Here is a 230,686-nt window from a genome sequence, read left to right as displayed (position 1 = left end):
ATGCTTGCAGCCGCCTCCGCAAGCCCGCGAACCTGCCCCGCCACACCGTTCCGCCCCAGCGACCGGAGGGCCGCCCAGACAGGCACGCCCCGGCCCCTGCGGGACAGTTCGGGTACCTTCTGGAACGGGTCGCCGGGGCCTTCGGCATCGTGGACCAGGTAGCTGGTGTGCAGGCCCATGGCGCTGCGCAGCGCGGTGCTGTCCCTGACCACGGCGATCCCGCAGTCGTACGGAACGTTGAGGGTTTTGTGGGCATCGGTCCCCCACGAATCGGCCAGCGCCATGCCTTGCGTAAGGTGCGCGAGCTCGGGGACCGCCGAGGCCCACAGCCCAAACGCGCCGTCCACGTGGACCCAGGCACCGTGCCGACGGGCAACCCCGATGGCAGCCTCGAAAGGGTCGAAGGCGCCGGAGTGGAGATTTCCGGCCTGGAGGCAGACGAGCGCGGGCCCGGACCCCTCGGACAGCAGCCGGTCCAGCTCCGCGGGGATCAACCGTCCCTGGTCATCTGCCGGTACTGCAGCGGGCCGGCCCAGGCCGAGGTAGCGCAGGCCAAGGTCAATGGTCTCGTGACGTTCCTGGCCCACTAAGCACCGGATCCGCGGGGCACCTGCAAGCCCCTCGCCGTCGAGATCCCAGCCAGCATCGGCCATCAGCCGCCACCGGGCAGCGGCCAGGCCGGTGAAGTTGGCCATGGTCGCTCCGGTGGTGAAACCCACGTCTGACTCCGCGGGAAGGCCAAGGAGGTCCAGCAGCCAGTGACCGGCTGCCTCTTCGATGGCGGCCATTGCAGGGGTGGCGTAGCGCAGGCCGGAGTTCTGGTCCCAGGCGCTCACCAGCCAGTCGGCAGCCAGTGCGGCGGGCAGCGTGCCGCCGATCACCCAGCCGAAGAAGCGGCCGGAGGGCATGGCCATCAGCCCGGGCTCGGCCTTGTCCGCGAGATACTCCACAACCGCTGCGGCGGGCATGCCTTGGGCAGGGAGGGGTCCGTTGAAATCCGCCGCGAGGTCGTGGGCGCTTCGAGTGGGCCCGACGTGACGGTCCTGCAGGCTCGCAAGCCAGGCGGCGGCCCGCCGGGCAGCGGCTGACAATGCTTCCGAATAGGGTTCCCCGCCTGCGGACATACCTGCATGGTACGCCGGGGCAGGGACGGCCTGCGAGGATTCCCCCTACCCCGCTTGGGCGAAGTTTTCCTGCCAGACGTCGATGCCGAGTTTGATGATCAGGGCGCCCACCACCAGGAGGAACACCACCCGGATGAACCTGCTCCCCTGCTTCACGGCAGTCCTGGCCCCCAAATAGCCGCCTGCCATGTTGGACAGGCCCAGCACCAGGCCAACACCCCAGAGGAGCGAGCCGTGGGGCAGGAAGAAGATCAGGGCGCCGGCGTTGGTGGCCATGTTCACGATCTTGGCTTTCGCGCTGGCTTCCAGGAAGGCATACCCCATGGCCGATACCAGCGCGATGATGAGGAACGAGCCGGTGCCCGGACCGATCAGGCCATCGTAGAAACCGATCACGGCACCGATCAGGCAGGCCACGAGGTAATGCTTGTGGCCGTCATGGCGCAGCACAGTGATGTCGCCGACGCTGGGCTTCAGCGCGGTAAAAAGCGCGACGGCGACCAGCGCGGCCACGATGATCGGCTTGAAGACACTGGCCGGCAAGGTGGCCGCCAGCACGGCACCGCCGAAGCTGCCGGCCAGGGCGATCAGCGCCATGGGGATGGCGGTCCGAAGGTCCGGTTTAACCCGGCGGTAGTACGTGACCGCGCTGGTGGTGGTCCCGAAAATCGACCCCATCTTGTTGGTGGCCAGGGCCTGGACCGGGGTGATTCCGGGAACCAGCAGCAGGGCAGGCAGCTGCAGCAGGCCGCCGCCGCCCACCACCGCGTCCACCCAGCCGGCAGCAAATCCAGCCACCACAATCAGGATGATCGTGGTGAGCTGGATCGACTCGAAACCGGATATCACCGTGCGAAATCAGCTGCGGATCAGCTGCGGACGGCAGTGACCACGTAGTCCACAGCCTTGTCCACGGCAATGTTCTCCGCCTGGCCGCTCCGACGGTCCTTGATTTCGACGACGCCGTCCACCAGGCCCCGGCCGACGGCCAGGATGGTGGGGACACCCACCAGTTCGGCATCGCCGAACTTGACGCCTGGGGAAACCTTGGGGCGGTCGTCATAGATGACCTCCAGGCCGGCGGCTTCCAGGTCCAGCGCCAGCTTCTCGGCGGCGGCGAAGATTTCCTCGCCGCGGCCCACCGCCACCACATGGACATCGGCGGGGGCGACGGCACGCGGCCAGGTCAGGCCCTTGTCGTCGTGGTTGGACTCAGCAAGGGCCGCAACGGCGCGGGTCACGCCAACGCCGTAGGAGCCCATGGTGACCACCACCTGCTTGCCGTTCTGGTCCAGGACCTTGAGCTCGAGGGCTTCGGCGTACTTGCGGCCGAGCTGGAAGATGTGGCCCATTTCGATGCCGCGGGCCAGTTCCAGCGGGCCGGAGCCGTCCGGAGCCGGGTCGCCTTCGCGGACGTCGGTGCACTCAATCACGCCGTCCCAGCCGAAGTCGCGGCCGGCCACGAGGCCGAATACGTGCTTGCCGGCCTCGTTGGCGCCGGTGATCCAGGCGCTGCCGCTGACCACACGGGGATCCACGAGGTACAGGAGCTTGGTGGAGCTTTCGGTGCCCAGCAGGGGTTCGTCGAGCGTCAGGCCGGGGCCGAGGTAGCCCTTGACGATGAGCGGCTGCTTCTTGAGGTCCTCGTCGTTGGCCGCTTCCAGTCCGATCTCGCCGGCGATGGGCAGGAAGGAACCGATGTTGGCTTCCACGCGCTTGAGGTCCACGCCCCGGTCGCCCGGCAGGCCGATGACGACCAGCTGGCGTTCCCCGGTGGGCAGGGTGACGGCGAGGACCACGTTCTTGAGCGTGTCGGCGCCGGTCCAGGCGCCGCCGTCGGCCTCGGAGCGGGGAGCGATCTGGTTGGCGGACGCCACCAGGGTGTCGATGGTGGGCGTGTCCGGGGTGTCCAGGACCTCGGCGGCGGGGGCGCCGCTGTAGTCGATGTCCGAGGGCACCACGGTGGTGACGGCCTCAACGTTGGCAGCGTAGCCGCCGGCGGAGCGAACGAAGGTGTCCTCGCCCACCTCGGTGGGGTGCAGGAATTCCTCGCTCTTGGAACCGCCCATGGCGCCGGCGGTGGCCGCCACGGGGATGACTTCAAGGCCCAGCCGCTCGAAGATGCGGATGTAGGCGGCGCGGTGGGCCGCGTAGCTGGCGTCCAGGCCGGCGTCGTCAATGTCGAAGGAGTAGGAGTCCTTCATGATGAATTCGCGGCCGCGCAGCAGGCCTGCGCGCGGCCGTGCCTCATCGCGGTACTTGTTCTGGATCTGGTACAGGCTCAGCGGCAGGTCCTTGTAGGAGGAGTACAGGTCCTTGACCAGGAGGGTGAACATTTCCTCGTGGGTGGGCGCCAGCAGGTAGTCGGCACCCTTGCGGTCCTGGAGCCGGAACAGGCCTTCGCCGTATTCCGTCCAGCGGTTGGTGGCCTCGTAGGGTTCCCGGGGCAAAAGGGCCGGAAAGTGCACTTCCTGGGCGCCGATCGCGGCCATCTCCTCACGGATGACCGCTTCAACCTTGCGCAGCACGCTGAGCCCGAGCGGAAGCCAGGTGTAGATGCCCGGCGCCGCGCGCCGGATGTAGCCGGCCCGGACCAGGAGCCGGTGGCTGGCCACTTCGGCGTCGACGGGATCTTCTCGGAGTGTGCGCAGGAAAAGCTGGGACAGTCGTGTGACCACGGGCGGGTATCCGTTTCTGGGGGAATGGCTGCCGGGAAGGACAGCCGGGCAATTAGTCTGGGTACTAATCTACCGGCAAACCACCACCCGCTTGGCGGAGGAGGCGCAGGCCGCTGGCGGGCGGACGCAATAGAGCCACGCCTGGTAACGCAAAGCCCCTGGCCGTAAACGGCTGGTCATTGCATCCGGGCGTGGCTCTACGGCCGTTGACGCTTAGATACTGGTGAGGACTGGTGAGACCGCCCACCCACTCCAGCGCAGCTAGATCGAACCTATGGGATGGCGGCCCCGTTGACAAGGGGTTTCTCCATTTGAAGGTGATGAGCGCCACTTCGGCGGGGCTGCCGGCCCCTAGAACAGAACCGTGGCGAACGTTCCGACCTGGCTGAAGCCCACCCGCTCGTACGTGGACCGGGCCCGGAGATTAAAACCGTTGACGTACAGGCTGGTCACCGGGGCCAGTGCCCGCGCCTTTTCCACCACGGCCGCCATGTAGCCGGCACTCAGACCCTGGCCGCGGTACTCAGGGTTCATCCACACACCCTGGATCTGGGTGACTTCGGCGGTGACGGCTCCGAGTTCCGCTTTGAAGACCACCTCGCCGGAGTCGTTGACGTGCGCCAACGAATGGCCCTGCCGGATGAGGCCCTCCACGCGGCGGCTGTAGAATTCCTTGCCGCCCAGGAACGGTGAGTAGCCCACCTCTTCCTCGAACATGGCCGCACAGGCCGGCAGGATACGCTCGAAGTCGGCCAGGCGCCCCAGCTCCAAATGGGAGTTGGGCGTGACTTCGGGAGGCCCGCAAATCGTCATCAGCGGCTGTTCATCCCGCACTTCGTGGGCTGCATGCCCCAGCGCAGCCAGCTCGGTGTGGAGGGCCAGGACCGCGTCGGCGGGGCCAAAGGCCGACGCGAAGCGGCGGCCCGACGCGCTGGCCGCTTCGGCCACCACCCCGGCGAACTCCGGGTCCAGCTCCACCGGGACAAGGTTGGCCCCGGCCCAGCACGCGCCCAGCAGGACGCCGTCGTCGAACACGCCGAACACTGTGGCGCCGCCGGTGGTCGGTGCCGCGGAACCGACCGCCTTCAGGTGGGCCAGCATAAACACGTTCGCTACGGGATCCTGCTCGGCAAGGCGCCGCAGGGCGGGGGTATCCGCACCGGAGAGGGAACGGACAACCAGCCCCTCCGGCGCGGCGCCCTCCTTATGAGACGCTAACCACGGGGCTACCCTTGACAGCATCTTCGCCATCGGCCTCCCCCATCTCCTCGGCTATGCGCATGGCTTCTTCGATCAGTGTCTCAACAATCTGGCTCTCAGGCACAGTCTTAATGACTTCGCCCTTCACAAAGATCTGTCCTTTGCCATTACCGGACGCCACGCCCAGGTCTGCTTCACGGGCTTCCCCGGGCCCGTTCACCACACAGCCCATCACGGCCACGCGCAGCGGAATCTCCATGCCCTCCAGGCCGGCGGTGACCTGCTCGGCCAGGGTGTAGACGTCCACCTGGGCGCGGCCGCAGGACGGGCAGGAGACAATCTCGAGCTTCCGCGGACGCAGGTTCAGGGACTGGAGGATCTGGTTGCCCACCTTGATCTCCTCCACCGGCGGGGCGGAGAGCGAAACCCGGATGGTGTCGCCGATGCCACGGGACAGCAGGGCACCGAAGGCGGTGGCGGATTTGATGGTGCCCTGGAAGGCCGGGCCGGCCTCCGTGACGCCCAGGTGCAGCGGCCAGTCGCCCTTCTCCGCGAGCATTTCGTACGCAGCAACCATCACCACGGGGTCGTTGTGCTTGACGGAGATCTTGAAGTCGTGGAAGCCGTGCTCTTCGAACAGCGACGCTTCCCAGACTGCCGACTCAACGAGCGCCTCGGGCGTAGCCTTGCCGTATTTCTTGAGGATGCCCGGCTCCAGCGAACCGGCGTTGATCCCGATGCGGATGGACGTGCCGTGGTCCTTGGCCGCGCGGGCGATTTCCTTGACCTGGTCATCGAATTTGCGGATGTTGCCCGGGTTCACGCGCACCGCCGCGCAGCCGGCCTCGATCGCGGCGAACACGTACTTGGGCTGGAAATGGATGTCCGCGATGACGGGGATCTGGGACTTGCGCGCAATGATGGGCAAGGCCTCCGCATCATCGGCCGACGGGCAGGCGACGCGCACAATGTCGCAGCCCGAGGCGGTGAGTTCCGCTATCTGCTGCAGCGTGGCGTTGATGTCGGTGGTGGGGGTGGTGGTCATGGACTGCACGCTGATGGGCGAGTCCGAGCCGACGCCGACCGAGCCCACTTTGATCTGGCGCGTCTTACGGCGGGGGGCGAGGACGGGCGGCGGTGCTGACGGCATTCCCAGGCTGACCGAGGTCACATGGACTCCTTGGGTAGGTGTTTCGGAAGGAAGAGTGGTCCGCGAATCAGGACGCGTGCTGGGCGAGGATGCCGATGACCGGCGTCCATTCGGTAGTGCGGATACCGGCGATGGTCCCGGCTTCGGCGAAAGGGTCCCGCTTCAGCAGGTCGTTGAGCCTGGTTTCGTCCTCGACCTTGAAGATCAGCAGGGCGCCCGCCCCGTCACCGTAGGGTCCGCTGGTCAGCAACTGGCCGTCGTCCGCCAGGCCTGCCAGCCAGGCGCGGTGCGCAGGACGGTGTTCATCACGGGCCGCGGTGGAATCGGCGGCGTACACATACTCAACGGCAAAAACAGTCATAAGGACAGCCTATCCCCCGCGGCGCACCGCCACCGATCCGGGCATTAGTTCAGGAAGTAGACCTTGACGATGGCCGCCGTGCCGGCTGCCCACAGCATGGAGGTGAGCGTTCCAATGATGAACCGTTCTGCGGCCACGGGTGTTTCCTTCAGCTCGGCAAACCTGCCCAGGCCTTTGATGGCCACGATGTAGGCGATGGCCACCGGCTGCCCTGTGAGGATGGCCACAGCAACGCCCAGGCGTTCCAGGACGCCGATGATCGCCCCGCCGCGCAGGATGCGCTGGCCGGAAGCGGGCCGGCCGGGGGTCACCTGCCCCGCGCCTTCGGGACGGGGAACGTCCGACGGCGGCCTGCCGCCAGCAGCTGTCAGCTCGCCGTCCACACTTTGCCCGCGTTCCTCCTGGCCCTGTACGGGGCCTGCTGAGGTCAGCGTTGGCGGGTCAGCCGGCAGCGGGGCGTCCACCGTGACGTCCGCCGACGGATCCTGGCCGGAAGCATCGTCGGCTGCCTGTTCCCTGCCGGCTGCGTCGGCCTTGTCATCGATGGTCCTGGCCAGCCGGAACACCAGCCAGGTCACCGGCCAGCCGACAAATCCGGCCACCACTAGTGCCACTGCGATCCAGAGTGCGTTCACCGTTCTCCTTTGGCGGGGCGGGAAAGCGCCAGTACGTAGTTGTGGGCGTATTCGAGGAGCATGGCTGCCGCCGGCCGCGCAGCCCATTCTTCCTGCCAGCCGGACCTGAGCAGGGCACGGCTCACGGATTGCTCGGAAATCCCCAGCTCCCGGGCCACCTGCTTCTGGCTGCCATGACGGATATCGCCGCCGCCGAGGGCCCGCAGCCGATCCACCACCCGCCACTGCGCCGGCGTTCGCTGCTGCACGACGCGTCCTATCAGGCGGAGCACCGCTTCGGCGTTTGCGCTGCTCATAATTCCTTCCCCGGCATCGGCCGGGAGGGGCCGGCCACGTCCAATACTGCCGGGCACCACTGACAACGGGACCTGGGCCGCTGCGCCCTTGGCGTTGTCCACCGCGTGTCGGGCTGCGACAAAGGCGCTTCCGCTTCCCTCCCTCGGACTTGCCCCGGGAGCGAGCCGGACCTCGCCGATCCCGATTCCGACGTACCAGTGCCCGTCGCGGAGAGCATGGAGGGCGATGTCCACAACATCGGCAGCCGCTTCGACGACACCTTGGAGTTCGTCGCCCACCGACCTTTCAAACGGAACCGGCGTGAGGCTGCGCAGGGCGGCGATCAGGTCAGGGACCCGGTCCACGTCCGTGCTGCTGCTGCGCTGGTCGATGGTCAGTACGTACATGCTTCAACCGTACGGAGGTGACGACAAATAATCAATCATCAATGGCTGATTATTCCCTATCAGTCAGAATGAGCTGATATTTCCGAATCACCTCCGCCGTGACCAAGCGGCCGCAGGCGCGGGCAAACTCAACCGAAGAGATTGACCGGCTTCACAATGTCTGCGTAGATCAGCAGCACGCTCATGCCCATCAGCAGGGCGGCCACCACATACGTGACGGGGAGCAGCTTGGCGATGTCGAAAGCTCCCGGGTCCGGTTTGCCGAACAGTTTGGCCACCCGGCGGCGGGCCCCTTCATACAGCGCGCCCGCAACGTGGCCGCCGTCAAGCGGCAGCAGCGGGACCAGGTTGAAGACCGCGAGCGCGAAATTCAGACCGGCCAGCAGCCCTACCAGGGTGGCAATCCGGGACTGGAGGGGAACCTCTTCCATGGCTGCCACTTCACCGGCCACGCGGCCCACGCCCACAACGCTGATGGGACCGTTGGGATCGCGCGGTTCCTCACTGAAAGCGGCCTTGGCTACGCCCACCACCCGGGCGGGCAGGTTGAGGATGACCCCGGCAACCTGCCGGATGTTCTCCCCCGCCATGGGCAGGACGGACGACGCCGGCTGGGGAACCAACGCGGTTTGCGCACCGATGCCGAGGAAGCCGACGTCCTGGTACAGCAGCTTGCCGGTGTCGTCCTTGGCCTGCCGGCCGTCAACGCCGACGACGGGACGGGCGGACAGCACCGGGGTGACAGTGGTGGTGACCGGGGCGCCGTTGCGCTCCACGGTGATGCTGACTTCCCGGCCGGCGGATGCCCGGATCCATTCGGTCAGCTGGTCCCAGCTGGTGACCGCTTTCCCGTCGAAGGAGGTGACCACGTCATTGGGCAGGAGCCCGGCTGCGGCGGCGGGAGTCAGCTGGCAGTCCGCGGAATTGGGATCCACGGTCTGGCCGGCCGCAACCTGGCACTTGGATACGTCAGAGATGGTGGTGGTGGCCGTGGCCATGCCGAAGCCCATGAGCAGCACCGCCGTCAGCACCACGCCGATCAGCAGGTTCATGGCCGGACCGCCGAGCATCACGATGATTTTTTTCCAGACGGGCAGGCGGTAAAACACGCGGTTCCCGTCCTCCGGGCCGACTTCTTCATGGGCCATGGAGCGGGCTTCGGTGGCGAGGGTCTGGAACATGCCGGTGCTGGAGGGCCGCACCGTCCCGTCCTCTTTGTTGGGCGGGTACATGCCGATCATGGAGACGTAGCCGCCCAGCGGGATGGCCTTGACCCCGTATTCGGTTTCGCCTTTCCGTTTGGACCACAGCGTGGGGCCGAAGCCGATCATGTATTTGGTGACGCGTACTTTGAACAGCTTGGCGGGCACCAGGTGCCCCACTTCGTGCAGCGCGATGGACACGGCAATGCCAATCGCCACAAAGACGACGCCGAGAATAAAGAGGAGGATGGGGCTCATGCGTGGATCTGCTGCTTCCTAGAGACTGCTTACTGCCAAACGTTCGTGGGCGCGTGTTCGTGCCCAGTTCTCAGCATCCAGCACTGAGTCAAGGGTCAGCTCCGAGGATCCTGGGTGTTCGCTGAGGACAGCGTCGATGGTGTCCACGATATCGGTGAAGCGGATCCGCCCGGCGTGAAAGGCCAGGACGGCTTCTTCGTTGGCCGCGTTGAAGACGGCCGGGTAGGTGCTCCCCTGTTTGGCTGCGTCCTTGGCCAGGTCCACAGCGGGAAAGGCGGCCGTGTCCAGGGGCTCAAAGGTCCAGCTGGTGGCCCGGGTCCAGTCACACGCGGCGGCCGCTTTCGCTACCCGGTCCGGCCAGCCGAGTCCCAGGGCGATGGGCAGGCGCATGTCCGGCGGTGAGGCCTGGGCGATGACGGACCCGTCAATGAACTGGACCATGGAGTGGACCACGGACTGCGGATGGACTACCACCTCGATCCGGTCCAGCGGCACGTCGAACAGCAGGTGGGCTTCAATGAGTTCCAGGCCCTTATTGACCAGGGTGGCCGAATTTGTGGTGACCATCAGGCCCATGTCCCAGGTGGGGTGGGCCAGCGCCTCCTGCGGGGTCACCTCATGCAGCTGCTCCCGTGTGCGTCCGCGGAACGGGCCGCCGGACGCCGTGAGGATGAGCTTCTCCACCTCGGCCGCTGTGCCCGAGCGCAGGCACTGGGCGATGGCTGAATGTTCGGAGTCCACCGGGACGATCTGGCCTTCGCGGGCCGCGGCCTTGACCAGTGCGCCGCCCACGATCAACGACTCCTTGTTGGCCAGCGCCAGCGTTGCACCGGATTTCAGCGCAGCGAGGGTGGGGGCGAGTCCGATGGAGCCGGTGATGCCGTTCAGCACCACGTCAGCCTCCACCGCCGCGATGCGCGCCGAGGCATCCGGGCCTGCGATGATTTCGGGCCGGTAGTCCTGGCGGCCCGCCATGCGGGCAGCGGCCGCGATCAGGTCCTGCAGCTGCCGGGCGTCTCCGGAGGCGATGCCGACGGCGGCGGCCCCCGTGTGCACCGCCTGGCGGGCCAGGAGCTCCAGGTTCCCGCCGCCCGCGCTGAGCGCCACGACCTCGAAAAGGTGCGGGGCGCCGTCGACGACGTCAATCGCCTGGGTGCCGATGGAACCGGTGGATCCGAGGAGGACGATTCTGCGAGGCTGCATGGCTTAAGTATCCCGCACGCCCGGCCCCGTCCGGAGCTGCCGTCCGGATCTAGGAGCGGACGCGGGCCAGGCGTAACGTTGATCGCGTGGACTGGGTTTCCTGGTTCGATGCGCCGGACTATGAATTCGCTCGGCTGGTGCTGCAGCGGGGCATTGCAGCGCTGTATTTTGTGGCGTTCCTGTCCACCCTGAACCAGTTCCCGGCGCTGCTGGGCGAACACGGGCTGCTTCCGGTTCCGCGGTTCCTGGAAGGCTTCAGCCGGTTGCGCCGGCCCACCCTCTTCCGCTGGCGCTACTCGGACCGGCTGCTGCGCTGGGTTTGCGCGGCAGGACTTGCCGTCTCGGCGCTGCTGGTGGCCGGTGTCCCCCAGCTGGGCCCGCCGTGGGTCCCGCTGATCGCGTTCCTAAGCCTGTGGCTCCTCTACATGTCGGTGGTCAACGTAGGCCAGACATTTTATGGTTTCGGCTGGGAAATGCTGCTCCTGGAAGCCGGCTTCACGGTCGCGTTCCTTGGCTCGGACCAGACAGAGCCGCCCCGGACCATCCTGCTTCTGCTGGTGTGGCTGGTGTTCCGCCTGGAGTTCGGTGCCGGAATGATCAAGATCCGCGGCGGCCGGGAATGGCGCGACCTGACGGCGCTGTACTATCACCACGAGACCCAGCCGATGCCCGGTCCGCTGAGCCGGCAGGCGCACCTGCTGCCCAGGCCCTTCCATCGGTTGGAGGTGCTGGGGAACCACTTTGCACAACTGGTGGTGCCGTTTTTCCTCTTCGCCCCGCAGCCCCTGGCGTCCGCCGCCGCCGGCATCGTCATCTTTACGCAGCTGTGGCTGGTGGCCAGCGGCAATTTTGCGTGGCTAAACTGGATGGCCATTGTGCTGGCCTTCGCGGCCGTCAGCGATCCGGTGGCCCATGCCGTGCTCCCGTTCCTGCCGCTGGACTGGGACCGGGAGGCCGGATCGCGCGGAAATCCAACGTACTGGCTGGCGATGTGCCTGGCCGTGACGTTGCTGTTGGTGGTCCTCAGTTACTGGCCCCTGCGGAACCTGGTGTCCCAACGTCAGCTGATGAATGCCGCCTTCAACCGCTGGCAGCTGGTGAACACGTACGGTGCGTTCGGCACCGTGACGAAGCACCGCATCGAGATCGTGGTGGAAGGCACCCTGGATGCGGAGCCGGACGACGCCGCGGACTGGCGCGAGTACGGGTTCAAAGGCAAGCCCGGCGACGTCCGCCGGCTCCCGCGGCAGTGGGCGCCGTATCACCTCCGCCTGGACTGGCTGATGTGGTTCCTGCCACTGCGCACCGTTCATGAAGAGTGGTTCTATGCCTTCCTCGGCAAACTCCTCGAAGCGGACCGCTGCACCCTGCTGCTGCTTCGTGAGGACCCGTTCGACGGCGAACCGCCACGGTGGGTGCGCGTCAACAGTTTCCTGTACCGCTTCGCAACCCGCGCCGAGTTCCGGGAGACCGGTGAACGCTGGGTGCGGACGCTGTTGTACGAGGCCATTCCACCGTTATCGCTGCGTGGTTCCCACGGGCGGCGGTGATCAGGGTGTGCGGTGATCAGGGTACTGTGCCTAGACGTTCGCGCCGGCCCTGCGGAGCGTGGATTCGGCGTGTTTGAGGATGGGGCCGTCGATCATGCGTCCGTTGAACTGGAAGACCCCGGACCCTGCCGCGGCGGCGGCCCGGAGCAGTTCCCGGGCAGCCGCAACGTCCGCGTCATCGGGCGCGTAGGCCCCGCGGACCACGTTGGCCTGGGTGGGGTGGATGCAGGCCTTGGAGCTGAAACCTGAGGCCACGGCGTCGCTGGCCTCCGCTTTGAGTCCGTCAAGGTCGGGGATGTTGACGTAGACGGCGTCCACCGCTTCCTTTCCGAAAGCCCGGGCGGCGAGGAGGACGGCGGACCGGGCGTGCAGCGCCACGGCCCGGTAGGCGCCGTCGTCCTTTCTGCTCGACGTCCCGCCCAGGGATGCGAGGAGGTCCTCGGCACCCCACATCAGGGCCACGACGTTGGGTGCCGCCGCAATGGCGGGCGCGTTCAGGACTCCCGCGGCGGTCTCGCACAGGGCGATGACGTGGTAGTCCTGCAGGGCTTCCAGTTGCTCCGCGCTCTCGGTCTTGGCCAGCATGACCGTTCGGTACGGTGTGTGCGCCAGGCAGTGCAGGTCCTTGCCGAATTCCTCGGTCCCTGCGGGGTTGATTCGCACGATGGTCCGGCTCGGATCCAGTTCGGGTCCTTCGCCAACCGTACCGAGCTGGGCAAGGATGGCTCCGCGGGCACGCTGCTTGTCAGCGGGGGCCACGGCATCTTCCAGGTCCAGGATGACGGCGTCCGCGCGACTGGCAGCCTTTTGGTACCGCTCCGGACGGTCGGCCGGGCAAAAGAGGAGGGCGGGTCCCATCACAAATGTCATAGGGATATTGTCCCCTTTTCGCCGCGGCTTGGCTCCGTGGTGGGGCTGCCGTGAGCGTCCTTGGTCCACATCAGGCAACTCCGGGTGGCCAGGGCCACCACGGTGCCTTCCTGGTTCCGGCCGGTGTGCTGCATGGTCACAATGCCCTGGCCGGGCCGTGAGTTCGAGAGCCGCTTCTCCGTAATGACGGTCTCGGTGTAGAGCGTGTCGCCGTGATACAGCGGATGCGGAAAGGACACGTCGGTCAGGCCCAGCTGGGCGATGATGGTGCCCTGGGTCAGCTGTGACACGGACTGCCCCACCACGGTGGAGAGCGTGAACATGGAATTGACCAGGCGCTGGCCAAAAGGCTGGGCTGCGCTCCAGGCCGCGTCCAGGTGCAGGGCCTGGGTGTTCATGGTGAGGGTGGTGAACAGGACATTGTCCGCCTCGGTCACGGTGCGTCCGGGCCGGTGCGCGTACACCACGTCCTGTTCGAGTTCGTCGAAGTACAGGCCCCGCTGTTCAATCACCCGGGGGTTTGTCATACGGTGAGCTCCTGGTCCTCTTCGAAGAGCTCGGCGCCCGTGGCCGCGGCAACCTCTTCCAGCGACACATTGGGCGCAAGTTCGCGCAGCACCAGCCGGGAGCGGCCGCCGTCGGTGACAACGTCGATCACGGCGAGGTCGGTGATGATCCGGTCCACGCAGGCTTTGCCGGTCAGCGGAAGGGTGCACTTTTCCACGATCTTGGGGCGGCCATTGCGGTCAACGTGCTCCATCATCACGATCACCTTCTTGGCGCCGAACACCAGGTCCATGGCCCCGCCCATGCCCTTGACCATCTTGCCCGGGATCATCCAGTTGGCCAGGTCCCCGTTCTGCGCCACCTCCATGGCGCCCAGCACGGCAACGTCCACGTGCCCGCCGCGGATCATGCCGAAGGACGCAGCGGAATCGAAGAAGGCCGCGCCCTTATTGACGGTGACCGTTTCCTTGCCGGCGTTGATCAGGTCCGGGTCCACGGCGTCCTCCGCCGGATACGGCCCGACGCCGAGGATCCCGTTCTCCGAGTGCAGCACCACTTCCACCCCGGCCGGGATGTAGTTGGGGATCAGCGTGGGCATGCCGATACCCAGGTTGACGTACTGGCCGTTGCGGAGCTCCCGGGCAACCCTGGCGGCGAGCTCGTTGCGGGTCCATCCTTTGGTGTCGGGGCCAGTGCCGGCGGGCTGGCCGGCGGCGGCACGCCGGTATTCGGGGCGGACGGCTTCGGGGCGGGGAGGTGCTCCCTGCGGGCTGGTGGACTCCATGGCTATGCTCCTGCCTGTGATGTGTCTGTGGCCGGCTCAGTTCCTGATGCCGGCTCTGTTCCTGTGACCGGCGCGGCCAGGGACACGGTCCGCTTTTCGATGCGTTTCTCCCCGTGCGGTGCAAACACCACCCGCTGGACAAAGATGCCAGGAACGTGGACGTGCTCCGGATCCAGCTCGCCCGGCTCCACCAGCTCCTCCACTTCGGCGATGGTGATCCGCCCCGCCATGGCGCACAGCGGGTTGAAGTTCATCGCGGTGGCGTGGAAAACCAGGTTTCCGTGCCGGTCGCCCTTCCATGCGTGCACCAGCCCGAAATCGGGTGTCAGCGACTCTTCCAGCACATAGTCAACCCCGTTGAAGGTGCGGACTTCTTTCGGGGCGGATGCAATCGCCACCCCGCCCTCGGCGTCGTACTTCTGTGGCAGGCCGCCCTCGGACACCTGGGTGCCCACGCCCGACTTTGTATAGAAGGCCGGGATCCCGGCACCCCCGGCGCGAAGCTTCTCGGCCAGGGTGCCCTGCGGGGTCAGCACCACTTCCAACTCGCCGGAAAGGTACTGGCGGGCGAATTCCTTGTTTTCGCCGACATAGGAACTTACCGTCCGCCGGATCCGGCCGTCCCGCAGCAGGACTCCTAGCCCCCAATCGTCCACACCGCAGTTGTTGCTGACCGTTTCCAGGTCCTTGGTTCCGCTTTGGTGCAGGGCATCAATGAGGGCCACCGGGATCCCGCACAGGCCGAACCCTCCCACTGCAAGCGAGGCACCGTCCGGGATGTCGGCTACGGCTTCCGCTGCGCTGGCAACAACCTTGTTGATCATCGTTGGTCCTTTCAAGGGTCTGGACAGGCCCGGCCGGTGGTAGCGGTCCGGAGCCAGCTGGCTTGCTAGAGTCCGAGTTCGCGGGCTATCAGCATCAGCTGGACCTCCGTGGTGCCCTCCCCCACCTCCAGGATCTTGGAGTCGCGGTAGTGGCGCGCCACGGTGAATTCGTTGATGAAGCCATAGCCGCCGAACACCTGGGTGGCGTCCCGCGCGTTGTCCATGGCTGCCTCACCTGCGACCATCTTAGCGATGGCCGCCTGGGTCTTGAACGGCTTGCCGGCGAGCATTCTGGCCGCGGCATCGTAGTACGCCAGGCGGGCAGTGTGGGCCCTGGCCTGCATGCGGGCGATCTTGAACGCGACGGCCTGGTGCTTGCCGATGTTTTGTCCGAACGCGCTGCGTTCCTTCGCGTATTTCACGGACAGGTCCACGCAGCCCTGCGCTGCCCCGGTGCCCAGCGCGGCGATGGCAATCCGGCCCTCGTCCAGGATGGAGAGGAAGTTGGCGTAGCCGCGGCCTTCCGCACCGAGCAGGTTCGCCTCCGGCACGCGGACATCCTTCAACGTCAGCGGATGGGTGTCGGAGGCGTTCCAGCCCACCTTGTTGTAGGCCTTTTCCGCCTTGAACCCCACCGTGTCGGTGGGCACCAGGATGGTGGAAATTTCCTTCTTGACGCTGCCGTCCGCCCGCTCTGTCCGGCCCGTAACGGCGGTGACGGTCACCAGGCGGGTGATGTCCGTGCCCGAGTTGGTGATGAACTCCTTGTTGCCGTTGATCACCCACTGCCCGCCTTCACGCCTGGCATGGGTCTTGGTGCCGCCTGCGTCCGAGCCGGCTTCGGGTTCCGTGAGGCCGAAACCGGCGAGCGCCTGGCCCGAGGCGAGCATCGGCAGCCACTGCTCTTTCTGGGCGTCGGTGCCGAAGCGGTAGACAGGCATGGCGCCCAGGGAGACGCCTGCTTCGAGGGTGATGGCCACGGACTGGTCCACCCGGCCCAACTGTTCGAGGGCCAGCGCGAGGGCGAAGTAGTCACCGCCCATGCCGCCGTGTTCCTCCGGGAACGGCAGCCCGAAGAGGCCCATCTCCGCCATCTGCTTCACGATTTCGTAGGGGAAGCTGTGTTCCTCGTCGTGTTTGGCGGACCCGGGTGCCACCACGTTGTCCGCAAAGTCGCGGACGGTATCGCTGAGGTCCTGGTATTCCTCACTAAGTCCAAAATCCGGCATGGCTAGGCTCCCTCGCCTGTGTTGTTTGGGTCATTGAGTGTGTTGGTCATGGGGTCCGCGGGTGGCTCAGAGGCCACGGCGTGGATGGTGGCCAGCACCTGGTCCGCCTTCACCAGGTCGCCGGCCTTGACGGTGGTGTGGACTGTGCCGGCCACCTCGGCCACCAGTTGGTGCTCCATCTTCATGGCCTCCACCGAGAGGAGCACTTGGCCGGCTTCGACCGCGTCGCCGTTGCCGACGGCGACGGAGACCACCGTGCCGGGCATCGGCGAACGGACCTCCGGATCAGCAGTTCCTTCCTTGCGGTCCAGGGCGGCGAGCACACGGGCAAGGCGTGTTTCCCGGGTCAGCACGTCCAGCCGGCAGGACCACCCGCCGTTGCCCACATACACGGTCCGCGGCATGCCGCGGGGCGGGTAGTCCTCCCACGAACTCCCCAGCGCGTAGCGGAGTTCGGCGCCGTCGATTTCCAGGTAGACGTTGTCGCTGGAGAGGCCGATCACCACGACCTTGTGGGCGGGACCGTCATCGACGCTGACAAGCGCGTGGCCCACCTCCAGGTTGCTCTGCCAGGTGATGGCCACGGCGGCAATCCCGCCGCCGGGAATGCCGAAGCTCATCCGCCAGGGCGCGGGCGAGCCAAGGCGCCACCCCAGAGTGGTGTCCCAGGGTGATCCCACGGTGGACGGCCCTTCAGCCAACACCCAGAACTGCACGGCTGCCGCAATGAGCTCGGCGTCTCCGATCCGACGGAAGGTAAAGTCCGGCATCCTGCGTTCGATCAGGCCCGTATCCAGCCGGCCCGCACGGACGTCGGCGTCACTGATCAGCAGGCGCAGGTACTCAACGTTGGTATCGATGCCCAGTACCGTGTAGCGCGAGAGGGCGGTGTCCAGCTTGTCCAGTGCCGCAGTCCGGTCCCGGCCCCAGGCAATCACTTTCGCGACCATGGGGTCGTAGTCGCTGGAGATGTCGAGCCCCTCACGGAGCGAGGAGTCAATCCGGATGTCCGGGTCAGCAGACGCCGGGGTGAAGGAAACGGGACCGTCCACGGCAGTGAAGATGGTGCCCCGCTCGTCCAGCAGCACAACTTCGCCCGCCGACGGCATAAAGTTCCGTTCCGGGATTTCTGCGTAGACGCGGGCTTCAACGGCGTGCCCGTTAAGTTCGACGTCGGCCTGCCGGAGGGTGAGTTCCTCACCCGCGGCGATCCGCACCTGCCATTCCACGAGGTCAACGCCGGTGACCATTTCGGTGACCGGGTGTTCCACCTGCAGCCGGGTATTCATCTCCATGAAGAAGAACTCATCGGGGGCCTCGTCCGAGACCAGGAATTCCACGGTGCCTGCCCCGCTGTAGTGGACGCTGCGGGCCGCCTGGCAGGCCGCCTCGCCGATCCGCGCCCGGGTGGCACCGCCGTCGTTCAGCCCGTCCAGCAGCGGAGACGGGGCTTCCTCGATGACCTTCTGGTGCCGGCGCTGCAGGGAGCACTCGCGCTCGCCGAGGTGGATAACGTTGCCGTGGTTATCGGCGAGGACCTGGACCTCGATGTGCCGGGGCGTGGTCACCAGGCGTTCCAGGAACAGGGTGTCGTCGCCGAACGCGCTGGCGGCAACCCGGCGGGCCGTGGCCAGTGTGGACTCAAGCTCCTCGGGCCGCTGCACGATGTGCATGCCCTTCCCGCCGCCGCCGGCGGACGGTTTGATCAGCAACGGAAAGCCGACGGCGGGCGCGGCCGCGATGAGCCGGGCGTCCGTCATCCCGGGTTCGGCGATGCCCGGAACCACGGGCACGCCGTAGCCCGCCACGTGGTTCTTGGACCGGATCTTGTCTCCCATCACATTCAGGGATTCCACGTTGGGGCCGATGAACGTGATGCCGGCTTTTTCCAGGGCGCGGGCAAAGTCGACGTTCTCGCTCAGGAAGCCGTAGCCCGGATGAACGGCGTCTGCGCCGGTGTCGCGGCAGGCCTGGATGATCGCCTCAATCTTGAGATAACTCTCCGCGGCGGCGGCGGGTCCGATGCGCACGGCAAGGTCGGCCTCGCGCACGTGCCGGGCGCCGGCGTCGGCATCGCTGTAGACCGCCACGGAGCGGATGCCGAGGGCGCGCAGGGTGCGGATCACGCGGCAGGCGATCTCGCCGCGGTTGGCCACGAGGACCGTGCCGAAAAGCGGTTTCGGTGCCGGGGCGGGCTGCTGGGAAGTTGGCGAAGTGGTCATGGCTGTCACATCCGGAAGAGGCCGAAGGAGGTCTCCGGCAAGGGGGTGCGGGAGACGACGTCGAGCGCCAGTCCCAGGACGGTGCGGGTGTCCGCCGGGTCAATGATGCCGTCGTCCCAGAGGCGGGCAGTGGAGTAGTAGGGGCTGCCCTGGTCCTCGTACTGCTGCTTGATGGGGGCCTTGAACGCCTCTTCGTCTTCGGCCGGCCATTCCTCGCCGCGGGCTTCGTACTGGTCCCGTTTGACGGTGGCGAGCACGCTGGAGGCCTGGTTTCCGCCCATGACCGAGATCCGGGACGCGGGCCACATCCAGAGGAAACGCGGCGAGTAGGCGCGCCCGCACATGGAGTAGTTGCCCGCCCCGAAGGACCCGCCAATCACCACGGTCAGCTTGGGCACCCGCGCCGTGGCCACGGCGGTGACCATCTTCGCGCCGTTCTTGGCGATGCCGCCCTGCTCGGAGTCCTTGCCCACCATGAACCCGGAGATGTTCTGCAGGAAGATCAGGGGGATGCCACGCTGGTCGCAGAGTTCGATGAAGTGCGCGCCCTTGAGCGAGGATTCACTGAACAGGACGCCGTTGTTGGCCACGATCCCCACGGGGTGTCCGTGGAGCCGGGCGAAGCCGGTGACCAGGGTGGTGCCGTACTCCTTCTTGAACTCGTGGAACCTGCTGCCGTCCACCAGCCGGGCAATGACCTCACGGACGTCATAGGGCGCGTTGACGTCCGTGGGCACCGCTCCATAGAGCTCGCCGGCGTCCGCAGCAGGCTCGACGACGGCTTCCACATCCCATGCCGGGGCTGCCGGTTTGGGGAGTGTGGCTACGATGTCGCGGATGATTTGCAGCGCGTGTTCGTCATTCTCCGCCAGGTGGTCCGTGACCCCGGAAATCCTCGAATGCACCTCGCCGCCGCCAAGCTCCTCGGCGGTCACGATCTCGCCGATCGCGGCCTTCACGAGCGGCGGGCCGCCCAGGAAAATCGTGCCTTGGTTCCGGACGATGACCGTCTCGTCGCTCATCGCCGGAACGTACGCGCCGCCGGCCGTGCAGGAGCCCAGGACCGAGGCGATCTGGGGGATCTTCGCGGCGGACATCTTCGCCTGGTTATAGAAGATCCGGCCAAAATGCTCCCTGTCCGGAAACACTTCGTCCTGTTTGGGCAGGAAGGCTCCGCCGGAGTCCACCAGGTAGATGCACGGCAGCCGGTTTTCCAGCGCCACCTCCTGGGCACGCAGGTGCTTCTTGACCGTCATCGGATAGTAGGTGCCGCCTTTGACGGTGGCGTCGTTGGAGATGACCAGGACCTGCCGGCCGTGCACGAGTCCGATTCCGGTAATGACGCCCGCGCCGGGCGAGTCATCGTTGTACATCCCGTTGGCAGCGAGCGGCGCGATTTCGAGGAAGGGGCTGCCGTTGTCCAGCAGCCGGTCGATGCGTTCGCGGGGCAGGAGCTTTCCGCGGGCCACATGGCGTTCCCGGGATGCTGCGGGGCCGCCAAGGGCAACCTGGGCGAGCCTGGCCCGAAGTTCCCCGGCGAGGGCGACCTGGGCCGCCCGGTTGGCCGCAAACGCGTCACTTGCGGCGTCAAGCCGGCTGGCAAGGGTCTCCATTGACGCGGTCCGATCCTGTTCCATGAGAGCCGCTGCCTGAAGTCCCCTGCGGGCCAGCGAGCACCGACTCGGTTAGTATTGTGTAACTGAAATTTAGGTTAGTCTTTATTAACTGTGATGTCCAACACATGGATGCGCTGCTAAGATCTGCAGGTCCGAGGAGGAACCGTGACCATCAGCCGTCCTGCGCAGCCGGCCAAGCCAACGCCGCCGGGCGCGCCTCCTGCCGCTGACCGGCCGGAGGCAGCGGGTCCTGCTGCTGACGCAGCTACCGGGGCCCAGGCCGCTCCGGGAACCCAAGCAACTCCCGGGACCCAGACCGTTCCCGGAACCCAGCGAAGCCAGGCCAAGGAGATCCGACGCCAGGCCCTGCTGAACGCCGCCGCGTCACTCTTTGCCGTTGACGGCTACAACAAGGTGTCGCTTGAGGACCTCGGGGCCGCCGCAGGCGTCAGCGGGCCGGCCGTCTACCGCCATTTCCCTGGCAAGCAGGCGGTGCTGGCTGATCTGCTGCTGACCGTGAGCCGGGAACTCCTGGAAGGCGGCCGCCGTGTGACAGCCGAAACGGCTGATCCCTTCGAGGCTCTCCGCAAGCTGGTGAGGTTTCAGGTGGATTTTGCCCTGGGCAAGCCGGATGTCATCCGCGTCCAGGACAGGGACTTCAGCAATCTCACGCCTCAGCATCAGTCGGAGGTCAGGACGCTGCAGCGGAGCTACGTGGAAATCTGGGTGGAAGCCCTGTCCCGGCTGCATCCCGGCGTGGACGCTGCCGACCTGCGGATGCGGGCACACGCCACCTTCGGCCTGATCAACTCCACCCCGCACTCGGTACGCAACCACGGACGCAGGATCGCCCCCAGGACGGCCCGCCCCCAGCTGGAGAGCATGGCGCTGGCGGCGCTGACCGTGGACGTTCCTCCCGCTTCCTGACCGGCCGGGGGTTCCATCCGGCAACGCGGGGCTTCCTGCCCAATAACGTTGGATTATCGAGCGGAACGTGACCCCGCGTTGCTGTGGACCTGCTGCCTAGACCATCGTCAGCACCATGCCGGGGTCCGCGAGGATGGCGCCGACGTCGGCAAGGAACCGTGAGCCCTGCTCCCCGTCCACCAGGCGGTGATCAAAGGACAGGCTCAGGGTCATAACCTGGCGCAGGGCCACCTGGTCCTGGAACTCCCACGGCATCTTCCGTACTGCGCCCACGGCCAGGATGGCAGCCTCCCCCGGGTTCAGGATGGGGGTGCCTGCGTCGATCCCGAAGACCCCGATGTTGGTGATGGAGATGGTCCCGTCGGCCAGGTCGGCAGGTGAGGTCTTGCCGGCCCGGGCTGATTCCGTCAGGTTCGTGAGCGCCCCGGAAAGGTCCAGGAGGGACATGGCGTCGGCGTCCTTGATGTTGGGAACGGTGAGCCCCCGGGGCGTCGCCGCGGCAATGCCAAGGTTGACGTAATTGAACTGCACAATCTCCTGGTTGGCCTCGTCCCACCGCGAGTTCAGCGACGGATTCCGCCGGAGCGCCACCAGCACCGCCTTGGCCACCACGGTCAGCGGAGTCAGCTTGTGGTCCGCAAAGGCCCGGCTCGTTTTCAGCTTGGCCAGCAGGTCCATGGTGGGGGTGACGTCCACTGTCAGGAACTCCGTGGCGTGCGGTGCAGTGAACGCACTGGCAACCATCGCGGCTGCCGTGAACTTCCGGACCCCCTTGATGGGAGTGCGGACTTCCCGCCCGTCCTGCCCGGCGGCCCGGCCTGCCGGAACACCGGCGTCGGCGTCGGCCACCGCAGACAGGTGACGCGCCGCCACCGGAATGTCGCCGCCGCCCACGAAATTGCGCACGTCCTCCCTGGTGATGAGCCCGTGGGCCCCGGTGCCGGGGATCGCCGTCAGCTCGACGCCGAGGTCCTTGGCCAACTTCCGTACCGGCGGCGTGGACCGCGGCCGGTCGAACGGCTGCGTCCCGGCCTGCCCGGCCACCGGGGAGCCGGCAGCTTTGCTCAGGGCAGGCTCCATCGCGGGTGCCGCAAAGGTGCGCTGCCGGCGGACCGGACGCCCTGAACTTTCGACGACGGCGCCGTACCCCACGAGGTTGGCCTGCCGTTTGGGGGCTTCCGCCTCGGGCGGGGAGGCCGCCGCAGGTGACCCGCCGGCGTCGTCCGGTACTTCAAAGGAGACGATCGGCTTCCCGACTTCCACCACCGTGCCCGGCTGCTCGTGGAGGGCGGTAACGACGCCGGCGAAGGGGGACGGTAACTCCACCACCGCCTTTGCCGTTTCAACCTCGGCAATCACCTGGTTCAGGCTGACGGTGTCCCCCACGCCCACCTTCCAGCTGACGATTTCGGATTCCGTCAGGCCTTCACCCAGGTCCGGGAGCCTGAATTCCTTGATCATGGTGGCACTCATCCTTCCAGCCCGCTGAGCGAGTTGGGCTGGCCCAGTGCCCGGTCCACGCCGTCGAGGATCCGGTCCAGCCCGGGCAGGTGATGCATTTCCACCTTGGAGTACGGGTAGGGGACGTCGAACCCGGTGACGCGGACAGGTGCTGCTTCGAGATGGTAGAAGCAGCGTTCGGTGATGCTGGCGGCCACTTCCGCCCCGAGCCCCCCGGACTGGCCGGCCTCGTGGGTGATGACCAGCCGCCCTGTCTTCCGGACGGATTTTTCCACGGTGGCGTAATCCACCGGAGCCAGCGAGCGCAGGTCGATGACCTCGATGGAGATCCCCTCGTCGGCTGCCGCCGTGGCGGCGTCCCGGGCAGTCTTCACCAGGGGGCCGTAAGCCACCAGGGTGACGTCGGTGCCTTCGGTGAGGACGCTGGCCGTGTCCATGGGCAGCGCGTTTGGCAGGTGCAGGCCCTCGTCCACGTCGCCCTTGTCGTGATAGCGGCGTTTGGGTTCGAAGAACAGAACGGGATCATCACACCGGATGGCCTGCTGGATCATGGTGTAGGCGTCCTGCGGATTGGAGACGGCGACCACCCGCAGGCCGGAGGTGTGGGTGAAGTACGCCTCGGGCGACTCGGAGTGGTGTTCGGGCGAACCGATGCCGCCGCCGAAGGGGACGCGGATGGTGATGGGCATCTTCACCGTGCCCAGGGTGCGGTAGTGCATCTTGGCCACCTGGCTGACGATCTGGTCGAAGGCAGGATAGATGAAACCGTCGAACTGAATTTCCACCACCGGCCGGTAGCCCCGGTAGGCGAGACCGACCGCCGTCCCGACAATGGCGGATTCAGCCAGCGGCGTGTCCACCACGCGATGTTTGCCGAAGTCCTTCTGCAGCCCGTCGGTCACGCGGAAGACGCCGCCGAGGGTGCCGATATCCTCGCCCATGAGGATGACTTTGGGATCGTCTTCGAGTGATTTGCGCAGGCCGGAATTGATGGCACGGGCAAAGGTCATCTGGGTCATCAGCGTGCACCTTCCTGGGAAGCGGCTTCTGCGGGGTCACCGAAGGAAGCAAGATAGCGGGCGTAGTGGTCCTGCTGCCGGTCCAGCCATGAGTTGGGTGAGCTGTACACGTGCTTGAAGACGTCCAGGGGTTCCGGCTCGGGCATGCCGATGCAGCCTGCCCGGAGTTCGCGGGCCACCTGATCCGCTTTTTCCCTGATGTGCTGCTGGAACTGGTCCGTATACAGGCCCTTCCGGTCCAGGAGGGCTTTGACCCGCTCAATGGGGTCCTTCGCGGCCCAGTCCTCAAGTTCGTTGGCGTCACGGTAGCGGGTGGGATCATCAGCGGTGGTGTGCGGGCCCATCCGGTAGGTGACCGCCTCGATGAACGTGGGTCCTCCGCCATGCCGGGCCCGGTCCAACGCCACGCGCGTGGCGGCCATGACCGCCAGCACGTCATTGCCGTCCACGCGAAGGTTGGGAATGCCGAATCCCGCGGCCCTGTCCGCGAGCTGCACGTGGGACTGCAGCCGCACGGGCTCCGAGATGGCCCAGTGGTTGTTGGAACAGAAGAAAACCACCGGCACCTGGAAGCTCGCCGCGAAGACCATGGCCTCGTTGACGTCACCTTCACTCGTGGCGCCGTCGCCGAAGTAGGTCACCGCCACCGAGTCGGCGCCGTCGTTCTGGATGCCCATGGCGTATCCGGTGGCATGCAGTGTCTGCGCACCGATGATGATTTGGGGGGTGGCCATGTTGACCGTGTACGGGTCCCAGCCGCTGGAGGCGTTGCCGCGCCATACCCGCAGAATGTCCGTCGGCCCAACGCCGCGGCAGTAGGCCACGCCGTTTTCCCGATAGCTGGAGAAAATGAAATCGTCGCTGCGGAGCGCCCTGGCAGATCCTACCTGGGCAGCCTCCTGGCCCAGCAATGGCGGCCACAGGCCCAGCTCCCCCTGACGCTGGAGCGCCGTGGCTTCCACGTCGATCCGCCGGATAACCGTCAGGTCCTCAAACAGGGAACACAGCTGTTCATCCCCGATGTCTTTGACCCAGGGATCGAATTCCGGATGGCTGATCCGCTCCCCCTCCGGGGTGATCAGCTGGATCAGGTTCCTGCCTGATCCGTGATGGTCTTCCGTCCCGCCGGCGGCAACTCCCACCGTTGTCCCGCCCTGGCCCGTTTCGTCTGTAGACACGTTGGCACGCAACCTTCTCACGTCGTTTGACCGGAGCGTGGAGACTTGTGGTCCCGCCTGCTGCCGACCGCCCGGGCGCCGTTGCCCCGGATAATTGTGACCCTACTCACAATGTTCAATGGGTACAACTGCTGGCGCTAATACTGAGCAGAATGCCCTGTTGGGGTCAGCTTCATCGTGCTAATGTTGCGCATTATGCACCCCTTGGATGGCACCGACACCCGGCTGCTCTCAGCCTTGGCCGGCGACCCGCGGCGCACGGTGGTGGCGCTGGCCCAGAAGCTGGGGCTCTCCCGGAACACCGTGCAGGCCCGCATGGCCCAATTGGAGAAAAAACACGCCTTCCTGTCCTTCGAGCGACGGATCAACCCGGTATCGCTGGGGTATCCGCTGATGGCCTTCATCTCGGTCCATGTCCAGCAGCAGAAGCTGGGTCAGTTGGCCCACGACCTGGCCGGCATCCCGGAGATACTCGAAGGGTATGGCCTGACCGGCTCCGCCGACCTCCTCCTACGGGTGGTTGCCCTGGACGCCGAAGACCTCTTCCGGATCAACGGGAAGATCCTGGCGTGCGACGGCGTGGACCGCACCGACACCGCCCTGGCCATGGGCGAACTCATTCCCTTCCGCATCCAGCCGCTGCTGGACCGGGGATCCGCGGACGGGCAGGACAGCCAGGCCCCGGAAACCTGATCCCGGTGGTGTCCCTGAAACGGTCGCCGACGCCCGCGCCGAGGGCAGGGCTATAGGCTGTTCCAAGGTAGATCCGTGGGTACCGCCCAGCGGCCCCAGCAAAAAGGCAGTGCCACCGCGTTGCCGGAAAGGCTCGATGTGAGCAACCCCCAGGAACCGCACCAGCCGCCGTCCTGGCCCCAACGTCCGCAGCAGCAACCACTGGCTGGTCAGGCCGCCTCCCCCGGTCAGGGCGAATCCCCTGTTCAGCCCGGCACCCCGGGACCATATCCGGCGCCGGGGCAGTACGTTGCGGCAGGGCAGCACGCCGCGGCAGGACAGCAAGGCACCCCCGGCCCGTACGGCTCACCGGGCCCGTACGGCACTCCCCCGCCACCGCCGGCCGACGGACCGTTCGGGCTGCCCGGTAAGCAGCCCCCTGCACGCGGCCGCCGCCGGCTCTGGACCATCCTGGGTGTGGTGGGCGGCGTCCTGCTGCTGGTCATTCTCGGTGTAGTGATCCTGGCCAACGTGGTGGCCGGCCCCACCAACCATGCCCGGAGCCTTGCGGACGACTTCACCAAACTGGTCATCGCCGGCGACACCTCCAAGGCCTATGACGAGTACTTGGATCCTGCGCTGCAGAAGCAGGTGACGAAGGAGGCGTTCATCGCCGGCATCAAAACTCTCGAAATGGACAACTCCTGCAAGCCCACCTACAACGAGGTTAAGGCCAGCACGGAGAACGGAACCAAGGCAGCTGATGTGGCGGGCCTGATTTCGTGCAACGACGGAAAGAACATCGACCTTGTCTACCGCTTCGAAGGTGCTGACGAACTCAAGATGATCAACATCAAGATCAAGCCCAAGGCGTAGGGCCCAAGGCATAGTAAAAGGCCCGCGGCCCCCGAAGGGGCTGCGGGCCTTTCCACAACGTACGACGGCGGCTTCCGGGCCGCCGTCGTTCGCTTGCCTGCTGTTAGTGGTCCACGGCCTTTTCCGCACCGACTCCGGTGAGGGACCGTACTTCCATTTCGGCCTGCTTGGCCGTGTCTTCGCGCTTCTTGTCCAGCACGGTGCCGAGCCAGCCGAGGAAGAACGCCAGCGGAATCGAGACAATGCCCGGGTTGCTGAGCGGGAAGATGGCGAAGTGGGCGTCCTTGATCATGGACGTCGCCGAGCCGGAGACAACGGGCGAGAAGATGATCAGGATGATGGCCGAGCCCAGGCCGCCGTACATGCTCCACACCGCACCCTGGGTGGTGAACCGCCGCCAGAACAGGGAGTAAACGATCGTGGGCAGGTTTGCCGAAGCCGCAACGGCGAACGCAAGAGCTACCAGGAAGGCCACATTCTGTCCGTTGGCGAGGATGCCGCCCAGGATGGCGAGGATGCCGATGACCACAACGGTGCGCCGCGCCACCTTCACTTCGGTGTCGGCGTCGGCCTTCCCCTTGGAGATGACGTTGGCGTAGATGTCGTGGGCGAAGGATGCGGCCGCCGTAATGGTCAGGCCGGCAACGACGGCGAGGATGGTCGCGAAGGCTACGGCCGAGATGAAGCCGAGCAGGAGCGGGCCGCCGAGGTGGAAGGCCAGCAGCGGCGCCGCGGAGTTGACCCCGCCCGGAGCGGACTTGATGGTGTCAGCACCCACGAGTGCCGCCGCACCGTAACCCAGGACCAGGGTGAACAGGTAGAACAGGCCGATCAGCCAGATGGACCAGACCACTGACTTGCGGGCTTCCTTGGCCGTGGGCACCGTGTAGAAGCGCATCAGGACGTGAGGCAGGGCCGCTGTGCCGAGGACCAGTGCAAGGCCCAGGGACATAAAGTCCAGCTTCGAGGTTTCGGTCTTGCCGTACTGCAGGCCCGGGTTCAGGACGGCCGGGTTGCCGGAGGTTTCAACCGCTGCACCGAGGAGGTTTGAGAGGTTGAAGCCGTAAATGGCCAGCACCCAGAACGTCATGACCGCGGCACCGGCGATAAGCAGGATGGCCTTGATGATCTGGACCCAGGTGGTGCCCTTCATGCCGCCGATCAGAACGTACGTGATCATGAGCGCACCGACCACGATGATGATCAGGGACTGGCCGCCCCAGTCACTGATGCCCAGCAGCAGCGCGATCAGGCTGCCGGCGCCGGCCATCTGGGCGAGCAGGTAGAAGAAGCAGACGGCCAGGGTGGAAATGGCGGCCGCGATGCGGACGGGCCGCTGCTTGAGCCGGAAGGAGAGGACATCGGCCATGGTGAATTTGCCGGTGTTGCGGAGCAGTTCGGCCACCAGCAGCAAGGCAACCAGCCACGCCACCAGGAAGCCGATGGAGTACATGAAGCCGTCGTAGCCGTTCACGGCGATGGCCCCGGTGATGCCCAGGAAGGAGGCTGCGGAAAGGTAGTCGCCGGCGATGGCGGTCCCGTTCTGGGAACCCGTGAAGGAGCGGCCGGCCGCGTAGTAGTCCGCGGCTGTTTTGTTGTTCCGGCTGGCCCGGAGCACGATCACCATGGTGACGGCCACGAAAAGGCCGAAGATGCCCATGTTGAGGAGCGTGGTTTCCTTGAGCTGAGCGACGTCAACTGAGGTGGCGATCCCGATCATTTGTTAACTCCAGTCACGCGGTTGCCGTCTTTATCAAATTCGTGGCCTTCGATTTCGTGGCGGATCTCCGCTGCAATGGGGTCAAGCTTCCGGTTGGAGTAGCTGACATACCAGCCGGTGATGGCGAACGTCGAGATGAACTGCAGGAGGCCCAGAATCAGGCCGATGTTGATATTTCCCCACACCTTGGTGGACATAAAACCGACTGCGTAGTCTGCCAACAGAACGTACGCGAAATACCACAGCAGGAAGACTACGGCCATGGGAAATACAAAGCTACGGTGACGTTTGCGCAGTTCCTGGAACCGCGCCGTCGACTGGACTTCTTCGAAGTCCACGGACGCCGCTGCGTCCGGAGTCCGGGCATCATTACCCATCATTCCTCCTCATTGAGAGTTTGACTGGTCCACCAGCCAGCCGGTCCTGCGTGCAGGGTGCCGCCAATGTGACTGCAATCACTGTGCCCGCGCCCAGGGCCCCATTCCATAAAGTTGCCCTGAACGGTCGCCCAACGGTCACGATGCTGCGCCTAACGGCAGCCGACGCTACGCTGGCAGCATGCCGGACTCCCCCCTCCTGACTGCCGCCGCGGTTGCGGTCATCGCCTTGGCAATCGCCGTCGTCGTTGGGGTGGGAATCAAACTTCTGCGCTCCTTCCGCGAACTGGGCACCGACGCCGAGCAGGCCACCTACAAAACCCTGCACGCGGCCTCCCGGGCCGGGCAGCACCTGCGCACCGGGCTCAATCCGGCAGGGGCAGCCAAAGCGAGCAAGCAGTTACGCTCCCTGCTGGGCTGCGATGCGCTGGCCATCACGGACACAGCGGGCGTCCTGGCCTGGGACGGGGCGGCGGAGGAACTGAAACCGCTGCTGATGGGACTGGCCGCCGATGTCCTGACCGGTGGGCGCACCACCGTGCTGCAGGCACGGGAACTGGGTGCCGAGCCCGCGTCCGGAGCCCTGGCCGCCGTCATCGCACCGGTGCGCGCCGGCTCGCGGGTGGTGGGCGCGGTGGCGGCGTTTGCCCCGTCGGCAGGCGCCGGGCTGGTGCGTGCCACCAGCGAAGTGGCCGACTGGGTGGCTGTCCAGGTGGAACTCGCAGAACTGGATGCATCCCGGACCCTGCTGATGGAAGCCGAAGTCCGCGCCCTGCGGGCCCAGATCAGCCCGCATTTCATCTACAACTCCCTGAACGCCATCGCTTCCTTCATCAACACGGACCCGGAGCGGGCCCGTGAGCTGGTGGTGGAATTTGCGGACTTCACCAGGTACTCCTTCCGGCGGCACGGTGACTTCACCACCCTTGCCGAGGAACTGCGCTGCATTGACAGGTACCTGCTGCTGGAACGGGCCCGGTTCGGGGAGCGGGTGCAGGTCAGCCTGCGCATCGCACCCGAGGTGCTGGGCACGGTCATTCCGTTCCTCAGCCTGCAGCCCCTGGTGGAAAACGCTGTGCGGCACGGCCTTGAGGCCAAGGAAGGCGCCGGCCACATCAGCATTACCGCCAACGATTCGGGCGCCTTTGCGGAGGTGACCATTGAGGACGACGGCGTGGGGATGGATCCTGCCGAGCTCCAGTCCATGCTTGCCGGGCACCGGGACGGGGACCATGTGGGGTTGCGCAACGTGGACGCCCGGCTCCGCCAGGTCTACGGGGACCAGCACGGCCTGGTCATAGAGACCGCACCCGGCGAGGGGACCCTGATCACCCTGCGGGTACCAAAGTCCCAGCCGGGCCACGACGCCTGAACCCGGGTCCATGATTTTGGCGCCGTCCGGCGGCTAGTCTTGGTGCATGATTAATGTCCTCGTCGCCGACGACGAGCTACCCGCCGTGGAGGAACTGGCCTACTTGCTGGGCAGGGACGACCGCATCGGCACCATTCACCGCGCTTCCTCCGGTTCCGAGGCGCTCCGGGCCCTCACCAGCGAATCCGTCGACGCCGTGTTCCTGGACATCCACATGCCCGCAGTGTCCGGCCTCGATGTTGCCCGTGCCATCGCCCGCAGCACCAGGAAGCCGGCCGTCGTGTTCGTCACCGCGGACGAAGACTGCGCCCTGGAAGCCTTCGAACTGGCCGCCGTGGACTATTTGCTCAAACCCATCCGGGCCGAGCGGCTGGCCCGCTCCGTGAGCAGGATCAGCGAACTGCTGCGTGAGGGCGGGGGCGCCGTGCCTGAAATGATCACGGTTGACCAGGGCGGCACCACCAGGATGATCCGGCGCGACGACGTCACTTACGTCCAGGCGCAGGGAGACTATGCCCGGCTGCACACCGCGGACGCGAGCTACCTGATCCGGGTGCCGCTGGCCGACCTGGAACAGCAATGGGCGGACGCCGGCTTCATCAGGACTCATCGGTCCTACCTGGTGGCCCTGAAGCACGTCTCGTCCATGAAGCTTGCGGCCGACAGGCCCAGCGTCTCCGTGGCGGGCGCCAGCCTGCCCATCAGCCGCCGCCACCTTCCCACGGTCCGGGAAAAGCTGGAAGCCACGCGAATCCGGCCGCAGGCATGACACGGGTCCGCGTTACCGCCCCGCGCGCGGTACCCCGCCCGGCCGGAGAAACACGGGAGGCGGCGGAGGAGTCCGAGGTGGGACAGGTCTTCGTCCGGTCCCTGATCCGTTCCCAGCTGCGCCTTGCCCTTGTGGTGGCCATCGGCTTCATGCTGATCCTGGGCGCCTTCCCCGTGTTGCTGGCAGCCGTGCCCGGCCTTGCCGATACCCGGCTGTGGGGAATCCCCTTCGAATGGCTGTTGCTGGGCGCCGGGATCTACCCTGTCATCGGACTCAGCGCCTGGCTCTTCATCCGCTCGGCTGCACGGAACGAGGCCAGGTACCGCGACCTGGCCGGGGACAAGTGATCTCCCGATGAATCCCGCAGTCGGCGTGGTGGCCCTTGTTGTGGTGTCCGTGGCCACCGCCGTGATCGGCTTTTACGGACTGCGGGTTTCCCGCACCACCGGCGATTTCTATGTAGCTTCCCGGACAGTCCGGCCGTGGTGGAATGCCTCGGCCATCGGGGGCGAGTACCTGTCAGCGGCCAGCTTTTTGGGAGTGGCAGGGCTGATCCTGCTCTCGGGAACAGACGCGCTGTGGTTCCCCGTGGGCTACACCGCCGGGTACCTGATGTTGCTGCTGTTTGTGGCGGCCCCGCTGCGCCGGTCCGGGGCATACACCATTCCTGACTTCACGGAAGCCAGGCTGGATTCGCGTGCCGTGCGGCGGGTGACCAGTCTGGTGGTGGTTGTGGTGGGCTGGCTGTACATTGTGCCGCAGCTCCACGGCGCAGCCCTCACCATCCGGATCACCACCGGACTGCCACCCTGGGTGGGCTCAGTGGCTGTGGTCGTTGTGGTGTGCCTGACCGTGGTTGCAGGCGGCATGCGCTCAATCACCTTTGTCCAGGCGTTCCAGTACTGGCTGAAGCTCACCGCTCTGGCCGTTCCGGTTCTGTTCATCGTTTTCACGCTGGCCGGCGACGGCACCGCCGCGGTGGCACCCGCGGCCGTGAACCCCACCGGAATGGCTCCCGCCGGCGCCTACCAGAACGTCTCACTGCTGGTGGCCCTGCTGTTCGGGACCCTGGGACTCCCCCATGTCCTGGTGCGGTTCTATACAAATCCCGACGGCAGTTCGGCGCGGCGGACCACCCTGATCGTGCTTGGCCTGCTCTCGGTGTTCTACCTCTTCCCGACCGCCTACGGACTGGCGGGGAGGATGTTCGCGCCGGAGCTCGCCAGGTCGGGACGGGCCGACGCCGTGGTTCTGCTGCTGCCGGGACAGCTGATCGGCGGCACCGCCGGGGACCTGCTTTCGGCGTTGGTGGTTGCCGGGGCTTTTGCTGCTTTCCTTTCCACCACCTCGGGCCTGGTGGTTTCCCTGGCCGGGGTCATCAGCCAGGACGTACTCGGCGGCGGCGTCCGCGGTTTCCGTCTTGCGGCAGTCATTTCCGCCATCGTCCCGCTGGGCTTCGCCGTGACCACTGATTCCTTGGCCCTTGCCGGCAGCGTGGGCCTGGTGTTCGCCTTCACGGCATCCACCGTGTGCCCTGTGCTGCTCTTGGGCATCTGGTGGCGCGGGCTGACCGATACCGGCGCTATCGCCGGGATGGTGACGGGCGCCGTTCTTTGCGGCGGGGCGATGGTGTGCGGGGCCGTCCTGGGTGCGGGCACACCGTTCTGGCTGGCCCAGCCGGCGGCATGGACGGTACCGGCCGCCTTTGCGGTCATGGTGTTGGTCTCCCGCGGCACCAAAGACCGGATTCCCAAAACCATGACCCGGGTCATGACACGGCTGCACACGCCTGAACGGCCGCTGGCCACCGAACGCTGAGCCCCACGCCAGCGGTAGCTCGGAAGAGGTTGGAAGCCAGGCGCCGGCCCCAAGCAATCCTCGCGATGGCACTCGCGCATGCAGCCGCGAGGGTGGACAATGGCGGCATGTCCCCGCAGGACGGATTCAGCCCGGGCGACGGCGCCCCGGACAACGTGCCACCTTCGGTCCGGGCGCAACTGCTCGCCACCGAACACTGGAGCCTGCTGGCATCCCGCAGCACGACGCAGGGCGAAGTCCTCACACGCATCAGCATGTTCCTGACCTTGACCTCCGCCAGTCTGGTGAGCCTCGCCCTGGTGGGTCAGGCCACCAGGTTCTCGGATATTTTCCTCCTGCTGGCCGGAGTGGTGCTGTTCACGGACTTGATGGTGGGCCTGCTCACCCAGGTCCGGGTGCTCAACGTCGCCGCCGAAGACATCATGTATGTGCTTGCCATGAACAGGCTCCGGGCGGCCTACGTCGAACTGGACCCCGGTATTACGAAGTTCATCATGGCTTCTCCCCATGACGACCAGTCCGGCTCCGTGCAGACATACTATTTCCTGGGCCGGCGGAGTTCGTGGAGCCACGTCGCAGGCAGCAGCATGGTCTTCATCCATACAGTGAACTCCGCGCTCATCGCCATACTGGCCGGGCTGCTGGCGTCCGTCCTCGGTGCCGGTACGGGCATGGCCGCCGCTGCGGCGGCCACGGCCGGACTGGCCTTCCTGGCCGGGTCTTCGATCCACGGCTACAGGTCCTATGCCTCGTTCTGGCGCGACTACACGCCCGTCTCGCCCACGCCGTCGGACCCGGCGACACCTCGCGACGCTCGCTAGGAGCCTCCGCGGCCTGGCTGGCGCATACCGCCAGCGGAGACGGCGCCCTGCGGCCTCGCTAGTCGATGGCTGCCATGAGTTCCACCACGCGGTCCAGGAACGCATCAACCTGGGTTTCCTCGTAGCCATCCTGGCCCGCCGCGGGGCGGAAGACTGCCCGGCGGATACTGTCCACGCTGAGCGGCTGGTCCTCCTCAAGGTAGCCGATCAGGCTATGGCAGAGCTTGTCTACGTCCGAGACGTTGTAGCTGCGGGTCTTTTTCCTGGTGGGGCGCCGGAAGCGTTCCCCGTCCGGCCGGTGCAGGCGTCCCCGGAGGACGCCGGACAGGTTTCCGATCTCACGGAGCCAGGCATCCTCGCCCCGGGCGGCAATGAGTTCGTCCCGTTCGCGGCGCGCGAAAGCATCTTCGAGGCGGTCCAAGGCAGCGTCCACCACCGCTGCGGAGTAGCCGCCCTTGACCGGGTCAAAGGAGACGCTGCGGACATCCGAGCTGCTGACAGCATGGCTGGCAGCCTTGGGTGTCTCAAGGGCCACCTTGGCACGCTGCAGGAACTGATCCACCTGCTTGGCGTTGTAACCAAACTCATTGCCCCGCACGCGCTCAAACGACGCGGGAATTTTCCGTTGAAAATCCAATGCCACTGTTGTTCCTTTGTTGCTTTTCAGCTGGGTCAGGTGGGCACCATTCTATGGTGCCGCGATGTCCGGCGAGGTCGGCGGTCGTAATCAGGTGGCCAGGGCTCAGACACCCGAGACCGTGGCGAAAAGGACGAATGCCACGGGCGAGGCAAAGACGATTGAGTCCAGCCGGTCCATGACGCCGCCGTGTCCGGGCAGGATGCTGCTCATGTCCTTGATGCCGAGTTCCCGCTTGACCATGGACTCGGCGAGGTCTCCCGCGGTGGAGGCGGCGACCAGGCTGACGGCCAGGATCACCCCCACCCACCAGGGCCGGTCGAGGATGAAGATACAGGCAAGAACTCCCACCAGCGTTGCCCCGGCGATGGAGCCCGCAAACCCTTCCCAGGATTTCTTGGGGCTGATTTTCGGCGCCATGGGGTGCTTGCCGAGGGACGCGCCCACGAGGTAACCGAACGTGTCGTTGGAGACCACCAGCAGCAGCATGACCGCCACTTGCCACGCTCCAGGCGGAATGGTCCCGCCGGGCCAGAGTCCTACCGGGGCGGCGACACCGGCCGCGTGCAGCGGCAGCGACGCGAAGCCGATGAAGAACGGCACCCAGCCGAGTGTGAAAACTCCGGCAAAGATGCTGTTCGCCGATCCGGCCGGGCTTTCCACCGACCGCCACAGCAGCACGGCCACGCAGCTCAGAAGCATGGCGAAGAGCAGGCTTTCCAGGCCACCGAAGTAGGCCGCGAACGGCATCGCGATGGTGCCCACCATGACCGGGACAATCGGCATCCGGGTTCCGTTCGCCTCCAGGGCGCGGAAAATCTCCCAGACACCGAAGATGGCAAACCCCGTCGTGACGGCGACGAAACCGAGTGGAAGGAAGAGCAGCCCACCGAGCACACCGATCAGCATGGCCAGACCCACCACAATTGCCGCCGGAAGATTCCGGCCGGCCTTGGGCGTCGGGTTGGTCCGCGGCTGTTTCCCCTTCGTGCGCGCCCTTTGTGCGGGGGCTTGCTCTGCCTGGCTCATCAGACTTCGAGCAGCTCTGCTTCCTTGCGCTTGAGCAGCTCGTCGATGCCGTCAACGTGAGCCTTGGTCAGGGCATCAAGTTCCTTCTCGGCCCGGCTGCCTTCGTCTTCGCCCGCTTCGCCATCCTTGACCAGCTTGTCCAGCGTTTCCTTGGCCTTGCGGCGGATGTTGCGGATGGAGATCTTCGCGTCCTCGCCCTTGGTCTTGACGATCTTGACGTACTCCTTGCGGCGCTCCTGCGTCAGGTCAGGGATGGTGATCCTGATGACGTTGCCGTCGTTGGACGGATTCGCGCCCACCTCGGAGTCGCTCAGGGCGCGTTCGATATCCCGCAGGGCCGTCTTGTCGAACGGGGTGATGAGGATGGTGCGGGCGTCCGGGATGGCGAAGGACGCGAGCTGCTGCAGCGGCGTTGGCGAGCCGTAGTAGTCCACCAGTACCTTGTTGTAGAGGCCGGGATTCGCCCGCCCGGTGCGGATCGAGGCGAAGTCTTCCTTGGCTACCTCGACAGCCTTGTCCATCTTCTCTTCGGCTTCGAGCAAGGTTTCTTCGATCACGGTCTCTCCTCAGAAATCAGTGCAATACCCGTACCGGCTGCACAATCGTGGTTCAGTGTTCCTGGTTCCATCGCTGGCCATGCCAGCGGCGTGGAACGGTGCTGAAATCATCCTAGCCGTAGCTAGGGGGTCACCAGGGTTCCCAGCTTTTCCCCCCGGATGGCGCGGGTAACGTTCCCTTCGCCTTCCATCCCGAAGACCACCATGGACAGGTTGTTGTCCTTGCACATGGTCATCGCAGTCTGGTCCATCACGCGGATGTCCCGGCGCAGGGCGTCGTCGTAGCTCAGGGTGTCCAGACGCTCGGCCTCCGGATCCTTCTTCGGGTCGGCGGTGTAAACGGCGTCCACGCCGCTCTTGGCCATCAGCACAACATCGGCGTGAACTTCGAGGGCCCGCTGGGCAGCGACCGTATCGGTGGAGAAATAGGGCAGTCCGGCGCCGGCCCCGAAGATGACTACGCGGCCCTTTTCCATGTGGCGGATGGCGCGGCGGGGAATGTATGCCTCGGCGACCTGGCCCATGGTGATGGCGCTCTGGACCCTGGTCTCCACGCCGGCCTGCTCCAGGAAGTCCTGGAGGGCCAGGCAGTTCATGACGGTGCCGAGCATGCCCATGTAGTCAGCACGCGAGCGGTCCATACCGCTTTGGGACAGTTCGGCTCCGCGGAAGAAGTTGCCGCCACCCACCACGATGGCAACTTCGACGTCGGGAACGGCTGCGGCGATCTGCTTGGCCACACCGCGGACTGTGTCGGGATCAACGCCCAGCTTTCCGCCGCCGAAGACCTCACCTGAGAGCTTCAGGAGGACGCGGCGCCGGTTCTTGTCCGGCTGGCTTGAAGTATTGACGGCTTCCATGGGTGCCTTCCCGTTGTTGACTCTGAAAAAGGTTATCGTGCCGGACGGCCAAAGGTCTCATCCGGCCGTGACCCGGTGCATGCAAAAGGGGCGGCCACCGAAGTGGCCGCCCCTTTTGCGGATTCGACTAGGAGCCGACGCGGAAGCGTGCGAAGGACGTGCCCTTGACACCGGCCTCTTCGAGGACCTGCGCCACAGACTTCTTGGCATCCTTGGCAAATGCCTGGTCAACCAGGACCTCGCCCTTGTAGAAGCCCGTCACGCGGCCTTCCACAATCTTGGTCATGGCTGCCTCGGGCTTGCCTTCAGCCTTGGCAGTCTCCTCGGCGATGCGACGCTCAGACTCAACCAGCTCAGCCGGAACGTCTTCGCGGGTCAGGTAGTTCGGGGACATTGCAGCGATGTGGACTGCAACGTCGTGCGCTGCGCTAGCGGCGGCTTCGCCTTCACCGTCAACAGCGAACAGGACACCAACCTGGGCCGGGAGGTCCTTGGAGGTCTTGTGCAGGTATGCGTCAACCGTGCCGCCCTCGATGCGGGAGATGCGGCGGACAACAACCTTTTCGCCCAGGATGGCGCCTTCTTCGACGACAACCTCGGAGAGCGGCTTGCCGTCAACTTCGGTGGCGAGGAGGGTGTCGAGATCGGCAGCGCCGGACTCCACAGCCACGGCCAGGACCTTGTCGGCCAGCTGGATGAACTTGTCAGCCTTGGCAACGAAGTCGGTCTCGCAGTTGACCTCGATCATGACGCCGACGCCGTTGCTGACCTTCGCGGCCACCAGGCCTTCAGCGGTGGAGCGGCCTTCGCGCTTCGTAGCGCCCTTGAGGCCCTTGATGCGGATGATTTCGATGGCCTTCTCGGCGTCACCGTTGGCTTCGTCGAGAGCCTTCTTGACATCCATCATGCCGGCGCCGGTGCGCTCGCGCAGTGCCTTGATATCAGCGGCAGTGTAGTTCGCCATGTGAACCCCTCTGTCTAGAAAATTTATGTGGTGTACGGACCGACAGGACAGCGGCTCACCGGGTGAGCCGCCATCCTGTCAGTGATCCGGAGCTGCGGACAGCGCCGGAGAATCCGGATTTACTTTGTTTTACTTGTCCGCGTCGGCGGCGGGCGTTTCCGCAGCAGCCGGAGCTTCCTCTGCAACCGGAGCAGCTTCCTCGGCAGCGGGAGCAGCGGGTGCTTCCTCTGCCGGAGCAGCAGCTGCGGGAGCTTCTTCGGTCTTGCTGCCTTCGAGGAGCTCGCGCTCCCACTCAGCCAGCGGCTCTTCCGGAGCTTCGGTGGTGCCGGTTGCACGCTGGTTGCGGGCGATGAGGCCCTCAGCAACGGCGTCCGCGACAACGCGGGTCAACAGGTTCACGGAGCGGATGGCGTCGTCGTTGCCCGGGATCGGGAAGTCGACTTCGTCAGGATCGCAGTTGGTGTCCAGGATGGCCACAACCGGGATGTTCAGCTTCTTGGCTTCGTCAACAGCCAGGTGTTCCTTCTTGGTGTCCACGATCCAGAGCACGGAGGGTGCCTTGGTCAGGTTGCGGATACCGCCGAGGTTGGTCTCCAGCTTGGTGAGTTCACGGCGAAGGAGCAGCAGTTCCTTCTTGGTGTACGCGGAACCGGCGACGTCGTCGAAGTCGATTTCTTCCAGTTCCTTCATGCGCTGGATGCGCTTGGAAACGGTCTGGAAGTTGGTCAGCATACCGCCGAGCCAGCGCTGGTTCACGTAGGGCTGGCCAACGCGGGTTGCCTGCTCAGCAATTGCTTCCTGGGCCTGCTTCTTGGTGCCGACGAAGAGTACGGTGCCGCCGTGTGCAACGGTGGCCTTGACGAACTCGTAGGCGCGGTCGATGTAGGACAGCGACTGCTGCAGGTCGATGATGTAGATGCCGTTGCGCTCCGTGAAGATGAATCGCTTCATCTTCGGGTTCCAACGGCGGGTCTGGTGTCCAAAGTGGACGCCGCTGTCAAGCAGCTGGCGCATAGTTACGACGGGCATGCCGACGCTCCTTCCGGCAGGTCATTCATGAGAGAACCTTTTCAGATTCTCTTACCCTGCCAATAGTTGACGGTTGATTAGCGTGACCCAAGGCGGGCCGTGCTCCTGGCATCCATTGCGACCCTCATCAGGACCGGGGTCCTGACCGCAAGGGGCACAATCCTCCACAAGAAAGCCGGGGCTTCAGGTGGAGGTCTGGATGCGCGTAGTCAGCTGCTGTTCCCCCGCATTCCTGAATGAGGCGTGCCGACGCATACACGTTGAGGGCACAGCAAACTGCTCCACCAAGTGTACTACAGGCGCCGATATACGCCGGACAGCATCGGCTCCGCGGGAGGGCGTTTTCCACATGGCAGCACGGGGCCCTCGCGGCGGCAGAATCCGTACGGAACGCTGGGCAGATGAAAGCAACGTTCCTCTTTGCTGCCGTCCTCCTGCTGCCGGCCGCCGTTCCCCAGGCACCGGCCCCGCGCCCGGACTGGGACTGGCCGCTCACGCCCAGGCCGGCCGTGGTCCGGGCCTTTGACCCGCCGGACAAACCGTGGCTGAGCGGGCATCGCGGCGTGGACCTGGAGGCAGCGGACGACGGCGGCCCGGTCGCGTCGCCGGCATCCGGCACTGTGAGCTTCGTGGGCGTCGTCGTCGACCGTCCCGTGATCACCATCGATCACGGTGGCGGCCTGCGCAGCAGCTTTGAACCCGTTGACAGCGCGCTGGCCACCGGAGACGTCGTGACCAAGGGCCAGATCATCGGCACGGTGCAAGCAGGTCACTGCCCCGCTCCCGGCTGCGTCCATTGGGGAGTCAGGCGGGGAGATGACTACGTCAATCCACTGCAATTCGTTACGGACCTAAGGCCGTCCATCCTGCTGCCCCTCAGTCCCGGCGCAGGGTGATGGCCACCTTACGCACAGCCAGGGATGGCCCGCATCCCGTTTTCCTGGATCGCGATAGCCCGGGTTTGATCAGCGCTGACACGTCAGACGATGGCTGAGATGCCGGTGATGGCCCGGCCTGTGACCAGGGTGTTGACCTCGTGCGTCCCCTCGTAGGAGTAGATGGCTTCCGCATCGGCGAAGATCTTGGCCATTTCGAAGTCCGTCACAATCCCGTTGCCGCCCAGAAGGCCGCGGCCGATCGCCACGCTTTCGCGCATCCGGGCCGTGGTGAACGCTTTGGCCAGCGCGGACTGCTCGTCCTTTGCCTGGCCGGCATCCTCCAGCTGGGAAAGCCTGACCATCATCCCCATCGAGCTGACCGCGTTGCCCAGCATCTGCACCAGCTGGCTCTGGACCAGCTGGAAGGATGCCAGCGGACGGCCAAACTGATGGCGTTCCACCGCGTAGCGGCGCGCCACATCGAAGGCGGCAAGCTGCTGGCCTACCGCCTGCCAGGCGACAGCCAGCCGGGTGACCTTGAGGACCTTGTTGGTGTCACGGAAGCTGTTGGCCCCGGCGAGCTTGAAGAAGTCCGGAACCACCACATTGTCCAGGGCAATGTCGGCGTTCTGGACGGTCCGGAGTGAGATCTTGTTTTCGATCTTTGTGGCGCTGTAGCCGGGAAGCGAGGTGTCCACCAGGAATCCCTTGACCTGGTTGTCTGCAATGTCCCGCGCGTAAATGACCACCCAGTCGGAGAAGGTCGCATTGCCGATCCACCGCTTGGCGCCGTTCAGGATCCACGTGTCCCCGTCGCGCTGTGCCGTGGTGCGCGTGCCGCCGGCCACGTCAGAACCACCAAGGGGTTCGGTGAGGCCGAAAGCGCCGATCTTCTTGAGCGAGTAGATGTCCGGCAACCAGGCATCCTGCTGTTCCTGCGAGGCCAATGCCTCGATTGAGCCGGTGAAGAGTCCGTCATGGACGCCCATGAAGGTGGCGATGGAGGCGTCGGCCCGGGTGGCCTCGGCGTGAACCAGGCCGGCGAACAGGTTCGAATACCCTTGCCGGCGCACCGGGCTCACCAGGTCGATTTCAGCCAGCTTCGGAATGAGGTCCATGGGAAATTCGCCGCGGTTCCAGCAGTCCACGGCAATTGGCCGGACTTCGCGGGTGAGAAAGCCGCGGATCTCTGCCAGCCGGTCCTGCTCCTTGCCCGTCAGCAGCTGTTCAAAGGCGAAGAAGTCGCCATCAGCGTACGGAAGGTTGTTGATGTCAATGGATTTCGTGGACATGGTTTCCTCGCTGGGATCGGCGTTGGCAGGCGGGCTTCAAGGGAGGGATTCCCGAAGGGCAATAAGTTACTGGTGAGTAACTTACCGCATGGGCCCGGCCGTCTGCAACGGCTGCGACGGAAAGGCTGCATCCGCCAGGGGAAGGACGCGTGACCGTCGCCGCCGCAGACCATCGGCCGGGTAAAGAACTTTGGGTAGGGTCGGAGTGCAAGGATGTTGAACTCATTTGCCTGGGGGAATTGTCATGACTGATCCGCGCCGCGAAGCCATTCTCATCCGACGGCAGGATCAGTCCGGTTTTGACGACAAGACCCCGGACGTCATCGAGTACGCTCCGGAGGGAGACTTCACCTCCCTCACCTTCCGGGTCGCGGGCGGCAGGAAGAAGTACAGCTACTCGGCCCGCAAAGTCTTGATCCTCCGCAATCCACAGCAGGAACCGATAGGCGAAATGGACGGCGTCAGCGTCCGCGGCCGTTCCGTGCAGGGCGTTACAGAAGTGTGGCGCTTCCAGGGGTCCGGGCAGACGTGGTGGCGGGTTTTTTCGTCAGCGGACGGACGCGAGCGGTACCAGACATGCCGCCTGGACGAGATCAGCATCATGCGGGCCGCAGATCCCGACGCCGGCGCCCAGGACGTTCTCCACTACTGGCGGGACGTTGTGTCCCATCTTGGCCGGAACGATCCGTTGCGCCCGTTGTATCAGAACCTCGAGAGAATCCCCCACGGGAGCGTCCTGAGCCTGTATCTCAGCGGGGAGAACCCGGCGCCCCCGGCCGGGGCGGAAGAACTCATTCTTCCGTTCTCCTCCAACCTCAGTCAGCGCGAAGCCCTCAGGAAAGGCCTCTCCCACCGTATTTCTGTCATCGACGGTCCGCCGGGAACGGGGAAGACGCAAACAATCCTCAACCTGGTTGCCAACATCATCAGTTCGCCGGGACAGACTGTGGGCATTGTTTCTTTCAACAACGCTGCCGTGGAAAACGTCCGCGACAAGCTCGCCAATGAAGGATTCGGCCACGTTGTTGCGGATTTGCGGCGGAGCGACGTCCGATGCGGGTTCTTCGAAAGACAACACCCCGCAAACGTGAAGGCGCAGCGCCTGGCCGGAGGTTCCGTTACTCCGATGCCGGCAGCCGGCCGGATTTCAGACCTTGATGGCCAGGTTCAGCGCCTGCAGGCGTTGGCCGGGGAAGCGGCCTTGCTTCGGCAGGAACTGGATGCCTTCCGGCTGGAGCGGCGTCACTTCAGCCTCCACGTCGAGGGGCACCAGCTGCCCCGGCTCCCAGCCCTGAAGCTCCTTAGGTTGCCGGCAATCCGTATCCTCGAATTTCTCGCTGAGACGGCGGCCATTCCCGAGGAGGAAAGCCTCCTCAGCAGACTCTTCCGCCAGTTCAAAACCCGCTTCCGCTACGGATCAACGAGGGACCTGGATCCCCAAGACACCGATGTCGTCCTGCGGCTTCAGGCCGCCTACTACGACAACAAAATCGCGGAACTGGAACGAACGTTGGAGGCAGCGGAGGAACGGCTCGCGCAGGGCAACCAGTCCGGTCTCGAAGACGAACTGAAGCACGTGTCCCGGCAGGCGCTGGAGGCGAGCCTGCATCAGCGCTATGCCGGCGCCCGGCGGCAGGACTATTCGAACGACACCTATCTGCAGCATTTCACATCCTTCGCACACGACTACCCGGTGATTCTGAGTACGTGTCACTCTCTGCGGCGAAGCATCCCCAGCGGGTTCATGCTGGACTACCTGATCATCGATGAGGCTTCCCAGGTAGACCTGCTGGCTGCGGGCCTGGCCCTCTCCTGCGCACGGAACGTCATTATCGTGGGCGATCTGAGGCAGCTCCCGCACATCCCGGACAGGAGCGCGTCCGGGCACGCCCGGCCGGCACCGGCCCCTGGTTACGACTACGGGAAGCACAGCATCCTGTCCTCTGTCGTCGAACGCTTCGGCGGCGGACTCCCCCGCACCATGCTGCGGGAACACTACCGCTGCGATCCCGCCATCATCGACTTCTGCAACAGAAAGTTTTACGGCGGTCAGCTCGTCCCGTATACCGTCAGCGACCCCGGCAGCCGGGCGCTCGTGGTGGTACGCACCGCCCGGGGAAACCATATGCGGCAGCACCCCGGGGGCCGCACCAACCAACGTGAAGCGGAGGTCATCGCCAGAGAAGTGCTGACGACATTCTGCTCCGGCACTGAACCTGGAAACATTGGCGTGGTCACCCCGTACCGGCGGCAGGTCGATAAAGTCGCCGAAGCCCTTCAGAACACGATTGAGAGTGCCCTGCCCAACAGCAACACCATTGAGGCCGACACGGTCCACAAGTTCCAGGGCCGTGAAAAGGACATCATCATCATGACCACAGTCCTGGACGAGACCAAAAGCGGCCGTTCCGGGATTGAGTTTGTGGATAACCCCCAACTGGTGAACGTGGCCGTCTCCCGCGCGGTAAAACGCTTCGTTTTGGTGACCAATCACCAGATGCTGCCGGCAAGCCGCCACCTCCGGGACCTCGTCCGGTTCATCCAGTACCAGGACCCGGGGAACGAGGTATTTGACAGCGCGGTCCTCTCCGTATTCGATCTCCTCTACAAGGACTATGCGGCGGCCCTCAAACCCCTGGCGGCCCGACTGCAGAACTCGTCAAGGTTCGCTTCCGAAAACATCGTGTGGACGCTGCTCCTCGAACTCCTGGCCGAGGAGGCCTACGAAGATTTTGCCGTTGCCCAGCAGGTTGTCCTGAGGAATCTGCTCCCGGACCTTTCCAGGCTCACATCCGGGCAGGTCTCCTATGTGAGGAACCGGGCCACTGTGGACTTCGTCGTTTACAACCGCATCACCAACATGCCTGTCCTTGCAGTGGAAGTTGACGGTTTTGCCTTCCACGAGGCTGATGCCCGGCAGACAGTCCGGGACGGCCTCAAGGACGCAATCTGCCGTGCACACAGCATTCCGCTCCTCCGGCTCCCGACGACCGGCAGCGGTGAGGAACAGCTGATCCGCCAGCGCCTCGCCACCGCGATTCTGGAGAAGGCATCGAGGTGACGACGATGCCCTCGGGGCTGCGTTCCCGCAGTCCGGAGGGCATCGTCGTCGGTAGGGCTACTCGGACTTGAACCGAGGACCTTAGGATTATGAGTCCCGCGCTCTAACCAGCTGAGCTATAGCCCCGTGGCCCTGCCTGTTGCGTGGTCCAGGGTAGGGACATTGCTTTCAGCAGGGCAAAAACACTCTAGCAAACCGGGGAGGCTTCCCCGGACCACGGCGGCCGCCCGGGTCGTGCCGGGTGCCGCCCTTCCGCTCCCGCGCCGTCAGACCACTTTGTCTTCGAAGCTGGCGCCGCGGTACAGGTCCTCAAAGGTTTGCAGGGTGCCCTCGAGGCTGTGCGGTTCCACCATCCGCCGGCTGGCCTGGCCCATGGCGGCGCGCTCCTCGGCAGGAAGCTCCAGGATACGGGTGATCTTCTTCGCCAGATCGTCACTGTCGTTGGGAGTGAACAGGTAACCGTTCTCGCCGTCGCGTACCAAATGTGGAAGTGCCATGGCATCCGCCAGCACCACGGGCGTAGAGGCGGACATGGCTTCAAGTGTCACCAGGGACTGCAGCTCGGCGGTACCCGGCATGCAGAAGAGGTCGGCCTTGACATACGTTTCGCGGAGTTCCTCGTCACTGGCCAGGCCGAGGAACCTGACCCGGTTCTCGAGGCCCAGCCGTTTGGCTTGCGCTTCGAGGGCCGGGCGGACTTCACCGCCGCCAACGATCTCCAGATGGATGTTAAGCTCCGGCGGAGTCTTGGACACGGCGTTGATCAGGACGTCAATGTGCTTCTCCTCCGCCAACCGGCCCACAAAGACCACTGTCGGGTTGGCATGCGGTTCGATGACCTCACCGGGCTGCAGCTCATAGGCGGCGGAGTCAATGCCGTTGGACAGGGGCAACACCTTGCGGAGGAAGGCGTGCTGGTGCATGGCCTTGGCAGCCAGCGGTGTCGGCGTCGTGACGACGTCAGCCTGCCCCATGACCTTGCCCATGTCCTTCCAGGAGATCTTGCCGATGATGTCCTTGAGCCACTGCGGGAACGGCAGGAAAGGGTTCAGGTTCTCCGGCATGAAGTGGTTGGTGGCCACGATCCTGATGCCCCGCTTCACAGCTTCGTACAGGACGTGCTCGCCAATCATGTAGTGGCTCTGGATATGCACCACATCAGGGTTGATCCGGTCGAAGAGAAGGCTGATCTCCTTCTTGATCTCCCACGGAAGACAGATGCGGAAGTACTCATGCGTGAAAACGCCGTGGGAGTGGAGCCGGTGCACAGTGGCCTCGGAACGGAACTCTGTGAAGCTCGGGCCATTATCGGCGCGGCAGGCAAGCACGTTGACGTTGTGGCCGCGGGCGGTCATGCCCTTCGCCAGGCGGTAGCTGAACTGGGCGGCCCCATTCACATGAGGCGGATACGTGTCCGCGGCTATCAGGATGGTCAGGGGACGCTGGTCTGCGGGCGTTGTCACGTGAGGAGCTCCTGAAGGTCACGGTGCGCAGCTGACGCTGAATGCACCGGGTGGCCGCCGGCGCCGGAGCGCGGGGCCGCTTTGAATCGGCGGGGTAGGAAACGGCAGGGTGGGAAACGGCTGGGTAGGAATCGGCGGGGTAAGAACGGGTGGGAAGAAGATCGGCGGATGGAAATGTCTGGCGTTTAAAATGGGCTCTGAGGGCATCCAGGCTAGTGGGACGCCCTGCCCGCCGCCTTCCGGGCATCCTTCCTGCGTTTGGTGACCTCGGGGTGGTGCCTGGAGAGGGCGATCACCCCCACGATAGCAAGCGAAGCTGCGGTAGCCATGGCAATCGCCATCACGGCGTGGACGTCAGGGCGCAATTCGCCGAGGATCACGATGCCGATAGCAATGCCCACCATGGGATCCACAACTGTCAGGCCGGCAATGACCAGATCCGGCGGGCCGCCCGAATATGCGCTTTGGACAAACCAGGAACCCAGGCCGCCCGCTGCGACAATGGCCACCACCGAGTACCACTGGACATTGAGCAGGAACAGTCCGTTCGGGTCCAGCAGATGTTTGCCGATGATGCGTGTCAGGACAGCAACAAAGCCGAAAAGCACGCCGGCGCCGAGGATGTACACAAAGGCGCTCATCCGGTGCCGGAACATGGCTGCCAGGGTTCCGAACACACCCACGGCCAAGGCGAGCAGCAGCACTATGGTCAGCTCGTCCTCCGGATTTACGTGGTGGTTCTCCTGCGTCACATTCACGGCCAGAAGGACAAACATCGCCGACCCGGTCACGCAGGCGGCAATGGACACCATAGTGGCCCGGTTAATGGTGATGTCCTGGTCCCGCGCATTCACCACGGTGGTGATGACCAGGGCGATGGCGCCGATGGGCTGCACCACCGTCAGCGGGGCCGACACCAGAGCCACTGCGTTCATTGCCATGCCGAGGCAGAGAAGGAGCAGCCCGAGTACCCACCGCGGATTACGCAGCAGGCGGAGGAAGCCGGTTGAACTCAGTGCCAGGCCTCCGGTATCGGCTTTCACCGCACTGCCCTGCTTCTGCGCCCCCAAGGCAAGGCAGAACGCCCCGAGCACCGCCAGCAGAACCGCCACCCAGACCATCAGGCGCTACCGCCGTCGTGCTCTTCGCCCGGGTGATGCGACTGCATGCGGCCTTTGCGCAGAATGGCCCAGAAGTAGTTGTAGGCGGCAATCCAGTGCCCGGCCAGGCCGAGGCCCAGGACAATCCACGCTGCTACCAGCAGTGGGCCGCCGAATGGGGAATCCAGCCGCGACAGGACCAGCAGGGGTGTGCCGAGAAGCAGGAGCCCGGTGCGGACTTTGCCGATCCGGCTCACGGGCAGGTCCGGGTGGCCATGAAAAAAGAAGAGGGTCAGTGCCAGGAGCACGGCGTCGGGCACCAGGAGCGCAGCCAGGTAGAGCCAATGAACGACGCCGGCGATGACCAGGGTGATTGCCACCGCAATCAGGGCCAGCCGGTCAGCGAGGGGATCGATCACACGGCCCAATTTGGAGGCCTGGTCAAAACGGCGTGCGACGTAGCCGTCAATCCAGTCAGAACCAGCCATCACGGCCAGGACAACAACGGCGACCCCGTACTCCTGCTCCGCAAGGACCAGCCAGATGAAAAGCGGAACACCCATGAAGCGAAGCACCGTCAGGGCGTTGGGGACGGTGAAAACGCGGTCGTGGTCGACCTGGGGGCGGTCGGAACGCGCACCAGCGCCGATGAACCTCACTCCGCTCCCCTCCTTATGAAACAGCCTGAACGTGGAACCAAGGCACAGCGTGGATGTTGCAGGCCGTTACGGATTCCGGAGCAACCGGCGCAGCAGGACCACAAAAACGGTGGCTGAGGCCGCCAGCACCGCCAGTGGCGTCCAACGGACGTTCGCGCCTTCCGTGGACTCTGCCAGTGCTGAGAATTTTTGGCCGGCGGCGTTTGTACCTTTTGCCAGCGCTGCCTTGCCCTCGCCGAGTTTTGTTTTCGCGGTATCCACCAGGAAGTTGACCTGGGGTTTGACGTCCAGCTCGCTGTCGAGTTCGTCCCGGACCTCGGCGATGTGGCGCCGCCGCTGTTCCAGCCGGCGGTGAAGCTCCGGCTCGGAAGCGTGCGGGAACTCAACCTTCTGGGCTTCGGCCTTGGCTTCCTTCTCCGCCTTGGCTTTGGCAGCGGCCTCATCCTTGGCAGCCTTTGCGGCCTTGGCCTCGGGACTCGCCGGATCAAGCAGGGCAGCGTTGAAGTCCGAGCCTTCTTTGGCGATCCCCAGATCGTATTTGATTCCCCGGATGGTTTCCTCGGGCATCAGGGGCATGGCCTTCTTAAGTTTCCGCACGCCGATCAGTGCCCCGATGAGGGCGATGATCAGGAACAGCGCGCAGACCAGCAGTGCCGCGAGCCAGGCCGGCATGATGGTGGCAAGGCCCATGATGGCCGCCACGATGAGGCCCACCACCAGGAAGGCCACAAAAACGAGGGCGACGGCGAGGAATGCTGCCGCTACCCCTACCTGGATGCCCTTGCGTTTGAGTTCGACCTTGAGGAAGGCGATTTCGTCGTTGAGTTGGCGGGGCGCGAGGCGAAAAAGTAGTTTCAGCGTTTTGGGCAGCGCGGTGATGCGCAGTCCCTGGCTGGTGCGCCCGGTGTGTCGTCCGCTCATCGGTTCCCGCCTTACATGTTGGATGGTCGATTCGGCTTCCGTGTTCTGCGGGAGCGTGCACAGGCATGGTCCCGCCCCCAAAACTACCATTCAGCTTCCGGCCAGACTTCCCCCTCCGGCCTCACGGCGCGCCTGCCACACCCGGAACGGCGCGCCGGTCCCACGGTAAACAGGAACCCCGCACGCCTAGGATTGGTCTCCGTGACCACTCACCCCAATCCGGGCGACGCCCTGAGCCGCCGGCAGAGGCTGCTGTACATCCTGCTCCTCGGTGCCCTCACCGCCTTGGGACCGTTCACCATCGATCTCTACCTGCCGGCGTTCCCCGACCTTGAGGCCAGCCTTGGAGTCACCGAGGCGCAGGTCCAGCTGACCCTGGCAGGGACCACCATCGGCTTTGCCCTGGGCCAGCTCATCGTGGGACCTTTCAGCGATAAGTTCGGCAGGCGGCTGCCGCTGATCCTTGCCACGGCCCTTCACATTGCCTCCTCCATTGGGGCGGCACTGTCCACGGACATCGCCACCCTGGGGCTCTTCCGCGTGCTGATGGGGGTGGGTGCCGCCGGCGGTGGCGTCGTGGCGCTGGCCATGGTGCGGGACCTGTTCTCCGGCTACGCCATGGTGAAGATGTTCTCCCGCATGGCCCTGGTGAATGGACTGGCTCCGATCCTTGCTCCGGTCATCGGCTCCCAGCTCCTCCTGGTGATGCCCTGGCCCGGGATCTTTGTGTTCCTGGCCTGCTACGGGGCCCTGGTGATTGTGGCGTCCCTTGTGCTGGTCCGCGAAACGCTGCCGCCGGAGAAGCGGGGCCAGTCAGGCATGACCGCCCGGCAGCGCTACAAGTCCCTCTTCACGGACCGGATCTTCGTGGGGTTGCTGGTGGTGGGCGGGATGAACTTCGCCGGGCTCTTTACGTACCTGTCTGCCTCGCCCTTCCTGTTCCAGGATATTTTTGGGTTTTCGCCGCAGCAGTACGGCCTGCTCTTCGGCATCAACTCCCTGGGCATCGTGGCCGGCGTCCAGATCAGTTCACGGCTCATCCGGCGCGTCCCGCCGCAATGGATCGTTGCCGGCTCCACAGCCTGGATGTTCCTCATGGCCTTGCTGATCGTGATTTTCGATCAGGCGGGCCTGGGACTGTGGGGCGTGCTTGTACCGCTCTGGTTCTACATCCTGGGCACCGGCTTCACCTTCCCCTGCGTGCAGGTCCTGGCCCTGGCCAGCCACGGCGGGCAGGCCGGGACGGCGGCTTCGCTTCTGGGCGCGGCCACTTTCATGACGGCGGGCCTGATCTCGCCGGTGGTGGGCTGGCTGGGCATCACCAGCGCCGCGCCCATGGGCGCCGTCCAGGCTGCATGCATCCTGGCGGCCATCGCCGGCCTCTGGCTGATCGTCAGGCCCCGGACCGTGCCGGCGATCCAGTGAACAGGGCGATCCAGGTGAAGCGGGCGATCCAGTGAACAGGGCGATCCGGTGAAACGGGCGATCCGGTGAAGCGCAGACCGCACCGCAACCCCCGCGGCCTGTTCCTCGGGGCGGTACTGGGCGCCGTCGCCGGCTACTTCGTGGGGCGGGTCATGGGCAACGGTGCCATGGGCATCATCCTGGGGGCGCTGGCAGGCTCCGCGCTGCTGTACCGCGTCAACCCGGGCCCCTGGAACCGCCGCTGACAGCAGGAACCAGCTGCAACGGCGCCGGGGTCAGCACCTGCCGTGGCGCGCACTCCCGCGATAAAATAATTCCGTGCCCAGCTGGCAGTCCCCCTCGCCGCTCCCGGCCACATGGCAACGTTGCGACTCCGGCATCCTGCCACTGTGGTGGGACCGGCTGTGCGCCCAGACCGGCCAGCAGTCCGCAGCCCTCTATGCCGCTGGTCTTTTCACGGAAGACCGGCGCCGGCCCATCGCCCAATGGTTCAACCCCGCCTTCAGCGCAGCCCTCCTGGTGGCCCCGGAGACCTCCCCTGAATGGCCGGTGCAGCGCTTTGGCATCTTTTACGCGCCCCCGGGCACGGGCTTTGTCCGTGTCCACTCAGCGCCGCACGAATGGCACCCCCGCGAACCCCGCAAGTCACCCACCGAGCAGGAGGCCTTCCAGGCCGCGATTGCGGAAGCCGAACGCTTCCTGCAGGTGGAAATGGACTTCGTCTGAAAGCAGCAAATCCCCGTCCTCACGAGGAGAACGGGGATTTACCGTGTGCTGGCTCCTCCTGCTGGACTTGAACCAGCAACCCTTCGATTAACAGTCGAATGCTCTGCCAATTGAGCTAAGGAGGAATGAAGCAGGTACGACCTTAGCAAAGGTTTTGCGCCAATGTGAAATCGGCTCCCGGACAGGACGGAATACCCTCCCCTGGTATAAAAAAAATCCCCGTCCCGGAGATCCGGAACGGGGATTGTGCGCTCCTCCTGCTGGACTTGAACCAGCAACCCTTCGATTAACAGTCGAATGCTCTGCCAATTGAGCTAAGGAGGAATGAAGCGGGTATCAGCCTAGCAAACACCCCTGCTGGAAGCGAAATCGGGAACCGAACCGGCAGCAGCCGGGAACACAAGGGCCGGAGCTAAGCGTCCGAGCGCAAGGCGCGACGCTCCATTTCGAGCATCATCAGCTCCCGGTTGAGCCGCTGGAACTCGTCCGGACTGGCCGCCGGGTCCAGCCGCTGCAGCTGGCCCATCTTGTCCGCCTTGACCCTGGTGATCTGCAGCTCGAACAGCCGCGCCAGGATATCCCTGCAGTACTTCTGGACAGCTTCGGCGGTGCTGGCCGGCAGCGGCACCACGGCAAGTTCAGACACCAGCGGACGCAGCGGTTCGGGCACCTCGTGCATCACCTGCTCCACCCAGCGGAGCGGTTCGCCGATCAGTCCGGGGCCCGAGGCACGCATGGCATCGTGCACAGCCTGGAAGGCGGGCGTCACGAACCGCGCGGCCGAGAAACGCTCCCAGATGCCCCCGCCCAGCAGCGCCGGCTCCTGGAGTGCCACTTCCAGCGCCTGCCGCTCCATGGACGCCACCGGATCACGCGGATCGGGGCGGTGGAAGGAAGGGACAGCGCCCGACGCCGCCCCGGCAGCCACGCCGGGACCTCCCGGTTGGGTGCCGCGCGCCGCAGCGGAGGCTCCGGATGGTGCGCCCGGCGACGCAGCCGCGCCGCCTTCACGTTTCATGGCAACGGCGACGGCCCGGCTGACTTCTTCCACGGGCATCCCCAGCCAGCCTGCCAGTTGGCGGGCGTAACCGGGCCGGATGGCGGCATCACGGATCTGCCCCACCACCGGTGCAGCTTCGCGCAGCGCCGCCACGCGGCCCTCCACCGTGTCCAGGTTGTGGCGCTTCAGGGTGGCTTTGATGGCGAATTCAAAAAGTGGGCGCCGGCTGTTGATCAGGTCCCTGACAGCCTCGTCGCCCTTGGTCTGGCGGAGATCACAGGGGTCGGCGCCGGTGGGGTCCACGGCCACATAGTTCTGCGCCACGAAGCGCTGATCCTCCTCGAAGGCGCGCAGCGCAGCCTTCTGCCCCGCGGCGTCCCCGTCGAAGGTGAAGATGACCTCGCCGCCGGTGCCGTCGTCGGACAGGAGGCGCCGGGCGATCTTGATGTGCTCGGTGCCGAATGCGGTTCCGCAGGTGGCCACCGCCGTCGGGATTCCCGCCAGGTGACAGGCCATCACGTCCGTGTAGCCCTCCACCACCACCAGCTGCCGGTCCTTGGCGACGTGCTTCTTGGCAAGATCGATCCCGTAGAGGACCTGTGACTTTTTGTAAAGCGTGGTTTCGGGGGTGTTGAGGTACTTGGGCCCCTGGTCATCCTCGTAGAGTTTCCTGGCGCCGAAGCCGATGGTGTCCCCGGAGATGTCGCGGATGGGCCAGATCAGCCGGCCCCGGAAGCGATCGTAGATTCCGCGGTTGCCTTCGGAGAACATTCCCGTCAGTTTCAACTCAGCGTCCGTGAAGCCGCGCCCGCGCAGGTGCTTCAGCAGGGCATCCCAGCCCTGCGGTGCGTAGCCGACGCCGAACTGCTCCGAGGCCGCGCGGTCAAAACCGCGGCTATAGAGGAAATTCCGCCCCTCAGCGGCGCCCGGGGTCAGCAGCTGGGCGCGGAAGAACTCATCGGCGATTTTGTGGGCATCCAGGAGGCGCTGCCGCTTGCCCACCTCTTCGCGGCTCGGCCCCGTTCCGCCGTCCTCGTAGCGGAGCTCGTAACCGATACGGGATGCCAGCTTTTCCACGGCCTCGTGGAAGGACGTGTGGTCCTGTTTCTGGACGAAGGCGATGACATCGCCGTCTTCGCCGCAGCCGAAGCAGTGGTACCTGCCCACCTGCGGCCGGACCGTAAATGACGGCGAGCGCTCGTCGTGGAAAGGGCACAAGCCCTTGTAGGTTCCCAGCCCGGCACCCTTGAGCGTGACGTATCCGTCCACGACTTCCTTGATGTCCGTGCGCTGGCGTACTTCGTCAATATCTTCACGTTTGATCAGGCCAGCCACAGAGCCATCCTAGTCCCCGGACCAAATCGGGGACCATGGCGCGACTATCGGCGCCCGCGCTGCCGGGATCCGGACGCACCCTCGCGCCCGGTGTCCTGCTGCAGGGTCAGGGCCAGGACGGGACAGAGGGCGACGGCGTCGCGCGCCGCCTCGAGGTCAGCGTCAGCCAGGGGAACGTCCGTGCGGTCCGGGCCCACCCTGCCGCGTGCCACGGGGTACCCCCAGTCGTCCCTGTCCAGCACGCCGGCGAGCAGTTCGGTGCAGAGCCCGCGCCCGTCGCATCTGGTCCAGTCAATGTGCAGGGAAGCGCTCATGCCGGCCTCCCGCCGACGGCGAGGCAACGGCCGCCCAGGTGCGCCCGGACGTCCTCGTCAAAAACCTCCAGCGCGCTGGCCACAAGTCCCGCGGTGCCGTCCGGGTGCCGGCACGCGCCTCGGCCGGCAACCAGCTTGGCCAGCCGGTCCAGTTCGCCGGGAAGCCTGGGATTCCGCTCGCCGGCGGCGATCCGGTTCAGGACCGAGGCCATGGCCGGCAGCCCGAACATGCAGGGCCCGCACTGCCGGGCGGACTCATCGGCAAGGTAGGCGAGGATCCGAGCCGTCACCTGCACCCCGCAGGTGCCCAGGCCCAGGGCGTGGACCACCCCGGCGCCGGGCCTGACCGTCTGTCCTGCCGGGCCTCCGGGCGACAGCTGATAGGGGCCCGGCCTGATCCACCGGCCGTGGTACCCGCCCACCAGCACCGCGGACACGGACGCCGGTTCCATGCCCGCCGCGGCGAGGACATCGACGAGGCTGGCACCGCCCGGCACTTCCAGGACAACGTCCTGCACGGGGGGCGGACCGGACACTGACACGAGCCGGGTGCCCGGATCTGAGGAGGTGCCCGCCTCCCGGAACCACCGGGCGCCGTATCTGCCGATCAGGGCCACCTGCGCCAGGGTTTCAACATTGATGACCAGGGTGGGACGCCCGTTAAGCCCGGCCTCACTGAGCCGGCGCCGCTGGTCCACCGGCAACGCAGAGCCGGTGGCGATCCTGTTGACGACGGCGCTGGCCTCGCCGGCAATAAAAGTGGCCGGCGCTGCCACGATCTCAATCCGGGCGGCACCCGGATGCTCCGCGATGGCGTGGCGCACGCCGGGGATGCTGCCGGCCGGCACGTAGAGGTACATCTGCGTGCCGCCCAGGGCCCGGGTCAGGGCAAGCAGGCCGTCAATCACCAAGTGGGGCGCGTAGGCGAGCAGCGTCCGGTCCTTGAAGCTGAGCGGTTCTCCCTCAGCCCCGTTGGCAATGACCACCGGCCGGGCAGGGAACAGTCCCTTCCTCCCGGACCGGGCTGCGGCCATGGCTTTCCGCCAGGTTTCGAAGGCGGCCCCGCCGCGGCCGGTGAGTTTCGAGGCCTCCAGCTCCTGCAGAAATCCCTCGGTATCAGCGCCGGGGTCCAGGGGTCCGAACGTCTCCAGGTGCCGGTTCAGCGACGGGTCCGGGGCGGCGGCCAGGAGACGTGACAGCTGCACGGGTGCCGGCGGGACCGGCTGGGCCACAACGTCCGGGTGCGCGTTCACCGGAGGTTCCCTTCACGGGCCCTGGAGGTTTCAAGGAACGTTGCGGAAAGGCGCCACACCAGGGCTCCCCCGACGGCGAGTGCTGAGGCTGCCGCGATGAAGAAGAACCACGGGCTGCCCACATCGGTTCCGTTTCCGATGGCGTGGGCCAGCGCCACCGGCCAGACGCCGTAGCTCAGCCAATGGACCGCCTTGAAGGCGCGTTGACCAATCCGGCGGCGCAGCAGGGCGGTAACGATCACGGCGGCCGCCAGGTCCAGCGCCACCGTCCCGAGGCCCTGCCAGAACGGCCTGAACGAGCCCAGGAACGGAACCAGGACATCCACCGGGCGCAGCTTTGCATAGGAGTCCAGCAGCAGCGAACCGACGTGCAGTCCGAGGAACACCGCGGACAGCAGTGCGATGTTCCGGTGGAGGAGGCTGATGGAGAACCGCGGCAGCACGAGAAGGGGCCGGCCTGACCGGTTGAGGATGCCCAGGAGGACGGACACGGTGAACAGTGCCAGCGCAATAAATCCGCTGGCACGGCCGAAGGCCCACATGGCTTCATCCACGGGACGCACCCGCCTCTACACTGACAGGCCCGGCCGGCCAGCCGCCGGTGATCAGGGTCCGTCCCTGCTGGTCCACGAAGCGGCCGGGAATGCCGGCAGACCTGAACCAGTCAAGGGCCGCCGTCCCGCGGACGATGGCTGCCGTGCTGTACGCGTTGGCTTCCAGGCAGGTGGGGGCCGCCACCGTGACTGAGCGCCACACGGGTTTGGCGGGAAGTCCGAAGCGGGGGTCCAGGATGTGATGAACGTCGGTTCCGGCGTGCTTCCAGCGTCTCTTCTGCGTGCTGGAGGTGGCGAGTGCGAACCCTGGTTCGAGGGCGATGTGTTCGGCCGGGTCCGTCGGCAGGTCCTGGACGAGGATCTGCCACGGCCCCGGGTGTCCAGCGACGTGCGGGCCGGGGCCGGCAGTCGCCAGGTCTCCGCCCAGGCTGACCAGGACCCCGCAGCCCAGGGCGGCGTGCACCTGTGCGGCGGCCAGGTCCGCCGCTGCGGCCTTGGCGGTGGCGCCGAGGTCCAGGCGCAGATCCGCCGGGACGCTCAGGATGCTGCCGTCCAGGCGGATGCGTGTCCAGCCGGGAACCCGCGGCAGGGCCGGGGGGCTTTCGGTGCTACGTTCCGATGGCCTCGCAGCGGGAAGGGGGTTCCCCCTGGGCACGGGCACGCTCGCGATCCCCTGCCGATACCCGAGGGCGTCCAGGTCGGCACCGAGGGTCGGGTCGACGTCGCCCGCTGTCAGGTGGGCTGCCGCGAGCGCCTGTTCCATCAGGTACCGGAACGTTGCGGTGATTTTCACGCCGCCGGCCGCATCGGGACCAAGCGTCATCAGCTCGGAATCACGTCGGAACCGGCTGCAGGCCTTGTCCACGTCCGCCACTACGGCACGGACAATGGCTTCCGCCTCCGCCAGCATGCCTTCGCCGGTTACGGTAAGCCAAGCATCCAGACCCCATACCGACCAGCTGGACCGGGCCGTCACGTCAGGACCCGGACGATTGCCCGTGAGTGACACCGCCGTTGCCAGGTTGGACCGGGCTGGTTCCACTGAAACCCCGGGGGCGTCGGAGACTGTTGCTTTGGCTGCCGTCATCGTCCTGGCTGCCGGAGTAGCCGCCGGACGAGGAACGCGGGCCCGACGGGGAGGAGTTGCCCGGCGCGGTCGGAGCCCCGGGCGTTGTGGCGGGGGCGGACCCGGACCTGGCCACGACTGACGGTGTGGAGGAATAGATGGCTGCTGCGGCGACACCGGCCGTTGCGAGACTGCCCACGGCCACGGCCGCGGTGATCCCGCCGGCCAGTCGCTTGCCCCTGTTACGGGTGCTCATGACTTTCTCCCGTCTCCTACAAACGGCTTAGTGAATCCGCCGTTGCTTCCATCCTCCTCGCGGTTCCTGTGTATTTGCTTAGGACTGGCTGTAGATCCTGCTTACCAGAGGGACGGCAGGCTTCCCACAAGGCGCTCGTACATGGCCAGCGCCGAACCGTCCGTGAGCGACGCCACCTGGTCAATGACAACCCTGAGACGGGCGGCGTCGTCCGCCGCGTCCCGCCAGTCGGCAGCGAACATCGGCTCCAGGTGGCGGTCCCCGGTGGAATTGAGGGCGGTCACCAGGGCGTGCAGGACTTCGCGCTGGCGTTCGTAGATGGGCTGGCGGTGTTCGGTGGTCATCACAAAGGTGGTGGCCAGCCCCTTCATCACCGCGATCTCCATCACGGTCTCGTCCGGGACCACCAGCTCGGCGTTGTACCGTGTGAGGTTTTCCGGGCCGTAGAGGGCGCGCGTGGTTTCCAGGGCGCGCTGGCAGAACCGGCCGATCAGCTGGCTGGTCATGTTCTTCAGGGCGGCCATGGATTTGCGGCTGCCGTCGGCTTCCCGGACCCACACGTCGGTGGCTTCGAGCCGGCCGAGGGCAGCGTCGATGGCGGCTGGATCGTTGTGCGGGAGGTACCACTGCCTGGCGTAGCCCACCACCCGGGCGCGGTGGTCCGGGTTGTCCATCCAGCGCAGCTGGAAGTGGCCGGCCACAATGGCGTCCTCAACGTCGTGCACGGAGTAGGAGATGTCGTCGGCCAGGTCCATGACCTGGGCTTCCAGGCAGGTCCGCCGTTCGGGGGCACCCTCGCGGATCCAGTTGAAGATAGGGAGGTCATCCTCGTATGCGCCGAACTTGCTGGTGCGCTGCCCGTGTATCACCGGGGCTTCAAGCGCCGACCAGGGGTATTTCGACGCCGCGTCCAGGCTGGCGCGCGTCAGGTTCAGTCCGGCGGGCCGCCCGTCGGTGGCCAGCACCTTGGGCTCGAGGCGTGTGAGCAGGCGCAGGGTCTGGGCGTTCCCTTCGAAACCGCCGATCGCGTGTGCCACCTCGTTGAGGGCTGACTCGCCATTGTGGCCGAACGGCGGATGCCCCAGGTCGTGGCTCAGGCAGGCCGTGTCCACCACGTCCGGATCGCAGCCCAGGGCGCGGCCGAGTTCGCGGCCCACCTGGGCCACTTCCAGGCTGTGGGTCAGGCGGGTGCGGACGAAGTCGTCGGTGTCCGGGGCCACCACCTGGGTTTTGGCGCCCAGTCTGCGGAGCGCCGAGGAGTGCAGCACGCGGGCACGGTCACGCTCAAAGTCGGACCGGTAGGTGCTTTTGGGTGGCTCCTCCACCCAGCGGGCGGAGTCCTGGGCCTCATAGCCAGGCAGGACAGGTGCCGTGGTGCGGGTTTCAGCCACCGGAGACATCCAGCTCGGCGGCGGAAATGTCCTGGGACTGCGCGTCGTTCAGGGCGCGGGATTCCAGCCAATCCTTGGGGAGCGCCGGCTTCTTGGGCGAGCCGGCCCGGCCGCGGGGGCCTTCGGCGTCCACGCCCGGGTACGGCGAATCCAGGTCCAGCTGATTAAGGGTCTCCCGGAGGACCTCCAGGCTGGTCACGAGCGCCAGCTTGGTGCGGAGTTCGCTGCCCACCACGTAGCCCTTGAAGTACCAGGCGATGTGCTTGCGGATTTCACGCAGCGCTTTGCCCTCATCGCCGAAGGTTTCCACCATCAGCTCGGCGTGCCGGTAGACGCTCTCGGCCACTTTGCGGAGGTCAGGCTTGTGGCGGACATCGCTGCCTTCGAAGGCGGCCATCAGGTCGCCGAACAGCCAGGGCCGTCCCTGGCAGCCGCGGCCCACCACCACGCCGTCCACTCCGGTTTCCCGGACCATGCGGACCGCGTCCTCGGCGGACCAGATGTCACCGTTGCCCAGGACCGGAATATCGGGCAGGGCCTCGCGGAGCCGCGCGATCGCAGACCAGTCGGCCTGGCCGGAGTAGAACTGCGCAGCTGTCCTGCCGTGAAGTGCGACGGCGGCCACTCCGGCATCGCGGGCAATCCGGCCTGCGTCGAGGTACGTTAGGTGGTCATCGTCGATGCCCTTGCGCATTTTGATGGTGAGCGGGATGCCGCCCTTGGCCGCCTCTTTGACCGCGGTCTGGACGATTGCGGTGAACAGATCGATCTTCCAGGGCAGCGCCGAACCGCCGCCGCGCCGGGTCACTTTGGGAACGGGGCAGCCGAAGTTCAGGTCGATGTGGTCGGCCCGGTCCTCGTCCACCAGCATCCGGACAGCGGCGCCCACCGTCACGGGGTCCACTCCGTAGAGCTGGACGGAGCGGACTTTTTCGTCGTCGTCGTGCGAGATGATCCGCAGCGATTCGGGCGTGCGTTCCACGAGGGCGCGGGAGGTGACCATCTCCGCCACGTACAGGCCGCCGCCGTATTCACGGCACAGACGGCGGAAGGCGGAGTTGGTGATGCCCGCCATGGGAGCCAGGATCACGGGGGTGTCCACCGTGATCCTGCCCAGCTTCAGGGGCGGGAGTTCCAGCTTGGGGGCGGGAGGGGTTGCGGTAACAGTCACCTGTCCATTGTCGCAAAGGCGGGCAAATCGGCGGGAATCGGCCCGGGGCCGGCTCAGCCGCGGTCCCCGGGACCGCCCCGCGTACCGTTCCGGCCGCTCAACCGCGGTCCGCCCGGCGGCCCCGGCGGGTTTCCGGCACCGCGGCCGGGTCCGGATCTTCCCGCGTGCCCGCTTCCGCACCTGCCAGCGTTGCCCGCCGGGACCGGCGAGCCTCAGCTGCCGCTGCCAGCGCACCCGTATCTTCGACGTCGTCCGGGTTGATTCCCGGCGCCCGCCGTTCCAGCGTTTCGCCGGATCCGGCCGCAGCCGGGGCGACGGGCCGGATGCCCGTTGCCTTGACCACCAGCACCGCAATCAGGGTGGTCACCGGGATGGCGAGCACCAGCCCGATGGACCCGACGAGCGTGCGGATGACTTCCTCGGAAAGCTCCGCGCTGGTCAGCGTATCCCCCAGCGGCCGGTTGTAAAGCATCACAATGATGAGGATGGGAAGGGCTGCGCCGGCATAGGCGAACGCGATGGTGTACACCGTGGACGCGATATGATCGCGGCCGATCCGCATGGCCGAGGTGAACAGTTTCCGCGCGCCGGTGCCCGGCGCCAATTCATAGAGTTCCCAGACGGCGGACGATTGCGTGATGGTCACGTCATTCAAAACGCCCAGGCCCGAAATGATCAGTCCGCACAGGATCACACCGGAGATGGAGATATTGGCCGAGGTGTTGATCAGGGTAGTGGCATCGTGGCTGCCCACTCCAGCGAGGTTGGCGGCGTCAGTGGCCCAGGCAGCCAGCATCGCGGTGATGCCCAGCCCGAACATCGTGCCCAGCAGCGCGGTGGAGGTCCGGGCGGAGAAGCCGTGGGCAAAATAGAGGACTCCGATCATGATCACCGTGGACCCCACAAGGGCCAGCAGGATCGGGGATTTCCCCTCCACCAGGCCCGGCAGCATGAACCCTGCCAGGACAAAGTAGGCGCCCACCAGTCCCAGGAGTGCCCGCAGCCCGCGCCAGCGCGCCACAACGATCACCACCAGGGCGTAAAGAAGGGCCAGCACCACGATGGGCAGTGTCCGGACGAAGTCGACAAAAATGTAGGCCGGAGAGCCCTGCGAGGCCGCGGCACCCTGGGCGTTGGATAGGTTCAGGTACCTGATCTGGTCCCCGGGCTTCACCCCGTGGGACTTTGCCACTTCCGGGTTGATCACCACCTTGACCGGGCTGCCGCCCTGGTCGGGCTGGGTGGACGCGAACATGCACTCGGAACCCTGCGGAGCGGTCTGGCCGGTGGTATCCGAAGCCGGGCCGGAGGCTGCGGAACCCTGCATGCAGCTCTCTTCCACCACACTTTGGATCTTGCCGGTATCGAAGGTCACTCCCGGTGCCGCAGAGTACGGGCTGGCGAGCGAGATGCCTTCCTTGGACCCTGACGGCCACAGCATGGCCATGCCCGCCAGGGTCAGTAACGTCAGTGGCACCAGGACCGCGGCCAGGATGCGGTTCGCCTTCCGGCGGGCAGCAATCGCATCTGCAGTTGGCTCCGAATGACCTGTTGAAGCGTGGGAGTGACCGGATCCCATCAGCAGCTAATCCTCATACCTTGAACTCTACGTCCGGCACCTTAAGGTTGATAATTGGCACAAAGCGGGAGGGATCAACGCATGACGGACCGCAGCATCAAAGGCAACGCAGGCCACCCGCCGGCGGCAACCCGGGGCGCGCAGCAGGCGTCCCTTACGGTGCTGGAAGCTGCCGGACCCACCAGGGGCGTGGCGTTGGTGCTCCACGGCGGCAAAGCACACAGCTTTGAGCCCGTGGAAGCGCGGCAGCTGAGCCCCCTGCGGATGCTGCCCTTTGCGAAGCACCTGCACCGTGCGGGAAAGAACCACGGGCTGGCTGTCTGGTCGCTGCGGAACAGCGTGCGGGGCTGGAACGGCCAGGCCATGTCGGCGCTTCACGATGCCCGCTGGGCCCTCCGGCTGATCAGCGAACGGCACCCCGGTGTTCCCGTGTACCTGGTGGGCCACTCGATGGGCGGCCTCACCGCCGTCTGCGCCGCTGATCACCCGCAGGTCGAAGCCGTGGTGGCCTTGGCTCCGTGGCTCGGTCCGGAAACGCCCGCCGATCGGGTGGCCGGCCGCAAAGTCCTGATTGTCCACGGGACGGGAGACCGGATGACCAGCCCGGCGCAGTCCCTGAAATTTGCCCGCCGTGCCGGGGATAAAGCGGCTTCCATGCAGTACGTTTCGCTCAACGGCGCCGGCCACTTCATGATCCGGCGCGTCCGCCTGTGGCACACCCTGGCCACAGGATTTGTGATGAAGTCATTCGCCGAGCGCATCGGCTTCACCTATCCGGGGTCCGGTTCGCTGGACCGTATCCTGCCGGCCTCCGCCACCCAGGTCAGCCTGTGAGCCCTTTTCCCTGGCCGGACTTCGCCGCCTCGCTGCCCTGGACGGCGCTGGCGGTGGCTGCCGTGCTGGCAGTGACCTTCGCCGTCGCGGTCCGGCAGCACAGGCACTCGGTGATGGACGTGGCATGGGGGCCCGGGTTTGTGGCCGTGGCGGTGGTCTCCTGGTTCCTGTCAGCCGGGCATGGTGAGGATACCCGGCGTCTGCTGCTTGTGCTGCTGACGGCGGTGTGGGGGTTGCGGCTGGGAATCCATATCGGGTGGCGGGCCCGGGACGGGCATGAGGACCCCCGGTACCGGGAACTGCTGAAGACAGCGCCGGGGTCACGCGATGCCTACGCGCTGCGCCGGGTCTACCTGCCGCAGGGCATAGTGATGTACTTTGTGTCCCTGACGCTCCAGGTGGGGATGTTTGCCACCGGCCCGCTCGGGTGGGTGGCGGTCCTTGGTGTCCTGCTGTGGCTCACGGGTTTCGCGTTTGAGGCCGTGGGAGACTGGCAGCTGGCCCGGTTCAAGAAGGATCCGGCTCGGCGCGGAACCGTGCTCAACACCGGTTTGTGGCGCTACACCCGGCACCCGAACTACTTCGGCGACGCCGCCGTCTGGACGGGCCTTTTCCTCATGGCCGCAGATTCCTGGCCCGGCATCCTCACCATCCTGTCCCCCGCCCTGATGATCTGGACCCTCACGGCCAAGACCGGCAAGCCCCTCGCAGAAAAGGCCATGTCCTCCCGGCCCGGCTACCAGGAGTATGTGGAGACGACGTCCGGATTCCTGCCGTTGCCGCCCAGGCGGCGCAGGACCGGCGGTTCCTGAGCAGATCCCGCCCGCGGCTCCAGGCCCTTAACTGAGTAGCGCCAAGTGTCGTTTTGACGGTTCAAAACGACACTTGGCGCTACTTACTTTCGGGGAACGCTTAGTCTGAGACGACCAGCGTGTCGGCACCGCGCTGGTGCGCTTTTCCGGTTTCCAGCAAAGGTTCGACGGCGGCGCGCAACGCCGTCATCGAATCGTCCAGTTCCAGCATCACCGGGTGCTGATACGCGAGGAGCGCCAGGAGGTCGCGCACCGCGGCGGCCGCGTCGTCGGCGTCGAGCCGGGGGTCGTGGCCCACAAAAACGTCCGTCGGCTGGGTTTCCCCGGCCGGAGCGGCGGGGTCCCGGACCGGCTCGGCGTAGCTCACGGCGAAGGCGCGGATGCGGCCCTTTTTGCCGGGAGCAACACCGGCGCCGAAAGCGGACTCCGGCTCCGCCCGCAGCACAATGGCACCGTGGGCGCCGGTGAGGTCGTCCAGGAAGAGCTTCTGCACCTGCCCCACCGACAGCGTGCCCGGCGAATCCCAGCCGTGGATGGAGGTGTAGTAGCGGCCCACCACGTCCGTGAGCTCCACCGAACCGGTGGCGAGGTCCATTACGACGTCGGAGCCGGCGTTTTCGTCGTTCGCCAGGCTTCCGCCGCCGTTCTTTGCGGGGAAGACCGGCAGCTTGAGCGCGCCGGGCTCCACCACCACCAGCCGTGAGCGCTGGATGGGCCTCAGACCGAATTCCTCGGCGAATGCGGCCCCGGGGCTTCCGGGCTGTACCTTGCCGCGCAGCTTGAAGACGCCCGACGGCGCCTGCTCAACTTCCCGGCGCAGCATGGTCAGCAAGGTGGCACCGATGCCGGTGCGGCGGTGGTCCCGCGCCACTTCGATATAGGCCCACAGCCGTTCGGGGTGCAGGGATGCCTCGTAGACCACGCCTGCCCCCACGGGGATCCCGACGCCGTCGATAACGTCCTCAGCCACAATGCAGCGGCGCCACGGAGTACCGTCCGTCCCGGTGGAGGACACGGTGAGGGAGCCGCGGAACTGGCGCGCCTGTTCGGTCTCCGGACCTCCCCAGATCTCCAGCAGCGCCAGGTCGTCGCCCTCGCGCCATTCCCGGTATTCGATCGCCATAATCAGGCCCCGATCAGGCGGGCGGCCAGGTAGCCTTCCACCTTGTCCAGGGACACGCGTTCCTGGCTCATGGTGTCCCGCTCACGGATGGTCACGGCCTGGTCCTCGAGGGTGTCGAAGTCCACAGTGATGCAGAACGGCGTGCCGATCTCGTCCTGGCGGCGGTAGCGGCGGCCGATCGCGCCGGCGTCGTCGAAGTCGATGTTCCAGTTCTTGCGCAGCTGCGCGCCCAGGTCCTTGGCCTTCGGGGACAGGTCCTCGTTGCGGCTCAGCGGCAGCACTGCGGCCTTGACCGGGGCGAGCCGCGGGTCAAGCTTCAGGACGGTGCGGACATCGACGCCGCCCTTGGCGTTGGGTGCCTCGTCTTCGGTGTAGGCGTCCACGAGGAAGGCCATGAAGGACCGGGTCAGGCCCGCGGCCGGCTCGATGACGTAGGGGGTGTAGCGCTCGTTGGTGGCCTGGTTGAAGTAGCTCAGGTCCTGGCCGGATGCCTTGGAGTGCGTGGAGAGGTCAAAGTCCGTCCGGTTGGCGATGCCTTCCAGCTCGCCCCACTCGGAGCCCTGGAACCCGAAGCGGTATTCGATGTCCGTGGTGCCCTTGGAGTAGTGGCTGAGCTTCTCCAGGGGGTGTTCGAAGAAGCGCAGGTTCTCCGCACGGATGCCCAGCCCGGTGTACCAGGACATGCGCTCCTTCATCCAGTACTGGTGCCACTCTTCGTCCGTGCCGGGCTCAACGAAGAATTCCATTTCCATCTGTTCGAACTCGCGGGTGCGGAAGATGAAGTTGCCCGGGGTGATCTCGTTCCGGAAGGACTTGCCGATCTGGCCGATGCCGAAAGGGGGCTTCTTCCGGGAGGTGGTGAGCACGTTGCTGAAGTTCACAAAAATGCCCTGCGCCGTTTCAGGACGCAGATAGTGCAGCCCCTCTTCGCTCGCCACGGGGCCGAGGTAGGTCTTCAGAAGGCCGGAGAATTCCTGCGGTTCCGTCCATTGGCCCCGGGTGCCGCAGTTGGCGCAGGCAATGTCCTTCAGGCCGTTCTCGGCAGGGCGGCCCTTCTTTTCCTCGTATTCTTCCTCGAGGTGGTCGGCGCGGTAGCGCTTGTGGCAGGAAAGGCACTCCACCAGCGGATCGGAGAAGACGTCCACGTGGCCGGATGCTTCCCAGACCTGGCGGGGCAGGATGACCGAGGAGTCCAGGCCCACCACGTCTTCGCGGCCGCGGACCATGGACTGCCACCACTGGCGCTTGATGTTTTCCTTCAGCTCGGCACCCAGGGGCCCGTAATCCCAGGCCGAACGCGAACCGCCGTAGATCTCACCGGCCTGGAACACGAAGCCCCTCCGTTTGGAGAGGGAAATGACCTGGTCGAGGACGGACTTTGGTGCCATGGTGGAACTCCAATTCTACAGGGCCGCTGGGTGCGGTCCGCGTTATCTGGCCCCGATGCACGGAAGTGCAAGTCCCGCGGGGTGCGGGCCGGGGCGGGCGAAGGAAGCGGGTGCTGGAAGCAAGGTGCAGAGGACTGCGTGTCCTAGCCTACCGGCCGCTGCGGCGCGGTGGCGCGGTGGCGCGTCAGCGGCGGAATGCACCGCGGGGCCAGGGCAGGGTGGCCACCAGGATTGCGGCCAGCGTCAGGATGGTCCCCAGGATGGTGGGCAGCGCCACCACGGAGCCCGGGGCGGGGACCACAACGTCAAGGATCAGCGAACCCGCCAGCTGCCCCGCGATCATGCCCAGCCCGGTCACCAAAACGCCCAGCCCGCGGACCAGCACGGCAGCCAGCCCGATGAAGATACAGCCCATGGGCCCGCCAAGGTAGTACCACCACTCTCCGGGCAGCGGATTCCCGGCGCCCGCCACGGCGACTTTGATGCCCCACACAATCCAGAGGAGCAGGCCCCCGGCGATGAAGTTGACCAGGGTTGCCGCGATCGGCGTGCCGTAGTGCAGGGTTGCGGTCCCGTTCATGGCCTGCTGGAAACTCATCAGGAATCCCGCCGCCAGTGGCAGCATGAGCGGCAGCAGGAGCAGCCCGACGTCGGCGGCGTTGCCAAAGCGCGGGGACACGGCCCAGGCCACGGCAATGATGGTGAGCACACTTCCGATGATGCGCACGCCGGTGATGCCGCGCTTGCCGCCGGGGCCGATCCCGAGCCGGTCCACGAGCAGGCCGCTGAGGGTCTGTCCGGTGACGGTGGCCACGGTGAACAGGGCCACCCCGAGCAGGCCAACGGTTGTGGACTGGGCAAAGACGAAGAACGCGCCCACGCCGCCGGCGAGGACGTAGTACCGCGGAAAGCTGCGCTCCCTGAGGGCCGGGATAATCCGTGCCAGGCCGGCCCGGCCCCTGGGCAGCAGCAGCGCGATGATGGCGATCAGGATCAGGCCGGTGCTGAAGCTCACCACGGCCGCGGCGATGCCGTCACCCAAGCGGACGCCGAGGGCGCCGTTGATGCGGCCCTGGACGGGAATGGCCAGCCCGGCAGCGACTGCCAGGGGAAGGCCAACGAGCAGCGGCAGCCGTGGGGGGTGGGTCATTGAATTCACCTTACGTCAGGCATCATTGCTGTATGAGCAACCAGGACATCGAAGAGATCCCCATCCGTGACAGCATGATCCGGCTCGGCCAGCTCCTGAAGCTTGCCAGCCTGGTGGAAGACGGCGTGGAAGCGGCCGAGCTCATCAAAAGCGGACTTGTTAAGGTGAACGGCGAAATCGATGAACGCCGCGGCCGCCAACTGCACAACGGCGACACCGTCAACGTCAACGGCCGCACGGTCAGGATCGTCGCCCCGGAGGCCTGAAAAAGCTGTACCCCTACGGGGCGTTTACTTGTTCAGCACCTCGTGCGTCAGGAACTCGGAGACGTGGCCGATTTCCTGCTGGTTGATGCCGTGCCACATTCCCGTATACAGCACCTTGGTGAGCTTGACGTGGCCGCGGACCCAGCCCATGGTGTATTCGATCTTGTCCGGGGTGATCACCGGGTCCTGCTGGTCGCGGCCCCAGAACAGGGGGACGGTACCGTCAAGTTCGCTGTCCCGGAACGCAGGATCGCCGTCCGCATTGACCACAAACCCGGAAAGCCCGACGACGGCGGCGTAGTCCGCGGGCCGGTACCGGAGCAGCGTGGTGGCCATGGCCATTCCCATGGAGAAGCCGAGCAGCGTCACCGACGGGTGGTCGGCCTTGACGGAGTCGATCCAGTCCTGCACGTAGTCGGCGGCTTTCTTCACGGCGTCCAGGGAGTATTCGATGGTGTCCGTCAGCGGGAACCACATAAAACCGGGCCCGGTGGGCAGCGGCGCCCTAAGCGAGGCCACCACAAATTCCTCCGGCAGCATGTCCGCCAGGCTCAGGAGGTCCTGTTCGTTGGCGCCGTAGCCGTGAAGCAGGACCAGCAGCGGCCGTCCGGCGCGCTGGTCCTCGGGCCTGGACCATAGAACAACAGGGGCAGGAAATACTTGGGCTTCAGTCATGGTTTCCATTCTTACAGTTACCGAGGGGTAACTACCTACGTTGGCGTAGCTTGAGAACGAGAGGGCAGGATAGGACCGTGACTGACGCAAGAGCCATGCAGAACCTTCCCCCGGCGACACAAACCCACCCCTGGACCCGCTACGTGGCGATGGGTGACTCCTTTACCGAAGGCATCGGCGATCCCGAGCCAACAAGTCCCGGCGGGTACCGCGGCTGGGCGGACCGGGTGGCCGAGGAACTGGGCCGTGGCCAGGACGACTTCGCCTACGCCAACCTCGCCGTCCGGGGCAGGCTCCTGCAGCAAATCGTGGACCAGCAGCTGGCCGCGTGCCTTGCGCTCAAGCCGGACCTGGTCACACTTTCCGCCGGCGGCAACGACCTCATCCGGCCCGGCGGGGACCCTGACGCCATGGCCGAAAAGCTCGATTCCGTGGTCCAGATCCTCTCGATGGGCGGCGCCACGGTAGTGCTGTTCAACGGACCGGACACCGGGTCCTCGGTCCTCAGCCGGATCCGCAGCAAGGTGGCCATCTACAACGAGAACCTGAGGACCGTAGCCGCCCGTCATGATGCCGTCATCGCGGACATGTGGTCCCTGAAACAGCTCAACGACCCGCAAATGTGGGACGTGGACCGGCTGCACTTTTCGCCCCTGGGCCACCACACCATCGCCGCCATGGTGCTTGAGTCGCTTAATGTCAGCCACACCCTCGAACCGAGCATTCCGAAGCCGTTGCCGCCGCGGACCTGGCGCGAGGCCCGCAGCGGAGACCTCGTCTGGGCCCGCGAATACTTTGTCCCGTGGGTGGTCCGGCGGCTGCGTAACCGCTCCTCCGGGGATGGCATCACGGCAAAACGCCCGACGCCGGGACCCGTCTTCGGCCCGGGGGTTCCGCTGGGTTCCGGTGAAGGCCCGCTGGGCACCGCCACCGGGGCGCGCCGCTGAACCGGGGGCTTAAGCTGGAGGGACACATATGAGAGGCGCTACCCCGTGAACAGCTTGTTTTTCTGGATCATCATCCTGTCGTTCGTGGTGCCGATGGCGATGCGGATGTACCGGAAGTCCGTCAACAAACGAAACCAAGGGCAGGGCTTCTCCGGCGGCTACCCGGGGCAATATCCGGGCCAGTTTCCCGGTCCGCAAAGCCGGGAGCCCCGCGACGGCTACACACAGCAGGACTACATGAGTGGCGGCTACCGCGAGATCATGAGTTCGCAGCCCCTCCCGCCCGGCGAGCCGCTGCCGCCGATGCAGCCGGTCCCGCCCGCCAACCAGCAGTTCCCGCCGTATGGTCAGCAGTTCCCGCCGTATGGTCAGCCACAGGATTATGGCCAGCCCCAGCAGTTCGGCCGGCCCCAGGATTATGGTCAGCCGCAGCAGTACGGAGAGGCACCGAAGGCGCCGGCTGCCCCGGCGACTCCCCCGCCGCCGTCGGCCCCGCAGGGTTACCGCGCGCGTAAGCTCGCGGAACTGGACCAGCAGTACAGTAACGGCGAGCTGGCCATGGAGGACTACATGAAGCGCCGCTCCGACATCATGAACGGCTAATCCTGAAGGCCCGGACCGCTTAGGTCCCGGCCAGACCAGGAACGTGCCAGACCAGGAACGTGGCTAGACCAGGAACGTGCTCCGCAGCTGGCTGCCGAGCTGGCCTATCTCGGTCAGGAAGCCGTCGTGGCCGATGGGGGCTTCGATGACGTGCACGGCAACGTCCCCGGGCAGCGCTGCCGCCAGCTCGTGGGACTGGGACGGGAAGTAGAGACGGTCGCTGTCCACGGCAGCCACAAAGAACCTGGCGGTCGCCCGTCCCAGGGCCTCGTCCAGGGAACCCCGCCCGCGGGTGATATCGTGGCTCATCAGGGCATCGGTGATCGCGATGTAACTGTTCGCATCGAACCTGCTCACCAGCTTCCGGCCCTGGTGGTCCAGGTAGCTTTCCACCTGGTAGCGGCCGCGCTCCCCCAGCGCCGCGGCCTTGAACGGTGATTCGGGGACCTGCGCGGAGCGCCCGAACCGGCCGTCAAATTCCGCTGCGGAACGGTACGTGATGTGCGCAATGCGCCTTGCCAGGGCGAGGCCGTCCTCAGGGAGCGGGCCGCCGTAATAGTCGCCGTCGTTGAAGTTGACGTCCTGGCGGATGGCGAGGGTTTGGGCCTGGGCGAAGGCAATCTGTTCGGCCGTGCTCGCGGCCCCCACCGAGATGACGGCGCAGCGCTGCACCCGTTCCGGAAAAGTGACCGCCCATTCCAGGGCGCGGGCCCCGCCCATGGAGCCGCCCAGCACCGCAAACCAGCTATGGATGCCCAGCTGATCGGCCAGCCGGGCCTCGGCGGCCGTGGAATCCCGCAGGGTCACCAGCGGAAACCGGGACCCCCAGGGTTTTCCGTCCGGAGCGGCGGACGACGGGCCGGTGGAGCCGTAGCACCCGCCCACCATGTTGATGGACACCACAAAGAACCGGTCCGTGTCCACCGGCGCGCCCGGTCCGGCCAGCTGCTCCCACCAGCCGGGCTCGTCACTGTCGCCGCGGGTCACGTGGGTGCTTCCGGTCAGGGCGTGCTCGATCAGGACCGCGTTGGAGCGGTCCGCGTTCAGCGTGCCCCACGTTTCATAGGCCAGGGTGACGTCCGGCAGGTAACCGCCGGCTTCGAGCTCCAGGCCACCGATGTTTGCATAGCGGACCACGCCGTTTCCGGGAGCGGCCGTTCGGGAGATGGTGATCGTCATGGAATGGACCTCTTCTACGCGCTTGCCCGCCGTCAATTGACCGGCTGGCCAGGTCTTCACCCGGGGCACCCCACCACGGAAGAGGGTTGCCGGCCAGCAAGCCGGGGCTGTCGCTGGCACTCATGACCTGGTTCGAGTGTACGAAACAGCCCCGGCTAAGGCTAAGCGTGTGACCGGTTATGACTTCACGGATTGACTCGCGCGCCGGTTACTGCTGGCCGGCTGCCGCATCCGAAACGGGTCCGGTGGATTTGTCCGCCGCCTTGGCTGCCCGGAACCCGGCTTCGAGGTCGGCGATGATGTCATCGATGTGCTCGATGCCCACAGACAGACGGACCAGCCCCGGCGTGACACCGGCGATAGCCTGCTGCTCGGCCGAGAGCTGGCTGTGCGTGGTGGAAGCCGGGTGGATCACCAGCGAGCGGACGTCTCCGATGTTCGCCACGTGGGAGTGGAGTTCCAGCGCATCCACGAAGCGTTTGCCTGCCTCAGCCCCGCCTGCCAGGCTGAACCCGACCACGGCGCCGGTGCCCTTGGGACCGTATTTGAGTCCCCGCTGGTACCAGGGGCTGGACGGGAGGCCCGCGTAAGCCACCGATTCGACGTCGTCCCGCGCCTCGAGCCAGCGGGCCACCTCCACGGCGTTCGCCACATGCCGTTCCACCCTCAGGCTCAGGGTTTCCAGCCCCTGCGCAATAAGGAAGGCGTTGAACGGGGACACCGCGGAGCCCAGGTCGCGAAGCAGCTGGACCCGGGCCTTCAGGATGTAGGACAGGTTGGCGCCGAGCGCTCCGTCCGCACCAAGATCGCGGGCGTAAACCAGACCGTTGTAGGTGGGATCCGGGGTGTTGAATCCGGGGAACCGCTCCGGGTCCTTGCCGAAGTCAAAATTGCCTGAGTCCACAATCACCCCGGCGATGGCTGAGCCGTGGCCGCCCAGGTACTTGGTGGCGGAGTGAACCACAATATCAGCGCCCCACTCCAGCGGGCGGATCAGGTATGGCGTGGAGAGGGTGTTGTCCACGATCAGCGGCACACCCGCCTCATGTGCAGCCTTCGAGACCCCTTCAAGGTCCAGGACGTCCTGGCGCGGGTTGGAGACCACCTCCGCGAAGAACAGCTTGGTGTTCGGCTGCACGGCATCGCGCCACTGCTCCAGGTTGTCCGGGTCCGCCACAAACGTGACGGAGATGCCGAACTTCTTCAGGGTGTGCGCCAGCAGGTTATAGGTGCCGCCGTAAAGGCTCGGGCTGGCCACCACGTGGTCCCCGGCTTCGGCGATGTTCAGGATGGCAAAGGTTTCCGCCGCCTGTCCGGAGCTCAGCAGCAGGGCCCCGAGCCCTCCTTCCAAGCTGGCGATCCGCTGCTCCACGGCGTCCTGCGTGGGGTTGCCGATGCGGGTGTAGATCGGTGCCAGTTCTGCCAGGGCGAACCGGTTGGCGGCACTTTCGGCGCTGGGAAACACGAACGACGTCGTCTGGTAGATCGGCAGTGCGCGGGCGCCGGTGGCGCTGTCCGGCTCCTGTCCGGCGTGGATCTGGCGGGTTTCGAAAGACCATCCGTTCGACATTCGGGGCTCCTTTGACGAGGTGGGGCAGTGCTCGGTTGCGTTCAGCATAGGAAGACTTCCCAGCCGATAACAGGATTATGACGAAGGTGGTCGGATGGCCCACTCTTCAGCGTTCCGTTGAGGTTTGTGCCGAACGAAAGAAACCTGGAAAACCCAGTAAGGCAACCCTTAGCTGAGAGGCTCATCACAAAGTGCCAAGATGATGGCATGCGCATGGATCACGTCTCTTACGCCTGTGAACAAGATGGCCTGGCTGCCACCACCGAACGTATTTCGTCTGCCCTCGGCGTTGAAGCCGTGAAGGGTGGAGTTCATCCCCGGTTCGGAACCCGGAACATGATCATTCCCCTCGCAGGACACAAATACCTGGAAGTGGTGGAGGTCCTGAACCACCCTGCTTCGGACAAGGCTCCCTTTGGGCAGGCTGTCCGCGCCAGGTCCGAAGCCGGCGGCGGTTGGATGGGCTGGTGCGTCGAAGTGGACGACCTCGCCCCCTTCGAACAGCGCCTGGGCCGCGCCGCGGTCAACGGAAACCGCAAGTTCCCCGACGGCCGCGAGCTGATCTGGAAGCAGATCGGCATCCTGGGCCTCATCGCGGACCCGCAGGTTCCCTACATGCTCAAATGGGAAGGCGACCCGGCCCTCCACCCGTCCAACGCCTATGAAAGCAACGTCAAGATGAGCTGCCTGACCATTGCAGGCTCGGCCGAACGTGTGACTGAATGGCTGGGGGAACCCGTTGAGAAGCCGCTGGAGGACGTGGCGGTGGAGTGGGTTGCTCCGAAGGGAACGCCCGGAATCCTGTCCGTAACCTTTGAAACCGCCAAAGGCGCAGTCACTATCTGATCATCTCCACCCGGCTCATCTCCACCCGGCCGGTTTCCGGTCACCCGGGCAGTGCCGCCCGGAACAAATCTTCGGCCGCCATCAGCGGGTGCCAATGTCGCCACCCGCCGATGGCGGCCGAATCACTTTCAGCCCAGCCCCACGGCCCGGCCGAAGAGGCTGAAGCCCACGAAGGCGACGATGTCCAACAGTGCGTGTGCCACCACCAGCGGCATCACCCGTTTCGTCCTGGTGTAGAGCCAGCCGAAGACCAACCCCATGACCAGATTGCCAAAGAACGGTCCGAAGCCCTGGTAGAGGTGGTAGCTGCCCCGCAGCGTGGCACTGGTCATGATCGCCAGCGGAACGCTCCAGCCGAACTTGCCGAAGCGGTCCAGGAGGTACCCCACCACAATGACCTCCTCCACCACCGCATGCCGGAGCGCGGAGAGTATCAGGACGGGGATGGTCCACCAGTGGGCATCAAGCGCGCTGGGGATGATGGCCGTGGTGATGCCCAATGCCCGTCCGGCGGCGTAAAGCCCCAGCGACGGTATGCCAATGAGCGCCGCCAGCCCCAGGCCCTGGAGCAGGTCACGGCCGGGCCGGGCAAAGTTGAACCCCAATTTTTGGAAGGCCGAGCTCCCCTGCGCGCCCGTCCCCGTCCCCGCGCCCGCGCGCGCCTGCCGCTGGTCGGTAAGGAAGTAGAGGACAAGCAGCACGGGCACCAGGGCGAAGATGATGTCCAGCAGCTGGTAGGTGAGGTCAAAGTATTCGCGGGAACTCCGCGACTGGTTCAGGGTGGAAGTCCCTTCCGCCAGCGGTGCCCGCGACATTTTGTCCAGCAGTTGCACCACTGAATAAACGGCTGACTGGCCCAGGGAAAGCCCCAGCACAATCCAGACTTCATACCGCAACCGGCGGCGGGAGGGAACCAACATGGTTCCATCTTGCCTGCCGTAACTGGTTCTTTGCTGATTCCTGACAACCCGGCTCGCCGGACGCATCACGGTGCGAGAGCGTTCGTCAAAAACCCGCATTAAGTGAGAGAGCGTCCGGGGTGGGGACTTATGCTTGGGCCTTATGAGCGAGCCAGGGAAAATCATCATGATCCGGCACGGCCAGTCCGCGGCGAACGTGGATACCACCATTTACAACCGGATCCCGGACTATCGGATCCCGCTGACGCCCCTGGGCCTGGTCCAGGCCGCTGCGGCCGGTGAACGGATCCGCCGGGAACTGGATGGCCGGCAGGTCTGTGTCTACGTATCGCCCTATCTGCGGGCGTATCAGACCTTGGAGGCGCTGAACCTGGGCAACCTGACGGAGCGCGTGATCGAGGAGCCGAGACTGCGGGAACAGGACTGGGCCAATTTCCAGATCAGTGACGAGATTGAGGACCAGAAGGAACTGCGGAACGCCTACGGTCATTTCTTCTACCGCTTCCGCGAAGGTGAATCCGGCTCAGACGTCTACGACCGGATTTCATCCTTCATGGAGACCCTGCACCGGCACTGGTCCAAGCCCGACTATGCGCCGAATGCCCTGCTGGTGACCCATGGCCTGACCATGCGGTTGTTCTGCATGCGCTGGTTCCACTGGTCCGTGGAGTATTTCGAAAGCCTGAATAATCCCAACAACGCCGAGGTCCGGACTTTGGTGCGCACCGACCTTGGCAAGTATGAACTCGATTTCCCGTTCACCCAGTGGGTTGACCGCAGGGTGGACGAGACCGTCCTGGATGCGCCGACGGTGATGTACTAGCGTTGCCCGCCCGGGGCGACTATCACCTCGGTGCCTTTGGCTTCAAACGCCGCCTTATCCTCGGCGGAGATCCCCGCATCGGTGATCAACCGGCTGAACTCGTAACCGTCCATGGTGGCGAACGCCCGGACACCCACCTTGGAGGAGTCTGCCAGCACATAGGACACCCGGGCCCGGCTGGCGAGGAGTGCATTGACCGAGGCTTCGCCTTCGCCGGTGTTGGTTGGCCCCACCACGGGATCGATGCCGTTCACGCCAATGAAGGCAATGTCCAGGACCACCTTCTGCATGATGATGTCCGTATAGGGACCCACGAGCTCATACGACCGGGGGTTCAGGATGCCGCCGGTGACCATGACCTTGATGTTGGGACGGACCGCAAGCTGCGAGGCGATATTGATGGCGTTCGTGACCACCGTGAGCGTGGGCTGGTTGGCGGGAGCATTGAGGTCCTCGCGGGTTGCCAGGATCTGGGCCAGGGCGGTGCTGGTGGTGCCGCCGCAGAGCCCGATCACTGCGCCGGGCCAAATCAGGGCCGAGGCTGCCTGGGCGATCTGTTCCTTGGCCTCGGCATGATCGTCACGGTTGTAGCGCCCGGGCAGGTCATAGGCCAGTGCCCCGATGGTGGCTCCGCCCCTGGTCCGGGTCAGCAGCCGGCGGTTGGCCAGGCTGTCGAGGTCCCGCCGCGCCGTGGCCGGCGAGACGCCGAGCTGGGTGACGATTTCATCCACCTCCACCTGGCCGGTTTTTGCGAGGATGTCCAGGATGGCCGTCAAGCGGTCGGTGCGGGTCATGGGGCCTTTCAGCGTCAAACAATCACCCAAATGTGACGTTTGATGATCATATCAGAGAGGAACAATCACATAACGTCATTTCCGCCGGGCCTTTCACCCGGCCTTTGGGCGCCCGCGCGGGCCATCCGAACGTCGGGCTAGCGTGCCCGGACGCCGGCCCGCCACACGGCGTAGGTGAGCGGCATCCCCGGACGGTAGGCAAGATGCGTGGCGGACGGCGCGTTCAGCATATGCAGGTCCGCCCGATGCCCCACCGCGAGTGATCCCACCGCGCGTTCGCCGTCGGCGTCGTTCCCTGCCTCCCGGTGCAGCGCGAGAGCTCCACCGTAGGTAGCGGCGCGCACCGCCTCATGGACGCTGAGGCGCATCTGCAACACGGCAGTGGCCACACAGAACGCCATGGAACTCGTGTAGGAGGTACCGGGGTTGGCGTTCGAAGCCAGTGCCACCTGCACGCCGGCGTCCAGCAGCTCACGCCCGGGAGCCAGCGCCTGCCGGGTGGACAGGTCACACGCGGGCAGGCACGTGGCGACGGTCCCCCGCCGGCCTGAGCCGGTTTCCGGATCCCAGCCCGACCAGCTGTCCGCGAGCGCTGTAACGTCAGCGGGAGCCAGATAGTTCACATGGTCCACGCTCGCCGCCCCCAGCTCCGCTGCCAGCTGGACGCCCGGACCCACTCCCAGCTGGTTGCCGTGCACCCTGAGTCCGAGTCCGGCAGACCGGCAGGCCTCCAACACCCGGCGGGACTGTTCCGCGGTGAAGGCCCCCTCCTCGCAGAACACATCCGCCCAGCGGACGTAAGGACGGACGGCGTCCAGCATCGGCCCGCAGACCAGCTCGGTGTAAGCGTCGGCATCGGATCCGGCGGGGACCAGGTGCGCGCCGAGGAACGTCACCTCATCGGCCACGGTGGAGGCGATCCTCGCGCTGCGCGCCTCCTGCTCAACGTCCAGTCCGTAGCCGGTTTTGGTTTCCAGGTACGTGGTGCCCTGGGCGACGGCCTCCGCGACGCGGGCCAGCGCCAGCCTGGTGAGGTCGAAGTCAGTGGTCCGTCGCGTGGCCTCCACCGTCACCGCGATGCCACCCGCGGAATAGGATTCACCGGCCATCCGCGCTTCAAACTCCGCGGTCCGGTCCCCCGCGAAGACCAGGTGGGTGTGGGAATCCACCCAGCCCGGAAGGACGGCGCGGCCGCCCGCGTCCACGGAGTCGTCGGCCGCCGGCGCAGCAGCAGCCGCACCAAGCCAGGCGATCCGCTCCCCCTCGATCACCATCGCGGCGTTTTTCAGGACCTTGTGCTCCAGGTCCTGGGTCATCAGCTCGGCAATGTTGGTGATCAGGGTGCTCATGCAACCATTCTTCAGCGCCGGATGGACCAGCGCGTGGCGGCCAGCGCCTCCGCTGTCCGGGATTCCGGACCGGCTCCGGCACCCGACCCTGGTGCGGCGTCCGGCCCGGCGCCTTGCCCGGCCAGAATCTGGGCGGCCGCCAGTTCCGCCATTGCCGAGGACGTCTGGAAGCCGTACCCGCTCTGGCCCGCGAGCCAATAGAACCCGGGGGCCTCGGCGTCGAACCCTGCCACGGGAATGCCGTCCGCCGCCTCGGTCCGGAGCCCCGTCCACGCACTCCGCACGCCGCTGATCCCAAGCGTGGTCACCTGGTTGAGCTTCGCAACCAGCTGTTCCACATCACCCGGCCGCGGCTGTGCGTCCTCGGGGCCGCTGGGGACCGCTTCCGACGGCGAGATCAGCACGCCTTGACCCTCGCGCCGGAAGTAGAACGACTGATCCGCTGCCGCCACCATGGGGCTGTGCTCGGGAAGGGGGCGTTCGACGTCGACAATCGCCGCGGTGCGCCGGTACGGCTGCAGCCCCAGCTTCTCCACCCCGCTGATCACCGCGACCTCGTCAGCCCAGGCGCCGGCAGCGTTCACCATGACAGCAGCTTCGAAAGCTTCCTGACCGGCGCCGATTTGCCATCCCGAGCCCAGCCGCTGGGCGGAATGCACGCGGGCACCGGTCATTATGTGCGCCCCGGCTGCTTCGGCCCGCGCCCGGTGGTCTGCAAGCAGGGCAGGGGCATCGCAGCCGAACGATCCGGAGTCCAGGCCGGCAGCAGTGAAGGAATCCGGCACCAGGACGGGGCACAGCTCCATCGCCTCGGCGTGGGTGATGGGTTTCATCTGGCCGCTGCCCTCTGCCAGCACGGATTCCTCGGTGCCGATGAGCATAAAGCTGCGCGGCGACAGAACCGGACGGGGCAGTTCCGCGTCCCGGGCCGCCATCAGCTGGAGCGTCCGGCGGGTCAATTCCTGCACCACCGCGGGGCCGTAGCTGGGGATCAGCTGGCGGGCCGAACGGGAGGAGGTGTGGTACCCCAGCTCCTGTTCCGCTTCCACCAGGGCAACAGTGCATTTGCCGGCGAGGGCGGACACCAGGGAGAGACCGGCGATACCGCCGCCAACTATGAGGACATCGTAATGGGCTGACATGGCTCCATCTAACCATTACTGCTCCGTTAGCGGCAGGGACGGTTTATCCCACGACAGCCGCACGGCTGGCGACGAAGGCACCCACGCACGCTTCGACGTCGTCCGCTGAATGCGAAGCCGAGAGCTGGACGCGGATGCGGGCGGCACCACGGGGAACCACCGGGAAGCTGAACGCCGTAACGAAAACGCCGTGTTGGAGCATCTGGTCCGCCACCTTGGCTGCCATCACGGCATCGCCGAACATGACCGGGACAATGGCGTGTTCGCCGGCCAGGAGATCGAAGCCCTCTTCGGTCATCCGGCGCCGGAACAGGGCCGCATTCCCGAACAGCCGGGTCCGCAGTTCACCCGAGCTTTCCACCAGGTCCAGCGCTTTGATGGTGGCGGCAACGATGGCGGGGGCGAGCGAGTTGGAGAACAGGTACGGCCGGGCCTTCTGGCGCAGCATGGCCACCACTTCGCTTCGTCCGGACACGTAGCCGCCGGACGCGCCACCGAGCGCCTTGCCGAACGTTCCGGTGTAGATGTCCACCCGGTGCGACACGCCCGCGTGCTCCGGGGTTCCGGCGCCGGTGGCACCCATGAAACCGACGGCGTGGGAATCGTCCACCATCACCAGGGCGTCGTACTTGTCGGCGAGGTCGCAGATGGCTTCGAGGGGCGCGAGGTAGCCGTCCATGGAGAACACGCCGTCGGTGACGATGATCTTGCGGCGGGCGGGCGTCTCCTGCGTGGTGGCCTCAATGAGCCTGGCCTCGAGGTCCGCCATGTCCTGATTGGCGTAGCGGAACCGCTGGGCCTTGCAGAGCCGGATGCCGTCGATGATCGAGGCGTGGTTCAGGGCGTCGGAGATGACGGCGTCTTCCGGTCCGAAGAGGGATTCGAAGACGCCGCCGTTGGCATCAAAGCAGCTGGAGAACAGGATGGTGTCCTCGGTGCCCAGGAATGCGGAGACCCTGGCCTCCAGTTCCAGGTGCAGGTCCTGGGTGCCGCAGATGAAGCGCACGCTGGCCATGCCGAAGCCGCGGGTGTCCATGGCCTCCTTTGCCGCGGCAATGATGTCCGGGTGATCGGCCAGGCCCAGGTAGTTGTTGGCACAGAAGTTCAGGACGGCGGTGCCGGGCTGGCCAATCTGCCCGGCGGTCACGTGGCTGGACTGCGGAGAATTGATGCTGCGTTCGGTCTTGAAGAGCCCGGCGGTCCGGATCTCGTCCAGTTCGGCCTGGAGCTGGTCTTTGATGGCGGTGTACATGATGCTCCTTAGAGTTCTGTCCAGTCGAGGACAACTTTTCCGCCGACGCCGGCGCGGGCAATCTCAAAGCCTTTTTCCCAGTCACGGGCCGGAAGCCGGTCCGTGACGACTGCCGAGATGGCAGCGTGCAGAACCGGATTGGAGGACAGCATCGCGCTCATGGCGTACCAGGTCTCGTACATTTCCCGGCCATAGATGCCCTTGAGGGTCAGCATGTGCGTGACCACCTTGCCCCAGTCGATGGTGATGTCCTGGCTGGGCAGCCCCAGCATGGCAATACGGCCGCCGTGGTTCATGTTGTCGATCATCTCAGGCAGCGCCGTGGGGTGGCCGGACATTTCCATGCCGATGTCGAACCCTTCACGCATGCCCAGCTCACGCTGGGCGTCGCGCACGCGGGTGGTGGAGACGTCGATGGCGAGGTCCACGCCGAGCTGCCGGGCCAGGTCCAGCCGGGGCTGCGAGACGTCGGTGATGGCGATCTTGCGCGCTCCGGCGTGGCGGGCAACGGCGATGGCCATGAGCCCGATGGGGCCCGCCCCCGTGATGAGCACGTCTTCTCCCACCAACGGGAAGCTGAGGGCGGTGTGCACGGCGTTGCCGAACGGATCAAAGATCGCACCCAGTTCCGGGGTGACGGAGGGATCATGGTGGACCCAGACGTTGGTCTCGGGGATGACCACGTATTCGGCGAAGGCGCCGTCCCGCTGCACGCCCACGCTGACCGTGTGGATGCACATCTGCCGGCGGCCCGCCCGGCAGTTGCGGCAGATGCCGCACACCACATGGCCCTCGCCGGACACCCGGTCACCCACCTTGACGTCCCGGACGTCCCCGCCCGTCTCCACCACTTCGCCGTAGAACTCGTGGCCGGCGATCAGCGGCGCGTTGATCATCCCCTGCGCCCAGGAATCCCAGGACTGGATGTGCAGGTCCGTGCCGCAGATGCCGGTGGTCATGACCCGGATCTTGACGTCATCGGGACCGGCCGCGGGCTCCGGGCGGTCGACCAGCTCGAACCCTGCGTGGGCGCCGGACTTGAAGAGGGCCTTCATGGGCTTCCTGACTGTTGGCGGGCGCCCCGCTTCTGCGCGGCGGAAATCCTCCCTTCATTAGAGCCACTCCAAAGCATTAGCACAAGCAGTATTTTCTCAATCGACGATGAAGGATTCACTAACGCTTAGACTGGCGGAATGGAAATACACCAGCTGGAGATCCTTCGTGAACTCGGCGCCCTGGGCAGCGTGAAGGCCGTGGCGGAAACCCTTATGGTGACACCTTCCGCCGTCTCCCAGCAGCTGTCCCTGCTCCAGCGCGGTGTGGAGGTGCCGCTCACGCGGAAAGAGGGCCGGAACCTGGTGCTCACCGAGGCCGGTCAGGTGCTCGCGGACGCGGGCGCCGCCGTCGTCAGCGCCATGGCTGATGCCCGCACCGCGATCGGCGCCTATCACGGCTCGCCGGTGGCGCCGGTGACACTCAGCGGCTTCCACAGCGCGGGCCAGGCCTTGTTTGCCCCGCTGGCGCGGCTGCTGGACGCCCCCGGCAAGCCCCTGGTCCAGCTTTCCGACGAGGACGTGGCGCAGCAGGACTTCCCCGGGCTGACCGCACGTTATGACCTGGTGCTGGCGCACCGGATGGACCACAGTCCGCGCTGGCCCCGGGAGCGGGTGGCCGTCATTCCGCTGGCGCACGAACCGCTGGATGTCGCCCTCCCGGCGGACCACCGCCTCGCCGGGCAGCAGACGGTCACAGCGGCCGACGTCGTGGGCGAACCATGGGTGACCAGCCACACCGGGTACTCCCCCGCGGATGTCCTGTCCGCCGTCGCGGCCGTCTCCAGCAGGGAACTGAACATCGTCCACCGGATCAACGACTACTCCACGGTGGCGGCGCTGGTGGCCGCGGGCGGCGTGGTGGGCCTGCTGCCGCGGCACACGGCCCGGCCGGTGCTCAATCCGGGTATTGTGCTGCGGCCGCTGGAGGGGATCAGCACGCGGCGGCGGATCGACATCCTGGCGCGGCCGGAGAACCTGAAGCGCCGGTCGGTGGTGATGGTGTGCGAGGCCCTGCAGGCGATCATGACCGGGCTGGTGGAGCAGGACTGACGGCGCGCGTTCCTGCCCCCAAGTAGGTAGCGCTATGTGTCGTTTTGAGGGCGCAAAACGACACATAGCGCTACCTACTTGGGCCGGGGATCAGCTTTTACTGGTGGTTGCTTTGCGGCCGTTGGCGTGGCCCTTGCCATGGCCTTTGCCCAAACCAAGCCCTTTGTCCGCACCGGCCGGCGCACCCTTGACGATCCCCGCTGCCGTGGCCCGGTCCCCGTTCTTCACGCCCGAGATCCGCACGGCGTCACCGGCGGCGATATCCGCGATAGTCCCGGCTGTGGGCTGGAGCTTTTTGCCGTCCGCGCCCTTGGCCGGCGATCCGTCGGCGGCAGGCGAAGGGAACGTGGTGATTTGTGTTTCTGCGTTGACCGCGTAGTTCTGAGTGAAACCGTCTTCGCTCTTGACCGTCACCGATGTGGAGCTGACGGAGTCCACGGTGCCCCGTTGGGTCAGCTGCGTTTCAAAGGTCCCGTCAGCTTTCTTCACCACGCTTTCGCCGTGCAGCTGCTGGGGGCGCTGGGACTTGTGGGCTTTACCGGGCTGTCCCGGTGCCGCTCCCGGCGCGGATCCGGGCGCCTTTCCCGGCGCGGATCCGGAGGCCGACGGTGTCGGTGTTGGTGACGGGCTTGGCGAGTCACCGGCGGACCAGGCAATCGCCGTGCCCGCACCGGTCAACGCCAAAGCGACCATGCCGGCCAACATTGCCTTACGCAGCCGCATGGGCTCCCGGACTGACATGACGCACCTCCGCAGCACCGCAGGGCAGCGGCGCCCTGGGCCTTCAGTGTAAGACGGGCAGGCACCGCTGCGCACGAGTAGTGGGCAACCTCCGGGAAGTGAGTACTTAACGCCCAACTGGGTAGCGCTAAGTGCCGTTATGAGGGTTCAAAACGACACTTGGCGCTACCCAGTTGGGTTAATCGCGGGTGCTTAGCCCTCCACGCCCAGTTTTTCCAGGATCAGCTCCCGGACACGGGCGGCATCGGCCTGGCCGCGGGTGGCCTTCATGACGCCGCCGACGATCGCACCGATGGCCTGGAGCTTGCCGCCGCGGATCTTGTCCGCGACGTCCGGCTGCGCCGCCAGGGCGGCGTCGATGGCTTCCAGCAGGGGGCCGTCGTCGGAAACCACGGCCAGGCCGCGCTTTTCGACGATTTCCGCCGGGGTGCCTTCGCCGGCGAGGACGCCGTCCAGGACCTCGGTGGCCATCTTGTTGTTGATCTTGCCGTCTTCCACCAGCTTGTTCAGCTCCACGATGGTGGCCGGCTGGACACCCAGCTGGCCGGGATCGACGTCTGCGTTCTTGGCCCGGCCCACGATCTCGCCCATCCACCACTTGCGGGCAACAGTTGCCGAGGCACCTGCGGCAATGGTTTCCTCGATCTCGTCCATGACGCCGGCGTTGACAACGTCGCGGAATTCGAGGTCCGAGTAGCCCCAGTCAGCCTGCAGGCGCTTGCGGCGCGCGGCGGGCGGCTCGGGCAGGGTGGCCCGGAGTTCCTCCACCCACTCACGGGATGCGACGATCGGAACCAGGTCCGGCTCCGGGAAGTAGCGGTAGTCGTCAGCGTCGGACTTGGCCCGGCCCGACGTCGTCGTACGCGTGTCCTCATGCCAGTGGCGCGTCTCCTGGATGACCGGCTCGCCGGAGTCCAGGACGGCGGCGTGCCGCTGGATCTCGTAGCGGACGGCGTGTTCGACGGCGCGCAGCGAGTTGACGTTCTTCGTCTCGGAGCGGATGCCGAAGCGTTCGCGGCCGTGCGGGCGGAGCGAGACGTTGGCGTCGCAGCGCACGTTGCCGCGTTCCATCTTCGCGTCGGACACGCCAAGGTTCTTGACGATCTCGCGGACCGCGGCGACGTACGCCTTGGCCAGTTCCGGGGCCCGGCTGCCGGCGCCTTCGATCGGCTTGGTGACGATCTCCACCAGCGGCACACCCGAGCGGTTGTAGTCCACCAGCGAGAAGTCGGCACCCTGGATGCGGCCGGCCGAACCACCCATGTGCGTGAGCTTGCCGGCATCCTCTTCCATGTGGGCCCGCTCGATGTCCACGCGGAAGATGGTGCCGTCCGAAAGCTCAATGTCCAGGTAGCCGTCGTACGCGATGGGGTCTTCGTACTGGGACGTCTGGAAGTTTTTCGGGGTGTCCGGGTAGAAGTACTGCTTCCGGGCGAAGGTGCAGGACTCAGCGATCTTGCAGTTGAGGGCCAGGCCGATCTTGATGGAGGACTCGATCGCGGTCTTGTTCACCACCGGCAGGACGCCGGGCATGCCCAGGTCCACTTCGTTGACGTTGGTGTTCGGCTCGTCTCCGAAGTCGTTCGGAGCGGATGAGAACATCTTGGTCTTGGTGTTCAGCTCCACGTGAACCTCGAACCCCAGCACGGGATCGTACTTCTCCATGGCCTCTTCGAAGCTCAGGGTTGCGTCAGTGCTCATTATTTTGCCTCCTGGGTTTCGATGGAAGGGGCCAGCTCGGGAGCCTGCGCCAGCAGCGGGCCGCCCCACTTCGCTTCCAGCAGCGATTCGAGCACGGCACCCACCCGGTAGAGGCGGGCGTCCTGGCGGGCCGGGGCCAGGAGCTGGATGCCGACGGGCAGTCCGTCCTCATCAGCCAGGCCGCCGGGCAGGGTCAGCCCCGGTACGCCGGCGAGGTTGGCGGGGATGGTGGCGACGTCGTTGAGGTACATCGCCAGCGGATCGTTGAGCTTCTCGCCGAGCTTGAACGCCGTGGTGGGGGCGGTGGGCGAAATCAGGACATCCGCCTGGGCGAACGCGGCGTCAAAGTCCCGCTGCACCAGCGTGCGGACCTTCTGGGCCGAGCCGTAGTACGCGTCGTAGTAACCGGCGCTCAGGGCGTAGGTGCCCAGGATGATGCGGCGCTTGACCTCGTCGCCAAAGCCGGCGGCGCGGGTGGCTCCCATCACTCGTTCGATGGTCATGGGGCCGTCCTCGGGGAGAACGCGCAGGCCGTAACGGACGCCGTCGAACTTTGCGAGGTTGGAGGAAGCCTCCGACGGCATGATCAGGTAGTAGGCGCCGAGGGCGTACTGGAAGTTGGGGCAGGAGACCTCAACGATTTCCGCTCCCGCTTCCTTGAGCAGTTCCAGGGAATCGTTGAAACGGTTCTCCACGCCGGGCTGGAAGCCCTCTCCGTGGAGCTCCTTGATGATGCCGATCCGCAGGCCGTCCACGTTGCCCACGCGGGCAGCTGCCACGAGGTCATCCAAGGGATCGGGCAGGGAGGTGGAATCGAACGGGTCGTGCCCGCCGATGACCTGGTGCAGGAGCGCGGAGTCCAGCACGGTGCGGGAGACCGGACCGATCTGGTCCAGGGAGGAGGCCATCGCAATGGCGCCGTAGCGGGAGACGCTGCCGTAAGTGGGCTTGACGCCTACGGTGCCCGTCACGGCGCCGGGCTGGCGGATGGAACCGCCGGTGTCCGTGCCGAGGGCCAGCGGTGCTTCGAAAGCGGCGACGGCGGCTGCCGAACCGCCGCCGGAACCGCCCGGGATCCGGTCCAGGTCCCAAGGGTTGCGGGTGGGGCCGTAGGCGGAGTGCTCCGTGGAGGACCCCATGGCGAACTCGTCAAGGTTGGTCTTGCCCAGGATGGGCATTTTGGCGGCGCGGAGCCGCTTGACCACGGTGGCGTCGTACGGGCTGTACCAGCCCTCAAGGATCTTGGAGCCGGCCGTGGTGGGCTGGCCGATGGTGACGATGAGGTCCTTGACGGCGATCGGCACGCCTGCGAGTTCGTGGAGTTCCCCGGCTGCGGCGCCGCCGGCAGCGCGGATGGCATCCACTTCGGCGGCGACGGCGAGCGCCTCTTCGGTGTTGACGTGGAGGAACGCGTTCACGCCCCGTTCGCCGCCGTCGACAGCTGCAATCCGGTCAAGGAATGCCTGCGTGACCTCCACAGAAGTGACCTCGCCGGCGCGGAGCTTCTCCGCCAACTGGGCGGCGGAGAGGCGGATAAGTTGGTTGTTGTCAGTCATGTTCTATGCCTCATCCAGGATTGCCGGGACCTTGAAACGGTTCTCGTCCGAGTCCGGGGCTCCCGAGAGTGCCTGCTCCGCCGTGAGTGTATGGCCCACAACGTCCTCGCGGAAGACGTTGGTCAGCGGGATCGGGTGGGAGGTTGCCGGGACGTCATCACCGGCGGCTTCGCTCACGGACTTCACTGAATCAACGATGACGGCGAGTTCGCCGGCCATCCTGTCCAGCTCTTCAGCACTCATCTCGATGTGAGCGAGTTGCGCGAGGTGCGCAACGTCGTCACGGTTGATCGCAGCCATGGATCTCCCCTGCAAGTTCGAATTGTTTTCCGATCCAGTCTAGTGGGGAAACGTCAGTGCCCGTCTGACGACCCCCAGCGGGCGTCAGACGGGCACCTCGGTGCCGTGGTCCCGGTCACGGGGACCGGCCACAGGCAGCATAAGACTAACCGATACCGATAGCCCCGGTCAGCATTGCCATTGCCAACATGACCAGGCAAACCACGGCGGCGCGCCAAAGCACCTTTTTGTGGTGGTCGCCCAGGTCAACTTTGGCAAGCGAGACCAGGAGCAGGATGGCCGGAACCAGCGGGCTCTGCATGTGGAACGGCTGCCCGGTGATGGAGGCGCGGGCCATCTCGGCGCCGCTGATGCCGTAGTGCGCAGCCGTCTCGCTGAGGACCGGAAGCACGCCGAAGTAGAACGCGTCATTGCTCATGAAGAACGTCATGGGGATGCTGAGGAGGCCGGTGATGACGGCCATGAGCGGGCCCATGCTGGACGGGATGATCTGCACCAGCCAGGCGGACATGGCCTCAACCATGCCCGTGCCCTTCAGGACGCCGGTCAGGACTGCGGCAGCCATGACCATGCTGACTACGGCAACGATGGAGGGAGCGTGCGCCACGACCTGTGCAGCCTGGTCCTTGACGTGCGGGAAGTTCACCAGCAAGGCGATGGCCGAGCCCACCATAAAGACGTAGGGCAGCGGGATGATGTTGGCCACGAGGACCACCATCACAGCCACCGTCAGGGCCAGGTTGAACCAGAACAGCTTGGGGCGAAGGGTGGTGCGGTTGGGGTCCAGGGCCGTGCCGGCCATGCCGGTGTCGCTGTCCGCCGTGAGTTCGGTGCGTTCCAGCAGGGCCACACCACCGGTGTGCGCTGCACCGCCGACGGCGGGGCCTCCCGTTGCGGGAACAGGCGCGGGACCGCGGCCGGAGCCACCGTTGCCGGAGCCACCGTTGCCGGAACCATTCCGGACAGAACCATTCCGGAAGCTGCCGCTGCCGCCTGCAGATGTGCCGCCGTCGAACTCTTCAGCGGTAAAGGGTTCCGCCGAGGACGGCACTCCCCAGATTTCCGGCGCGGTGGCGCGGAGGCGGTTGCGCTCCTGCAGTCCAAGAACCCAGGCGAACACCAGTACCACGGCGAGGCCGGCGATGAGCGACGGGATCATGGGGACGAAGACGTCATTGACGTCGATCTTCAGGGCGCTGGCGGCGCGGGCGGTGGGGCCGCCCCACGGCACGATGTTCATGGTGCCGTTGGCCAGGCCGGCCACGACGGTGAGGACCACGGGGCTCATCTTCAGCCGGAGGTAGATCGGCAACATGGCGGCGGTGGTGAGGATGAACGTGGTGGACCCGTCGCCGTCCAGGGAGACTGCCGCGGCCAGCAATGCGGTGCCCAGGACGACCTTGGCGGGGTCGTTGCCAAGCTTGCGCAGGATGAAGCGGACCAGCGGGTCAAAGAGCCCCACATCGATCATCAGGCCGAAGTAGATAATGGCGAACATCAGCAGGGCGGCAGTTGAGGTCATGGACTTCATTGAGTCCATGACCATGTCGCCAAGGCCGAGCCCGGCGCCTGCGAACAGGCCAAAAACGGTGGGGACGATGATGAGCGCCAGCACTGGCGTCAGCTTCTTCGTCATGATCAGCACCATGAATACCGCGATCATTGCGAATCCAAGTAATACCAGCACGGCCGGCTCCTTCATTGTGAACAGCGGCACAGCGGTGTGACGCGTGCTACAGACTGTAGGGTGGCGGCCGTCACGGCTGTGGCTTTGGCTCAATTGATTGGCATACTGCTTATTCCAAGCATTTTGCGCATTCTGCTCACGCACGAAAGGAGGACCATGCCGCGTCCCTGGCGCACGCCGCCGATCCGGTTTTCCACCCAGACGCTGTTCCTGCAGCTCGGCGTGGTCCTGCTGGTGGTACTCCTGAGCACGGCCGTCCACGCCTGGCTGACCTACGACAGGGTGGGTCGCGAAGCCGAAAACCAGGCCCTGACCCTGGCCCGGGCGGTGGCCGCCGACCCCTCCGTGCAGGCCAATGTGCTGGCCATCAGCGAGCGCGAGGGCACTCCCCCGCCGGCCGATCTCCGCGCCGGGCCGCTGATGGCTGCCGCCGAGGCGACGCGGATCCGGACCGGCGCGCTGTTTGTGGTCATCACTGACGAAACCGGCCTGCGCCTGGCCCATCCCGATCCGGCGCGGCTGGGTGAAAAGGTCAGCACGGACCCCACCGAGGCACTGGGCGGCCAGGAAATCACCACCCGCAACACCGGTACCCTGGGCCCGTCGGCAGGTGCGAAGGTACCCGTCTATGCACCCGGCACCGGCACCGTGGTGGGCGAGGTCAGCGTGGGCTACTCCATGGAAACCGTCGGGCAGAGCCTGGAACGGGACATCGGACCTGTCGCCTTGACCGCTGCCGGCGCGCTGCTGGCGGGCGTGCTCGCCTCGTTCCTGCTGCGGCACCGGCTGCGGCGCCTCACCATGGGCCTGGAACCAGAGGAAATCAGCACCCTGGTCCACGACCAGGTGGCTGTCCTGCAGGGGGTGGACGACGGCGTCATCGGCGTGGCCGCCGACGGCAGGATCAGCGTGTTCAACGCAGCCGCACAGCGCCTCCTGGACCTGCCGGACCTGGCGGGGACTCCGTGGGCCGATGCACCCGTGCCGGCCCAGCTCAAAGCCCTCACCAGGGCAGATGCCGGCGAGGCCGAGGCCATCGAGCTCGTGGCCGGTGGACGTGTCCTGGTGGCGAGTGCCCGCAAGGCGCTGCACCGCAAGGAGGACCTGGGCTGGGTGGTGATGCTCCGGGACCGTACGGAACTGCAGCAGCTCACCCGGCAGCTCGACGCCGTGGGCACCATGTCCACGGCCCTGCGCGCCCAGCGCCACGAGTTCGCCAACCAGCTGCATACCATCGCCGGCCTGATGAGCATCGGGCAGCACCAGCAGGCCCGCGAGTACCTGGCCGGACTCGCCGCCACCGGGCCGTTGAAGTTCCCGGTGGACCAGGCCGAACTGCTCCAGGACCCCTACCTTCAGGCGTTTGTGGGGGCCAAGGGCGTGGAAGCGGACGAACGCGGAGTGACACTGCGGATCGGACCCGAAACCCTCGTCCGGGGTCAGGTCACCGAGCCGCAGGACGTGACCACCGTGCTGGGCAACCTGATCGACAATGCGGTTGAGGCCGCCGTCGCCGGTTCCGCCACTGACCGGTGGGTGGAGGTGGAGGTGCTGGACGAACCGCACGACGACGGCGGCACCCTCCTCATCGTTGTCGCCGACTCCGGCGACGGGCTGGCATCCGGGACGGACGGCGAGATCGTCTTCGCGGAAGGCTATACGACGGCGATGCGGGCGATCCGGCCGGGCGGTGGGGGTTTGGACAAAGTTGGTCTGGACAAAGTTGGTCTGGACGGAGGCGGCCGCCGTGGTGGAGGTCAAGGCCTTGGCTTGGCCTTGGCGCGGAAGCTCGCCAGGCGCCGTGGCGGGGACATCCGAATCCTGGAAACCGGCATGCCGGGTGGCCCCGGAGCTGTGTTCATGGCCTCCCTGCCAGGCACAACCGCCGGAGCTAAACCGGACATCGCTGACAGACCAACTAACGGGGCCAATGACGGAACTCTTTCCGGGACTGCGGGCTCCGGGACTGCCGGTTCCGGGACTGCGGACCATATCTACGCTTCAGAAAAGGATGACCATGCCTGAGGATTTCAGGGTGCTGATCGTGGACGACGACTTCCACGTGGCCAAGCTCCACGCCGCCTACGTCGACTCTGTGGCGGGGTTTATGGCCCTGGCGCCGGTAGGAACTGCGTCGCTGGCGCTCCAGGCGATCCATAGCCTCCGGCCCGACCTGGTGCTGTTGGACGTCTACCTGCCGGACGCATCGGGCCTGGACCTGCTGCAGCAGCTGGATGTGGACACGATCATTCTCAGTGCCGCCTCGGACGCTGCATCAATTCGCCGGGCTTTTCGCCGCGGCGCCCTAGGGTACTTGCTGAAGCCCTTTACGTCCGAATCGCTCTCGCAGCAGCTGCGTTCCTACGCCCGGTACCGCAGACTGCTCGGAGCGCCCGGGTCTGTGGACCAGGGCGCTGTGGAGCGGGCCAAGAGGGCGCTGATTCCGGGCGACGTGACACCGTCTGCCAAGCCGCGGTCCGCCACCGAGGCGGCGGTCCTGGAATCTTTAGCTGCCGGGGAGCAGTACTCGGCGGCCGAGGTGGCCACTCGGGTTGGCGTCTCCCGGGCCACCGCCCAGCGATACCTGTCCTCGCTGGCAGACGACGGCGCCGTAGATATCCAGCTCCGCTACGGGACCACCGGCCGGCCCGAGCACCGTTACGGGCTGCCTGCGCAGTAGCCAGTCAGGGCAGGAGGGCAGCGGCCAGTTAGCTGGGCACCAACGTGTCATCCTGCCGACTGTCGCTGGCGTTAATGAGGTCCGCCAGCGGGGTGGTTCCCAATCGGGGTGTTCGGAGACACGCCTCAGCCTGCCAACGAGCCAAATCACGCGCAGGAATTAGCGCCGGAGCAGCCCGTCAACAGCGCGAAGGCTGTACTTCTATGTGGATAACCGCTTTACTCGGCGCTCTTCTGGGCGACAAGTTCGATCTCGACCAGCATCTTCGGATCCAGGAACGGCAGGACATGCACCAGGGACAGGGTTGGGCGGATCCCGCCGAACACTTCGCCGTGGGCACGGCCGGCCTCTTCCCATTTGCTGATATCCGTCAGGTAGAGCTTGGACTGCACCACGTCATCGAAGCTGAAGCCCGCATCCTTCAGGACCGTGCCGAGCTTCTGGAGAATGAACCGGGTCTGGGTATAAAAGTCCTCGCCGACAACCCCGTCGTCACCGCTGGCTGCTGTGGCCGAGATGTAAAGGGTATTGTCCACCTGGACGGCCCGGGAGTAGCCGAGGGTCTGTTCCCAGACGGAGCCAGTGCCGAATGTTTTGCGCATGGTGGGCCTTTCGGTGCCGAAAAATGAGTCGGCACCACTGTAGGTCGGCTAAAGGTCGAGCCGATAAACCAACAGCTTTATGTCGGTGCCCGGAATCAACCAGTCCCGCTCCGGCACCCGCCGGAAGCCCGTCTTCCTGTACAGCCCGTGTGCGCTCTCCCACGTCCTGCCGGTGGTCAGGGCGACCCCGCTGATACCGTCCAGGCCTCGGGCGTGCTCCACGATGGCCTCCACCATCGCCTGCCCCGCGCCGCTGCGCTGCACGGCAGGGTCCACCACGAGCATCCGGAACTCCAGCTCGTCCCCGAGTGCAATGTCGGCGTACGGTTCCCCGGCCAGCGCCAGTGTCACGGATCCCACTACCTGCCGGTCCCGCTCGGCCACCCAAATGGTGGCCTTCGCTGCCCGCGCTGCCACGTCCTGGATCTGCTGCATGTACGGGTGGTCCGCGTTGTCGAAATGACCCGCTGCCAGGTACGAATCCACGGTTATCCGGGCGATGGCGGAAAAGTCTGCCTCAACGGCTGGACGAATGGTTATTTGCGAATGCACTTGACAATGTTAGTGCCGGTGAGGGGTCAGAGTGGAAACTTCCCGGCCAGCTCCAACGTTCCGGCGCAGGTCCAGGCCGCAAGCCTGTCCGCGTCGCTGGGCCCGCCGTCAAGCGGGCTGTCCAGGCGCGGACGCCGCACCCAGCAGCCGGCTTCCTCTGCGATCAGGGCCCCGGCTGAGTAGTCGTGTTCGTTCAGCCCGCGTTCTCCATAGGCGTCGTGGGTGCCGTCCGCCACGAGGCAAAGGTCCAGGGCCGCTGAACCCAGCCGCCTGACGTCCGCGAATCCCTCCATCAGCTCACCCAGCAGGGCGGCCTGTTCGGTGCGGACTGCCGGATCGTAGCTGAATCCGGTGGCCAGGATCTGGCCGGCCCGGCCGGCCACCGGCCCTTGGAGGGAGGTGACCCGGCCGCCCTCTTCCAGCCACGCGCCGTGGCCGCGGGCGGCATAGTAGATACGGCCAAGCGCCGGAGCGTTCACCACGCCGGCCAGCCATACGCCGTCGGAATCTGCGACTGCCACGGAAGTGGCGTAGTAGACGATGTTGCGGATGAAGTTAGTGGTGCCGTCCAGCGGGTCAATGGACCAGCGGTACCCGCTGGGCGCGGACGGCCGGGTGGTCCCGTGCTCCTCCCCCGTGACGATGTCCCGGGGCCGGGCAGCGGCGATCTCCTGCCGGACAGCATTTTCCGCGGCAACATCGAAAGCGGTGACCCAATCCCCGGCGTCCCCCTTATTGCTGACGTCCAGCGCCTCACCATTGCGCGTGGCGAGGACCTCGGCTCCGGCGGCGGCAGCCTTCCTGGCCACGGCCAGCAGTTCCAAGGCGAAGTCGGGGTGGTTCATTCTGTTGCCTCCAGGGATTCGGATGTGGCGTCGTCTGCCGTTGCGGTGTCAGCGGCGTTCTCAGGCGCGGCGGCAGGACCGTTCTCCAGAAGTTCCCGGAAACCGTCCTCATCCAACACGGGAATGCCGAGTTGCTCGGCCTTGTCCAGCTTGGTGCCGGCGTTCTCGCCCGCAACGACGTAGCTGGTGTTTTTAGAGACTGAGCCCGCTGCTTTGCCGCCGCGGGTGAGGATCGCTTCCTTCGCCTCATCCCGGCTGAAGTCAGGCAGCGAGCCCGTGACGACAATGGTCAGCCCTTCAAGGGTCCGGGGTGTTGATTCGTCGCGTTCGTCCTCCATCCGGACGCCGGCCGCGGCCCAGCGGTCGAGGATCTCCAGGTGCCAGTCCTCGGCAAACCATTCCTTGAGCGCGGCAGCAATGGTGGGGCCCACACCGTCCACATGGGCCAGGTCTTCCTCGGAAGCGGTGCGGATGGCATCCATGCTGCCAAAGGCGGTGGCCAGTGCACGCGAAGCCCGGGGCCCGACGTGGCGGATGGACAATGCCACCAGTACCCGCCACAACGGCTGGCTCTTGGCCTTTTCAAGCTCCTTGAACAGCTTCTCCGTCGTGGCGGTGGGCTTCGATGGGGATTTCGCAGTGCCCTTACTGAAGAAGTACGGGACCAGTTCAAACTCGCCGGTAGGCACCCCCTTGGACCGTTTTTCCCGCCGGATCCGGACATTCGCGAGGTCCTCGGGCTTGAGGTCGAACAGGGCGGCCTCGGAAACGAGCGGCGGGATTTCCGGCTCGGCAGGCTGGGTGAGTGCGATGGCGGCTTCCCACCCGAGGGCCTCGATATCGAACCCGCCGCGGCCGGCCAGGTGGAAGACGCGTTCGCGGAGCTGGGCGGGGCAGGACCTGGCGTTGGGGCAGCGGATGTCCACGTCCCCCTCCTTGCCCGGGGCGAGGGGGGTTCCGCAGGACGGGCATTCGGTGGGCATCACGAAGTCACGGACCGGCGGGTCCTGCTGGTCGCGCAGGGCCAGCACGGGGCCAACGATCTCCGGGATGACGTCGCCGGCCTTGCGCAGCACCACAATGTCGCCGATTTTCACACCCTTGGCCTTGACCACGTCCTGGTTGTGCAGGGTGGCCATCCCCACCGTGGATCCCGCGACTTTGACGGGCTCCATCACGCCGTACGGTGTCACGCGCCCGGTGCGTCCCACGTTCACCGCGATGTCCAGCAGCTTGGTATGGACTTCCTCCGGCGGGTACTTGTACGCAACGGCCCACCGCGGCACACGGGTGGTGTAGCCGAGGGCGCGCTGGGTGGCGAGGTCGTCCACCTTGACCACAATGCCGTCGATTTCGTGCATCAGGCTGTGCCGTTTGTCGCCGTAGCGTTTGATGAACTCCAGCACTTCCTGCAGGCTGCCCAGAACCTCAAAGTACGGGCTGACGGGCAGGCCCCACTTCGCCAGCAGGGCGTAGGTCTCCGACTGGGTGGCGGTCTCCAGACCGTCGCGCGCCCCAAGTCCGTGGACAAACATCCGCAGCGGCCTTTTCGCTGTTTCCGCCGGGTCCTTCTGCCGGAGGGATCCGGCAGCGGCGTTCCGGGGGTTGGCCAGCGGGGCCTTACCAGCCTCAATCAGCGCCTCATTGAACTCTGCAAAGGCCTTGGACGGGATGAATACCTCGCCGCGCACTTCCATCTCGGGCGGGAAACCGGCACCGGTCAGTTCCTGCGGGATTTCCTTGATGGTCAGCACGTTGTGGGTGATGTCTTCCCCTGTGGTCCCGTCACCGCGGGTCGCGGCGCGGACCAGTTTGCCGTCGCGGTACAGCAGGTTCACGGCGAGGCCATCGATCTTGAGTTCCGTCAGCCAGGCAGGCCTGGCGGTGTCACCGAGTTTGACGATGCTGGCCTCGGCCTTGGTGATCCAGGCCTCCAGTTCCTCCAGGGAAAAGACATCTTCGAGGCTGTACATGCGTTGCAGGTGTTCGACGGCGGCGAACGCGGCGGAGACTTCGCCGCCCACTTCCTGCGTCGGGGAGTCATTGGCGACGAGTTCGGGATGCAGGGCCTCGATCTCCTCCAGCCGAAGGAACAGTGCGTCGAACTCGGCGTCCGAGACCAGGGGTTCGTCCTCCTGGTAATAGGCGAAGCGGTACTTCCTGACCAGGTCAACCAGCTTCTCGTACTCTTCGCGGACTGATCCGGAAGGGACGGCTTCCGGTTCGGTCACATTCTCGTTGTTGGCGGCTGTAGCCTCTGCGGGGCCGGTTGCTGTGCTCACAGACCTATCTTGCCCTACAGCGCTGACACTTGCCTTGTGGCCGGACACGCGACGGGGCCCGGACGGTTCGTCCGGGCCCCGTGCAGGCAAAGCGGGTTTAGCGGGAAGCCTGATCCTGCTCATTGGCGTTCCTGGTGGCCTTCTGGCCGGCATCCTTGAGCGCCTGGATGACCTGGTTCAGCGCACTCGTGTGCGTCCCGGACCACTCGCCGCGGAAGTGGTCCGCGTCCGGGCCCTTCCACACGGTGCTGTCCAGCAGCCGGGTCAGGTTGCTCCGCTCCTGCTCGATCGTGGAAGCACCGGCCTGCAGCTTCGTGCCAAGAGTCCTGAGCTGCTCTACATCTGCGCCCCAAATAGCCATCAGTTTCTCCTCATAAAGTCATTGGATCCGATCCGGATCGGCATCCCCAGCGGCCCCCGGCTCATCCGGAAGATCCATTGCCCCCAACCTATCCCGGCCCCCAAACCCCGTCGATGGGCACCGCTGCCCATGCAGCCCTCACCACGGGAGTTCCTCCCGGGACAGCACACGAAGGCAAAGCGTCAGTGCGAGGAGAGCCGGTTCCGTCCCCACCAGGCGAACGCCAGCCCGGCGATTCCCACCAGCAGCACGCCCGCCATGATGGGCAGCAGCCCGGCGTTCCCGAACAGTCCGGGGCCATCATTCCGGGACACTGCGGCCGCCTGCGTAGGTTTGGCCGACTTGGTGACCGGTGTGTTCCAGTTGGATTCAACGGACGGACTTGCGGAAGTGGCGGAGGGTGGGATTGCGCTGATGGTGGCCTCCGGCGTCGGGGTTTCCTGCTCCGGAGAAGCCATGGGCTCCGGGGCGACCGGGGTAACCGGAGCGGGAGCGGGCGCAACCGGGACGGCGGGGACCGGCGGGGCCGGTGGAGGCGGCGGGATGGTGGGAGCGGGGGTGGGGGTGGGAGTTGCCGACGGAGGAACGGTGGGCTTCCCGGTGCCGGGAGAAGTTGGCTGGGGCTTCTGGTCGGCGGGAAGAAGCCCGCAGACCACCGCGCAGCCGGTGTCGCCGTTGTCGGCCTGAGCGGGAGCAGCCGCCGCCCAGCTGAGCGTAAGTACCAGCACCGCCATCACCGCGACGACGCCGCGCGGCACGGAAGAACATCGGATCATGGTTACCTTTGCGGTTGGCGCGCGGCACCCCTCCGCGGCGAACTAGTGTTGCCGGTAGTCTTCTACACCGCACCGGGGCCCGCAAATCCAAGGATCGGTTGGCGTCCGGTGCGGGCCGAGCTCAGTCCCTGTTTTCCGGTGGCAGGGCGATCTGGAGTTTGCGTGCCTTGCCCCGCCCCACAATGTAACCGCGGCCGGGGATGAACTGCGGGCTCACCCGGCCCAGCGACGTGCTGAGCAGGCTGTCGCCTTCGATGTCACCGGGGTTCATCAGCAGCCCGCGCCGACCGGACTTGAACGGCTGCGCCAGGGACCAGGCGGAGGACCACGTTGACGTCTCGGATTCGCCGATGACCCACTGGTCGGCCTTGATGGACGCTGTCACGAGCTGTGAAACGCCCGATTCCGCCACCGTGTCCGTGAACTCGGTCAGACCCTCGATGAAGATGGCCACCTTGCCCGGGTTTCCACTGGCATGTTCCATCAGGTCTTCCACAATTTCGGACAGGTCATCGGCGCCCACCACGGAACGGTTCCACAGCGGCAGTGACGCCACGGCGGACCGGCGCGAGCCGATGTACACCAGTTCCGTATCGGGGTTGGACCGGCGCAGCGCATAAGCCAGGCTGACCAGGGCCACGGTGCGTCCTGAGCCCGGAGGTCCGGCCAGGAGCAGCGAACCCTTCGCCATGATTTCGGCGGGCTGCAGCGTTTCGTCGTCGACACCGATGACCGGGAGGTCCGGGCTGCCGGCGGGCAGGAGGTCCAGGTCCACCTGTTCGGGCAGCCGCTGGATCTTTGGTGCCTGGTCCAGTCCCTGGCGCAGCATTGCCTGGCTGAGCTTGTGGACTTCGCGTGCCTGGAGTGCCAGGTTGGAGTTCCCGCCGAGGACGGCCAGCTGCACCTCGAGGCCGCCCAGCAGCCCGCGGCCCGGCGGCGAGGAGGAACTGAGTACATCCCTGGGTACATCCATCGAAAGGTAGTCGTCTTCGGAGGACAGCCGGAGCACCAGGCGGCGCTGGATTGAGGCCAGCAGCGATGCGGGCACGGAGTTGGGCCGGTCAGCGGTAACAACAAGGTGGATTCCGAGGGGGCGGCCGTCGGTGGCCAGCTGGAGGAAAATGTCCCACAGCGCGGACAGTTTGCTGTACTCATAGGTCTCGCGGAACGCGGACATGCCGTCAACCAGGACGAAAATGCGCTTCTCGTCCGGGCGCTCCGCCAGTGTCCGGTATTCAACGATGGTGGACGCCCGGACATCGGCGTAGCGCGCGGACCGTTCGTCGGCGATGTCCCGGAGCAGCCGCAGCAGGCGGCCTACGCGCTCCACGTCGTCGCCGTCGAGGATTTCACCCACGTGCGGCAGTTCGTCGAGCATCTTCAGCCCGGAGGAGCCACAGTCAATCCCGTAAATGTGGACGGGACCGCCCCGGGGCGTGACGGCGGCGGCGATGGCGATCCCCCGCAAAGCCGCGGATTTGCCGGAGCCGCCCGTGCCGTAAATGGCCATGTTGCCGTCTTTGTCCGGTTCGTAAAACACCGTGGGCTGTTCCTGGCGGGCGGGATCGTCCGCCACACCCAGCAGCAGCCGCTCGTCGGTCCGCGGATTCGGCAGCTTGGAGAAGTCGTAGGTGGTGGCCAGCTCGTCCAGCCACGGCTTGCGCGGCGGCCGGATGGCCAGTGACTCGGCCGCGCGGACAATGTTGGCGGTCATCCTGGCGATGTCGTTGGGTCCGGCCGGAGCTTCCACCACGGGTTTCGCGGGAGCGGGTGCCTCCCAGGTGGGCCCGGACCCGAAGGCCATCTCCACGATGTCGATCTGGGGGCGCTGGGGTTTATCCGTGGTCCAGCCCCCGGCGTAGCCGGTCTGGAAGCCCTGGATGCGGCCGGGTCCGGTTTTGGCCGCACCGCGTCCCGGGATGGAGGGGTCGAAGTAGGCTGCTTCCGGCACGCCGAGGATGTCCGTGGCATCGTCTTCATCGGCCATGCGCAGGGCCACCCGGAGGTTGGTGTTGGCGCGCAGGCTTTCCTTGATGACCCCGGCAGGACGCTGCGTGGCCAGGATGAGGTGCAGGCCCAGGGACCGGCCGCGGGCGGCCACGTCCACCACGCCGTCAACGAATTCGGGCACTTCGGTGGCCAGCGCCGCGAACTCGTCAACGATGATGACCAGGTACGGCGGGGCATCGGGATCGGCTTCGCGCTGGAGGGCCAGGAGGTCCTTGGCTTTCTTCCGGTTCAGCAGGTGTTCCCGGTAGTGCAGCTCGGCCCGCAGCGAGGTCAGGGCGCGGCGGACCAGGTGCTGGGAGAGGTCGGTGACCAGGCCAACTGTGTGGGGCAGGTTCAGGCAGTCGGCGAACGCAGCCCCGCCCTTGTAGTCCACGAAGAGGAAGCTGACCCGGTCCGGGCTGTAGGCCGCTGCCATGCCCATGACCCAGGATTGCAGGAATTCGGACTTGCCGGCACCGGTGGTGCCTCCCACGAGGGCGTGCGGGCCCTCGTTCTTCAGGTCCAGGTACAGGGGTTCGATGCCCTTGGAACCCACCAGGGCGCGGAGGGTTCCGTTGTCCTTGCGGTTGGGCACGGCAGAGGCATGGACCGAGTTGTTTTCTTCCCAGCGCTCAGCCACGGCCTGCGGGTTGTCCAGGAAATCCTTGCCGATCAGGGTGGCATAGGACACCGCGCGCGGCAGGTCCGAGTCGTCCGTGACGGGTTTGCCGACGTCCACCACCGGCGCCAGCATCCGGGCGAGCTGGGCGGCAAGTTCGGCGTCGAGGCTTTCGCAGCTGACCGGATAGGTGTGCCGGCCCAGCCGGACCTGGCCGGTGGTGGTGCCGTTCCCGCCGTCGACCACCATGAAGTCACGGCAGGCGGCCGGGAGCGCCTGGATGTCCGTGGCCACCCACATCACGTGGACGCCGGAGTCCGGCCCGCGTTCGGCGAGCCGGGTCAGCCTGCCGCGGTCCACCGGGGCGTCGTCCTCAACGATGACCAGGACCGCAGGAAGCACCGGCGCCGGGAGTTCGTGTTTGGCCGGGTCAATCAGTCCCCTGGCGTCCGGAGCCGGGAGCTGGGCCAGCGCCTCCCGGGCATCGAGCAGGTCCTCCAGCCGGGCCAGCAGCGAGGACCCGCTGGCGGAACCCGCGGCCAGGTGGTCACCGGAGAGGGGGCTGTGGCCGGAGCCCACGTGCGGCAGCCACTGCAGCCAGTCCCAGCGCTGGCGTGACTGGGCGGAGGTGATGGCTGTAACCACGGCTTCAGCAGGTGAGTGCAGTCCGACGAACTGGAGGACCATGCCGCGGGCAACGTCGTCCACCAGGCCGCGTGCGCCGGCCATGCCGAAGGCCCCTGACGTGCGCAGCTGGGAGACTACCGGTACGCCTTCGATGTCCCGGAACTGCTTGAGGCAGCCCTGGATTTCGCGCATGTATTCAGCTTCGGTGTCGTTGCTGCTGGGTTCCTCGAACACAATGCGCGAGGGACTGGTGCCCAGCCCGAACCGCAGCCCCAGGAACCCGAGGTGCTCCGGGCGGTGGGTCCACAGCAGCGGGCCCAGTTTGTAGATGGCGTCCACGGTGTCGCTCACCGAGGGCGCTTCCTGCAGCCGGACTGCCCGTTCCACGTGCTGCAGCTCGGTGATGTCCTGCCGGAAGGCGGCCATGGACCCGCGGAACTGCTTGAGCTGCTCCTTCTGCTGGCGCCTGGACTGCATCTTGTGGTCCACGTAGTGGCCCACAATGAACAGCGGCATCATCATCATGAAGATCACCGAGAGCATGTTCCGGGTGACCGCAAACATCACGCCACCCAGCAGGAGCGGCGCCATCAGCATGATGTACGGGAACGCCTGATGGTCCGGCCTTTTGGGCCCGGCCGGGGGCACGCGCTTGGGCGCGTCGAAGCGAGGAACAACCCGCGGCGAGCGGTTGAAATCGACAAGGGGCGACGTCGGCGCTGCCGCATGGTTATGTCCCAGCGGCACCACTGTCACGGTGGTCTCCCCCAGCGTGACAGTGTCCGAGGAATTAAGCGTTGCCCGGGTCACGGGGAGGCCGTCCATGAGCAGGCCGTTGGCGGAGTTGGTGTCCACGATTTCCACGCCCTCGCCCACGGTGATGCGGGCGTGTCGCTTGGAGGTCAGCGGGTCCGAAAGCCGGATGTCAACGTCCCGGTCCCGGCCGATGTAGCTGGTGCCGGAGGGCAGCGAAAACTCCTGCCCGACGTCGGGCCCTGAGAGGATCCGCAACGTTGCCGCAGCGGGCCCGCGATTGGCCCCGGGAGCGTTGAAGTTCTCGCTGACCTCAGCCAGCGAGATCACGGAGCCCGGCCGCAGCCCCGACTCGAGGAGGTTGTCGGTCCGGGTGAGGATGTTGCCCCGGATTCCGCCGCCCACAAAGGCCTCGTCGATGCGCAGGGAAAGGTTGTCCGGCGCCGGGGATCCTTTCCGCTCGGGGTCCGCCACCCACAGTTGCGTGGCGATGTCCGCCACGGTGGCGAGTCCGTCCACCGTGACGGCCAGGTCCTTGGTTTCAGCCGGGTCCCGGCGGAGTGTCAGCCGGATCCTCATCCTTCGTCCACGCCTCTCATCTTTTCCAAAAGGTACAGATCCTCGACGGTCACCAGGTGGGTGGTGACGGCGTGTTCGACGAGCCGGGCACGCCGGTTGGTGGCCAGTTTCCCGCCGCCGCCGCGGAGGCCCGCAACGCCTACCCGGTCGAGCTTGTCGCAGACGTTGTCCAGTTTGCGGTTGAACCGGGTCAGCGCCCAGCCCAGGGTCCTGGCAGCCGCCGCCGACGACGGGATGGCGCTGAAACCTGTTCCTTCGCGCCGCAGCATGGGCTCGGCCAGTGCCACGATGAGCGCCTTCTGTGAGTCGGTGAAAACGACGGGGCCGATGGTGGTGTCGCCGTTGCTGTCGTCTTCCCGGGCCTGCTGTCGGAAGGCCGGCGTTTTCAGGTGCACCGCAAACTCGTAGGTGGTGGGGCCGGCCGTGAAAATGATGTTCGTGTGGCTGAAGACGAGCGGGATGCGGGCGCCCGGGGACAGCCACGCCTGCATGCCGCCGGAACCGTCCGCAACGGTGGCTGACAGCATCCGGCCCACGTTGCTGAGCCACCAGATGCCGTCGTAGCGGGCCACCTGCAGGAACTGGCGGTGCAGGTACGGGTTGTCGTCCACCTCAAGATCGCCCTCCCGGCCGATATTGAAGATTTCCTCATCGGACGGTTCGTACCATTCACCACAGAAATCTATTGCTAGATCCCCCATTTTCCGTGCCTCCTCGTTGGGCAAAACGCGTGCTTTTGGTCAGGTTCGCTGGCTATTTCGTGTAGCAGGTTCCTGAGGGTCCCTCCATGGGGGACGCGGTTCCGTCCGACCTGACAATCATGACGTCAATGCAGGTGATGTTGCGTCCCGGCGCCGGCTGGACCTCGGCGCGGGTGCCCTTCGCCACCTGGTACGGCCCCGGTTCCCGGGTCACGAAGTCCGTGAGGCGCCACTTGTAGGTGTCGCCGTCCTTCGGCTGCGGGTTTGTCCAGGTAAAGACAATCCTGCCGTTGGGGCCCATCACACCGTCGAGGCCGGTGACATCAGGGACCGTCCCGCTGTCCAGGGCATCCGCGGGCGGCTTGCTGATTTGGCCGGTTTCCGCCACTTTCGGTTCCGGTGCGGAGGATGCCAGCACTATGCCCACCACGATGGCCAGAATCAGGACCGTCCCGCCGGCGAACGCAAGCCACAGGTTCCGTTTGCCGTGGTCCGGGGCAAGCTCCGGGGCGGTTTGCGGCGCGGCCACGGGCCGGCTGATGGTGGCGTCGAGCTCCGGTTCTGCGCGGGCGCCCCTGGTGCCCGCCGGCTGCCCCGTCTGCTGTGCCGTTTGCGGTGCTGTTTGCTGTCCCGTTTGCGCTGGGAGCAGCCCCGGCCGTTGGACCGTGGCGTCCGGCACTGAGCCGTAGTCGGCGGCCGGCGCGCTGCCGCGGAGCATCGTGGCGTGGGCCCACTCCCCTTCGGGAAAGCCCGACGGCGGGCAACCGGCCTCGGTCCCCTGGGGCCGGGTGCGTGCCGGGAAAGTCGGGGCGCTGCCGGTCCGCTCGGGATCGATGGCAGCAACGCTCCTCACCCGGGTCTCCTCGAAACCGTCGTCCGGGTGGCTGTCCTCAGCTGACTCTTCGAGCACTTCAAAGGGCGTGACCGAGAGGTTCAGTTCGGCCTGGATCCGTTGCAGGGCCAGGGCGAAGGCGTGGGCCGAGGAGTACCTGGAGGCGGCAGGTTTGGCCATGGCCGTGGCGAGCGCGCGTTCCAGCGATTCGGGCACGTCCGCCCGGCCCAGGCGGGGCAGCTGCGAGTTGGTGATGCGGGAGATCAGTTCACGCTGGGAGTTGTCGGTTCCGGGCATCACGAACGGCGACCTGCCGGCCAGCAGGGTGTACAGGGTGGCGCCCAACGCCCACACGTCCACCATCACGCCGTCGACGGGGCCGTCGGTGAACTGTTCCGGCGGCGACCACGGGATGGACATCCCGGCGTCGTCATCGGTGTCGCCACCCAGGGTGCCCGAGATGCCGAAGTCCGTCAGGGCGGGCCGGTTGTAATCGGTCACCAGGATGTTGGCGGGTTTGATGTCCCGGTGGGCGATGCCGGCGCGGTGGGCGGTCTCCACGGCGGAGGCCACCTGGATGCCGACGGCGAGCACCTCGTCAACGCTGAAGCGCTGGCGGCGGTAGCGGACATCCAGGCTGGGCCTGGAGCAGTACTCCATGGCCAGGTAGGAGTGCCCGGCCGCGGTCACCTCCGCCTCGTAAATCGTCACGATGTACGGGTGGGAGGAGAGCTGGGCCATCAGGTTGGCCTCCGACTCGAAGCGGCGCCGGGCGCCCTCGGTCTTCAGGTCCGAGAGGAGAACCTTGACGGCCACCTTCCGCCGTGGGCGGTCCTGTTCATAGAGGTAGACGTCGGAGAACCCGCCGGAGCCGAGCAGGCTGATATACGTAAACCCCGGGATGTGGGGCGGCGGCGCAACGGGCCGTTTGGAACTCAAAGAATCTCCTCAAAACGCAGTGAGATGTCGTCGCCCAGTTCCGCAATGTCGCCGTCGAGCAGGATGGCCATCTCGTTCTGGGCCAGGCGGCGCGGCTGTTGACCCTCGCGGACCAGGACCGTGCCGTTGGTGGCTTTCAGGTCGCACAGCATCACGTGCCAGCCCTCGAGCCGGACTTCAACGTGGGAACGCGAAATGTCGCCGCCGGGGCTGGCAACCTGGACCAGCCGGGGCATCACGCCGCCCTGCACGCGGGAAACGGACGGCTGCCGGCCGATCACCAGTGACTGGTCCAGGTCCACGAGTTCACCCGTGGACACGCGCATCCGTCCCAGCCGTGGCCGGGCAACCTGGATGGCGTCCGGCGGCAGCGGTGAACCGCACACGGCACACTGGGCGTGGGTGGGCGGGTTGGCATGGCCGCTGCCGCAGACCAGGGCCAGGACCAGGGGGCCTGCCCCGGGGACAGGTTCCTCCGGGGCAGCGGGTGCATTCGTGGCCGCCAGGTCGCTCTTCATGATGGTCTGGCCGTCATGGTCCCCGTCGAACCCGCCGGGATCTGCGGCCGGGTCGGTGGCGGGAGCTGTGGTGGGAACAGGGGCGGGGGCCGGTGCCGCTGCGGGGGCGGGCGCCGGGGCCGGGGTGAACGATGGCGGGGCCTGGGCGGCAGGCACGCTGCCCGCTCCGGTGCGCCACGGGACCGAATCAATGAGTCCGCCGCCGACGCCGGGGGCAGCGATCTCAGCCGGACGGGGTGCGGCGGGTACAGGGAGGTCCGGAATTTCCGGCCGGGCGCCAGGTTCAGGTGTTGTTGCCAGGGCCGGGCCGGCGTCGGGTTCCTCAGGCTCGTCGCGTACCGCGGCGTCCTCGATGCGGCGGATCACGGTCTTTTCCCACAGATGGTCGTACGTGCCGGTCAGGTCGTGGGCCGGCATCTGGTCGCCTGTGGCAGCAGGTTCGACGTCCGGTGAAGGTTCTGCCTGAGCCCCCTGCCCGGGCTCGGCTGCCTCCGCGGCGTCGTGGGAGTCGTCGTCCATGAGCCCCAGTACTGTCTCCGCCGAGACCTCCGGTGCAGCTGCGTCTGCGCCCTGCGCAATGTCGGGCTCCAGTGCTGCAATGGGCTGAAGCGCAGCGGCAGGCTCGTGTGCCATGGTTCCCTGCACCACGACGTCCTGCGCTTCGATGTCCTGCGCTTCAGCCGGGGCATCCGTCACTGCCACGGTCAGCGACTGCAGCAGGACCACGCCTTCAATGAGCGGCAGGTGTGGCCCGGGCCCATTGCCGCCGCCCACGGTCAGCCGGCACCACTCGGGCAGGTCGAAGCGCCGCTCGCTCCAGGTGGTGACATCCCGTCCATTCAGCTCCACAGGGCCGCCGGGCAGCTGCACCGTCAGGTCCAGGTCACCGCGGAGGAACACCCGCAGCGCGTCACGGAAATCCACGATGCCAAAGGACGGCATCCTGGCCAGGGAAACCCCGAAGCTGCTGGTGACCGCATGAAGGACTTCATGCACTTCCGGAGCCTCCCCCAGCAGGTCCCAGATGGACTGGACGAGCGCCGGCGGGGTCTCCGGCCCCAGGAGGACAACGGTGCGCGAACGAAGGACGCCCAGCCAGGTGCCTGCTGTGTACTTGGCAGTGGCCATCCTAGAGCTCCCCGGTTCCGTCTTCGTCAGCAGCCCGGCCGGCGTCAACAATCCCTGCCCGCGGCAGCGTCACTTCCTCTTCCGCCGCAGCGGCGGGCCGCGGCGCAGTGGTGGCGATGCCGGCGTCGTTCATCACGTTCTTGGCGTCAACCACGATCACGGTGACGTTATCCCGGCCGCCATTGCGAAGCGCGGCCTGGATCAGGGCGTCAACGGCATCCTGGGGGTGGGCTACGGTGCTGAGGATCCGGAAGATGTGATCGTCCGTCAGCTCACCGGTGAGGCCGTCCGAGCAGATCAGGATCCGGTCGCCTTCTTCGACCGGCAGCAGCCAGTAGTCCGCTTCCGTCTCGTCGCCGGTCCCCAGGGCCCGGGTCACCACGTGGCGGCGGGGATGGACGGTGGCCTGCTCGGGTGTGATTTCACCGGCGTCCACAAGTTCCTGGACCTCGGAGTGGTCCACGCTGATCCGGTCGAAATTCCCTTGGCTCAGCCGGTACGTCCGGGAATCGCCAATGTTCAGGACCAGCCAGTACGGCATCCCCATCTGCTCCACCACAACGGCACCCGTCAGGGTGGTTCCCGCGCGGGCGCCGGTGGCTTCCCGGATGGAGTTGTCGGCCCGGATCAGGTACTGCTGGAGCACCGCGGCCGTGACGGTGCGCTCTCCGGTGGCCAGCTGCGGCATGGCCGCCAGCGCCCGGACGCACATGCCGCTGGCGATCTCCCCGGCTTCGTGTCCACCCATGCCGTCCGCCACGGCAAAGACCGGGTCCGAGGCGATGAAGGAGTCTTCGTTGAGCTCCCGGCGCAGTCCGCGATCGGTGCCGTAGCCGTAGCTCAGGCTAAGCCCGGATCCTTCTTCTGCGTGGGGGGAAACACTGGCGGGCTGAGGGTTCATGCCTGTCCTAGGTGGAAGGAGCGGTCACCAAAGTGGACAGTGGATCCCGGGCTGACGAATGCGGGCACGCCCGGCTGCAGGGGCGTGCGCCGGCCATCCGGAGTGGTGACCGCGCTGCCGTTGGTGGAGTTGCGGTCCGTCACCCAAATGCCCGCGCCGTCGGTGAGCAGGTGGAGGTGTGTTTTGGAAATCGAACGGCCGGGGTCGGTGACGGCCAGGAGCTGGGCCTGCTGCTCCCCGGCGTGGCCCACGGGGTTGCGCCCCACCAGGACGTTGCGGTCCAGCTGGAAGTCCCGGCCGTCGTCGAGCTTGATCCGCAGCACGGCGACCGGGACGGCCAGGGCCGCTCCTCCGCGCATCTGCGTGCGGTCCACGTCGTCGTCGGGATGCGCTGCGTCGGGATGTGCTGCGTCGGGGGCGGGAACCGGCAGGGTAGGCGCCGCCGGCACCGGGGGGTGGAACGACGCTGCAGCAGCCGGCGGGGAGAACGACGGCGGCGCAGCGGGCGGGGAGAACGACGGCGGCGCATACGTCTGCGCCGCAGGCCGGGGCTGTGCCGGAGCTGGCTGTGCGGCGGCTGGCTGCGCGGCGGCTGGCTGTGCGGGGGCGGAGGGTGCAGCGTACTGTGCGGCGGGGGCCGGCCGGGCCACCGGAGAGGCCACCGGCTGCACGGGCGGCAGGTCCAGGGGCGCGAAGCTGTACGGGCCCTGCATTCCCCCCGACGTGATGGGGTTGCGGCCCGTGTTGACGTCGAAGACCAGGGTTTTGGCCGCTAAATCATGCCAGCCGCGGAGCCTGCCATTGGCGTCCCACGTGTTGGAAACCACCACCAGGACAGCCCATGCCGCAGCAATCAGAACCAGCGGTCCCAGGATGAACAGCGCGGGGTCGAACCATTTGAAAATGACGATCAGCACGGCGGCGAGGAGCGTCAGGATGATCCCGGCGCCCGTCACCAGGCCGCGCAGGAAAACTGCGCCCGTGCCGGGGGCGTAGCCGTCCTGGTCGGCACTGCGGATACCCATGGCCTTGTTGCCGATGGTGGCTCCGGACCGGGCCTCCATGCCCGCGAGGACCACCAGGTACACCACGGTCAGCCCCAGGCCAATGCTGCCGAACAGGACCAGCGAACTGGTGTCATAGATGATGAATCCGCCGCTTTGGGTCCGGGTGATGCCCGCGAAGCCGATGGCGAAAGTCACCACCAGGACCGCGACAGGTGCCAGCCAGTCCAGTACTGCGGCGCCAAGCCTTTTGCCGGCCGTGGCTGGAACCAGTTCAAGAGTGGCTGCCATTCCCGTTCCTCCCCCTGGAGCCGTTTGTACTACCGGGATAGTACCGGGAATCTGCGCTGCATGCGGGGCGGCGCTTTCCATCGAGGCCCGCTGGGCAGGGTCCACGTTGCGTCCGCTGCGGGCCGACCTGTTGGGCAGCGGGGCACCGCAGGAGGTGCAGAACGTGGCACCGCCGCGGATCAGTTGCCGGCACCGCTGGCACCGCTCGGGCTCGGTTGTCATGAGTCAGTAGGGTTCTTCCTGCCAGGGTTCCGCAGAACGGCGGTCTCATCAGTCGGACGCGCCAATCGACCCAAGCCTAACCGCGCACTACGCAGCTTCAGGGCAGCGCGGCCGTCGGCCAGCAGGGACCGGGGCGAGAACCGGGCCCGCTGGCGGCGCCAGAAGCCGACGGTGCCGCTGATCTCCTTCAGGGACCCGTCCACGATGACCCAATACTCCCGGACCTCTTCCTCGGTGGGCTGGCCGGCCCCGAAGATGGAGGCATCCGCCCGGTTCGCCAGCAGGGTGGTTCTCTGTCCGGAGGCGGGGAACGCGTCCGCCACCACCGCCGCGCTTTCGCGCCGGGTGGAACGGGGATCGATTCCGGCGCCCATGTCCGTAGCCAGGCTCAGGACCTCGTTCCAGCCCCCGCCGACCCGCTGCGCAGGGTGCCCTTCGGTGAAACGCGCCTTCCGGCGTCGTGATTTGAGGAACGCGATCAGCAGCAGCGGCAGCGCGAGGACAGCGAGCGGGATCAGCGCCATGCCCAGGGCACCCAGCAGGGCGCCCCAGAACAGCCACGGGTTGTTTTTCTTCTCGTCCGCGTCAAGCGCATCCGGCGAGGAGTCCGTGGGCAGGTCCACCGGCTCCTGCGGCGGGGGCGGCGGCTGCAGCACCTGCGGCTTCGGCTTGGACTTGTTTTCCGGGTCAGGCGGGATGGGGATGTTGTCCTTGGGCGGGGTGGGGTCGAAGCTGACCCAGCCCACGCGGTCGAAGGCAACTTCCACCCAGGCGTGCACGTCCTTGCCCGTGATCCTGACTTCACCGGCGCCGTTCTCGGGGCTGGTGGGCTCGGGGTAGAAACCCATGACCACGCGGGAGGGGATGCCCAGGTGCCGGAGCATCAGGGACATGGACACGGCGTACTGTTCGTCGTCGCCGAGCATCTGCTTGGCGGTCAGCAGGTTCCTGATGCGCGACGAACTGTGGCCGGAGACGCTCGGCAGCTGGCCCTCGGTGACCAGCCCGTTGCTGAACGCCCCGGTCTTCTGGAAATGCGCTTCGATCTGCCGGACGCGGTCAATCGGGGTGGGGGCATCGGCGGAGAGGTCATTGGCCTGGGAGCCAACCACCGGCGGGACCTCGAGGGCATCCGGGAGGGTGACCTTCGCGAAGTCGTACTGCGTCAGCTGGCCGTGCTCGAGCTTCACGGGATCCGAAACCTGCACGCTGTAGGAATCCCCCTGGGACAGGCCCTGGGTGGTGACGGCGGTGTCCGTGCCCGCGTTGAAGTACAGGCCGGAGGCAGCGGCTGACGCGCTCTGGTTGAAACTGAGGCCGGTGGTCTTCCGGCCGCCCGGGACAAAGTAGCCCTGGTAGCCCTCGATGGCGATGTCCATGGCGTAGTCGCGGGTGGGCACCACGCTGGACGTGTCCGCCAGGGTGTTGATGGACTTGGTGTCGCCGACCTTACTGAAGCTGCCGGAGCCGTTCGGGTCCATGGTGTAGTTGGTGCCGTTGAAGGCATCCAGGGCGCCCAGCCGGACCCTGCCGTCCTTGGGAAGCCCCTTGACTACAAAGAGTGTGTCATCCTTCCGGTCTTTGACGAAGGTCCGGAAACTTGCCAGCGGCGTGACGTAGTCCTTGGGATCGAACGGCGGAACCACAACGTTGCGCAGGACCTTGCGGTCGCTGCTACCGGTGACCAGTGGCGCCGCCACCGCCGTGATGGCCACGCTGGCTGCGATGACGGCGGCGGCAGTCCCGAGCCTGCGCAGCTTTGCCCGCTGAGCCGCGGCAGCGTCTGCCTGCGGGCTGTTCACTGAGACCTTCCGGGTATCACTGCGGCGCAGCGCGTCGCGGCGGAACGTGGCCCAGGCAATAGCGACGACGGTCAGTCCAATGCCGCGCTCAACTGTCAGGAAGGCGGCGTTGGTGCTGAAGGCAATGCCGGTCACAAAGAGCGCAAGCACCGGGAGCAACGGCCAGTACGGGCTTTTCAGGCGCCAGGTCAGCAGGCCGGCAACAAGCGCCGTGAGCAGCGAACTCAGGAACGGGACAATCAGTACCCCGCCGGCGGATCCCACCGGAACGCCCACCGTGAGCATGTCCTTCCAGGCGAACACCACACCCAGCAGCAGCGTACGCAGCGAGTCGAGGCTGGGAAGGAACCCCGCGATGGCGGCGTCCGGCACAGCGAGGACCGTCCCGAAAAGCAGGTAGGCGCCCAGCGCGAGGGCTGTGGTGATCAGCAGGCCCAGGCGAAGGTGCGCGTTGAGGGCTGCAATGCCCAGGCCCAGGACGATGCCGCCGAACCCGGAGATCAGGTAGTAGGGATCGCCGCCGAAGCTGAGGCTGAACCCCAGGACGCCGAGCCCGAGCAGCACGGCGAGGGCGCCGGCGTCGAGCATGAAGTGCCAGACGGGCTGGCCGTCGGCGAAGGCGGACTCATGCCGCCGCGGGGAGGTCCGGGGCCGGAGATCAGACGCGGTGCTCATGCGGCTGCCTTTCTGAGGACGATGGCGAGGTCGGCGAGGTCACCGAGCGTCAGCACCGTCAGGTCGGCAATGTTGGCGCGGCCCGGGGCTGCCCCGACCTGGAGGCGCACCGCCAGGCTCCGCACTCCCGGCGGCACGGACGCAGCCGCCGAGCGGAGCTGTGACGGTGTCACATTGCTGCCCACCACAAAAAACACCACCGAAGCGTTGGGTACCGTGTCGGCCAGCGTCCGGGCGAGGTCGACGGCGGTGCGGCGCATGGGTGCCCCGACGATCCGTGTCATGTCATCCAGCAGGTTCCGGCCAGTTTCGCAGCGAAGCGGGCCCTTCTGGGTCAGGACGTCAAGTTCGCGCTGCTCGCGGATGGCCTGCCGCCCGATTGATGCGGCCGCCGAGATGGCCATTTCGAATTCCTGCTCGGAGGCGTATTCGTCCGTGTTGATGGACAGCGAGATGGCCAGGTGGGCGCGCCGGGTTTCCTCGAACTGGCGCACCATGAGCTTGTTGGTCCGGGCGGTGGTCTTCCAGTGGATGTGCCGGCGGTCATCCCCCGGGACGTAGTCGCGCAGCGCGTGGAAGGACACATCGGCGCTGGACAGGTCAGTGGTGGGCATGCCTTCGAGGTCGCGGATGAAGCCGGCGGCGGAACCGGCCAGGGCCACGGTCCTGGGGTGGACGAAGAGGTCTTCCGGCTCGGTCCACATGACCTGGCGTCGGAGCAGGTGCAGCGGGTCTGCCCGGACGGACCGAACGGGTCCCACCACGATGACGGCGCGCCGGGCCGTGGGGATGGTGAACAGGTCCTCATGTACTTGCTGCGGTTTCATCCGGGGCAGGTGGAAGACGGCGGTGGCGTTGCCCACCGGCAGTTCCAGGGCGGCTGGCAGCAGCGGACGCGTGGACGTGTTGGAGACGGCGATGCTTCCCACCGCACTGTCCCCCACAGCCACCCGCGTGCGGGCCAGGTCCAGGATCACGCCGTACGAGGACCGGCCCAGGACGAATCCGATGGCGATGAGGAAGAGGACAAACGCCGCGATGGCAGCGGCCTTCGCTTCCTGCCACCCGAACGCCTGGCCAGCAGTCCACAGCAGGATGGCGCCGGCCAGCACGGACCAGCCCAGGACGCTGACCACAGAGAGCACAGGCCACGCGTAGCGCAGCCACAGGCCCCGGATCTTTTCCCATGCCGGAGCGAGGGCAAGGGCCGCGGTGCCGCTGGCCTCGGCCCAGACGGACGCCGGGTGCAGCCTGGTGGCTTTGCCGTTCCGGTGGAAGGGTTCCCGGAGGCGTTCAGCAAGCCGGATCAACGGAGTGCCGCTGGACATAGAGGTACCTTTGTTCGCGCTGGAGGATGGTCGTCAGGAGCTCCCGCGGGCGTCAGACGGTGGCGCGCTGCTGCGGCGCCGCGACGTCGGCCAGCACCCGGGCCAGGACAGCCTCCGCCGTAGCCCCGGCGAACTCCGCTTCCGGGTCCATCACGAAGCGGTGGGTCCAGACCACTGTTGCCAGGTCCTTGACGTCGTCCGGGAGGACAAAGTTGCGTCCCTGGCCCGCAGCCCAGACCTTGGCCGCCCGCACCATGGCGATGGCCCCGCGCACGGAGACCCCCAAGCGACTCTCGGGCGCGTTGCGGGTCTCCTCGCAGAGCCGGGAAATGTATTCCAGGACAGCCGTGTCCACGTGGACGGTGGCCGCGAGGTCAGCCATGTCGGCGACGGCCTGCGTGGTGATGACCGCGGTGATTTCCTTGGAACGGTCTTTGAGGTTGGAGCCGCCCAGCAGCCTGACCGTGGACGCGTGGTCCGGGTACCCGATGGACGTCTTCATCAGGAAGCGGTCCAGTTGGGCCTCCGGCAGGCGGTAGGTGCCGGCCTGCTCGATCGGGTTCTGCGTGGCCATCACCATAAACGGCCGGCCGGCCTCATAGGTTACGCCGTCCACGGTGACCCGGGATTCTTCCATGACTTCCAGCAGCGCCGACTGGGTCTTGGGCGAGGCACGGTTGATTTCATCGGCCAGGACGATGTTGTTGAAGATCGGGCCCTTGTGGAACTCAAACTTCTGCGTCTTCTGGTCGTAGATGGTCACACCGGTGACGTCCGAGGGCAGGAGGTCCGGGGTGAACTGGATGCGGTTGTTCGAGCCCTGCACGGTGGCGGCCATTGCCCTGGCCAGCATGGTCTTGCCTGTGCCGGGGGCATCCTCAAACAGGATGTGCCCCTCGGACAGCATGGCGGTGAACGTCAGCCGGATGACGTGTTCCTTGCCCAGCACCGCCTGCCCCACGTTGGCAACGAGCTTGTCAAAAGTGCCTGCAAACCATTCGGCCTGCTCGGTGGTCATGGTCATGAAAGGGGTTCCTTCTCTTGTGCTGCTGGAGTTGTGGCGGGCCAACCCTGGCGGGCCGTGACGGTCTCTTGCTTAGCGCTTCGGCATGCCGCTGGGCGGGTTGCCGGGGTGGTTGGTGGTATCGCTGCGGACATAGTTTCCTGACGCGGCACCACTGGTCAGGTGGTACCAGATGCCGGAGGGGTTTTCGTTTGTCTTGTACCAAACCACGTAGAAGTCCGAATTTGCCGGCTGGTTCGCGGGCATCCACTTGCCGCCGCCGACACAGGAGGACGGGTTGCCTTGCCGGAAGCTGTCGGTGCCGTAGCCCGGTTCGGTGCAGCTGCGTACCGGCGTGGCCGTGACGGACCACGACGTCGGGACCGGCGGTGGCGGTGCGGCACCGCTGCGCGAGGTGTCACTGCCGATCCGGCCGGGCTGGTTTGCGCTGACCGCGCGGACTTCCAGCTTGTGGGTCTCGCTGAAGCCGACGCTCTTCGAGAACGACCGCTGGTCCGTGTTGACCCAGCCGCCGCCGTCCAGGCTGTACTGGTAGCCGGTTACGGGACGTCCGTTACCGCTCGGCGCGTTCCAGCTCCAGGAAACAGTCTTGTCCCCGACCCCGCTGCTGTTGCTGCCGTTCACGGTGGGAGCGAACGCGAGTCCGTAGGGGTTGACGCTGTTTGACGGCGGGCTGGCGTCCCCGGCCGTTGTGCTGCGGGATGAAACGGCCCAGACCACAACGGCGGTATCGGTGCCGTTGGCTGCCGCTACCACTGCTCCCCCGGCCGTGATGTCGCCGCTGCCGCCACCCGACGTCAGCCGGTACTTGTACGTGATCTCGCTTGAAGTTGACCCGTTGCGCTGGGCATCGGTCAGCGGGGTGAACCGGACATCGATCTTTCCGCCGTCCGCGTTGGTGCCGACGAGGGTGGCCGACGGCGCTCCCACCATGGCGGGCTTCCCCACGGCACGCACGGCCGCTGATTGTGCGCTGGTCCCGGAGGTCCCCGCCTTGTTGGTGGCGGATACGGTGAAGGTGTAGCCCGACTCGGAGTTGTCCACCGTGACGTTCTGGGCGGTGCCGGCGACCTGTTGGGATGCGACTGCGGCCCCGCCCTTCAGGGTGGTCAGGGTGTAGGAGGACACAGCGTCACCGTTGTTGTTCGGAGCCGTCCAGGACACTTTCAGCTGGCTCTGGGTCCCAACCGACGGGGCCGCCGTCGCCGAGGGTGCAGCCGGAGTCGCCGGCACACCGGCGGGCACTTCGGCGGCGGAGTAGGCGCTCCACTCGGACGGTTCCTTGGCGTCATTCCGGGCCAGGACACGCACCTTGTAGGACACGCCGTTCTGGAGCCCCTTCCAGACGTAGCTGACAGCGGTGAGGTTCTGGATCTGGGCGTTCTGACCGGCAGGGGCAGGTGAGATTTCCAGATCGTAGGACTTGACCGGGGATCCCTTGCTGGCCGGAGCAACCCAGTTCACTGCGAGCTGCTTGTCGCCGAACGTGAGGGTTGGCGCGAGGGGCGTGTCCGGCTTGACGTCGGGCCGGACCTCCGCCGAGGCGGGCGACCGGTCGGACTCGCCGAACTCGTTGGTGGCCGTGACCTCGAAGGAGTACTTGGTGTTGTTGACCAGGCCGGTGAGCGTGCAGGTGTTCGCCGGGCAGTCCTGCCTGAAGCCGGCGCCGTAAACCGTGTATTTGGTGATCGGTGAGCCGCGGTCGGCCGGCGCGGACCAGTTCAGCAGGGCTGTCTGATCCCCCACGCTCTGGGCCTGCGGGGTGGTGGGGGCCAGCGGCTTGTCCTTGACGGTAAGCCGGATCCGGGCCGTGGCCTGACGGGACGCTTCCTGCGTCTTGTCGGCCACCGTGTAGGAGACCACCATGGACCCGCTGAATCCCGGCGCGGGCGTGACGGTGACGGCGTCGCCGGCTACCTCTACATTGCCGCTGCCGGTTTCGGCCGTAGCGGCAACGATCTTCAGCGCCTGTTCGGGGAAGGGGTTGGAGTCGTTGGCGAGGACCCTGACGGTCACCGGCTTGCCGGCTGCTGCATTCGGTTCGAGGTCGTCATTGGCTACCGGCTTCGGCCGGTTGGAAGCGATGACGGCCAGCTGGTAAGTAGCGGTCGCTTCCAGTCCCCGCGGATCGGTCGCCTTGACCTGCACGGCTCCCGCGGTGCCGGTGGCCGTGGATCCGTCCACGGAGGCCTTGAGGATCTTGCCGTCCATGCGCGCGTTGAAGCTGGCGGGGCTGGCGCCCACCAGTTCGTACTTCATGTTGTCCAGGTCGTTACGGTCCGGGTCCGAGGTCAGCCGGCTCAGGTCCAGGTCGGCAGACTCCCCCTTGGGAACCTCAATTGTGGCGCCCAGGAGTTCGGGCGGGTTGTTGCGGTTCGGGTCCGGCAACACCCTGGTGCGGATGCTCAGGGTGGACTTCAGGCCGGCCGGATCGTCAACGGCGGTGCCGTCGGTCACTTCGAAGCTCAGGGAGCCCGGGCCAACGTAGTCCGCGCCGGCGGTGTACTTCAGTGAGGTGCCGTCACCGGCCACGGGATTGCTGCCGTCCGAGCCGATGAGCTTGATGCGGTCCGTCTGGGTCAGGCGGGGCGACCGGCCTTCACGGACCTTCACCCACTCCTTCAGGTCAACGTTCACGGACTGGCCCGAGACCACCTCGATGACCTCGTCCTTGGCCAGGGTGGGGACCTGCTGCCCCAGTCCCGGCACCCAGATGATCGCGGTGGACTTCTGCCCGTCCACATCCTCAACGGTGTAGGGAATGAGCTGGGGAGCCTCAGTGAGCTCCACAATCATGGTGCCGTCGGCCCCGGGACGCGCGGTCCCGGCCTCGGTGCTGATCTTGAGGTTCTCGCCCACGCCGTCGGGGTCTTCATCATTTTTCAGGACGGGGACGTCAACGGCGGTCTTTCCCATGGCCTGGGCTGATGTCACCCGGTCGTCACGGGCAATGGGCGCCTTCAGGGGCACCTCGTTGTCCACCACCACGCGGATGGTGGCCTGGGCCTGGGCTCCCCTGTCATCGGCAATGGTGTAGCGGACGTTGACCGTGCCGGCGGCGCCGGGGGCCAGCAGGATGATGCGTCCGCTGGTCTTGCTGACGGTGGCCTGGAGGGCAGGGTCAGCCTCAATTCCGTCGGAGAGGATACGGATCAGGTCACCGTCGGGATCGGTGTCGTTGCCGGTGGCGTCGACGGCGATCTGGCGTCCGGGCCGGACCTTCACCTCATCATCCACCGGGGTGGGGTTCTGGTTTGTCTCGCCCCGCGGGGCGATGCCCACCGTCACGGTGCCGGTGTTGACGGCGCCCTGGCGGTCCACCACCTTGTAGCGGAACGTGTCCGTTCCGGCGCCGTCTCCGGCCGCGGTGAAGTCAATGAAGTTGCTCCCCACGGTGGCGGTTCCCATGGCGGGGGTGCTGTCGATGCCGGTCAGCTGGACGGAGTCGCCGTCGGGATCAATCCCGTCCAGCGGCACGGGGATCCGCACTGTCCCGGCCGCCACGACGCGGGCCGTGAGGTTCCGCGGCTGTGGCCGTGAGTTTTGGGCGCCTTCCAGCGGAAGGATGTGGATAGTGACGGCGGCGGCGCTCTTCTGCCCCTGCGGGTCCACGGCGTTGTAGATGGCACGGACCGTTTTGGGCTGGGGACCGGCGATTAAGCGGACAGTGTTTTCCGAGACGAAGCTCCTGCCGTCTGCTTCATCAACGGGCTGCGGCAGGACGGGGTCAACGGTCAGTTGCTGGCCCTGCGGGTGCGTGTCGTTGTCCAGGACCGGGATGGTGACGACGTCGTTGACGCGGACGTTCACTTCGTCCGGTTTCGGCTGGGGTGCTTCGACGACGGCGGGAGCCGGAACCGGGACCACCGAGACGCTGCCGGTGGCTGACTTGCGGCCGTTGGACATGGTGTATTCGAAGAGGAACGGATCCTTGGTGCCCAGGACGTCGGTGATGCGCAGGACGCTGTGGTCGATCACGCTGACCGAGGCGGTGCTGTTGTCCGGCAGTTTTACGGACTGCAGCACCAGGACCCCGCCCGACGGGTCCGAGTCGTTGGCCAGCGGGTCCAGCAGGACGCTGCCGCCGGTGGGCATGAGGGCCACATCATGCACGGCGACGGGATCGCCGGCGTCCTTGCCGGACTCGACGTCGACACGGATCAGCCCCTGGCTGCTCTGCGGACCGTTGCTGGCGATGTACGTCAGGTAGACCGGGCCGGGGGTGGTGCTGCGGAACGTGAAGGTGCCGCCGTCGGTGACGGGGCCCAGTTCGGCGGGACCGTTTGCTTCAACCTGCGCCAGGCGGAGGGCGCCGCCGTTGGGGTCGGCGTCGTTCTTCAGGGGCGCGATCACCAGGTCCTGGCCCACCACGGCCGTGACATGATCGGCGTTGACCACCGGCGCCAGCGCGCCGGGCGGCTGGACGTTCACCACCACCTTGCCGGTGACCGTGGCCCGGCCGTCCCAGATGGTGACTTCAACGTTTTTCTTGCCCGCTGTGGCGCCGGAGTCCTGGAACGTCAGCAAGCCGTCGCGGCGGACCTTCACCTGGTCCTTGTCGTTGTCAGCCTTGGCATCCATCAGGACGAGGTCGTCGCCGTCCGGGTCGATCCAGTCGGTGAGGATGTTCTGGCTGACTGATTTGCCCTGTTCCACGAGCATGGTGGTGGCGTCACCTCCGCGCTTGAACATGGGGGGTTTGTTGTCGGCGGGTCCCACGACATTGAGCGTGACCCGGCCGGCGGCGGAAAGCCCCCGGCCGTCGGACGCATTGTAGCTGAACGTTTCGGTGCCGGGCCGGGCGTCGGCGGGGACGGAGATCTGGAACGCGGTGCCGCCGTAGATGCTCTGCAGCGTCCCGGCCTTGGGTCCTGCCTCGCCGACGGCGGCGGTCAGGACGTCGCCGTCGGGGTCGGAGTCGTTGTCCAGGACGCTGAGGATGGTGGTCCGGCCCGGACGGACTCCGACGGCGTCGGGTTTGGTTTCCGGCGGCCGGTTCGGCTTGGTGCGGTCCGGCAGGATGTTGATGGTGTTGTTGTCCGCCGATTCCTGATCCTGGTCATCGGACTGGTTCTTGGGCGGCACAACGTCGTCCCAGTTGTTGACCAGCTGCATGTTCTGGTTCACGAGCCACACGTTCCCGGAGTTCACATCGTTCAGGACCACCAGGTCCCGGTTCACCCGGAAAACATACGACGGCGATGCACTCGCCTTCGGCACCGCCACCTTCTTGTCATCGGCATCATTGATGCAGTCACGCACATACTTGTTCGCCCCCGACCACGCCGCATGCACGCACCCGCCCAACTGCACGGGCGCGGCAGGTACGCCCTCGCCGTCGAACGTCACCGTCCTGGCGGTGGAACCGTCCAGCGGCTGCTTCAGCAGCGCTTTCCGCGTCGAGATCGCCACAAAGTCACCCGCCGGACCGCCCTGCTGCAGCTTCGCATCCCGCGCGTTATCCAGCTGGAGCCGCTTCCCGCCGGGCAGAAACAGGTTCCCCGCCGCAGCATCCAAGACCACCGGTTTATCCCCCACCACCGTGATCTGCAGATCACCCGCACCCTTAAGTTCACCCCAGGTGGTTGAATCCGAGGCCACGACTTCGCCGTTGGCGTCCACGGTGGTGACGGTGACCGCTCCGGATTTGGGATCCGCCGAGTACACCCGGTCATCGGCGCCGACCGCGGACACCAGGCCTTCGGAACCGACCATCACAGGTTCGGTCGCCTCCTGGTCGAAACCATTGACCGTGGAGGGTGAGAGGGCCCAAACCTTGCCGGCGGCTGGATCCGTCACGGCCATCACACGGGCACCAAAGCTGACGTCCGCGGAGCCCGGCAACTGCTTGTCCCCGCCCAGGCGCATGTTTGCCGGAGAAACCTGGTTCAGCGTGGAACCCGTCTCATCGTCAACAAAAACATCCCCCGCGCTCTGCAGGACGTCGAAGGTGGTACTGGCAGGGGTCACTGCACCATCAAGCACCCGCGACGGATAATTCAGCCGGCCGACAGCGTTCTTGGACTTGCTGACCACCCACACTCCGCCGTCGTTCAACTCCACCTCAGTGGTCTTGAACCCCGGATAGATGATCGCACCGGCAACCAGTACGGCACCGGCAGCAGCCAAGGCCGCCCCGGAGACCACCTTGTTGCGCCGCCCTTTGAGACCAAACTTCCCCAGCAGAGTTCTCACAGTTTTTCTATTCCCCTGAAATGTGTGGCGGCCCCCCGGCCGAACCGTCCAGAGAGCCCCTGCAGGGCCCGCCGTTCCCGCGTTAGCCTACCGAAGCAGGGCCGGGGGCCGCGATGGGTAGCGCTCCCCTGTGTTGTGGACGCGGGCGCCCACAAGGTCCGACTATAGCGTGATACGCCAACAACTGGATAAACCCGCAGGTCAGCGGCCGGGCAGCATTTTCCTAGTCGACGACCAGGCCTTTGCCTTCGCCCCGGGCCAGCAGCACGGGGTGGATTTCGCCGAAGCCCCGCACGTTTTCGGCCGGCTGCGGAACCAGGACAAAACGTTCATCATCTTCCAGCGCCGAAGCCGTCATGGAGTCGATCAGCACCGTCCCCGGGTCGGCAAGGGTGGTGAGCCGGGCAGCCAGGTTCACCGTGGGCCCGTAAATGTCGCCGAGCCGGGACAGGATCCGGCCCCAGACCATGGCCACCCTCGCCTCGGGAAGGATCTCGTCCTCGGTGAACGCGCGGGCCAGCGCCAGCGAGATTTCGGCCCCGGCAGCCGGCGTCTCCGCGATGTAAAGGACTTCGTCGCCGACGGTCTTGACCAGCCGGCCACCGCCGACCGAGATGATCTCCGCGCATTTGTTCTCGAAGCGCTGCACCAGGCGGGCCAGCGTCTTCTCGTTCATCCTGCGGGAAAGGCTGGTGTATGACACCAGGTCAGCGAAACCGACAGCGCGGGCCAGCGGCAGCGGCGCATCGTCTTCGTCACCCTCGCGGCCCTCTTCGCTCGCCTGCAGGCCTGCCTCCGCGCGCACAGCCAGCCGCTGGACGCCGGCATTGAGCTGCCGCCGCCACGAGTAGACCAGCATGTGCTCCAGCGCGTCGAGCAGCGACGGGAGCTCGTTGACCAGGCGTTTGCGGGCCACCGCATCCGTAACACCCTGCTCGTGGACCATGTCCTCCACCAGGGCCTCGATCTGCCACACCACCATCCGGTCAGTCATCTGGCCGATGGCACGGGTTACGGAAATCGCGGCCTCTTCGGTCAGGACCCCGGCACGGACCAGGTCAACCACCGTGGACAGCGCGGCCTGGTCCCGTTCGGTGAACGCGACGTCGTCGTCACCGAAGTTCGGGAAGCCAAGAGCACGCCAAAGCTTCCGCGCAGACAACAGCGACAACCCTGCCCCGGCAGCAACCTCACGGCGACGCAGCTTGCGTTCGCCGCCCAGCAGCGTGGCCTCGAGCGCTTTGGCGGCCAGCCGTTCAGCAGACAGGGTGCCTGTGGGCGGGTGGGCACTTTCGGCCGGGCGGGGTTCGGCCGGGCGGGCACTTTCGGGCGCGCGGGCCGGCAGGGCCTGCGGGTCCTGCTGGTCCTCATCGTTCATTGTGTCCACCTTCTCTCATCTCCCACGGCCATCTGTCGTCTGTCAATCCGTCGTCCGCATAGTCCGGCAATTCATCGGCCGCCGGATCCCTGCCTGCAGGCAACTCGGCGACGGCATCCAAAACGAAATCCCGGAACCGTGCCGCTTCAGGGACATCCTGGAGGGTCACCACGCTTTGGTACCCGGTTTCCAAGGATATATTCCCGGAATGCAATATGCGCTGCAGCACCGACTGGTGAACGGTCACGTTGCGGACGGAGCCGAGATTAACCTGCTCGTCGCGGCGCCGCATCATGCCGTAGCGGGCAACAATCCGCCGGCTGGTGAGCACGTACCTGGTTCCCTGCCAGCGAAGCAGCCGCGGCAGGCAATATGCCAACCATATCCATGCGGCGGCCAGGACGCATGCCAGCACGATCCACGGCGCCCAGTCCGCGGAAAAGGCCGGCATCAGCCGGGCGGCCTCACCCCGCAGGGTCCAGGCACTGGCGAAGGCAGCGGCTGCAGGCGCGGCAATGAAGGCTGCGGCCGGGCCGGCCAGCTTCCTCGGCTGAGGACGCGTGATGGTAATAACCTGCTCGCCCGGGACCAGGCCTTTACGCATAACCGCCTTCGGGGTCCTGACCGGGCGGGGTCCAGGGCCGCAGGTGGACCACGTCACCGGCAGTCACAACATGTTCACGTTTGTCCCGGTCCACCACAAGGAGGGAACCGTATTCATCCAGCCGGGTGGCGTGGCCGATGATCTCGTGGTCCCCAGGCAGTTGCGCGCGCACCTGCCTGCCCAGGGTGACCATCACGGATTCCACGCGTTTGTGGAGGGAGGGCCCGCCTGCCAGCCCGGCGGTGGGGTCGCCGTCGGCATTGCAAAAACTGCGGTACAGCCGGGCAAAGTTCGCCAGGTAGCTCTTGAGCAGCAGGGTCCGGTCGGTGGTGAGGGGCTGCTCGAGCGCCACGGAGGTGGCGGTGGGCACTGGCAGTTCCGCTTCGGTCAAGGTCACGTTGAGGCCGGTTCCCAGGACCACCGCCGGCACGGAACCGTCCCCCATGGGGCCCATTTGCGCCAGGATCCCGGCAACCTTGCGGCCGCGGACCAGGACATCATTGGGCCATTTGAGTTCAGCAGGGATACCGGCCGTCTCCAGCAGCGTCTCCCGCAGAGCCAGCGCCGCCAGCAGCGATAGCCAGGAATACGTATCGGTGGGCAGAGGCCTGCCCTCGGCATTCACGGGGCGCAGCACGATGGAAACGGACACCGAGCTCAAGGGTGGCGCTTCCCAGCTCCGGTCCAGCCTGCCCCTGGCTGCTGTCTGGTACTCGGCCGTCAGCACTGAGAAGTCGGGCCAATCTTTCGGTTCGACGCTCACTGCCCGCAGAAGGTCGGCGTTGGTGGACCCGGTGGAGTCCACCACCAGCAATTTCGCGATGCCGGTGGCGGCCAGGAAATCCGGGTCCGCCAGGGCCCCGCGGTTCAACGGACTTCCCGGGGTATGTGAGTCAGCCATGGTTGAATCCTATCGACTCACGCACCCGCGGCGGCTGTTCCGGCCGGACATGACCCCGGACATGACCCCGGGCAGGTGGCACCGGAACGCGGTCTTAGAGGAAGATGTCCGGTACGAGCTGTTCCTCTGCCGCTCCGAGGCTGTAGGGCCTGAAATCGGTGATCCCGGCGGCCGCGAGCACCTGCTCATCCGTGTAGAAGTTTCCGCTGGGGACGCCTGCCCCGGCGGGTGAAGGCCCGGCCAGGTTGCCGCCGGTCAGGATCGCGTGGGCGGCGTCAGCCATGATCTGGGGCCCGCGTGCAGCGTGGACCATCGCCTCGCCGCCGGGCATGTTCCGGATGGCTGCGGTGTCGATCAGCGTGCAGGGCCAGAGGGAGTTGACTGCGATCCCGTCCGCCTTGAGTTCCTCTGCGAGGCCCAGCGTGGTCAGGCTCATGCCGTATTTTGCCATGGTGTAGGCGAGGTGCCGGCCGGCCCACTTAGGGTCCAGGTTCAGCGGCGGGGAGAGGGTGAGAATGTGGGCGCGGTCTGATTTGCGCAGCGCCGGCAGCGCCAGCTTGGACAGCAGGAACGTCCCGCGGACGTTGATGTCCTGCATCAGGTCATAGCGCTTCATGTCCACGGTGTCCGTCGTGGACAGATCGATGGCGGAGGCGTTGTTCAGGACTATGTCGATGCCGCCGAAACGTTCGACGGCGGCCGCTACGGCGCCTGCCACATCCTCGTCGCGGCGCACATCTCCCACCACGGCAAGCGCCTGGCCGCCGGCCGCCTCGATCTGTTCGGCAGCAGTGTGGACGGTGCCCGCCAGTGTGGCATGGGGCCGGCCCGTTTTGGCGAGCAGGACAATATTGGCGCCGTCCCGGGCCGCCCGGGTGGCGATGGCCAGGCCGATCCCGCGGCTGCCGCCGGACATCAGGATGGTGCGGCCCCGAAGGGAACCAGTGGCACGGTACGGCGAGGCGGAAGCGGACCTTGCGTCGTTGCTGGAAGTCATGGGCCTACTGTAGTCCACATATGTTACTGGTCAGTAACATATGTCTTGGTGGGCGGATGTGCCACAAAATTGTAGGGTTTCTACAGCCGTCCCCCGCAAATGCGTCATTAGACTAGCCAGCAGGGTTCGTCCTTTGTGCGGAAGCTACTTAATCCCGTCATGCGACCTGCCCGCCAGCAGCGAGACGCAGCACCCATTTGTTACAGCACCAATCTGCTACAGAGCCGGAGACACTTGATGAGCCACGACCTGACCACGACAGCGGGAAAAATCGCCGACTTCCGCGACCGCCAGGCCCGTGCAGAGCAGCCGTCCGGCCCCGAAGCCATCGAAAAGCAGCATGCCCGCGGCAAGAACACTGCCCGCGAGCGCATCGACCTGCTCCTCGACGAAGGCTCCTTTGTGGAGCTGGACGCGCTGGCAGTCCACCGCTCCACGGCCTTCGGCATGGAAAAGAAGAAGCCGCTCGGCGACGGCCTGGTCTCGGGCTACGGCACGGTGGACGGGCGGCCGGTGGCCGTCTACAGCCAGGATTTTTCCGTCTACGGCGGATCCCTCAGCCAGGTCAACGGGGAAAAGATCGTCAAGGTCCAGGAGTTCGCGCTGCGTAACGGCTGCCCCGTGGTGGGCATCCTGGACGGCGGCGGCGCCCGCATCCAGGAAGGCGTGGCGTCCCTCGCCATGTTCGCTGACATCTTCCGCAACAACGTTCACGCCTCCGGCGTAGTCCCCCAGATCTCCCTCATCATGGGACCCTCCGCCGGCGGTGCCGCTTATTCCCCCGCCCTCACCGACTACGTGGTCATGGTGGACAAGACCTCGCACATGTTCATCACCGGGCCGGACGTCATCAAGACCGTCACCGGCGAGGATGTGGACATGGAAACCCTCGGGGGCGCCCGGCAGCACAATGCCACCACCGGCACCTCCGCCTACCTTGCCTCCGACGAGGCCGACGCGATCGGGTTCGTCCGGGAACTGCTGGACTTCCTGCCCTCCAACAACCTTGCCGAGGCGCCGGTGCTGGAGCACCAGCAGGAGCTGGAGCTCGACGCCGAGGACCTCGCTCTGGACGCCCTCGTGCCGGATTCTGCGAACCAGCCCTACGACATGCGCACCGTCATCGAGCAGATCCTTGACGACGGGCATTTCCTGGAGATGCAGTCCCTGTATGCGCCCAACGTGATCATCGGCTACGGCCGGGTTGAAGGACACACGGTGGGGATCGTTGCCAACCAGCCGCTGCAGTTTGCCGGCACGCTGGATATTGCCGCCTCCGAGAAAGCTGCCCGCTTCGTCCGGAACTGCGACGCGTTCAACATTCCCATCATCACCCTGGTCGATGTTCCGGGCTTCCTGCCCGGCAAGGACCAGGAGTTCCAGGGCATCATCCGCCGCGGCGCCAAACTGCTGTACGCCTACGCCGAAGCCACCGTCCCCAAGCTGACCGTCATCACGCGCAAGGCCTACGGCGGAGCGTACATCGTGATGGGCTCCAAGAAGCTCGGCGCGGACCTCAACCTCGCCTGGCCCACCGCCCAGATTGGCGTGATGGGCGCCCAGGGCGCCGTGAACATCCTCTACCGCCGCGAACTGGCCGCGGTCGCGGAGAACGGCGGAGACGTGGAAGCACGCCGCGCCGAAGTGATCCGGCAGTACGAAGAAGAGCTGCTGAACCCGTATCAGGCGGCCGAGCTTGGCTACGTGGACGCAGTCATCGCCCCGTCCGAGACCAGGATCCACATCATCCGGGGCCTGCGCGCCCTCCGTGACAAGCGCGCCAGCCTGCCCGCCAAGAAGCACGGGAACATCCCGCTGTGACCCCCAACGTTGCCCCGGGCGAAATCCCGGCTGCCGAAATCTCCGCCGCCGAAAACCCCGCCGCCGAGACGGCCGCGCCGCTGTTCTCCGTGGTCAAGGGCCAGCCCTCAGCCGAGGAGCTCGCGGCGCTCACCGCCGTCGTGCTTTCGCTGGGCGTCACGGACGCACCGGAGGCCGGGAAGCCGACACTCCGGCACTGGGTGCGCCGGCAGCAGCTGCGACTCGCCCCCACCCCGGGTCCCGGCGCCTGGCGGCGGAGCCAGGGATAAGCTCGTGGGGTGACTACCGAAGCCCCGCCCGCTGTCCGGCCGCATTCCGCCATCGATGCTGTGGCGGACGCCTACACCGATGCGCTCATCCGGTTGAACCCGTCCTTTGCCACCGAACTCGGCCTGCCCGGACACGAGACCGAGTACCCGGACTTCTCCCCCGCCGGCATCGCCGCATTCGCGGCGGAGGCCCGGGACGCACTGGAAGCCCTTGACGGGTTGGTGCCGCAGGACGACGTGGACGCCATCACCCTGGACGCCATGCGTGAGCGGCTGGGGCTCCAGCTCGAAATCCACGGGACGGGCTGGGACGAGGCGAACCTGAACAACATCGCCTCGCCCGCGCAGGATATCCGGGCCATCTTTGACCTGATGCCCACCGACACGGACGCCCAGTGGGAGCATCTCGCCGGCCGCGCCCTGAACGTTCCGGCCGCCCTGGCCGGCTACATCGAATCCCTGCGCCACGCCAGGGACGCCGGGAAGGTGGCTGCAGCCCGCCAGGTGTCCAGCGTCATCGAACAGGCCACCAAACACGCCGCCGACGACGGCTTCTTCGCGAAGCTTGCCGCCGGGGCACGGACTGCCGGCGGTCCCCTCGACCCCTCCGTCCAGGAGAAGCTCGACGCCGGTGCTGCCGCGGCGCGCCGTGCCTACCGGCAACTCGCCGACTTCCTCGGGACCGAACTGCTGCCCGTGGCGCCGGCGAAGGATGCCGTGGGCCGGGAACGCTACGCACTGGCCTCGCGCTCCTTCCTCGGCGCCGCCGTCGACCTCGAAGAGACGTACGCGTGGGGAGTCCACGAACTGGACCGGCTGATCACCGAGCAGGAGAAGGTCGCGGCCATCATCAAGCCCGGCGCCGGCATCGACGAGGCGAAGGAGGCCCTCAACACCGACCCCGCACGTCAGCTCCGGGGAACCGACGCCCTCCAGGCGTGGATGCAGGAACTCTCCGACAAGGCCATTACCGACCTCGCCGGGGTGCACTTCGAGATCCCGGACGTTATGAAGAAGCTCGAGTGCCTGATTGCCCCCACGGACGAGGGCGGCATTTACTACACCGGCCCCTCCGAGGACTTCAGCCGGCCCGGCCGGATGTGGTGGTCCGTGCCGGCCGGCGAGGACACCTTCACCACCTGGGCAGAAACCACCACGGTGTTCCACGAGGGCGTCCCCGGCCATCACCTCCAGGTGGCCACTGCCACCTACCGGCGGGAGCTGCTCAACAAATGGCGCCGGAGTGTCTGCTGGACCTCCGGACACGGTGAAGGGTGGGCGCTCTACGCCGAAAAGCTGATGCAGGAACTCGGCTACCTGTCCGATCCCGGCGATCACATGGGCATGCTGGACATGCAGCGGATGCGCGCGGCCCGTGTGGTGTTCGACATCGGCGTCCACCTGGAGCTCGAAGTCCCCGAACGGTGGGGCACCGGCACGTGGACCCCGGACAAGGGCTACGAATTCCTCACCCAAAACCTTGCCATCAGCGAAGGCCAGCTCAACTTCGAGTTCACCCGTTACCTCGGCTGGCCGGGCCAGGCCCCGTCCTACAAAGTGGGCCAGCGCCTCTGGGAACAGATCCGCGCCGATCTCGAGGCCCGGCCGGGCTTCGAGCTCAAGGCCTTCCACACCAAGGCACTGAACATCGGCTCGGTCGGTCTGGACACGCTGCGGCGGGCTCTGCTTAAGTAGGTGCGCGCCCGACCGGGAGGGCCGACACCCTCGGCGCGCTGCTCGTTCCTCGCTTTGACGCGCGCTGCCGGGTGCCTCCCCTCCCTGTCCCGCGGGTGAGACTTGCCACAGCGCCGCCGGGAATAACTTCATAATGAGCTAGCATACCGCAGGAAATCCGGGTTTTCCGGGGCCGGGACTGACATGTGACGGCGTAACATTTCTCAACATCTGTTCGTCATGATAAGAACCCCGGCCCTAGCGTGTTCTGGTGAGCACTCAAACCCGCACCCCCGAATCCGCAGGAAAGACCGGCTTCCAGCTGCCCAAGTGGGCCGGCTCGTTCGGTTTCCAGATCATCGCCGCCCTCATCGTGGGCCTGGGCCTCGGCCTGCTGGCCAAGTACACAGGCAGCACCAAGGAGGCCCCCAACGGCCTGGGCGGGACGCTGCAGACCATCGGCTCAAGCTACATCTCGCTGCTGCAGACCGCGGTGGTCCCGTTGATCTTCACTGCTGTGGTCAGTTCCATCTCCAACCTGCGCCAGGTTTCCAACGCCGCCAAGCTGGCCTGGCACACCCTGCTCTGGTTCGCCATCACATCGCTGATCGCCGTCCTGATCGGCATTGGCCTGGGCGTCCTCCTGCAGCCGGGGGCCAACACCGGCATCACCCAGGAAGCCAAGTACGCCGGCAAAACCGGTGACTGGTGGTCCTTCCTGATCGGCCTGTTCCCCAAGAACTTCATGGGCCTCGGCGCCAGCTCCACCGTGACCGAAAGCGCCAACGCCGCCACCACGGTCAGCACCGCCGTCAGCTTCAACGTGCTCCAGATCCTGGTGATCGCCATCGCCGTCGGCGTGGCCGCCCTCAAAGTGGGCAAGGCCGCCGAGCCGTTCCTGAACCTCAACGCGTCCGCGCTGGCCGTCATCCAGAAAGTCCTCTGGTGGATCATCCGGATCGCCCCCATCGGCACCGTGGGCCTGATCGGCAACGCGGTGGCAGTCTACGGCTGGGACACCATCGGCGCGCTCGGCAAGTTCACCTTTGCCATCTATGTGGGCCTGGCCCTGGTGATGTTCGTGGTGTACCCGGTCCTGGTCCGTACCCACGGGCTCTCCGTCAAGCAGTACTTCTCCGGTGTCTGGCCGGCAGTGCAGCTGGCCTTCGTCTCACGGTCCTCCATCGGCACCCTGCCGCTCACCCAGCGCGTCACCGAGCGCAACCTGGGCGTTCCGCGTGCGTATGCCGCCTTCGCCGTGCCCCTGGGCGCCACCACCAAGATGGATGGCTGCGCCGCGATCTACCCGGCCATCTCCGCCATCTTCGTGGCCCAGTTCTTCGGCATCCAGCTCGACTTCACCCAGTACCTGCTCATCGCCCTGGTTTCGGTCCTCGGTTCCGCAGCGACGGCCGGCACCACCGGCGCCGTGGTGATGCTCACCCTGACGCTCTCCACGCTGGGACTGCCGTTGGCCGGCGTCGGCCTGCTGCTGGCCGTCGATCCGATCCTGGACATGGGCCGCACTGCACTGAACGTGGCCGGCCAGGCGCTGGTCCCCGCCATCGTGTCCAAGCGCCAGGGCATCCTGGACGAGACGCTCTACAACGCGCCCCGCAACGGCAACCCGTTCGCTGACGACACCCCCTCCGACGCCGGCGCCGCCACCGCGGATCCTTCGGCCGCAACCCTGGCTGCTGACCGGTCCGACGCCGAGAGGCAACTGGCTGAGGCGAAGGCCTGACACCGGCCGGAGTCCGCCGCTAAGGGAAGTCCCCGGGAACTGCACAGTTCCCGGGGACTTCTTTCGTTATTGTGTGCGGCTGCCTGCGCCGCAGGTTAGCGCCCGCCCCCTCCAATGACTCCGTTCTGCACTGCCTTGGTGACAGCGTCCGCCTCGGCCTGGGTGAGCTTGCCGTCCGTCACGGCCTTGTCCAGGCGGGTCTTCAGCTCCGCGGCATGTTCCGTTTGTTCAGCGGCGCGCAACTCCTCCAGCGCGGCCGTGACCTTCGCATCGTCAATGCCCAGCGACGCTGCGAGCGACTTGGCAAGCTCGGCCTGCATCGCTGAGGGATCGGGCCGGGTTCCGTCAGCCGGCATACCCTTCTCCGTGCCGGCGGCGGGCTTGTTGGCGTCACGGAATGCCTTCAGGGCATCCGTCAGCTTGGTCTGGTCCACCCCGAGCTTCGTGGCCAGTTCAGCGGCATGGTCACCGCCCAGGCCAAAGCCGCCGTGACCGCCATGGCCACCCCGTCCACCTTGGCCGTCAGCCGGAGCCGTGCTGGTGCCGGCGTCCGCGGAAGTGCTGGAGCTGGGGGTGGGAGTGGGCGTTGTGGTTGCAGAGGCCATCCCGGCAACCCCGATTCCGGCTCCAAGAGCGAGGGCCGTGGCCGTCAGGCCCAGCGTGATTCTCCGAGTTCGTGCCATTTTGTTTCTCCTGCATCTGCCGTCCGCGGACGGCTGGGTTATGTTCTCCCTGGCGGGACTCCCCCAGTCTCCGGCCGCAAACTCTGGAGCAGCTGTTGGGAACCTTTCATCTTCCTGTGAATGAATTTGCGCGGCGTGCAAACTTGCACGTAGTGTAATTTTGTGACCGAAACCCTTTCACGGCGCGAACTCAACAAGGCCGCCACCCGCCAGGCCATCACCGATGCCGCCTTGACGCTTTTGCGCCGGCACGGTCCGGGAAACTTCACCGTGGAGGACATTGCGGAGATGGCGGGAATCTCCCGGCGGACCTTCTTCAACTACTTCGGCGGCATTGAGGCGGCGCTGGCCTCGGTGACGCACGGCTTCCTGGACAGCGCCCTGCAGCAATTCCGGCAGCGCCCCGCCGATGAGCCCATCCTCGAATCAGCGCGCGCGGCCCTCATGCAGCTGGCGGACCCGATGACCGTGGCACCCCTGGCCGAGCTGTTCACCCTGACCCAGGAGAACGCGCTCCTTTCCCGCTCAGAACTTGAGGCCTGGGATCACTGCACCGAGCAGATCATCAGCGCGGCACGGGAACGCTTCGCGGCAACTCCCGGTGCCGCCGTCGATGAGCTCTACCTGCGCGCCCTGGCCGGTGCCGTTATCTCCTGCGGCAAGGCGGCCATGGACGTCTGGTTCTCCCAGCGCGGCGCGGACCTGTCGCCTGCTTCCCTTGCCGTCCTCCGCCAGCTGCTGATTGACGCGATGGGCCACCTGGGCTCCGGCTTCGGCAGTCCTGCCGCCTCCGCTCCAACTACACCTACCCTCCTCAAAGAACGGCTCTGACATGGCCCTGCTGCTTTATCGCCTCGGCAAGTTCTCCTACCGCCACCGCTGGCTGGTCATCTCACTGTGGCTCGCGGCGCTGGTGGCCGTGGGCGGCTCCGCTGCCGCCTTCCACGGCACACTCTCCAACAACTTCCAGATTCCGGGCACCGAGACCCAGCGCATCGCGGACAAGTTGAAGCAGGAACTCCCCGCTGCCTCGGGCGGCTCCGCGAGCATCGTCTTCGAAGCCCCTGCAGGCGGCTTCACGGACCAAAGCCGCGCAGCAGTCACGGCTGCCCTCGCCAAACTCGGTGACCTCCCTGACGTCAAGGCCACCACGGACCCCTTCGCCACCCAGGCGCAGCTGGACCAGGCCGGGCAGGCCATCACCGATGGCGGGCAGCAACTTGCCACAGGCCAGGCGCAGCTGGACGCCTCACGCGCCCAGCTCGACGCCGGCGCAGCGCAGCTGAGCGCTGCGGAGCAGCAGCTGAAGGCGGCCGGGGCTCCCGCTGCCCTGATCGAGGCCCAGCTGGGACAGCAGAAAGCCGCGCTGGCGCAAGGCCAGGAACAGCTTGCCGCCGGCACCAAGGAACTCGACGCCGCCAAGGCGAAACTGGAACTCGGCAAGCGGCAGGCAGAGGCCTCACAGGGAATCCGCTTTGTCTCGGCGGACGGCCAGGCCGCAGTGGCCCAGGTCCAGTTCACCACCGCCATCAACGCCCTCACCCCCGCTGTCCGCCAGCAGGTGCAGGACATCGCGCATGAAACGTCGGCCGCCGGCGTCACCGCCCTGGCCAGCAAGGAAATCACCGAGGACATTTCCGAGCTGTTCGGCACCGCGGAAATCATTGGCATCGGCGTCGCGGCCCTGGTGCTGATCCTGATGCTTGGCACCCTGATCGCCGCCGGACTGCCGCTGCTGATGGCCATCATCGGCGTCGCCGTCGGCGTGGGCATCACCTTCGCCCTCTCGGGAGCGTTCAGCATGAGCTCCATCTCGCCCATGCTGGCCCTCATGCTTGGCCTGGCCGTGGGCATCGACTACTCCCTCTTCATCGTCAACCGGCACCGGACCCAGCTGCTCACCGGCATGGATCCCGAAGAGTCGGTGGCCCGCGCCACCGGAACCTCCGGCAATGCCGTGCTGTTTGCCGGGCTGACCGTCATCATCGCGCTGGCCGCCCTGGTGGTACCGGGCCTGCCCTTCCTGAGCGTCATGGGCCTGGCGGCAGCCGGAACCGTGGCCGTGGCCGTCCTGGTGGCCCTCTCGCTCACCCCGGCCATGCTCTCCCTGATCGGGCGGCGCATCATTTCCCGGCGGGCCTGGGCCAAAGCCGAAGCGCACAACGCCGAGGCAGGCCACGAGGCGGCCGACCAGGCCAAGGACGAGGCCAGGAGCAACCGCGGCTGGGGCGCCCTGGTCACCAGGCACCCCATCGTGGCGCTCGTCGCCGGCGTCCTCCTGCTGGGCACCCTGGCCCTGCCGGCCGCGCAGCTCCAGCTCGCCCTGCCCGACGGCGGCTCCGAACCGGTGGACTCCGAGGCCTACCAGGCCTACGACGTGACCGCCCGCAGCTTCGGCGAAGGCGTCACCGGCCCCATCGTGGTGGTCGGGGAATTCCCGGCCAACCTGGACGCCACCCAGGCCCAAAAGCTGCAGTACGACGTCGCCGACCGGATCCGCGGCGTGGACAATGTGGTGGCGGCCGTTCCGGTGGCGTTGAGCGAGGACCGCCGGACCGCCGTCTTCCAGGTCATCCCCCGGGAGGGTCCGGCCAAGGCCGGTACCGTGCAGGTGGTCAGTGAGCTCCGCGAACGCGGTGCACAGATCCAGGCCGAGACCGGAGTGGCCATCGGACTGACCGGCCAGACCGCCGGCAACATCGACGTCTCCACGAAACTTGGCGACGCCCTGCCGCCCTACCTGGCGATCGTCGTCGGACTTTCCCTGCTTCTGCTGCTGCTGGTGTTCCGCTCCATCGTGGTTCCCCTGCTGGCAACCGGCGGTTTCCTGCTCTCGCTCGCCGCCGCGTTCGGACTCGTGGTGGCCGTCTACCAGTGGGGCTGGCTGGGAACCGTGTTCGACGTCGCGAATCCCGGCGCCGTGCTGAGCTTCCTGCCGATCATCCTGATCGGTGTGCTGTTCGGCCTTGCCATGGACTACCAGGTGTTCATCGCCTCGGGCATGCGTGAGTCCTACATGCATGGCGCCCCGGCCAAAAAAGCGGTCCGGATCGGCTTTAGCCACGCCGGCGCCGTGGTGACGGCCGCCGCCATCATCATGGTCAGTGTGTTCGCCGGGTTCATCTTCAGCCACCTGACCATGGTCCGGCCCCTCGGTTTTGCCATGGCCTTCGGCGTGCTGCTTGACGCCTTTGTGGTCCGGATGACCATTGTGCCGGCCGTGATGTACCTGCTCGGCGAAAAGACCTGGTGGCTGCCCAAGTGGCTGGACCGGATCCTGCCGGACGTGGACGTGGAGGGCGCCCAGCTCGAACGCCGGGAAGCCGGGACGCAGCGGCTTGCGGAGCCGGTCCACTAGGCTGAATACGTGACCCGATTGATCCTGGCCTCCCAGTCCCCTGCCCGCACGAAACTCCTTGCCGACGCCGGGATTCAGCACTCTGTGCTGGTCTCGGACGTGGATGAGGACGCCGTCCAGGCCCGCTACGGCGTTACTGATCCGCACGATACCGCCCTGCTGCTTGCGCGGGCCAAGGCCGAGGCCGTGGCCGCGCTGCCGGAGGCGGAGGGCGCGCTGGTCATCGGCTGCGACTCGGTGTTCGAGTTCGACGGCGAGGCGCACGGCAAGCCGTACACCGCCGACGTCGCCCGTGCGCGGATGCTCCGGATGAGCGGGAACAGCGGGGTGCTGCACACCGGCCACTGGCTGGTGGACTGCCGCGCGGTTGCCGCCGGCAGCGGGGATGAAACGTCCGACGACGGCGGGGCGGCGCCGGGATCCGGCGCCACCCTCGGGGCGGTCACCTCCGCAGAGGTCCACTTCACGGACATGGAACCGGCGGAAATCGATGCCTACATCGCCACCGGTGAGCCGCTGCACTGCGCCGGTTCGTTCACCATTGACGGCTTCGGCGGGGCGTTTATCCGGAAGGTGGACGGGGACCCGCACACCGTCGTCGGACTTTCCATTTCGACGCTGCGGGCCTTGCTGGGTCAGGCACAGGTGCGCATCACCGATCTGTGGTCCGCGGAATAATTCGGCAAAATTCGGGGCGGCTTTGTAGGGACCCTACAAAGCCGCCCCCGTTTACGCGCGGAATCCGCAAGTAATATCGGCGGAACCCTCAAAATCGCGCTAGGCTCCCTGAAGGAAAGAAGGAGACGCCTTGTCAGCAATTTTGGAGCAGTCCGCAAGTCCCGTGCAGTCGAACCTCACCAAGGTGCTGATCGCCAACCGCGGCGAAATCGCAGTGCGGATCATCCGCGCGGCACGTGATGAAGGCATTGCCTCCGTGGCTGTCTACGCCGATCCGGACCGGGACGCCCTGCATGTCCGGCTCGCCGACGAGGCCTATTCCCTGGGCGGCACCACGGCTGCCGAGTCCTACCTGGTGATGGACAAAATCATCGACGTTGCCCGCCAGTCCGGCGCCGACGCCATCCACCCGGGCTACGGGTTCCTCGCCGAAAACGCGCAGTTCGCTGCCAAGGTCATCGAGGCCGGCATCACCTGGATCGGACCGGGCCCGGACGCCATCTCGGCCCTCGGAGACAAGGTCCAGGCCCGGCACATCGCCGAGAAGGTGGGCGCCCCCCAGGTTCCCGGCACCGCCGACCCTGTGCAGTCGGCCGAGGAAATCCTTGAGTTTGTGGACAAGTTCGGCCTGCCGGTGGCCATCAAGGCTGCCTTCGGCGGCGGCGGCCGCGGCATCAAAGTGGCCCGCACCCGCGAGGAAATCCCGGAACTGTTCGAGTCCGCGGTCCGCGAAGCCACCGCAGCCTTCGGCCGCGGCGAGTGCTTCATAGAACGCTTCCTGGACGCACCGCGCCACGTGGAAACCCAGTGCCTCGCCGACGCCCACGGCAACGTGGTGGTCATCTCCACCCGCGATTGCTCCCTGCAGCGCCGCAACCAGAAGCTCGTGGAAGAGGCTCCGGCCCCGTTCCTCACCGAGGAGCAGAACCGCCGGCTGTACGAATCATCCAAGGCCATTCTGAAGGAAGCCGGCTACCTCGGGGCAGGCACCTGCGAATTCCTGGTGGGCCAGGACGGCACCATCTCGTTCCTGGAGGTCAACACCCGCCTGCAGGTGGAGCACTGTGTCTCCGAAGAGGTCACCGGCATCGACCTGGTGCGCGAGCAGTTCCGCCTGGCCCGCGGCGAGGAACTGGGCTACGGAGACCCCGAAGTCCGCGGCCATTCCATCGAGTTCCGTATTACCGGCGAGGACCCGGGCCGGAACTTCATGCCCGCTCCGGGAACCATCACGGCCCTGAAGAACCCCACCGGCCCCGGCATCCGGATTGATTCCGGTGTGGAGCAGGGCGACATCATCAGCGGCAACTTCGACTCCATGCTCTCCAAGCTGATCGTCACCGGCGCCACCCGCGCCCAGGCTCTGCAGCGCTCACGCCGGGCCCTGGAGGAGATGGTGGTGGAAGGCATCCCCACCGTTATCCCCTTCGACCTGGCCGTGGTCACCAACCCGGACTTCGCTCCCGCCGAGGGCCCCTTCAAGATCCACACCCGCTGGATCGAAACCGAATTCGTCAATGATCTTCCCGCCTGGTCCCAGGACGGAACGCCAGCGCCCGAGGACGCCGGGGAACGCCAGCGCGTGGTGGTTGAGGTCGGCGGCAAGCGCCTCGAAGTGGTTCTGCCGGCCTCCCTCGGATCGCTCGGCACGGGCACCGTCGCGAAGGCCGGCAAGTCCAAGAAACGCCTCCGCTCAGGCGGGGCGGCAGCGGCAGCCACCGGCGATTCACTGACCTCCCCGATGCAGGGCACCATCGTCAAGGTGGCTGTGGCCAACGGCGACGTGGTGGTCGAAGGCGATCTGATTGTTGTGCTGGAAGCCATGAAGATGGAACAGCCCCTGACCGCACACCGTTCCGGGACCATCACGGGCCTGGGCGCCGCCGCCGGTGAAACGATCGCGGCGGGCGCCGTCATCGCCACCATCGAAGACTAGACGCGACCGAGGCACCCCATGCTTGCACCCAGTTTCGAAGAAGAAGTTGCCCGCTACCACCTCGCCGTTCCGGAGATCACCCGCGGCAACCCCGGGCCGGTCAAGGACCTGTATTCACGGCTCGACGACGTCACCCTGGCTAATCCTTTCGGCGGCATTGCCCGTGGCTGGGCGCAGGTCGAGGCACGCCTGGACCAGGCCTCCCGGCAGTTCCAGGACGGCGAGATGCTGGGCTTCGACACCATCACGTCCTACACCGCAAGGGACACCGCGTACCTGGTGGAGACCGAACACTTCCGGGCCCGCCTGGAGAGTGCCCCGCTCACCGAGGAGTTCGCGCTCCGGGTGACCAGTGTTTTCCGCCGCGAAGAAGGGTACTGGAAGCTGGTCCACCGGCACGCCGACCCGGCCGCACGCCCGCAGTCCCGGCGTTCCCTCGCCCAGCCCGCGGGTGAGCCCGCCGGCCACTGACAGCACCGTCCATCCCAACTGGGTAGCGCTATCTGTCGTTATGAGGGCCCAAAACGTCAGTTAGTGCTACTTACTTGGGGGTGGGGCGTGCTCTGGCGCTCAGCCGGGGGCCGCGGGCAGACTTAGCCTGTGAAGCCTTTCCTGCTCCTGGCCTCCCGGGCCGAAGATGCCGCCGCCGAGGACGAATACGCCGCGTACCTGCGTTACGGCGGACTGGCGCCTGAACAGCTCCACCGCATCCGGCTTGAGGCCGGTCCCCTGCCGGAGCTGGACCTGGCGGCATACTCCGGCGTGATTGTGGGCGGCAGCCCGTTCACGTCCAGCGATCCGGCCCATCAGAAAAGCGCCATCCAGCATCGCGTGGAGCGGGAGCTGGCCGGGCTGCTTGACCGGATCGTGGACCAGGACTTTCCGTTCCTCGGTGCGTGCTACGGGGTGGGGACGCTGGGAGCGCATCAGGGCGCGGTGATCGACAGGACGTTCGGCGAATCGCTGGGCGGCGTGGAGATCGAGCTGACGGACGCCGGCCTCGCGGATCCGGTGCTGCGCGGCATGCCGGCCAGGTTCACGGCCTTCACCGGCCACAAGGAGGCCTGCACCAGGCTCCCACCGCACGCGGTGCTGCTTGCGTCCTCCCAGGCCTGCCCGGTCCAGATGTTCCGGATCAAAGAGAATCTGTACGCCACCCAGTTCCATCCCGAACTGGACGTCCGGGGCCTGGTCACCCGGATCGACATCTACCGCCATGCGGGTTACTTTCCGCCGGAGTCCGCGGAGGACCTGATGGTGGCGGCCCAACACTTCACGGTGACCGAGCCCATGACCATCCTGAAGAACTTCGTCGCCCGCTACGCAAGCTGAGCCCGCCGGCGCGGGGTGGCGCCGCCGTCGTACGGTTCCCGCCCTGTTGGCCGCCCCGGGCACAGAAATGCCCGGCGCGCTTCCCGGAATGTCGGGGAGGCGCCGGGCAGTTCTGTCAGCAACCGGGCTGTGCGGAGCGGTCTCCGAAGCGTCAGGCCACGTTGTTCTCATAGTCGAGGTCGCGGGTTTCCTTGCTGACGAACAGCGCGAAGAGCGTCAGCACGGACATCACGGTGAGGTAGACGCCCACCAGCACGGGGCTGCCCTTGGCCAGTTCCCACAGCCAGACGGCGATGAACGGCGCCACGGCAGCACCAAGGATGCTTGAGACGTTATAGCTGATGGCCGAGCCCGTGTACCGCACGTTGGTGGGGAACAGTTCCGGCAGGATCGCCCCCATGGGCCCGAAGGTGAGGCCCATCAGGGAGAAGCCCAGGATCAGCAGGGCCATGGTGCCCACAAAGCCGCCGCTGAACAGCGGGACCCACAGCAGCCCGAAGACAAAGATGCCGGCAGTCACTGACAGCAGCATCTTGCGGCGGCCGTACTTTTCGGCGAGCGGCCCTGACACCAGGGTGAAGATGCCGAAGAACACGACGCCGGCAATCAGCATCCAGAGGAAGTCGTTGCGGGAGTAGCCGAGGCCGGGAACGAACGCGGCGGCTGCTGCCTCGGTCATCGGCTTGCCGGCCTTCTCGGCTGCGGCCTTGGCGGAATCCAGGGTGGCGGCGCGCGTGCCGTAGGTCAGGGTGAAGGTGGTCATCAGGTAGAAGAGCACGTAGGTGGCGAGCATGATGAAGGTGCCCAGGATCAGCGGACGCCAGCTGGTCTTGAAGACGCGGGCCAGGGGCAGCTTGGCCACCTCTTTGGATTCGAGCACCTTGGTGAAGGCCGGGGTCTCGATCAGTTTGAGGCGGACCCAGAGGCCGATGATGACCATCACGGCGCTGAGCAGGAACGGCACCCGCCAGCCCCAGTCCATGAAGGCCTGCGGAGACAGGGTGTAGCTGGCAACCAGGAAGATCACGTTCGCAATGATGAAGCCGATGGGTGCACCCAGCTGCGGGAACGTGCCGTAAATGGCGCGCTTGTTGGCGGGTGCGTTCTCGGTGGCCAGCAGCGCAGCGCCGCTCCACTCGCCGCCGAGGGCGAGGCCCTGGAAGAACCGCATCACAACCAGGAGGGCCGGAGCCCAGAATTCCCAGCCGTCCACCTTGGCCGTGGGCAGGCAGCCGATCAGGAAGGTGGCGATGCCCATGGTCAGCAGCGAGGCCACCAGGGTGCCCTTGCGGCCGAACTTGTCACCGAAGTGGCCAAACACAATGGACCCCAGCGGACGGGCCACGAACGCCACACCGAATACCGCGAAGGAGCTCAGGAGCTGGGTGGTCTCGTTCTGGTTGGGGAAGAACAGTGCCGGGAACACCAGCACGGCGGCGGTGGCGTAGACGTAGAAGTCGTAGAACTCCACGGTGGTGCCGATCAGGCTGGCCACGATCACGCGCCCGCGCGAATTCACAGCCTTGGCCGAGCCTGGCTCCGCGGTGGTTGGGTTGGATGACATTTGAACACCTTCACAAAAAACGGCCTGGCGTGGTGCGGCCAGGCCTGCAGTAGTTAGAGTTCAATATTAGTTCCCGCAGTCCATTGAATGGACAAGCATTCCAACATATGGACATGTGGGCTTCGTCTCACCTGCTGGTCCCCGTTCCCGCCTCACACCTCTTTGCGGAGGCGGATAGGCAAATGTCACAGCGCGTTAACACCGCACGACCGTCCGCGAAATGCGCCGTCCTTAGCGTGGAAGAACAACATTCCCCAAGGAGGCACGCCCGTGACTGCTGACCGCACCGCAGATATCCCCACTACCCGCACCGCAGCCGCCCCGGCTCTGGACTTCCTTCCCGGCCGCTGGATCGCCAACTGGGACGCCGAAAACAAAGAGCAGTGGGAGGCCACCGGACGCACCATTGCCCGGCGCAACCTGAACTGGTCCATCTTCGCCGAGTTCCTCGGTTTTGTGGTCTGGCAGCTCTGGTCCATCGTGGTGGTCCAACTTCCGGCAGCAGGCTTCACCTTCACCACGTCCGAAATCTTCTGGCTGATCTCGATGCCCAGCCTCGTCGGGGCCACGCTCCGGATCCCCTATACGTTTATGGTTCCCCGCTTCGGCGGACGCAACTGGACCATCGTGTCCGCCCTGTTGCTCCTGATCCCCGCCATCGGCCTGGGACTCTGCGTCGCCAACCCGGGGACCCCGTTCGGGGTGATGCTCCTGGTGGCTGCCCTGGCCGGTTTCGGCGGTGGAAACTTCGCCAGCTCCATGGCCAACATCACGTTCTTCTACCCGGCCCGTGAAAAGGGCTGGGCGCTGGGCCTGAACGCCGCCGGCGGCAACATGGGTGCCGCCGTCGCCCAGCTCGCCGTGCCCATCGTCATCACCCTGCTGGCCGCCGGGACGGTCAACCTGCCGCTGGCCGGCTGGATGTGGGTCCCGTTCATCCTCCTGGCCGCGTACGGCGCCTTCAAGTACATGAACAACCTCACCAGCGCCAAGGGTGACGTGGCCGGTTCGGTCGCCGCGCTGAAGGAACCGCACCTGTGGATCATGGCCCTGCTGTACATCGGCACCTTCGGTTCGTTCATCGGATTTGCCGGCGTCTTCCCGAAACTCATTAAGGACTACTTCCCGGCCTTCTCCTCCATCGGCGTCGGCACCGTGGCACTCTCCCTGGCCTTCCTCGGCCCGCTGGTCGGTTCCCTGGCCCGTCCCTACGGCGGCCGGATGGCTGACCGGATGGGCGGCGCCCGGATGACCGTGGCCGCGTTCGCTTCCATGGCCGTTATTACCCTGACCATGATCTGGACCCTGCCGCTGAAGAACTTCTGGCTCTTCCTGGTCCTGTTCCTGATGCTCTTCACCGCCAGCGGCTTCGGAAACGGCGCCACCTACCGCATGATCCCGGTCATCTTCGCCACCTCCAGCCGCGCCGCCCGGAACGGCGCCGACCCGGTGGCCACCCAGCGGCTCGCTTCGTCGGCCCTCGGGCTCATCTCGGCCATCGGCGCCTATGGCGGGTTCGTGATCCCGCAGGTGCTGAACGCCTCCAACACAGCCAGCGGCTCCTACACCCCGGCGTTCTACGGATTCGTCGGCGCCTACGTCCTGATGCTGGCTGTCTGCTGGTTCTGCTACATCCGCAACGCCAACCGAAATGCGATGGGACACGTCTAGCATGACCAACAGCGCCGACACGCACTGCCCTTACTGCGCCCTGCAGTGCGCCATGACGCTCACGTCACCCGTCAGCCCGGCCCCGGCTTCCGAGCCGGGACCGGGCGCGGCGCCCGTGGCCGTGCCCGTGCCCGTGGCTGTGGCCCTGCCCGTGCCCCTGCCCGCCGAGACTCCTGCGCCGGCCACCGCGGATGCCCCCCTGCTGGAGGTGGCCGGACGCGACTTCCCCACCAACCGCGGGGGCCTGTGCCGGAAGGGCTGGACCTCTGCCACGCTCCTGAACCACCCCGGACGCGTCACCGAACCGCTCCTCAAGGGCGCCGACGGCATCCACCGCCCCATCGGCTGGGACCAGGCCCTGGCACTGGTCACCACCGCGGTCAAGGACACCCAGGCACGCTACGGAAGGGACGCCGTCGGCGTTTTCGGCGGTGGCGGCCTCACCAACGAGAAGGCCTACATGCTGGGCAAGTTCGCACGGCTGGCCCTTGGTACCTCGCGCATCGACTACAACGGCCGGTTCTGCATGTCCTCGGCAGCGGCGGCCGGAATGCGGGCGTTCGGCGTTGACCGCGGATTGCCCTTCCCCCTCGCGGATCTGGACAACGCCAGCACCATCCTGATCCTGGGCTCCAACGTCGCCGAAACCATGCCGCCGTTTGTGCAGCACCTCCAGGGCGCCCGCAATGCCGGCGGGCTGATTGTGGTGGATCCCCGCCGGTCAGCCACGGCAAAGTTCACGGCCGACGGCGGCGGCCTGCACCTGCAGCCCCTGCCGGGCACCGATCTCACCCTCCTGCTGGGCCTCGCGCACGTGATCATCCACGAAAGCCTCGCCGACCAGGACTTCATCGCGGCACGCACCACCGGCTACGACGCCGTGGTCCGCAGCGTCAACGCCTTCTGGCCCGAGCGGGTCCAGTCCCTCACCGGCGTCCCGGCGGACCTCATCCGGGAAACTGCCCGCCGGCTCGCCGACGGCGCCCAAAAGGGCGGCAGCTACATCCTCACCGGCCGCGGCGTGGAACAGCATATTGACGGAACAGACACCGCCACCGCCGCCATCAACCTCAGCCTCCTCCTCGGCCTGCCCGGGTCGGCACGCAGCGGCTACGGGACCCTCACCGGCCAGGGCAACGGCCAGGGCGGCCGCGAACACGGCCAGAAGGCCGACCAGCTCCCCGGCTACCGCAAGATCACCGACCCCGCGGCGCGTGCGCACGTGGCCGGGGTGTGGGGCGTGCCCGAATCGCTGATTCCCGGCCCCGGCCTGCCCGCCGTCCAGCTGCTGAAGTCGCTGGGACAGCCCGACGGCGTCCGCTGCCTGTTCGTGCATGCCTCCAACATCGCGGTGGCCTCCCCCGACGCGAACGCCGTCATCGCCGGGCTCCGGAGCCTGGACTTCCTGGTGGTGTGCGACTTCTTTAGGTCCGAGACCGCCGCCGAGGCGGACCTCATCCTGCCCGTGCTGCAGTGGGCCGAGGAAGAGGGCACGCTGACCAACCTCGAGGGACGGGTCCTGCGCCGCCGCCGGGCCATCCAGCCGCCGGCCGGGGCCCGCAGCGAGCTGTGGATCATGGCCCGGCTGGCCGAAGCGCTGGATGCCCCCTCCACCTACAGCGAGGACCCGGAAACGGTGTTCGAGGAGCTGCGGCTCGCCTCCGCCGGCGGCCTGGCGGACTATTCGGGCATCGACTACGCGATGCTGGACCGGGGTGAGGCCGCCTACTGGCCGTACCCCGCGGGCAGCACCGGCACGCCGCGGCTCTTCCTGGATGCCTTTGCGCACCCCGACGGGAAGGCGGTCATGACGCCGGTGACGCCGCGCCGCCGTCGTGCGCCTGCCGGTACCCCCAGCCGGGACAGCACAGCCCCGGCAGCCACCACCCTGACCCTCATCACCGGCCGTCTCCTGGAGCACTACCAGTCCGGCGCCCAGACCCGGCGGGTGGCAGAACTCCTGGCCGCCCGGCCGGAAGCCACAGTCCAGATCCACCCCGCCGCCGCGGCCGCCATGGGCATCACCGAGGGCGCCTTTGTTTCCGTGGCCAACGAGCGTGGCGAAGTGATCTGCCGGGCGGAACTCAGCACCGCCATCCGCCCGGAGACCGTGTTCCTGCCGTTCCACTTCCCGGAACTCGGCAGTGCCAACCGCCTGACCGAGGCGGCCACTGATCCCGTGTCGGGGATGCCGGAATTCAAGTTCAACAAGGTCCGGGTCCGGGCTGCGGCACCCGGCGACCTTCAGCGAAGCGACCTTGAGCGAAACGAACTTCGGCGAAGCGACCGTCAGCACAGCGTTCTTCAACCAGCGGAGGCCTCATGAGCGAGCAGATTGTCATTGTCGGTTTCGGCCCCGTGGCAGGCCGCCTGATCGACGAACTCCTGCCCGCGGTCCGGGACGGGCACGTGCGCCTGACTGTGGTGGGCGAGGAAGCGGAGGCTGCGTACAACCGTGTCCTCGTCGCTGACCTGGGCGTGGGGCGCACCACCGCGGATGCCCTGGCACTGTCCGATGCAGCCGCCCTGATTGCCGAGGGCGTGGACGTGCGCCTGGGCGTGCGGGTCCGCAGGGTGGACCGGGCACGCCAACAGGTGATCCTCACGGACGGCACCACCGCCCCCTACGAGCGCCTCGTCTTCGCCACAGGTTCCCGGCCCGTCATTCCGAACCTCACCGGCATCAACCCGGACCCCACCTCCCCGGTCCTGCCAGCCGGGGTCACCGCGCTCCGGGACCTGCGCGACGCTTCGGTTTTGCGCGCAGCGGTCGACGGCGGCAAACGGGTGGTGGTGCTCGGCGGCGGCGTCCTGGGTCTTGAGACGGCCCTCGCCGCGGCGGAGGAGGGCGCCACCGTGACGGTGGTCCACAACGGCCCGCATCCACTGGGCCGCAACATCGACCGCGGCGGGGGTGCCGTCCTCGCGGCCAGCCTGCGCCGGTGCGGCGTGCGGATGGCCGGCAACGCCCGCTCCACGGGTGTGGAGCACAACGCGCCCCACGGCGGGTTCTCGGCGCTGCTGCTTGAGGACGGTTCCGCGATCGACGGCGACCTCCTGGTCCTCTCATGCGGCGTCCGGCCACGGACCGAGCTGGCCGAGGGCTGCGGCCTGTCCACCGGCATGGGAATCCTGGTGGACCACCGGCTCCGCGCCCACCACGAACCCCACATCTTCGCCATCGGCGACTGCGCCGAGGTGCGCTGCCCCGACCCCGCCTGCAGTGAGTGCCGCACAGCGACGGGCCCGTCCGGACTGGTGGGACCCGGCTGGCGGCAGGCCGACTGGCTGGCCGAATACCTGACCCTGCTGGCCACCGGCACGCAAGCCGACGCTGACGCACTGGTGGAACTGCCCCGGGAACAGGCCGGCGTGATTGTGCTGAAGGCCCGCGGCCTGACCATGGCCGTGGCCGGGGACAACGCGGCCGATCCGTGGGACGAGGACGCCCTGACCGCCGGCGCCGTCAACGGCCGCCCGCGCCTGCAGATCGCCCAGTGGGCAGACCCGGAGCACGGCCGCTACGTCAAAATAACCACGCGAGGCGGAGTACTCGAAGGCCTGGTGGCGGTGGGCATGCCGCGATCGGCCGCCGAACTGGTCAGCCTCTTCGAACGGGGGGCCGAGCTGCCGGCGGACAGGTCCCTGTTGCTGCGGCTGGACGGGCCGGAGCAGTTGGCTTCCGGACCTGCCGACCCCGCAGGGACGGTGTGCCGGTGCGCCGGGGTCAGCGGGACCAGGATCCAGGGCGCCGTGGAGGGCGGCTGCTCCACGGTGGCCGACGTAGCCAAGGCGACCCGCGCCGGCACCGGCTGCGGCGGTTGCCATGATGACATCAAGGGACTCATCGAACAACACTTCCAGGCAGCTCCCGCCTGAGGTGCGCTGAAGACGGGGAGGCCGGGTATGTGCATACCCCAACGCGGACATGGGCGCGTAACAGGAATCGTGCGTGCTGCCGCCTGCCGGTAGCATCGGGGCCATGAATGCCGACGACGAAGACGACATCACCGAAGAACTGCTGGCCGACGCAGTCAAACTGACCGGGCTGAGCCTGGAACTGCTGGGCCTCGATCCCCACCCCGATGACATGACCCCGGAACAGCGGCTCCTTTTCGACCCGGAAGACCTGGCTGAAATGGCAGCTGTCCCGGCCGACGGTCGGCAAGAAGCTATGAGCCGGACCCGCCTCCTGGCCGGCCTCCTCTGGAACTCGTCGGGTATTCTCCTTGACCAACTATTTCGCGATCTCGAGGCGCTGGGCCGGCCGGATGCCGTTACTGCGTCCGGCATCGCCAAGTCCTACGTGCTGTCCTCGCTGCCGCCGCAGTTCGCGTCCAGTTACGACGCCGGGTTCACGCGGAAGTTCATTGTCGTCGCCGCCGACGTCGCTGTCTCCCTCGGCCGCGGGTGGACCTCCCCCGGCTGCATCGCGGCCGAACTGGCCGTCCGCTGCCTGCTCGACCAGGCGGAAATCACCGAAGACATTTACGAGCTGGACCTGCCGGAGGACTGGCGCGCCCAGGTTGAGGAGGTCCTGCTGGAGGACGCCGAATGCCACGCGCTGTACACCGAGCCGGACACAGGCGGCAGCCCGGAAGCCGACGCGGGCCTCGGCTTCGAGCAGTGGTTCACACCGTTTGCACCCGGAGACGTCGTCCCCGCCTTTGCGCGATCCTAAACCGCCCTATGACCGGTCCTCAGCGGACCCTTCAGGCAGTGCCGACAGGAAGTCCTCGGTGAAGCGTTTCACGCCGTCCCACTCCGTGTAGACGTAGTCGCGGGACGTATCCAGGTCCGTGGACCCCTTGTCCTTGGTGATCTTCTTCATGAGCTGGCGTTTGAGGAAGTTGTACTGCGTATAGAGCAGCGCGCCCGGAAAGATCCCGACGTGGGCGGGATGCCAGCCCGACTGCTCTTCGAATTCGGCCACGTAACCTTCTGCGCTGTGTTCGTCGCCGTGGGCGGCCAGGCTGACCGAGATCAGGGCTGAGGGCAGGCGTTCGAGATCGTCCCGGTTCCTGCGGGCAAAGTCGACCACGAAGCCCTCGTGCTTCCCCATGTGGACCGACGCCGCAACGATCACGGCGTCCTGCCCCGCCGGAATCCTGTCGCCGGAGTGTTTGAGGTCCACGGTTTCCGCTTCGTGCCCGTTTGCCCGGACGACATCGGCAACGTACTCCACAATGTGGGCGGTCTGTCCTTCAACGCTCCCGTAGGGGATATAGATCTTGGCCATGCTCCAGTGTGCGCGCGCGGTTCCGGGCGCAAGTAGGGCCGAACGTCCCCGGCCGGCACCTGCCCGGAGCTACATGTGGACGTGCAGCCGCCGCGCCGCTTCGGAGATGGAGCCGCTCAGTGACGGATAGACGGTGAAGGTGCTCGCGACATCGTCCACGTGCAGCTTGTGGGTCACGGCAAGGGCGATGGCGAAGATCAGCTCGGAGGCGTTCGGCCCCACCACCACGCCGCCGATGACGGTGCCTGATCCCTTGCGCGCAAAGATCTTGACGAAGCCGTCCTTGGCGTTACGCATCTTGGCGCGGGCGTTGCTCTTCAGCGACAGCTTGATGATGTCCGCCTGGTATTTGCCGGACTGGATGTCCGCCTCGGACACACCCACCGAGGCGATCTCGGGCGAGGTGAAGATGTTGGACGCCACCTGATGGAGCTTGAGCGGCATCACGGCGTCGCCCAGGAAGTGCGCAATCGCGATCCGTCCCTGCATCGCTGCCACCGATGCCAGGGCCAGCACGCCGGTGCAGTCTCCGGCGGCGTAAATGTTCGGCGCGGTGGTGCGGGAAACCCCGTCCACCTTGATGTGGCCGCTTTCGGTCAGGGCCACGCCGGCTTCTTCCAGGCCGATGCCCGCGGTATTGGGGATCGAACCGACGGCCACGAGACAGTGGCTGCCCGCCACCGTGGAGCCGTCACCCAGAGTGACCACCACGCCCTCCTCTGTCCGCTCCACGGTTTCGGCGCGGGAACGGGACAGCACGCGCACGCCGCGGCGCTCGAACACTTCCTCCAGCACCACGGCGGCGTCGGTGTCGGAGCCCGGCAGCACGCGATCACGGCTGGAAATCAGGGTCACCTTGGATCCGAGGCCGTTGTAGGCGGAGGCGAATTCGGCACCGGTCACGCCGGATCCCACCACAATCAGTTCCTCGGGAAGCTCATCGAGGTTGTAGATCTGCGCCCAGTTCAGGATGCGTTGGCCGTCGGGCCGGGCCGTGGGCAGCTCCCGGGGATGCGCGCCCACCGCGAGCAGGATGGTGTCCGCCTCCACGGTCCGGGTGCCGTCCGCCGTCAGGACTTCGATGGTGTGGCTGTCCAGGAGCTTGCCGGATCCGATCAGGATGCGGATGTTCTGGTGCTGTTCCAGCCCGCCGGTGATGTCACGGGACTGCTGCCGGGCCAGGCCCAGAAGACGGTCGTTGATGTGCTTGAGGTCAGCGCGCATAACGGGCACAAAGTCGCCGCCGTCGACGTCGAACTTGACTCCCAGCTCTCCCGCCTCGCCGACGCGGGTCATCAGATCCGCCGTCGCGATCAGCGTTTTGGAAGGGACGACGTCGGTGAGCACCGCCGAGCCGCCGAGCCCGGCACGTTCGATGATGGTGACCTGCGCCCCCAGGGAGGCTGCGACCATGGCGGCTTCGTATCCGCCGGGGCCACCTCCCAGGATTGCGATCCGGGGTGAGCTGAAATCAGGATGCGTAGTCACAATCAACCATTATCTCCCCAATCGCGCCGGGACATCAATTAAATGCCCGATTCATGGGGCGCATCACCGCCCGGAGTGACGGTGTGCACAACGGGGGCGGCACGATAGTTTGTACCAGTGAGTAATACAGACTTCCTGAACATGGACCCCTTCGACGCCGCACGCGAGGCCGCTGAGTACATTGCCGAGAAGACCGGGGTGGCCAATCACGACGTCGCGCTGGTCCTCGGATCGGGCTGGGCCGAGGCTGCCGACCTGATCGGCGAGACCACCGCCACGCTGGGCGCGGACGCGGTCCCGGGCTTCCATGCCCCGGCCGTGGTGGGCCACGTGGGCACCATCCGCTCGGTGCTGACCAGGGAAGGCAAACGCGCGCTGGTCCTGGGCGCCCGGACGCATTACTACGAAGGCAAGGGCGTCCGTGCCGTGGTCCACGGCATCCGTGCGGCAGCCGCGGCGGGCTGCAAGACCCTGGTCCTCACCAACGGCTGCGGCGGCATCAACGAAAGCTGGACCCCTGGCACTCCGGTCCTCATCAAAGATCACATCAACCTCACCGGCACGTCCCCGCTTGAGGGCGCAACCTTCGTTGACCTGACAGACCTTTACAGCTCCCGCATCCGGGACCTCGCCCGCGAAGTGGACTCATCACTGGATGAAGGCGTCTACGTCCAGTTCTCCGGGCCGCACTACGAAACCCCGGCCGAAGTGCAGTACGCCAAGCGGATCGGAGGGGACCTGGTGGGTATGTCCACCGCGCTGGAGGCCATCGCGGGCCGGCATGCGGGCATGGAAGTGTTCGGCATCTCCCTGGTGACCAACCTCGCTGCCGGCATCAGCCCCATGCCGCTGAGCCACCAGGAAGTGCTCGAGTCGGGCCAGGAAGCCGGGCCGCGCATCTCCAAGCTGCTGGCCGGGATCATCGCAAAACTCTAGGACAACGCGGGGTCACTTATCGCTCAATCCTGGCCCTTTTTCGGGCATTATGTGACCCCGCGTTGGTTTGCTGGTCCGGTTTCCGCCGTCACCGGCGAGTGTCCGGGACCGTTCCGCGGGCAATGACGATAGCGTGGACCCATGACGTCCACCGATGCCGCCTCCTTGTTCAGCCAAGCCCGGGAATGGGCGGCCCAAGATCCGGATCCCGCCACTGCTGCCGCGCTCACAGAGCTGCTGCAGCTCGCGGAGGACGGTTCTCCCGCCGCCAACCAGGAACTCGCCGACAGCTTCAGCGGCACCCTGCAGTTCGGCACCGCTGGCCTCCGCGCCGCCCTCGGACCCGGGCCCAACCGGATGAACCGCGTGGTGGTGCGCCGTGCCGCCGCCGGCCTCGCGGCCTTCCTGACCGGCGCCGTCGGTGAGGCGGCGCCCGGAACCCGGCCCCGCGCCGTCGTCGGCTATGACGCCCGCCATAACTCGGACATCTTCGCCGAGGAAACGGCAGCCATTTTCACAGCCGCCGGGATTGAGGCCTTCCTGCTGCCGGCCGCACTGCCCACTCCCCTGCTCGCGTTCGCCGTCCGCGCCCTCGATTGCGACGGCGGCGTCATGGTCACCGCCAGCCACAACCCCCCGCAGGACAACGGCTACAAGGTGTACCTGGGGCGGCACGCCGTGGAGGAGAGCGGGCGCGGGGCACAGATCGTGGCGCCTTACGACGCCAGAATCGCCTCGCGGATTGCGTCGGTAGGAACGCTGGAAACCATCGCCCTCGCCGCGGACGGCTGGACGGTGCTGGACCCATCCCTGGCCGCCGACTATGAAAACGCGGTGGCGGCACTCGCCGATCCTGCCCGTTTCCCGTCGCGCGAGCTGCGCATTGTCCTGACCCCCATGCACGGCGTGGGCGGCGAAACAGCCGTGGCAGTACTGAAGGAGGCCGGCTTCGCGGACGTGACCCTGGTGGCTGAACAGGCCGCACCGGATCCGGATTTCCCCACCGTGAGCTTTCCCAACCCTGAGGAGCCCGGCGCCCTCGACCTGGCACTCGAGACCGCCGCGCGCCTGGACGCCGACCTTGTAATCGCCAACGATCCGGACGCCGACCGGGCCGCCGTGGCCGCGGTGGACCCGGACACCGGCACCTGGCGCATGCTGCGCGGGGATGAGGTGGGGGCGTTGCTGGGGGCCCACATCGTGGCGCGCCTGGCCGAGGGTGAGGACGAAACGCCCGACGGCGGCGACAGAGCGGGTGCCCGTGCCGGCGTGTTCGCCAATTCCATTGTGTCCTCGCGGCTGCTCTCCCGCATCGCCGCGGCGGCCGGCTACGCGCATGAGGAAACACTGACAGGCTTCAAGTGGATTTCCCGGGTACCCGGGCTCCTGTACGGCTACGAGGAAGCCTTGGGCTACTGCGTGGCACCTGACCTGGTCCGGGACAAGGACGGCATCTCGGCCGCGGTGCTCATCGCCGAGATGGCCGCCGCCGCCAAAGCTGCCGGCAAGACCATCTTCGACACCCTGGACGAGCTCTACCTGCAGCATGGGCTGCACGCCAGCGATCAGCTGAGTATCCGGGTGGCGGACCTTGGGCTGCTGGATGCCATGATGAACCGCCTGCGCGTCAGCCCGCCCGAGTCGTTCGGATCATCCGCCGTGGAGGCGTTTGCGGACCTGGCCGAAGGCAGTGAACACCTGCCGCCCACGGACGGCCTGCTGTACCTGACCCGTGACCAGACCCGGGTGATCATCCGGCCCAGCGGCACCGAACCCAAGCTCAAGTGCTACCTGGAAGTCCTCCGCCCGGTGGAGTCGGCAGCCGAGCTTCCGGAGGCCCGGCAGGCCGCCCGGCTCACCCTGGATGCGGTGGTCTGCGACGTCCGCGAGGCCCTCGGGCTTTAGCGGGCCGGCCTAGGCTTCGACCTCGACGAACCCGTCGGCAATGCGGGTCCGGAACGTTTCCAGGCGCACCGCCGCAGTACCAAAGCATTCGCCGGTTTCAAGGTCGTAAACCTCCTTGTGCAGCGGCGACACGATGGTCGGCCTGGTGCCGCGGGATCCCAGGATGCCGCGGGCCATCACGTGGGCACCGGTGGCCGGGTCCTGGTGTGCCACCGCAAAAACCTCGCTGGGGCCGGTCCTGAAGAGAGCCACCTGGCGGCCGGCGATGAGTGCCGCCTCGCCCCAGGCAGGCTCAAGCTCCGCCACGGCGCAAACCCGGTGCCAGCCGGCAGCGATCTCAGTGGTGTCGGCGAGTGCGCCTAATTCCAGTGTTGCCGTCATAACCGGTCCAACTCCCCGTGCTCGTCTGTCGTGTTCCCGGGCCACTTTTGTGAGCCCGTCATGACCTTCGTGGCCGTACTAACAACGGCCGTCCAAACAATGTAGGCACCGGGTGTTTCAGCGGCGTGCAGTGAATGTGTCCGGGGAGTAAAAGAGAACTCACCCGGCCGGAAATGCGTTCGTGATGCAGAAGTTAAGCCTACGAAACAATCGGGAAACTGAAGCGAAACTGCGTCTCCGTAGTCTGAACGGACACCTCGTCAGAGAAGGTCGCAGAACACCGTCTGCGGCCCATGCGAAAGGCCCACAGTGACCGAACAGACTTCAAGCACAGAGAACCAGCGCCGCATCGTCGTCGCCGGTGGCGGCCCCGCGGCCCACCGCTTCGCCGATGCCATGCATTCCCGTGGCCTCGAAGGCTGGCACGTTACGGTCCTCACCGAGGAAGCCCACCTGCCGTACGACCGGGTGGCCCTCTCCAAGGCCCTCACGGACACCGGTGTGGACCTGACACTCGGATCGGCTTCCATGTGGGACCACGATTCCTTGGACCTGAAGACCGGCGAGCGCGTCGTGAAAATCAATCCCGACACCCGGACCGTGGAGACCGCGGCCGGCACCACCGTCGCGTACGACCACCTGGTGGTCGCCACCGGATCGAGTGCCGCCCGCCTGCCCATCCCCGGGGCCGAGCACGTGCACGTCTACAGGACGCTCGAAGACGTCTGGTCCATCAGCAAGGCCATTGGTGAGCTCACGGACAAGCTGGGCCGCAAGATCACGGCCGTGACCATCGGCGGCGGGCTGCTCGGGCTCGAGTCGGCGGCAGGCACCGAGCAGCTCGGCGCCACCCCGGTGGTCATCAACGGCGCGCCGTGGCTGATGAACACGCAGTTGGATGAAGGCGCCGGCCAGGCACTGGGCCGCCTCATCGAGGCCAAGGGCTTTAAGGTCCACGGCGGCGTGTTCCCCTCCGAGGTCCTTGCCGATGAAGACGGCCAGGTCACCGGCGTCCTCATGGCCGATGGCCGCATCATCGACGCCGACATGGTCATCGTCGCCATCGGTGTCCGGCCCCGCGACGAACTCTTCCGCGCAGCCGAGGGCGAGGAACAGCTGTTCAGCCTGGGCCCGCGCGGCGGCGTGGTCATCAACGACTACTGCGCCACCGAGGTGGAGGGCATCTGGGCCATCGGTGAAGTAGCCAACTTCGAAGGCATGTGCCTGGGCCTGGTGGCACCCGCGAACACCATGGCGGAGATCGTTGCCGACCGCCTCCACGGCGGCGAGGCCACCTTCCCGGGCTTCGACACCGCCACCAAGCTCAAACTCTCCGGTGTGGACGTGGCCAGCTTCGGCGACGCGTTCGCCCGCACCGAGCACTCACTCGAAATCGTTTACGCCGACCCCGCCCGCGGGGTCTACCAGAAGATCGTCACCACCGATGATGCCAAGACCCTCCTGGGTGGCATCTTCGTGGGCGACGCCACTCCCTACACGAGCCTGCGCCCGCTCCTGGGCCGCGAACTGAGCGCCGAGCCCGGCGCCTACCTGACGGCTGCCGGCGGTGGCGACGCCCCCGAAACGGAACTCCCGGAAGATGCCATTCTCTGCTCCTGCAATAACGTCTCCGCCGGGACCATCCGCGATACCGTCAACGGCTGCGGCGCCTGCGACGGCAACGCACCAGTGCGGGAACTCAGTGAGCTCAAGGGCTGCACCCGCGCCGGGACGAGCTGCGGTTCCTGCGTCCCGATGCTCAAGAAACTGCTGGAAACCGAGCTGACCAAGTCCGGCGTCGAGGTCTCCAAGGCCCTCTGCGAACACATCGAACTCTCCCGCCAGGAGCTCTTCGACGCCATCCGCATCCTGGAGCTGACCTCCTTCGAGCAGATCATGGCGAAGTACGGCACCGGCGCGGGCTGCGATATCTGCAAGCCCACCATCGCCAACATCCTGGCCAGCCAGAACAGCGCCTACGTCCTGGACGCCGGCCGCGGCACCCTGCAGGACACCAACGACCGCGCCCTCGCCAACATGCAGAAGGACGGCACCTACTCGGTGGTCCCCCGCATCGCCGGCGGCGAGATCACCCCGAAGAAGCTCGGCGTCATCGCCGCCGTCGCCGAAAAGTACAACCTGTACACCAAGATCACCGGCGGCCAGCGGATCGACATGTTCGGCGCCCGGCTGGAGGAACTCCCGGAAATCTGGAAGGAACTGGTGGACGCCGGCTTCGAATCCGGCCAGGCCTACGGCAAGAGCCTGCGCACCGTGAAGTCCTGTGTGGGTTCCACGTGGTGCCGCTTCGGCGTCCAGGATTCGGTGGCCATGGCCATCCGGCTCGAACTGCGCTACCGCGGCCTCCGCAGCCCGCACAAACTCAAGATGGGCGTCTCCGGCTGCGCCCGTGAATGCGCCGAAGCCCGCGGCAAGGACGTGGGCGTCATCGCCACCGCCGACGGCTGGAACCTGTACGTCGGCGGCAACGGGGGCGCCACCCCGGCCCACGCCCAGCTGCTGGCCAAGGACCTCGACGACGACACCCTGATCAAATACATCGACCGCTACTTCATGTACTACATCCGGACCGCCGACCGCCTGCAGCGCACTGCACGCTGGCAGGAAGAGCTCGACGGCGGCATCAGGCACGTCGAGGACGTGGTGGTCAAGGACACCCTGGGCATCGCCGAAGAACTCGAAGCCGCGATGGCCAGGCACGTTGACACCTACGTGGACGAATGGGCGGACACCCTCAAGGACCCCGAGCGCCTGCGCCGGTTCCGGTCCTTCGTCAACGCACCGGACCAGAAGGACGACTCCATCACGTTTGTTTCCGACGAACGCGGCCAGTTCCGCCCCGCCACGCCGGACGAGAAGGCGGCAGCCGTCCCGCAGCCCGTCCTCATCGGCGCTTCCATCCCCGTCCGCGCACGCGACGAGAACGAGGTATAGCCATGCAGCTCAGTATTGATCTGACCGGCAGGGACGTCCTGGTCACCGGCTCCGACCACGCCGCACGCCAGGCGGTGCGCCGCTACGAAGCCGCGGGCGCCGTCGTCTACCGCCTCAGCACCCCGCAGGGTGCCGAGCATGACGGCCCGCTCCCCGATCGGCCCTTTCTGGTGGCAGCGGTCGACGACGGCCAGCCGGGCTGGGAGTCCATGCTGGGCAGGTGCCGCGCAGCCGGCATCCCGCTGGCGGCCGAGCCTGCCGCCGGTCCCGTTGGACACGTCACCCTGGTGGGCGGCGGCCCCGGCACCACCGAGCTGCTGACCGTCGCCGCCGTCAGCGCCCTCCGCGACGCCGACGTGGTGTTCTACGACCGGCTGGCCCCCTGCCAGGACCTGCCGGTCCTGACCTCGGCCGAGCTGGTGGATGTGGGCAAAAAGCCCGGCCACCACAAGGTCGGCCAGGCGGACATCGAAAAGCTGATGGTCGCCTCCGCACTGGACGGCAACAACGTGGTCCGGCTGAAAGGCGGGGATCCCTACGTCTTCGGCCGCGGCGGCGAGGAAGTGGCTGCCTGCGTGGCGGCCGGCGTGCCGGTCCGCGTCATCCCGGGCGTCACCAGCGCGATCTCCGTCCCGGCAGCGGCCGGCATCCCTGTCACGCACCGCGAGGTCAGCCACATGTTCACCGTGGTCTCCGGGCACGCCCCGCTGACCGACAAGGAACACCTGCACCTGGCAGGACTGGGCGGCACCATCGTGGTCCTGATGGGCATCGGCACGCTGCACCAGCTCGCAGCCGGGCTGCGCAAGGCCGGCATGCGCCCCGACATGCCCATGGCCGTCGTCGAACGCGGCTACCGTCCCGGCCAGCGCACCACCATAGCTGACCTGGGCACCATCACCTCCGCCGCTGCCGGGTGCAGCAATCCCGCCGTGCTGGTCATCGGTGAAGTGGTCCGCGTGGCCGAAGCAAACCGCGGGCACGCCGAGGCCGCCGCAGACCTGGACAGGCTGGCGGCCTCGCTGCTGGGTTCGTGAAAGGATTGATCCCCATGAACGCACTGGCACCGGCAGAAGCTCCGCAGGCCGACGAAGCACCCGACGCCGCGGGCTCCCCGCTGGAAGGCTTCCGCATCGGGGTGACCTCGCACCGCCGCTCCCGGGACCTCATCGAGGCCCTGGAACGCCGCGGCGCTGAAGTTTTGCACGCCCCCGCACTGAAGATCGCGCCCGTGCAGGAGGACATGCGGCTGATCGAGGACACCAGGACCGTCATCACGGCCCGACCGGACATCTGCATTGCCACCACGGCCTACGGCATGCGCCGCTGGTGCGAGGCGGCTGATTCCTTCGGTATCGGCGAGGAGCTGCTGGAGACCCTGGGCGCCTGCCGGATGTTCGTCCGGGGCCCCAAGGCCCGGGGTGCCGTCCGCGCGGCCGGACTTGCCGACGTCGGAATCAGCAGCGACGAAACCACCGCAACACTGGTGGACATGCTGCTGGCCGAAGGTGTCCGGGGCAAAACCGTCGCGGTGCAGCTGCACGGCTACACGGATGTCCGGCAGCTGGAACGCCTGCGCATGTCCGGTGCCACCGTGCTGACTGTCACCCCGTACCGCTGGGTGAAGCCCGACGGCGAGGACCGGCTTCCGCGCCTCATCGAGGCGGCGTGCAGCGGGAACCTGGATGTGCTCACCTTCACGAGCGCGCCCGCGGTGGACGCCATGTGGAGCACGGCGCACGAAATGGGCGTGTACAAAGAGCTGATCCACAGCCTCAAGACCAACGTCACCACCGCCGTGGTCGGCCCCGTGACGGCGCAGCCGCTGCTGGACGCCGGCGTCACCCCGCTGATTCCCGAACGGTTCCGGATGGGTGCCCTGATCCGGCTGGTCTGCGAGCACCTCGCCCTGAACCACGTCCGCCGGCTGGACACCGCGTCCGGCAACATCGAATTGCGCGGCCGGAGCCTGCGGGTGGACGGGCAGCCTGTGGAGCTGGCCCCGGCGCCGCTGCTGCTGCTGCGTGCCCTGCTGGGCGCCGGCGGGGCGGTGTTGTCCCGGGAAGCGCTCTCGGACCTGCTCGAACTGCGGGGCTCCGTCCATGCCCTGGACATGACCGTCAGCCGGCTCCGCTCCTCCTTACCGGACGGCAGGCTGGTGGAGACGGTGGTCAAACGGGGGTACCGGATCCGGGTGTGACCCACGGCATTACTGGCGGGTAAACATTGGCGAACGCACCCGCGTCAACCTGCAATGACAGGGAAACACGCCGGAAAAACGGGCCGCCTAGACTCGCAGCATCATGAACTTCCGGCCGTTCAGCGGCCGCCAGCGAAAGGGCCAGCACATGTCCGCTCCGGCACCCTCCACCTCAACCTCCGCCGCCACCCGAATTGTCATCGCAGGTGCGGGGCCAGCGGCCCAGGCGCTCGTCACCCGGCTGGACCGGGCCCGTTTCGCCGGCACCGTCACCATCCTCAGCAATCGTGACGACGTCTCCCCGGAACTCCTGGAACTGGCGGCCCTCCCCCAGGTCTCGCTCCGGTGCGGGCAGCCCGCCAGCTTTATCGAGCCGCAGACCCGGACCGTTACCACGGCAGACGGCATGGAATTTGGCTACGACCAGCTGGTGATCGCCACCGGTTCAGCACCGGAACGGGCTCCCGTGGCGGGTGCGGACCACTGCCTGAGCTACTCCACCATTGATGACGCCGCCCGCATTGGGTCAGCCGTCAGGGACCTGAGCACTGAACTGGGCAGGCGTCCGCTGGGAATCCTGGTGGGTACCGGCGCAGCGGCCGGGCAGGCGGAAGCGGTGCTCCGTTCCCGCGGCGTCCGTCCCGTCCGGACCACCATGCGGCCCGCCGCGGTGACACCCCGGACGGCCGGCACGGAACTCCGCTCCGCGGGAATCGTCTTTCCGGACGGCAGCACCATGAACGGCGACATCGTGGTCCTGGCGGAGGAACGGGTTTCACGCGATGGACTCGCTGCCAGTGCCGGGCTCCGGACCGCCCCCGGCGGCGGGATTGCCATCAGCCAGGATTTCCGCACCTCGGTGCCCGGGATCTGGGCCATCGGCGACGCCGCAACGTTCGACGGCGTCAGGCTGGGGCTGCTGGTTGCCGCGGCTTCCGCGGCCGGCGCCTGCGCCGCCCAGCTGATGTCAGCGTCCTCGCCCGGGACAGTCCTGCAGGCCGCGGCCTGACCCCTCCCGTTGCGGTTGCCGGTTAGCATCCGGCAGCTTCGGCGTGTGGCAAGATGGTTCCCAAAAGAGCCCTGCACTCCCTGGCTCCGACCGGCCCACAAGGCCATGAGGAAAGGACCATCATGAGCAACGATGCCATTTATGCTGACCAGCGCGGAACGGGCACGGACTCAACGCCTGGCAATATCGCCTCCTTCATTGACCACACCCTGCTCAAGCCTGAGGCCAGCGAGGCTGACATCCTCAAGGTGTGCGCCGAGGCAGCCGAATACCGTTTCAAGTCGGTGTGCGTGAATCCGCTGTGGGTCAAAACGGTCAAAACTGCCCTGCGCGGTTCCGGCGTGCTGACCTGCTCGGTGGTCGGATTTCCGCTGGGTGCCACGCCCACGGATGTGAAGACCTTCGAAGCCCGCGGTGCCGTGCTGGACGGCGCCGACGAAATCGACATGGTCATTAACATCGCTGCTGCGCGGGCCGGGGACAAGGGCGCGCTGGTGGACGATATCTCCGCCGTCGCCGAAGCCGTCCACGCCAGCGGCGCCATCCTGAAGGTCATTATCGAGACGGTGTTCCTCTCCGATGACCAGAAGGTCCTCGCCTGCCAGGCGGCCGTGGAGGCCGGGGCGGACTTCGTCAAGACTTCCACAGGTTTCAACGGCGGCGGCGCTACCGCTGAGGACATCGCCCTGATGCGCCGCACTGTCGGCCCTGAGCTGGGCGTCAAGGCCTCCGGCGGGGTGCGGTCCCTTGCTGATGCTCAGGCTATGATTGCTGCAGGCGCAACACGTATAGGTGCCAGCTCCGGCATTGCAATCGTCAAGGGTGAACAGGGTTCAGCCGGCTACTGACAATGCAGGAGCCGCCACAGATTTGAGCCCCGCGGGGCCGAGGAGGAACGAATGTCCAGCAAGACCACAGCGAACAGCACCACCAAGGTGCAGACCCCGGAAAACGAGAACAACCTGGTCACGAGCATCGGCCTGTTCGTCGTGATGATCGCCTTGTTCCTCGGCGCCGTCTACTCGCTGTCCTTCCTCACGCTGGACAACCCGTGGCCGATGGCCGTCTGCCTGGGCCTGTTCTTCCTGGCGTACTGGATCCCGCAGACCATCACCGGCCGCTCCGATTCGGCCGGCGGGAAGTAACACAACCCGCTGTACCTGCCGTAAAGCAAATGGCTGTGGCCCCGGATCGATCCGGGGCCACAGCCATTTAAGCTCCTGGTCAGCCGGCACCCAGCAGGCGGCTGACCGTGGTCTTTCCCAGCACCATGGCCGCCGGAAAATGCGCTTTGGCCGAAGCCCAGGCTGCAATGCACATTCCCACCATCGCGTAAGCACTCACCGGGATCAGCACCAGCCACTCCCGCCGTGAGCCGGCGCGGCCCAGCAACGGCAGCGAAAACGCCCCGTTGGCTTTCCAGACGTCGTTGAGCACGGGGAGTTTGCGCAGGAACCGGGGCGGTTTGATGACGATGGGCCAGAGCAGCGGCACGCCCCCGGTGGTGATCATGTCCCCCACAATATGGACCACAACACCGGTCAGCATGGACACCGGCAGCCATGTCCACTGGTGCGGGGCGAACCAGGTCACCAGCCCGGCCATGGTCAGGGCGAAGATCCAGTTGCTGATGAACCCCGATTTGGGGAACAGCTTCAGCGCCTTCGCCGCGATGTTGATCATAAACATGCACAGCAGGCCGGCGCCGACGGACAGCAGGCCCCAGCCGGTCTGCACCTGGATCTGCCCTGCCATCATGGCCAGGACCACAAAGAAGGCCGCGCCGAGGATGGAGTGGGTGCCTTGCCGGTGGCCGCCGCTGGCGTTCTCAATTCCCCGGGCAATGACGTTGGACAGCGGCGGCAGCGAGTTGGCCACGGTGCTGTGGCGGTGGTCCCAGTCGCACACCAGGGCCGTGCCTGCCGTGGCCATCCCGCCGATCAGGATGCCCGTGGCGTCCAGCGGATACCAGCCCAGCGTGTAGGGCCCCGTCGAGGCAATGGCTACCCACGCCGCGGCTCCCGACGCGGCGTGATGTCCTCCCATCAACGCCTTAGCTCCTGGTCTGTTCGAGGGAAGCAGGCGCGTCCGAGAAGATGTTCCTGATGACGCCGTTGGCCCAGTCCAGGATTTCGGCGTCCTGCAGGTCCCGGCCGCCCACCCGGGCGGTCTTGGGCTTGGGAATCAGCACCGCGTCCAGGGCCGGCTTGGACTGGGAACCCGGATACATGCGCGTGAGCCGCATCAGCTTTGACTCGGGCAGCTGGGCGGGTGAGAACTTGATGAAGTTTCCCTGCAGTGCGACGTCGGACAGGCCGGCTTCGCGGGCACCCACCCGGAAGCGGGCCACGGCGATGAGGTTCTGGACCGGCAGCGGCGGCTCCCCGTACCGGTCCACCAGCTCGGCCAGGACTTCCTCGATGGCCTCGGTGGTCAGCGCCGACGCCAGCTTGCGGTAGGCCTCCAGGCGCAGCCGCTCCCCCGGGACGTAATCGTGCGGCAGGTGGGCGTTCACCGGCAGCTCGATCTTCATTTCGGCGGCCTTTTCCTCGGCGTCGCCGCGGTAGTCCGCCACGGCCTCGCCCACCAGGCGGATGTACAGGTCAAAGCCGACACCCTGGATGTGGCCGGACTGCTCGCCGCCGAGCAGGTTTCCTGCACCGCGGATCTCGAGGTCCTTCATGGCCAGCTGCATGCCGGCACCGAGCTCGTTGTGGGTGGCCACGGCCTTGAGCCGTTCCAGTGCCACTTCGCCCAGCGGCTTCTCGGACGGGTAGAGGAAGTAGGCGTAGGCACGTTCGCGGCCGCGCCCCACCCGGCCGCGGAGCTGGTGCAGCTGGGAGAGCCCGTATTTGTCCGCGCCGTCCACGATCAGGGTGTTGGCGTTGGAGATGTCCAGGCCGGTTTCGATGATGGTGGTGCACACCAGCACGTCAAAGCGCTTCTCCCAGAAGTCCACAATGATCTGCTCCAGCCGGCTCTCGGACATCTGCCCGTGCGCCACTTCCACGCGCGCCTCCGGAACCAGTTCACGGACCTTCGCCGCGGTCCGCTCAATGGTGGAGACGCGGTTGTGCACCAGGAACACCTGGCCTTCGCGCATCAGCTCACGCCGGATGGCTGCGGAGGTCTGCTTGTCCGTGTACGGGCCCACGTAGGTGAGCACGGGGTGGCGTTCTTCCGGCGGCGTGGCCAGGGTGGAGGTTTCGCGGATGCCGGTCAGCGACATCTCCAGCGTGCGCGGAATCGGGGTGGCGCTCATGGCCAGGACGTCCACGTTGGTGCGCATCTTCTTGAGCGCCTCCTTGTGCTCCACACCGAAGCGCTGCTCCTCATCCACGATCACCAGGCCAAGGTCCTTGAACGCGAAGTCCTTGGACAGCAGCCGGTGCGTGCCGATGACCACGTCAACTGAGCCGCTCTTGACACCCTCCACGGTTTCCTTGGATTCCTTGGCGTTCTGGAAGCGGGAGAGTGCCTTGACCCGCAGCGGGAACCCGGAGAAACGTTCCGTGAAGGTCTCGTAGTGCTGCTGGGCGAGCAGGGTGGTGGGCACCAGGACCGCCACCTGTTTGCCGTCCTGGACGGCTTTGAAAGCCGCGCGGACGGCGATCTCGGTCTTGCCGTAGCCCACGTCGCCGGACACCAGCCGGTCCATGGGGATCTCGCGTTCCATGTCCGCCTTGACCTCGTTGATGGTGGTCAGCTGGTCCGGCGTTTCCACGTACGGGAAGGCCTCCTCCAGTTCGCGCTGCCAAGGGGTGTCCGGCGCGAAGGCGTGGCCGCGGGAGGCCATCCGCGCGGAGTAGAGCCGGATGAGTTCGCCGGCGATCTCCTTGACGGCCTTGCGGGCCTTGGACTTGGTGCTGGCCCAGTCCGAGCCGCCCATCTTGCTCAAGGCGGGGGTGTCCCCGCCGACGTAGCGGGTGACCTGGTCCAGCTGATCAGTGGGAACAAAAAGCCGGTCTCCCGGGGCACCTCGCTTGGACGGCGCGTATTCCAGGACCAGGTACTCGCGGACGCCGTCTCCCCCGCCTGCCACCTTGCGCTGGATCAGCTCAATAAAACGCCCGATGCCGTGCTGCTCGTGGACCACGGAGTCCCCCGACACCAGCTGGAGCGGGTCCACGGCGTTCCGACGTTTGGAGGGCATGCGCCGCATGTCCTTCGTAGACCCCGCCGAGGTCCGGCCCAGCAGGTCCGCCTCGGTCAGCAGCCCCAGCTTGAGGCTGTCCAGGACAAAACCGCGTCCGACGGCGGCCGTGGTCACCTCGATGATGCCCGCCTGGGGTTCGTGGTCCAGTGCGTCCACGCGGGCGCACGGGATATCGGCGTCGTGGAACAGTTCCGCGAGCCGCTGCGCGGGACCGGGCCCCTCCGTGGCCACCACAATCCGCCACTGGTCGCGGATGTGCGAGCCGATGAATTCCATCATTTCGGCGACGTCGCCTTGGTAGCCGCGCGGTTCACGGGCATGCAGGTTCAGAACGTCGATTTCCGGCAGCAGCTCCTCATCGGTTGCCAAGGACGTGATGGACCACCAGGACACCTCGTGGTCCAGGGCGAAACCGCGGGTTTCGGCCAATGAGCGGAAGCTGGCGGAGTGCAGGGCTTCAGAGGCCTGCGAGCTGAGGTCCAGCGGAGCCGTGCCGCCGTCCGACGCAGTGGACCACGCCGCCTCCAGGAACTCCTCGTTGGTGGCCGCAAGGTCATGGGCGCGGGTGCGGACCTTTTCCGGTTCGATGACCACCGAGATGGAGCCGGCAGGCAGCTGCTCCACAAAGGGAACCATGGCGTCAACCAGCACCGGCGCCAGGGACTCCATGCCTTCCACGGCGATTCCGCCCGCGATTTTCTCCAGCATGTCGCCGGCGGCCGGAAGCTGGGTCTTCAGGGTCGCCGCCCGTGACATCACCGACGGCGTGATCAGGATTTCGCGGCACGGCGGAGCGTGCAGCTCGGTGGGGTGATGGATGCCGGGGGCGGAGAGCGAGCGCTGGTCGGCCACCGCGAACCAGCGCATCTGGTCCACCTCGTCACCGAAGAATTCCACCCGGATGGGGTGGTCCTCGGTGGGCGGAAAGACGTCGATGATGCCGCCGCGGACGGCAAACTCACCGCGGTGGGTGACCATGTCCACACGGGCGTAGGCGGCATCGGCCAGCCGGCGCACCACGTCCGTGAAGGGGATGTCCTGGCCCACCTTCAGCGTGACCGGAACGAGTTCCCCCAACCCGGCCACAATGGGCTGCACCACTGCGCGGACAGGAGCCACCACCACCCGGAGCGCGCCCGCCGTCGAACTTTCCGGGTGCGCCAGCCGGCGCAGGACGGACAGCCGCCGCCCCACGGTGTCCGAGCGGGGTGAGAGCCTTTCGTGCGGCAGGGTTTCCCAGCTGGGGAACTCGGCCACGGAATCGGCGGGGAGGTAGGCCCGGAGGGCAGCCGTCAGGTCTTCGGCTTCACGCCCGGTGGCGGTGACGGCGAGGACCACCGGGGGGATCCCGCCGTCGGGCGTTCCCTCAACGGCGTCGGCACGGGCGGCGGCCAGGCCATCCGCCATTTCCGCGAGCAGCGCGGCGCGGAGTCCCGCCGGTGCGCTGATCTGGTAATCCTGACCACGGACGTCGAACCCGCGCTGCGCCTCGGCCTTCACGCGGGAGAAAGTACGGTCCTCGGCCAGGGCGCTGCGCAGTCCGGTAAGCGACGGGGTGGACGTGGCAGTACCAGTGCGGGAAGCGCTCAGGGTCATGACGGAAACTCCTGTGGTGTTTGAGGCCTGTGGTGTCCCTGTGGGGTTTCAGGGCGGCGCAGGCAACACGAAAAGCCGGGATTCGCTGCGAATACCGGGTCATCCCAGCCTACCGCGCCGCGGGCCGGACTAAGCTTTCAGGATCCGTGGCCGTCCGGAAGCCAGGCCGCTCCGAATGGCATAGTGACAGCGCCCCGCATTCGGGGTGACTGGAAGGAGTCAGCATGACCGGCACAACCCCAGCATCACCGCGCACCGTCCTGGTCACGGGCGCCACCGGCTACATCGGGGGCCGGCTCGTTCCGCGGCTGCTCGAGGCCGGGCACACCGTGAAGGTCCTGGTCCGGACGCCGGCCAAGATCGCGGGCGTGCCCTGGCTGGAGGATGTGGATGTGGTCCAGAGCAGCCTGGACGACGCCGGGGCCCTCCGCGACGCGCTCGCCGGCGTCGACGTGCTGTATTACCTGGTCCACTCCATGGCTGCCGGGTCGGGTTTCGAGGCGAAGGAAAAGGCGATGGCCGGGACCGCCGCGAAGGCCGCCGCGGACGCGGGCGTGGCCAGGATCGTCTACCTCGGCGGCCTGCACCCCGCCGGCGTGGAACTCTCCACACACATGCGGTCCCGCGAGGCGGTGGGCAAGGTGTTCCTGGACAGCCCGGTGGACGCCGTGGTCTTCCAGGCCGGTGTGGTGATCGGGTCCGGGTCCGCATCCTTTGAGATGATCCGGCACCTCTCCGAAACCCTCCCGTTGATGCCGGCGCCGAGTTGGGTGCGCAACAGGATTGAGGCGATCGCTGTCCGGGACGTGCTGTACTACCTGGTTGCCGCCGCCTCCCTGACCGGCCACATCAACCGCACGTTTGATATCGGCTGCCGCCAGGTCCTGACCTATGCGGGCATGATGAAGGAATACGCGGCCGAAGCCGGGCTGCCGTACCGCGTGGTCCTGGCACTGCCGGTCCCCGCGCCCAAACTGGCAGGGCTGTGGGTAGCCCTCACCACACCCATCCCCCTGTCCATGTCGCTGCCCCTGGTCCAGTCCCTGCAGCACGACGCCGTGGCCCGCGAGCACGACATCGACTCCGTCATTCCCGTGCCTGAGGGCGGGCTGACTCCGTACCGGCGTGCGGTTGCCCTGGCGCTGGGCAAGGAGCGCGACGGCCAGGTGGAGACTACCTGGGCCAGCGCCGGCGTGGATGCCGATCCCCTGCCCAGCGATCCCGAATGGGCCGGCCACAGGGTCTTCGTGGATGAGCGAACGTTCCACGGCGACGTTGACCCGGCCCACGTGTGGACGGTCATCGAGGGAATCGGCGGCCGTAACGGCTGGTATTCCCTGCCGTTGGCGTGGCAGGTCCGCGGCTGGCTGGATAAGCTCACCGGCGGCGCCGGGCTCCTGCGGGGCCGCCGTCACCCCGGCAACCTGGCGCCCGGCGAGGTGGTGGACTGGTGGCGGGTGGAACGCATCGACCGCGGGAAACTGCTGCGGCTTCGGGCCGAGATGCGCGCGCCGGGCCGCGCCTGGCTCGAGTTGTCCGTAGAGTCCGACGGCGGCGGGAGCCGTTACCGGCAACGCGCCATTTTCTTTCCCAAGGGTCTGAGCGGCAGGCTTTACTGGCTGGCCGTCCTGCCCTTCCACAGCCTGATTTTCCCGGCGATGGCCCGGAACATTACCACTGCGGCACAAAAGATCGCCGGCGCCGAGCGGGCGGAGGCCGGTTCCAAGAACACGCCGTCCGCCCCGTAGGATGTGGGGAGCAAAAAGCGTAACGACCCCGTATCACTGGAGGATCCATGGCACTGAGTGCAACCACCACCCTTCCGCATGCCGTTGGCAGCGTAGCTGCTGTTTTTGCCAACGAGGATTTCCAGCGGGACACCAGCGAATTTGTCGGCGGCACGCTGGAGTCCTTCGCCGTGGACGGCGACGTTGCCGGCGCGTTCAGCACCACGTCCGTCCGGACACTGCCCACCACCCGGCTGCCGGAGATCGCCCGCAAGTTCGTTGGCGAAAAGCTCACCGTCACCCAGGTGGAAAACTGGGAAGCGCCCGCCGCTGACGGCTCCCGGCAGAGCAACATCACCCTGAAAATTGCCGGTGCTCCCCTCGACGTGACTGCGGTCCAAAAGCTCGTTGCCGAGGGCGGCAGCACCCGTGTTGAGCTCGAAGGCAACGTCACCTCCTCCGTCCCGTTCCTGGGCAGCAAGATCGCCCAGGCAGCTGAGCCGATGGTGGCCAAGGCTTTGAACATCCAGTCGCAGCGGGCCCAGGCCTGGCTCGAAAGCCACTGACTCCATGCAGCTTCCCTTGTTCGCCGGATTACTGCTGATCATCGCGGGCGTCTGGTCGCTGGTGGTCTGGCCGCAGTTCCTGCGCCGGGTCATGAAGGATCCGCGGGCACGCGACGCCAACGGCTCAGCAACGAAGTTCCTCACCGTCCACGTGGTGCTCGTCAGCATCTCCATGGTGCTCGGAGCCGCCACCGCCGTGATCGGCGGTATGGGCCTGCTGGGCTAAAGCGGACAAAACGAACGACGCCGGGCGGTTACCTTGTTCGGAATGGTAACCGCCCGCCGTCGTACTTTAACAAACAACGGTTTAGGCCGCCTGGTTGAGCGCGTCTTCGGCCGCAACCCACGAAATCATGGCGCACTTGACGCGCGCGGCGTACCGGGCCACACCTTCGAACGCGGCCGCGTCACCGAGGATCTCCGGGTCCGCGTGGACTTTCCCGCGGGAGCGCAGGACTTCGCGGAAATTGCCGATGATCGCGTGGAACTCATCCACGGTCAGCCCCTCACCCAGTTCGCTGAGGACGGACGCTGACGCCATGGAAATGGAACACCCGGCGCCGTCCCAGGAAATCTGCGCCACCTTGCCGTCTTCCACCGCGACGCGCAGCGTGACTTCGTCGCCACAGACGGGGTTCAGCTGGTGGGACTGTCCGGTGCTGGCGCCCTGGGGCGCCTCCACGCCGGCCAGGCCGCTGCCGTGGCGGACCTTCGAATGGTCAAGGATGATCTGCTGGTACAGCTGGTCAAGGCTCATATTTGGTATACCTTCGGTGGCCGCGTCAGACGCGGAAGTAGGAGCGGACGCCGGCCACTGCCTCAAGGAAGGCGTCGACGTCATCGGTGGTGTTGTACAGGTAGGCACTGGCCCGGGTGGTGGCCGTCAGGCCCAGGCGGCGGTGCAGCGGCTGCGCGCAATGATGCCCCACCCGCACGGCGATCCCCCTCGAATCAAGGAACTGCCCGACGTCGTGCGCGTGCACCCCTTCGACGTCGAAAGCGGCCAGGCCGATCCGTTCCTCCCCGGCGGCGGGCCCGAGGACGCGGATTCCGGGGATACCTTCCAGGCCGGCCACCATCCTCTGGCCGAGCTCCGCCTCCCAGCGGTGCACGCGGGCCAACCCTGTTTCCGTGAGGTAGCTGGCGGCAGCGGCCAAGGCCACGGCCTGGGAGATGCGCTGGGTACCGGCTTCGAAGCGTTGCGGCGCGGGCAGGTACTCGGCGCGTTCCATGGTCACCGTGGTGATCATGGACCCGCCGGTGAGGAACGGCGGCAGCACGTCCAGAAGGTTCTGCTTGCCGTACAGCACCCCGATCCCGGTGGGCGCGAGCATCTTGTGGCCGGAGAAAACGGCGAAGTCGACGTCGAGGTCCTTGACGTTCAACGGCAGGTGCGGCGCGGACTGGCAGGCATCCAGCACCACCAGCGCTCCCGCCGCCCGGCCAAGGGCCACAAGCTCGCTGACGGGGTTGATGGTTCCCAGGACGTTGGACGCATGGGTGAAGGCGAGGACTTTGGTTTTGCTGCCCAGGATCTCCGCCGCAACGTCCAGGCGAAGGGCGCCGGCATCGTCGATGGGGATGTAACGCAAGGTGGCGCCGGTTCGGAAAGCGAGTTCCTGCCAAGGGATCAGGTTGGCATGGTGCTCCATTTCGGTGACCACGATCTGGTCCCCCGGGCCGGGAGCAAGTTCCTTGAGCCGGGCGTCGCCGCGGCCCTGGGCAGACCACAGGGCGGCGTTTGAGAGCGAATAGCTGAGCAGGTTCAGACCCTCGGTGGCATTGGATGTCCACACTGTTTCCGCGTAGTCCGCCCCGATGAAATCCGCGATGGTCTGGCGGGCATCTTCGAAGACTTCGGTGGCCTCCACCGCCAGGTGGTGCGCGCCGCGATGCACGGCCGCGTTGCGCTGCTCGTAGAACTCCTGCTCGGCCTCGATGACGCTTACGGGATTCTGCGAGGTGGCCCCGGAATCCAGATACACGAGGGGCTGGCCGTTGACCAGCTGGTCAAGCACCGGGAAGTCATTTCTGATTCTGAGTACCTCGGCGTTGTCCATGGCCGGAACGGCATGTTCCAGCGTGGCCGGCGTGGTTACGAATGCCAAAGCGAACTCCTTGAGATGCCAATGGATTGACATTCAATTGTCCCACAACACCACTGTGGCGACCGCCCGGGGGGACGGCCGCCACACTGGCTCCGGGCTTCAGGCCCGCGGATAGGAGGGCCGGCGACGGCTGGGGGGAGAGCCTCGGTCTCAGAAGACTCTGACGTCGCCGGCCCAGTCTCGGTCCGGCCCGTAGGCCGGAAAGTGTTGATGGAGAGAGGACCTGGTAAGTCTGGTGGGAGTAGGAGGGCTTTCGCCGCTCCTTGCTCCCGACACAAGTTAATCGCACGGGGACCCCCGCGGCACGAGTAGGAAGTACTCTACTTCGACGATGCGGCTACCGGCTCAGGCTCCGCTGATACGCGTATTCCGCAGGCCCGTCCACTCGCTACCCATCCCGGCGCCGCGGGGCCCGGCAGTGCCACGCTGAGGACAGGTCGAGGACAGGGCACGCCCCTGCTCGAAGAGGGGTGACCCGCAACGGCATGCCCGTGCCATGGTGGCGTCAGCGAACGGAAGCCTGTTGCAGGGCGGAGGCCAAGAGCGCTCTAGTGGGCCAGGGCCGTGGACAGTTCGTCGCGGCTCCGCACGCCGAGCTTCACGTACGTGCGGTACAGATGACCCTCCACGGTCCGCACGGAGACCATGAGCCGCTGGGCTATTTCGCGGTCCGTGAGCCCTTGGACGGCGAGCTCCACGATGTCCTGTTCGCGGCGGGTGAGGCGCACCGTGGGAGCCGCAGCGATGAACTGGCCCTCCCGGAACCGCTCGCCCAGTTCGTGATCGCACTTCTCCCGCAGGGCCACGGCCTGGCGGGACCGCCGGCGTTCACCGGCTGCTTCGAACACCGAACTTGCCCGCGCGTACGCTTCCCTTGCCACATTGACGAAGCCCTCGTTTTCCAACCGGGCCGCCATCTCCATCAGGGCATCGGCGTCAGCAGACTCCCAGTGCTGAGCCAGCGAGAGGAACGCCGCGGCCCAACGGCCCTGGACGCTGCCTGCCAGATTGTGGACCAGGGGAATCACCGAATGATCCCCCAGGTCCCAGCACAGGCCCAGCAGTTCCAGCAGCGTGCCGCTGCGGGCTGACACGACCGGTGTGGTGGCGAGGGTGTGGAGGGACGCCAGGCCCTTCCCGTCCCGGGTGATGTACTCGGAACCCGCGGCGGCGTAGGCCGTGGCGAGCAGATCCTGGCTGGCCGAACCCTGCGGCGAATCCTTGTAATCCAGCTCGAGCCTGCTGGACTGGGCAGCGTCACCGAGCCTCGCTGCCACATAGAATGCCAGCGCGGCTCCAAACCGGAACTCCTGCGCGGGATCGTTCAGCCGCAGCGTCTCCACCGCAGGCAACAGCGTCTGGTAAGCCCGTTCGATCCGGCCCTGCCGCAGCAATGAGTAGCCGCGCAGCACCTGGATGCTGCCCGCGAAAGCTGCTGCGTCCCGAGGCTGGCGCGCGGCGTAGTCCACCAGTTCCCGTTCTGCCGATTCCCAGTCCCCCACGGCCAGGTAGGCGGCGGCCAGGCGGCCCAGGACGAACTCGTTGAAGAAGAAAACTCCGCTGTCCAGCGAGGAAAGTCCAGACGCCGCCATGAGTCCTGCATCCAGGCCCTGGACCGCGCGTCCGGCTGCTGCCAGGGTCTGGGCCAGCAGGGCAGCACCCACGGTGAGGAGAGCGGGATCGGTGCCGCTTCCAGGGTTACGGCTTCGAAGATCCTGGACCTCATGCTCCAAAGCCGCGTAGTTCCCCGCTTCGCCGAATTCCAGCATGCGCAGCAGCTGCTCCCGCCAGTCCGTTGCTGAGTCGGTGCCGGTTTCGGCGGGGCTGGTGCGGAGCAATTCGCGGGAGTCGGCAGCGAAGGCTGCCAGCGGTGTTCCCATGGCCCGATGAGCAAGCGTCCTCAGCATCAGGGCGGGGGCGGCCCCGGGGCCGTCTCCGAGCTTCAGCCAGCAGCCGTCCAGGAGTTTGGCCGCGCCGGCGTAGTCCCCCTCGTTGAACAAAGCCCTCGCTTGAACCGCGTGGGCCGCCGGGACAAGTGCGGGGTCCGTAATCTTGGCCGCCATGGCCCTGGCGCTTCGGTTCCTAAAATGGGCCAGCGCTGTCCCTGCGGCTTCAAGTAGTTCCGGCTCCCCTGTTTTCACGCCGCATTCCAGGGCCCACTCCACAGCCCTCAGCCGGCCCTCTGACCCGGCCGGGGATGTGGCCAGGTGCTCGCGTACCCTTTCGAGAAGCTGCAGGCTTCGCGACACGGAAATGGTGAGCCGGAGGGCGTCGCCGAACATGGCGTTCCAGATGCGAAGGTCAGCCGGGGTGCCATGACTCTCCACCACCATCTGTTGGTCCAGCAGCGAGCGCACCACTTCGGCGCCGCAGATGTCTTCAATAACCTTGCGGCTTACTGGCCCTGCCAGTGCAATAAGTTTCAGGGCTTCCTGTTCGGCGGCGGTGCGCCGCAGCATGTCCTTCACCACGACGTTCGTCAGCCTCGGCCCGTCGGGCGGCAACGCGTCCAGGAGCATCCAGATCCCGTTCCGTTTGGCGAGCTGGCCCCCTTCCGCGGCGTCATGGAGCAGCGCATCGAGGATCCGCGGGTTTCCACCGGATGCACTCCAGATGGTGTCAACAGTTCCGGCAGGAACGGTGCCGTCCAGGGCGTGGGCGAGAACCTCTTCGATCTGTTCCCGGTTCAGCGGACGAAGGTCAACACGATCGGCAAGGCCGTCATACCAAAGCTGCGCCAGGGGCTGGGGCAGGCCGGGCCGCGGCCTGCCTGCCGCCACGACGCTGGCCCACCCGGCTGAAATCATGTCGGCCACGATGCCGGCAGTGGCGTCGTCCAGGTGGTGGGCATCATCCATCACCAGCAGCAGCGGCGCATCCCTGCCCGCTTTGAGCCTTTCGAAATAGCTCCAGACGGACCTCAGCACCGCCACCGGCGACACCGAATCCTCGGCGGTCAGCTCCGCGGTGTACGGAGCAAGGATCCCAAAGGGAACGCGTGAGAGCGAGGAACTTCCATGGATCTGAACAACGATCATGTCAGCGGCCAGCCGCTCGGTGATGGCTTCTGCCAGCGCGGTCTTCCCGATTCCCGGGCCCGCCATCAGGAACACGGCCTGGCTGGTTCGGGTCCGGATGGTATTGCAGATGCGATCCAGCGGCTGCCGCCGCCCCGTAAGCAGGCGGCCCGGTTTCGGTGGGTGGCCGTTAGACGAGTCCAGTCAGATCACCCCTGGATGTAACTCCCAGCTTGGTGAAGACCTGGTATAAATGGCCTTCCACGGTACGGACCGAGACGCCCATGTCCAGTGCAATATCGCGGTTGGAGGCGCCCCTGCCGGCGAGGCGCGCAATCTGCCGCTCCCTGCTGGTCAGGAGCGGGCTGCCGCTGCTGGGCACGATGGGCAGGCTGGCCACAGTGGAAGCCAGGATGTCCAGCCGTGCCTGGGCAGTCCTTGCTGCGGCCGGGTCGCCGGCCTGGCGGGCGTAGTCAACAGCCAACGCCATGCAGCGAGCCTCAACAGCATCCAGCTCCAGGGTTGCGGCGAGCTCGCCGCCGGCCAGCAGGGTCTTGGCGTCATGGGTCCGGGTGCCCACGGCAATCAAACGCGAGATCTCCGCCAGAGGACCCTGGCGGTGGCCGGCCACCTCTTCGAGCAGGCGGAAGTCGGCCTCCGTGCCTTGCACTGTGGCGCCCAGCAGGCCGATCCCGGCAAGCGTGTACCTCCCGGCCGCGATGTCGCGCCGGGCAGTCTCCTTCAGCCGGTTGACGGCCTCGGTGTCGTTCAGCCACCGTCCGGCCATGTCGGCACAGAAGTCGGTGATGCTCCGGGTAACGTGATCGGCGACTCCGCCGCTTCGCTGGAGCTTGTCCAGGTATTTCCGGGCCTGACCGGCATTGCCCAACTGCGCATAAGCAAAAGCAACGGCTGCGTATGCTTCCCGGCGGATGCCCTGGGCCGGCCGAAGCTCAAGTTGAGCCACCGCCGACAACAGCGAATCCAACGCAACGGCGCCCCGTCCGGCAAAGACGTAGGCGAGTCCGACAGCCAGCTCAGCGGCGGCGCTACGGTACGGAAGCTGGTGGATCTCCCGGGCGGCGGGATTGAGGAGGTCAATGCAGCGGTGCCACTGGCCGGCCGTCAGCAGGACGGAATAGGCCCTTTCGGTGAAAGTCTCGCGGAGGCCGACGATGTGGCCGGCATCGGAAATCTGGCCACCCAGCTGCCTCATGAGACTCAGGGCATCCATTTCCCGCCCGGTCATGGCGAGGGCAGTCATCAGGATCATCGCCGAGTTCATCCGGAACCACAGATCGGGGTTCAACCCGGCGTCAGCAGCAGCCTCCAGGCCGGGGATGGCTGCTGCGTAGTCTCCCACGAACGCCTGGTACTCGAACTCGCTGAGGCTGATCCGGTTCGTTGCGGCCGCAACGGGATCAGGCCATGCCTTCGCCCCAGGCTCAGCCTCCAGCCGCTCCCGCGCCGTCTTCAGGAGCGCCGGCACCCTGTCCGCATGGTCGGGCAGCCAGACCATGACCCGCGCTTTTGCTGCGATGACTTCGGCGTATTCCTGTGCGCCCAGGCTGTCCAGCTGAGGCTGTGAGATGTCGTCCAGGGCGCCCATCGCCTGGACGGGAAGATCCAGGAGCAGGTAGGCGGCAGCCTTCTGTCGTTGGGCGGCCACCCATTGGGGATCGTTGCGCCGGAGCGTCTCGGCATATTTCAGGGCGAAGTGCGGGTCAAAAAGCTGAACTGCCGCTTCGGCGGCGGCCAGCGCCATGATGGGACTGAGCTCGGCCTCACACTCGTTTGTCCATGCCGCAAACGCCATCAGCTCTTCCACGGTCATGCCGGCGGGATCGGGTTCCTGTCCGTCCAGGAGGAGATTCCGCAGTTCCCGGCGCCGGGTGATGCTGAGCCACGAGCGCACAACGTCGCCCAGGTACATTTCCCGCAACGAAACCCAGCGGCTCTCCGACGCGTCGATCTCAAGCAGCCCGGCGTCCTCCATGTCAGCGACGATGCCGGCACCGTACACCGCAGTGAGCCGCGAGAGCTCCACCCGCCGGGCGCAGGCCAGCATTTCGATGACCTCCCGCTCCTGGGGAGACTGCCGGGACCAGCGCGACCGGACAATGTCCTCAAGGCTCGCCGCGCCGTCGAGCACCACTTTGTCCCGCAAGGTCCATACCGAGTCTGAGAGCACCAGGTTTCCGGACTGCTGCTGCTCGGCCACCAGTGCCTTGAGCAGCAACGGATTCCCTCCCACCATGGTGTGGAAGGTGCTGACCAGGGAGGCGGATACCCGGCTGCCGAGCAAGGACAGCAGCACCTGGCGGGTCTGCAGCTCATTGAGGTTGTCCAGCCTGACCTCAGTCAGCCGGCGGTCCGTGAGGAGCCAATGGAAATCCGCCGGAAGATCACTGATTCCGGGCGCCACGGCGACAATGCGCGCGGTTCCGGTGAGGAGGATGTTCAGCAGGACGCCGGCACTCATGTCATCGATGGTGCCTGCAGTATCCAGGGTGATCACGCATTGGCGGCCGGCGGCGTCACTGCGGATCAGGGACGTTATGCCGCGCAGAATGGCCGTGGGCGAACCCATGTATGCCTGCGGAAGACGCGCGAGCAGGAAGGCCAGGCACCCGTACGGAGTATCCCCCGTGGCGGTCCCGCAACGGAGCTGCAGGGACCAGACATCGGGGCCAAGCTCGGAAACGGCCGTCCTCGCCAAGGATGATTTACCCACGCCGCGACCGCCGGTGATGACCACCCCGAGGGAGCCGGCGCTGGTCAGCGCCGTGCGAACGGCTTCAAGATTTGCGCTTCGTGCCGGCGCAGACCATCGCTGCGCCTCTGACATGCCGACGTTTTCCGTCCGCACATCAGGGTCATTGAGCTGTGACCCACGTTCCCAGCTGAGTGGCTCGATTGACATGAACTTATCCCCTACGTCCAATAAGCGGGAACAAGCCCCATCGCCCCCCGCTTGTTAAGCAGACTACCCCCAGGCAAGGAAGGCTGAACAGTGATTCGGGGTTTTTCGTCCGATTACTACACGTCGGTCTTTGCGGGGTGGAACTTCTGCTGCGCCGCGGTCAGCCCTTCCCTGATCAGCATCTCCACCGCATCCGCAGCTTCATCCAGCAGAAACGGCAGGTCCTTACGCTCGGCGCTGCCAAAGTCACGGAGCACATAGTCGGCGGTATCCATGCGGCCCGGCGGGCGGCCCACCCCCACCCTGACCCTCAGGTAGTCCTTGGTGCCGAGTGCTTTGGAGATATCCCTGAGTCCGTTGTGGCCGCCCTCGCCGCCGCCGCACTTGAGCCTGACGGTCTTGAACGGGATATCAATCTCATCGTGCACCGCCACCACCCGGTCCGGTCCAATGTCATAAAAATTCGACAGGGCGGCCACGGGGCCGCCGGAGACGTTCATGTAGCTCATTGGCTTGGCGAGCACCACTCGCGGTCCCCCAATCCCCAGCCGCCCTTCGAGGACCTGGGCCCGGGCTTTATGGGTTTTGAAGTTTCCGCCGAGCCGGCCGGCGAGTTCGTCAAGAACCATCTGGCCAACGTTGTGCCTGTTGCCTTTGTATTCGGCTCCGGGGTTTCCGAGGCCGACAATCAGCCAGGTGTCAGTCATTGTTCCATCCTAAAGTGGTCCGGACACGGCTGTGGCCGGACCCCGACGGGGCCCGGCCACGGCTGCAAACTGAGCGGGTGTTACTCGGCAGCGGCTTCAGAGGAAGCCTGGGCCTCTTCGTCGGAGACCTCGGTGGCCTCGGAGATGTTGATGACCAGGGCGTCGGCGTCTGCCAGCAGCACGGAACCCTTCGGCAGGACCAGGTCGGACGCGAGAATGTGCTGACCGGCGGTGCGGCCTTCGATGTCTACCTCGATGCCGGTGGGCAGGTGGGTTGCCTCGGCCTCGAGGGAGATGACGGTCAGTTCCTGGTTGAAGACGTTGCCCGGGGCCAGTTCGCCAACAACGTGGACCGGGATGTCCACGGTGACCTTCTCGCCCTTGCGGACGGTCAGCAGGTCGATGTGCTCGATGATCTGCTTGATGGGGTCGCGCTGGACGTCCTTGACCAGGGCCAGGTGATCTTCGCCGTTGACGTCCAGGGACAGCAGGGCGTTGGCCGTGCGGACTGCCAGGGTGGTGGCCTTGGCAGGCAGCGTGATGTGGATCGGCTCGGCGCCGTGGCCGTAGATGACGGCGGGGATCAGGTTGGCCATGCGGGCGCGGCGGGCAAAGCCCTTGCCGAATTCGGTGCGTACTTCTGCTGCGAGCTTCTGCTCAGACATGGGTGTCTCCTCTGGAAATCTACGTGGTGTTCAGCAAGGGCGGAGGTCTGTTGCGACCTTCAACGCCGGGCGGCCAGGTGTGGCGCCCTTCCAGAAGGGAGATTCAGACCCAGTCGATAACGGAGACTGTTCTCCCTCGCCAAGGTATCGTCAAAAAGCTTACCAGCGCCGGGCCCTAATACTGAAAACGGGACCGGCGCCGGACGGAAGTCCTGCTTAAGCGTTGCCGTCGAACAGGCTGGTGACCGAACCGTCGTCGAACACTTCATGGATGGCGCGGGCGATCAGGGGCGCGATGGACAGCACCGTCAACTGCGGGAAGCGCTGGTGCGAGGAAATCGGCAGGGTGTTGGTGACCACCACTTCACGGGCACCGGATTCGGCGAGCCGCTGGGCGGCGGGGTCGGAGAACACTGCGTGCGTCGCGGCGATGATGACGTCCTTGGCACCGGCATTCATGAGCACCTGGACCGCTCCGGAGATGGTGCCGCCGGTGTCGATCATGTCATCGATCAACACGCAGGTCCGGCCCTTGACCTGGCCCACGACCGTTTTGGATACGGCCTGGTTGGGCACGGTGAGGTCGCGGCTCTTGTGCACAAACGCCAGCGGGGCCCCGCCCAGGCGCTCTGCCCACTGCTCGGCGACGCGGACGCGGCCGGTGTCCGGGGAAACAACCGTGATATTGTCGGCGCCCACCTTGGTCCGGATGTAGTCCGCCAGCAGGGGGATGGCCATGAGGTGGTCCACGGGGCCGTCGAAGAAGCCCTGGATCTGTGAGGTGTGCAGGTCAACGCTCATGATGCGGTCAGCGCCGGCGGTCTTGTACAGGTCCGCAACCAGCCGGGCGGAGATGGGTTCGCGGCCGCGGCCCTTCTTGTCCTGGCGCGCGTACGGGTAGAACGGCGATACCACCGTGATCCGCTTGGCGGAGGCACGCTTCAGCGAATCAATCATGATCAGCTGTTCCATCAGGTGGTTGTTCAGTGGCGCCGGGTGGGCCTGGATGACGAACGCGTCGGTGCCGCGGACACTTTCGCCGGCGCGGACATAGATTTCCCCGTTGGCGAAGTCGTAGGCGTCAATGGGCAGCAGCTCAGTCCCCAACTCCTTCGCGATTTCCCGCGCCAGTTCCGGGTGCGCCCGCCCGGCGGCAAGCACCAGCTTCTTCTCGCCGTGTGCGGTAATTTCGCTCATGATTTACTTGCCCTCTTCTGTGGATGCTGGGGTATGTGAGGAGTCTGACGCAGCCTGGGCGAGCTCTGCCGAGCGCGAGCCGGGGCGGTGGGCAACAACCCAGCCTTCGGCGTTGCGCTGGGCGGCAACGGACAGGACGAGCGCGCCGGCCGGGACGTCCTTGCGGATCACCGCTCCGGCGCCGCTGTAGGCACCGTCCCCCACGGTGACCGGTGCAACGAACACCGTGTTGGAACCTGTACGGACGCCCGAGCCGATCACCGTGCGGTGCTTCTTCTCGCCGTCGTAATTGGCGGTGATGTTGCCGCAGCCGATGTTGGTGTCCTCGCCGATCTCGGCGTCGCCGGCGTAACCGAGGTGGGACAGCTTGGATCCCCGCCCGATGGTGACGTTCTTGGTTTCGTAGAAGGCACCGATCTTGCCCTTCTCACCCAGGACCGTGCCGGGGCGAAGGTACGTGAAGGGGCCGACGGCGGCGCGCGGGCCGATCACGGCGCCGGAACCATGGGTGCGGACCACCGTGGCGCCCTCGCCGACCTGGACGTCGGTCAGGGTGGTGTCGGGGCCAACGACGGCGTCCCTAGCCACGCTGGTGGCGCCGTGCAGTTGCGTGTTGGGGAGGATGCGGACGTCCTCGTCCAGGACCACCCCGGAATCGATCCAGGTGGTGGCGGGGTCAACAACGGTCACTCCCGCGCGCATCCAGGCTTCGACCGTCCGGCGGTTCAATTCAGCGCCAAGGGCGGCGAGCTGTACCCGGTCATTGGCGCCTTCCACCTGCCACCGGTCTTCGGTGACGACGGCGGCCACCCGGCCGCCTGCCTGCCGTGCGAGGCCCAGGACGTCGGTGAGGTACTTCTCGCCCTGGGAGTTGTCCGTGGTGACGTGCACCAGCGCGTCGCGGAGGACCGCGGCGTCGAAGGCGTAGATTCCGGAATTGACCTCACGGATCAGGCGTTCTGCTTCGGTGGCGTCCTTGTGCTCGCGGATGCCGGTGACCGAGCCGTCATCGCCGCGGAGGATCCGGCCGTAGCCCGTGGCGTCATCGAGCAGGGCGGTGAGCACCGTAACGGCGTTGCCCTCACGTTCGTGGGTGGCCACCAGGTCGGCCAGCAGGCCACCGGTCAGGAGGGGAACATCACCGTAAGTAACAACCACGGTGCCTTCGAGCTTCTCCCGGGCGTCCAGGGCCTCCAGTGCGGCCTCGACGGCGCGGCCGGTACCGGGCACGTCATCCTGGTCCACGATCAGCGCTTCAGGGTCCAACTCGTTCAGGTGGCCGGCAACCAGGTCGCGCTCGTGGCGGACCACCAGGGCCAACCGGCCGGGGTTGATGCTGCGGGCTGCGAGGAGCGCGTGGCCCACCATGGAGCGGCCGCCGATCTCATGCAAAATCTTGGGGGTACGGGATTTCATCCGGGTACCGGCGCCTGCTGCCAGAACGATGACGGCGGCTGGGCCGGTATTCTCGGGGATCACGTACGGGCTCTCCTTGCTTGGTTGCGCGTGGCGCTGGGTGCGGTGCCTGGCCGGCCACAAGCCTGGCGGGGCACCGAGTTCATACTACTGGACGGCTTTCCGCACAGCAGTTCCGCCCATAGGATTCGAACCTATACTCCACGGCTCCAAAGGCCGGGGTGCTGCCATTACACCAGGGCGGACCGTGCCAGAGGCGCAAGGCCAAGGCACAAGTAGTTATTTTGCCATGGGTTCAGGGCAGCCCGCGACACGGGCACCCACCGGTGCACCCCCAGGGGCGCTCCCGGAGACCCTCGCAGCCGTTTCAACCGCGCCGGCCGGCGGCCCTAAGGCATGATGGAAATGTGAGTAACAACCCACCCCGGGCACGGATGACCGGCGTACAGAGGCGCAGCCAACTGATCGACATCGGCCGCGGCCTCTTCGCCGCCCGAGGACTCGACGGCACCACCATCGAGGAAATCGCGGCCTGCGCCGGGGTTTCCAAACCGGTGATCTACGAGCACTTCGGCTCCAAGGAAGGCCTTTACACCCAGGTGGTGGACTTCGAATTCCGGATCCTGCTGGACGTGATCACGGCAGCCCTGACGGAGGAAGCGAAGCCCCGCATTCTCGTCGAACGCGCGGCACTCGCCCTGCTCACCTACATCGAAGACCACACCGAAGGGTTCCGGATCCTGATGCGGGATGCTCCCCCGTCCCAGCCCGAAGGCGCCTTCTCCACCCTGCTCTCGCACATCACAGCCCGGGTTGAACACATCTTGTCTGACGAATTTGACCGCCGTGGCCTGAGCGCGGCCGACGGTGCCATGTACGCCCAGATGCTCGTGGGCATGGTGGCCATGACAGGCCAGTGGTGGCAGGACAGCCGCCAGCCCGACAAGCAGACCGTAGCCGCCCACCTGGTAAACCTCGCCTGGAACGGCCTGACCGGCCTCAAGAAGGACCCGGAGCTGATGAGCGAAGGCTGAGTTGTTGCCTGAGGGAGTGGGGAACCCGTCCTCTGCGTGCTGCTCCTTCGTCGCTTTGACGCACGCTGCCGGACGCGTTCCCCACTCCCGTGTGCCGCCGTCGCCTTTCCTATTCGCCGAGTACTTCCAGGGCCTCGAGCCATTCGAGTTCGAGGCCTTCTCGGTCGCTGAGCGACCTTATGTGCCCGATGGCCCGCGATGCGCGACTACGCGAAGGCCCCCTGCACCACTAGTGCGCAGGTCCAGTTGATGTTCTCCGCACCCCAATCACTGAGGCTCACACCGCACCTTTCGCCGCGAAATGCAATTCTCAAACACGCGCGTTGGGGCGCCCGTCACGAGTACCCCTGCCGAACGTTCCGCGCGGGTACTGTTCCATGACTGGCGGTGAGGTTTGTTGTCGGGAGGTGATCCTTCGGGAAGGTGAGTTTGGAGGTCGCCCCGCGACCGGAGCGCTCCCTATGTGCTGTGTCTAAGCGACGCCGAAGGGCCGCCTGCGGCACCCAACCCACACGAACGCGGGAGGACCGGCACCCAAACAGCACCGGCCACCCAACGGACAGCTATTCGCCGAGTACTTCCAGGGCCTCGAGCCATTCGAGTTCGAGGCCTTCTCGTTCGCCGGCGAGGTCCTTGAGCTTCTTGTTCTGCTCGGCAAGGGCGTCGAAGTCGGAGTCGGCCGTGCTCTTGACCATTTGGTCGTGGATCTTCTTTTCGGCCTGCTCCAGTTTGCCCATTTGGCGTTCGATGCGGTTCTTGGCCTTGCGGGCGTCCCGTTTGGCTGCCTCGGAAGCGCCGCTTGCAGCAGAGGCGGAACTGCCGCTGGCGCCGGTCACGGGGTTGCCGCCGCCGGTGATGGTGGAGCCGGCGAGGGCGGATTCGCGGAGTTCCAGGTACTGGTCCACGCCGCGGGGCAGGGCACGGATCTTGCCGTCGCCCAGCAGCGCCATCTGGTGGTCGGTGACGCGCTCCAGGAGGTAGCGGTCGTGGCTGACTACGACGAGCGTGCCGGGCCAGCCGTCCAGGACATCCTCGACGGCGGCGAGGGTGTCCGTGTCGAGGTCGTTGGTGGGCTCATCGAGCATCAGCACGTTGGGTTCACCCACGAGCAGGCGGAGCAGCTGGAGGCGCCGCCGCTCACCGCCGGAGAGGTCCTTGACCGGGGTCCACTGCTTCTCGTTCGTGAAGCCGAGCTGCTCCACGAGCTGGCCGGCAGTGAACTCCTTGCCTCCCACGTTGAAGGAGCGCTTCTCGCGCTCGATGACCTCGATGACGCGGAGGTCCGAGACGTCGTCGAGCTCTTTGACTTCCTGCGTGAGCACGGCGGTGACCACGGTCTTGCCACGCTTGACCTTGCCGGTGGTCGGCTGGATTTCACCGTTCAGGAGCTTCAGCAGTGTGGTCTTGCCGGCGCCGTTGACGCCCACCAGGCCCAGCCGCTCCCCCGGGGCAAGGCGGAGGGTGATGTTGTCGAAAAGTTTCTGGCCGGCGTCGCCGCCGAGGAAGTCCAGGGACACGTTCTCGAGGTCCAAGACGTCCTTGCCGAGCCGGGCCGTGGCCATCTTGCTCAGCGCCGTCGAGTCGCGGGGCTCCGGGACGTCGGCAATCAGGGCGTTGGCGGCCTCGATGCGGAACTTGGGCTTGGCCGTGCGGGCCGGGGCTCCGCGGCGCAGCCAGGCGAGTTCCTTCTTCACCAGCTGCTGGCGCTTTCCTTCGGTGACCGACGCCGCCCGGTCGCGCTCAGCGCGGGCCAGGACGTACGCCGCGTAGCCGCCGTCGAACGGATCCATGATGCCGTCGTGGATTTCCCACGTTTTGGTGCAGACTTCATCGAGGAACCAGCGGTCGTGGGTGACCACCAGGAAGGCGCCCTGGTTGGGGCGCCAGCGGGTCTTCAGGTGCCTGGACAGCCAGGCGACGCCTTCGACGTCGAGGTGGTTGGTGGGCTCATCGAGCATGATCACGTCATGGTCCTCGATGAGGAGCTTGGCCAGGGCCACACGCCGTTTCTGTCCGCCGGAGAGGGCATGGACGTTGGCGTGCCAGTCGACGTCGGACACCAGGCCGCCCATGACCTCGCGGATCTGCGGGTTGCGGGCCCACTCGTAGTCGGCCTGGTCCCCCACGATCGCGGCGCCGACGGTGAGGTCGCCGTCGAGCACGTCGCTCTGGTCCAGGTAGCCGATGTTGACTTCGCTGCGCTTGGTGACCCTGCCGGAATCCGGGGTGGACCGCATGGCAAGCAGGCGCATGAGGGTCGATTTGCCGTCACCGTTCCGGCCCACCATCCCGATCCGGTCACCCTCCTCCAGGCCAAGGGTGATGCCGTCCAGGACGGTGCGCGTTGCGTACGAAACTGTGAGGTTCTCGCCGCCAAGAAGGTGTGCCAAAGGGGACTGCTTTCTGCTGCTGGGTAAAGTATCGGGCGCTTAAAGGAGCGTATCGGAGATGATTCGGGCGCCGTGAACGGGCCCGTGCACGGGAAACGCGGTGAGGCCGTAATGCCGCAGGTCCTCGGCCAGGCTGTCCGCGGCGGCGGGACTGCGGGTCAGGAGCGCCACGGTGGGACCGGAACCGGAGACAAGCCCCGCGAGGGCACCGAGGGCTTCACCCCGTCCCAGGGTATGGCGGAGCTTGGGGGCAAGTTCAATGGAGGCACGCTGGAGGTCGTTGACCAGGACCTTGCTGAGGGCCACCGCATCGCCTCCGCGGAGCGCCTGCAGGATCCGCGGATCCACCGCCATCGGCTCGGCTGCTTCGTGGCCTTCAGCATCACGGAGCCGGTCCAGGGTGCGGAAGACTTCGGGGGTGGCCAGGCCGTAGTCGGCTGCCACCAGCACCCAGTCAGTTTGTGCCTTCACCAGCGCCGGTGAGAGTTCGTCACCCAGGCCGAGCCCGACGGCGGTGCCCCCGAGGAGCGAAAACGGGACGTCGGCGCCCAGGTCTGCCGCGATGTGCGCCAGTTCGTCCCTGGACAGGCCGCTGTTCCACAGGGCATCACAGGCCAGGAGGGTGGCGGCGGCGTCGGCCGAGCCGCCGCCCATGCCGCCGGCCACCGGGACCCGCTTGGTGATCTCCAGGTGGACGCCCGTGGCGTGCTCCGACACATCGGCCATCATGGCGGCGGCCCTGTAGGCCAGGTTGTTTTCGTCCAGCGGGATGTCCACCCCGTCCAGGTCCAGGGTGCTTTCCGGGCTGATGCTGACCGTGATCCCGGGCGTCTGGGTACTGGTGGCGGCAACTTCCTCATAGAGGGACACCGCGAGGTAGACGCTGGCCACTGAGTGGTATCCATCGGGCCGCAGGGGTCCCACGTCCAGGGAGACGTTGACCTTTCCGGGCGCCTTCACCCGGACCGTCCGCGCGGGGAACCGTCCGGCCAGGGCATTCATGCTGTCGCCTCCCGGGCTTCGGCAATCCGTGCGAACGCGTGGATGTCGATGACTTCGCCCCGCGCTGTGGGGTCCACGCCTGCGGACACCAGGCAGCGCTCGGCTTCCGCAGCGCCGCCGGCCCAGCCTGCCAGGGCCGCCCGGAGCGTTTTGCGGCGCTGGGCAAAGGCGGCATCGATCACGGCGAACACCTGCTGCCGGGTGGCCGTTGTGACGGGCGGTTCCCGGCGGGTGAAGGCTACGAGGCCGGAGTGGATCTTGGGCGCCGGCCAAAAGACGTTCATGCCGATCACTCCGGCCTTGCGCATGCTGCTGTACCAGGCGGCCTTGACGGACGGCACGCCGTAGGTCTTGGACCCGGGCCCGGCGGCCAGCCTGTCCGCCACTTCGTCCTGGACCATCACCAGTCCGTGCTGCAGGCTCGGGAAGTGCTGGAGCAGGTGCAGGACCACGGGCACGGCCACGTTGTACGGAAGGTTCGCCACGAGGGCGGTGGGCTCGACGGGCAGGGAGGTGACCTTCATCGCGTCGGCCTGGACAAGGTGGAATGAGTCGGCGGCCCCGGGCCGCCAGGCGCGCACCGTTGCGGGGAGCTTCGCGGCGAGGACCGGATCAATTTCGACGGCGACTACCGCTTTCGCCGCGTCCAGCAGGCCGAGCGTCAGCGAACCGAGGCCGGGGCCGACTTCCAGGACCGTCTCATCCGCCCCGATGTTGGCCACCGAGACAATGCGGCGGATGGTGTTGCCGTCAATGACGAAGTTCTGGCCGAGTGTTTTGGTGGGCCGGATGCCAATTTCCTCTGCCAGTCGGCGGATGTCGGAAGCGCCGAAGAGGGGTGCGGGCGCGGCGGCAGTCGGTTCAGTCACGTAGGTATCCTATCCCGCCGGCCCTTCCCCGCTGCCCGCTTTGTCGTGATTCCGCAGCATCGCGGGCTCACGCCTGCCCGGGTTAACGGCAGTGGCCGGCCCCGGGAAATTCCCGGAGCCGGCCACTGATGCCCGTGGAGTGCAGGCCCGTGCACCTGGCGGCTGTGGTCAGCTGCCGCCGGCACAGGGCTTGGCGGGGCGTCTAGCTTGAAGCGGCCCAGCCACAGCCCCACGGCTGCAGGCCGCGCTGCGCGTAAACCTTGTTGGCGATGTCGATCTGCTGTGCCTTGGTGGCCAGGCTGGCGTTGGGGGCGTATGCCCCGCCACCGGCGCCGATCCACGTCTGGATGTTGAACTGCAGGCCGCCGTAGTAGCCGTTGCCCGAGTTAATGGACCAGTTACCGGTGGATTCGCACTGCGCGATCTTGTCCCACATGGCCTCGTTCATCATGGCCGGGGCTGCAGCACCGGTGTTGGTGCCCGCGGCAGGTGCAGCGGGGGCCGGCTTCGGCTTGGTGCCCACGGCGACCTGCTCCGTCACAGGCTGGACGGAGACGGCTTCGGAGACCAGCGTCCGGGAAGCTTCACGGCCGTCCACGAGGACCAGCTTGAAGGTCCTGTCGACCTTTCCGGGCACGCCGGCCTGGGTGACCTTTTTCTCGCCCTTGAACAACTCAGGGCTGTCGCTGCTCAGGCTGTCGAAGGCCACTTCTTCAGAGGTGGCGGCAGTCTGGCTGGTATCCACGCGGGAGACCTTCACAACCATGTTGTTCACAACGTGCGCGTTGCCGGGCTGGGACGTCCGGTCGTCGACGCCGAGGGTGATGCCTGCGTCTTCGAGCACCTGGGCGACGGTTCCCGCCGTCGTGGTGGCCGTGGCGACCTTGCCGTCGGCAACAACGCTGACGTTCTTCGGCGTCGAAATTGAAACGAAGGAACCCGCAACCGCAAGCTGGGCACCCTTCGGGGCGGAAACCGAGGAGGCGTTTGCCACGCCGAGCTCGGTGACCAAGCCGGCCACGTCCGGCGCCGTGGTGCTGACGGTCTTCTCCGCACCATCCAGGCTGACCTTCACGGCCTTGGCCATGTTGACGTTGATGACCGTGCCGTTCTCCACTTTGACGTCCGCCGAGGGCGAGACGCGGTCGGACGGCTTCAATTCCACGTTTGCGCTTTTCACTACCTGGCCAACCGTGCCGCCGAAGGACTGGACCGAAGTCACTTTTCCGTCGACATTGAGGGTAACGGTTTTGTTATTTCCGACGAAGGCCACGAGGCCTGCCACCAGCGCGCAGAGCACCACAAGTTGGGTGCCGATTTTGATGAAACTGAACTTGCCGTCCGTTGTGAAGAGCTTGACCACGATTGCCCATAACTTTTGATCCGTCCGGGCACGGGGAAAAACGCAGTGAAATAGCCGGCGCAGGCCCCAAGGGACAGCTCCGGGCATCGATGCGCCGCCACACTTTTCTCTGAGGACAGGCAGCATCGGTGGCTTGCCTGGTCTTCTGCGAGTGAAGTGAAATTATCCGTAGGCCTTCCCCGACCCCGGCTAATAATTTTCCACTGTAACCGTAGCGTTATAAAGCGACCAAGAAATTAGCATACTTAGTATGCTCGACAGACGCCGTGGAAGGGAGCCCGTCAGGCCCAGGAACCGTACGCGCGCACGGTATTTTGGGCGATCGTCCCGCAGAGCCCGGCGAGGTCCGTTCCTGTCAAGTCGGCCATGGCCCGGACGGTGTAGGGCACCATGTAACTGGCGTTCGGACGGCCCCGGTGCGGGTGCGGGGTGAGGAACGGAGCGTCGGTTTCCACCAGGACCAGGTCCGGGTCCGCCACGGCGAGTGCGGCCCGAAGATTGGCGGCGTTCTTGAATGTCAGTGTTCCCGCGAAGGACATGTACCAGCCCGCCTCATTGCAGATCCTGGCAAGCTCCTCATCGCCGGAGAAGCAGTGGAACACCACCCGCTCCGGGGCCCCCTCCTCCCGAAGCACCTGGACGACGTCGTGATGCGCGTCCCGGTCATGGATCTGCAGGGTCAGGTTCAGCCGCTTGGCAATGTCGATGTGCCGGCGGAACGAATAGCGCTGATGGGCCAGGCCCTCCCCCTCCGTGCGGAAGAAATCAAGGCCGGTCTCTCCAATGGCCCGGATCCGGGGATGCGCCGCCAACCGTTCAATCTCCGCCAGCGCTTCCTCCAGCTCACCGCGCCCGGCATAGTCGGGGGCATCGTTGGGGTGGAGGGCCACCGCCCCCAGCAACCGGCTGTCCGAGTCAACAGCCTGGACGGTGAACCTGGATGATTCAAGGTCCGTGCCCACTTGGATGGCACCCTGCACCCCCACGGTCTCGGCCGCGTCCAAGGCCGCGGCAATGGCCACCGGGCTCTCGCCGTCGGGAAAACCGAAGTGTGTGTGGTTGTCCATCACCGGGACCGGGAGAGGTTCCGGTGCCGGCGGATAGTCCGGGCGTTTCTGCTGGGCGGAACCGGCCGGAGTGTCGGCCGCGGCGGCGCGGTAGGCGGCGGGAATCAGCGGATTGCACATCCTTCAACCCTAGCGCCGGAGGATACCCCCGGAATTCAAGGAACTCTCTGTCTGCCCCGGCAGTTGTCTTAGTAGTCTGGTAGGAAACAGATGCGAACGCCCACCGCCGGGCGCAGGCAGGCCGGCTGTCCCGTCCCAGGTGATCCCCGGGCTGAAAGGTTGCAGATGGACCCCCACCGCCGCACCGCCGTCAACGAGGCAGCCCCTCCCGGCAGGAACTTTTCCCCGGTCCCGGGGCAGGTGGAGCACCTCAACGGCCATCGCACCGCCGCCATGGATGCCGCGGAATTCCACGCCGCCAGCCGCCGCATCCTTGACTCGATCAACACCGTGATCGACGGGAAATCCGATGCCGCCAGGCTAGCCCTGACGGTGCTGCTTGCCCAGGGCCATCTCCTGCTTGAAGATGTGCCGGGCGTGGGCAAGACGTTGCTGGCCAAGAGCCTGGCCCGGACCATCGATTGCACGGTGAGCCGGATCCAGTTCACTCCCGACCTCCTGCCCTCGGACGTCACGGGGGTGTCCATCTACAACCAGTCAACGCGCCAGTTCGAGTTCAGGCCCGGGGCCGTCTTCGCCAACATCGTCATCGGCGATGAGATCAACCGCGCCTCCGCAAAAACCCAGTCTGCGCTGCTGGAGTGCATGGAAGAGCACCAGGTCACGGTGGACGGAGACTCGTACAGGCTCGACGAGCCGTTCATGGTGGTGGCCACGCAGAACCCCATTGAAATGGAAGGGACCTATCCCCTCCCGGAGGCCCAACGGGACCGCTTCATGGCCCGGATCTCCATGGGCTACCCGGACAAGGATTCGGAAATCGAAATGCTGGAAACCCACCAGGCGAGCTCGCCGCTGGCGAAGTTGTCCGCGGTGGTGACCGCAGCGGATGTGGCGGCCATGATCGCCACCGTCCAGCAGGTCTATGTGTCCCAGGCGGTGAAGGAATACACCGTCTCCGTCGGCAGGGCCACGCGTGAGAGTCCCCTGCTCCGGCTGGGGGCGAGCCCGCGGTCCATGCTCCAGCTGCTCCGTGCCGCCAAAGCCACGGCGGCGCTGGATGGCCGTGACTTTGTGCTGCCCGACGACGTCGTGGGTATTGCGGAGTCGGTTCTGGCCCACCGCATCATCCTTGACCGCAAAGCCGCCGGGGCCGGTGAGACGCCGAACAGCGTTATCCGCGGCATCCTGTCCCGGCTGCCGGTCAGCCAGGATCCGGTGACCACTCCGGCCCGGTCCTCAGCCGCGCCGGCAGGATTGCGGCGGAACCACTAGGCGGGATATCCCATGGCGCTGCTCGATCGGTTTCCGCGGCATCTCTTCACCCACCGGGGGTGGGGGCTCCTTGCCGCGGGCGCCATCTCCCTGGCCGCAGCGCAGATCATGGGACGCCGGGACCTGCTGAGCCTGAGCGTGCTGCTGATCGTCCTGCCGGTCGTTGCCCTGGCGGGGATCAGGCTCGTGAAACCGCGTTTCCAGGTGTACCGGGAATTCCACCCCTCCCCGGTGGAGACCTCCGCGGCCACCACCGTCCGGCTCGCCGTGGCCCGGAGCGGCTCGGGCGGCGGGCGGGCCGTCATGGAGGAGAAGCTGCCCCCGCAGTTCGGCGAGTCCCCCGCCTTCCGCTTTCCGGCCCGGTCCGCCACCGGCGGGACAAGCAGGTACGAATACCACCTGCACTCCACACAACGCGGGCAATACCTGATCGGCCCCGTTACTGCCGAGTTCACCGACCCGTTCGGGCTCTCCCTGCACCGGCAGGCCATCGACGACGGCGACATCCTGACCGTCACGCCCGCCGCCGTCGAACTCCCCGTCACCGGGCTCGCGGGGGCCCGCGGCAACGACGGCATCACCGCCACCCGGACCCGCGCCAACCCCAGCGACGACGATGTCATGACGCGGGAATACCGCCCGGGTGATCCCATGCGGCGCGTCCACTGGGCCGCCACCGCCCGCCACGGCGAACTCATGGTGCGGCAGGAGGAATCGGTCACGACGCCGGAAGCCACCATCATCCTGGATCAACGGTTTGGGGCCTTCTCCGGCGGAGCCGCGTCCGGATTCGGGGGAACGGCTCCCCGGGACAGCCATGAGATGGCCAGCAGCGGCACGTTCGAATGGGCCGTGGTGGCGGCCATGTCCGTCTGTACGCACCTGGCCGAGCGCAACTACGCCCTCCGAATGCTGGATCCCCGGGGCGAGCCGGCGTTCCTCCGCTCGCCGTCCGCACCGGAGCCCGATTCAGAGGAGTATTCGGGGACGTCCGGGCTTCAGGCCATCGCCGAAAGCCTTGCCGCCATCCGGATTTCCGGCCCGCACCACGCCGGGTGGGAACTGCATACCGGCGGGGAGAAGCACGGTCCGAAGGTCCACGGCGGCCACGACCCGGACGTCTTCGGCGACCAGCTGATGGACAAACTATCGGCGCACCGGATGCGCGGGCCCATCATCGCCGTACTCGGCAGAACCTCACCCGAGGAGGCGAGGGCACTGGCGCAGGGGGCAGGCTACGGAGCAAACGCCTTCGCCATCATCGTGACCGACCGGCCCGAAGATTCCGAGGACGCCCTGGAAACGCTGCGCCGGGGCGGCTGGCGGGCTGTTGCCGTGCCTGCGACGGCGGCCGTCCCCGTGGCCTGGAGCAGCTTTGACCAGGACGGCGCGGCGCCCGCCACGGCAGCGGCCGACGTCCGCCGCGGAGCGGGGGTGGGGCGGTGACGCTGGCACCTGAACGCGAATCCTCCCGGGAGCCGCGGGCTGCTGCCGGCCGCGGGCCCACCGCGCCGGACAGCCACGGGCAGCGACCTGCACGGGTCCGGGTCGGGGCGTACCCGTGGGCCATGGCCGGAGCGGTCGCCCTGTCCGTTGCCGGGGCTGCTTTGTCCCTCAACGGTGTCCTGCGCGGGTGGGCCTGGTACCTGCCTGTCCTGACGACGGTGGCGGTGGTTTGCCTGACCCTCGCCGTGCTGCGCGCCCTGCGCGCCCAGCCGCTCCTGGTGGCGGTGGGCGGCTTTGCATCCCTGGTTGCCGTCATCACCCTGACTTTCTTCCGCAGCACGGGCCTGGCCGGCTTCATCCCCTCCGGGGCGACCCTGACAGAACTGGGCAGGTTCATCCGCCGCGCCAGCGAGACGGTCCTCGCCGAGAGTGCGCCGGTGGCCCCGAACGCCGGGATCGTCATGGTCACGTGCGCCGTCCTGGGCTTGGCGGTCATCCTCATTGATGCGTTGGCGGTCCCCCTCGGCATGCCGGCCACCACCGGCCTGGGCCTGCTCGCCATCATGGTGGTTCCTGCCCTGGTGAAGCCTCAGAGCGTGGGGTTGTGGGGTTTCGGCGCTGCGGCCGCCGGCTACTTGCTGATCCTGGGGTGCAGCCAATGGTTTGGCCCCGATTCACGCATCCCGACCGACAGCGGAAGGGCACCCGGGCATCTGCGGCGGGCCGTCCTGACAGGCACCGTAGCCCTGGTGGCCGCGCTCGCGGTTCCGCTGGCGATTCCGGGCTTCGATCAGGGGACCTTCCCGCAAGGCTCCCGGCTCAACCCGTGGGGCGCCGGCACGGGCCTGAACCCCATGATCACCCTGGGCAACAGCCTGCGGACCCCGGCCGGCACGGGCCGGATCACCTATGCCACGAGCGCCCCCGGGCCGCTGTACCTCCGGTCAGTCACGGTGGACAATTTCGACGGCGAAACCTGGGGACCGGACGACCGGGACGCAGAGCGGCGTCCCGTCTCCGGCCTGATCCAGACCGGCTACGACGTCACCGCGCCGCAGCAGCGGCAGGTCACCGTCGTGGAAACGGGTACGTTTACCAGCCCCTACCTGCCGTTGCCGTATGCGCCGCAATCAATCCGCGGCCTCAACGGGTCCTGGACCTGGGATCCTGCCACGCTGACCGTGAAAGGGCTCAACACCAACACCCGGGCCCAGCAATATATTGTGGCGTCCTCCGCACCCGTACTTACGGCTGACATGCTCCGGCAGTCATCCCGGGGAGTGCGCGGCATCCTGGCGGAATTCACCAGGATTCCTGACGGCGTGCCGGACATTGTCCGCCGGACAGCCGATGCGGTGACGGGTTCCACTGAGAACGAGTACGCCAAGGCGATGGCCATCCAGAACTACCTGCGCTCGGGAGAGTTCACGTATTCCCTGCAGTCCCCGGTCCAAGGCGGTTACGACGGTAACGGGTTGTCGGTGCTGGCCGATTTCCTCACCCAAAAAAGCGGCTACTGCATCCATTTTGCCTCCGCCATGGCCGTGATGGCCCGGCTGGAAGGCATTCCCAGCCGTATCGCCGTCGGCTACGCACCGGGGCGGGCTACTGGAGCCAGCGTCTCTGTCGCCGGGCAGGGGGCCCTTCCGGAATTCGAAGTGGACGCCCGCGACGCCCATGCGTGGCCGGAACTCTACTTCCAAGGATTGGGCTGGGTGCCCTTCGAGCCCACCCCATCACGCGGCGTGGTGCCTGCGTATGCCACTGAGCCGGTCAGCCCCGCGTCGCCCGACCTCATTGAAAACAACAACGACCTGCTCTCAAACGCGACAGTTCCGGCACCGACGCCCAGCGTTGCGCCGGCGCCTGCTCCGGATGCCAACGCCGGCAGCCTCGAACACTGGCTCCTGCCGTGGCTGCCGGGCGTGGCGGGCGTGCTGGGGCTGCTCCTGGTCCTGGCATCGCCCCGGCTGGTTCGTATGGGGATCCGCTCCCGGCGTATCCAGCGGCCGGACCCGGACACGGGGAATGCGATTCCGCTGGCATGGGCTGAACTCCGCGATCTCGGCACCGACTACGGCCTGCCGCCGCAAGCGAGCGAAACGGCCCGGGCCTATTCCGCGCGCCTGCGCCGTTCCGCGCTGCTTGGGGAACCCGGCGGGATGGAGGACCAGGCTCACCAAGCCGTGCTGACGCTGACCGCAGACTTTGAACGCCGCAACTACGGCCGCCCGGGCAACCCCGCCGTCGCTGCACGGGAAGCCGCTGCAGGGAAACCGGAGCGGATTGCACCCCGGATTTCGGCCGTGGAGCAGTCGCTGCGCGAGAACGCCCCGCTCGGCAGGCGCTTGCGGGCCACCTGGCTCCCGGCATCGGTCCTGGGGAGTTGGGCCCGGCTCCTGGCCACCCCGTTCCGGGGGATCAGGACACCGGCACGCCGGGCGGTCACGCACGCCGCCCGCTTCCGGTCCAGGGCGCGCACCGGCTTGTTCCGTCCCCGCCGCGGCCAGTGACCTCAGCCGGCGTAAGGGTCGGCGATCCCGATGTACTGGGTGTAGAGGTATTCCTCGATGCCTTCCAGGCCACCTTCGCGTCCCAGCCCGGACTGCTTGACGCCGCCGAACGGTGCTGCCGCGTTGGAGATGACTCCGGCGTTGAGGCCAAGCATGCCGGTTTCCAGGCGTTCGCCCATCCGGATACCGCGGTTCAGATCCTTTGTGAAGACGTAGGCCACGAGTCCGTATTCGGTGTTGTTGGCGAGCCGGACGGCTTCTTCTTCCGTGCTGAAGGTGGTGATGGGTGCGACGGGCCCAAAAATCTCCTCGGACAGGATCCGGGTGCCTTCGGCGACGCCGGTCAGGATGGTGGGCTGATAGAAGTAGCCCGGACCCTCTGCTGCGGCACCGCCGATGACGGCCTTGGCTCCGGCCGCCAGGGCGTCGGTGACGAGTTCATGGACCTTGTCCCGGCTCTTGGCATCAATCAGCGGACCCACCTTGGATTCGGGCTCGGTGCCGCGGGCGGTGGTCATGTCACGCATTTTTTCGGCGAATTTCCCGGCGAATTCATCCGCCACCGATTCGTGCACAATGAACCGGTTAGCAGCGGTGCAGGCCTCACCCATGTTGCGCAGTTTGGCCGCCATGGCCCCGGTAACGGCGGCATCCAGGTCGGCGTCCTCGAACACCACAAACGGGGCGTTCCCGCCCAGCTCCATGGACGTCCGCAGCACGGTTTCCGAGGCGTCGGCCAGAAGGCTGCGTCCCACCTCGGTGGATCCGGTGAACGAGAGTTTGCGCAGCCGCTGGTCCTTGATCAGCGGGCCTGTGGTGGCACCGGCAGCGGATGTCGGGATGACGTTCAGGACGCCGGCAGGGAGGCCGGCTTCCATCATGACGGCAGCGAACAGCTGGGATGTCAGCGGCGTCAGTTTGGCGGACTTCAGCACCATGGTGCAGCCGGCGGCCACAGCGGGGGCGATCTTGCGGGTGGCCATCGCCAGCGGGAAGTTCCAGGGGGTGATCAGCAGGCAGGGTCCCACCGGCTTCTTGGTCACCAGGAGCCGGGACTTCCCGTCCGGCGAGACCGAGTAGCGGCCGAATGCGCGTACCGCTTCCTCGGAGAACCAGCGCAGGAACTCCGACCCGTAGGTCACTTCACCCCGGGCCTCAGCCAGCGGCTTGCCCATCTCCAAGGTCATCAGCAGCGCGAAATCCTCGGCCCGCTCCGTTACCAGTTCAAACGCCCGGCGCAGTATTTCGCCGCGTTCGCGGGCCGGCACCTTCGCCCAGGACTCCTGGGCGGCCGCGGCGGCGTCCAAAGCCGCCATGCCGTCCTCGGGGCCGGCGTCGGCGATGCTCACCAGCACTTTCCCGGTGGCCGGATCTTCGACGTCGAACGTCTTTCCCGAAGCAGCCGGACGCCACTCACCGTTGATGAGCAGGCCGGTAGGAACGGAAGCCAGCAGCCCGCTCTCGCGGTCGGCAGTAATTGCAGTCTGGGCAGTGACGGTCACGGTGACTCCCTCGTCGGTAAGAATGGCTGCCGCGCGGGTCCGTGGGCGGCCCGCCTCGCGGCTAATTCCCTTTCACAGTACTGCTGCCCCGGACGGAGGGTCTACGCCTGAATGCACCACCTGCGGGGCCTTGGGGTGTGCACCTGCACAACGTCATCCCCAGGGATGTGTCGCCCCCGGGGATGACTCGCCCCGGGGATGTTCGGTGTCTGGTTCTCGGGGGCCGCCCCTGCCCGTCCTGGCCTGGAAAGAGCCGTCCCTGTCCCGGGGCACTCACTTCCGCGTCTTGGCTAGCGCGCCGCCAGCACGGCAGAGTACAGCTCGCGCTTACTGACGCGCACGTCCTCAGCAACGGCAGCCACTGCTTCCTTGAGCCTGATGCCCTGGGCCATCAACGCATTGACGGCTGCTACGTGATCCTCCGGCGTGCCGGGCGCCTGCTCGGGTGCGCCGCCCAGCACCACCGCGATCTCGCCCCGGACCTCATTGCTCTCCGCCCAGAGCAGCAGGTCCCCCACGGTGCCGCGGATGACTTCTTCGTAGGTCTTGGTCAGTTCGCGGCAGACGGCGATCCGCCGCTCCGATCCGAAGCGTTCCCGGAGCGCCCTGAGCATCGGCTCCAGCCGGTGCGGTGCCTCGAAGAAAACCATGGTGCGGCGCTCCGCGGCCAAATCGGCAAGCCGCGACGCGCGCTCCCCCGCCTTCCTGGGCAGGAAGCCCTCGAAGCAGAAACGATCCGTGGGAAGGCCGGACAGCGCCAGGGCCGTCAGGACCGCAGAAGGCCCCGGGACGGCAGTCACAGTCAGGCCGGCAGCCACGGCCCCTTCCACCAGGCGGAAACCGGGATCGGACACGGACGGCATTCCCGCGTCTGTCACCATGACCAGGGTTTTGCCGGCGCGCACCTGCTCCAGCAGTTCAGCTGTTTTAGTGGCCTCGTTGTGCTCGTGGTAGCTGATCACCCGTCCGGCAACGTTAACGCCAAGGCTCTGGACCAGGCGGTGCAGCCGCCTGGTGTCCTCGGCCGCCACGATGTCCGCCGTGCCCAGCAGGTCGATCAGGCGGGCGGAGGCGTCGCCGGTATTACCGATCGGCGTGGCCGCCAGGATGATCCGTCCCGGCCCCGCAGCCGGCGAGGTCCGGGAAACGTTCGAATCTTCAGGGTTCGAATCTTCAGGGTTCGAATCTTCAGGGTTCGAATCTTCAGGGCTGGAATCGGCGAAGGTACTGGGGTTAGGGTCCACCCCATCAGCCTACTGCTGGCCGGGGAAGCAGGCGGCAAAAGGTAGCATGGGGCTCGTGACCCAGACCTCGATGCGGCCTGCCGAGGCCGGAGACACCGCTCCCCCTGCCGGCCGCCCGTGGATCGCCCGTCCAGCAGAGGCATTTTCCGCCGCAGCCCTCCGCGGCCGCCTCATCGGCAGCATCCGGAGCTGGCGTGATTACCCGCCCTCGCTGCGCCTGTGGTTCTGGCTGGTTCCCGCCCTGACCACCGTGGTGGGCGGGATCCTCCGGTTTGTGCGTCTGGACAACCCCCACAGCCTGGTCTTCGACGAAACGTATTACGTCAAGGACGCCTACTCCTACCTCGTCAGCGGATATGAACGGACGTGGCCGGACAAAGCCAACGATTCCTTTAACGCCGGTAACCCGGACATTCTGCTGAACAGTCCGGAATACGTGGTCCATCCCCCCGTGGGCAAATGGATGATCGCCGCGGGTATGTGGCTCTTCGGCCCGGACAATCCGTTTGGCTGGCGGTTCAGCGCCGCACTGACGGGTACCCTGTCCGTCCTCCTCCTGACGCTTATTGCGCTGAAACTGTTCCGTTCCCTGCCACTGGCCGCGGCGGCGGGTCTCCTGCTCGCCGTCGACGGTCACCACCTGGTCATGTCCCGGACCTCGCTGCTGGACATCTTCCTGATGTTCTGGGTCCTTGCCGCCTTCGGCGCCCTGCTGCTGGACCGCGACGACGGGCGGCGGCGCCTCGCTGACCGGCTGGCACGGCTGGCAGCGGGTTCGACGACGGGCCGTCCGTCGGGTGCCCAACTGCTGGCGGGGCCGTGGCCGGGGATCCGCTGGTGGCGTGTCACCGCCGGCGTCTGCATGGGCCTCGCCGTTGGAACCAAATGGTCCGGCCTGTTTTTTCTGGCCGGGTTCGGCCTCCTCACCGTCCTTTGGGATCTGAATGCACGCCGTGTGGCAGGCATCCGTGGCTGGATCACCGGCGGAATCATCAAGGACGGGCTGCCGGCCTTCGCGAGCATGGTGCCGGTGGCCGCCCTCGTGTACACGGCAACATGGACCGGCTGGTTCCGTTCCCAGGATGCCTACTTCCGTCACTGGGCCGAGGCCAATCCCTCCCCGATGTGGGGCTGGGTGCCCGACTCACTCCGCTCGCTGGCGCACTACCACCTGGAGGCCTACAAGTTCCATCAGGGGCTGGGCTCCGAGCATCCCTACGAGGCCAGCGCCTGGAGCTGGCTGGTGATGGGCCGGCCCACCTCGTTTTACTACCAGCAGTCGGGACCCGAAGCGCTGGATTGCCATGCGGCCCGCTGCGCATCAGCCATCCTCTCCGTCGGAAACCCCCTGATCTGGTGGAGTGCCGCCATCTCCCTGGTGGTCCTGCTCTTTTGGTGGGCCGGCCGCCGGGACTGGCGTGCAGGGGCTGTCCTTGCCGGCGTCGGGGCGGGGTATCTGCCGTGGTTCCTGTATCCGGAACGCACCATGTTCTTCTTCTACGCCGTCTCGTTTGAGCCGTTCCTGATCCTGTCCTTGGTCTATTGCCTGGGCCTGGTTCTGGGCCGGGAGGGCGACCCGTTGTGGCGTCGGCGCTCCGGCCTGTACCTGCTGGCCCTCTTCGTTGCCGCTGCGGTGCTGTTGTCCGCCTTTTTCTACCCCTTGTGGACTGCCGAGACCATCTCCTATGAGGAATGGCGGTACAGAATGTGGATGCCATCGTGGATCTAAGGCAGGATGGCATCAGACCCTCGAATGAGCCGCGCGCCGCGGAACGGCTGCGGAACGGAGACGCCCCCGTGCGAGAAGCAAGCACAGAACTCCTGGTGGAGCTGGACCCGGACAGCAATGTCACTGACCTTTTGCTCCGGCAGGAAGCTGCCAACGCGGCCCACCCGCTGTACGCCCGGAAAGGCCCCAACGGCTGGACGGATGTGTCCGCGCACAAGTTCCTGCAGGACGTCCGTGCCCTGGCGAAGGGCCTTATTGCCGGCGGCCTGGAGCCGGGCGAGACCGTGGTGGTGATGTCCGCAACACGCTACGAGTGGACGATGGTGGACTTCGCCATCTGGTTCGCCGGGGGCGTGACCGTGCCGGTTTATGAGACCTCCTCCCCCGGACAGGTGGAGTGGATTTTGCACGACGCCGGTGCCCGCCACGTATTCGCCGAAGACCGCGACAAGGTGGCACTGATCGCCGGTGTGCTGGAAACGTCCGCACTCCTGCGGGACCGGCTGGTCAGCGTAGTCAGGATGGATTTCGACGGCGAAGCGCCGGACCTCGCCAGCCTCTCGGCCGCCGGGACGGGGGTTACAGACGCCGAACTGGAGCGTCACCGCACCGCCGCCGGGCTGGCCGACGTCGCATCCCTGGTCTATACGTCCGGCACCACCGGGCGCCCCAAAGGCTGCGAAATCACCCACGGCAACTTCGCGCTGGTGGCCGTGAACGTGGTGGCTTTCCTGCCCGAAATCCTCAAACAGCCCCATGCGAGGACCCTGATGTTCCTGCCTTTGGCCCATGTGCTGGCCCGTGCCGTCCAGGTGGCCTGCCTCCATGCAGGTGCCACCCTGGGCCACGTTAATAGTGCTGCAGCGTTGCTTGAGGACCTGGGGACATTCAAACCCACATTCCTGCTGGCCGTGCCGCGGATTTTCGAAAAGGTGCGGGCGGGTGCCACGCACAAGGCGGCCATGGCCGGCAGGTCGCGGATCTTCCGGGCGGCCTCGGCAACCGCCATCCGTTATTCCCTCGAGGAGGACCGTGCCGCCCGCGGGGAAGGCACCGGACCGGGCTTGGCGTTACGCACGCAGCATGCCCTCTTTGACCGGCTCGTGTATGCCCGGCTCCGCCGCATGTTCGGCGGCCGCCTGGGTCACATGGTGTCCGGTGCCAGCGCCTTGGCCCCCGACGACGCGCATTTCTTCCGCGGTGCCGGGATCCCCGTCCTGGAGGGTTACGGGCTGACCGAAACCACGGCTCCCTGCACCGCCAACACCGTCACCCGCACCCGGGTGGGCAGTGTGGGCATCCCCCTGCCGGGAACAACCATCCGTGTCGCCGAGGACGGCGAAGTGCTGGTCAAAGGGATCGGTGGCTTCAAGGGGTACCACGCCAACGAAGCGGCCAACGCGGAGGCCTTCGTGGGCGGATTCTTCCGCACCGGGGACCTGGGGGAACTCGACCCCGAAGGGTTCCTGACCATTACCGGCCGCAAGAAAGACCTGTTGGTCACCGCCGGCGGCAAGAACGTGGCGCCCGGACCGCTTGAAGAGAAGATCCGCACGCACCAGCTGGTTGACCACGCAGTGGTGGTCGGCGACGGGAAACCTTACGTAGCCGCGCTGGTCAGCCTGGACCCCGCCGGCCTGGATAACTGGTGCCAGGAGAACAAGGTCAGCCCGTTGACTCTGGCTGATGCGGCCCGGGATCCCCGCATCCGGAGCGCAATACAGACGGCCGTGGACCACGCCAACACCCTGGTTTCGAAGGCCGAAGCGGTCCGCAGCTTCACCATCCTGGCGGCCACCCTTACGGAGGAATCCGGCCACCTGACGCCTTCGCTCAAACTGAAAAGAGCCGCCGTCGTCCGTGATTTTGAAGCCGAGGTTGCCGGGCTCTACCGCAGCTAGGCCGCAACCTCAACGGATTCCACGTCATCTTTCAGCAGTCCGCGGCGCCGGCGCGTAGGCCAGGTGAGGATCAGGGTCACCACGGAGACCAGGAAGACCAGCCCGGCAATGACGATGCCCGCATCGATCCAGAACTGCCCCGGGAACAGCCGGATCAGGGTGTCCTCCAGCGCGAACGTCCAGGAACCGCTGGCGAAGAAGATCCGGTGGAACTCGGTGAAGAACTGTTGCCAGCTCAGCACCGCCAGTGCCCCGAGGCCCAGGATGATTGCCAGCGACACGATGGAGCCTGCGAAGAGCCCCCGCCGGACTCCCCCGGTGCTTCGGCGGCGCAGGTAGGCGATAGCCACGATGCTGAGTGCAATGAGGAGCGCACCTGCGCCGAAGGCCGAGAGGATGACCGTCTTGACGTCCGCCATGTGGCTGACCTCGCCATCCTTGAACAGGCTGGCCCCGCTCCGGTTCACCAGGTCCCCGAGGTATCGCGGTCCTGCCCAGTTGCTGAGATAGTCAACCGCGTAGGAGCCGTAGGTCATCCTGTCATCGGTGCTGAAACCGTACCCGTCTCCGGGGAATCCGGGCCGGTTGTATTCGATCCAGAGGAACAGGGGGCTGGTCACGGCGCGGACGGCGAGCACCAGCAGGATCACGGGGTAGAACAGTGCCAGCAGGACCTGCCAGATGCGCGGCGCCACGGGTTTGGCGTTGGCCGCGCTTTCCCGTTCCGCGTTGCGGCGCTCAACTTCCTCCTCGGGAGGGCGGACCTGCAGGGCCGAGGTGGGCAGGGGTTCACTGTAAGGGCCGGACTGGTGGCGTGCGGCGCCCGTGAGCGGGGTTGGCTTGCCTTCGTCCGTGGTCCCGGCGGCGGAAGACCCGCCGGCGGATGACCCTGGAGTGGATGACCCTGGAGTGGATGACCCTGGGGTGGATGACCCGACGCTGGCTGGTTCGACCGTTGCCGGCTTGGCGCTGGCCGGATTTGCGTCGGCAGTTTCATCGGCTGCAGGTGCAGCGTCCGCGGATGTGGCGCCGGCGCGCGCAGCGTCGGCAGGCACAGCCGCGGCCTCCGCCGCTTTGCGGTCCGCCCGGCTTTCAGGCTGCCCCGTCATCCAGGCGAACGCGGGCTCGTCGGAGTCCGAAGAAGTATCAAGTTGCGGATCCGGCTGCGGCTCCGTGCGCTTGGCAGGGGTCGGCGAGTTGTCGTTCACAGCAGCGTCACTTCCGTTGGGGTCCGTGCTGCCTGGCTCTGGTCCGGGCAGCGCAGTGTGTCTGGTCTCGAGCCTACCGGCCTAGTTGTCATACTCGGCCCAAGGGATGTTCCAGTCCCCATAGCCGTCGTCCAGGGCGGCGTAATCGCCTTCAGTGTTGATGATCTGCACAACGTCGCCCGTGGTCATGTTGTCAAAGACCCAGGCGGCGCCGTCGGGAGCAAACCCGATGCAGCCGTGGGAAACGTTGGTGTTGCCGATGTAGGGGTAAGCGGAGTCAAGTGCCTGGTGAATGTAGGCCCCGCTGAGCGTCAGCCGAATGGAGTATTCGACATCCACTTCCCCGTAGTACGCCGGGTCCCCGGGTTTGAGGCCAATGCTCGCAGCGCGGAAGTGGTCGTAGCGGTTCTTCTCCATCAGCACCGCATAGCCGCGGGCGGACGGGAAGCGCTTGTCCCCCATGCTGACCGGGAGCGTCTTGACTACCTGGTCGTTGACGCTGAGCGTGAAGGTGTGCGCGGTGGCGTCGGCAATCGCAACTTTCTTGTCACCGATCCGGATGTTGGCCTTCTTGTTGAAGTTCGCGATCTGGCCTTTGCCAAGATCAACTCCGAAGAGCTGCATGTCCATGGTGACCGTGGAGTTGGCGGCCCAGAAACCTTCGGGGCGGTAACGGACCATGGTGTCGCTGAACCAGTGGAAGGCCCCGACCTGGCCCGCGCTGGAGGTGATCTTGATGGCCTTCTCCACGGCAGCCCGGTTGACCACCGGCTCGCTGAAGACGACCTGGAGGGGCTGGCCCACACCCACCTTCATGCCGTCCAGGGGGTAGATCGCCGCGTCGGCTTCGTGGGTGCTGGACACCGTATTGAATGCCTGCGTGGCCGTGCTTTCGCGGCCGGCCCCGTCGGTCACCACATACGTGTAGCTGTACTCAGTGTTGAATTTCAGCGGTGCCGTGGCCGACCAGCTGCTGCCGTCCGCTGCAAAGGTGCCAGGAATTGATTCCCCTGCCGTGCTGGTAAGCGTGACGCTCTCGATCCTGCCGTTGCCCACCTTCACAGATGCCGGTGTGGCCGGGTTGACCTGTTTGGCGGCGGCGGCAGGGATGATGTCCACCTTGACCGGCGGCACCACCGGTGACGCCAGGCCCGGCGCGGAGCGGACAGCGGAGGCCGCCTCCGATTCGAGGGCACCGCGGGCGAGACCCGGGGCAACGGCCGCGAAGACACCGCCCGCAGCAGCCAGTCCGCAGACGGCTGCCACAACAAGAATCTTTTTGGCGGTCGACATCCGGCGTGGCTTTGCTTCTGGCTCCATAGTCCGATCTTAATGGTTGAAGGTAACAACCCCGGGCGCCGTCCGCGCCCGGGGAGTCACACCTCAGTAACGATAGTGCTCCGGCTTGTACGGGCCGGCGACATCCAGGTCCAGGTATTCGGCCTGTTCCTTGGACAGTTCAGTGAGCTCGACGTCCAGGGCGTCCAGGTGCAGGCGGGCAACCTTTTCGTCAAGGATCTTGGGCAGCACATAGACCTGGTTTTCGTACTCCCGCTCGCCCTCAGCCTGGTCCCGCTTCGTCCACAGCTCGATCTGGGCAATCGTCTGGTTGGCGAAGGAGTTGCTCATCACAAAGGACGGGTGGCCGGTCGCGTTGCCGAGGTTCAGCAGGCGTCCCTCGGAAAGGACGATGATGGAGCGGCTGTCCTTGCCAGTGGCGGGATCGGCCTCGAACACCCACTCGTGAACCTGGGGTTTGATCTCCACTTTCCGGACGCCCGGGATCCGGGCCAGTCCGGCCATGTCGATCTCGTTGTCGAAGTGGCCGATGTTGCCCACAATGGCTTTGTCACGCATGCCGGCCATGTGTTCCGCGAGGATGACATCCTTGTTCCCGGTGGTGGTGATGAAGATGTGGCCCTCGCTCAGGACAGACTCCAGCTTGGCCACCTGGTAGCCGTCCATGGCTGCCTGCAGGGCACAGATGGGATCAATTTCGGTGACGATCACGCGTGAGCCCTGGCCGCGGAATGCTTCCGCCGCACCCTTGCCGACGTCACCGTAACCACAGACGACGGCGACCTTGCCGCCCATCAGGACGTCCGTGGCCCGGTTGATGCCGTCCGGCAGGGAGTGCCGGATGCCGTACTTGTTGTCGAACTTGCTCTTGGTCACCGAGTCGTTGACGTTGATGGCGGGGAACAGCAGCTTGCCCTGCTCAGCCAGCTGGTAGAGGCGGTGCACGCCGGTGGTGGTTTCCTCGGTGACGCCGCGCAGGCGGGAGCCGATCCGGGTCCAGCGCTGGTTGTCCTCCTGAAGCGAGGCGCGGAGCACATCGAGGAAGATCCGGCCTTCTTCGGATTCATCTTCGGCAGCGTCCGGCACGGCGCCGGCAGCTTCGAATTCGACACCCTTGTGTACCAGCATGGTGGCGTCGCCGCCGTCGTCCAGGATCATGTTGGGGCCAAGCTCCGGGTCTGCGTCCGCGCCGGGCCACGTGAGGATCTGCTGCGCCGTCCACCAGTACTCTTCGAGCGTTTCGCCTTTCCAGGCGAACACCGGAACGCCCTGCGGGTCCTCGGTGGTGCCGGTGCCCACCACCACGGCGGCGGCAGCCTCATCCTGCGTGGAGAAGATGTTGCAGGAGGCCCAGCGAACCTCGGCACCGAGGGCGGTGAGCGTTTCGATCAGGACGGCGGTTTGCACTGTCATGTGGAGGGAGCCGGCAATCCGTGCGCCCTTCAGCGGCTGGCTGGGGCCGAATTCCTTGCGAAGGGACATCAGCCCCGGCATCTCGTGCTCGGCCAGCCGGATCTGGTGGCGTCCCGCTTCGGCCAGCGAAATGTCGGCGACCTTGTAGTCAATTGTCATGGTGTTCCTTTGCTCTGTCCGATGGCGGCGACGGCGTTAAAGCGTCTGCATGCAGGTCGATGTGGGAGTGAAAGTCAGGACGCAGCGGAGTCGTGCTGGTCGGAGCCGGCCGCGGTGGCAGCCAGCAGCAGTTCCGGCGGCAGCAGGAGCGGTATGCCGTCCTGGATCGGGTAGCGGAGCTTCACGCCCGACTCTCCCGCCGCCGTCGATACAAGCTCTTCGCCTTCCTGGACCAGCGACGAGCCGGTCACGGGACAGCGCAGGACGGACAACAGTTCAGGACTGATCTTTGCCATGGTTGGATGCTCCCGAAAGGGCGCGCGTCCGCGCGCCGGTGGCTGACTGATTAGCAGGTTCAAGCCTACCGCCACTCCAGCATCGGACAGGTGCAGGTCCGGTGGATCCGTGATCCGGCACGATGTCCGGGGCAGTGGAGAATCAGGACGGTTCGCGCAGGATGCGGAGGTGGCCCCGGCGTGTGCCTTCAGCACCGGCCGGCGCTTCCAGCGCCGAGTGTGCAGCACGCTGGGCCGGCGTTGTCTGCGGCTTGGGCGGCAGGGCTGCCGCTTCCCGGACTGCGTTGGCCAGGGCAAGGAGGTCGTCCGGGCCGGGCTGCTGGGGAGTGGTGGGCATCGCCAGCCGAAGCACCTCCCAGCCGCGGGGAACTGTCAGTGACCCGGCATGCTGCTCGCACAAATCGTAACAATGCGGCTCGGCGTAGGTGGCAAGGGGACCCAGGACTGCGGTGGAGTCAGCGTAGACGTACGTCAAAGTCGCCACCGCTGACTGACGGCAGGCCGATCGTGAACATTGACGGATAGCTCCCACGACATCACAGACTACTCTGCCTGACCTTCGTTTCCCGGTATTTGCCGCACCAACCGCCGCGCCCCGGGCCTGCCGGCGGTGAGTCTCGCGTAAAACTGCGACCGGGTTTACAGTCAATGTATGCAGTCATCGAACCATGATTCAGCTTTTTCGGTCCGTTTGGCTGACGCGGACGCCTCCGGTACAGAAACGGGACCAAGCTCAACGGGCCGGAGTTTTGCGATGCGCCGCCGGAACCGCCACGGCCGCGGCCTGCGGGGGGAACTCGTCCTGCCCACTCATCCCGGATACCGGACGCGGTCTGACCGTTTTGATGACTTGGTCCTGGACTCCGCTCAGCGGCTCCACGACATCTGGGGAAAGACGCTGGACGGCGTTCGATTTGCCGTGGATGAGATCCCGCCGGACCTGGAGCAGCTGGTGGCCCAGGCTGCGCCTCCGCCGATGGGTGCCTACACGCCGGCAACGGACGGGGAAGGCCCGGTGATCACCTTGTACCGCCGGGTGGTGGAACAGGGTTGTGGCAGCCTGGATGAACTCCAGGACCTGGTGCACGACGTTGTGGTGGAGCACACGGCAGAGATGCTCGGAGTGGCCCCGGAGACGCTGGATCCGGTCTACCGCCGCAGGTACTGACCGCCCGCCTGGCCTTCGTTGTCGACGTAAGTAGCCGAGGTTTAGTAGCCGAGGGAGACCGCGACCTTTTCCTGCCCCGACGCGGCAGGCATCAGGGCCAGCGTGGAAATGTCCTCCCGGCCGTCCTGCTGCAGCAGCAGGGCACCGTAGGCGGCGTCGCCCGACGCTGAGACCACGTAGGCCACCACGGCCGACTCCTCCACTTTCTCGGGAAGCTTGATGGAGGTGGTGGTTCCGCCGGCGACGTCCGCAGTGGCTGCCGGGCGGATCCTGCCGTCGGCTGTCACGGCTGCGTAGGAAATGGTGGCCCGGTTCTCCAGCACGCCGAAGACGAGGCTGCGGTCACCGCCCTGGGGCACCGGAACAACGTGCTGGCTGCCGAGCCTGACGCCCGAGGCCGCCCACGCCACATCGGAGGCCTTGGCGCCGTTGACGCCGCGCGTTACACGCGCCGAAGCCACGAATGAGACGTCCGAGCTGGTGGACACCGTGTAGCGGCCGGCCGGGACGCCTGCCAAGGAAATCTCGGTGGCGGAGCCTGCCTTCGCCGTGACCACGCCGCCGCCGGGGAGGGCTTTCTGACCATCGCGGCCGAAGAGCTTGACCTCCACCACGGCGTCGGAAGGGCCGGGCACGGTGATGTTCAGAGCGGGGCCCGCGTCGCCGAAGCCCGACTTCCCCGTCATCGCTGAAATGCCGCCGGCATCCTGGATGTCCAGGCCGGTCATGACCTGCCGGGCAGCCGGCGCGGCCCCCGGCGTGATGAAGTCCAGGCCGCCCGGCGTCAGTCCCCTCAGGACGCTCTGTTGAATGACCGCGGCGACGGGACCGCCGGCGCTCCGGACATGGACGCTCAGTTGCCGCTCACCGGGAGCCAGGCCGGCGAGGACGATGGAACGGGTGGTTCCCGGGGCGACGAGGAGCCCCCTGCTGCCGGGCGCCTGGATCTGGCCCTTGCTCCCAAACAGCTCAAGGCTCACGGTAGCGGGAGTGCTCGAGGCGTTGCTGAGGACCAGGACGGATGTGCGCCCCACAGTGGTGCTGGCGCCGGCGAGCCAAAGATCGTTGGCCGGCGGTGTGCAGTTGGCTGCCGCGGTCCCTTGCAGGTCGCCGTCCGTCGCCGAGTACTTCAGCGCACCGGCCGCTGACGGTTTCTGGCCTGCCATCGCGTCCGCCCCCAGCACGGTGGCACCGCTGACCCGGTGACTGTTGAGCACCCCGGCCTTCAGGTCCTGCGGACCGGACTGAGCCGGCTGGGTGCCGCCTTTGGCGATCTCGACGGCGGGAGTCCCGTTAAGAGTGGAGAGCTGGCTGGCGGGAAGGACACCACCGGGGGCGCTCAGCACCGCGCCGGTGACGACAGTCTCCGCCGTGGCGGACTCAGGGCTGAATTGGGGGTCAGTGCCGGCTTCGGTGCCTTCGAGAAGGCGTGCCGGTCCGGGACAGACGCCGATGCTCGCACCGGCGGGAACGGAGGCCTGCACGGCCGGGATGGGACGGCTGCCTGCGGGCTGGGGGGCGAAGGATGCCGCAGCAACGATTCCGCCCGCCGCGGCAACGATCGCCAACGCCGAGACAAGGCCGGCGAGCATGTCCTTGGTCGGGTTCCTGCGGGGAGCAGGCTTGGCTGGGCCAGTGGCGCCGGCACCCGCCGGCGGTACGGCCGGAGGTGCGCCTGCCGGTGCGCCCGGCATCCCGTCCTGCTCCTCGACGCTGCCCGGAGCAGGCTTGCGGGCCGCCGGGGCGGGGGTTGGAGCGGTGTTATGCATTTTGGTGTTCCTTACGCAAAGAGCCCTCGTCCCGTGACAGCCCGGTGTTGGGCCGCCGTGCCGGCATCGGCAGGGCGAGCATCACAGTGAGCCCGAACACCGTGACCTGCATGATGCCTGACCACAGGGCCCACGGGGCGTCATAGCGGATGGTCAACTGACCGGCCGAAGCCGGCAGCGTGAAGGCCTGGGCCGAGCCGGAGGTGGTGGACGTCAGTTTCTGCCCGTCGAACCAGGCGCTCCATCCGGGATCCGCCCGTTCAGCAAGAGTTACGAGCCGGCCTTCCGGGCCCGCCGGGACGGGGCTGTCGACGTCGTCGTTTTTGGAAGGCACCAGGGTCACCGTGGCTCCGGCAGGGTCCACAATCCGAACGCGGTGGGCGACGTCGGCAGGATGCAGGGCAGGCTGGTTGAGCGGGGTGATCCGCCAGAGCCAGCCCACATCCGTCTGCCCCACGGCAACCAGGCCAGGCACGGCGTCCATCCTGCTCGCGGTTAACTGGGCTGCCGTGTCCGCGGAGCGCAGCACCACAAACCCGGCACCCAGGCGCTCCAACTCCGGCCGGGGATCCACACCCTGCCCGGCCACCAGTGTGGCCACAACGCTGCGCAGCGAGCCTGTGACGTCGTCGTCTTCCCGGATTGTCTCCTGGCCCGGGGCACCCATGATGTTGCGGGCTGCCGCAATGGCGGAAAGGCTGTCCAGGGTGGTTCCCGCACCGCGCATCAGGGCCGCGTCAAACGTCCCGTTCTCGTGGGTGCTGATGAGCAGGGTGCGGGACTGCTCCGGCCCGGTGCCACGGTCAATCGCCGTGGCGGGAAGGGTCCGGGCGCCGGCAGCCTCAACGAGCCGGGGCGTGCCCAGCCCGGCGTCCGCCGGACCGTCGTAGGCCTGCGCCGGGGCGGCGGGCCGAAGGACGTTCTGGGCAGACCATACGGCCATGCCTGCCAACGGACCGGCCAGGAGCAGCACCATGGCGACGGCGGTGGCAGCACGAAGTGCCACGCTGCGGCTGGCGTTCCGCGAGGCCGAGCGGTGTGCCGCGTCCAAGAGGCGCTCCGCGCCGATGAGCGCCGCTGCCAGGAGTGCGAAACCGGCGGCGGAAACAGCCGGGCCGGTGAACGGGGTAACCAGGCTATCGGCACTGGCGGCCGTGGCGACATGGCTGGCAAACCAGCCGCCCACCAGGATGGTCAGTGCCGCGGCCCAGAGGGCGCGGGCGGTCCCGCTCCGTTTGCCAGGGAGAAAAAGTGCAGCCACTCCCAGCAGCAGGACCGGGACGGCCACAAGCAGTGCCAGGAGAATCGCCCAGGGGACGGCTCCGCCGCTGAACCAGGGAAGGCCGGACAGGCCGCCATCCGGAGCGAACAGCAGCGGCTGGCCCAGCACCTGCTGCCACAGCGGGGCCGCGTCAAATCCGAGCGGCACACCAGGATCAGCCAGGAGCGCACGCGGCCTGTCGATGACGGAGAGCCCGAACGGAAGAAACAGTGCGGCGCTGGGCAGCAGCGCCCACCACACGGTGCGCCCACGCCTGCCCAGCATCAGCCCGCACAGCACAATCAGCACCGCAGCAGGGACCAGGAGCACGGGTGCGCAGGCCGCCACCACGGCCAGGGCCAGGCCGGCGGCTGCCGCGGCAGTCCAGGACGGCAGGCCGTTGATCCCGGGCCGTGCAGGCGGCTTTTCGGGGAACCGGAGCTCCCCCGGTGACGGCAGGGCGAACCTCCCATGGCCCACGGCGGAACCTGTGGCGCGCAGCAGCGCCAACACCAGCAACGGGATCATGATGTGCGCGATCAGCGCCCCCGCCCGGCCTTGGTTGAGGGCCACCTGGAGGGCTGGTGCGGCAGCCCAGAAGAGCGCCGCAATGAAGCGGAAGCGTCGGCGGACGGTTACCCCGCCAGCGGCAAACCACGCCGTTAAACCGGACAGCGGGGCAGCGAGCAGAAGCAGCCAGGCCATAGCCGCGTTGGCATCTCCGCCACCGAGAACGCCGAGGATCCACAGCACGTAGTCGAAGGGGTCACCCTTGCCGGGAAGGCCTGCCCCCAGGCTGATCCACCAACTTGAGGCGTGATGCCAGATTTCGCTCAGGGAAGCCGAGACCGGAATCAGTCCGCCCCCGGAAACGGCTTCGGCCCGGAACAGGCCGCTGAGAGCTGTGAGCGAAGCGGCCGACGCAATGATGATGGCAGCGAGAGCGCCGGTGCCCACCCAGCCGCGCTCGGTGGTGGTCAGCGCCGCGAAGTCGTCGGAGGAGTCGCCCGTCGGTTGGTCCGCCAGCGGATCCTGGACCAGGCCGTCGGCGGTGGACTTGTCCGCGCCCAGCGCTTCGATGAGCGAGCGGCGGTGGTTCCACACTTCACGGCGGGGGGTCTGCAGTTTCTTGATGACAGACCGCCGGATCCGGCGTGTGCTGGCTGCCGTGCGGCGCGATTTGGCCAGCGCGGCAGGCCTGGCCAGGGCCGCGAACGTGGCTACGAGTTGAGAGAAGCCATGTCCCGGGTCCTTAACGGCGACGCTGAGCACGAGTTTAAAGAGGCTACCGAGCAGCGCGCCCACGGCGTGGACAGGAACCTTCCACAGGGGCGCGTGCTTCAGCCGGAGGTGTACCTGTGCTTTGCGGGCTGCCGAGGGGTTGCCCTGCCCGTGCGGCCGATGGGCAACATGGAACATCCGCGCCGTAGGCACCACCACCACCCGATGCCCGGCGAGACGGTTGCGCCAGCAGAAGTCCACGTCATCGCCGGTGCCTGGCAGGGCGGGGTCGAAGCCCGACAGGTGTTCCCAGATGTCACGCCGCACCAGCATGCCGGCTGAGTTGACAGCAAAGGTGTCCGAACGGCCGTTGTACTGGCCCTGATCAAGTTCATCGGCGTCGATGAGGGTAAGGCGCTCAGCCCACCTGCTGGTGGACAGTCCGACGTCGATCAGGCGGCGTTCGCTGTGCCAGTCCAGTTGCTTGCACCCGGCCACCGTGACAGAGGGTGCGCGCTCCACGGCACCCAGCAGCTCCGCCAGCGCCTCCGGCGCCGGAGCCGCATCATCATGGAGCAGCCAAATCCACTCTCTGGCGGCCCGGTCCGGCTCACCTCCCCAGGGCGAGCGCGCGCTGAGGCCGGCGCGCACAGCGCCGCCCATCCCGCTCCTGCCGTGGGGAACACCAATGACGTTCTCTGTTCCCAGAGCCCGTTCGAGGAGGGCAGCAGAGTCATCGCGCGAGCCGGTATCCACTCCGATGACGGAATCCGCTGGCCGGGTCTGGTCCGCGAGGGCGGCCAGGGTTCTGGGGAGATAGGCACTGCCGTTGTGGGAAACCACAACGGCAGTGACGTGTACTTCCTGAAGAATTAGCTTGCTCGCTTCCTTAGCCGCCGGCGTTCACGCTCGGAAAGGCCGCCCCAAATGCCGAACCGTTCATCATTCGCCAGCGCATATTCGAGGCACTGTGAACGCACATTGCATGCGCCGCACACTTTCTTGGCGTCGCGTGTGGATCCACCCTTTTCCGGAAAGAACGCTTCCGGGTCAGTCTGGGCACACAGGGCATCAGTCTGCCAGCCAAGTTCACCTTCGTCGTCAAAGTCCTGCTGGAACGGCAGTCCGATCCATACCGGCTGGGTCGCTTCCGGGCCGGGAGTGCGCAGTTCCATGGGCGGGTCAAGGTCATCCTCGTCATGTCCGCCGTCAAGGAGCGCTTCGTGGGCCGCCAGGAAGGCCGTGGCCTGGTCCTGGAGGGAATCCTTTGTGGTGCGGTTGTAGCGGTCCGCAGCGTCAGGATCGGCGGGATCCACATACCAGTCGCTGGGTACTCCCCTTGCGCGGTATTTCGCCGTAGCCTGGCCGGCGACGGCATCTTCATGGATACGCTCTGCTTGCCCCACGGCGACCCTCCTGAAAGTTTGCTGCCACTGTATGGTTCCCGTTGACACTCGGTTGAGTGCGGGTATTTATGCAGTCGCTTTCGATATCTAATTACACGTGTGTAACTAGCGGAGAGTCAAGCCGTCGCTGGATAATAATCACCTTTTCCGGCGAAACGCCGTCACGCCACGCCCGGATAATTTTCACCACGCTCGGCGCGGCGGACGGCGCAGGCCCCGGAACGACGACCACGGGACCGGATTCCCATGAATACCGGCCGAATGTACAGGCGCGAAGCCAATAAGACAAATAGGCGGACGAATTAACTGTGACTAACATCACAGGGCTTTTCGCCTGGTCAAAGCCCCGGCTCGGCGGCCCCGGGCGTTTTCCCCGGGCCGGGCGTGGCCCCCGGCACGCGTGGCAAGATGGTGCCATGAGTATCCCGGCGATCGAACTGATGACCAGCCTGCGTTCCGGCCACTCCACCTCTCCCCGGCTCACCTGGTACGGACCGGACTCCGAACGGGTGGAACTTTCAGGCCGGGTTCTGGACAACTGGGTCGCCAAAACCGGCAACCTGCTGCAGGACGAACTGGACGCCGAACCGGAAATGCGGTTGCGCCTTGACTTACCGGTCCATTGGAAATCAATGATTTGGGCCCTCGCCGCCTGGCAGCTCGGCATGGAGACAGTCCTTGACGGGGGCGAGGCCGATTTGCTCGTTACGGACAACCCCGGAACCGGGGCAGGAACGTACGACGCCGTCATTGCCGTCGCCCTGCCCGCGCTGGCGATGCGGTGGCCGGGAGAACTTCCTGCCGGAGTCATCGACTACGCGGCGGAAGTGCGTTCACACGGTGACATTTTTATGGCCCACTCAGATCCGTCCGGGTCCGGCTTCGCTGTCACCGACCGACGGGGAACGCGTCACCGCCACGCCGACCTGATCACAGGTTTCTCGGCACCGCACGATGAGGGCGTGAGGCTCCTGGTGACGGCAGGCGATGGTTTGGAAGCGGCACTGGCGAACTGCCTGGGCGCCTGGCACGGCGGGGGTTCAGTGGTGCTGGCCCACACCGAGGTGCAGCTAACGGACCAGCTCCTGGCAGCGGAACGCATTCAGGGGACGTAAGCGTTCAGGGGACATAAGGGATGCCCGTCCCGCCAACTCAGGGAACTCCACGGGAGCCGCGGCCGGCGAAAGACGCGGCCTCAGCGGTCAGGACTGCCTGGTACTTCCCGATGCATCCTGATCAGGAACTTCTGAGCCGCGTGTGCCTGCCGGACCTCCCGGGATGCTTGCCGCCGCGGCCTTGTCCTGGGGATGCCCCTCGATGATCTCGTGGTCGTGCGAGAACTCCGGCTCCTGGTCCAGTTCCTGGTTGAAGACAAGGAACCGGTAGGCAAAGAAGCGGACCACGGTGGCCACCAGGATGCCCACAACTCCGGCGGCGAACAGCATGTTCTTATCGGTCACGTTAAACGAATACTTGGCCAGGGCCGTGAATCCCGTGGAGATGCCGATCCCGATGCCGTTGATGAGGATGAACATCAGGAATTCGCGGAGCACGTTGGCCTGCCGCCGGTGCCGGAATGTCCACAGCCGGTTGGCGACCCAGGAGAAGATTGTGGCGATGCTGGCGCCGACGAAGCGGGCCTTTGCTTCGCTGTCCGTCATGGGGCCGTGCATCAGGTAGTACGTCAGGCCGTTGTCAATGACGAACGCCACACCGCCAACTGCTCCGAACTTGGCCACCTCGCGCCAAAACAGCGAGGCTAGTCCCCGGATACGATCTGCGAGTGAGTTAATCATGACCCTCCATGGCCGTCCGTTCTGTGGGCCACACGGCCAGAAGATTATTTTAGCCCCCAATTCTGGGAACCAACCTGCCGGCCGTGTTGTGCTGCGGCCGAATTATGGGGTTTGCGGGCCTCGTGGCGCCCCAAAGCCGGGATCCGGCGACCTTTTCTGTAGGCTGGCATATGTGACTTTTCCAGTAATCGGCGTGGTTGGCGGCGGCCAGCTTGCGCGCATGATGGCCCCAGCCGCCACCGCCCTTGGTTTCGAACTTCGTGTGCTTGCCGAAGCTGAGGACGTTTCAGCCGTCTCAGCCGTCTCGACGTCGCCGGTGGGTGACTACAAAGATCTCCAGACTCTGCTCGACTTCGCGGACGGGCTGGATGTCATGACGTTTGATCACGAACACGTGCCCAACGATCACCTTCGCGAGCTCCTGGCCGCCGGCGTCAACGTCCAGCCCGGTCCCGATGCCCTGGTGAACGCGCAGGACAAACTGGTCATGCGCGCGGCCATTGACAGGCTGGGCCTCCCCAACCCGGCGTGGGCCGAGGTCGCCGACGTCGCCGCCCTGGTGGAATTCGGTAACAACATCGGCTGGCCCGTTGTCCTCAAGATGCCGCGCGGAGGGTACGACGGCAAGGGCGTGCAGATCGTCGGGTCTCCCGAAGAGGCTGACGGGACCGCTCCGTGGTTCGAAGCCATGAGTCCGCTGCTCGCCGAAGCGAAGGTTGAATTCAGCCGCGAATTGTCCGCCCTGGTGGCGCGGACCCCCGGCGGCGAAGCGAGGGCCTGGCCCGTGGTGCACACCATCCAGGTGGACGGTGTCTGCGACGAGGTCATTGCCCCCGCCCTAGGCATCCCCCTGGAGGTTGCGGCAGCGGCCGAAGACGCGGCGCTGCGCATCGCCAACGAACTCGGCGTCACCGGCGTGATGGCCGCCGAACTCTTTGAAACTCCCGGGACCGGAACCGGTTTCCTCATCAACGAACTCGCCATGCGGCCGCACAACACGGGTCACTGGACACAGGACGGCTCGGTCACCAGCCAGTTTGAACAGCATTTGCGGGCAGTCCTGGACCTTCCGCTGGGTGCTACCGACGTCCTGGGCCCGGTGGTGGTGATGAAGAATTTCCTCGGCGGCGACAACCAGGACCTCTTCTCGGCGTACCCGGCTGCCCTCGCCAGCGAACCGGCGGCCAAGGTCCACTGTTACGGCAAGTCGGTGCGGCCTGGACGCAAGATCGGCCACGTCAACCTTGTCGGCGACTCCACCGACGACGTGGACTCAGTGCGTCGGCGCGCCACCCGGGTGGCTTCCATCATCCGGGACGGCCGGATTCCGGCCGACGATTCAGCACGCATTTCCGAGGAGAACGCATGAGCATCGAAACCACCGCCGGCGGCGGGACTGCCGAAACCGGCACTGGACCCATCGTGGGACTCGTCATGGGGTCGGATTCGGACTGGCCGGTGATGGAGGCCGCGGCTGATGCTCTGGCTGAATTCGGCATACCTTTTGAAGCCGACGTGGTGTCCGCTCACCGGATGCCCACGGAAATGATCAAGTACGGGCAGAGCGCCCATGAGCGCGGCCTGCGCGTGATCATTGCCGGTGCCGGCGGGGCGGCCCACCTGCCCGGCATGCTCGCCAGCGTGACTCCCCTGCCCGTTATTGGCGTTCCCGTCCCGTTGAAGACCCTTGACGGCATGGATTCCCTCCTGTCCATCGTGCAGATGCCCGCCGGCGTCCCGGTCGCCACCGTGTCCATAGCGGGCGCCCGCAACGCCGGCTTGCTCGCCGTCCGCATCCTCGCCTCGGGCACGGACGCAATGGCAGCGTCGCTTCGTGCAGACCTTGTTGACTTCGCCCAGGAGCTCAACAATGCGGCCGCCCGTAAGGGAGCCAGCCTCCGGCAGAAGGTCAGCGAGGTCTTCGCTGACGGCAATGGCGTCCTCCGGGGCAGCCGCTAGGCCGGGAACATGTCCAGAAGCGAACTGCAGCACCCCGCCCCCGGCCCGGTCATGACCGACCCCGTACGGTTTCCGTCCGGTGCCTCGTCCCCGGTCCGGACCAAACGGGCCTTTGTCCTGCTGCTGATGACCCTTCTGGTACCCGGAAGCGCCCAGATTGTGGCCGGCGACCGTAAACTGGGCCGAACCGCGCTGCGGGTGACCCTGGCCGTCTGGGTGGTCCTGGTGGCAGCAGTGCTGCTGTTGGTCCTCAACCGCACCCTCCTGATAAACGTCATCACCAACCCCTTCGCTTCGCTGGTGATCATCGTGGTCCTCGCGGCGCTCGCCCTCGGGTGGGCGTTCCTCTTTCTCAATACCCTGCGGCTGATCAGGCCGGTCCTCCTGGCACCGGGGGCGCGGCCCGCCGTCGTGATTTCCCTTGTTATCGCCTTGGTCCTGGGCAGCGGCACGTTGGGTTATGCCGCCTACCTGCTCAACGTCGGGCGCAACGCCATCGGCAATATCTTCTCCACCGGCCCTGCGATCGATCCCGTGGACGGCCGCTACAACTTCCTGATGATGGGCGGGGACGCCGGTGATGACCGCACCGGACGGCGCCCGGACAGTCTCTCGGTCCTCAGCGTCGACGCCAAGTCCGGCCAGACTGCCATCATCTCCGTGCCCCGCAACCTCCAGAACGCCCAGTTCAGCGAGGGCTCCCCGATGCGCAAGATCTACCCGGACGGGTACAACTGCGGTGACGAATGCCTGATCAACGCCATCAACACCGAAGTGACCAACGAACACGCAGACCTCTACCCCGGCGTGGCCGATCCCGGTGCGCAGGCCACGCTCGAGGCCGTCTCGGGGACGCTCGGCCTCAAAGTCCAGGCCTATGTCCTGGTGGACATGGCCGGCTTCGCCAAACTCATCGACGCCATGGGCGGCATCAAGATCAAAGCCGGCGGCTGGGTGCCGATGAGCGGCTATTTCGACGAGGTGACGCGGACCCACGGCATGCCGCTGGGTTGGATTCCCGCCGGTGAACAGACCCTCGATGGCGAGCATGCGCTGTGGTACGGACGGTCCCGCGAATACGTCGACGACTACTCCCGGATCCAGCGCCAGCAATGTGTCCAACAGGCCATGCTGAAGCAGTTGGACCCCGCCACCCTGCTGTCCAAATTCGAGGACATCGCCAGTGCCGGTACCAAGGTGGTGGAGTCCAACATTTCCTCGTCGCAGCTGGGCAGTTTTGTGGATCTGGCCATGAAGGCCAAGGGGCAGCAGGTCAAACGGCTCACCATCGGGCCGCCCGACTTTGACGCATCCTTCTCCACCGTGCCCGACTTCGACGTCATCCACACCAAGGTGGACCAGCTCCTGGCATCGGCCTCGGGACCGCAGGCTGATGCACCCACCGACGGAATGGTGGAGGCAGCCGCTGCGGGCGGACACCTGCAGGCAGCGGCACCCTTGCGGCCGGTTGCCGGACTTCCAGCGGACATGCCTGCGCAGCAGACCCCGCCGCCGTCGGACTTCACCCCGGTGACCACAACGCCCGACGGCGAACCGATCACCGCCGAGCTGCTGAACCAGCTCAAGCGCCAGGGCAACGAAGAGGCCATCCGCGAGCTTGTGGCCACTAACGGGCAGTGCGCGCCGCTGTAGGAGCGCTGCCTCCCGCACCTCACACAGACATCACTGAAGAGCTGAATACTAAGGAATGGACCGGCTGTGTACGAACTTGAAAACGCCCTCCGCGACTATGCCTGGGGATCCAGGACGGCCATCGCGGAGCTTTTGGGGCGTCCGGCGTCCGGCGGTCCGGAAGCGGAACTGTGGATCGGCGCGCATCCGGGGGCCCCTTCAATGGCCCGCCGCGCTGACGGCTCCGAAACACCCCTGGATGCGTTGATCGCCTCCGATCCCGAGCACTTCCTCGGCAGCGAGTCGGTGGCGGAGTTCGGGCCGCGTCTACCGTTTCTGACAAAGATCCTGGCGGCCAACGAGCCTTTGTCACTTCAGGTTCACCCCAGCCTCGAGCAGGCCAGGGCCGGTTTTGCCCGGGAAAATGCTGAGGGCATCGCCCCTGACGCGGCCCACCGGAATTACCGGGATGACAACCACAAGCCGGAAATGATCTTCGCGCTGACTCCCTTTGAATCACTCTGCGGATTCCGGGCTCCTGCCGCCACCCGGAAGATCCTGGCCCATATCGAAGCCTGTTTCGACCTGGTCGCATCCAAGGTGCCGCCCCTGCTGACCGAGCTGATGAACGACCTTGATTCAGCCGACGAACGCGTGGGCCTGAGGAGCGCGCTGGAACGGCTGATCAACGGCGGCGAAGAGGTTGCCGGGGCTACGGCCACTGTGGCTGCTGCCCTGAGCTCGGGCGCTTCGCTGGCACCGTACGAAACGGAGCTGTCCACGGTGGTGAGCCTGCACGCGCAGTACCCGGGTGATCCCGGCGTCCTGATCTCGCTGCTGCTCAACCGCATTTCGCTGGCACCCGGCGAGGCTGTATACCTGCCCGAGGGCAAAATCCACGCCTATCTGTCCGGCTTGGGTGTGGAAGTCATGGCCTCCTCCGATAACGTCCTCCGGGGCGGGCTGACACCCAAATTCGTCGACGTGCCCGAACTCCTGCGCACCGTCGACTTCACTTCCGTGGAAGTTCCGAGGCTGCATCCGGAAATTTCCGGTTTGGGCCAGGAACTGTACCGGCCGCCGTTCCGGGAGTTCCAGCTTCAGAGGATTGAACTGGCCCCGGGCGCAGCGCCGGTTCCGCTCGCACAGTCAGGCGCCGTGGTCATCATGGTGGTGGAAGGTGTGGTGTACCTGGACTCCCCCAAGGGCGACCTGCAGCTGGCCCGCGGCGGCAGTGCATTCCTGGCCGCCTCTGAGGCCCCGGTGAATGTCCACGCCGTGGCCTCAGCGGCGGAGAAGGCCGTCGCGTTTGCCGTCACCACCGGCGCTCCTGGCGCCGGTTCCTAACGCCAGCTCCTAACGCCGGGTAACTTTTGCCAGGGCCTGACGGGCGGCCGGCAACGCCTGGCGCGCAGCGGGGAGGGCCCTGCGTGCGGCGGGCACGGCGTTCTGCAGGCCGCGGCGGGCTGCCGGCAGGGCCTTGCGTGCCGCCTGCAGCCCCTTGCGGGCGGCAGGCATGGCCTTGGCATATACGGGGTAAAGCGGTGACAGCGGGCGCTCCCACGTCCCCATCAGCATGTTCTCGTGCTTGGCGAACTGCTTCTTGAAGTCGGAGATTCCATCGTTGAGGAGGCCGTTGAAGTCGTAGCGCCCGCAGCCGTCCGCGCGCATGGCCTGCAGGGCGGCCCACTTGACGCCGTAGTTCACGCGCTGCTTCTGGCCATCGGCCGAGACGCCCCCGTAGAGCTCAAATGCTGTCGCGCCGCTGCGGGAGAGCCAGACGAAGGCCAGCAGCCGGCCGCCGTCGAACGCCCCGATGATGGGTGAGCCCTCGCCGAGGTTGGTGAAGATGTCCCGGTAGTACTGGTCCTCGTGGATTCCGAAGCCGGCACGGGCGGCGGTTTCATGATAAATGCCCAGGACCTGCTCGAGCTCCGCGGCGCTCTGCACCTTCCGGAATTCCACCTCGCTGCGCATCGCCTTGCGGATGTTGGCGCGGGTGGACTTGGACATGTCAGCCATCAGCTCATCATCTGTCTTGGCCAGGTCAAGGATGAGGGTGCGCGGGATCAGCACGGTGTTAACGGATGGCTTGAAGCCGGCGGCAGCAACTGCGCCTTCGTAGGGGGACTCGGCGTCCCAGTCCGGCTCGATGCTCAGCGCGACACCCCGGTGGCGGGAGGCAGCATAGGCGGCGAGCTGTTCCAGGACGGCCGTAGCGTTTTCGGCGGTGCACATTGGCCCGCGCGGTACGTAGACCAGGGCCCGGAACGGCAAGGGCAGCCTGCGGATCAGCAACTGGGCGCAACCAAGAACGTTTTCACCGTCAGCCACCAGGACGCGGTCCACTGACCAGCCGTGCATGGCCTTGGTCTCACCCCAGCCCCACAGTTGCTGCGGATGCCCTTGGAGCCGGTCAACATGTCCGTCCCAGACGGCGCGGTCAGTACAGGGCACAACGGCAAGACTCATGAATTCAACCCTATACCAAGGCCCCGTACCGGCCCTTCACAGCCGGGCCGGGCCGGGAAGCCGGGCCAGGAACCGAGACGCCATGCAGAAGAGCGCCCCACCGCAGATGCGGTGGGCGCTCCTTTAACTGCGCCGCGCCTAATTCTTGCGGGCGTAGCCTTCCCACTTGCTGGCCTGGTGCTCACCCTCGACGAAGCGGATGGTGCCGGACTTGGACCGCATCACGATGGACTGGGTCAGGACCTTGTCCTTGGAGTAGCGGACACCCTTGAGGAGATCGCCGTCGGTGATGCCGGTGGCCGCAAAGTAGCAGTTGTCGCTCGACACGAGGTCGTTGGTGGACAGAACGCGGTCCAGGTCGTGGCCGGCGTCGAGGGCCTTCTGCTTTTCGTCATCGCTGGTGGGCCACAGCCGGCCCTGGATGACGCCGCCGAGGGACTTGATGGCGCAGGCCGCAACGATGCCTTCCGGGGTGCCGCCGATGCCCATGAGGGCGTCAACGCCGGTCCCGGAGCGGGCTGCGGCGATGGCGCCGGCGACGTCGCCGTCCATGATGAACTTGGTGCGCGCACCGGCTTCGCGGATCTCCTCCACCAGGGGGCGGTGACGGTCGCGGTCCAGGATCATCACGTTGAGCTGGTTAACTTTCACGCCCTTGGCCTTGGCGATGAGGTGCAGGTTCTGCTTCACCGGCAGACGCAGGTCAACCATGTCGGCAGCCTCGGGGCCCGTTACGAGCTTCTCCATGTAGAACACGGCTGACGGGTCGAACATGGAACCGCGTTCGGCCACCGCGAGGACGGCAAGGGCATTGTTGATGCCCAGGGCCGTGAGCCGGGTGCCGTCGATCGGGTCAACTGCGACGTCACACTCGGGCCCAGTGCCGTCGCCAACGCGTTCGCCGTTGAACAGCATGGGGGCTTCGTCTTTTTCCCCTTCACCGATGACCACCACGCCATTGAAGTGGACTGTCTGAAGGAAAGAGCGCATGGCGTCGACTGCGGCGCCGTCAGCCTTGTTCTTATCGCCGAAGCCAACCCAGTGGCCGCCGGCGATGGCTGCGGCTTCGGTGACGCGTACAAGCTCAAGTGCGAGGTTGCGGTCCGGCTCGTCGATGCCGACGGCGAGCGACGGGGAAAGTGTGGAGTACTTCTGGGTCATGGACGCTGGTGACACGTGAACCTCTTCTTCGAGTGGCGATCATTGGACCCGCTCAGCCGGATTCAGCCGACGCGGTGATTCCTCTGCTACTGATCATAGTCGCGGCGCCACCGATGGGTGGTGGCATGACGCCCGGACGCAACATGGCTATAAGTGCTGATTGCGGCCCGAATGTGAGTTGAGCCGTTGCATGGGCGACTATAGAGGGGTGAGTGAAATGCAGGAAAAGACCAGCCCCGGGACAGATCCCGCAGAGCCCGGACGCGCCGCAGGGGGCACCCCGCCGGCCGACCAGCCTGTGGTGAAGCCCGTCATCCCGGCCGCGGCCGCCAAGCGGGCCAACGCGTCCGTGATCGGCATGATCGTTGCCCTGGTGGTCAGCATCGGCGCCTTCCTGCCCGTGATCCTGATGAATCCACTTCCCAAAACGGACGGATTCCGGCCGGACATCAACGTCAGCGCGGTATCCCGGAACGCTGCGGATGTGGCGGGATTCACACCGGCGGCGCCGGATACCGGGGGCGGGTTCCGGCCGAATTATGCACGCTGGGAATCGGGAAGCGGCAGCGGCGTTCCCACCTGGGAGGTGGGCTACATCACGCCGAAGGAAGCTTTCATAGGCCTGGTCCAGACCCGTCAGTCGAACCCCACCTGGCTGCTGCAGCAGACCAAAAGCGCCCCGGTTACCGGCACCCGCGACGCCGGCGGCCACTCCTGGGAACTCCGGGATGCAGGCAAAGGCGAGAAGAGCATGATCCTGGAGTACCGCGGAACCACCGTTATCCTCACCGGGACGGCACAACTGGACGAGTTCACCGTCCTGGCGGCCGCCGTCGTGAAGTCCATGGACAGCAATCCCGGCGCAACAGTTTCACCGTCGGCCAGCCCCGCGCCGTAAAGTAGCACGGTGACTACATACCTGACTCCCGCCCTCGCCTGGCGCCGGCTGCGCGAAGGCAACGAACGTTTTGTCAACGGTGAATCCTCGCATCCCAACCAGGATGCATCGCGCCGGTCCTCGCTGGTGGAGAACCAGCATCCGTTTGCCGTGATCTTCGGCTGCTCCGATTCGCGCCTTGCAGCGGAAATTATTTTCGATCTGGGCCTCGGCGACGCCTTCGTGGTGCGAACGGCGGGACAGGTGATTGACGACGCCGTCCTGGGATCCTTGGAGTACAGCATCAGCGTGTTGGGGGTTCCCCTGATCGTGGTGCTCGGGCACGACAGCTGCGGTGCGGTCAGCGCCACCAAGGACGCCGTGGAGACAGGCCAGATGCCCACCGGGTTCATCCGCGACTTGGTGGAGCGGATCACTCCCTCGGTACTGACGTCCCTGCGGAACGACCAGCACGCCATCAACGAGATGGTGGTGGAGCACACGAAGCAGACCTCACAGCGGCTCGTGGACAGTTCCCGTGTGATCTCCGACGCAGTGGACAAAGGGCAGGCCGCCGTCATCGGCTTGAAGTACAGCCTCGCGGAAGGCCGTGCGAAGTTGGTTTCGGGCATCGGCGAGCTTTAGGCCACGCCCCTGGCGAGTGACCGTAGCATGCAGTTCACGGTTTTAGCCCGGGGCGCACCTCGTCCTAAGCTAGCCCCATGACTTCCACTGAAGAATTCCGCATTGAACACGACACGATGGGCGAAGTCCGCGTCCCCGTGAACGCCCTGTACCGTGCACAGACGCAGCGTGCAGTTGAGAACTTCCCCATCTCAGGCAAGACCTTGGAGCGCGCCCACATCGAGGCGCTCGCCCGGGTCAAGAAGGCGGCCGCGCAGGCCAACGCCGAACTTGGGGTGCTCGACGGCGAGCTGGCCAAGGCGATTGCCGAAGCCGCCGATGAGGTAGCTGCGGGCAAGTACGACGGCGACTTCCCGATTGACGTTTTCCAGACCGGCTCCGGCACGTCCTCGAACATGAACACCAACGAGGTCATCGCCGAACTCGCCACACGCGCCCTGAAGGCTGCCGGCAGCGACAAGGTTGTTCACCCGAACGATCACGTCAACGCCTCGCAGTCCTCCAACGACGTTTTCCCCACGTCCGTCCACGTTGCCGCCACTTCGGCCCTGATCAATGACCTCATCCCGGCCCTCGGCTACCTGGCAGAGTCGCTGGAGCGCAAGGCAGTTGAGTTCAAGGACGTCGTCAAGTCCGGCCGTACCCACCTGATGGACGCCACCCCGGTGACCCTCGGCCAGGAATTCGGCGGCTACGCAGCCCAGGTCCGCTACGGCATCGAGCGCATCAACGCCTCACTCCCCCGCGTCGCCGAAGTTCCGCTCGGCGGCACGGCCGTGGGCACCGGCATCAACACCCCCGCAGGCTTCCCGGAACGCGTGATCGAACTCCTCGCCACCGATACCGGCCTGCCGCTGACCGAAGCCCGCGACCACTTTGAAGCACAGGCCAACCGTGACGGCCTCATCGAAGCCTCCAGCCAGCTGCGCAACATCGCGATCTCCTTCATGAAGATCAACAATGACCTGCGCTGGATGGGATCTGGCCCCAACACCGGCCTCGGCGAAATCGCCATCCCGGACCTGCAGCCGGGGTCCTCGATCATGCCGGGCAAGGTCAACCCCGTGATCTGCGAGGCGTCCATCATGGTCTGCGCGCAGGTCATCGGCAACGACACCGCCATCGCCTGGTCCGGCACCAACGGTGCCTTCGAACTGAACGTGGGCATCCCGGTAATGGCCGCCAACCTGCTCGAGTCCGTCCGCCTGCTCGCGAACACGAGCCGCGTGATGGCCGACAAGATGATCGATGGCATCACCGCCAACGTGGAGCGGGCCCGCTTCCTGGCCGAGGCCTCACCGTCCATCGTTACGCCGCTGAACAAGCACATCGGCTACGAAAACGCCGCCAAGATTGCCAAGAAGGCAGTGGCGGAAGGCCTCACCATCCGCGAGACCGTTGTAGCCATGGGCTTCCTGGAGCGCGGAGAACTGACCGAAGAGCAGCTGGATACCGCCCTGGACGTTATGTCCATGACGCGCCCGCCGCACAAGGCATAGGTTCGCACCGCTTTTCCCCGCTAGCGGAGTCCCGATTTCGGGCGACGGCGGCCGTTCACCTTCCCGGGGAAGGTGGGCGGCCGCCGGTGGTTAAGGCCGCAACCCGCGCGACCGCCACCGCCGCCCACCCGGTCCCTGCCGCACAGCGCGGCCTGAACGGCTGCACGGTGGAGGCGCCGCGGCCTGAACGGCTGCACGGTGGAGGAGGCACGGCCTGACCGGTACATGGTGGAGGCGGTCTGCGAATGGCAGGGTGGTACCCGGTCAAGGATCAGCGACAGGCAGGGTGCCTGCACTGCGGTGCTGAACGTCTCCGCCCGATTCTGCTGCCCAGTCTGCCCAATCCGGCCAGGTGGGTGGTTCCCAGTCGGGGTGTTCGCTTTGGTAGCGCCTGCCGGAGGGTGAGATACAACCGGGTGCTTCGTCCTTCGTTGCCCCGGTAGGTGTCCAGCCGCTGGTGTGGCGGAGCCTGTGGTGTCGGTGGCAGGGCTGGCCGAGATTTGAGATCCCCGTGGACCCCCCTTCGGCCCAGGCCAGAACGTGGTCCGCTTCGTTGTCCAGGGACTGGTTGTGACAGCCGGGAAACGGGCACTTGCCGTCCCGCAGGCGCAGCCACTGGCGTTGGGCTTTGGTAACCCGGCAGCTGGTCCGCCCGATCTCCAACGGGGCCCCGTCCGGGGGGTCGATGAGGACGCGGTGGAAGGACTCGGCGCCGTCGGCAATCAGTTTCCGTGCCATGGAGGGCGGGATCGGACCGTACCCGTCCAGCATCGCCGACTCCTCGGTGGCACCCAGTAAAGCCATGACCGGGACCGTGATCAGCACGTGCGCCCGCGGTGAGGGCACCCCGCTGGGATTCTCAGCGTCGCCAAGCAGCCAGGTGGCGACCGTGTCGGCGCGTAGCTGGGTCAGTGTGCGGGGCTCGTCGGGGCCCTGCATGGCCCGGGCCGCCCTCGTGCTCTGCTCCCAGATCCCCGACGCCGTGGGGGCCGGCAAATAGGCCGAGAGCCAGGCCATGCCGTCCCGGTCCGGGCGGTATTCCAGGCGCCGGTCCGCGACGGAGCGGGTGTGGCGTTTTTCGATGCTGTCCGGGTGGTGGCGTTCCCGCCAGATCCGGGCCTTGTGCCGGAAGCGGGAGGGGACGAGTTCCCCGGCAGGGCCACGGGCCGGGTTGGGTGCTTCAGGGTCCAGGAAGTGCGCTTCCAGAGCCTGCGCAGCGGAGGGGTCCAAGTTGGTGGTCTCGTCCCCCATGACCCGGGCGTGCTGCCACGAAATTTCACCGGCCTGCAGGGTGGAGAGGGTCAACGGTAAGTCTGTGGTCAGGGCGTGGGACTCAGTCAGCAGGGTGGAGGCGGTCCGTTCGCCGACCGTCAGGGCGCACGCGAGCTCCGCGACCAACGCCATTTCCTGCGCGGTGGCTTCCTGCGGCGACCGGGCCGGTGGCTCCAATGCCATGGAGACTTCGACTAATTCCGCGACGATCTGAACCTTTTCCGCCGCGGGCCGGGCTTCGAGCCGTGCAATCCCGGCCAACCGTTCCAGGCAAAGATTCTTCCGCCGGCGCAAAGGATCTGACCGGAAAAGTACCTCGTTGGGGATCCCGTCACCGCCGGCCGCACCTTGACCGGGACGGGCTGTGGCGGGCACGGCGGAGGCCGTGATGGGTTCCAACACCTCGTCCGCCGTCGTGCTTTCCATACCCCCATCATCCTGCCGGGCATTGACAATCACGGTGCGGACAATGGCCTATGTTGATAGCCCGGCAAACTGATGCCCGCAGAGCTAAAAGATGGGTCCCGGGGAATTTCCTGCCGTCAACTGCAGGCCTCAGGCAGGCAGCAGCATGGCCGCGGCCGCCCCGGCGAGCATGAACGGACCGAAGGGGATGGCGGACTTCAGGGTGCCGCGGCGCGCGGCAAGCAGGGCAATGGACCAGAGTCCACCCAGCAGGAAGGCGGCAAAGGTGCCGGCGAAGACGTGGCCCCAGCCGAGGTACCCCAGATACATTCCCAGCACACCGGCCAGTTTGACGTCGCCAAAGCCCATGCCGGGCGGGTAGACAAGCCGGAGGACAAAGTAGAACAGCCAGAGGACCGCTCCCCCGGCCAGGATTCGAAGGGCAGGTACACCCAAAAGTTCGGCGCCGCCGTCGGGCGCCCCTGGCACACCGCCGGAACCGGCAACACCGTGCACGATGGCCGCGGCAAGGAGCAGGACTCCCGCCACGCCGTAGGAAGGGAACACAATCCGGTTCGGCAACAGATGGTGCCGTACATCGATGACCGTCAGCCGGGCGGCCATTACCAGAAAGTAGGCACAGGCAGCCAGCACCAGCCAGAACGCCAGCGGGGTGGCCTCCCAAAGTCCATCGAGTCGTCGGATCACTCCTCGGATGCTACTGGATCCGGACGGGGCCGCGCAGGCCCGCGCGTAAACTGTGGATATGTCGACCTGGGACACAAGGCGCCGGCCGGACCCGGAAAGCAGCGGCACGGCCGGAGACCTGACTGCGATGTTCCGGAATTTGTGCCGTTCTTCCCCGTGGAAATGGCAATCCCTGCGTTTTGAATATTGGGATGAGCCCTTCGCCGACTCCCCGGATCCGGCGGCCCCGCTGGTCCGTGCCTGGCTGCGCCGGCCGGGAGCGCTCCGGCTGGAAACCCCTGACGGTCTTGTCCTCCACAGCACGACCGGGATCAATGATTCCAGGGACGGGCTGTACATCAGTTCCACCCGGAAGTCCTGGCTGTTGCCGCCGCACCTCGTGGCGCCGGTCTACGACGACGGCGGTCTGGTCAGGCGCCGGCCGGAGGCCGCGTACGGCGAACCGGGCTTCGGCAATGGCCGCTTCTCGGCCGCCCTGGATCCGGTGGAGCTGGCCGGCAAGGCGCCGGCTCCGCTGGAGTTCCCGGGAGCAAACCCGGTGGAGGTGCAGGGCGTTCGCCGGGTGGAGCATCACGGGCGGCCTGTACTGGAGGCCGAAGTCTCGCCCACTGCCTCTTACCGCGCTTCGGACCCGGGCGCCCCGCTCTGCCTGCCCGGCAGCAACCGGGTGCGCATCGATCTTGAGACCGGTGTCTGCGTCGCCAGCCAGTCCTTGGCGGAAGGCTCCACGGATCATGGCCACTGGATCCGGATCCTGGGAGTTGACGAGTACATGCTCGATGACCTCTTCCTGGCCGAATCCATGAACCTCACGGACGTCCGCCGCCACATCAGCTGGGACATCGGGGCCTGAGCGGAACGGTTGACAAGCCGCAGGGTCCGGAGTCGGTTAGGCTTCCCTGATGACCGCGCTGACCGCCATCTGGCCCCTTTTTGGCCTCACCCTGACCACGCCGCGGCTGGTACTCCGTCCCATCACCGATGACGACATTCCCGCGGCCGTCGCAGCGGCCGCCAGCGGCATCCACGATCCAGGCCGGAACCCGTTCAGCAACCCCTGGACGGAACTGCCGGCGGACACACTGGGCCCCAACATGGCCCAGTGGTACTGGCGCTGCCGCGGACAGGCCACCCCCAAAGACTGGACCCTGCTCCTGGGCATCTGGCACGAGGGGCAGTTTGTCGGCTGCCAGGACATCGGGGCCAAGGACTTCGCCACGCTGAGGACAGTCAGCACCGGCTCGTGGCTCAAACAGTCCGTCCACGGCCGCGGACTGGGCACGGAGATGCGCGCCGCCGTCGTCCTCTGGGCTTTCAACTGGCTGGGCGCCGAAGTTGCCGAGTCGGAAGCTGCCGCCTGGAACTCCTCCTCTTTGGGGGTGTCCCGCGCGCTCGGCTACGAACCCAACGGCACCGCCCGCATGTCCTGGGGCAACACCGCCGTGGACGTCCAGAAAGTCCGCGTCACCCCGGCGACATTCAAGCGCCCCGACTGGACTCTCCAGGTCGAAGGCCACGAGGCCGCGGCCAAGTTCCTGCACATCAGCTAGGGCCGGGGCTTGGCGCCGGGTGCGCCTTCCGGCAGCGTGCGTCAAAGGCGAGGAACGAGCCAGCACGCAGCGGAAGGGGCACCCGCGCGGACCCTAAATCTCAGCCCCTTCGAGCAGTTCCGTCACCAGCGCTGCGATGGGCGACCGTTCGGAGCGCGTCAGGGTGATGTGGCCGAACAGCGGGTGTCCTTTCAGGGTCTCGACGACGGCGGCGATGCCGTCGTGCCGGCCGACGCGCAGGTTGTCGCGCTGGGCGACGTCGTGGGTGAGGACGATCTTCGAGTTCTGGCCGATGCGGCTCATCACGGTGAGGAGGACGTTCTTCTCCAGTGACTGTGCCTCGTCCACAATGACGAACGCGTCGTGCAGGGAGCGGCCGCGGATGTGGGTCAGCGGCATGACTTCGAGCATGCCGCGGTCCATGACTTCTTCCACGACCTCCTGGCTGACCAGTGCGCCGAGGGTGTCAAACACGGCCTGCGCCCAGGGGTTCATTTTCTCCGACTCGGAGCCGGGCAGGTAACCGAGTTCCTGGCCGCCCACCGCGTAGAGGGGGCGGAAGACGATCACCTTGCGGTGCTCGCGGCGTTCCAGGACCGCTTCAAGGCCTGCGCAGAGGGCCAGCGCGGACTTGCCGGTGCCCGCCCGTCCGCCGATCGAGACGATGCCGACGGCGGGGTCCATCAGCAGGTCGATGGCCAGCCGCTGCTCCGCCGAGCGTCCGTGCAGCCCGAACACGTCACGGTCACCCTTGACCAGCCGGACCTGCTTATCGGCGCCCACCCGGCCGAGGGCCGAACCCCGGTTGGAGAGCAGCACCAGGCCGGTGTTGACCGGCATTTCTGCTGCCGCGGGGATGAAGACCGGCTCGTGGCCGTACAGGGTGTTGACTTCGTCTTCGCTGGCTTCCACCTCGGCAATGCCCGTCCAGCCGGAGTCCTGCACCAGTTCGTTGCGGTATTCGTCGGCTGTGAGCCCCATGGCGGAGGCTTTGACCCGCATGGGCAGGTCTTTGGACACCACCGTGACGTTCCGGCCTTCGTTGGCCAGGTTTTTGGCTACGGCCAGGATGCGGCTGTCATTGTCGCCGCTGCGGAATCCGAGGGGAAGCACGTCAGCGGAGATGTGGTTCAGTTCCACCATCAGAGTGCCGCCGCTGTCCCCGATGGGGATGGGGTGACTGAGGCCGCCGTGCTTCACCCGGAGGTCATCGAGCAGCCGGAGGGCCTTGCGGGCAAAGTAGCCCAGCTCGGGATCGTGCCGTTTCCCCTCAAGTTCGCTGATCACAACAATGGGGACGATGACCTCGTGCTCCGCAAAGCGCAGCAGGGCGCGCGGGTCGGAGAGCAGGACGGAGGTGTCAATGACAAAGCTGCTGATGGTGGCTTCCCTTCCGGAGACGGCAAAACCGGCCGCAGCTTCAGTGGCTGCACCGGTTTTTGAGGTAGCTCGCGTGGCGCGAGAGGTAGCTTTCTGTCCCTCGGAAACAACCTCGGGCAGTAGTTCAGAAGTAGCCACATCGACTCCAGCCCCGGGCACATGCCCGGAATTGTTATTGGTGAGGCGGTTCGGCCTGAAGGCCGGACGCGGCCTCCCATACAACCGGTGCGAAAATCCGCTCCATGTACTGGCCTCCCCGAACAGCCGGCGGTTTTGCCTGCTGATGGTTACAACGTAAATCCACCGCCAGTAATTTCCGAAATCCTCGGTCGGCGATTCCTGTTACCGGATTGTGAACACCGCGTGAACGGGTGCGACGGCGGGCTTCCCGTCAGGGTACCGGCGGGCGGGCAGGCGCGTCTCAGGTGCCGAAGCGCCGCTGCCGTCCGGCATAGTCGCGCAGTGCCCGCAGGAAATCGACTTTCCGGAACGCCGGCCACAAGGCCTCGCAGAAGTAGAACTCGCTATAGGCGCTTTGCCACATGAGGAAACCGGAGAGCCGCTGCTCTCCGGAGGTCCTGATGACCAGATCGGGATCGGGCTGGCCGCGGGTGTACAGGAAGCGCGAAATGTCGTCCACGGTGAGGCTGTCCGCGAGCGCGGAGATGTCGGACCCCTTGGCGACGGCGTCGTGCAGCAGTTCCCGGACGGCGTCCACGATCTCGCGGCGGCCCCCATAGCCCACGGCAACGTTGACGTGGATCTTTTCCTGCACCGGCGTCCGGGCCGTCAGCTTGTTGAGCCGTTCGGCGAGGTAGTCGGGAAGCAGTTCGGGGGCTCCCATGGCGTTCACCGAAATGTTGGCATCCTCGTCGAGCCGGTCCAGGGTGTTGGCGATGATCCCCATCAGGAGGTCCAGCTCCTCGCTGGAGCGGCTCATGTTGTCCGTGGAAAGCATGTACAGCGTGACCACTTTGACGCCGAGCTCCTGGCACCAGCCGAGGAATTCGTGAATTTTGTCGGCCCCGGCCTGGTGGCCCTGGCTGGTGGGCGCGTTGAACTGTTTGGCCCAGCGGCGGTTGCCGTCCACCATCACGCCGATGTGCTTGGGGATGCGGCCGCCGGTCAGCTCCCGGAGCAGCCGTCTCTCGTAGAAGCCGTAAAGGAACCCGCCCAATTCCACGAGGAGACTCACCTGACTTCCGCTATTGTTCGACGGCATTGCACATCCTAGGCTACCGCCCGCGGGCGGGCCGTACGCGCCGTCGCGGGGGCGTCCCGGGCCTCGCACCCTATTACCGGTGAGTAACTTATGGCGCCGGAGGATATTCTGGAGGCATGAACAGCCAGACTCCCGACGCCGGACGCGCACCCGGAACGGACGGCCACAGCCCGGTGGATGACGCCGCGGTGCGGCTGGCCGAACTCCTGATGATCAAGCCCAAGTGGCGCGGATGGATCCATACCGTCGCTGCGCCGCTGGCGCTGGTCGCGGGGATCATCCTGGTGGTGGTGGCCCCCACGACGGACCGCAAGATCACCTCGGCCATCTACGCCGCCACGGGCGTCCTGCTTTTTGGCGTCAGCGCCGTCTATCACCGCGGAAACTGGTCTCCCCGCGTCAAAATGGTCCTCAAACGGCTGGACCACACCAACATCATGCTGGTCATCGCAGGCAGCTACACGCCGCTTGCCTGGTCCTTGCTCGAGCAGCCCAAAGCCGTCCTGTTGCTCTGGGTCATCTGGTCCGGCGCGATCCTCGGAGTCCTCTTCCGTCTCCTGTGGACGGACGCGCCGCGCTGGCTGTACGTTCCCATCTACATCGCGCTCGGTTGCGGGTCACTGTTCTATCTGCCGGAGTTCTTCTCCGCCAGCGTCCCTGCCGCCGTCCTGATCTGTGTGGGCGGTGTCCTGTACATCACCGGCGCGGTGTTCTATGCACTCAAGAAGCCCAACTTCAGCTACCGGCATTTCGGCTTCCACGAACTCTTTCACGCGCTGACTGTCTTTGCCTTCGGCGCCCATTTCGCGGCCATCCTGATCGCCGTCCTCAGCTGACCGGGCCTGCGCCCGTCATCAGTTCGAGTCGCGCCCGCAGGTCCCCGGGCGTTGCCACGGGGCGTTCACACACCATGTTCCGGCACAGGTACGCCAACGGGGATCCGTCCGGGCCGGCCGGCCTGCCCGCCAGCAGCGGTACTGCAACCGTCGCATCCGGGATGGGCTCCACTCCGGAAGGAGCGCCCGACGGCGGGACTTCCGCGCCGCCGTCGTCCTCCACTGCGATCACCAGGCCGGGGCTGGCTGACCTGAGCAGCTCCAGGTGGAGTTCGGTGCGCCGGGGACCGGGCGGCCCCACAACGGCGGCTTCCACCGGCCCGGCGAGGGCTGCCTGGGCGGTCGCCAGGAGCCAGCCGGCCACCCGCGGCGCACGGGCCGCCAGTGGCGGGACGAGCGCCAGGACCTGCGAGGCCAGGGCCCGGTGCTCCGCGGATCCGGAAAGCGCTGCATAAGTGAGAAGGACGCCCGCGAACGCCGCGGCGCCACTGGGCGTGGCATTATCGAACGGATCCAGGCCTGCCTGGCCGCCCTGCGCCGCCCGGACCTGGCCGTCTCCCCCGGCCGTGTCCACCAGGCGCCCGTCAACCACGAAGCGGCTGCCGGCCGCGTGCACCAGCCGCTCGGCAAACTGGTACCAGCGTGTCCGGCCCGTGGCGGCGTAGAGGGCAAACATCCCCTCGGCGCAAAAGGCGTAGTCTTCCAGCAACCCGCCGATGCCACGGGCCGTTCCGGCGTGCGAGACCCGGATCAGTGCGCGGTCAGCTGCCTGCCAGTGGACGCGTTCGAGGTAGGCGGCGATGGATTCGGCCGCTGCCACAAACTCCTTGCGGCCCAGCACCGCCCCGGCTTCCGCGAGCGCGGCGACGGCGAGCCCGTTCCAGCCGGCCACCACCTTGTCATCCCGCGCCGGCTGGGGCCGCTGGTTCCTGGCCGTCAGCAGGGCCGGACGGACCCGGGTCCACAGCTCCGCCTCGGCACCCTCCAGGCGCCGTGCGGGGTGCAATGGTGAGCCGTACCCGGAGACGGTGCCCACCGGCCCGACGTTCATAAGTCGGCCTGCGGCCGCGCCGTCCTCCTCGCCCAGGACCTCTTGCAGGCCTTCAACGGTCCACAGGTAGGCGGCCCCTTCATGATGTTCGCCATCCACCAGGGAGTCGGCGTCCAGGGATGAGGCCAGCGCAAAGCCGGCGCCGCCTGTGTCCCCGACCGTGCCGAGGCCCAGCGAGTCCAGCAGCCACTGCGCGGTGCGGACGGCCACGTCCGCGGCTTCCTCCGCCGGGAACACCTCGTTGCCGCCCAGGCGCACCCAGTGGACATAGTCACGGAGCAGCTGGGCGTTGTCGTACAGCATCTTTTCGAAGTGCGGGACGGACCAGTCGCGGGTCACCGAGTACCGGGCAAAGCCGCCCTCCAGCTGGTCAAACAGCGCCGAGCGGGCCATGACCGCCAGCGTCCGGCCCGCCATGTCCCGCGCCGCATCCGCGGTGTCCGAGGGCACCGCGGCGTGCCTGATCAGGAATTCCAGTACCGCCGACGGCGGGAATTTCGGGGCGGCGCCGAAACCGCCGTCGGTCATGTCCTCAGACCGGGCCAGCGCCGCCACGGCGGCGGGAAGGAGATCCGGGTCAAGCAGGGGTGGCGGACCGGACACCGTCACGGCGGCTGAGAGTTGCGCGTCGCCCAGGCTTTGGGCCAGGGACGCTGCGTTCCGTTCCACCGCATCACGCCGCTCCCGCCATGCTTCCTGGACCGCTTCGAGCACCTGCCGGAAGGAGGGCCGTCCGGGCATCGGGCGGGGCGGGAAATAGGTGCCGGCGTGGAAGGCAAGTCCTTCGGGCGTGAGGAAGACGGACATCGGCCAGCCGCCCTCCCCGCTGATGGCCTGCGTGGCGGCCATGTACACCGCGTCCACATCGGGCCGTTCTTCCCGGTCCACCTTCACGGGAACGAAGTGCGCGTTCAGGTAGTCTGCGGTTTCCTGGTCCTCAAACGACTCATGGGCCATGACGTGGCACCAGTGGCAGGCTGCGTAACCGATCGAGAGGAACACCGGCACGTCCCGTGCAGCGGCGGCGGCGAACGCAGCCTGCCCGTACGGCTGCCAGTGCACCGGGTTGCCCGCGTGCTGGCGCAGATACGCCGACGGTTCGGCGGCCAGGGTGTTGGAGCCGCCCGGAACTCCCGGCGGAACGGCTTGATCGGGTTGGCTCGTCACTTGGTACATGTCCCTTCATCCTGCGGCATTCAGGTGACGGGAGGACTCGATGAGCCCACCACGACCTCTGCCGTCCGGGGCGGCACTCCTGCGCCAGGAACCGTGCCCCTCACCACAGTCTACGAAAGTACCGTGGTTCAGTTGATGGCGGATTGGGCTATGGCTGCGGGGGCAGCAGGCGGGCTTCAGGGCCGGGTACTTTCATGGGCCCGGTACTTTCATGGGCCGGGTACTTTCACGGGCCGGGTACTTTCACGGGCAGGGGCCGCAGGCTTCTCACTGCCCCGCAGTATGCGGCGCGCCAGTGTCAGGCTTTCTCCGAGGGTGACCGCCGGGAGGTAGGCGCGCGTGACGGCGTTGGCGATGGTGGGGAGGGCGGCGGCGTCGGGGTAAAGCATGTACAGCGGCACATACCGGGGCTGGAATTTGGCTTTGAAGGCCAGCAGCGACCTGAAGCCGTAGATCGGTTCCAGGGTCGCACCCAACCAGTTGAGCAACCGTTCCAGGCCTCCTGCCCCGGGCGGCGCGGCGGTGGTTGGGCGGGGGTCGTCGGCGCTGGCCCAGGCCAGCGGCGCCCCCGAAAGGCTGATGTACTCATAGCCTTCCTTCTTGAGGCTGAGCACGGCGGAAGCGATGAGAAATTCGGTGGCGGGGCGGAAGCCGTTGCTGCGGCGGCGCATGAAGTCCAGGGTCCAGCCATTGATGTTTCCGTTCCGGTAGACCGGCAGCCAGGAGGCGAGTGCGTGAACAAGATGATGATCGTCGACGGCGATCAGGCACCGGACCTCGGGGTCTTTGAGTTCGTCGAGGCTTCCCAGGGTAAAGCCCATTTCCGGTATCTTTTTGTCCGCGACCCATTCCTCGGAAATCTCCTGGATTTGCGCCTGGATGGTCAGCGGAGCGGTGCTGTAGGTTATCCATTCCGCCCGGACGCCCGCTTTAGCCGCGTTGTTCATCGCGGTACGGATGTCCTGGAATTTTTTTCCTTGGAAGGACACCGAATCCAGGGGAAGAACGGTCTCCTGGGCCACCTGCACCGCGTCCCATCCGAGCGAAGCCGCATGATCCCGCATGGTCCTGTCCACGGAGTAGAAGCACGGAGTCCATCCTTGCTCACGGCATAGCCTGGCAAAATCGGCGAGCGCCTTTCCGTTGCCGGTTTCCGGCCCGACCGGCCCACCGAGTGTCAGCGCGACTCCTGAGATGACCCGGTAGGCAATGAAAGTCTCGCTGGTGGTGGAGAACCAATAAGTGTTGCCGGCCCACATCGTCATCCACGATAAGGACCCTCCCCCGTGTTTGGTGAGGATGGCACGGGCACGGTCTGCGCCCCGGTTCCGGACCGGATCCGGACGCAGGAAGGATTTAACCATCAGCACACCGGTGATGGCCCAGAAGATGACCCCGACGCCCTCATACAGCAGGACCGCGGCCGGGCTCTGGGGAAGGAATGCCGGGGCCACGCCCACGATGTAGGCCAGGGGAAGAAACCTGTCCGGAACGTTGGCAAGCAGCTCAGCCGGATCTGGAACCGGGGAGAAATCCTGGGCCAGGGCAAGCCCTGCGCCGACGTACACGCTGCCCAGGACAGCTGCCGTGCCAGCAAGGCGAATGCCGAGGCGGCGATAGGTGCCTGGCGGGGCGGCGACGGGGAAAAGCTTTCGGGTCATGAGCAACAGGACGGTCAAAACCAGGGGCAGCAGAAGGGGCAACAGCGCAGTGATCGGGTGCAGAGATGCGCTTCTTCCCACGGCGGCACCGATCCCGCCGGCGGCGCGGGTGTCCGGCGTCGAATGCTGAAGGATTCCGGTGATGGTGATGACCGCCAGGACGGACAGACTGAGCTGAATCAGCACCGACGCGGCCCAGGCGAACCGCCGTCCGCGCCTCAGGCCATCCGCGAGCAACAGCAGCAGAAATGAGGGAAGGATCGCCATGAAGATGCCGCCGGCGCCGGCGCGCTGTTGAAGCCGGGCTGAAGCACATGCCTTGCCCTGACCCGGGTCGCTGCACAGGATCTGAAGCGAATCGGGATCCACCGGCTGGATGTTGGTGAAGAGGAACCGCAGGACGGACAAAGGACCGGCCGCGTGCGGAACCAAACCGGCCACCACGGGCCCCACCGCCGAGACCGCCACGAGAAGCCCTATCAGGACCCGGCCTTCGTGCCGGGAACTGACCGGGCGCGCGAGATGGGTCCGCCGCCGGACCATAAGCGGTCCCAGAACTGCTCCCGCACAGGCCGCAGCGAGCCGCACCAGATCGGCGAATCCTCCGCTGTAGAGGGCCAGCAGCAACAGTAGGGCGAAGACCACCACGCGAATCCGCCGCCGCCAAAGAGTGGGCATCGCCGTCGTTGCGGCGATGCCGATTCCGGCAATGAATGCACTGGGACCGATAAAATGGTGGCCGCTCATTTCCCGCGCCCAGCTCCCCATCACAGCCCGGACAACGGTCACAAAACCAACGGCCGCGGCAATACCCAGGACCTGAAATAACAAGGCGGACGCAGCAAATCGGAGGCTTCCCATCCGCCGCTCCAAGGGGATACCGACCCCGAGCACCAAAATGGTTGCCACAACGTAGCCCGCCAGGTTCCTTTCCCAGAACGCTGACGTGAGCAGAGTCCACCAGTGCGGCGCGATTGAATGCGCGGTGGCAGCCACCTGCGAACGGAGCGCACGGGCCGGTCCGGAAAAGAGGCTGAAAGACAGTGCACCGGCCGCCCAGAAGACGGCGACGAAACCCAACGTAACCGGGGCCGTGCGTATGAGGCCATGGAAGTGCCGGAGCGCCGGGCGGCGGGTCGCGGCCGTGCGCCACAATGTCTGCACGTGCGGCGCTCCTTTCATGGACCCCCGACTGGCTGCCCGGCCAGGACCACGGTCCGGACCGGACGTCGTGCTATGCGCGCATCACGGCTTCCTCATCCACCGGACGCGGGCGTCCACGGACTCAAAAAACGTCACGGATATTCCTTTTAAGGCGCGTTTGGCTCTGGCGGGGCTGGGAGATGGCCTGTGCACGGAAGGGCTCCCGCCTCGCCGGTACCCCCTAGTGAACGACCAGGCGACCCCTTGTCGCACGAGTAGGCGATACTCGTTCCTTGCGGAACCAATACCTGCCGCCCTCAACCGGAGACTGGTGCGGGCCGTGGGCGGGCGTTCCCGGGGGTCTACGCGGTTTGCGGCCGGGAGCGGAGGGCTGGTCAGTTCGGCCGGGCCTATTCCGGTGTGTCGGAACGATCCTCGGCGGGTTGGCGGCGGTGATCCACAGGCTGCCGGACCTCACCCGCTTCAAGGTCCGCCGCCTCAATGTCTGCCGCCTCGGCTGCTGCCTGGCGCTCTTCTTCCACCTGGCCCCGGTACCGGACCCGGCGGATGCGCCGCACCATGTCCACAATCAGCAAGGCGGTGGCAAGGACAAAAAAGGCCGTCATGATGAAGCCCAACAGCCCCGGAGTGACCTGGTCCTCGGAAATGCCTTCCCGCAGACTTGGCGTGGGCATGGGCGTGGGTGTGGTGGCCAGAGCCAGGAGCAAGTAATGCACGGTTTAACCTTCTATGGAAACTGGTGGCAGCCGGCGGCGGTTTCCGCACCCGGGCCCGCCGGACCCGGGAACATCCCACTGCTCTTCTACACGGCATAGAATAATCTGCCGCATCTATCTTAGCCCGGCGAACAGATCCTTTTCCGGGAAGGTGGCCGGAACCTTGGTTTCGATTAGCGAGTAGTCTTCCCACGGCCACACCCGGCGTTGCATGTCAGCCGACACGGCAAAGAAGAACCCCAGCGGATCCACCTGGGTACGGTGGGCCCGCAGCGCGTCGTCGCGCGCCTCAAAGTAGTCGCCGCAATCAATCTGGGTAGTGGTGGGGTGGCCGCCCGGCGGCGGGGTATGACCCTCGGCGTCGGCTTCGAGCCACGCGGCCAGGCGCTCCGCGTACGGGGACTGCAGCCCGGCTTCCTCGAGGGCAAAGTGCAAGGCACGGAACCGTGCCGGGTTGAAGGCGCGGTCGTAGTAGAGCTTGCTGGGCTGCCAGGCCGGGCCCGTCCCCGGGTACCGGTCGGGGTCACCGGCAGCGGCGAAGGCCTCCACGGCCACGCGGTGGGCCATGATGTGGTCCGGGTGCGGGTATCCCCCGTTTTCGTCATAGCTGACCATGACATGCGGCTTGAAGTCCCGGACCAGCCGCACCAGGGGCGCCGCGGCGCGCGGCAGCGGCTGCAACGCGAACGAGCCGGGCGGCAAGGGCGGCAACGGGTCGCCCTCGGGCAGCCCCGAATCCATGAACCCCAGCCAGCGCTGCTTGATGCCCAGGATCTTGGCGGCCTGATTCATCTCCAGCCGCCGGGCACCCGCCATGTCCCGTTTTGGATGGGGGTCCCCCTCCACCGCAGGGTTCTGGATATCTCCGCGGGAGCCATCCGTGCAGGTGGCCACCATAACGTCCACACCGGCAGCAGCGTACATGGCCATGGTGGCGGCACCCTTGCTGGACTCGTCATCCGGGTGCGCATGAACGGCGAGCAGACGGAGCGGAGCCGGGCTGTGAGTGGACGCTGTCATCGAAGGACGGCTCCTTATTCTTCTGGTGCTGGCATTTCGGCCACTTGGCTTGACGGGCTGCGGAACATGTGACGGCTGATACTGGAAGGCGGGCACTGAAACACCCTCAACCCACGCACGGACCGGCTGCATGATCCCGCGGGGACGGGCACGGTCCGGATCCGAACTAAACTGGACTGGTGACGTCCCAGGATCAGCCCGCCGTGTCCCCGCCTGCAGACACTAGCCTAGTCAATCGTTATGGCGGTCAAAAGCGGCCCCTTTCCCGCAAGGCCAAACGCGGCATCGCAGTGGCCCTCCTGGCTGCCGGCGTCGGTTTTATGGCCTGGGTCTCCACCTCCTCTGCTTCGGGGGTGACGTTCAAGGACATTGGCTTCAGTACGCCCGACGCCACCCAGGCTGAGGTTGATTTCCAGGTCACCAGGGAACCCGGCACGGCCGTCAAGTGCGCAGTGAAGGCCCTGGATTCCAAGTTCGCCGTGGTGGGCTGGAAAGTGGTGGACATCCCGCCGGGGCAAGCGGACAAAACGGCTGACGGCGGCCGGACAGTGGCGCAGCGGGTGGCGGTTCGGACCGAGTCAGCGTCCGTCTCCGGGGTGGTGGATAACTGCTGGATTCCGGGTGACGGAAAGTAGCATCATGTGATCTGCGCCGCATCCCCGTTGGGATATCTCCACAGTATTGACTACAATGGAGCAACACCCTTTACCCCGCTGAGCTGGTTACTGCGTTCCACAAGTGGCCACCGTGGCGGGGTCTTTTGCATGTTCGACCATTAGGAGAAGTCCGTGTCTACCACCAACAGCGCGCCTGCAGCCTGGCTCACCCAGGAAGCTTTTGACCGCCTGAAGGCAGAGCTGGACCACCTTTCCGGCGCAGGCCGTGCGGAGATTGTCCAGAAGATCGAGTCTGCCCGCCAGGAGGGCGACCTCAAGGAAAACGGCGGCTACCACGCGGCCAAGGAGGAACAGGGAAAGATTGAAGCCCGGATCCGCCAGCTGACGGTGCTTCTGCGCGATGCCCACGTGGGGGAAGCCCCGGCCGATGACGGCATCGTTGAGCCCGGCATGCTGGTAGTTGCGAAGATCGCCGGGGATGAAGAGACGTTCCTGCTGGGATCCCGTGAAATCGCCGGCGACTCTGACCTGGATGTATTCAGCGAGAAGTCGCCCCTTGGTGCCGCAATCGTCGGTCACAAAGAGGGCGAGACCCTCAGCTACACCGCTCCGAACGGCAAGGACATTTCGGTGGAGATCATCTCCGCCAAGCCGTACAAAGGCTGATTTCCACCCGCTTCAGCCTCAAACGCAGCTCAGCTTCAACGCCGGTCCCCGTCAGGGGGCCGGCGTTTTGGTTTCCCTGGGCCGCAGCAGAAGGGCAGCAGCCACCCCGCCCACCGCCCCGCCGAGGTGAG

191 protein-coding genes, 4 tRNA genes, 1 pseudogene and 1 riboswitch (2 of these 197 running past the window's edge) are annotated in these 230,686 nt (G+C 66.5%); of the genes and pseudogenes, 71 read left to right on the top strand and 125 right to left on the bottom strand.

All coding sequences use genetic code 11. The features are described 5' to 3' along the window. From SBP01_RS06770 to dxr, 10 genes are all read right to left on the bottom strand, one after another. A protein-coding gene (locus SBP01_RS06770) for a pyridoxal phosphate-dependent decarboxylase family protein (protein WP_320537926.1) crosses the window boundary here: on the bottom strand, positions 1 to 1,124 show its 5' portion. The gene continues 271 nt to the left of window position 1, outside the view; only the first 1,124 of its 1,395 coding nucleotides appear in the window; its start codon is at positions 1,122 to 1,124; its stop codon lies beyond the left edge, outside the window. A gap of 45 nt (positions 1,125 to 1,169) precedes the next feature. Next, a complete protein-coding gene (locus tag SBP01_RS06765) occupies positions 1,170 to 1,973 on the bottom strand; it encodes a sulfite exporter TauE/SafE family protein (protein WP_275215409.1) in 804 nt (267 codons plus the stop codon). A gap of 20 nt (positions 1,974 to 1,993) precedes the next feature. Further along, positions 1,994 to 3,802: a proline--tRNA ligase gene (locus tag SBP01_RS06760; RefSeq protein ID WP_320537925.1), complete on the bottom strand. Its 1,809-nt coding sequence runs from the start codon at positions 3,800 to 3,802 to the stop codon at positions 1,994 to 1,996. A 351-nt stretch (positions 3,803 to 4,153) separates the two neighbouring features. After that, positions 4,154 to 5,044 (bottom strand): GNAT family N-acetyltransferase, encoded by an 891-nt coding sequence (locus SBP01_RS06755; RefSeq protein ID WP_275212805.1) that lies wholly within the window; start codon positions 5,042 to 5,044, stop codon positions 4,154 to 4,156. Next, complete coding sequence (gene ispG / locus SBP01_RS06750; RefSeq protein ID WP_255769607.1) at positions 5,007 to 6,173, bottom strand: flavodoxin-dependent (E)-4-hydroxy-3-methylbut-2-enyl-diphosphate synthase; 1,167 nt, start codon at positions 6,171 to 6,173, stop codon at positions 5,007 to 5,009. The genes SBP01_RS06755 and ispG overlap by 38 nt, the downstream gene beginning before the upstream one ends. Before the next feature lie 46 nt (positions 6,174 to 6,219). Further along, positions 6,220 to 6,513, bottom strand: coding sequence for a YciI family protein (locus SBP01_RS06745; RefSeq protein ID WP_275212493.1), 294 nt, complete (start codon positions 6,511 to 6,513; stop codon positions 6,220 to 6,222). 44 nt (positions 6,514 to 6,557) lie between these two features. Continuing rightward, positions 6,558 to 7,148, bottom strand: a complete 591-nt coding sequence (locus tag SBP01_RS06740; protein WP_275212494.1) for a hypothetical protein — start codon at positions 7,146 to 7,148, stop codon at positions 6,558 to 6,560. Next, positions 7,145 to 7,831 carry a MarR family transcriptional regulator gene (locus tag SBP01_RS06735; protein ID WP_320537924.1) on the bottom strand — a complete coding sequence of 229 codons (687 nt, stop codon included), beginning with the start codon at positions 7,829 to 7,831 and terminating at the stop codon, positions 7,145 to 7,147. The genes SBP01_RS06740 and SBP01_RS06735 overlap by 4 nt, the downstream gene beginning before the upstream one ends. Positions 7,832 to 7,959: 128 nt before the next feature. Then, on the bottom strand, positions 7,960 to 9,291 hold the full coding sequence (locus tag SBP01_RS06730; RefSeq protein ID WP_320537923.1) for a site-2 protease family protein: 1,332 nt from the start codon (positions 9,289 to 9,291) through the stop codon (positions 7,960 to 7,962). 18 nt (positions 9,292 to 9,309) lie between these two features. Beyond that, entirely contained in the window at positions 9,310 to 10,494 is a 1,185-nt protein-coding gene (dxr, locus tag SBP01_RS06725) for a 1-deoxy-D-xylulose-5-phosphate reductoisomerase (RefSeq protein WP_320537922.1), read from the bottom strand. 86 nt (positions 10,495 to 10,580) lie between these two features. On the opposite strand from dxr, the gene SBP01_RS06720 reads away from it, so the two are divergent. Further along, the gene (locus tag SBP01_RS06720; protein ID WP_320537921.1) at positions 10,581 to 12,044 is read left to right on the top strand and encodes a lipase maturation factor family protein; all 1,464 of its coding nucleotides are present in this window, start codon (positions 10,581 to 10,583) and stop codon (positions 12,042 to 12,044) included. A 30-nt stretch (positions 12,045 to 12,074) separates the two neighbouring features. Here the strand turns inward: SBP01_RS06720 and SBP01_RS06715 are convergent, their stop codons facing one another. The 7 genes from SBP01_RS06715 to SBP01_RS06685 all read right to left on the bottom strand — a co-directional run bounded on the left by SBP01_RS06715 (position 12,075) and on the right by SBP01_RS06685 (position 20,093). Further along, a complete protein-coding gene (locus tag SBP01_RS06715) occupies positions 12,075 to 12,914 on the bottom strand; it encodes a CoA ester lyase (RefSeq protein WP_320537920.1) in 840 nt (279 codons plus the stop codon). After that, positions 12,911 to 13,441, bottom strand: coding sequence for a MaoC family dehydratase (locus SBP01_RS06710; protein ID WP_275212500.1), 531 nt, complete (start codon positions 13,439 to 13,441; stop codon positions 12,911 to 12,913). The genes SBP01_RS06715 and SBP01_RS06710 overlap by 4 nt, the downstream gene beginning before the upstream one ends. Further along, a complete protein-coding gene (locus tag SBP01_RS06705; RefSeq protein ID WP_320537919.1) occupies positions 13,438 to 14,205 on the bottom strand; it encodes a CoA transferase subunit B in 768 nt (255 codons plus the stop codon). Before SBP01_RS06705 ends, SBP01_RS06710 begins: the two co-directional genes overlap by 4 nt. Before the next feature lie 2 nt (positions 14,206 to 14,207). Beyond that, entirely contained in the window at positions 14,208 to 15,029 is an 822-nt protein-coding gene (locus SBP01_RS06700) for a CoA transferase subunit A (protein ID WP_320537918.1), read from the bottom strand. A 65-nt stretch (positions 15,030 to 15,094) separates the two neighbouring features. After that, positions 15,095 to 16,258: an acyl-CoA dehydrogenase family protein gene (locus SBP01_RS06695; protein WP_320537917.1), complete on the bottom strand. Its 1,164-nt coding sequence runs from the start codon at positions 16,256 to 16,258 to the stop codon at positions 15,095 to 15,097. 2 nt (positions 16,259 to 16,260) lie between these two features. After that, entirely contained in the window at positions 16,261 to 18,480 is a 2,220-nt protein-coding gene (locus SBP01_RS06690; RefSeq protein ID WP_320537916.1) for an acetyl/propionyl/methylcrotonyl-CoA carboxylase subunit alpha, read from the bottom strand. A 5-nt stretch (positions 18,481 to 18,485) separates the two neighbouring features. Next, positions 18,486 to 20,093: a carboxyl transferase domain-containing protein gene (locus tag SBP01_RS06685; RefSeq protein ID WP_320537915.1), complete on the bottom strand. Its 1,608-nt coding sequence runs from the start codon at positions 20,091 to 20,093 to the stop codon at positions 18,486 to 18,488. A gap of 168 nt (positions 20,094 to 20,261) precedes the next feature. Between SBP01_RS06685 and SBP01_RS06680 the strand changes: the two genes are divergently transcribed. After that, positions 20,262 to 21,023, top strand: coding sequence for a TetR/AcrR family transcriptional regulator (locus tag SBP01_RS06680; protein ID WP_320537914.1), 762 nt, complete (start codon positions 20,262 to 20,264; stop codon positions 21,021 to 21,023). A 96-nt stretch (positions 21,024 to 21,119) separates the two neighbouring features. Here the strand turns inward: SBP01_RS06680 and SBP01_RS06675 are convergent, their stop codons facing one another. From SBP01_RS06675 to pdhA, 3 genes are read right to left on the bottom strand one after another with little or no spacing between them, the layout of a single operon-like run. Further along, entirely contained in the window at positions 21,120 to 22,484 is a 1,365-nt protein-coding gene (locus SBP01_RS06675; protein ID WP_320537913.1) for a dihydrolipoamide acetyltransferase family protein, read from the bottom strand. Between the two features lie 8 nt (positions 22,485 to 22,492). Then, positions 22,493 to 23,503 (bottom strand): alpha-ketoacid dehydrogenase subunit beta, encoded by a 1,011-nt coding sequence (locus SBP01_RS06670; protein ID WP_320537912.1) that lies wholly within the window; start codon positions 23,501 to 23,503, stop codon positions 22,493 to 22,495. Continuing rightward, positions 23,503 to 24,681, bottom strand: a complete 1,179-nt coding sequence (gene pdhA / locus SBP01_RS06665; RefSeq protein WP_414004274.1) for a pyruvate dehydrogenase (acetyl-transferring) E1 component subunit alpha — start codon at positions 24,679 to 24,681, stop codon at positions 23,503 to 23,505. The genes SBP01_RS06670 and pdhA overlap by 1 nt, the downstream gene beginning before the upstream one ends. A gap of 195 nt (positions 24,682 to 24,876) precedes the next feature. Between pdhA and SBP01_RS06660 the strand changes: the two genes are divergently transcribed. Both SBP01_RS06660 and SBP01_RS06655 read left to right on the top strand, forming a co-directional pair. Then, complete coding sequence (locus SBP01_RS06660; protein WP_320537911.1) at positions 24,877 to 25,374, top strand: Lrp/AsnC family transcriptional regulator; 498 nt, start codon at positions 24,877 to 24,879, stop codon at positions 25,372 to 25,374. Between the two features lie 138 nt (positions 25,375 to 25,512). Beyond that, positions 25,513 to 26,229: a hypothetical protein gene (locus SBP01_RS06655; protein WP_320537910.1), complete on the top strand. Its 717-nt coding sequence runs from the start codon at positions 25,513 to 25,515 to the stop codon at positions 26,227 to 26,229. 103 nt (positions 26,230 to 26,332) lie between these two features. On the opposite strand, the gene SBP01_RS06650 is transcribed toward SBP01_RS06655, so the two are convergent. Together SBP01_RS06650 and SBP01_RS06645 are read right to left on the bottom strand one after the other, a co-directional pair. After that, complete coding sequence (locus SBP01_RS06650; protein WP_275212511.1) at positions 26,333 to 27,949, bottom strand: cation acetate symporter; 1,617 nt, start codon at positions 27,947 to 27,949, stop codon at positions 26,333 to 26,335. Beyond that, entirely contained in the window at positions 27,946 to 28,326 is a 381-nt protein-coding gene (locus SBP01_RS06645) for a DUF485 domain-containing protein (protein WP_275212807.1), read from the bottom strand. The genes SBP01_RS06650 and SBP01_RS06645 overlap by 4 nt, the downstream gene beginning before the upstream one ends. A 181-nt stretch (positions 28,327 to 28,507) precedes the next feature. Between SBP01_RS06645 and SBP01_RS06640 the strand changes: the two genes are divergently transcribed. The 5 genes from SBP01_RS06640 to SBP01_RS06620 all read left to right on the top strand — a co-directional run bounded on the left by SBP01_RS06640 (position 28,508) and on the right by SBP01_RS06620 (position 33,106). Then, complete coding sequence (locus tag SBP01_RS06640) at positions 28,508 to 29,698, top strand: sensor histidine kinase (RefSeq protein ID WP_275212512.1); 1,191 nt, start codon at positions 28,508 to 28,510, stop codon at positions 29,696 to 29,698. A 46-nt stretch (positions 29,699 to 29,744) separates the two neighbouring features. Next, positions 29,745 to 30,467, top strand: a complete 723-nt coding sequence (locus SBP01_RS06635; protein ID WP_320537909.1) for a LytTR family DNA-binding domain-containing protein — start codon at positions 29,745 to 29,747, stop codon at positions 30,465 to 30,467. Further along, positions 30,464 to 30,814, top strand: a complete 351-nt coding sequence (locus tag SBP01_RS06630; RefSeq protein ID WP_275212514.1) for a hypothetical protein — start codon at positions 30,464 to 30,466, stop codon at positions 30,812 to 30,814. Before SBP01_RS06635 ends, SBP01_RS06630 begins: the two co-directional genes overlap by 4 nt. 7 nt (positions 30,815 to 30,821) lie before the next feature. Then, the gene (locus SBP01_RS06625; protein ID WP_275212515.1) at positions 30,822 to 32,285 is read left to right on the top strand and encodes a cation acetate symporter; all 1,464 of its coding nucleotides are present in this window, start codon (positions 30,822 to 30,824) and stop codon (positions 32,283 to 32,285) included. A gap of 107 nt (positions 32,286 to 32,392) precedes the next feature. Continuing rightward, entirely contained in the window at positions 32,393 to 33,106 is a 714-nt protein-coding gene (locus SBP01_RS06620; RefSeq protein WP_320538295.1) for a hypothetical protein, read from the top strand. Positions 33,107 to 33,164: 58 nt separating this feature from the next. On the opposite strand, the gene SBP01_RS06615 is transcribed toward SBP01_RS06620, so the two are convergent. The 6 genes from SBP01_RS06615 to rpsB all read right to left on the bottom strand — a co-directional run bounded on the left by SBP01_RS06615 (position 33,165) and on the right by rpsB (position 38,182). Beyond that, positions 33,165 to 33,749, bottom strand: coding sequence for a DivIVA domain-containing protein (locus tag SBP01_RS06615; RefSeq protein WP_320537908.1), 585 nt, complete (start codon positions 33,747 to 33,749; stop codon positions 33,165 to 33,167). A gap of 99 nt (positions 33,750 to 33,848) precedes the next feature. Next, the gene (locus SBP01_RS06610) at positions 33,849 to 34,772 is read right to left on the bottom strand and encodes a phosphatidate cytidylyltransferase (protein WP_275212517.1); all 924 of its coding nucleotides are present in this window, start codon (positions 34,770 to 34,772) and stop codon (positions 33,849 to 33,851) included. Further along, positions 34,772 to 35,329, bottom strand: a complete 558-nt coding sequence (gene frr / locus SBP01_RS06605) for a ribosome recycling factor (RefSeq protein WP_320537907.1) — start codon at positions 35,327 to 35,329, stop codon at positions 34,772 to 34,774. Before frr ends, SBP01_RS06610 begins: the two co-directional genes overlap by 1 nt. A gap of 122 nt (positions 35,330 to 35,451) precedes the next feature. After that, a complete protein-coding gene (gene pyrH, locus SBP01_RS06600; RefSeq protein ID WP_275212519.1) occupies positions 35,452 to 36,189 on the bottom strand; it encodes a UMP kinase in 738 nt (245 codons plus the stop codon). Positions 36,190 to 36,316: 127 nt separating this feature from the next. After that, positions 36,317 to 37,153, bottom strand: coding sequence for a translation elongation factor Ts (tsf, locus tag SBP01_RS06595; protein WP_320537906.1), 837 nt, complete (start codon positions 37,151 to 37,153; stop codon positions 36,317 to 36,319). Positions 37,154 to 37,282: 129 nt separating this feature from the next. Further along, the gene (gene rpsB / locus SBP01_RS06590; protein ID WP_275212521.1) at positions 37,283 to 38,182 is read right to left on the bottom strand and encodes a 30S ribosomal protein S2; all 900 of its coding nucleotides are present in this window, start codon (positions 38,180 to 38,182) and stop codon (positions 37,283 to 37,285) included. A gap of 401 nt (positions 38,183 to 38,583) precedes the next feature. On the opposite strand from rpsB, the gene SBP01_RS06585 reads away from it, so the two are divergent. Continuing rightward, positions 38,584 to 39,078, top strand: a complete 495-nt coding sequence (locus SBP01_RS06585; RefSeq protein ID WP_320537905.1) for a M23 family metallopeptidase — start codon at positions 38,584 to 38,586, stop codon at positions 39,076 to 39,078. Between the two features lie 83 nt (positions 39,079 to 39,161). Here the strand turns inward: SBP01_RS06585 and SBP01_RS06580 are convergent, their stop codons facing one another. Continuing rightward, positions 39,162 to 40,352: an acyl-CoA dehydrogenase family protein gene (locus SBP01_RS06580; protein WP_275212523.1), complete on the bottom strand. Its 1,191-nt coding sequence runs from the start codon at positions 40,350 to 40,352 to the stop codon at positions 39,162 to 39,164. Positions 40,353 to 40,596: 244 nt separating this feature from the next. Here SBP01_RS06580 and SBP01_RS06575 point away from each other — a divergent pair, with 244 nt between their 5' ends. Further along, positions 40,597 to 43,413 (top strand): AAA domain-containing protein, encoded by a 2,817-nt coding sequence (locus tag SBP01_RS06575; RefSeq protein WP_320537904.1) that lies wholly within the window; start codon positions 40,597 to 40,599, stop codon positions 43,411 to 43,413. A gap of 52 nt (positions 43,414 to 43,465) precedes the next feature. Here the strand turns inward: SBP01_RS06575 and SBP01_RS06570 are convergent. The 5 genes from SBP01_RS06570 to SBP01_RS06550 form a co-directional block, all read right to left on the bottom strand. After that, positions 43,466 to 43,539 (bottom strand) — tRNA-Ile (locus SBP01_RS06570). Positions 43,540 to 43,679: 140 nt separating this feature from the next. Next, positions 43,680 to 44,876 carry a glycosyltransferase gene (locus tag SBP01_RS06565; RefSeq protein ID WP_320537903.1) on the bottom strand — a complete coding sequence of 399 codons (1,197 nt, stop codon included), beginning with the start codon at positions 44,874 to 44,876 and terminating at the stop codon, positions 43,680 to 43,682. Positions 44,877 to 45,088: 212 nt separating this feature from the next. Beyond that, positions 45,089 to 45,997: a DMT family transporter gene (locus tag SBP01_RS06560; RefSeq protein ID WP_275212526.1), complete on the bottom strand. Its 909-nt coding sequence runs from the start codon at positions 45,995 to 45,997 to the stop codon at positions 45,089 to 45,091. Next, on the bottom strand, positions 45,997 to 46,635 hold the full coding sequence (locus SBP01_RS06555; protein WP_275212527.1) for a CDP-alcohol phosphatidyltransferase family protein: 639 nt from the start codon (positions 46,633 to 46,635) through the stop codon (positions 45,997 to 45,999). The genes SBP01_RS06560 and SBP01_RS06555 overlap by 1 nt, the downstream gene beginning before the upstream one ends. A 66-nt stretch (positions 46,636 to 46,701) precedes the next feature. Further along, complete coding sequence (locus SBP01_RS06550; RefSeq protein ID WP_320537902.1) at positions 46,702 to 47,556, bottom strand: phage holin family protein; 855 nt, start codon at positions 47,554 to 47,556, stop codon at positions 46,702 to 46,704. Positions 47,557 to 47,757: 201 nt separating this feature from the next. On the opposite strand from SBP01_RS06550, the gene SBP01_RS06545 reads away from it, so the two are divergent. From SBP01_RS06545 to SBP01_RS06535, 3 genes are all read left to right on the top strand, one after another. Next, positions 47,758 to 48,981: a multidrug effflux MFS transporter gene (locus SBP01_RS06545; protein WP_320537901.1), complete on the top strand. Its 1,224-nt coding sequence runs from the start codon at positions 47,758 to 47,760 to the stop codon at positions 48,979 to 48,981. 65 nt (positions 48,982 to 49,046) lie between these two features. After that, positions 49,047 to 49,226 (top strand): hypothetical protein, encoded by a 180-nt coding sequence (locus SBP01_RS06540; RefSeq protein ID WP_275212530.1) that lies wholly within the window; start codon positions 49,047 to 49,049, stop codon positions 49,224 to 49,226. A gap of 73 nt (positions 49,227 to 49,299) precedes the next feature. Then, positions 49,300 to 49,707, top strand: coding sequence for a hypothetical protein (locus SBP01_RS06535; RefSeq protein WP_275212531.1), 408 nt, complete (start codon positions 49,300 to 49,302; stop codon positions 49,705 to 49,707). 49 nt (positions 49,708 to 49,756) lie between these two features. On the opposite strand, the gene SBP01_RS06530 is transcribed toward SBP01_RS06535, so the two are convergent. The 11 genes from SBP01_RS06530 to SBP01_RS06480 all read right to left on the bottom strand — a co-directional run bounded on the left by SBP01_RS06530 (position 49,757) and on the right by SBP01_RS06480 (position 59,626). Continuing rightward, a tRNA-Asn gene (locus tag SBP01_RS06530) sits at positions 49,757 to 49,832 on the bottom strand. A gap of 126 nt (positions 49,833 to 49,958) precedes the next feature. Then, a tRNA-Asn gene (locus tag SBP01_RS06525) sits at positions 49,959 to 50,031 on the bottom strand. Positions 50,032 to 50,119: 88 nt separating this feature from the next. Further along, positions 50,120 to 52,042 carry a DNA primase gene (gene dnaG / locus SBP01_RS06520; protein ID WP_275212532.1) on the bottom strand — a complete coding sequence of 641 codons (1,923 nt, stop codon included), beginning with the start codon at positions 52,040 to 52,042 and terminating at the stop codon, positions 50,120 to 50,122. Positions 52,043 to 52,086: 44 nt separating this feature from the next. Beyond that, entirely contained in the window at positions 52,087 to 52,356 is a 270-nt protein-coding gene (locus SBP01_RS06515; protein ID WP_320537900.1) for a ferredoxin, read from the bottom strand. Beyond that, a complete protein-coding gene (locus SBP01_RS06510; RefSeq protein WP_320537899.1) occupies positions 52,353 to 53,609 on the bottom strand; it encodes an NADH-ubiquinone oxidoreductase-F iron-sulfur binding region domain-containing protein in 1,257 nt (418 codons plus the stop codon). The genes SBP01_RS06515 and SBP01_RS06510 overlap by 4 nt, the downstream gene beginning before the upstream one ends. Further along, positions 53,606 to 54,163: a ferric reductase-like transmembrane domain-containing protein gene (locus SBP01_RS06505; protein ID WP_320537898.1), complete on the bottom strand. Its 558-nt coding sequence runs from the start codon at positions 54,161 to 54,163 to the stop codon at positions 53,606 to 53,608. The genes SBP01_RS06510 and SBP01_RS06505 overlap by 4 nt, the downstream gene beginning before the upstream one ends. Next, positions 54,156 to 55,139, bottom strand: a complete 984-nt coding sequence (locus SBP01_RS06500) for an FAD:protein FMN transferase (RefSeq protein ID WP_320537897.1) — start codon at positions 55,137 to 55,139, stop codon at positions 54,156 to 54,158. Before SBP01_RS06500 ends, SBP01_RS06505 begins: the two co-directional genes overlap by 8 nt. Before the next feature lies 1 nt (position 55,140). Beyond that, on the bottom strand, positions 55,141 to 55,485 hold the full coding sequence (locus tag SBP01_RS06495; RefSeq protein ID WP_320537896.1) for a hypothetical protein: 345 nt from the start codon (positions 55,483 to 55,485) through the stop codon (positions 55,141 to 55,143). A 101-nt stretch (positions 55,486 to 55,586) separates the two neighbouring features. Further along, positions 55,587 to 56,885, bottom strand: coding sequence for a deoxyguanosinetriphosphate triphosphohydrolase (locus SBP01_RS06490; protein WP_320537895.1), 1,299 nt, complete (start codon positions 56,883 to 56,885; stop codon positions 55,587 to 55,589). Next, entirely contained in the window at positions 56,869 to 58,047 is a 1,179-nt protein-coding gene (gene dusB / locus SBP01_RS06485; protein ID WP_320537894.1) for a tRNA dihydrouridine synthase DusB, read from the bottom strand. The genes SBP01_RS06490 and dusB overlap by 17 nt, the downstream gene beginning before the upstream one ends. A 97-nt stretch (positions 58,048 to 58,144) precedes the next feature. Beyond that, positions 58,145 to 59,626, bottom strand: a complete 1,482-nt coding sequence (locus SBP01_RS06480; protein ID WP_320537893.1) for a YibE/F family protein — start codon at positions 59,624 to 59,626, stop codon at positions 58,145 to 58,147. 81 nt (positions 59,627 to 59,707) lie between these two features. On the opposite strand from SBP01_RS06480, the gene SBP01_RS06475 reads away from it, so the two are divergent. Together SBP01_RS06475 and SBP01_RS06470 are read left to right on the top strand one after the other, a co-directional pair. Next, complete coding sequence (locus tag SBP01_RS06475; RefSeq protein ID WP_275212540.1) at positions 59,708 to 60,460, top strand: alpha/beta hydrolase; 753 nt, start codon at positions 59,708 to 59,710, stop codon at positions 60,458 to 60,460. After that, entirely contained in the window at positions 60,457 to 61,272 is an 816-nt protein-coding gene (locus SBP01_RS06470; protein WP_320537892.1) for a DUF1295 domain-containing protein, read from the top strand. Before SBP01_RS06475 ends, SBP01_RS06470 begins: the two co-directional genes overlap by 4 nt. 100 nt (positions 61,273 to 61,372) lie before the next feature. Here SBP01_RS06470 and SBP01_RS06465 read toward each other — a convergent pair whose 3' ends face one another. The 3 genes from SBP01_RS06465 to SBP01_RS06455 all read right to left on the bottom strand — a co-directional run bounded on the left by SBP01_RS06465 (position 61,373) and on the right by SBP01_RS06455 (position 64,933). After that, positions 61,373 to 62,395, bottom strand: coding sequence for a GNAT family N-acetyltransferase (locus SBP01_RS06465; protein ID WP_320537891.1), 1,023 nt, complete (start codon positions 62,393 to 62,395; stop codon positions 61,373 to 61,375). A gap of 2 nt (positions 62,396 to 62,397) precedes the next feature. After that, complete coding sequence (locus SBP01_RS06460; protein WP_320537890.1) at positions 62,398 to 63,783, bottom strand: glycine--tRNA ligase; 1,386 nt, start codon at positions 63,781 to 63,783, stop codon at positions 62,398 to 62,400. Positions 63,784 to 63,967: 184 nt separating this feature from the next. Then, positions 63,968 to 64,933: a DMT family transporter gene (locus tag SBP01_RS06455; RefSeq protein ID WP_320537889.1), complete on the bottom strand. Its 966-nt coding sequence runs from the start codon at positions 64,931 to 64,933 to the stop codon at positions 63,968 to 63,970. A gap of 32 nt (positions 64,934 to 64,965) precedes the next feature. Here SBP01_RS06455 and SBP01_RS06450 point away from each other — a divergent pair, with 32 nt between their 5' ends. Beyond that, positions 64,966 to 65,199, top strand: coding sequence for an RNA-binding S4 domain-containing protein (locus SBP01_RS06450; protein WP_275212545.1), 234 nt, complete (start codon positions 64,966 to 64,968; stop codon positions 65,197 to 65,199). A 24-nt stretch (positions 65,200 to 65,223) separates the two neighbouring features. On the opposite strand, the gene SBP01_RS06445 is transcribed toward SBP01_RS06450, so the two are convergent. Continuing rightward, positions 65,224 to 65,874 (bottom strand): phospholipase, encoded by a 651-nt coding sequence (locus tag SBP01_RS06445; RefSeq protein WP_320537888.1) that lies wholly within the window; start codon positions 65,872 to 65,874, stop codon positions 65,224 to 65,226. Positions 65,875 to 65,969: 95 nt separating this feature from the next. On the opposite strand from SBP01_RS06445, the gene SBP01_RS06440 reads away from it, so the two are divergent. Together SBP01_RS06440 and SBP01_RS06435 are read left to right on the top strand one after the other, a co-directional pair. Continuing rightward, entirely contained in the window at positions 65,970 to 66,821 is an 852-nt protein-coding gene (locus tag SBP01_RS06440; protein WP_320538294.1) for an SGNH/GDSL hydrolase family protein, read from the top strand. A gap of 45 nt (positions 66,822 to 66,866) precedes the next feature. Beyond that, positions 66,867 to 67,424, top strand: a complete 558-nt coding sequence (locus tag SBP01_RS06435) for a hypothetical protein (RefSeq protein ID WP_320537887.1) — start codon at positions 66,867 to 66,869, stop codon at positions 67,422 to 67,424. Positions 67,425 to 67,487: 63 nt separating this feature from the next. Here the strand turns inward: SBP01_RS06435 and metX are convergent, their stop codons facing one another. Continuing rightward, positions 67,488 to 68,603 (bottom strand): homoserine O-acetyltransferase MetX, encoded by a 1,116-nt coding sequence (gene metX, locus SBP01_RS06430; RefSeq protein WP_320537886.1) that lies wholly within the window; start codon positions 68,601 to 68,603, stop codon positions 67,488 to 67,490. A 13-nt stretch (positions 68,604 to 68,616) separates the two neighbouring features. Then, a riboswitch (SAM riboswitch) is annotated at positions 68,617 to 68,731 on the bottom strand. An 80-nt stretch (positions 68,732 to 68,811) separates the two neighbouring features. Next, positions 68,812 to 70,173, bottom strand: a complete 1,362-nt coding sequence (locus SBP01_RS06425) for a bifunctional o-acetylhomoserine/o-acetylserine sulfhydrylase (RefSeq protein WP_320537885.1) — start codon at positions 70,171 to 70,173, stop codon at positions 68,812 to 68,814. Between the two features lie 207 nt (positions 70,174 to 70,380). Here SBP01_RS06425 and SBP01_RS06420 point away from each other — a divergent pair, with 207 nt between their 5' ends. Further along, positions 70,381 to 71,019, top strand: coding sequence for a VOC family protein (locus SBP01_RS06420; RefSeq protein ID WP_275212551.1), 639 nt, complete (start codon positions 70,381 to 70,383; stop codon positions 71,017 to 71,019). A gap of 128 nt (positions 71,020 to 71,147) precedes the next feature. Here SBP01_RS06420 and SBP01_RS06415 read toward each other — a convergent pair whose 3' ends face one another. Then, positions 71,148 to 71,939 carry a CPBP family intramembrane glutamic endopeptidase gene (locus tag SBP01_RS06415; protein ID WP_320537884.1) on the bottom strand — a complete coding sequence of 264 codons (792 nt, stop codon included), beginning with the start codon at positions 71,937 to 71,939 and terminating at the stop codon, positions 71,148 to 71,150. A gap of 142 nt (positions 71,940 to 72,081) precedes the next feature. Here SBP01_RS06415 and SBP01_RS06410 point away from each other — a divergent pair, with 142 nt between their 5' ends. Then, entirely contained in the window at positions 72,082 to 72,762 is a 681-nt protein-coding gene (locus SBP01_RS06410; protein WP_275212553.1) for a histidine phosphatase family protein, read from the top strand. On the opposite strand, the gene SBP01_RS06405 is transcribed toward SBP01_RS06410, so the two are convergent. The 5 genes from SBP01_RS06405 to tdh form a co-directional block, all read right to left on the bottom strand. Further along, positions 72,759 to 73,556: a DeoR/GlpR family DNA-binding transcription regulator gene (locus SBP01_RS06405; protein WP_275212554.1), complete on the bottom strand. Its 798-nt coding sequence runs from the start codon at positions 73,554 to 73,556 to the stop codon at positions 72,759 to 72,761. The two genes, SBP01_RS06410 and SBP01_RS06405, sit on opposite strands and share 4 nt — an antisense overlap. A gap of 137 nt (positions 73,557 to 73,693) precedes the next feature. After that, positions 73,694 to 74,905 carry an imidazolonepropionase gene (gene hutI / locus SBP01_RS06400; RefSeq protein WP_275212555.1) on the bottom strand — a complete coding sequence of 404 codons (1,212 nt, stop codon included), beginning with the start codon at positions 74,903 to 74,905 and terminating at the stop codon, positions 73,694 to 73,696. A gap of 11 nt (positions 74,906 to 74,916) precedes the next feature. Continuing rightward, entirely contained in the window at positions 74,917 to 76,047 is a 1,131-nt protein-coding gene (locus SBP01_RS06395) for an NAD(P)/FAD-dependent oxidoreductase (protein ID WP_275212556.1), read from the bottom strand. A gap of 43 nt (positions 76,048 to 76,090) precedes the next feature. Beyond that, positions 76,091 to 77,299 carry a glycine C-acetyltransferase gene (locus SBP01_RS06390; protein WP_275212557.1) on the bottom strand — a complete coding sequence of 403 codons (1,209 nt, stop codon included), beginning with the start codon at positions 77,297 to 77,299 and terminating at the stop codon, positions 76,091 to 76,093. 8 nt (positions 77,300 to 77,307) lie between these two features. Continuing rightward, a complete protein-coding gene (tdh, locus tag SBP01_RS06385; protein ID WP_275212558.1) occupies positions 77,308 to 78,354 on the bottom strand; it encodes an L-threonine 3-dehydrogenase in 1,047 nt (348 codons plus the stop codon). A 138-nt stretch (positions 78,355 to 78,492) separates the two neighbouring features. On the opposite strand from tdh, the gene SBP01_RS06380 reads away from it, so the two are divergent. Continuing rightward, entirely contained in the window at positions 78,493 to 79,404 is a 912-nt protein-coding gene (locus tag SBP01_RS06380; protein WP_275212559.1) for a LysR family transcriptional regulator, read from the top strand. A 90-nt stretch (positions 79,405 to 79,494) separates the two neighbouring features. Here SBP01_RS06380 and SBP01_RS06375 read toward each other — a convergent pair whose 3' ends face one another. From SBP01_RS06375 to SBP01_RS06355, 5 genes are all read right to left on the bottom strand, one after another. Next, on the bottom strand, positions 79,495 to 80,145 hold the full coding sequence (locus SBP01_RS06375) for a hypothetical protein (protein ID WP_320537883.1): 651 nt from the start codon (positions 80,143 to 80,145) through the stop codon (positions 79,495 to 79,497). A gap of 192 nt (positions 80,146 to 80,337) precedes the next feature. Next, a complete protein-coding gene (gatB, locus tag SBP01_RS06370) occupies positions 80,338 to 81,846 on the bottom strand; it encodes an Asp-tRNA(Asn)/Glu-tRNA(Gln) amidotransferase subunit GatB (protein ID WP_320537882.1) in 1,509 nt (502 codons plus the stop codon). Further along, on the bottom strand, positions 81,846 to 83,402 hold the full coding sequence (gene gatA, locus SBP01_RS06365) for an Asp-tRNA(Asn)/Glu-tRNA(Gln) amidotransferase subunit GatA (protein WP_320537881.1): 1,557 nt from the start codon (positions 83,400 to 83,402) through the stop codon (positions 81,846 to 81,848). The genes gatB and gatA overlap by 1 nt, the downstream gene beginning before the upstream one ends. A gap of 3 nt (positions 83,403 to 83,405) precedes the next feature. Further along, the gene (gatC, locus tag SBP01_RS06360; RefSeq protein WP_255769685.1) at positions 83,406 to 83,702 is read right to left on the bottom strand and encodes an Asp-tRNA(Asn)/Glu-tRNA(Gln) amidotransferase subunit GatC; all 297 of its coding nucleotides are present in this window, start codon (positions 83,700 to 83,702) and stop codon (positions 83,406 to 83,408) included. 145 nt (positions 83,703 to 83,847) lie between these two features. After that, positions 83,848 to 85,389 (bottom strand): CitMHS family transporter, encoded by a 1,542-nt coding sequence (locus SBP01_RS06355; protein WP_320537880.1) that lies wholly within the window; start codon positions 85,387 to 85,389, stop codon positions 83,848 to 83,850. Positions 85,390 to 85,545: 156 nt separating this feature from the next. Here SBP01_RS06355 and SBP01_RS06350 point away from each other — a divergent pair, with 156 nt between their 5' ends. Both SBP01_RS06350 and SBP01_RS06345 read left to right on the top strand, forming a co-directional pair. Further along, entirely contained in the window at positions 85,546 to 87,414 is a 1,869-nt protein-coding gene (locus SBP01_RS06350) for an ATP-binding protein (protein ID WP_320537879.1), read from the top strand. Further along, positions 87,407 to 88,069 (top strand): response regulator, encoded by a 663-nt coding sequence (locus SBP01_RS06345; protein ID WP_275212566.1) that lies wholly within the window; start codon positions 87,407 to 87,409, stop codon positions 88,067 to 88,069. The genes SBP01_RS06350 and SBP01_RS06345 overlap by 8 nt, the downstream gene beginning before the upstream one ends. A 218-nt stretch (positions 88,070 to 88,287) precedes the next feature. Here the strand turns inward: SBP01_RS06345 and SBP01_RS06340 are convergent, their stop codons facing one another. The 18 genes from SBP01_RS06340 to SBP01_RS06255 all read right to left on the bottom strand — a co-directional run bounded on the left by SBP01_RS06340 (position 88,288) and on the right by SBP01_RS06255 (position 117,323). Then, positions 88,288 to 88,671, bottom strand: a complete 384-nt coding sequence (locus SBP01_RS06340) for a RidA family protein (RefSeq protein WP_320537878.1) — start codon at positions 88,669 to 88,671, stop codon at positions 88,288 to 88,290. 48 nt (positions 88,672 to 88,719) lie between these two features. Continuing rightward, entirely contained in the window at positions 88,720 to 89,223 is a 504-nt protein-coding gene (locus tag SBP01_RS06335; RefSeq protein ID WP_320537877.1) for a GNAT family N-acetyltransferase, read from the bottom strand. Positions 89,224 to 89,249: 26 nt separating this feature from the next. Then, a complete protein-coding gene (locus SBP01_RS06330; protein WP_275212569.1) occupies positions 89,250 to 90,068 on the bottom strand; it encodes an inositol monophosphatase family protein in 819 nt (272 codons plus the stop codon). Then, positions 90,065 to 92,350, bottom strand: coding sequence for an NAD-dependent DNA ligase LigA (gene ligA, locus SBP01_RS06325; RefSeq protein WP_414004273.1), 2,286 nt, complete (start codon positions 92,348 to 92,350; stop codon positions 90,065 to 90,067). Before ligA ends, SBP01_RS06330 begins: the two co-directional genes overlap by 4 nt. Before the next feature lie 97 nt (positions 92,351 to 92,447). Further along, positions 92,448 to 92,711 (bottom strand): WXG100 family type VII secretion target, encoded by a 264-nt coding sequence (locus tag SBP01_RS06320; RefSeq protein ID WP_275212571.1) that lies wholly within the window; start codon positions 92,709 to 92,711, stop codon positions 92,448 to 92,450. Between the two features lie 182 nt (positions 92,712 to 92,893). Next, entirely contained in the window at positions 92,894 to 93,487 is a 594-nt protein-coding gene (locus SBP01_RS06315) for a hypothetical protein (protein ID WP_320537876.1), read from the bottom strand. A gap of 121 nt (positions 93,488 to 93,608) precedes the next feature. Then, positions 93,609 to 98,054: an FtsK/SpoIIIE domain-containing protein gene (locus SBP01_RS06310; RefSeq protein WP_320537875.1), complete on the bottom strand. Its 4,446-nt coding sequence runs from the start codon at positions 98,052 to 98,054 to the stop codon at positions 93,609 to 93,611. After that, positions 98,051 to 98,755, bottom strand: a complete 705-nt coding sequence (locus SBP01_RS06305) for a hypothetical protein (protein WP_275212575.1) — start codon at positions 98,753 to 98,755, stop codon at positions 98,051 to 98,053. The genes SBP01_RS06310 and SBP01_RS06305 overlap by 4 nt, the downstream gene beginning before the upstream one ends. Before the next feature lie 52 nt (positions 98,756 to 98,807). After that, complete coding sequence (locus SBP01_RS06300; RefSeq protein ID WP_320537874.1) at positions 98,808 to 100,526, bottom strand: serine/threonine-protein kinase; 1,719 nt, start codon at positions 100,524 to 100,526, stop codon at positions 98,808 to 98,810. Further along, positions 100,523 to 102,172, bottom strand: a complete 1,650-nt coding sequence (locus tag SBP01_RS06295; protein ID WP_320537873.1) for an FHA domain-containing protein — start codon at positions 102,170 to 102,172, stop codon at positions 100,523 to 100,525. Before SBP01_RS06295 ends, SBP01_RS06300 begins: the two co-directional genes overlap by 4 nt. Position 102,173: 1 nt before the next feature. Beyond that, entirely contained in the window at positions 102,174 to 103,073 is a 900-nt protein-coding gene (locus SBP01_RS06290) for a PP2C family protein-serine/threonine phosphatase (protein WP_320537872.1), read from the bottom strand. Continuing rightward, positions 103,070 to 104,590, bottom strand: a complete 1,521-nt coding sequence (locus SBP01_RS06285; RefSeq protein ID WP_320537871.1) for an RDD family protein — start codon at positions 104,588 to 104,590, stop codon at positions 103,070 to 103,072. Before SBP01_RS06285 ends, SBP01_RS06290 begins: the two co-directional genes overlap by 4 nt. Then, a complete protein-coding gene (locus SBP01_RS06280) occupies positions 104,587 to 107,067 on the bottom strand; it encodes a transglutaminaseTgpA domain-containing protein (protein ID WP_320537870.1) in 2,481 nt (826 codons plus the stop codon). The genes SBP01_RS06285 and SBP01_RS06280 overlap by 4 nt, the downstream gene beginning before the upstream one ends. Next, the gene (locus SBP01_RS06275) at positions 107,064 to 108,395 is read right to left on the bottom strand and encodes a DUF58 domain-containing protein (RefSeq protein ID WP_275212582.1); all 1,332 of its coding nucleotides are present in this window, start codon (positions 108,393 to 108,395) and stop codon (positions 107,064 to 107,066) included. Before SBP01_RS06275 ends, SBP01_RS06280 begins: the two co-directional genes overlap by 4 nt. 52 nt (positions 108,396 to 108,447) lie before the next feature. Further along, complete coding sequence (locus SBP01_RS06270; protein WP_275212583.1) at positions 108,448 to 109,419, bottom strand: AAA family ATPase; 972 nt, start codon at positions 109,417 to 109,419, stop codon at positions 108,448 to 108,450. 72 nt (positions 109,420 to 109,491) lie between these two features. Continuing rightward, positions 109,492 to 115,614, bottom strand: coding sequence for an Ig-like domain-containing protein (locus SBP01_RS06265; RefSeq protein WP_275212584.1), 6,123 nt, complete (start codon positions 115,612 to 115,614; stop codon positions 109,492 to 109,494). 223 nt (positions 115,615 to 115,837) lie between these two features. Beyond that, entirely contained in the window at positions 115,838 to 116,992 is a 1,155-nt protein-coding gene (locus SBP01_RS06260; RefSeq protein ID WP_275212585.1) for an adenylate/guanylate cyclase domain-containing protein, read from the bottom strand. Further along, positions 116,982 to 117,323 carry a PH domain-containing protein gene (locus SBP01_RS06255; protein WP_320537869.1) on the bottom strand — a complete coding sequence of 114 codons (342 nt, stop codon included), beginning with the start codon at positions 117,321 to 117,323 and terminating at the stop codon, positions 116,982 to 116,984. The genes SBP01_RS06260 and SBP01_RS06255 overlap by 11 nt, the downstream gene beginning before the upstream one ends. Here SBP01_RS06255 and SBP01_RS06250 point away from each other — a divergent pair. Beyond that, positions 117,316 to 117,546 (top strand): hypothetical protein, encoded by a 231-nt coding sequence (locus SBP01_RS06250; protein ID WP_320537868.1) that lies wholly within the window; start codon positions 117,316 to 117,318, stop codon positions 117,544 to 117,546. The genes SBP01_RS06255 and SBP01_RS06250 overlap by 8 nt on opposite strands. A gap of 42 nt (positions 117,547 to 117,588) precedes the next feature. Here SBP01_RS06250 and SBP01_RS06245 read toward each other — a convergent pair whose 3' ends face one another. Continuing rightward, on the bottom strand, positions 117,589 to 118,497 hold the full coding sequence (locus tag SBP01_RS06245; RefSeq protein ID WP_275212587.1) for a biotin--[acetyl-CoA-carboxylase] ligase: 909 nt from the start codon (positions 118,495 to 118,497) through the stop codon (positions 117,589 to 117,591). 94 nt (positions 118,498 to 118,591) lie between these two features. Next, a complete protein-coding gene (locus SBP01_RS06240; RefSeq protein ID WP_320537867.1) occupies positions 118,592 to 119,494 on the bottom strand; it encodes an NAD(P)-dependent oxidoreductase in 903 nt (300 codons plus the stop codon). 237 nt (positions 119,495 to 119,731) lie between these two features. Here SBP01_RS06240 and SBP01_RS06235 point away from each other — a divergent pair, with 237 nt between their 5' ends. The 4 genes from SBP01_RS06235 to SBP01_RS06220 all read left to right on the top strand — a co-directional run bounded on the left by SBP01_RS06235 (position 119,732) and on the right by SBP01_RS06220 (position 125,002). Then, positions 119,732 to 121,315, top strand: a complete 1,584-nt coding sequence (locus tag SBP01_RS06235; RefSeq protein WP_275212589.1) for an acyl-CoA carboxylase subunit beta — start codon at positions 119,732 to 119,734, stop codon at positions 121,313 to 121,315. A gap of 38 nt (positions 121,316 to 121,353) precedes the next feature. Then, entirely contained in the window at positions 121,354 to 121,584 is a 231-nt protein-coding gene (locus tag SBP01_RS06230) for an acyl-CoA carboxylase subunit epsilon (RefSeq protein WP_275212810.1), read from the top strand. Between the two features lie 9 nt (positions 121,585 to 121,593). After that, positions 121,594 to 123,279: a DUF885 domain-containing protein gene (locus SBP01_RS06225; RefSeq protein WP_275212590.1), complete on the top strand. Its 1,686-nt coding sequence runs from the start codon at positions 121,594 to 121,596 to the stop codon at positions 123,277 to 123,279. Between the two features lie 250 nt (positions 123,280 to 123,529). Then, positions 123,530 to 125,002, top strand: a complete 1,473-nt coding sequence (locus SBP01_RS06220) for a dicarboxylate/amino acid:cation symporter (RefSeq protein ID WP_320537866.1) — start codon at positions 123,530 to 123,532, stop codon at positions 125,000 to 125,002. 95 nt (positions 125,003 to 125,097) lie between these two features. Here SBP01_RS06220 and SBP01_RS06215 read toward each other — a convergent pair whose 3' ends face one another. Then, on the bottom strand, positions 125,098 to 125,685 hold the full coding sequence (locus SBP01_RS06215; protein WP_320537865.1) for a hypothetical protein: 588 nt from the start codon (positions 125,683 to 125,685) through the stop codon (positions 125,098 to 125,100). A 162-nt stretch (positions 125,686 to 125,847) separates the two neighbouring features. Between SBP01_RS06215 and SBP01_RS06210 the strand changes: the two genes are divergently transcribed. From SBP01_RS06210 to SBP01_RS06185, 6 genes are all read left to right on the top strand, one after another. Then, positions 125,848 to 126,516: a TetR/AcrR family transcriptional regulator gene (locus SBP01_RS06210; protein ID WP_275212593.1), complete on the top strand. Its 669-nt coding sequence runs from the start codon at positions 125,848 to 125,850 to the stop codon at positions 126,514 to 126,516. A gap of 1 nt (position 126,517) precedes the next feature. After that, positions 126,518 to 129,043, top strand: a complete 2,526-nt coding sequence (locus SBP01_RS06205) for an MMPL family transporter (RefSeq protein WP_320537864.1) — start codon at positions 126,518 to 126,520, stop codon at positions 129,041 to 129,043. A 9-nt stretch (positions 129,044 to 129,052) separates the two neighbouring features. Further along, positions 129,053 to 129,721, top strand: a complete 669-nt coding sequence (locus SBP01_RS06200) for a nucleoside triphosphate pyrophosphatase (protein WP_320537863.1) — start codon at positions 129,053 to 129,055, stop codon at positions 129,719 to 129,721. Positions 129,722 to 129,851: 130 nt separating this feature from the next. Further along, complete coding sequence (locus tag SBP01_RS06195) at positions 129,852 to 131,657, top strand: acetyl/propionyl/methylcrotonyl-CoA carboxylase subunit alpha (RefSeq protein WP_275212596.1); 1,806 nt, start codon at positions 129,852 to 129,854, stop codon at positions 131,655 to 131,657. Positions 131,658 to 131,675: 18 nt separating this feature from the next. Further along, on the top strand, positions 131,676 to 132,128 hold the full coding sequence (locus tag SBP01_RS06190) for a YybH family protein (RefSeq protein WP_275212598.1): 453 nt from the start codon (positions 131,676 to 131,678) through the stop codon (positions 132,126 to 132,128). Positions 132,129 to 132,257: 129 nt separating this feature from the next. After that, positions 132,258 to 132,989 (top strand): glutamine amidotransferase, encoded by a 732-nt coding sequence (locus SBP01_RS06185; RefSeq protein WP_320537862.1) that lies wholly within the window; start codon positions 132,258 to 132,260, stop codon positions 132,987 to 132,989. A gap of 151 nt (positions 132,990 to 133,140) precedes the next feature. On the opposite strand, the gene SBP01_RS06180 is transcribed toward SBP01_RS06185, so the two are convergent. Then, positions 133,141 to 134,553, bottom strand: coding sequence for an MFS transporter (locus SBP01_RS06180; protein WP_275212601.1), 1,413 nt, complete (start codon positions 134,551 to 134,553; stop codon positions 133,141 to 133,143). A gap of 270 nt (positions 134,554 to 134,823) precedes the next feature. Between SBP01_RS06180 and SBP01_RS06175 the strand changes: the two genes are divergently transcribed. The 4 genes from SBP01_RS06175 (at position 134,824) to SBP01_RS06160 (ending at position 140,905) form a co-directional block, all read left to right on the top strand. Then, positions 134,824 to 136,224 (top strand): MFS transporter, encoded by a 1,401-nt coding sequence (locus SBP01_RS06175; RefSeq protein ID WP_320537861.1) that lies wholly within the window; start codon positions 134,824 to 134,826, stop codon positions 136,222 to 136,224. A gap of 1 nt (position 136,225) precedes the next feature. Further along, positions 136,226 to 138,550 (top strand): molybdopterin oxidoreductase family protein, encoded by a 2,325-nt coding sequence (locus tag SBP01_RS06170; protein ID WP_320537860.1) that lies wholly within the window; start codon positions 136,226 to 136,228, stop codon positions 138,548 to 138,550. Further along, a complete protein-coding gene (locus SBP01_RS06165; protein WP_320537859.1) occupies positions 138,547 to 140,103 on the top strand; it encodes an FAD-dependent oxidoreductase in 1,557 nt (518 codons plus the stop codon). Before SBP01_RS06170 ends, SBP01_RS06165 begins: the two co-directional genes overlap by 4 nt. A gap of 103 nt (positions 140,104 to 140,206) precedes the next feature. Further along, positions 140,207 to 140,905, top strand: coding sequence for a hypothetical protein (locus SBP01_RS06160; RefSeq protein WP_275212605.1), 699 nt, complete (start codon positions 140,207 to 140,209; stop codon positions 140,903 to 140,905). Positions 140,906 to 140,911: 6 nt separating this feature from the next. Here SBP01_RS06160 and SBP01_RS06155 read toward each other — a convergent pair whose 3' ends face one another. After that, positions 140,912 to 141,463: a flavodoxin domain-containing protein gene (locus SBP01_RS06155; protein ID WP_275212606.1), complete on the bottom strand. Its 552-nt coding sequence runs from the start codon at positions 141,461 to 141,463 to the stop codon at positions 140,912 to 140,914. A gap of 69 nt (positions 141,464 to 141,532) precedes the next feature. Next, entirely contained in the window at positions 141,533 to 142,951 is a 1,419-nt protein-coding gene (locus tag SBP01_RS06150; RefSeq protein WP_275212607.1) for an NAD(P)H-quinone dehydrogenase, read from the bottom strand. Positions 142,952 to 143,068: 117 nt separating this feature from the next. Here SBP01_RS06150 and SBP01_RS06145 point away from each other — a divergent pair, with 117 nt between their 5' ends. Continuing rightward, a complete protein-coding gene (locus tag SBP01_RS06145; RefSeq protein WP_320537858.1) occupies positions 143,069 to 143,887 on the top strand; it encodes a purine-nucleoside phosphorylase in 819 nt (272 codons plus the stop codon). A 141-nt stretch (positions 143,888 to 144,028) separates the two neighbouring features. Beyond that, positions 144,029 to 145,792 carry a phospho-sugar mutase gene (locus tag SBP01_RS06140; protein WP_275212610.1) on the top strand — a complete coding sequence of 588 codons (1,764 nt, stop codon included), beginning with the start codon at positions 144,029 to 144,031 and terminating at the stop codon, positions 145,790 to 145,792. Positions 145,793 to 145,801: 9 nt separating this feature from the next. Here the strand turns inward: SBP01_RS06140 and nirD are convergent, their stop codons facing one another. After that, on the bottom strand, positions 145,802 to 146,173 hold the full coding sequence (gene nirD / locus SBP01_RS06135) for a nitrite reductase small subunit NirD (protein WP_320537857.1): 372 nt from the start codon (positions 146,171 to 146,173) through the stop codon (positions 145,802 to 145,804). A 309-nt stretch (positions 146,174 to 146,482) separates the two neighbouring features. Here nirD and nirB point away from each other — a divergent pair, with 309 nt between their 5' ends. From nirB to SBP01_RS06105, 6 genes are all read left to right on the top strand, one after another. Then, positions 146,483 to 149,128: a nitrite reductase large subunit NirB gene (gene nirB / locus SBP01_RS06130; RefSeq protein WP_320537856.1), complete on the top strand. Its 2,646-nt coding sequence runs from the start codon at positions 146,483 to 146,485 to the stop codon at positions 149,126 to 149,128. A gap of 2 nt (positions 149,129 to 149,130) precedes the next feature. Further along, positions 149,131 to 150,165 carry a uroporphyrinogen-III C-methyltransferase gene (cobA, locus tag SBP01_RS06125; protein WP_320537855.1) on the top strand — a complete coding sequence of 345 codons (1,035 nt, stop codon included), beginning with the start codon at positions 149,131 to 149,133 and terminating at the stop codon, positions 150,163 to 150,165. Between the two features lie 14 nt (positions 150,166 to 150,179). Next, on the top strand, positions 150,180 to 151,328 hold the full coding sequence (locus SBP01_RS06120; protein ID WP_320537854.1) for a uroporphyrinogen-III synthase: 1,149 nt from the start codon (positions 150,180 to 150,182) through the stop codon (positions 151,326 to 151,328). 103 nt (positions 151,329 to 151,431) lie between these two features. Next, the gene (locus SBP01_RS06115) at positions 151,432 to 152,337 is read left to right on the top strand and encodes an FAD-dependent oxidoreductase (protein WP_414004272.1); all 906 of its coding nucleotides are present in this window, start codon (positions 151,432 to 151,434) and stop codon (positions 152,335 to 152,337) included. A 122-nt stretch (positions 152,338 to 152,459) separates the two neighbouring features. Continuing rightward, positions 152,460 to 153,185: a deoxyribose-phosphate aldolase gene (deoC, locus tag SBP01_RS06110; protein WP_320537853.1), complete on the top strand. Its 726-nt coding sequence runs from the start codon at positions 152,460 to 152,462 to the stop codon at positions 153,183 to 153,185. 51 nt (positions 153,186 to 153,236) lie between these two features. Next, positions 153,237 to 153,482 carry a hypothetical protein gene (locus SBP01_RS06105; protein WP_275212617.1) on the top strand — a complete coding sequence of 82 codons (246 nt, stop codon included), beginning with the start codon at positions 153,237 to 153,239 and terminating at the stop codon, positions 153,480 to 153,482. A gap of 79 nt (positions 153,483 to 153,561) precedes the next feature. On the opposite strand, the gene SBP01_RS06100 is transcribed toward SBP01_RS06105, so the two are convergent. After that, positions 153,562 to 154,383 (bottom strand): metal-dependent hydrolase, encoded by an 822-nt coding sequence (locus tag SBP01_RS06100; RefSeq protein ID WP_320537852.1) that lies wholly within the window; start codon positions 154,381 to 154,383, stop codon positions 153,562 to 153,564. Positions 154,384 to 154,390: 7 nt separating this feature from the next. Beyond that, a complete protein-coding gene (mfd, locus tag SBP01_RS06095) occupies positions 154,391 to 158,089 on the bottom strand; it encodes a transcription-repair coupling factor (protein ID WP_320537851.1) in 3,699 nt (1,232 codons plus the stop codon). A 224-nt stretch (positions 158,090 to 158,313) separates the two neighbouring features. Between mfd and SBP01_RS06090 the strand changes: the two genes are divergently transcribed. From SBP01_RS06090 to SBP01_RS06080, 3 genes are read left to right on the top strand one after another with little or no spacing between them, the layout of a single operon-like run. Beyond that, a complete protein-coding gene (locus SBP01_RS06090; RefSeq protein ID WP_320537850.1) occupies positions 158,314 to 159,837 on the top strand; it encodes an SDR family oxidoreductase in 1,524 nt (507 codons plus the stop codon). Between the two features lie 47 nt (positions 159,838 to 159,884). Then, positions 159,885 to 160,382: a DUF2505 domain-containing protein gene (locus SBP01_RS06085; RefSeq protein WP_275212620.1), complete on the top strand. Its 498-nt coding sequence runs from the start codon at positions 159,885 to 159,887 to the stop codon at positions 160,380 to 160,382. Between the two features lie 4 nt (positions 160,383 to 160,386). Then, positions 160,387 to 160,608 carry an SCO4848 family membrane protein gene (locus tag SBP01_RS06080; RefSeq protein ID WP_275212621.1) on the top strand — a complete coding sequence of 74 codons (222 nt, stop codon included), beginning with the start codon at positions 160,387 to 160,389 and terminating at the stop codon, positions 160,606 to 160,608. Between the two features lie 81 nt (positions 160,609 to 160,689). On the opposite strand, the gene sufU is transcribed toward SBP01_RS06080, so the two are convergent. The 9 genes from sufU to SBP01_RS06035 form a co-directional block, all read right to left on the bottom strand. Continuing rightward, complete coding sequence (sufU, locus tag SBP01_RS06075; RefSeq protein WP_320537849.1) at positions 160,690 to 161,139, bottom strand: Fe-S cluster assembly sulfur transfer protein SufU; 450 nt, start codon at positions 161,137 to 161,139, stop codon at positions 160,690 to 160,692. A gap of 25 nt (positions 161,140 to 161,164) precedes the next feature. After that, the gene (locus SBP01_RS06070; protein ID WP_320537848.1) at positions 161,165 to 162,490 is read right to left on the bottom strand and encodes a SufS family cysteine desulfurase; all 1,326 of its coding nucleotides are present in this window, start codon (positions 162,488 to 162,490) and stop codon (positions 161,165 to 161,167) included. Between the two features lie 548 nt (positions 162,491 to 163,038). Then, the gene (locus tag SBP01_RS06065) at positions 163,039 to 165,627 is read right to left on the bottom strand and encodes a LuxR C-terminal-related transcriptional regulator (RefSeq protein ID WP_414004289.1); all 2,589 of its coding nucleotides are present in this window, start codon (positions 165,625 to 165,627) and stop codon (positions 163,039 to 163,041) included. A gap of 70 nt (positions 165,628 to 165,697) precedes the next feature. After that, a complete protein-coding gene (locus SBP01_RS06060; RefSeq protein WP_320537846.1) occupies positions 165,698 to 168,430 on the bottom strand; it encodes a LuxR C-terminal-related transcriptional regulator in 2,733 nt (910 codons plus the stop codon). A 116-nt stretch (positions 168,431 to 168,546) separates the two neighbouring features. Continuing rightward, positions 168,547 to 169,137, bottom strand: coding sequence for an aminoacyl-tRNA hydrolase (gene pth, locus SBP01_RS06055; protein WP_275212627.1), 591 nt, complete (start codon positions 169,135 to 169,137; stop codon positions 168,547 to 168,549). 80 nt (positions 169,138 to 169,217) lie between these two features. After that, a complete protein-coding gene (locus SBP01_RS06050) occupies positions 169,218 to 169,802 on the bottom strand; it encodes a 50S ribosomal protein L25/general stress protein Ctc (RefSeq protein ID WP_320537845.1) in 585 nt (194 codons plus the stop codon). 216 nt (positions 169,803 to 170,018) lie between these two features. Then, entirely contained in the window at positions 170,019 to 170,999 is a 981-nt protein-coding gene (locus SBP01_RS06045) for a ribose-phosphate diphosphokinase (RefSeq protein ID WP_275212629.1), read from the bottom strand. A 3-nt stretch (positions 171,000 to 171,002) separates the two neighbouring features. After that, complete coding sequence (gene glmU, locus SBP01_RS06040) at positions 171,003 to 172,478, bottom strand: bifunctional UDP-N-acetylglucosamine diphosphorylase/glucosamine-1-phosphate N-acetyltransferase GlmU (protein ID WP_275212630.1); 1,476 nt, start codon at positions 172,476 to 172,478, stop codon at positions 171,003 to 171,005. 110 nt (positions 172,479 to 172,588) lie between these two features. Beyond that, positions 172,589 to 172,660, bottom strand: a tRNA-Gln gene (locus SBP01_RS06035). A gap of 162 nt (positions 172,661 to 172,822) precedes the next feature. On the opposite strand from SBP01_RS06035, the gene SBP01_RS06030 reads away from it, so the two are divergent. After that, a complete protein-coding gene (locus SBP01_RS06030; RefSeq protein ID WP_320537844.1) occupies positions 172,823 to 173,449 on the top strand; it encodes a TetR/AcrR family transcriptional regulator in 627 nt (208 codons plus the stop codon). Between the two features lie 563 nt (positions 173,450 to 174,012). Here the strand turns inward: SBP01_RS06030 and SBP01_RS06025 are convergent. The 5 genes from SBP01_RS06025 to SBP01_RS06005 all read right to left on the bottom strand — a co-directional run bounded on the left by SBP01_RS06025 (position 174,013) and on the right by SBP01_RS06005 (position 180,260). Further along, positions 174,013 to 175,839 carry an ABC-F family ATP-binding cassette domain-containing protein gene (locus tag SBP01_RS06025; protein WP_320537843.1) on the bottom strand — a complete coding sequence of 609 codons (1,827 nt, stop codon included), beginning with the start codon at positions 175,837 to 175,839 and terminating at the stop codon, positions 174,013 to 174,015. 39 nt (positions 175,840 to 175,878) lie between these two features. Next, positions 175,879 to 176,841 (bottom strand): 4-(cytidine 5'-diphospho)-2-C-methyl-D-erythritol kinase, encoded by a 963-nt coding sequence (locus SBP01_RS06020; protein ID WP_320537842.1) that lies wholly within the window; start codon positions 176,839 to 176,841, stop codon positions 175,879 to 175,881. Next, positions 176,838 to 177,710, bottom strand: coding sequence for a 16S rRNA (adenine(1518)-N(6)/adenine(1519)-N(6))-dimethyltransferase RsmA (gene rsmA / locus SBP01_RS06015; RefSeq protein ID WP_320537841.1), 873 nt, complete (start codon positions 177,708 to 177,710; stop codon positions 176,838 to 176,840). The genes SBP01_RS06020 and rsmA overlap by 4 nt, the downstream gene beginning before the upstream one ends. Before the next feature lie 202 nt (positions 177,711 to 177,912). Next, positions 177,913 to 179,073, bottom strand: a complete 1,161-nt coding sequence (locus SBP01_RS06010) for a ubiquitin-like domain-containing protein (RefSeq protein ID WP_320537840.1) — start codon at positions 179,071 to 179,073, stop codon at positions 177,913 to 177,915. A gap of 281 nt (positions 179,074 to 179,354) precedes the next feature. Then, positions 179,355 to 180,260: a TatD family hydrolase gene (locus SBP01_RS06005; protein ID WP_320537839.1), complete on the bottom strand. Its 906-nt coding sequence runs from the start codon at positions 180,258 to 180,260 to the stop codon at positions 179,355 to 179,357. A 165-nt stretch (positions 180,261 to 180,425) separates the two neighbouring features. On the opposite strand from SBP01_RS06005, the gene SBP01_RS06000 reads away from it, so the two are divergent. Genes SBP01_RS06000 through SBP01_RS05990 form a run of 3 tightly spaced genes read left to right on the top strand, consistent with a single transcriptional unit; the run spans position 180,426 to position 185,494 of the window. Next, entirely contained in the window at positions 180,426 to 181,535 is a 1,110-nt protein-coding gene (locus tag SBP01_RS06000) for an AAA family ATPase (RefSeq protein WP_275212639.1), read from the top strand. Between the two features lie 12 nt (positions 181,536 to 181,547). Then, positions 181,548 to 182,981 carry a DUF58 domain-containing protein gene (locus SBP01_RS05995; RefSeq protein WP_320537838.1) on the top strand — a complete coding sequence of 478 codons (1,434 nt, stop codon included), beginning with the start codon at positions 181,548 to 181,550 and terminating at the stop codon, positions 182,979 to 182,981. Next, on the top strand, positions 182,978 to 185,494 hold the full coding sequence (locus tag SBP01_RS05990) for a DUF3488 and transglutaminase-like domain-containing protein (protein WP_320537837.1): 2,517 nt from the start codon (positions 182,978 to 182,980) through the stop codon (positions 185,492 to 185,494). Before SBP01_RS05995 ends, SBP01_RS05990 begins: the two co-directional genes overlap by 4 nt. Positions 185,495 to 185,496: 2 nt before the next feature. On the opposite strand, the gene SBP01_RS05985 is transcribed toward SBP01_RS05990, so the two are convergent. After that, positions 185,497 to 186,996, bottom strand: a complete 1,500-nt coding sequence (locus SBP01_RS05985) for an NAD-dependent succinate-semialdehyde dehydrogenase (RefSeq protein WP_275212643.1) — start codon at positions 186,994 to 186,996, stop codon at positions 185,497 to 185,499. Positions 186,997 to 187,286: 290 nt separating this feature from the next. Beyond that, positions 187,287 to 188,108 carry a 16S rRNA (cytidine(1402)-2'-O)-methyltransferase gene (rsmI, locus tag SBP01_RS05980; RefSeq protein ID WP_320538291.1) on the bottom strand — a complete coding sequence of 274 codons (822 nt, stop codon included), beginning with the start codon at positions 188,106 to 188,108 and terminating at the stop codon, positions 187,287 to 187,289. A gap of 65 nt (positions 188,109 to 188,173) precedes the next feature. Between rsmI and SBP01_RS19740 the strand changes: the two are divergent. The 3 genes and pseudogenes from SBP01_RS19740 to SBP01_RS05970 all read left to right on the top strand — a co-directional run. Next, a pseudogene (locus tag SBP01_RS19740) lies at positions 188,174 to 188,233 on the top strand (hypothetical protein); the annotation flags it as partial. Positions 188,234 to 188,286: 53 nt separating this feature from the next. Next, entirely contained in the window at positions 188,287 to 189,969 is a 1,683-nt protein-coding gene (locus tag SBP01_RS05975) for a dolichyl-phosphate-mannose--protein mannosyltransferase (RefSeq protein WP_275212644.1), read from the top strand. A 68-nt stretch (positions 189,970 to 190,037) separates the two neighbouring features. After that, positions 190,038 to 191,870 carry an AMP-dependent synthetase/ligase gene (locus tag SBP01_RS05970; RefSeq protein WP_320537836.1) on the top strand — a complete coding sequence of 611 codons (1,833 nt, stop codon included), beginning with the start codon at positions 190,038 to 190,040 and terminating at the stop codon, positions 191,868 to 191,870. Here the strand turns inward: SBP01_RS05970 and SBP01_RS05965 are convergent. The 5 genes from SBP01_RS05965 to SBP01_RS05945 all read right to left on the bottom strand — a co-directional run bounded on the left by SBP01_RS05965 (position 191,867) and on the right by SBP01_RS05945 (position 196,777). Beyond that, complete coding sequence (locus SBP01_RS05965; protein WP_320537835.1) at positions 191,867 to 193,078, bottom strand: TIGR01906 family membrane protein; 1,212 nt, start codon at positions 193,076 to 193,078, stop codon at positions 191,867 to 191,869. The two genes, SBP01_RS05970 and SBP01_RS05965, sit on opposite strands and share 4 nt — an antisense overlap. An 81-nt stretch (positions 193,079 to 193,159) precedes the next feature. Next, positions 193,160 to 194,398, bottom strand: coding sequence for a L,D-transpeptidase (locus tag SBP01_RS05960; RefSeq protein ID WP_320537834.1), 1,239 nt, complete (start codon positions 194,396 to 194,398; stop codon positions 193,160 to 193,162). 63 nt (positions 194,399 to 194,461) lie between these two features. Continuing rightward, complete coding sequence (ahcY, locus tag SBP01_RS05955) at positions 194,462 to 195,949, bottom strand: adenosylhomocysteinase (RefSeq protein WP_320537833.1); 1,488 nt, start codon at positions 195,947 to 195,949, stop codon at positions 194,462 to 194,464. A gap of 74 nt (positions 195,950 to 196,023) precedes the next feature. After that, positions 196,024 to 196,245, bottom strand: a complete 222-nt coding sequence (locus tag SBP01_RS05950; protein WP_320537832.1) for a Trm112 family protein — start codon at positions 196,243 to 196,245, stop codon at positions 196,024 to 196,026. Positions 196,246 to 196,387: 142 nt separating this feature from the next. After that, positions 196,388 to 196,777 carry a DUF3499 domain-containing protein gene (locus SBP01_RS05945; protein WP_275212650.1) on the bottom strand — a complete coding sequence of 130 codons (390 nt, stop codon included), beginning with the start codon at positions 196,775 to 196,777 and terminating at the stop codon, positions 196,388 to 196,390. Positions 196,778 to 196,897: 120 nt separating this feature from the next. Here SBP01_RS05945 and SBP01_RS05940 point away from each other — a divergent pair, with 120 nt between their 5' ends. Further along, positions 196,898 to 197,413, top strand: a complete 516-nt coding sequence (locus SBP01_RS05940) for a metallopeptidase family protein (RefSeq protein ID WP_320537831.1) — start codon at positions 196,898 to 196,900, stop codon at positions 197,411 to 197,413. Between the two features lie 41 nt (positions 197,414 to 197,454). On the opposite strand, the gene SBP01_RS05935 is transcribed toward SBP01_RS05940, so the two are convergent. Genes SBP01_RS05935 through SBP01_RS05925 form a run of 3 tightly spaced genes read right to left on the bottom strand, consistent with a single transcriptional unit; the run spans position 197,455 to position 203,070 of the window. Continuing rightward, positions 197,455 to 199,182 (bottom strand): DUF5719 family protein, encoded by a 1,728-nt coding sequence (locus SBP01_RS05935; protein ID WP_320537830.1) that lies wholly within the window; start codon positions 199,180 to 199,182, stop codon positions 197,455 to 197,457. Next, positions 199,175 to 202,507 carry a glycosyltransferase family 2 protein gene (locus tag SBP01_RS05930; protein WP_320537829.1) on the bottom strand — a complete coding sequence of 1,111 codons (3,333 nt, stop codon included), beginning with the start codon at positions 202,505 to 202,507 and terminating at the stop codon, positions 199,175 to 199,177. The genes SBP01_RS05935 and SBP01_RS05930 overlap by 8 nt, the downstream gene beginning before the upstream one ends. 29 nt (positions 202,508 to 202,536) lie before the next feature. Beyond that, positions 202,537 to 203,070 carry a WhiB family transcriptional regulator gene (locus SBP01_RS05925; protein ID WP_275212653.1) on the bottom strand — a complete coding sequence of 178 codons (534 nt, stop codon included), beginning with the start codon at positions 203,068 to 203,070 and terminating at the stop codon, positions 202,537 to 202,539. A gap of 416 nt (positions 203,071 to 203,486) precedes the next feature. On the opposite strand from SBP01_RS05925, the gene SBP01_RS05920 reads away from it, so the two are divergent. Continuing rightward, positions 203,487 to 204,185: a TIGR03089 family protein gene (locus SBP01_RS05920; protein ID WP_320537828.1), complete on the top strand. Its 699-nt coding sequence runs from the start codon at positions 203,487 to 203,489 to the stop codon at positions 204,183 to 204,185. Between the two features lie 87 nt (positions 204,186 to 204,272). Here the strand turns inward: SBP01_RS05920 and SBP01_RS05915 are convergent, their stop codons facing one another. Beyond that, positions 204,273 to 204,866: a GtrA family protein gene (locus SBP01_RS05915; RefSeq protein ID WP_320537827.1), complete on the bottom strand. Its 594-nt coding sequence runs from the start codon at positions 204,864 to 204,866 to the stop codon at positions 204,273 to 204,275. Between the two features lie 220 nt (positions 204,867 to 205,086). Here SBP01_RS05915 and SBP01_RS05910 point away from each other — a divergent pair, with 220 nt between their 5' ends. The 4 genes from SBP01_RS05910 (at position 205,087) to manA (ending at position 209,804) form a co-directional block, all read left to right on the top strand. Next, the gene (locus SBP01_RS05910; RefSeq protein WP_320538290.1) at positions 205,087 to 206,235 is read left to right on the top strand and encodes a 5-(carboxyamino)imidazole ribonucleotide synthase; all 1,149 of its coding nucleotides are present in this window, start codon (positions 205,087 to 205,089) and stop codon (positions 206,233 to 206,235) included. Next, on the top strand, positions 206,232 to 206,825 hold the full coding sequence (purE, locus tag SBP01_RS05905) for a 5-(carboxyamino)imidazole ribonucleotide mutase (protein WP_275212659.1): 594 nt from the start codon (positions 206,232 to 206,234) through the stop codon (positions 206,823 to 206,825). Before SBP01_RS05910 ends, purE begins: the two co-directional genes overlap by 4 nt. Before the next feature lie 9 nt (positions 206,826 to 206,834). Beyond that, positions 206,835 to 208,478, top strand: coding sequence for an LCP family protein (locus tag SBP01_RS05900; protein ID WP_320537826.1), 1,644 nt, complete (start codon positions 206,835 to 206,837; stop codon positions 208,476 to 208,478). Between the two features lie 66 nt (positions 208,479 to 208,544). Next, complete coding sequence (gene manA, locus SBP01_RS05895) at positions 208,545 to 209,804, top strand: mannose-6-phosphate isomerase, class I (protein WP_320537825.1); 1,260 nt, start codon at positions 208,545 to 208,547, stop codon at positions 209,802 to 209,804. 9 nt (positions 209,805 to 209,813) lie between these two features. Here the strand turns inward: manA and SBP01_RS05890 are convergent, their stop codons facing one another. Both SBP01_RS05890 and glpX read right to left on the bottom strand, forming a co-directional pair. Continuing rightward, the gene (locus SBP01_RS05890; protein ID WP_320537824.1) at positions 209,814 to 210,929 is read right to left on the bottom strand and encodes a lipid II:glycine glycyltransferase FemX; all 1,116 of its coding nucleotides are present in this window, start codon (positions 210,927 to 210,929) and stop codon (positions 209,814 to 209,816) included. A 138-nt stretch (positions 210,930 to 211,067) separates the two neighbouring features. Further along, on the bottom strand, positions 211,068 to 212,090 hold the full coding sequence (glpX, locus tag SBP01_RS05885) for a class II fructose-bisphosphatase (RefSeq protein ID WP_275212814.1): 1,023 nt from the start codon (positions 212,088 to 212,090) through the stop codon (positions 211,068 to 211,070). A 217-nt stretch (positions 212,091 to 212,307) separates the two neighbouring features. On the opposite strand from glpX, the gene SBP01_RS05880 reads away from it, so the two are divergent. The 3 genes from SBP01_RS05880 to SBP01_RS05870 all read left to right on the top strand — a co-directional run bounded on the left by SBP01_RS05880 (position 212,308) and on the right by SBP01_RS05870 (position 215,111). After that, complete coding sequence (locus SBP01_RS05880) at positions 212,308 to 212,988, top strand: DUF4245 domain-containing protein (RefSeq protein ID WP_275212815.1); 681 nt, start codon at positions 212,308 to 212,310, stop codon at positions 212,986 to 212,988. Positions 212,989 to 212,997: 9 nt separating this feature from the next. Continuing rightward, the gene (locus SBP01_RS05875; RefSeq protein WP_275212663.1) at positions 212,998 to 213,612 is read left to right on the top strand and encodes a carbonic anhydrase; all 615 of its coding nucleotides are present in this window, start codon (positions 212,998 to 213,000) and stop codon (positions 213,610 to 213,612) included. A gap of 77 nt (positions 213,613 to 213,689) precedes the next feature. Next, a complete protein-coding gene (locus SBP01_RS05870; protein ID WP_164201475.1) occupies positions 213,690 to 215,111 on the top strand; it encodes a class II fumarate hydratase in 1,422 nt (473 codons plus the stop codon). A 264-nt stretch (positions 215,112 to 215,375) separates the two neighbouring features. On the opposite strand, the gene SBP01_RS05865 is transcribed toward SBP01_RS05870, so the two are convergent. Both SBP01_RS05865 and SBP01_RS05860 read right to left on the bottom strand, forming a co-directional pair. Further along, positions 215,376 to 216,809 carry an HNH endonuclease signature motif containing protein gene (locus tag SBP01_RS05865; protein WP_320537823.1) on the bottom strand — a complete coding sequence of 478 codons (1,434 nt, stop codon included), beginning with the start codon at positions 216,807 to 216,809 and terminating at the stop codon, positions 215,376 to 215,378. 129 nt (positions 216,810 to 216,938) lie between these two features. Next, positions 216,939 to 217,496, bottom strand: coding sequence for a prepilin peptidase (locus SBP01_RS05860; RefSeq protein ID WP_275212664.1), 558 nt, complete (start codon positions 217,494 to 217,496; stop codon positions 216,939 to 216,941). Between the two features lie 58 nt (positions 217,497 to 217,554). On the opposite strand from SBP01_RS05860, the gene SBP01_RS05855 reads away from it, so the two are divergent. Then, positions 217,555 to 218,349: a hypothetical protein gene (locus tag SBP01_RS05855; RefSeq protein ID WP_320537822.1), complete on the top strand. Its 795-nt coding sequence runs from the start codon at positions 217,555 to 217,557 to the stop codon at positions 218,347 to 218,349. 49 nt (positions 218,350 to 218,398) lie between these two features. Further along, positions 218,399 to 219,046, top strand: a complete 648-nt coding sequence (locus SBP01_RS05850) for a GNAT family protein (RefSeq protein WP_320537821.1) — start codon at positions 218,399 to 218,401, stop codon at positions 219,044 to 219,046. Positions 219,047 to 219,139: 93 nt separating this feature from the next. Here SBP01_RS05850 and SBP01_RS05845 read toward each other — a convergent pair whose 3' ends face one another. Next, entirely contained in the window at positions 219,140 to 220,564 is a 1,425-nt protein-coding gene (locus SBP01_RS05845; protein ID WP_320537820.1) for a PhoH family protein, read from the bottom strand. 283 nt (positions 220,565 to 220,847) lie between these two features. Further along, positions 220,848 to 221,609, bottom strand: a complete 762-nt coding sequence (locus SBP01_RS05840) for an isoprenyl transferase (protein WP_275212816.1) — start codon at positions 221,607 to 221,609, stop codon at positions 220,848 to 220,850. Positions 221,610 to 221,764: 155 nt separating this feature from the next. Here SBP01_RS05840 and trhA point away from each other — a divergent pair, with 155 nt between their 5' ends. Further along, positions 221,765 to 222,484, top strand: a complete 720-nt coding sequence (gene trhA / locus SBP01_RS05835; protein ID WP_275212668.1) for a PAQR family membrane homeostasis protein TrhA — start codon at positions 221,765 to 221,767, stop codon at positions 222,482 to 222,484. Here trhA and SBP01_RS05830 read toward each other — a convergent pair. From SBP01_RS05830 to mca, 4 genes are all read right to left on the bottom strand, one after another. After that, positions 222,477 to 224,711: a thioredoxin domain-containing protein gene (locus SBP01_RS05830; protein WP_414004269.1), complete on the bottom strand. Its 2,235-nt coding sequence runs from the start codon at positions 224,709 to 224,711 to the stop codon at positions 222,477 to 222,479. The two genes, trhA and SBP01_RS05830, sit on opposite strands and share 8 nt — an antisense overlap. Before the next feature lie 209 nt (positions 224,712 to 224,920). Next, the gene (locus SBP01_RS05825; protein ID WP_320537818.1) at positions 224,921 to 227,536 is read right to left on the bottom strand and encodes a rhomboid family intramembrane serine protease; all 2,616 of its coding nucleotides are present in this window, start codon (positions 227,534 to 227,536) and stop codon (positions 224,921 to 224,923) included. A 389-nt stretch (positions 227,537 to 227,925) separates the two neighbouring features. After that, on the bottom strand, positions 227,926 to 228,252 hold the full coding sequence (locus tag SBP01_RS05820) for a hypothetical protein (protein WP_275212671.1): 327 nt from the start codon (positions 228,250 to 228,252) through the stop codon (positions 227,926 to 227,928). 114 nt (positions 228,253 to 228,366) lie between these two features. Beyond that, positions 228,367 to 229,272: a mycothiol conjugate amidase Mca gene (gene mca / locus SBP01_RS05815; RefSeq protein ID WP_275212672.1), complete on the bottom strand. Its 906-nt coding sequence runs from the start codon at positions 229,270 to 229,272 to the stop codon at positions 228,367 to 228,369. Positions 229,273 to 229,451: 179 nt separating this feature from the next. On the opposite strand from mca, the gene SBP01_RS05810 reads away from it, so the two are divergent. Together SBP01_RS05810 and greA are read left to right on the top strand one after the other, a co-directional pair. After that, a complete protein-coding gene (locus SBP01_RS05810; protein WP_275212673.1) occupies positions 229,452 to 229,907 on the top strand; it encodes a DUF4307 domain-containing protein in 456 nt (151 codons plus the stop codon). Between the two features lie 153 nt (positions 229,908 to 230,060). Next, positions 230,061 to 230,555 carry a transcription elongation factor GreA gene (gene greA / locus SBP01_RS05805; protein ID WP_275212674.1) on the top strand — a complete coding sequence of 165 codons (495 nt, stop codon included), beginning with the start codon at positions 230,061 to 230,063 and terminating at the stop codon, positions 230,553 to 230,555. Positions 230,556 to 230,606: 51 nt separating this feature from the next. On the opposite strand, the gene SBP01_RS05800 is transcribed toward greA, so the two are convergent. After that, positions 230,607 to 230,686 carry the 3' end of a rhomboid family intramembrane serine protease gene (locus tag SBP01_RS05800; protein ID WP_275212676.1) on the bottom strand. 538 nt of this gene lie beyond the right edge of the window, so only the last 80 of its 618 coding nucleotides appear in the window; the start codon falls outside the window, past its right edge; its stop codon occupies positions 230,607 to 230,609.

It is taken from the genome of Pseudarthrobacter sp. IC2-21, from assembly GCF_034048115.1.
Classification (GTDB): Bacteria; Actinomycetota; Actinomycetes; order Actinomycetales; family Micrococcaceae; genus Arthrobacter; species Arthrobacter naphthalenicus.
The sequence above is the reverse complement of the archived record's forward strand: the minus strand, read 5'-3'. Positions and strand labels throughout refer to the sequence as shown.

Coding starts and splice junctions, on each gene's coding strand:
- SBP01_RS06755 (WP_275212805.1), bottom strand. CDS start 5,044: ATGCTGTCAAGGGTAGCCCCGTGGTTAGCGTCTCATAAGGAGGGCGCC.
- SBP01_RS06745 (WP_275212493.1), bottom strand. CDS start 6,513: ATGACTGTTTTTGCCGTTGAGTATGTGTACGCCGCCGATTCCACCGCG.
- SBP01_RS06735 (WP_320537924.1), bottom strand. CDS start 7,831: ATGTACGTACTGACCATCGACCAGCGCAGCAGCAGCACGGACGTGGAC.
- SBP01_RS06730 (WP_320537923.1), bottom strand. CDS start 9,291: ATGAGCCCCATCCTCCTCTTTATTCTCGGCGTCGTCTTTGTGGCGATT.
- dxr (WP_320537922.1), bottom strand. CDS start 10,494: ATGCAGCCTCGCAGAATCGTCCTCCTCGGATCCACCGGTTCCATCGGC.
- SBP01_RS06715 (WP_320537920.1), bottom strand. CDS start 12,914: ATGACATTTGTGATGGGACCCGCCCTCCTCTTTTGCCCGGCCGACCGT.
- SBP01_RS06710 (WP_275212500.1), bottom strand. CDS start 13,441: ATGACAAACCCCCGGGTGATTGAACAGCGGGGCCTGTACTTCGACGAA.
- SBP01_RS06705 (WP_320537919.1), bottom strand. CDS start 14,205: ATGGAGTCCACCAGCCCGCAGGGAGCACCTCCCCGCCCCGAAGCCGTC.
- SBP01_RS06700 (WP_320537918.1), bottom strand. CDS start 15,029: ATGATCAACAAGGTTGTTGCCAGCGCAGCGGAAGCCGTAGCCGACATC.
- SBP01_RS06695 (WP_320537917.1), bottom strand. CDS start 16,258: ATGCCGGATTTTGGACTTAGTGAGGAATACCAGGACCTCAGCGATACC.
- SBP01_RS06690 (WP_320537916.1), bottom strand. CDS start 18,480: ATGACCACTTCGCCAACTTCCCAGCAGCCCGCCCCGGCACCGAAACCG.
- SBP01_RS06685 (WP_320537915.1), bottom strand. CDS start 20,093: ATGGAGACCCTTGCCAGCCGGCTTGACGCCGCAAGTGACGCGTTTGCG.
- SBP01_RS06675 (WP_320537913.1), bottom strand. CDS start 22,484: ATGATCAAGGAATTCAGGCTCCCGGACCTGGGTGAAGGCCTGACGGAA.
- SBP01_RS06670 (WP_320537912.1), bottom strand. CDS start 23,503: ATGACCCAGATGACCTTTGCCCGTGCCATCAATTCCGGCCTGCGCAAA.
- SBP01_RS06660 (WP_320537911.1), top strand. CDS start 24,877: ATGCACCCCTTGGATGGCACCGACACCCGGCTGCTCTCAGCCTTGGCC.
- SBP01_RS06650 (WP_275212511.1), bottom strand. CDS start 27,949: ATGATCGGGATCGCCACCTCAGTTGACGTCGCTCAGCTCAAGGAAACC.
- SBP01_RS06645 (WP_275212807.1), bottom strand. CDS start 28,326: ATGGGTAATGATGCCCGGACTCCGGACGCAGCGGCGTCCGTGGACTTC.
- SBP01_RS06640 (WP_275212512.1), top strand. CDS start 28,508: ATGCCGGACTCCCCCCTCCTGACTGCCGCCGCGGTTGCGGTCATCGCC.
- SBP01_RS06635 (WP_320537909.1), top strand. CDS start 29,745: ATGATTAATGTCCTCGTCGCCGACGACGAGCTACCCGCCGTGGAGGAA.
- SBP01_RS06630 (WP_275212514.1), top strand. CDS start 30,464: ATGACACGGGTCCGCGTTACCGCCCCGCGCGCGGTACCCCGCCCGGCC.
- SBP01_RS06625 (WP_275212515.1), top strand. CDS start 30,822: ATGAATCCCGCAGTCGGCGTGGTGGCCCTTGTTGTGGTGTCCGTGGCC.
- SBP01_RS06620 (WP_320538295.1), top strand. CDS start 32,393: ATGTCCCCGCAGGACGGATTCAGCCCGGGCGACGGCGCCCCGGACAAC.
- SBP01_RS06610 (WP_275212517.1), bottom strand. CDS start 34,772: ATGAGCCAGGCAGAGCAAGCCCCCGCACAAAGGGCGCGCACGAAGGGG.
- pyrH (WP_275212519.1), bottom strand. CDS start 36,189: ATGGAAGCCGTCAATACTTCAAGCCAGCCGGACAAGAACCGGCGCCGC.
- tsf (WP_320537906.1), bottom strand. CDS start 37,153: ATGGCGAACTACACTGCCGCTGATATCAAGGCACTGCGCGAGCGCACC.
- rpsB (WP_275212521.1), bottom strand. CDS start 38,182: ATGCCCGTCGTAACTATGCGCCAGCTGCTTGACAGCGGCGTCCACTTT.
- SBP01_RS06585 (WP_320537905.1), top strand. CDS start 38,584: ATGAAAGCAACGTTCCTCTTTGCTGCCGTCCTCCTGCTGCCGGCCGCC.
- SBP01_RS06580 (WP_275212523.1), bottom strand. CDS start 40,352: ATGTCCACGAAATCCATTGACATCAACAACCTTCCGTACGCTGATGGC.
- SBP01_RS06575 (WP_320537904.1), top strand. CDS start 40,597: ATGACTGATCCGCGCCGCGAAGCCATTCTCATCCGACGGCAGGATCAG.
- SBP01_RS06560 (WP_275212526.1), bottom strand. CDS start 45,997: ATGGTCTGGGTGGCGGTTCTGCTGGCGGTGCTCGGGGCGTTCTGCCTT.
- SBP01_RS06550 (WP_320537902.1), bottom strand. CDS start 47,556: ATGAGCGGACGACACACCGGGCGCACCAGCCAGGGACTGCGCATCACC.
- SBP01_RS06515 (WP_320537900.1), bottom strand. CDS start 52,356: ATGAGCGCTTCCCTGCACATTGACTGGACCAGATGCGACGGGCGCGGG.
- SBP01_RS06495 (WP_320537896.1), bottom strand. CDS start 55,485: ATGAGCACCCGTAACAGGGGCAAGCGACTGGCCGGCGGGATCACCGCG.
- SBP01_RS06490 (WP_320537895.1), bottom strand. CDS start 56,885: ATGTCTCCGGTGGCTGAAACCCGCACCACGGCACCTGTCCTGCCTGGC.
- SBP01_RS06480 (WP_320537893.1), bottom strand. CDS start 59,626: ATGGGATCCGGTCACTCCCACGCTTCAACAGGTCATTCGGAGCCAACT.
- SBP01_RS06475 (WP_275212540.1), top strand. CDS start 59,708: ATGACGGACCGCAGCATCAAAGGCAACGCAGGCCACCCGCCGGCGGCA.
- SBP01_RS06465 (WP_320537891.1), bottom strand. CDS start 62,395: ATGGCGATCGAATACCGGGAATGGCGCGAGGGCGACGACCTGGCGCTG.
- SBP01_RS06460 (WP_320537890.1), bottom strand. CDS start 63,783: ATGGCACCAAAGTCCGTCCTCGACCAGGTCATTTCCCTCTCCAAACGG.
- SBP01_RS06455 (WP_320537889.1), bottom strand. CDS start 64,933: ATGACCCACCCCCCACGGCTGCCGCTGCTCGTTGGCCTTCCCCTGGCA.
- SBP01_RS06450 (WP_275212545.1), top strand. CDS start 64,966: ATGAGCAACCAGGACATCGAAGAGATCCCCATCCGTGACAGCATGATC.
- SBP01_RS06445 (WP_320537888.1), bottom strand. CDS start 65,874: ATGACTGAAGCCCAAGTATTTCCTGCCCCTGTTGTTCTATGGTCCAGG.
- SBP01_RS06440 (WP_320538294.1), top strand. CDS start 65,970: ATGCAGAACCTTCCCCCGGCGACACAAACCCACCCCTGGACCCGCTAC.
- metX (WP_320537886.1), bottom strand. CDS start 68,603: ATGACGATCACCATCTCCCGAACGGCCGCTCCCGGAAACGGCGTGGTC.
- SBP01_RS06425 (WP_320537885.1), bottom strand. CDS start 70,173: ATGTCGAACGGATGGTCTTTCGAAACCCGCCAGATCCACGCCGGACAG.
- SBP01_RS06420 (WP_275212551.1), top strand. CDS start 70,381: ATGCGCATGGATCACGTCTCTTACGCCTGTGAACAAGATGGCCTGGCT.
- SBP01_RS06415 (WP_320537884.1), bottom strand. CDS start 71,939: ATGTTGGTTCCCTCCCGCCGCCGGTTGCGGTATGAAGTCTGGATTGTG.
- SBP01_RS06410 (WP_275212553.1), top strand. CDS start 72,082: ATGAGCGAGCCAGGGAAAATCATCATGATCCGGCACGGCCAGTCCGCG.
- SBP01_RS06405 (WP_275212554.1), bottom strand. CDS start 73,556: ATGACCCGCACCGACCGCTTGACGGCCATCCTGGACATCCTCGCAAAA.
- hutI (WP_275212555.1), bottom strand. CDS start 74,905: ATGAGCACCCTGATCACCAACATTGCCGAGCTGATGACCCAGGACCTG.
- SBP01_RS06395 (WP_275212556.1), bottom strand. CDS start 76,047: ATGTCAGCCCATTACGATGTCCTCATAGTTGGCGGCGGTATCGCCGGT.
- SBP01_RS06390 (WP_275212557.1), bottom strand. CDS start 77,299: ATGTACACCGCCATCAAAGACCAGCTCCAGGCCGAACTGGACGAGATC.
- tdh (WP_275212558.1), bottom strand. CDS start 78,354: ATGAAGGCCCTCTTCAAGTCCGGCGCCCACGCAGGGTTCGAGCTGGTC.
- SBP01_RS06380 (WP_275212559.1), top strand. CDS start 78,493: ATGGAAATACACCAGCTGGAGATCCTTCGTGAACTCGGCGCCCTGGGC.
- SBP01_RS06375 (WP_320537883.1), bottom strand. CDS start 80,145: ATGTCAGTCCGGGAGCCCATGCGGCTGCGTAAGGCAATGTTGGCCGGC.
- gatB (WP_320537882.1), bottom strand. CDS start 81,846: ATGAGCACTGACGCAACCCTGAGCTTCGAAGAGGCCATGGAGAAGTAC.
- gatA (WP_320537881.1), bottom strand. CDS start 83,402: ATGACTGACAACAACCAACTTATCCGCCTCTCCGCCGCCCAGTTGGCG.
- gatC (WP_255769685.1), bottom strand. CDS start 83,702: ATGGCTGCGATCAACCGTGACGACGTTGCGCACCTCGCGCAACTCGCT.
- SBP01_RS06350 (WP_320537879.1), top strand. CDS start 85,546: ATGCCGCGTCCCTGGCGCACGCCGCCGATCCGGTTTTCCACCCAGACG.
- SBP01_RS06345 (WP_275212566.1), top strand. CDS start 87,407: ATGCCTGAGGATTTCAGGGTGCTGATCGTGGACGACGACTTCCACGTG.
- SBP01_RS06340 (WP_320537878.1), bottom strand. CDS start 88,671: ATGCGCAAAACATTCGGCACTGGCTCCGTCTGGGAACAGACCCTCGGC.
- SBP01_RS06330 (WP_275212569.1), bottom strand. CDS start 90,068: ATGAACCACCCCGACTTCGCCTTGGAACTGCTGGCCGTGGCCAGGAAG.
- SBP01_RS06320 (WP_275212571.1), bottom strand. CDS start 92,711: ATGGCTATTTGGGGCGCAGATGTAGAGCAGCTCAGGACTCTTGGCACG.
- SBP01_RS06315 (WP_320537876.1), bottom strand. CDS start 93,487: ATGATCCGATGTTCTTCCGTGCCGCGCGGCGTCGTCGCGGTGATGGCG.
- SBP01_RS06310 (WP_320537875.1), bottom strand. CDS start 98,054: ATGAGGATCCGGCTGACACTCCGCCGGGACCCGGCTGAAACCAAGGAC.
- SBP01_RS06305 (WP_275212575.1), bottom strand. CDS start 98,755: ATGGGGGATCTAGCAATAGATTTCTGTGGTGAATGGTACGAACCGTCC.
- SBP01_RS06295 (WP_320537873.1), bottom strand. CDS start 102,172: ATGGCCACTGCCAAGTACACAGCAGGCACCTGGCTGGGCGTCCTTCGT.
- SBP01_RS06290 (WP_320537872.1), bottom strand. CDS start 103,073: ATGAACCCTCAGCCCGCCAGTGTTTCCCCCCACGCAGAAGAAGGATCC.
- SBP01_RS06285 (WP_320537871.1), bottom strand. CDS start 104,590: ATGACAACCGAGCCCGAGCGGTGCCAGCGGTGCCGGCAACTGATCCGC.
- SBP01_RS06280 (WP_320537870.1), bottom strand. CDS start 107,067: ATGAGCACCGCGTCTGATCTCCGGCCCCGGACCTCCCCGCGGCGGCAT.
- SBP01_RS06275 (WP_275212582.1), bottom strand. CDS start 108,395: ATGTCCAGCGGCACTCCGTTGATCCGGCTTGCTGAACGCCTCCGGGAA.
- SBP01_RS06270 (WP_275212583.1), bottom strand. CDS start 109,419: ATGACCATGACCACCGAGCAGGCCGAATGGTTTGCAGGCACTTTTGAC.
- SBP01_RS06260 (WP_275212585.1), bottom strand. CDS start 116,992: ATGAACGATGAGGACCAGCAGGACCCGCAGGCCCTGCCGGCCCGCGCG.
- SBP01_RS06245 (WP_275212587.1), bottom strand. CDS start 118,497: ATGGCTGACTCACATACCCCGGGAAGTCCGTTGAACCGCGGGGCCCTG.
- SBP01_RS06240 (WP_320537867.1), bottom strand. CDS start 119,494: ATGACTTCCAGCAACGACGCAAGGTCCGCTTCCGCCTCGCCGTACCGT.
- SBP01_RS06235 (WP_275212589.1), top strand. CDS start 119,732: ATGAGCCACGACCTGACCACGACAGCGGGAAAAATCGCCGACTTCCGC.
- SBP01_RS06215 (WP_320537865.1), bottom strand. CDS start 125,685: ATGGCACGAACTCGGAGAATCACGCTGGGCCTGACGGCCACGGCCCTC.
- SBP01_RS06205 (WP_320537864.1), top strand. CDS start 126,518: ATGGCCCTGCTGCTTTATCGCCTCGGCAAGTTCTCCTACCGCCACCGC.
- SBP01_RS06190 (WP_275212598.1), top strand. CDS start 131,676: ATGCTTGCACCCAGTTTCGAAGAAGAAGTTGCCCGCTACCACCTCGCC.
- SBP01_RS06180 (WP_275212601.1), bottom strand. CDS start 134,553: ATGTCATCCAACCCAACCACCGCGGAGCCAGGCTCGGCCAAGGCTGTG.
- SBP01_RS06170 (WP_320537860.1), top strand. CDS start 136,226: ATGACCAACAGCGCCGACACGCACTGCCCTTACTGCGCCCTGCAGTGC.
- SBP01_RS06165 (WP_320537859.1), top strand. CDS start 138,547: ATGAGCGAGCAGATTGTCATTGTCGGTTTCGGCCCCGTGGCAGGCCGC.
- SBP01_RS06160 (WP_275212605.1), top strand. CDS start 140,207: ATGAATGCCGACGACGAAGACGACATCACCGAAGAACTGCTGGCCGAC.
- SBP01_RS06155 (WP_275212606.1), bottom strand. CDS start 141,463: ATGGCCAAGATCTATATCCCCTACGGGAGCGTTGAAGGACAGACCGCC.
- SBP01_RS06140 (WP_275212610.1), top strand. CDS start 144,029: ATGACGTCCACCGATGCCGCCTCCTTGTTCAGCCAAGCCCGGGAATGG.
- nirD (WP_320537857.1), bottom strand. CDS start 146,173: ATGACGGCAACACTGGAATTAGGCGCACTCGCCGACACCACTGAGATC.
- cobA (WP_320537855.1), top strand. CDS start 149,131: ATGCAGCTCAGTATTGATCTGACCGGCAGGGACGTCCTGGTCACCGGC.
- SBP01_RS06120 (WP_320537854.1), top strand. CDS start 150,180: ATGAACGCACTGGCACCGGCAGAAGCTCCGCAGGCCGACGAAGCACCC.
- SBP01_RS06115 (WP_414004272.1), top strand. CDS start 151,432: ATGAACTTCCGGCCGTTCAGCGGCCGCCAGCGAAAGGGCCAGCACATG.
- deoC (WP_320537853.1), top strand. CDS start 152,460: ATGAGCAACGATGCCATTTATGCTGACCAGCGCGGAACGGGCACGGAC.
- SBP01_RS06105 (WP_275212617.1), top strand. CDS start 153,237: ATGTCCAGCAAGACCACAGCGAACAGCACCACCAAGGTGCAGACCCCG.
- SBP01_RS06100 (WP_320537852.1), bottom strand. CDS start 154,383: ATGGGAGGACATCACGCCGCGTCGGGAGCCGCGGCGTGGGTAGCCATT.
- mfd (WP_320537851.1), bottom strand. CDS start 158,089: ATGACCCTGAGCGCTTCCCGCACTGGTACTGCCACGTCCACCCCGTCG.
- SBP01_RS06090 (WP_320537850.1), top strand. CDS start 158,314: ATGACCGGCACAACCCCAGCATCACCGCGCACCGTCCTGGTCACGGGC.
- SBP01_RS06085 (WP_275212620.1), top strand. CDS start 159,885: ATGGCACTGAGTGCAACCACCACCCTTCCGCATGCCGTTGGCAGCGTA.
- SBP01_RS06080 (WP_275212621.1), top strand. CDS start 160,387: ATGCAGCTTCCCTTGTTCGCCGGATTACTGCTGATCATCGCGGGCGTC.
- sufU (WP_320537849.1), bottom strand. CDS start 161,139: ATGAGCCTTGACCAGCTGTACCAGCAGATCATCCTTGACCATTCGAAG.
- SBP01_RS06060 (WP_320537846.1), bottom strand. CDS start 168,430: ATGTCAATCGAGCCACTCAGCTGGGAACGTGGGTCACAGCTCAATGAC.
- pth (WP_275212627.1), bottom strand. CDS start 169,137: ATGACTGACACCTGGCTGATTGTCGGCCTCGGAAACCCCGGAGCCGAA.
- SBP01_RS06050 (WP_320537845.1), bottom strand. CDS start 169,802: ATGTCTGAGCAGAAGCTCGCAGCAGAAGTACGCACCGAATTCGGCAAG.
- SBP01_RS06045 (WP_275212629.1), bottom strand. CDS start 170,999: ATGAGCGAAATTACCGCACACGGCGAGAAGAAGCTGGTGCTTGCCGCC.
- SBP01_RS06020 (WP_320537842.1), bottom strand. CDS start 176,841: ATGAATGCCCTGGCCGGACGGTTCCCCGCGCGGACGGTCCGGGTGAAG.
- SBP01_RS06005 (WP_320537839.1), bottom strand. CDS start 180,260: ATGTGCAATCCGCTGATTCCCGCCGCCTACCGCGCCGCCGCGGCCGAC.
- SBP01_RS06000 (WP_275212639.1), top strand. CDS start 180,426: ATGGACCCCCACCGCCGCACCGCCGTCAACGAGGCAGCCCCTCCCGGC.
- SBP01_RS05995 (WP_320537838.1), top strand. CDS start 181,548: ATGGCGCTGCTCGATCGGTTTCCGCGGCATCTCTTCACCCACCGGGGG.
- SBP01_RS05975 (WP_275212644.1), top strand. CDS start 188,287: ATGGGGCTCGTGACCCAGACCTCGATGCGGCCTGCCGAGGCCGGAGAC.
- SBP01_RS05960 (WP_320537834.1), bottom strand. CDS start 194,398: ATGGAGCCAGAAGCAAAGCCACGCCGGATGTCGACCGCCAAAAAGATT.
- ahcY (WP_320537833.1), bottom strand. CDS start 195,949: ATGACAATTGACTACAAGGTCGCCGACATTTCGCTGGCCGAAGCGGGA.
- SBP01_RS05950 (WP_320537832.1), bottom strand. CDS start 196,245: ATGGCAAAGATCAGTCCTGAACTGTTGTCCGTCCTGCGCTGTCCCGTG.
- SBP01_RS05940 (WP_320537831.1), top strand. CDS start 196,898: ATGCAGTCATCGAACCATGATTCAGCTTTTTCGGTCCGTTTGGCTGAC.
- SBP01_RS05935 (WP_320537830.1), bottom strand. CDS start 199,182: ATGCATAACACCGCTCCAACCCCCGCCCCGGCGGCCCGCAAGCCTGCT.
- SBP01_RS05920 (WP_320537828.1), top strand. CDS start 203,487: ATGAGTATCCCGGCGATCGAACTGATGACCAGCCTGCGTTCCGGCCAC.
- SBP01_RS05915 (WP_320537827.1), bottom strand. CDS start 204,866: ATGATTAACTCACTCGCAGATCGTATCCGGGGACTAGCCTCGCTGTTT.
- SBP01_RS05910 (WP_320538290.1), top strand. CDS start 205,087: ATGATGGCCCCAGCCGCCACCGCCCTTGGTTTCGAACTTCGTGTGCTT.
- purE (WP_275212659.1), top strand. CDS start 206,232: ATGAGCATCGAAACCACCGCCGGCGGCGGGACTGCCGAAACCGGCACT.
- SBP01_RS05900 (WP_320537826.1), top strand. CDS start 206,835: ATGTCCAGAAGCGAACTGCAGCACCCCGCCCCCGGCCCGGTCATGACC.
- SBP01_RS05890 (WP_320537824.1), bottom strand. CDS start 210,929: ATGAGTCTTGCCGTTGTGCCCTGTACTGACCGCGCCGTCTGGGACGGA.
- glpX (WP_275212814.1), bottom strand. CDS start 212,090: ATGACCCAGAAGTACTCCACACTTTCCCCGTCGCTCGCCGTCGGCATC.
- SBP01_RS05880 (WP_275212815.1), top strand. CDS start 212,308: ATGCAGGAAAAGACCAGCCCCGGGACAGATCCCGCAGAGCCCGGACGC.
- SBP01_RS05870 (WP_164201475.1), top strand. CDS start 213,690: ATGACTTCCACTGAAGAATTCCGCATTGAACACGACACGATGGGCGAA.
- SBP01_RS05865 (WP_320537823.1), bottom strand. CDS start 216,809: ATGGAAAGCACGACGGCGGACGAGGTGTTGGAACCCATCACGGCCTCC.
- SBP01_RS05855 (WP_320537822.1), top strand. CDS start 217,555: ATGTCGACCTGGGACACAAGGCGCCGGCCGGACCCGGAAAGCAGCGGC.
- SBP01_RS05850 (WP_320537821.1), top strand. CDS start 218,399: ATGACCGCGCTGACCGCCATCTGGCCCCTTTTTGGCCTCACCCTGACC.
- trhA (WP_275212668.1), top strand. CDS start 221,765: ATGAACAGCCAGACTCCCGACGCCGGACGCGCACCCGGAACGGACGGC.
- SBP01_RS05830 (WP_414004269.1), bottom strand. CDS start 224,711: ATGTACCAAGTGACGAGCCAACCCGATCAAGCCGTTCCGCCGGGAGTT.
- mca (WP_275212672.1), bottom strand. CDS start 229,272: ATGACAGCGTCCACTCACAGCCCGGCTCCGCTCCGTCTGCTCGCCGTT.